The sequence below is a fragment of the Cupriavidus gilardii genome (assembly GCF_013314895.1).
Lineage (GTDB): Bacteria > Pseudomonadota > Gammaproteobacteria > Burkholderiales > Burkholderiaceae > Cupriavidus > Cupriavidus gilardii_C.
In genome coordinates, this window is sequence record NZ_JABTYE010000005.1 from 57,672 (window position 1) to 286,612 (window position 228,941).

The 228,941-nt window shown below is 67.3% G+C and carries 206 protein-coding genes, 6 tRNA genes and 1 pseudogene (2 of these 213 cut by a window edge); 94 read left to right on the forward strand and 119 right to left on the reverse strand.

Annotation, left to right across the window (positions count from 1 at the left end):
- On the forward strand, positions 1-1,134 hold the 3' portion of the coding sequence (locus HTY53_RS06400) for a TonB-dependent siderophore receptor (RefSeq protein ID WP_174105632.1). Its footprint begins 1,080 nt before the window's first position; only the last 1,134 of its 2,214 coding nucleotides appear in the window; its start codon lies off the left edge, out of view; its stop codon occupies positions 1,132-1,134.
- A 98-nt stretch (positions 1,135-1,232) separates the two neighbouring features.
- Here the strand turns inward: HTY53_RS06400 and HTY53_RS06405 are convergent, their stop codons facing one another.
- The 9 genes from HTY53_RS06405 to phaC form a co-directional block, all read right to left on the reverse strand.
- Positions 1,233-2,168: an Rpn family recombination-promoting nuclease/putative transposase gene (locus tag HTY53_RS06405; protein WP_174105633.1), complete on the reverse strand. Its 936-nt coding sequence runs from the start codon at positions 2,166-2,168 to the stop codon at positions 1,233-1,235.
- A 167-nt stretch (positions 2,169-2,335) separates the two neighbouring features.
- Positions 2,336-3,514, reverse strand: a complete 1,179-nt coding sequence (locus tag HTY53_RS06410) for a cystathionine beta-lyase (RefSeq protein ID WP_368040937.1) — start codon at positions 3,512-3,514, stop codon at positions 2,336-2,338.
- A gap of 190 nt (positions 3,515-3,704) precedes the next feature.
- Positions 3,705-4,079: a hypothetical protein gene (locus HTY53_RS06415; RefSeq protein WP_174105634.1), complete on the reverse strand. Its 375-nt coding sequence runs from the start codon at positions 4,077-4,079 to the stop codon at positions 3,705-3,707.
- A gap of 2 nt (positions 4,080-4,081) precedes the next feature.
- Positions 4,082-5,266, reverse strand: coding sequence for a beta-ketothiolase BktB (gene bktB / locus HTY53_RS06420; RefSeq protein ID WP_174105635.1), 1,185 nt, complete (start codon positions 5,264-5,266; stop codon positions 4,082-4,084).
- Positions 5,267-5,400: 134 nt separating this feature from the next.
- On the reverse strand, positions 5,401-6,813 hold the full coding sequence (gene rimO / locus HTY53_RS06425; RefSeq protein ID WP_174105636.1) for a 30S ribosomal protein S12 methylthiotransferase RimO: 1,413 nt from the start codon (positions 6,811-6,813) through the stop codon (positions 5,401-5,403).
- A 178-nt stretch (positions 6,814-6,991) separates the two neighbouring features.
- Positions 6,992-7,561, reverse strand: coding sequence for a polyhydroxyalkanoate synthesis repressor PhaR (phaR, locus tag HTY53_RS06430; protein WP_023264416.1), 570 nt, complete (start codon positions 7,559-7,561; stop codon positions 6,992-6,994).
- A gap of 425 nt (positions 7,562-7,986) precedes the next feature.
- Positions 7,987-8,727, reverse strand: a complete 741-nt coding sequence (locus HTY53_RS06435) for a 3-ketoacyl-ACP reductase (protein ID WP_174105638.1) — start codon at positions 8,725-8,727, stop codon at positions 7,987-7,989.
- Positions 8,728-8,825: 98 nt separating this feature from the next.
- Positions 8,826-10,004: an acetyl-CoA C-acetyltransferase gene (locus tag HTY53_RS06440; protein WP_174105640.1), complete on the reverse strand. Its 1,179-nt coding sequence runs from the start codon at positions 10,002-10,004 to the stop codon at positions 8,826-8,828.
- A gap of 162 nt (positions 10,005-10,166) precedes the next feature.
- The gene (gene phaC, locus HTY53_RS06445) at positions 10,167-11,969 is read right to left on the reverse strand and encodes a class I poly(R)-hydroxyalkanoic acid synthase (protein WP_174105642.1); all 1,803 of its coding nucleotides are present in this window, start codon (positions 11,967-11,969) and stop codon (positions 10,167-10,169) included.
- Between the two features lie 314 nt (positions 11,970-12,283).
- Here phaC and HTY53_RS06450 point away from each other — a divergent pair, with 314 nt between their 5' ends.
- Positions 12,284-12,520, forward strand: a complete 237-nt coding sequence (locus HTY53_RS06450; RefSeq protein WP_174105644.1) for a hypothetical protein — start codon at positions 12,284-12,286, stop codon at positions 12,518-12,520.
- A gap of 73 nt (positions 12,521-12,593) precedes the next feature.
- On the opposite strand, the gene pgeF is transcribed toward HTY53_RS06450, so the two are convergent.
- Both pgeF and HTY53_RS06460 read right to left on the reverse strand, forming a co-directional pair.
- Positions 12,594-13,451 carry a peptidoglycan editing factor PgeF gene (gene pgeF, locus HTY53_RS06455; protein ID WP_174105646.1) on the reverse strand — a complete coding sequence of 286 codons (858 nt, stop codon included), beginning with the start codon at positions 13,449-13,451 and terminating at the stop codon, positions 12,594-12,596.
- Entirely contained in the window at positions 13,448-14,701 is a 1,254-nt protein-coding gene (locus HTY53_RS06460; RefSeq protein ID WP_438820932.1) for an RluA family pseudouridine synthase, read from the reverse strand. Before HTY53_RS06460 ends, pgeF begins: the two co-directional genes overlap by 4 nt.
- On the opposite strand from HTY53_RS06460, the gene HTY53_RS06465 reads away from it, so the two are divergent.
- Positions 14,700-15,533: an outer membrane protein assembly factor BamD gene (locus HTY53_RS06465; protein ID WP_174105648.1), complete on the forward strand. Its 834-nt coding sequence runs from the start codon at positions 14,700-14,702 to the stop codon at positions 15,531-15,533. The two genes, HTY53_RS06460 and HTY53_RS06465, sit on opposite strands and share 2 nt — an antisense overlap.
- A 156-nt stretch (positions 15,534-15,689) precedes the next feature.
- Here the strand turns inward: HTY53_RS06465 and HTY53_RS06470 are convergent, their stop codons facing one another.
- The 3 genes from HTY53_RS06470 to HTY53_RS06480 form a co-directional block, all read right to left on the reverse strand.
- On the reverse strand, positions 15,690-17,870 hold the full coding sequence (locus HTY53_RS06470; RefSeq protein ID WP_254599848.1) for an ATP-dependent DNA helicase: 2,181 nt from the start codon (positions 17,868-17,870) through the stop codon (positions 15,690-15,692).
- 78 nt (positions 17,871-17,948) lie between these two features.
- The gene (locus HTY53_RS06475; RefSeq protein WP_174105875.1) at positions 17,949-18,152 is read right to left on the reverse strand and encodes a DUF465 domain-containing protein; all 204 of its coding nucleotides are present in this window, start codon (positions 18,150-18,152) and stop codon (positions 17,949-17,951) included.
- Between the two features lie 35 nt (positions 18,153-18,187).
- A complete protein-coding gene (locus tag HTY53_RS06480) occupies positions 18,188-18,997 on the reverse strand; it encodes a hypothetical protein (RefSeq protein ID WP_174105649.1) in 810 nt (269 codons plus the stop codon).
- A gap of 163 nt (positions 18,998-19,160) precedes the next feature.
- Between HTY53_RS06480 and HTY53_RS06485 the strand changes: the two genes are divergently transcribed.
- Both HTY53_RS06485 and HTY53_RS06490 read left to right on the forward strand, forming a co-directional pair.
- Entirely contained in the window at positions 19,161-21,515 is a 2,355-nt protein-coding gene (locus HTY53_RS06485; RefSeq protein ID WP_174105651.1) for a Tex family protein, read from the forward strand.
- Between the two features lie 483 nt (positions 21,516-21,998).
- A complete protein-coding gene (locus HTY53_RS06490; protein WP_174105652.1) occupies positions 21,999-23,825 on the forward strand; it encodes a hypothetical protein in 1,827 nt (608 codons plus the stop codon).
- Between the two features lie 114 nt (positions 23,826-23,939).
- On the opposite strand, the gene HTY53_RS06495 is transcribed toward HTY53_RS06490, so the two are convergent.
- From HTY53_RS06495 to HTY53_RS06525, 7 genes are all read right to left on the reverse strand, one after another.
- Positions 23,940-25,838: a potassium transporter Kup gene (locus HTY53_RS06495; RefSeq protein ID WP_174105654.1), complete on the reverse strand. Its 1,899-nt coding sequence runs from the start codon at positions 25,836-25,838 to the stop codon at positions 23,940-23,942.
- Between the two features lie 370 nt (positions 25,839-26,208).
- Positions 26,209-26,910, reverse strand: coding sequence for an ABC transporter ATP-binding protein (locus HTY53_RS06500; RefSeq protein ID WP_174105876.1), 702 nt, complete (start codon positions 26,908-26,910; stop codon positions 26,209-26,211).
- A gap of 5 nt (positions 26,911-26,915) precedes the next feature.
- Positions 26,916-27,773 (reverse strand): ABC transporter ATP-binding protein, encoded by an 858-nt coding sequence (locus HTY53_RS06505; protein WP_174105656.1) that lies wholly within the window; start codon positions 27,771-27,773, stop codon positions 26,916-26,918.
- A complete protein-coding gene (locus HTY53_RS06510) occupies positions 27,770-28,852 on the reverse strand; it encodes a branched-chain amino acid ABC transporter permease (RefSeq protein WP_174105658.1) in 1,083 nt (360 codons plus the stop codon). The genes HTY53_RS06505 and HTY53_RS06510 overlap by 4 nt, the downstream gene beginning before the upstream one ends.
- A gap of 4 nt (positions 28,853-28,856) precedes the next feature.
- Entirely contained in the window at positions 28,857-29,723 is an 867-nt protein-coding gene (locus HTY53_RS06515; RefSeq protein ID WP_149318893.1) for a branched-chain amino acid ABC transporter permease, read from the reverse strand.
- Positions 29,724-29,830: 107 nt separating this feature from the next.
- Positions 29,831-31,024, reverse strand: coding sequence for an ABC transporter substrate-binding protein (locus tag HTY53_RS06520; protein ID WP_174105660.1), 1,194 nt, complete (start codon positions 31,022-31,024; stop codon positions 29,831-29,833).
- Between the two features lie 288 nt (positions 31,025-31,312).
- On the reverse strand, positions 31,313-32,947 hold the full coding sequence (locus HTY53_RS06525; RefSeq protein ID WP_174105661.1) for a benzoate-CoA ligase family protein: 1,635 nt from the start codon (positions 32,945-32,947) through the stop codon (positions 31,313-31,315).
- 254 nt (positions 32,948-33,201) lie between these two features.
- On the opposite strand from HTY53_RS06525, the gene HTY53_RS06530 reads away from it, so the two are divergent.
- The 4 genes from HTY53_RS06530 (at position 33,202) to HTY53_RS06545 (ending at position 35,587) form a co-directional block, all read left to right on the forward strand.
- Positions 33,202-34,131: a helix-turn-helix transcriptional regulator gene (locus tag HTY53_RS06530; protein ID WP_174105877.1), complete on the forward strand. Its 930-nt coding sequence runs from the start codon at positions 33,202-33,204 to the stop codon at positions 34,129-34,131.
- A 186-nt stretch (positions 34,132-34,317) separates the two neighbouring features.
- Positions 34,318-34,713: an MbcA/ParS/Xre antitoxin family protein gene (locus HTY53_RS06535; protein ID WP_438820933.1), complete on the forward strand. Its 396-nt coding sequence runs from the start codon at positions 34,318-34,320 to the stop codon at positions 34,711-34,713.
- Positions 34,673-35,431: an RES family NAD+ phosphorylase gene (locus HTY53_RS06540; protein ID WP_174105664.1), complete on the forward strand. Its 759-nt coding sequence runs from the start codon at positions 34,673-34,675 to the stop codon at positions 35,429-35,431. Before HTY53_RS06535 ends, HTY53_RS06540 begins: the two co-directional genes overlap by 41 nt.
- Positions 35,432-35,510: 79 nt before the next feature.
- Positions 35,511-35,587, forward strand: a tRNA-Met gene (locus HTY53_RS06545).
- 152 nt (positions 35,588-35,739) lie between these two features.
- Here HTY53_RS06545 and HTY53_RS06550 read toward each other — a convergent pair.
- Entirely contained in the window at positions 35,740-36,120 is a 381-nt protein-coding gene (locus HTY53_RS06550; protein ID WP_174105666.1) for a tautomerase family protein, read from the reverse strand.
- Between the two features lie 86 nt (positions 36,121-36,206).
- Between HTY53_RS06550 and HTY53_RS06555 the strand changes: the two genes are divergently transcribed.
- The 9 genes from HTY53_RS06555 to HTY53_RS06595 all read left to right on the forward strand — a co-directional run bounded on the left by HTY53_RS06555 (position 36,207) and on the right by HTY53_RS06595 (position 44,865).
- The gene (locus tag HTY53_RS06555; protein WP_174105667.1) at positions 36,207-37,064 is read left to right on the forward strand and encodes a LysR family transcriptional regulator; all 858 of its coding nucleotides are present in this window, start codon (positions 36,207-36,209) and stop codon (positions 37,062-37,064) included.
- An 88-nt stretch (positions 37,065-37,152) separates the two neighbouring features.
- Positions 37,153-37,737 carry an NUDIX hydrolase gene (locus HTY53_RS06560; RefSeq protein ID WP_174105669.1) on the forward strand — a complete coding sequence of 195 codons (585 nt, stop codon included), beginning with the start codon at positions 37,153-37,155 and terminating at the stop codon, positions 37,735-37,737.
- Positions 37,738-37,861: 124 nt separating this feature from the next.
- Complete coding sequence (aat, locus tag HTY53_RS06565; RefSeq protein ID WP_174105671.1) at positions 37,862-38,611, forward strand: leucyl/phenylalanyl-tRNA--protein transferase; 750 nt, start codon at positions 37,862-37,864, stop codon at positions 38,609-38,611.
- Positions 38,612-38,657: 46 nt separating this feature from the next.
- Positions 38,658-39,410: an arginyltransferase gene (locus HTY53_RS06570; protein WP_174105673.1), complete on the forward strand. Its 753-nt coding sequence runs from the start codon at positions 38,658-38,660 to the stop codon at positions 39,408-39,410.
- A gap of 189 nt (positions 39,411-39,599) precedes the next feature.
- Positions 39,600-40,634, forward strand: coding sequence for a quinone-dependent dihydroorotate dehydrogenase (locus HTY53_RS06575; RefSeq protein WP_174105675.1), 1,035 nt, complete (start codon positions 39,600-39,602; stop codon positions 40,632-40,634).
- Positions 40,635-40,705: 71 nt separating this feature from the next.
- Complete coding sequence (locus tag HTY53_RS06580) at positions 40,706-41,764, forward strand: aldo/keto reductase (RefSeq protein WP_174105677.1); 1,059 nt, start codon at positions 40,706-40,708, stop codon at positions 41,762-41,764.
- Between the two features lie 237 nt (positions 41,765-42,001).
- Positions 42,002-42,976: an ABC transporter substrate-binding protein gene (locus HTY53_RS06585; RefSeq protein WP_174105679.1), complete on the forward strand. Its 975-nt coding sequence runs from the start codon at positions 42,002-42,004 to the stop codon at positions 42,974-42,976.
- A 196-nt stretch (positions 42,977-43,172) separates the two neighbouring features.
- Positions 43,173-44,069, forward strand: a complete 897-nt coding sequence (locus HTY53_RS06590) for an ABC transporter permease (RefSeq protein WP_174105681.1) — start codon at positions 43,173-43,175, stop codon at positions 44,067-44,069.
- A gap of 1 nt (position 44,070) precedes the next feature.
- Positions 44,071-44,865: an ABC transporter ATP-binding protein gene (locus tag HTY53_RS06595; protein ID WP_174105682.1), complete on the forward strand. Its 795-nt coding sequence runs from the start codon at positions 44,071-44,073 to the stop codon at positions 44,863-44,865.
- An 82-nt stretch (positions 44,866-44,947) separates the two neighbouring features.
- Here the strand turns inward: HTY53_RS06595 and HTY53_RS06600 are convergent, their stop codons facing one another.
- From HTY53_RS06600 to HTY53_RS06610, 3 genes are read right to left on the reverse strand one after another with little or no spacing between them, the layout of a single operon-like run.
- Positions 44,948-45,238 carry a hypothetical protein gene (locus HTY53_RS06600; RefSeq protein ID WP_174105684.1) on the reverse strand — a complete coding sequence of 97 codons (291 nt, stop codon included), beginning with the start codon at positions 45,236-45,238 and terminating at the stop codon, positions 44,948-44,950.
- Positions 45,235-46,647: a LutB/LldF family L-lactate oxidation iron-sulfur protein gene (locus tag HTY53_RS06605; RefSeq protein ID WP_174105686.1), complete on the reverse strand. Its 1,413-nt coding sequence runs from the start codon at positions 46,645-46,647 to the stop codon at positions 45,235-45,237. The genes HTY53_RS06600 and HTY53_RS06605 overlap by 4 nt, the downstream gene beginning before the upstream one ends.
- Positions 46,648-46,694: 47 nt before the next feature.
- A complete protein-coding gene (locus tag HTY53_RS06610; RefSeq protein WP_174105688.1) occupies positions 46,695-47,420 on the reverse strand; it encodes a (Fe-S)-binding protein in 726 nt (241 codons plus the stop codon).
- A 237-nt stretch (positions 47,421-47,657) separates the two neighbouring features.
- On the opposite strand from HTY53_RS06610, the gene HTY53_RS06615 reads away from it, so the two are divergent.
- Complete coding sequence (locus HTY53_RS06615) at positions 47,658-48,443, forward strand: IclR family transcriptional regulator (RefSeq protein ID WP_174105690.1); 786 nt, start codon at positions 47,658-47,660, stop codon at positions 48,441-48,443.
- Between the two features lie 158 nt (positions 48,444-48,601).
- On the forward strand, positions 48,602-50,014 hold the full coding sequence (locus tag HTY53_RS06620; RefSeq protein WP_174105692.1) for an FAD-binding oxidoreductase: 1,413 nt from the start codon (positions 48,602-48,604) through the stop codon (positions 50,012-50,014).
- Between the two features lie 111 nt (positions 50,015-50,125).
- Here HTY53_RS06620 and pbpG read toward each other — a convergent pair whose 3' ends face one another.
- From pbpG to HTY53_RS06635, 3 genes are all read right to left on the reverse strand, one after another.
- Positions 50,126-51,358 carry a D-alanyl-D-alanine endopeptidase gene (gene pbpG, locus HTY53_RS06625; protein WP_174105694.1) on the reverse strand — a complete coding sequence of 411 codons (1,233 nt, stop codon included), beginning with the start codon at positions 51,356-51,358 and terminating at the stop codon, positions 50,126-50,128.
- A 403-nt stretch (positions 51,359-51,761) separates the two neighbouring features.
- The gene (locus HTY53_RS06630) at positions 51,762-52,208 is read right to left on the reverse strand and encodes an acyl-CoA thioesterase (RefSeq protein WP_174105696.1); all 447 of its coding nucleotides are present in this window, start codon (positions 52,206-52,208) and stop codon (positions 51,762-51,764) included.
- A gap of 41 nt (positions 52,209-52,249) precedes the next feature.
- Positions 52,250-53,194: a DMT family transporter gene (locus HTY53_RS06635; RefSeq protein ID WP_174105698.1), complete on the reverse strand. Its 945-nt coding sequence runs from the start codon at positions 53,192-53,194 to the stop codon at positions 52,250-52,252.
- Positions 53,195-53,699: 505 nt separating this feature from the next.
- On the opposite strand from HTY53_RS06635, the gene HTY53_RS06640 reads away from it, so the two are divergent.
- From HTY53_RS06640 to HTY53_RS06650, 3 genes are all read left to right on the forward strand, one after another.
- On the forward strand, positions 53,700-54,275 hold the full coding sequence (locus HTY53_RS06640) for a phasin family protein (protein ID WP_149318958.1): 576 nt from the start codon (positions 53,700-53,702) through the stop codon (positions 54,273-54,275).
- A 284-nt stretch (positions 54,276-54,559) separates the two neighbouring features.
- Complete coding sequence (locus HTY53_RS06645) at positions 54,560-54,922, forward strand: type II toxin-antitoxin system RelE/ParE family toxin (RefSeq protein WP_174105700.1); 363 nt, start codon at positions 54,560-54,562, stop codon at positions 54,920-54,922.
- Positions 54,922-55,242, forward strand: coding sequence for a helix-turn-helix domain-containing protein (locus tag HTY53_RS06650; RefSeq protein WP_174105702.1), 321 nt, complete (start codon positions 54,922-54,924; stop codon positions 55,240-55,242). The genes HTY53_RS06645 and HTY53_RS06650 overlap by 1 nt, the downstream gene beginning before the upstream one ends.
- Before the next feature lie 207 nt (positions 55,243-55,449).
- Here HTY53_RS06650 and lpdA read toward each other — a convergent pair whose 3' ends face one another.
- The 3 genes from lpdA to aceE form a co-directional block, all read right to left on the reverse strand.
- On the reverse strand, positions 55,450-57,252 hold the full coding sequence (lpdA, locus tag HTY53_RS06655; protein ID WP_174105704.1) for a dihydrolipoyl dehydrogenase: 1,803 nt from the start codon (positions 57,250-57,252) through the stop codon (positions 55,450-55,452).
- A gap of 24 nt (positions 57,253-57,276) precedes the next feature.
- Positions 57,277-58,956 carry a dihydrolipoyllysine-residue acetyltransferase gene (gene aceF, locus HTY53_RS06660; protein ID WP_174105706.1) on the reverse strand — a complete coding sequence of 560 codons (1,680 nt, stop codon included), beginning with the start codon at positions 58,954-58,956 and terminating at the stop codon, positions 57,277-57,279.
- Between the two features lie 178 nt (positions 58,957-59,134).
- On the reverse strand, positions 59,135-61,822 hold the full coding sequence (aceE, locus tag HTY53_RS06665; protein ID WP_174105708.1) for a pyruvate dehydrogenase (acetyl-transferring), homodimeric type: 2,688 nt from the start codon (positions 61,820-61,822) through the stop codon (positions 59,135-59,137).
- 391 nt (positions 61,823-62,213) lie between these two features.
- Between aceE and HTY53_RS06670 the strand changes: the two genes are divergently transcribed.
- The 7 genes from HTY53_RS06670 (at position 62,214) to HTY53_RS06700 (ending at position 74,676) form a co-directional block, all read left to right on the forward strand.
- Positions 62,214-64,847 carry a PAS domain S-box protein gene (locus HTY53_RS06670; RefSeq protein WP_174105710.1) on the forward strand — a complete coding sequence of 878 codons (2,634 nt, stop codon included), beginning with the start codon at positions 62,214-62,216 and terminating at the stop codon, positions 64,845-64,847.
- A gap of 157 nt (positions 64,848-65,004) precedes the next feature.
- Positions 65,005-65,637 carry a response regulator transcription factor gene (locus HTY53_RS06675; RefSeq protein ID WP_006578226.1) on the forward strand — a complete coding sequence of 211 codons (633 nt, stop codon included), beginning with the start codon at positions 65,005-65,007 and terminating at the stop codon, positions 65,635-65,637.
- Between the two features lie 257 nt (positions 65,638-65,894).
- Complete coding sequence (locus HTY53_RS06680; RefSeq protein ID WP_174105712.1) at positions 65,895-68,225, forward strand: hypothetical protein; 2,331 nt, start codon at positions 65,895-65,897, stop codon at positions 68,223-68,225.
- Between the two features lie 187 nt (positions 68,226-68,412).
- Positions 68,413-69,264, forward strand: a complete 852-nt coding sequence (gene folD, locus HTY53_RS06685; RefSeq protein ID WP_174105714.1) for a bifunctional methylenetetrahydrofolate dehydrogenase/methenyltetrahydrofolate cyclohydrolase FolD — start codon at positions 68,413-68,415, stop codon at positions 69,262-69,264.
- A 214-nt stretch (positions 69,265-69,478) separates the two neighbouring features.
- Positions 69,479-71,566: a M3 family metallopeptidase gene (locus HTY53_RS06690; protein ID WP_174105716.1), complete on the forward strand. Its 2,088-nt coding sequence runs from the start codon at positions 69,479-69,481 to the stop codon at positions 71,564-71,566.
- 116 nt (positions 71,567-71,682) lie between these two features.
- Positions 71,683-72,480, forward strand: coding sequence for an exodeoxyribonuclease III (gene xth, locus HTY53_RS06695; protein ID WP_174105879.1), 798 nt, complete (start codon positions 71,683-71,685; stop codon positions 72,478-72,480).
- A 393-nt stretch (positions 72,481-72,873) separates the two neighbouring features.
- Complete coding sequence (locus HTY53_RS06700; RefSeq protein WP_174105880.1) at positions 72,874-74,676, forward strand: SulP family inorganic anion transporter; 1,803 nt, start codon at positions 72,874-72,876, stop codon at positions 74,674-74,676.
- Positions 74,677-74,777: 101 nt separating this feature from the next.
- On the opposite strand, the gene HTY53_RS06705 is transcribed toward HTY53_RS06700, so the two are convergent.
- Complete coding sequence (locus HTY53_RS06705) at positions 74,778-75,041, reverse strand: DUF1488 domain-containing protein (protein ID WP_006579010.1); 264 nt, start codon at positions 75,039-75,041, stop codon at positions 74,778-74,780.
- Between the two features lie 215 nt (positions 75,042-75,256).
- Here HTY53_RS06705 and HTY53_RS06710 point away from each other — a divergent pair.
- Positions 75,257-75,332 (forward strand) — tRNA-Lys (locus tag HTY53_RS06710).
- Positions 75,333-75,422: 90 nt separating this feature from the next.
- On the opposite strand, the gene HTY53_RS06715 is transcribed toward HTY53_RS06710, so the two are convergent.
- Entirely contained in the window at positions 75,423-76,802 is a 1,380-nt protein-coding gene (locus tag HTY53_RS06715; RefSeq protein ID WP_174105718.1) for an 8-oxoguanine deaminase, read from the reverse strand.
- Between the two features lie 193 nt (positions 76,803-76,995).
- On the reverse strand, positions 76,996-77,907 hold the full coding sequence (locus HTY53_RS06720) for a LysR family transcriptional regulator (RefSeq protein ID WP_174105720.1): 912 nt from the start codon (positions 77,905-77,907) through the stop codon (positions 76,996-76,998).
- Positions 77,908-78,062: 155 nt separating this feature from the next.
- Between HTY53_RS06720 and HTY53_RS06725 the strand changes: the two genes are divergently transcribed.
- The 5 genes from HTY53_RS06725 to HTY53_RS06745 all read left to right on the forward strand — a co-directional run bounded on the left by HTY53_RS06725 (position 78,063) and on the right by HTY53_RS06745 (position 87,647).
- Positions 78,063-78,138 (forward strand) — tRNA-Lys (locus HTY53_RS06725).
- 251 nt (positions 78,139-78,389) lie between these two features.
- Positions 78,390-79,400, forward strand: coding sequence for a Bug family tripartite tricarboxylate transporter substrate binding protein (locus HTY53_RS06730; protein ID WP_371556656.1), 1,011 nt, complete (start codon positions 78,390-78,392; stop codon positions 79,398-79,400).
- Between the two features lie 373 nt (positions 79,401-79,773).
- Positions 79,774-84,645: an NAD-glutamate dehydrogenase gene (locus HTY53_RS06735; protein WP_174105724.1), complete on the forward strand. Its 4,872-nt coding sequence runs from the start codon at positions 79,774-79,776 to the stop codon at positions 84,643-84,645.
- A gap of 183 nt (positions 84,646-84,828) precedes the next feature.
- Positions 84,829-86,661, forward strand: coding sequence for an FAD-dependent oxidoreductase (locus HTY53_RS06740; RefSeq protein WP_174105726.1), 1,833 nt, complete (start codon positions 84,829-84,831; stop codon positions 86,659-86,661).
- A complete protein-coding gene (locus HTY53_RS06745; RefSeq protein ID WP_174105728.1) occupies positions 86,658-87,647 on the forward strand; it encodes an aldo/keto reductase in 990 nt (329 codons plus the stop codon). Before HTY53_RS06740 ends, HTY53_RS06745 begins: the two co-directional genes overlap by 4 nt.
- Positions 87,648-87,770: 123 nt before the next feature.
- Here the strand turns inward: HTY53_RS06745 and HTY53_RS06750 are convergent, their stop codons facing one another.
- Positions 87,771-88,049, reverse strand: a complete 279-nt coding sequence (locus HTY53_RS06750; protein WP_174105881.1) for a hypothetical protein — start codon at positions 88,047-88,049, stop codon at positions 87,771-87,773.
- Between the two features lie 119 nt (positions 88,050-88,168).
- On the opposite strand from HTY53_RS06750, the gene HTY53_RS06755 reads away from it, so the two are divergent.
- The 7 genes from HTY53_RS06755 (at position 88,169) to HTY53_RS06785 (ending at position 91,240) form a co-directional block, all read left to right on the forward strand.
- Entirely contained in the window at positions 88,169-88,549 is a 381-nt protein-coding gene (locus tag HTY53_RS06755) for a YkvA family protein (protein ID WP_174105730.1), read from the forward strand.
- Between the two features lie 120 nt (positions 88,550-88,669).
- The gene (locus HTY53_RS06760; protein WP_174105732.1) at positions 88,670-88,894 is read left to right on the forward strand and encodes a DUF2188 domain-containing protein; all 225 of its coding nucleotides are present in this window, start codon (positions 88,670-88,672) and stop codon (positions 88,892-88,894) included.
- Positions 88,895-88,970: 76 nt separating this feature from the next.
- Positions 88,971-89,180: a DUF2188 domain-containing protein gene (locus HTY53_RS06765; protein ID WP_174105734.1), complete on the forward strand. Its 210-nt coding sequence runs from the start codon at positions 88,971-88,973 to the stop codon at positions 89,178-89,180.
- A 58-nt stretch (positions 89,181-89,238) separates the two neighbouring features.
- The gene (locus tag HTY53_RS06770; protein WP_174105736.1) at positions 89,239-89,496 is read left to right on the forward strand and encodes a DUF2188 domain-containing protein; all 258 of its coding nucleotides are present in this window, start codon (positions 89,239-89,241) and stop codon (positions 89,494-89,496) included.
- 69 nt (positions 89,497-89,565) lie between these two features.
- Complete coding sequence (locus HTY53_RS06775) at positions 89,566-90,180, forward strand: sugar O-acetyltransferase (RefSeq protein WP_174105738.1); 615 nt, start codon at positions 89,566-89,568, stop codon at positions 90,178-90,180.
- 31 nt (positions 90,181-90,211) lie between these two features.
- On the forward strand, positions 90,212-90,772 hold the full coding sequence (locus HTY53_RS06780) for a GNAT family N-acetyltransferase (RefSeq protein ID WP_174105739.1): 561 nt from the start codon (positions 90,212-90,214) through the stop codon (positions 90,770-90,772).
- 33 nt (positions 90,773-90,805) lie between these two features.
- On the forward strand, positions 90,806-91,240 hold the full coding sequence (locus HTY53_RS06785; RefSeq protein WP_174105741.1) for a DUF930 domain-containing protein: 435 nt from the start codon (positions 90,806-90,808) through the stop codon (positions 91,238-91,240).
- A gap of 1,165 nt (positions 91,241-92,405) precedes the next feature.
- On the opposite strand, the gene HTY53_RS06790 is transcribed toward HTY53_RS06785, so the two are convergent.
- Positions 92,406-92,636: a hypothetical protein gene (locus tag HTY53_RS06790; protein WP_174105743.1), complete on the reverse strand. Its 231-nt coding sequence runs from the start codon at positions 92,634-92,636 to the stop codon at positions 92,406-92,408.
- A gap of 334 nt (positions 92,637-92,970) precedes the next feature.
- On the opposite strand from HTY53_RS06790, the gene HTY53_RS06795 reads away from it, so the two are divergent.
- On the forward strand, positions 92,971-93,216 hold the full coding sequence (locus tag HTY53_RS06795) for a hypothetical protein (RefSeq protein WP_174105745.1): 246 nt from the start codon (positions 92,971-92,973) through the stop codon (positions 93,214-93,216).
- Between the two features lie 469 nt (positions 93,217-93,685).
- On the forward strand, positions 93,686-93,991 hold the full coding sequence (locus HTY53_RS24610) for a hypothetical protein (protein WP_217435526.1): 306 nt from the start codon (positions 93,686-93,688) through the stop codon (positions 93,989-93,991).
- 33 nt (positions 93,992-94,024) lie between these two features.
- Here the strand turns inward: HTY53_RS24610 and HTY53_RS06805 are convergent, their stop codons facing one another.
- The gene (locus tag HTY53_RS06805) at positions 94,025-95,080 is read right to left on the reverse strand and encodes a hypothetical protein (RefSeq protein ID WP_174105747.1); all 1,056 of its coding nucleotides are present in this window, start codon (positions 95,078-95,080) and stop codon (positions 94,025-94,027) included.
- A gap of 95 nt (positions 95,081-95,175) precedes the next feature.
- On the opposite strand from HTY53_RS06805, the pseudogene HTY53_RS25020 reads away from it, so the two are divergent.
- Together HTY53_RS25020 and HTY53_RS06810 are read left to right on the forward strand one after the other, a co-directional pair.
- Positions 95,176-95,247: pseudogene (locus HTY53_RS25020) on the forward strand (hypothetical protein); the annotation flags it as partial.
- A 44-nt stretch (positions 95,248-95,291) separates the two neighbouring features.
- Positions 95,292-95,651 (forward strand): DUF6680 family protein, encoded by a 360-nt coding sequence (locus tag HTY53_RS06810; RefSeq protein WP_368040940.1) that lies wholly within the window; start codon positions 95,292-95,294, stop codon positions 95,649-95,651.
- A gap of 222 nt (positions 95,652-95,873) precedes the next feature.
- Here the strand turns inward: HTY53_RS06810 and HTY53_RS06815 are convergent.
- The 13 genes from HTY53_RS06815 to HTY53_RS06875 form a co-directional block, all read right to left on the reverse strand.
- A tRNA-Pro gene (locus HTY53_RS06815) sits at positions 95,874-95,950 on the reverse strand.
- 58 nt (positions 95,951-96,008) lie between these two features.
- Positions 96,009-96,452 (reverse strand): MerR family transcriptional regulator, encoded by a 444-nt coding sequence (locus HTY53_RS06820; protein WP_174105751.1) that lies wholly within the window; start codon positions 96,450-96,452, stop codon positions 96,009-96,011.
- A 137-nt stretch (positions 96,453-96,589) separates the two neighbouring features.
- Positions 96,590-97,006, reverse strand: a complete 417-nt coding sequence (locus HTY53_RS06825; RefSeq protein ID WP_174105753.1) for an integration host factor subunit alpha — start codon at positions 97,004-97,006, stop codon at positions 96,590-96,592.
- Between the two features lie 61 nt (positions 97,007-97,067).
- Positions 97,068-99,515, reverse strand: a complete 2,448-nt coding sequence (pheT, locus tag HTY53_RS06830) for a phenylalanine--tRNA ligase subunit beta (protein ID WP_174105754.1) — start codon at positions 99,513-99,515, stop codon at positions 97,068-97,070.
- A 121-nt stretch (positions 99,516-99,636) separates the two neighbouring features.
- Positions 99,637-100,674, reverse strand: a complete 1,038-nt coding sequence (gene pheS, locus HTY53_RS06835) for a phenylalanine--tRNA ligase subunit alpha (RefSeq protein WP_174105882.1) — start codon at positions 100,672-100,674, stop codon at positions 99,637-99,639.
- Positions 100,675-100,851: 177 nt separating this feature from the next.
- Complete coding sequence (gene rplT / locus HTY53_RS06840) at positions 100,852-101,208, reverse strand: 50S ribosomal protein L20 (RefSeq protein WP_006575465.1); 357 nt, start codon at positions 101,206-101,208, stop codon at positions 100,852-100,854.
- 28 nt (positions 101,209-101,236) lie between these two features.
- Positions 101,237-101,434, reverse strand: coding sequence for a 50S ribosomal protein L35 (rpmI, locus tag HTY53_RS06845; protein ID WP_006575466.1), 198 nt, complete (start codon positions 101,432-101,434; stop codon positions 101,237-101,239).
- 161 nt (positions 101,435-101,595) lie between these two features.
- Positions 101,596-102,117, reverse strand: coding sequence for a translation initiation factor IF-3 (gene infC / locus HTY53_RS06850; protein WP_174105883.1), 522 nt, complete (start codon positions 102,115-102,117; stop codon positions 101,596-101,598).
- A 41-nt stretch (positions 102,118-102,158) separates the two neighbouring features.
- Positions 102,159-104,066: a threonine--tRNA ligase gene (gene thrS, locus HTY53_RS06855; RefSeq protein WP_174105755.1), complete on the reverse strand. Its 1,908-nt coding sequence runs from the start codon at positions 104,064-104,066 to the stop codon at positions 102,159-102,161.
- Between the two features lie 327 nt (positions 104,067-104,393).
- Positions 104,394-104,470: transfer RNA gene (locus HTY53_RS06860), tRNA-Val, on the reverse strand.
- Between the two features lie 21 nt (positions 104,471-104,491).
- Positions 104,492-106,720, reverse strand: a complete 2,229-nt coding sequence (locus tag HTY53_RS06865; protein WP_174105756.1) for a RelA/SpoT family protein — start codon at positions 106,718-106,720, stop codon at positions 104,492-104,494.
- Between the two features lie 71 nt (positions 106,721-106,791).
- On the reverse strand, positions 106,792-107,154 hold the full coding sequence (locus HTY53_RS06870) for a RidA family protein (RefSeq protein WP_174105757.1): 363 nt from the start codon (positions 107,152-107,154) through the stop codon (positions 106,792-106,794).
- Between the two features lie 93 nt (positions 107,155-107,247).
- Positions 107,248-108,138 carry an alpha/beta fold hydrolase gene (locus tag HTY53_RS06875; protein ID WP_174105758.1) on the reverse strand — a complete coding sequence of 297 codons (891 nt, stop codon included), beginning with the start codon at positions 108,136-108,138 and terminating at the stop codon, positions 107,248-107,250.
- A gap of 205 nt (positions 108,139-108,343) precedes the next feature.
- Between HTY53_RS06875 and HTY53_RS06880 the strand changes: the two genes are divergently transcribed.
- Positions 108,344-109,120, forward strand: coding sequence for a 3-hydroxybutyrate dehydrogenase (locus tag HTY53_RS06880; RefSeq protein ID WP_174105759.1), 777 nt, complete (start codon positions 108,344-108,346; stop codon positions 109,118-109,120).
- 20 nt (positions 109,121-109,140) lie between these two features.
- Positions 109,141-109,659, forward strand: coding sequence for a DUF411 domain-containing protein (locus HTY53_RS06885; protein ID WP_174105760.1), 519 nt, complete (start codon positions 109,141-109,143; stop codon positions 109,657-109,659).
- Positions 109,660-109,690: 31 nt separating this feature from the next.
- Here the strand turns inward: HTY53_RS06885 and HTY53_RS06890 are convergent, their stop codons facing one another.
- The 4 genes from HTY53_RS06890 to HTY53_RS06905 all read right to left on the reverse strand — a co-directional run bounded on the left by HTY53_RS06890 (position 109,691) and on the right by HTY53_RS06905 (position 113,501).
- Positions 109,691-110,191 carry a hypothetical protein gene (locus HTY53_RS06890; RefSeq protein ID WP_174105761.1) on the reverse strand — a complete coding sequence of 167 codons (501 nt, stop codon included), beginning with the start codon at positions 110,189-110,191 and terminating at the stop codon, positions 109,691-109,693.
- Positions 110,170-111,867: a hypothetical protein gene (locus HTY53_RS06895; protein WP_174105762.1), complete on the reverse strand. Its 1,698-nt coding sequence runs from the start codon at positions 111,865-111,867 to the stop codon at positions 110,170-110,172. Before HTY53_RS06895 ends, HTY53_RS06890 begins: the two co-directional genes overlap by 22 nt.
- A gap of 275 nt (positions 111,868-112,142) precedes the next feature.
- Entirely contained in the window at positions 112,143-112,781 is a 639-nt protein-coding gene (locus tag HTY53_RS06900; protein ID WP_006575475.1) for a CoA transferase subunit B, read from the reverse strand.
- 18 nt (positions 112,782-112,799) lie between these two features.
- On the reverse strand, positions 112,800-113,501 hold the full coding sequence (locus HTY53_RS06905) for a CoA transferase subunit A (protein ID WP_023265007.1): 702 nt from the start codon (positions 113,499-113,501) through the stop codon (positions 112,800-112,802).
- Between the two features lie 176 nt (positions 113,502-113,677).
- On the opposite strand from HTY53_RS06905, the gene HTY53_RS06910 reads away from it, so the two are divergent.
- A complete protein-coding gene (locus HTY53_RS06910; RefSeq protein WP_006575476.1) occupies positions 113,678-114,223 on the forward strand; it encodes a PAS and helix-turn-helix domain-containing protein in 546 nt (181 codons plus the stop codon).
- A gap of 89 nt (positions 114,224-114,312) precedes the next feature.
- On the opposite strand, the gene HTY53_RS06915 is transcribed toward HTY53_RS06910, so the two are convergent.
- The 5 genes from HTY53_RS06915 to HTY53_RS06935 all read right to left on the reverse strand — a co-directional run bounded on the left by HTY53_RS06915 (position 114,313) and on the right by HTY53_RS06935 (position 119,026).
- Positions 114,313-114,714, reverse strand: a complete 402-nt coding sequence (locus tag HTY53_RS06915) for an acyl-CoA thioesterase (RefSeq protein WP_174105763.1) — start codon at positions 114,712-114,714, stop codon at positions 114,313-114,315.
- A gap of 101 nt (positions 114,715-114,815) precedes the next feature.
- The gene (locus HTY53_RS06920) at positions 114,816-115,844 is read right to left on the reverse strand and encodes a DctP family TRAP transporter solute-binding subunit (protein WP_151023300.1); all 1,029 of its coding nucleotides are present in this window, start codon (positions 115,842-115,844) and stop codon (positions 114,816-114,818) included.
- An 84-nt stretch (positions 115,845-115,928) separates the two neighbouring features.
- Positions 115,929-117,233, reverse strand: coding sequence for a TRAP transporter large permease (locus HTY53_RS06925; protein ID WP_174105764.1), 1,305 nt, complete (start codon positions 117,231-117,233; stop codon positions 115,929-115,931).
- Positions 117,230-117,835: a TRAP transporter small permease gene (locus HTY53_RS06930; RefSeq protein WP_174105765.1), complete on the reverse strand. Its 606-nt coding sequence runs from the start codon at positions 117,833-117,835 to the stop codon at positions 117,230-117,232. Before HTY53_RS06930 ends, HTY53_RS06925 begins: the two co-directional genes overlap by 4 nt.
- Positions 117,836-118,240: 405 nt before the next feature.
- Positions 118,241-119,026 (reverse strand): SDR family oxidoreductase, encoded by a 786-nt coding sequence (locus tag HTY53_RS06935; RefSeq protein WP_174105884.1) that lies wholly within the window; start codon positions 119,024-119,026, stop codon positions 118,241-118,243.
- Between the two features lie 416 nt (positions 119,027-119,442).
- On the opposite strand from HTY53_RS06935, the gene HTY53_RS06940 reads away from it, so the two are divergent.
- Entirely contained in the window at positions 119,443-121,131 is a 1,689-nt protein-coding gene (locus HTY53_RS06940) for an electron transfer flavoprotein-ubiquinone oxidoreductase (protein ID WP_174105766.1), read from the forward strand.
- A gap of 60 nt (positions 121,132-121,191) precedes the next feature.
- On the opposite strand, the gene HTY53_RS06945 is transcribed toward HTY53_RS06940, so the two are convergent.
- Positions 121,192-122,058 (reverse strand): flagellar brake protein, encoded by an 867-nt coding sequence (locus tag HTY53_RS06945; RefSeq protein ID WP_174105767.1) that lies wholly within the window; start codon positions 122,056-122,058, stop codon positions 121,192-121,194.
- A gap of 321 nt (positions 122,059-122,379) precedes the next feature.
- On the opposite strand from HTY53_RS06945, the gene HTY53_RS06950 reads away from it, so the two are divergent.
- A complete protein-coding gene (locus HTY53_RS06950) occupies positions 122,380-123,099 on the forward strand; it encodes a FadR/GntR family transcriptional regulator (protein WP_174105768.1) in 720 nt (239 codons plus the stop codon).
- Positions 123,100-123,216: 117 nt separating this feature from the next.
- The gene (locus HTY53_RS06955; RefSeq protein ID WP_174105769.1) at positions 123,217-124,320 is read left to right on the forward strand and encodes an NAD(P)/FAD-dependent oxidoreductase; all 1,104 of its coding nucleotides are present in this window, start codon (positions 123,217-123,219) and stop codon (positions 124,318-124,320) included.
- Positions 124,321-124,397: 77 nt separating this feature from the next.
- On the opposite strand, the gene aroC is transcribed toward HTY53_RS06955, so the two are convergent.
- From aroC to HTY53_RS06970, 3 genes are all read right to left on the reverse strand, one after another.
- Positions 124,398-125,510 (reverse strand): chorismate synthase, encoded by a 1,113-nt coding sequence (gene aroC / locus HTY53_RS06960; RefSeq protein ID WP_174105770.1) that lies wholly within the window; start codon positions 125,508-125,510, stop codon positions 124,398-124,400.
- Positions 125,511-125,634: 124 nt separating this feature from the next.
- Positions 125,635-127,542, reverse strand: a complete 1,908-nt coding sequence (locus HTY53_RS06965; RefSeq protein WP_174105771.1) for an MFS transporter — start codon at positions 127,540-127,542, stop codon at positions 125,635-125,637.
- A 172-nt stretch (positions 127,543-127,714) separates the two neighbouring features.
- Complete coding sequence (locus HTY53_RS06970) at positions 127,715-128,161, reverse strand: CBS domain-containing protein (RefSeq protein ID WP_174105772.1); 447 nt, start codon at positions 128,159-128,161, stop codon at positions 127,715-127,717.
- A 309-nt stretch (positions 128,162-128,470) separates the two neighbouring features.
- On the opposite strand from HTY53_RS06970, the gene HTY53_RS06975 reads away from it, so the two are divergent.
- Both HTY53_RS06975 and HTY53_RS06980 read left to right on the forward strand, forming a co-directional pair.
- A complete protein-coding gene (locus tag HTY53_RS06975; RefSeq protein ID WP_174105773.1) occupies positions 128,471-129,841 on the forward strand; it encodes an O-acetylhomoserine aminocarboxypropyltransferase in 1,371 nt (456 codons plus the stop codon).
- A complete protein-coding gene (locus tag HTY53_RS06980) occupies positions 129,841-130,668 on the forward strand; it encodes an alpha/beta fold hydrolase (protein WP_174105774.1) in 828 nt (275 codons plus the stop codon). The genes HTY53_RS06975 and HTY53_RS06980 overlap by 1 nt, the downstream gene beginning before the upstream one ends.
- A 120-nt stretch (positions 130,669-130,788) precedes the next feature.
- On the opposite strand, the gene HTY53_RS06985 is transcribed toward HTY53_RS06980, so the two are convergent.
- On the reverse strand, positions 130,789-132,195 hold the full coding sequence (locus tag HTY53_RS06985) for a YihY family inner membrane protein (RefSeq protein WP_174105775.1): 1,407 nt from the start codon (positions 132,193-132,195) through the stop codon (positions 130,789-130,791).
- A 167-nt stretch (positions 132,196-132,362) separates the two neighbouring features.
- Between HTY53_RS06985 and wrbA the strand changes: the two genes are divergently transcribed.
- From wrbA to HTY53_RS07010, 5 genes are all read left to right on the forward strand, one after another.
- Positions 132,363-132,983 (forward strand): NAD(P)H:quinone oxidoreductase, encoded by a 621-nt coding sequence (gene wrbA, locus HTY53_RS06990; RefSeq protein WP_174105776.1) that lies wholly within the window; start codon positions 132,363-132,365, stop codon positions 132,981-132,983.
- Positions 132,980-133,405: a DUF2069 domain-containing protein gene (locus tag HTY53_RS06995; protein WP_174105777.1), complete on the forward strand. Its 426-nt coding sequence runs from the start codon at positions 132,980-132,982 to the stop codon at positions 133,403-133,405. The genes wrbA and HTY53_RS06995 overlap by 4 nt, the downstream gene beginning before the upstream one ends.
- 51 nt (positions 133,406-133,456) lie before the next feature.
- The gene (locus HTY53_RS07000) at positions 133,457-134,890 is read left to right on the forward strand and encodes an FAD-binding oxidoreductase (RefSeq protein WP_174105778.1); all 1,434 of its coding nucleotides are present in this window, start codon (positions 133,457-133,459) and stop codon (positions 134,888-134,890) included.
- A gap of 207 nt (positions 134,891-135,097) precedes the next feature.
- Positions 135,098-136,507 (forward strand): selenium-binding protein SBP56-related protein, encoded by a 1,410-nt coding sequence (locus HTY53_RS07005; protein WP_174105779.1) that lies wholly within the window; start codon positions 135,098-135,100, stop codon positions 136,505-136,507.
- Positions 136,504-137,160: a hypothetical protein gene (locus HTY53_RS07010; RefSeq protein ID WP_174105780.1), complete on the forward strand. Its 657-nt coding sequence runs from the start codon at positions 136,504-136,506 to the stop codon at positions 137,158-137,160. The genes HTY53_RS07005 and HTY53_RS07010 overlap by 4 nt, the downstream gene beginning before the upstream one ends.
- Positions 137,161-137,189: 29 nt before the next feature.
- On the opposite strand, the gene HTY53_RS07015 is transcribed toward HTY53_RS07010, so the two are convergent.
- Positions 137,190-137,582, reverse strand: a complete 393-nt coding sequence (locus HTY53_RS07015) for a hypothetical protein (protein WP_174105781.1) — start codon at positions 137,580-137,582, stop codon at positions 137,190-137,192.
- On the opposite strand from HTY53_RS07015, the gene HTY53_RS07020 reads away from it, so the two are divergent.
- A complete protein-coding gene (locus tag HTY53_RS07020; RefSeq protein WP_174105782.1) occupies positions 137,581-138,744 on the forward strand; it encodes a mechanosensitive ion channel family protein in 1,164 nt (387 codons plus the stop codon). The genes HTY53_RS07015 and HTY53_RS07020 overlap by 2 nt on opposite strands.
- Positions 138,745-138,840: 96 nt before the next feature.
- Here the strand turns inward: HTY53_RS07020 and HTY53_RS07025 are convergent.
- From HTY53_RS07025 to cysS, 6 genes are all read right to left on the reverse strand, one after another.
- A tRNA-Ser gene (locus HTY53_RS07025) sits at positions 138,841-138,934 on the reverse strand.
- Positions 138,935-139,069: 135 nt separating this feature from the next.
- On the reverse strand, positions 139,070-140,320 hold the full coding sequence (locus HTY53_RS07030) for an aspartate kinase (protein ID WP_174105783.1): 1,251 nt from the start codon (positions 140,318-140,320) through the stop codon (positions 139,070-139,072).
- Between the two features lie 168 nt (positions 140,321-140,488).
- Complete coding sequence (gene tilS / locus HTY53_RS07035) at positions 140,489-142,000, reverse strand: tRNA lysidine(34) synthetase TilS (RefSeq protein ID WP_174105784.1); 1,512 nt, start codon at positions 141,998-142,000, stop codon at positions 140,489-140,491.
- On the reverse strand, positions 141,960-142,937 hold the full coding sequence (locus tag HTY53_RS07040) for an acetyl-CoA carboxylase carboxyltransferase subunit alpha (RefSeq protein WP_174105785.1): 978 nt from the start codon (positions 142,935-142,937) through the stop codon (positions 141,960-141,962). The genes tilS and HTY53_RS07040 overlap by 41 nt, the downstream gene beginning before the upstream one ends.
- Positions 142,938-143,083: 146 nt before the next feature.
- Positions 143,084-143,998, reverse strand: a complete 915-nt coding sequence (locus HTY53_RS07045) for a DNA-3-methyladenine glycosylase family protein (RefSeq protein ID WP_174105786.1) — start codon at positions 143,996-143,998, stop codon at positions 143,084-143,086.
- Positions 143,983-145,371, reverse strand: a complete 1,389-nt coding sequence (gene cysS, locus HTY53_RS07050) for a cysteine--tRNA ligase (protein ID WP_174105787.1) — start codon at positions 145,369-145,371, stop codon at positions 143,983-143,985. Before cysS ends, HTY53_RS07045 begins: the two co-directional genes overlap by 16 nt.
- A gap of 219 nt (positions 145,372-145,590) precedes the next feature.
- Here cysS and HTY53_RS07055 point away from each other — a divergent pair, with 219 nt between their 5' ends.
- From HTY53_RS07055 to HTY53_RS07070, 4 genes are all read left to right on the forward strand, one after another.
- The gene (locus HTY53_RS07055; RefSeq protein WP_254599849.1) at positions 145,591-146,403 is read left to right on the forward strand and encodes a tetratricopeptide repeat protein; all 813 of its coding nucleotides are present in this window, start codon (positions 145,591-145,593) and stop codon (positions 146,401-146,403) included.
- Positions 146,404-146,612: 209 nt separating this feature from the next.
- On the forward strand, positions 146,613-147,200 hold the full coding sequence (locus tag HTY53_RS07060; RefSeq protein WP_438820934.1) for a peptidylprolyl isomerase: 588 nt from the start codon (positions 146,613-146,615) through the stop codon (positions 147,198-147,200).
- A 12-nt stretch (positions 147,201-147,212) separates the two neighbouring features.
- Positions 147,213-147,713, forward strand: a complete 501-nt coding sequence (locus tag HTY53_RS07065; protein ID WP_174105789.1) for a peptidylprolyl isomerase — start codon at positions 147,213-147,215, stop codon at positions 147,711-147,713.
- Positions 147,714-147,817: 104 nt separating this feature from the next.
- Positions 147,818-148,600, forward strand: coding sequence for a UDP-2,3-diacylglucosamine diphosphatase (locus HTY53_RS07070; protein ID WP_174105790.1), 783 nt, complete (start codon positions 147,818-147,820; stop codon positions 148,598-148,600).
- Positions 148,601-148,680: 80 nt separating this feature from the next.
- Here the strand turns inward: HTY53_RS07070 and cysE are convergent, their stop codons facing one another.
- The gene (gene cysE / locus HTY53_RS07075) at positions 148,681-149,424 is read right to left on the reverse strand and encodes a serine O-acetyltransferase (protein WP_174105791.1); all 744 of its coding nucleotides are present in this window, start codon (positions 149,422-149,424) and stop codon (positions 148,681-148,683) included.
- A 373-nt stretch (positions 149,425-149,797) separates the two neighbouring features.
- Complete coding sequence (locus HTY53_RS07080) at positions 149,798-150,706, reverse strand: RNA methyltransferase (protein WP_174105792.1); 909 nt, start codon at positions 150,704-150,706, stop codon at positions 149,798-149,800.
- A gap of 193 nt (positions 150,707-150,899) precedes the next feature.
- Between HTY53_RS07080 and HTY53_RS07085 the strand changes: the two genes are divergently transcribed.
- The 5 genes from HTY53_RS07085 (at position 150,900) to HTY53_RS07105 (ending at position 156,491) form a co-directional block, all read left to right on the forward strand.
- The gene (locus tag HTY53_RS07085; RefSeq protein WP_174105793.1) at positions 150,900-151,718 is read left to right on the forward strand and encodes an inositol monophosphatase family protein; all 819 of its coding nucleotides are present in this window, start codon (positions 150,900-150,902) and stop codon (positions 151,716-151,718) included.
- Positions 151,719-151,900: 182 nt separating this feature from the next.
- Positions 151,901-152,077: a type II toxin-antitoxin system HicA family toxin gene (locus HTY53_RS07090; RefSeq protein WP_174105794.1), complete on the forward strand. Its 177-nt coding sequence runs from the start codon at positions 151,901-151,903 to the stop codon at positions 152,075-152,077.
- A 40-nt stretch (positions 152,078-152,117) separates the two neighbouring features.
- Positions 152,118-152,534: a type II toxin-antitoxin system HicB family antitoxin gene (locus tag HTY53_RS07095; RefSeq protein ID WP_174105795.1), complete on the forward strand. Its 417-nt coding sequence runs from the start codon at positions 152,118-152,120 to the stop codon at positions 152,532-152,534.
- Between the two features lie 262 nt (positions 152,535-152,796).
- Positions 152,797-155,415: a DNA mismatch repair protein MutS gene (gene mutS, locus HTY53_RS07100; protein ID WP_174105886.1), complete on the forward strand. Its 2,619-nt coding sequence runs from the start codon at positions 152,797-152,799 to the stop codon at positions 155,413-155,415.
- Positions 155,412-156,491, forward strand: coding sequence for a hypothetical protein (locus HTY53_RS07105; RefSeq protein ID WP_174105796.1), 1,080 nt, complete (start codon positions 155,412-155,414; stop codon positions 156,489-156,491). Before mutS ends, HTY53_RS07105 begins: the two co-directional genes overlap by 4 nt.
- A 75-nt stretch (positions 156,492-156,566) precedes the next feature.
- Here HTY53_RS07105 and HTY53_RS07110 read toward each other — a convergent pair whose 3' ends face one another.
- On the reverse strand, positions 156,567-157,094 hold the full coding sequence (locus tag HTY53_RS07110; RefSeq protein WP_174105797.1) for an FKBP-type peptidyl-prolyl cis-trans isomerase: 528 nt from the start codon (positions 157,092-157,094) through the stop codon (positions 156,567-156,569).
- Between the two features lie 11 nt (positions 157,095-157,105).
- On the opposite strand from HTY53_RS07110, the gene HTY53_RS07115 reads away from it, so the two are divergent.
- The gene (locus tag HTY53_RS07115; protein WP_368040933.1) at positions 157,106-158,314 is read left to right on the forward strand and encodes a JmjC domain-containing protein; all 1,209 of its coding nucleotides are present in this window, start codon (positions 157,106-157,108) and stop codon (positions 158,312-158,314) included.
- 199 nt (positions 158,315-158,513) lie between these two features.
- Positions 158,514-158,750 carry a hypothetical protein gene (locus HTY53_RS24750; RefSeq protein ID WP_043437644.1) on the forward strand — a complete coding sequence of 79 codons (237 nt, stop codon included), beginning with the start codon at positions 158,514-158,516 and terminating at the stop codon, positions 158,748-158,750.
- A gap of 125 nt (positions 158,751-158,875) precedes the next feature.
- Here the strand turns inward: HTY53_RS24750 and HTY53_RS07120 are convergent, their stop codons facing one another.
- The 8 genes from HTY53_RS07120 to HTY53_RS07155 form a co-directional block, all read right to left on the reverse strand.
- The gene (locus HTY53_RS07120; RefSeq protein WP_174105798.1) at positions 158,876-159,664 is read right to left on the reverse strand and encodes an MBL fold metallo-hydrolase; all 789 of its coding nucleotides are present in this window, start codon (positions 159,662-159,664) and stop codon (positions 158,876-158,878) included.
- A 73-nt stretch (positions 159,665-159,737) separates the two neighbouring features.
- Positions 159,738-160,976, reverse strand: coding sequence for an outer membrane protein assembly factor BamC (gene bamC / locus HTY53_RS07125; protein ID WP_174105799.1), 1,239 nt, complete (start codon positions 160,974-160,976; stop codon positions 159,738-159,740).
- Between the two features lie 58 nt (positions 160,977-161,034).
- The gene (gene dapA, locus HTY53_RS07130) at positions 161,035-161,919 is read right to left on the reverse strand and encodes a 4-hydroxy-tetrahydrodipicolinate synthase (RefSeq protein ID WP_174105800.1); all 885 of its coding nucleotides are present in this window, start codon (positions 161,917-161,919) and stop codon (positions 161,035-161,037) included.
- A gap of 160 nt (positions 161,920-162,079) precedes the next feature.
- Complete coding sequence (locus HTY53_RS07135) at positions 162,080-162,673, reverse strand: class I SAM-dependent methyltransferase (RefSeq protein ID WP_174105801.1); 594 nt, start codon at positions 162,671-162,673, stop codon at positions 162,080-162,082.
- Between the two features lie 35 nt (positions 162,674-162,708).
- Positions 162,709-163,911, reverse strand: a complete 1,203-nt coding sequence (locus tag HTY53_RS07140; protein ID WP_064573207.1) for a tryptophan--tRNA ligase — start codon at positions 163,909-163,911, stop codon at positions 162,709-162,711.
- Between the two features lie 82 nt (positions 163,912-163,993).
- Positions 163,994-164,659 (reverse strand): site-2 protease family protein, encoded by a 666-nt coding sequence (locus tag HTY53_RS07145; protein WP_174105802.1) that lies wholly within the window; start codon positions 164,657-164,659, stop codon positions 163,994-163,996.
- A gap of 82 nt (positions 164,660-164,741) precedes the next feature.
- Positions 164,742-165,365: an L-threonylcarbamoyladenylate synthase gene (locus HTY53_RS07150; RefSeq protein WP_174105803.1), complete on the reverse strand. Its 624-nt coding sequence runs from the start codon at positions 165,363-165,365 to the stop codon at positions 164,742-164,744.
- Between the two features lie 16 nt (positions 165,366-165,381).
- Positions 165,382-166,227 carry a 3',5'-nucleoside bisphosphate phosphatase gene (locus HTY53_RS07155; protein WP_174105804.1) on the reverse strand — a complete coding sequence of 282 codons (846 nt, stop codon included), beginning with the start codon at positions 166,225-166,227 and terminating at the stop codon, positions 165,382-165,384.
- Positions 166,228-166,475: 248 nt separating this feature from the next.
- Between HTY53_RS07155 and HTY53_RS07160 the strand changes: the two genes are divergently transcribed.
- Positions 166,476-167,582 carry an NAD(P)/FAD-dependent oxidoreductase gene (locus HTY53_RS07160; protein WP_174105888.1) on the forward strand — a complete coding sequence of 369 codons (1,107 nt, stop codon included), beginning with the start codon at positions 166,476-166,478 and terminating at the stop codon, positions 167,580-167,582.
- Between the two features lie 55 nt (positions 167,583-167,637).
- Here HTY53_RS07160 and HTY53_RS07165 read toward each other — a convergent pair whose 3' ends face one another.
- Positions 167,638-168,531 (reverse strand): alpha/beta fold hydrolase, encoded by an 894-nt coding sequence (locus HTY53_RS07165; protein ID WP_174105805.1) that lies wholly within the window; start codon positions 168,529-168,531, stop codon positions 167,638-167,640.
- Between the two features lie 212 nt (positions 168,532-168,743).
- On the opposite strand from HTY53_RS07165, the gene HTY53_RS07170 reads away from it, so the two are divergent.
- Positions 168,744-170,522: an acyl-CoA synthetase gene (locus HTY53_RS07170; RefSeq protein ID WP_174105806.1), complete on the forward strand. Its 1,779-nt coding sequence runs from the start codon at positions 168,744-168,746 to the stop codon at positions 170,520-170,522.
- Here the strand turns inward: HTY53_RS07170 and HTY53_RS07175 are convergent.
- A complete protein-coding gene (locus HTY53_RS07175) occupies positions 170,519-171,403 on the reverse strand; it encodes a ferritin-like domain-containing protein (RefSeq protein WP_254599851.1) in 885 nt (294 codons plus the stop codon). The genes HTY53_RS07170 and HTY53_RS07175 overlap by 4 nt on opposite strands.
- A gap of 169 nt (positions 171,404-171,572) precedes the next feature.
- On the opposite strand from HTY53_RS07175, the gene HTY53_RS07180 reads away from it, so the two are divergent.
- The 3 genes from HTY53_RS07180 to HTY53_RS07190 all read left to right on the forward strand — a co-directional run bounded on the left by HTY53_RS07180 (position 171,573) and on the right by HTY53_RS07190 (position 173,857).
- The gene (locus tag HTY53_RS07180; RefSeq protein ID WP_174105808.1) at positions 171,573-172,097 is read left to right on the forward strand and encodes a gamma carbonic anhydrase family protein; all 525 of its coding nucleotides are present in this window, start codon (positions 171,573-171,575) and stop codon (positions 172,095-172,097) included.
- Positions 172,098-172,134: 37 nt separating this feature from the next.
- Positions 172,135-173,163: an Hsp33 family molecular chaperone HslO gene (locus HTY53_RS07185; protein ID WP_174105809.1), complete on the forward strand. Its 1,029-nt coding sequence runs from the start codon at positions 172,135-172,137 to the stop codon at positions 173,161-173,163.
- A 277-nt stretch (positions 173,164-173,440) separates the two neighbouring features.
- On the forward strand, positions 173,441-173,857 hold the full coding sequence (locus HTY53_RS07190; protein ID WP_174105810.1) for a hypothetical protein: 417 nt from the start codon (positions 173,441-173,443) through the stop codon (positions 173,855-173,857).
- Between the two features lie 109 nt (positions 173,858-173,966).
- On the opposite strand, the gene ftsB is transcribed toward HTY53_RS07190, so the two are convergent.
- The 11 genes from ftsB to edd all read right to left on the reverse strand — a co-directional run bounded on the left by ftsB (position 173,967) and on the right by edd (position 186,032).
- Positions 173,967-174,308: a cell division protein FtsB gene (ftsB, locus tag HTY53_RS07195; RefSeq protein WP_053821521.1), complete on the reverse strand. Its 342-nt coding sequence runs from the start codon at positions 174,306-174,308 to the stop codon at positions 173,967-173,969.
- Positions 174,309-174,400: 92 nt separating this feature from the next.
- Positions 174,401-175,690 carry a phosphopyruvate hydratase gene (gene eno / locus HTY53_RS07200; RefSeq protein WP_006576077.1) on the reverse strand — a complete coding sequence of 430 codons (1,290 nt, stop codon included), beginning with the start codon at positions 175,688-175,690 and terminating at the stop codon, positions 174,401-174,403.
- A 127-nt stretch (positions 175,691-175,817) separates the two neighbouring features.
- Positions 175,818-176,108 (reverse strand): DUF1330 domain-containing protein, encoded by a 291-nt coding sequence (locus HTY53_RS07205; protein ID WP_174105811.1) that lies wholly within the window; start codon positions 176,106-176,108, stop codon positions 175,818-175,820.
- A 114-nt stretch (positions 176,109-176,222) separates the two neighbouring features.
- Positions 176,223-177,092, reverse strand: a complete 870-nt coding sequence (gene kdsA, locus HTY53_RS07210; protein ID WP_174105812.1) for a 3-deoxy-8-phosphooctulonate synthase — start codon at positions 177,090-177,092, stop codon at positions 176,223-176,225.
- Positions 177,093-177,117: 25 nt separating this feature from the next.
- Positions 177,118-178,773 carry a CTP synthase gene (locus HTY53_RS07215; protein ID WP_174105813.1) on the reverse strand — a complete coding sequence of 552 codons (1,656 nt, stop codon included), beginning with the start codon at positions 178,771-178,773 and terminating at the stop codon, positions 177,118-177,120.
- 136 nt (positions 178,774-178,909) lie between these two features.
- On the reverse strand, positions 178,910-179,731 hold the full coding sequence (locus tag HTY53_RS07220; RefSeq protein WP_174105814.1) for a peptidase: 822 nt from the start codon (positions 179,729-179,731) through the stop codon (positions 178,910-178,912).
- A gap of 142 nt (positions 179,732-179,873) precedes the next feature.
- Complete coding sequence (locus HTY53_RS07225) at positions 179,874-180,692, reverse strand: transglutaminase family protein (RefSeq protein WP_238510506.1); 819 nt, start codon at positions 180,690-180,692, stop codon at positions 179,874-179,876.
- 91 nt (positions 180,693-180,783) lie between these two features.
- Positions 180,784-181,737, reverse strand: coding sequence for an alpha-E domain-containing protein (locus HTY53_RS07230; RefSeq protein ID WP_174105815.1), 954 nt, complete (start codon positions 181,735-181,737; stop codon positions 180,784-180,786).
- A 57-nt stretch (positions 181,738-181,794) separates the two neighbouring features.
- Positions 181,795-183,267, reverse strand: coding sequence for a circularly permuted type 2 ATP-grasp protein (locus HTY53_RS07235; protein WP_174105816.1), 1,473 nt, complete (start codon positions 183,265-183,267; stop codon positions 181,795-181,797).
- A gap of 190 nt (positions 183,268-183,457) precedes the next feature.
- Entirely contained in the window at positions 183,458-183,967 is a 510-nt protein-coding gene (locus HTY53_RS07240) for a gluconokinase (protein WP_174105817.1), read from the reverse strand.
- Between the two features lie 196 nt (positions 183,968-184,163).
- On the reverse strand, positions 184,164-186,032 hold the full coding sequence (gene edd, locus HTY53_RS07245) for a phosphogluconate dehydratase (protein WP_174105818.1): 1,869 nt from the start codon (positions 186,030-186,032) through the stop codon (positions 184,164-184,166).
- A gap of 283 nt (positions 186,033-186,315) precedes the next feature.
- On the opposite strand from edd, the gene HTY53_RS07250 reads away from it, so the two are divergent.
- Positions 186,316-187,308, forward strand: a complete 993-nt coding sequence (locus tag HTY53_RS07250) for a MurR/RpiR family transcriptional regulator (protein ID WP_174105819.1) — start codon at positions 186,316-186,318, stop codon at positions 187,306-187,308.
- 25 nt (positions 187,309-187,333) lie between these two features.
- On the opposite strand, the gene HTY53_RS07255 is transcribed toward HTY53_RS07250, so the two are convergent.
- The 4 genes from HTY53_RS07255 to HTY53_RS07270 all read right to left on the reverse strand — a co-directional run bounded on the left by HTY53_RS07255 (position 187,334) and on the right by HTY53_RS07270 (position 192,881).
- Positions 187,334-189,871: a DNA internalization-related competence protein ComEC/Rec2 gene (locus HTY53_RS07255; protein ID WP_174105820.1), complete on the reverse strand. Its 2,538-nt coding sequence runs from the start codon at positions 189,869-189,871 to the stop codon at positions 187,334-187,336.
- A gap of 142 nt (positions 189,872-190,013) precedes the next feature.
- Complete coding sequence (locus HTY53_RS07260) at positions 190,014-190,856, reverse strand: TatD family hydrolase (protein WP_174105821.1); 843 nt, start codon at positions 190,854-190,856, stop codon at positions 190,014-190,016.
- 23 nt (positions 190,857-190,879) lie between these two features.
- Positions 190,880-191,638, reverse strand: a complete 759-nt coding sequence (gene lolD, locus HTY53_RS07265) for a lipoprotein-releasing ABC transporter ATP-binding protein LolD (RefSeq protein WP_174105822.1) — start codon at positions 191,636-191,638, stop codon at positions 190,880-190,882.
- The gene (locus HTY53_RS07270; protein WP_174105823.1) at positions 191,631-192,881 is read right to left on the reverse strand and encodes a lipoprotein-releasing ABC transporter permease subunit; all 1,251 of its coding nucleotides are present in this window, start codon (positions 192,879-192,881) and stop codon (positions 191,631-191,633) included. Before HTY53_RS07270 ends, lolD begins: the two co-directional genes overlap by 8 nt.
- 172 nt (positions 192,882-193,053) lie before the next feature.
- Here HTY53_RS07270 and HTY53_RS07275 point away from each other — a divergent pair, with 172 nt between their 5' ends.
- Positions 193,054-194,202 carry a hypothetical protein gene (locus tag HTY53_RS07275; protein WP_174105824.1) on the forward strand — a complete coding sequence of 383 codons (1,149 nt, stop codon included), beginning with the start codon at positions 193,054-193,056 and terminating at the stop codon, positions 194,200-194,202.
- 127 nt (positions 194,203-194,329) lie between these two features.
- Positions 194,330-196,027, forward strand: a complete 1,698-nt coding sequence (recJ, locus tag HTY53_RS07280) for a single-stranded-DNA-specific exonuclease RecJ (RefSeq protein ID WP_174105825.1) — start codon at positions 194,330-194,332, stop codon at positions 196,025-196,027.
- 46 nt (positions 196,028-196,073) lie between these two features.
- Here recJ and HTY53_RS07285 read toward each other — a convergent pair whose 3' ends face one another.
- The gene (locus HTY53_RS07285; RefSeq protein ID WP_174105826.1) at positions 196,074-196,817 is read right to left on the reverse strand and encodes a M23 family metallopeptidase; all 744 of its coding nucleotides are present in this window, start codon (positions 196,815-196,817) and stop codon (positions 196,074-196,076) included.
- A gap of 295 nt (positions 196,818-197,112) precedes the next feature.
- On the opposite strand from HTY53_RS07285, the gene prfB reads away from it, so the two are divergent.
- From prfB to lysS, 3 genes are all read left to right on the forward strand, one after another.
- Positions 197,113-198,217 (forward strand): peptide chain release factor 2 gene (gene prfB / locus HTY53_RS07290; RefSeq protein WP_149319307.1). Its coding sequence is split into 2 segments (ribosomal slippage): positions 197,113-197,193 and positions 197,195-198,217, totalling 1,104 coding nucleotides; the frame shifts between segments, so codons are not numbered across the junction.
- A 116-nt stretch (positions 198,218-198,333) separates the two neighbouring features.
- Entirely contained in the window at positions 198,334-199,104 is a 771-nt protein-coding gene (locus HTY53_RS07295) for an SDR family oxidoreductase (protein WP_174105827.1), read from the forward strand.
- Between the two features lie 41 nt (positions 199,105-199,145).
- Positions 199,146-200,678 (forward strand): lysine--tRNA ligase, encoded by a 1,533-nt coding sequence (gene lysS / locus HTY53_RS07300; protein ID WP_174105828.1) that lies wholly within the window; start codon positions 199,146-199,148, stop codon positions 200,676-200,678.
- Positions 200,679-200,772: 94 nt separating this feature from the next.
- On the opposite strand, the gene iscX is transcribed toward lysS, so the two are convergent.
- From iscX to uvrB, 11 genes are all read right to left on the reverse strand, one after another.
- Positions 200,773-200,967 carry a Fe-S cluster assembly protein IscX gene (gene iscX / locus HTY53_RS07305; RefSeq protein WP_174105829.1) on the reverse strand — a complete coding sequence of 65 codons (195 nt, stop codon included), beginning with the start codon at positions 200,965-200,967 and terminating at the stop codon, positions 200,773-200,775.
- A 37-nt stretch (positions 200,968-201,004) separates the two neighbouring features.
- Positions 201,005-201,343, reverse strand: coding sequence for an ISC system 2Fe-2S type ferredoxin (fdx, locus tag HTY53_RS07310; RefSeq protein WP_174105830.1), 339 nt, complete (start codon positions 201,341-201,343; stop codon positions 201,005-201,007).
- 53 nt (positions 201,344-201,396) lie between these two features.
- The gene (gene hscA / locus HTY53_RS07315) at positions 201,397-203,262 is read right to left on the reverse strand and encodes a Fe-S protein assembly chaperone HscA (protein WP_174105831.1); all 1,866 of its coding nucleotides are present in this window, start codon (positions 203,260-203,262) and stop codon (positions 201,397-201,399) included.
- A gap of 135 nt (positions 203,263-203,397) precedes the next feature.
- Complete coding sequence (hscB, locus tag HTY53_RS07320; protein WP_174105832.1) at positions 203,398-203,916, reverse strand: Fe-S protein assembly co-chaperone HscB; 519 nt, start codon at positions 203,914-203,916, stop codon at positions 203,398-203,400.
- Positions 203,917-204,027: 111 nt separating this feature from the next.
- Complete coding sequence (iscA, locus tag HTY53_RS07325; protein WP_174105833.1) at positions 204,028-204,348, reverse strand: iron-sulfur cluster assembly protein IscA; 321 nt, start codon at positions 204,346-204,348, stop codon at positions 204,028-204,030.
- A gap of 23 nt (positions 204,349-204,371) precedes the next feature.
- Positions 204,372-204,776: a Fe-S cluster assembly scaffold IscU gene (gene iscU / locus HTY53_RS07330; RefSeq protein WP_174105834.1), complete on the reverse strand. Its 405-nt coding sequence runs from the start codon at positions 204,774-204,776 to the stop codon at positions 204,372-204,374.
- A 47-nt stretch (positions 204,777-204,823) separates the two neighbouring features.
- Positions 204,824-206,041 (reverse strand): IscS subfamily cysteine desulfurase, encoded by a 1,218-nt coding sequence (locus tag HTY53_RS07335; protein WP_174105835.1) that lies wholly within the window; start codon positions 206,039-206,041, stop codon positions 204,824-204,826.
- Between the two features lie 64 nt (positions 206,042-206,105).
- Positions 206,106-206,672, reverse strand: a complete 567-nt coding sequence (gene iscR / locus HTY53_RS07340) for a Fe-S cluster assembly transcriptional regulator IscR (protein ID WP_174105836.1) — start codon at positions 206,670-206,672, stop codon at positions 206,106-206,108.
- 123 nt (positions 206,673-206,795) lie between these two features.
- Positions 206,796-208,967, reverse strand: a complete 2,172-nt coding sequence (locus HTY53_RS07345; RefSeq protein ID WP_174105837.1) for a site-specific recombinase — start codon at positions 208,965-208,967, stop codon at positions 206,796-206,798.
- Positions 208,968-209,064: 97 nt separating this feature from the next.
- Positions 209,065-209,541 (reverse strand): low molecular weight protein-tyrosine-phosphatase, encoded by a 477-nt coding sequence (locus HTY53_RS07350; RefSeq protein ID WP_174105838.1) that lies wholly within the window; start codon positions 209,539-209,541, stop codon positions 209,065-209,067.
- Positions 209,542-209,685: 144 nt separating this feature from the next.
- Complete coding sequence (gene uvrB / locus HTY53_RS07355; protein ID WP_174105839.1) at positions 209,686-211,782, reverse strand: excinuclease ABC subunit UvrB; 2,097 nt, start codon at positions 211,780-211,782, stop codon at positions 209,686-209,688.
- 153 nt (positions 211,783-211,935) lie between these two features.
- On the opposite strand from uvrB, the gene HTY53_RS07360 reads away from it, so the two are divergent.
- Entirely contained in the window at positions 211,936-213,132 is a 1,197-nt protein-coding gene (locus HTY53_RS07360) for an amino acid aminotransferase (protein WP_174105840.1), read from the forward strand.
- Between the two features lie 353 nt (positions 213,133-213,485).
- The gene (locus tag HTY53_RS07365; protein WP_174105841.1) at positions 213,486-214,727 is read left to right on the forward strand and encodes a polyhydroxyalkanoate depolymerase; all 1,242 of its coding nucleotides are present in this window, start codon (positions 213,486-213,488) and stop codon (positions 214,725-214,727) included.
- Between the two features lie 81 nt (positions 214,728-214,808).
- On the opposite strand, the gene HTY53_RS07370 is transcribed toward HTY53_RS07365, so the two are convergent.
- On the reverse strand, positions 214,809-215,444 hold the full coding sequence (locus tag HTY53_RS07370) for a TetR family transcriptional regulator (protein ID WP_174105842.1): 636 nt from the start codon (positions 215,442-215,444) through the stop codon (positions 214,809-214,811).
- A 255-nt stretch (positions 215,445-215,699) separates the two neighbouring features.
- Between HTY53_RS07370 and rsxB the strand changes: the two genes are divergently transcribed.
- Both rsxB and nth read left to right on the forward strand, forming a co-directional pair.
- A complete protein-coding gene (rsxB, locus tag HTY53_RS07375) occupies positions 215,700-216,479 on the forward strand; it encodes an electron transport complex subunit RsxB (protein ID WP_174105890.1) in 780 nt (259 codons plus the stop codon).
- The gene (nth, locus tag HTY53_RS07380; protein WP_174105843.1) at positions 216,476-217,120 is read left to right on the forward strand and encodes an endonuclease III; all 645 of its coding nucleotides are present in this window, start codon (positions 216,476-216,478) and stop codon (positions 217,118-217,120) included. The genes rsxB and nth overlap by 4 nt, the downstream gene beginning before the upstream one ends.
- Positions 217,121-217,151: 31 nt before the next feature.
- Here nth and HTY53_RS07385 read toward each other — a convergent pair whose 3' ends face one another.
- Together HTY53_RS07385 and HTY53_RS07390 are read right to left on the reverse strand one after the other, a co-directional pair.
- Positions 217,152-217,739, reverse strand: coding sequence for a malonic semialdehyde reductase (locus HTY53_RS07385; protein ID WP_174105844.1), 588 nt, complete (start codon positions 217,737-217,739; stop codon positions 217,152-217,154).
- 84 nt (positions 217,740-217,823) lie between these two features.
- Complete coding sequence (locus HTY53_RS07390) at positions 217,824-218,756, reverse strand: DMT family transporter (protein ID WP_174105845.1); 933 nt, start codon at positions 218,754-218,756, stop codon at positions 217,824-217,826.
- Between the two features lie 137 nt (positions 218,757-218,893).
- Between HTY53_RS07390 and HTY53_RS07395 the strand changes: the two genes are divergently transcribed.
- Together HTY53_RS07395 and HTY53_RS07400 are read left to right on the forward strand one after the other, a co-directional pair.
- Complete coding sequence (locus tag HTY53_RS07395) at positions 218,894-219,325, forward strand: DUF1841 family protein (protein ID WP_174105846.1); 432 nt, start codon at positions 218,894-218,896, stop codon at positions 219,323-219,325.
- 170 nt (positions 219,326-219,495) lie between these two features.
- A complete protein-coding gene (locus HTY53_RS07400) occupies positions 219,496-220,815 on the forward strand; it encodes a phospholipase A (protein WP_174105891.1) in 1,320 nt (439 codons plus the stop codon).
- Between the two features lie 69 nt (positions 220,816-220,884).
- Here HTY53_RS07400 and HTY53_RS07405 read toward each other — a convergent pair whose 3' ends face one another.
- Positions 220,885-221,301 (reverse strand): thioredoxin family protein, encoded by a 417-nt coding sequence (locus HTY53_RS07405; protein WP_174105847.1) that lies wholly within the window; start codon positions 221,299-221,301, stop codon positions 220,885-220,887.
- Between the two features lie 89 nt (positions 221,302-221,390).
- Positions 221,391-221,990 carry a nucleotide exchange factor GrpE gene (gene grpE / locus HTY53_RS07410; protein WP_174105848.1) on the reverse strand — a complete coding sequence of 200 codons (600 nt, stop codon included), beginning with the start codon at positions 221,988-221,990 and terminating at the stop codon, positions 221,391-221,393.
- Between the two features lie 263 nt (positions 221,991-222,253).
- Here grpE and HTY53_RS07415 point away from each other — a divergent pair, with 263 nt between their 5' ends.
- Positions 222,254-222,439 (forward strand): hypothetical protein, encoded by a 186-nt coding sequence (locus HTY53_RS07415; protein WP_174105849.1) that lies wholly within the window; start codon positions 222,254-222,256, stop codon positions 222,437-222,439.
- A 34-nt stretch (positions 222,440-222,473) separates the two neighbouring features.
- On the opposite strand, the gene HTY53_RS07420 is transcribed toward HTY53_RS07415, so the two are convergent.
- From HTY53_RS07420 to hrcA, 3 genes are all read right to left on the reverse strand, one after another.
- Positions 222,474-222,869 carry an RNA-binding S4 domain-containing protein gene (locus HTY53_RS07420; RefSeq protein ID WP_174105850.1) on the reverse strand — a complete coding sequence of 132 codons (396 nt, stop codon included), beginning with the start codon at positions 222,867-222,869 and terminating at the stop codon, positions 222,474-222,476.
- Positions 222,866-223,981, reverse strand: a complete 1,116-nt coding sequence (hemH, locus tag HTY53_RS07425) for a ferrochelatase (protein WP_023263767.1) — start codon at positions 223,979-223,981, stop codon at positions 222,866-222,868. Before hemH ends, HTY53_RS07420 begins: the two co-directional genes overlap by 4 nt.
- Before the next feature lie 115 nt (positions 223,982-224,096).
- Positions 224,097-225,134, reverse strand: a complete 1,038-nt coding sequence (gene hrcA, locus HTY53_RS07430) for a heat-inducible transcriptional repressor HrcA (RefSeq protein WP_174105851.1) — start codon at positions 225,132-225,134, stop codon at positions 224,097-224,099.
- 102 nt (positions 225,135-225,236) lie between these two features.
- On the opposite strand from hrcA, the gene HTY53_RS07435 reads away from it, so the two are divergent.
- From HTY53_RS07435 to HTY53_RS07450, 4 genes are all read left to right on the forward strand, one after another.
- Entirely contained in the window at positions 225,237-226,154 is a 918-nt protein-coding gene (locus HTY53_RS07435) for an NAD kinase (RefSeq protein WP_174105852.1), read from the forward strand.
- An 84-nt stretch (positions 226,155-226,238) separates the two neighbouring features.
- Complete coding sequence (recN, locus tag HTY53_RS07440) at positions 226,239-227,957, forward strand: DNA repair protein RecN (RefSeq protein WP_174105853.1); 1,719 nt, start codon at positions 226,239-226,241, stop codon at positions 227,955-227,957.
- A 133-nt stretch (positions 227,958-228,090) separates the two neighbouring features.
- Complete coding sequence (locus HTY53_RS07445; RefSeq protein ID WP_254599852.1) at positions 228,091-228,570, forward strand: hypothetical protein; 480 nt, start codon at positions 228,091-228,093, stop codon at positions 228,568-228,570.
- Between the two features lie 184 nt (positions 228,571-228,754).
- Positions 228,755-228,941 carry the 5' portion of a S8 family peptidase gene (locus tag HTY53_RS07450; protein ID WP_174105854.1) on the forward strand. 1,493 nt of this gene lie beyond the right edge of the window, so 187 of the gene's 1,680 nt are visible here — the first part of the coding sequence; the start codon lies at positions 228,755-228,757; the stop codon falls past the right edge of the window.

A 228,941-nucleotide genomic window follows, 5' to 3' on the forward strand; every position in this document is an offset into this window, starting at 1 on the left:
CTGGACAACGCGGGCAACTACGCCGAGAACCAGTACAGCTCGTATTCGCGCTACCACTATCAGCATGCGCAAACGATGGCGACCGGCAAGGTCCGCACCGGCAGCCTCGAGCACGACATCGCGGCCGGACTGTCGTGGCAGAGCCTGGTGCAGAACTGGGGCAGCTTCAGCGGCGGCGGCGTCATCGGCTTTGGCAATCTGTACGATCCGGGCCAGTTCGTGCCGACCGGCCTGCCGCTGTCGCGCGTGCCCTCTTCCGACGTGCTGTACCGCGCCTCGAAGATCGAGCAGAAGTCGGTGTTCCTCAGCGACACCATCAAGTTCAACGAGCAATGGTCGGTACTGGCGGGCCTGCGCTATACCCGCTATGAGCAGACCGGCTACACGCCGGAGGGCGCGATCTCGAGCACCTACAAGAAGTCGCCCCTGACGCCGACGGTCGCGCTGATGTACAAGCCGGTGCAGCCGCTGACGCTGTACGGCAGCTATGTCGAATCGCTGGAGGCTGGAGGCTCGGCACCGCTGACGGCGCGCAACGCGGGCGAAGTGTTCGGCCCGCTAAAGAGCCGCCAGTACGAGATCGGCGCCAAGGCGGAACTGGAGGACTGGACGCTGAACGCGGCGCTGTTCCAGATCCAGCGGGGCCTGAATTACCTGCGCAGCGACAACGTCTACACGCAGGACGGCGAGACGCGCTACCGCGGCATCGAACTGTCGGCGCGCGGCAAGCTCGCGCGCGACTGGACGCTGATGGGCGGCGTCACGCTGCTCGATTCGGAGAACGTCGAGGCCTCGCCCGACGTGCTGGGCAAGCGCGCCTACAGCGCGCCGACCTTCAAGGCGACGGCCTACGTCGAGTACGCCGTGCCGCCCGTGCCCGGCCTGGTGCTGACCGCCGGCGGGCAGTACGTGTCCAAGATGGCGCTGGAGGCGAACAACAGCAACTGGGTGCCGGCCTACCACACCTTCGATGCGGGGATCCGTTATTCAACCAAGCTGGGCAAGACGCCCGCGGTGTTCCGGCTGGTGGTCGACAACCTGACCAACGAGAAGTACTGGCTGCCCAGCTATGGCTTCATCCTGACCCAGGGCGCGCCGCGCACGGTGCGGGCCAGCGCGACGTTCAGCTTCTGACGAGGCGCCGTCGCGGCAGCAAGACGCAAGCAGAAGCGAGAAAGGCGGACCGGTGGCTCCGCCTTTTTTGTCGCTCTGGTTCCGGGCCGATGGTCTCGTCAGGCCCGGAAGACATCCTCGATCGCTTCCGCGCGCAGAAGCTGAATGCCCCAGCGTTCGAGCTCCTCAGACGTCGCGATCTCGATCCGCTGCACAACGGATGCATGCAGCGGGCCAAAGCGCTCGGTCAACTGCTTTTGCAGCATGTGGGCCTCCCCTTGCTGCCGGGCCTCCTCGCGGAGCTTGCGGGTGAAACGTTGTAGATTGGCACCTACCACTTGCATGTCGACCTCCATCAATTGAAACACCTGAGCGGGCGTCAGGACGCTGCCCCATTGGCCGCACAGCAGTGCCGCCAGGGTCTTGGCGAACGCCAGCTTGAGCTTGGGCTCATCGCGCAAGCGCGTCTTGCATTCGATCATCAGCGACACGACCGTATCGTAATCTGCTGCCCGCTCGATGCGAAACAGCAGCGCCGCCAGATTGTCCTCGGGCAACTGCGCTTCGCTCAATCGGTTGATGTCGAGCAGCGTATGTTGCTGCTGCAATTGGCACGTTGCCAGGTCGTTCGGCAGCGACACGACGACATCCCGGATGTTCGTACATGCGCTCCATGGTGTTTCGCCGTTATACAGAACGATCGACAGCGCCGCGGGCACCCTGCGATCCGGCAGCACGCGCCCGGCACGAACGAGCTCCTGGTGCAGCAAAGCAGTATAGGTCGCCATGCGCGGCGCCATATAGCGATCGATGGTGCTCTGGAATTCGAGCAGCACGTACAGATGGCCCCATGGATCGCCGGCATCGACTCGCCAAACCATGTCGCTGGCACGCTGCCGCAGGTTGTCGGCGACGTAGTTGCCGGAAACCCGTTCCAGCGTCGAGTAATCGAGCGCGCGAAGCCAGTCGCTGCGAATGAATTCGCGCAAGAGGTCGCGCATCATTTCCGGCATGGAGAACAACAGCTTGTAGCCGGCGTCGTAGTCCCGGGCCATAGCTTCGTTTAGCGTTGTTGAGATGCCGCGAAGAATGCCCTTGCACGGAACCTCGTGCTAACGAAAAGATGTGCCGCACTTTAGGTTGCAGACAGGATGGGTCGAACCAGCATCGCCACCGCGTGATCCGGATCCGGCTTCGGGCCCCGCAATGAGACGAGGCCGGTTCAACCGATCAGCTTCGCCTCCATCGCCGCTTTCAGATCCGCGATCAGATCGCGCGTATCTTCCAGCCCGATATACAGCCGCACCAGCTCGCCGGCGTCCTGCCATTCGGCCGGCGGCCAGCTGCCCGCCGGGCGCATGGTCTGCACGTGGTATGGGACGGCGAGGCTGTGCGCCCCGCCCCACGACCAGCCGATCGCGAACAGCCGCAGCGCTTCGACGAAGGCATCGACCTGGGCGCGCGGATAGCGCGCACGCAGCACCACCGAGAACAGGCCGCTGGCGCCGGAGAAATCGCGGCGCCAGAAGGCGTGGCCGGGACAGTCCGGCAAGGCCGGATGCAGGACCCTGGCGACCTCGGGCCGCTGCGCCAGCCATTCGGCGACTTCGCGCGCGGCGCGGTCGTGCGCGGCGAGCCGCACCGGCATGCTGGGCAGCGAGCGCAGCACCAGATAGCAGTCGTCGGCCGACACGCCCCAGCCCATCAGCATCCTCACGCGCTTGATACGCTGGTAGAGCGTCTCGTCGCTGCACAGTACCGCGCCCATCAGCACGTCGCTGCCGCCGGACTGGTACTTGGTCAGCGCCTGCACGGACAGATCGATGCCCTTGTCGAAGGGCCGGAAATAGATGCCGGCCGACCAGGTGTTGTCGATCGCGGTCAGCACGCCGCGTGCCCTGGCGGCCGCGACGATGGCTTCGCTGTCGGGCACTTCCATCGTCACGGAGCCTGGCGCCTCCATCCAGATCAGCCGCGTATTGGGCTGGATCAGCTCGGCGATGCCGGCGCCGATCATCGGATCGTACGGCCGCACCGTGATGCCGAAATCGCGCGCCAGCCATTCGCCGTGCTCGCGATTGGGACCGTAGACGTTGTAGGGCACCAGCACATCGTCGCCGGCCTTCAGCAGCGCGAAATAGACCAGCGAAATGGCGCCCAGGCCCGAGGGCAGCAGCAAGGCGTGGCTGGCGCCCTCCAGCATCGCCAGATGCTGGCACAGCGCCTCGCTGGTCGGCGTCGCATGGATGCCGTAGCGCCAGTAGGTGGTCGCGCCGTCGCCATGCGCGCGCAGCTCGGCGAGATTGCGGAACACCACGGTGGAGCCGCGCTGGGTCGGCGGAGAGAAGGAGGCGAAACCGGGGGGAACCTGCAGAGGTGGCTGCACCGCCAGCGTCTGCACGTAGCAGTCGGGCGTTGCGCCGGGATCGTAGTCGTTCGTGGACGCGGCGTGCGTATCGGTCAGGGGACGGTCGGACACGGCGGATTCCTTGTCTGGCGAGTGCGGATAGAGTCTCCGAGCTTACCAGCAATGACGGCGCCGCCGCCATGACGACGGTTGCCGCGCCACGGTCTTACGTGGCCATGCCCGCTTAACGCTTGCGGTCTTCGATGATCGACGAGCGCGGCGGCGGCGGCGCGTAGACCACGCCGCTATTGGGGGTCATGTCGATCGACGGCACCGCGACCACGCCGTCGGGGCCGACATAGACAGGCATCTGCGCGCCGGAAGGATAAGGCTGGGGCGGCGGCGTGGCAGGAACCGCGGGCATGCCGCGAACCGCTTCGCGCTGGCGTTGCGCCGGCGCCTTGCCGCCGCCCTTGCCGTTGCTGGCGCTCGGCGGCGAGGCGGTCGACAGTACCGTGTCGCCGGCGGCGCCGGCCGGCGTGGACCACGCCAGCGCGGCAGCGAGGGCCGCCACCGCGCCGATCGCTGAAACGAAGCCTGCCCCCCGCTGCCGCCGCATCGTCAGATCCGCTCGAAAATCGCGGCGATGCCCTGACCGCCGCCGATGCACATCGTCACCAGCGCATAGCGGCCCTGCACCCGCTGCAGCTCGTACAGCGCCTTGACCGTGATCAGCGCGCCGGTGGCACCGATCGGGTGGCCCAGCGAGATGCCGGAGCCGTTCGGATTGACCTTCTGCGGATCCAGCCCCAGCGCCTTGTTGACCGCGCAAGCCTGCGCGGCGAAGGCCTCGTTGGCCTCGATCACGTCGAGATCGGCGACCGACAGGCCGGCGCGCTCCAGCGCCTTGCGCGTGGCCGGCACCGGGCCGATGCCCATCGTCTTCGGGTCGACGCCGGCATGGCCGTACGACACCAGCCGCGCCAGCGGCTTCAGGCCGCGCCGCTCGGCGACGCTGCGCTCCATCAGCACGACCGCGGCCGCGCCGTCGTTCAGGCCCGACGCGTTGCCGGCCGTCACGGTGCCGTTCTCCTTGACGAAGACCGGCTTGAGCTTGGCCATGTCCTCGGCCTTGGCGTCGTGGCGCACATGCTCGTCGGTGTCGAAGACGACGTCGCCCTTGCGCGACTTCAGCGTGACCGGAAGGATCTGCTCCTTGAAGCGCCCTTCGCGGATCGCCACCGAGGCGCGGCGATGCGATTCCAGCGCGGCCTCGTCCTGCTGCGCGCGGCTGATGTCGTACTCGCGCGCGACGTTCTCGGCCGTCACGCCCATATGGATCGAATGGAAGGGGTCGTGCAGCGCGCCCAGCATCATGTCTAGCAGCCTGGCGTCACCCATGCGCGCGCCCCAGCGGGCGGCCGGCGCCAGATACGGTGCGCGGCTCATGCTCTCCGCGCCGCCGCCAATGGCGACATCGGCATCGCCCAGCATCACGGTCTGGGCCGCGCTGACGATGGCCTGCAGGCCGGAACCGCACAGCCGGTTGACCGTCAGGGCCGGCGCGTCGATCGACACGCCGCCGTCCACCGCCGCCACGCGTGCCAGGTACATGTCGCGCGGCTCGGTCTGAATCACGTTGCCGAACACCACGTGGCCGACTTCATCGCCCTGCACGCTGGCGCGGGCCAGGGCCTCGCGCACCACCATCGCGCCGAGCTCGGTCGGCGACAGGTCTTTCAGGCTGCCGCCGAAGGTTCCGATCGGGGTCCGTACGCCGCTGACCACCACCACTTCACGGGTCATGTCTGTCTCCATTGGGTAATGTTGCACCGCAAAGTATAGCCCTGCGGTTCGTTTTCCGAACGATCGTACTTTTACCTAATGTCGGGTCGGGCGATCCCGGCTCGGGCTGGCATGCCTGATGTCCGCGCGATACGTTACACGACCGCCTCGCCCCACAAATCGTGGCCGTCGGCGCCGGTGATCCGCACCGAGACGAATTCGCCAGTCTTGTAGCGCTGGTACGGCTTCGCGGGCGGGTCGATATAGACCAGACCGTCGATCTCGGGCGCATCGGCGGCCGAGCGGCCGATGCCGCCTTCCTGGTTGACCTCGTCGACCAGCACGCGCAGCGTCTGCCCGACCTTGCGCTGCAGGCGTCGGGCCGACACTTCCTCGGCGACTTCCATGAAGCGCGCGCGGCGCTCCTCGCGGACCTCGTCCGGCAGCGCACCGGGCAGATCGTTGGCGGTCGCGCCTTCGACAGGCGAATAGGCGAAGCAACCGACGCGGTCCAGCTCGGCCTCGGCGATAAAGTCGAGCAGCGTCTGGAATTCGGCCTCTGTCTCGCCAGGGAAGCCGGCGATGAAGGTGCTGCGGATGGTCAGATCCGGACAGATCTCGCGCCAGGCGCGGATCCGCTCCATGGTCTTCTCGGCGTTCGCCGGACGCTTCATGCGCTTGAGCACATCCGGATGCGCGTGCTGCAGCGGCACGTCGAGATACGGCAGCACATGGCCGTCGTTCATCAGCGGGATGATCTCGTCGACATGCGGATACGGATAGACGTAGTGCAGACGCACCCAGGCGCCGTACTCGCGGGCCAGCTCGCCCAGCGCGCCGACCAGTTCGGTCATGCGGGTCTTCAGCGGGCGGCCGTTCCAGAAGCCGGTGCGGTACTTGACGTCGACGCCGTAGGCGCTGGTGTCCTGCGAGATCACCAGCAGTTCCTTGACGCCGGACTTGAACAGGTTCTCGGCCTCGAGCATCACCTCGGCAACCGGCCGCGACACCAGATCGCCGCGCATCGACGGAATGATGCAGAACGAGCAGCGGTGATTGCAGCCCTCGGAAATCTTCAGATAGGCGTAGTGCTTGGGCGTCAGCTTGATGCCGGCGGGCGGAACCAGATCGATAAAGGGATCGTGCGGCTTCGGCAGGTGCGTGTGCACGGCCTGCATCACCTCGCCGAGCGCATGCGGACCGGTGACGGCCAGCACCTTCGGATGCACGCTGGTGACGATATCGTTGCCGCCGGCGTCCTTCTTGGCGCCGAGGCAGCCGGTGACGATGACCTTGCCGTTCTCGGTCAGCGCTTCGCCGATCGCATCCAGGCTCTCCTGCACCGCCTCGTCGATAAAGCCGCAGGTATTGACCACCACCAGGTCGGCGCCGTCATAGGTGCCGCTGATGGCATACCCCTCGGCACGCAATTGGGTAATGATCTGTTCGGAATCGACGAGGGCCTTGGGGCAGCCGAGTGATACGAAGCCTACCTTCGGCGTGGCGGCAGCGGCGCCGGTAACGGTGCCGACAGGGGACGAGGATGGAGAGGACGACTGAGACGACATGGATTTCGCGGTGTGGGGCGGCGCCGCCACGCGGCGCGCGCTGTCTGGGGCTGCGACCTGCCATCCCGAAGACGGCCGTGGCGGCGGAACGACCGCGATTCTACCCCGAGACCACCGCGTCGGCAGGCGCGCGCTGCGCACCGCCGCTACCGCTGCCCGCTAACAACCGGCGGCCGCTTCAGCCCTGGCCGGTCTTCTTGTTGTTGTCCGGCTGATTGAACGGGAAGTTGCCGAACATGTTCTTGGCCTGGTTCTGCATCTGCTCCTGCATCTGCACGAACAGGTTCTTGCTCTGCTCGATGTAGTTGCTCATCATGCCCTGCATCATCGGCGCCTGCATGTTCATGAATTGCGACCACATGTCGGGGCTGAAGGCCTCGCCCGAATACAGCCCCTTGGAGTTTTCGGCCAGCTTGTTCTGGATGTCGATGAAGGCCTGGATGTTCTTCTCCAGGTAGGTGCCCATCATGCCCTGCATCGCGTGGCCGTAGAAGCGGATGATCTGCGACAGCATCGCGCTGGAGAACATCGGCACGCCACCGGTCTCTTCCTCGAGGATGATCTGCAGCAGGATGCTGCGCGTCAGTTCGTCACCCGACTTGGCGTCGACGACCTTGAACTCCTCGTTGTCCATTACGAGCTGCTTGACATCGGCCAGGGTGATATAGGTACTGGTCTGCGTGTCGTAGAGCCGGCGATTGGGATATTTCTTGATCAGTCGCTCTGCGCCTTTCTTGGTGGTGGCCATCGGTGCTCTATCCTTTTGTAGTCCGCTGCCGGTGCGCTGACGCCGCAGCCCGTGCTCGTGCGGCACGGTCGATCGTTCGCTGTTGCACCGCATGCCGTGCAGTGCGCAATCCGGCAACGCTTGCGGCGCGGGGCCGATCCGCCGGCGATGGGCGCGATCCGCGTCGTATTTCTGGATGTTCCAAATTGGTGCCGGCGGCGTTAATGCCCTGATTCTATGCTTAACAAGGCACTGTGAAAAGGCGCGGGCGCTAAGGAAAACCCGCAAGCAAACGCGCGAATTCGCCGGATAAAAGAATGCAAAACGATGCGTCGCGATGAGGCGCACACGCAGGCCGGCACGGTGCTGCGGCGCGTCCAACGCAGCGCAGCACCGCCCGGACGCGGCGCACCCGGCGCGGGCCGGACAGAGCCGACCCGGTCCGGTCAGCCCATGTGCAGGCCGCCGTTCAGCGAGAAGTCGGCACCGGTCGCGAAGCCCGATTCGTCCGACGCCAGCCAGGCGCAGATCGACGCGATCTCCTCCGGTTGGCCCAGGCGCTTGACCGGGATCGTGCCGACGATCTTGTCGAGCACGTCCTGGCGGATCGCCTTGACCATATCGGTGGCGATATAGCCCGGGGAGACCGTGTTGACCGTCACGCCCTTGGTCGCGACTTCCTGCGCCAGCGCCATCGTGAAGCCATGCAGGCCGGCCTTCGCGGTCGAGTAGTTGGTCTGGCCGAACTGGCCCTTCTGACCGTTGACCGACGAGATATTGACGATCCGGCCCCAGCCGCGATCCGCCATGCCGTCGATCACCTGCTTGGTCACGTTGAACAACGAGGTCAGGTTGGTATCGATCACCGCGTCCCAGTCGGCGCGCGTCATCTTGCGGAACACCACGTCGCGCGTGATGCCCGCATTGTTGATCAGCACATCGACCTCGCCGACCTCGGCCTTGACCTTGTCGAACGCCGCCTTGGTGGAATCCCAGTCGGCCACATTGCCCTCGGAGGCAATGAAGTCGAAGCCGAGGGCCTTCTGCTGTTCCAGCCAGCGTTCACGGCGCGGCGAATTCGGGCCGCAGCCCGCGACCACGCGGAAGCCATCCTTGGCCAGCCGCTGGCAGATCGCGGTACCGATACCGCCCATGCCGCCCGTTACGTATGCAATGCGCTGAGTCATATCCACTCCTGATCAGATTCTTGTTATCGACGCCGGCGCGCCGGACGGACGGCGCCATGCCGCCCGCATTTACACCCTGCCCGCCGGCCCACCCCTCCTCACCGTTCGACGGCGAGCGCCACCCCCATGCCGCCGCCGATGCACAGCGACGCCAGGCCCTTCTTCGCATCGCGGCGCTTCATCTCGTGCAGCAGCGTCACCAGAATGCGGCAGCCGGAAGCGCCGATCGGATGGCCGATCGCGATCGCACCGCCATTGACGTTGACCTTGTCGGTGTCCCAGCCCATCTGCTTGTGCACCGCCAGTGCCTGCGCGGCGAAGGCCTCGTTGATTTCCATCAGGTCCAGATCCTGCACGCTCCAGCCGGCGCGCGACAGGCAGCGCTGCGAGGCCGGCACCGGGCCCATGCCCATCACCTTGGGATCGACGCCGGCATTGGCAAACGCGCGGATCGTGGCGAGCGGCGTCAGCCCGAGCTCGCGTGCCTTGGCGGCCGACATCACCACCACCGCCGCCGCGCCGTCGTTGATGCCCGACGCGTTGGCCGCGGTCACGGTGCCGGCCTTGTCGAAGGCCGGCTTCAGGCTGGCGATGCTCTCCAGCGTGGCGCCGTGGCGCACGAACTCGTCGGTGGCAAACGCCAGCGGCTCGCCCTTGCGCTGCGGAATCATCACGGGAACGATTTCCTCATCGAAGCGGCCGGCCTTCTGCGCGGCCTCGGCCTTGTTCTGCGAACTGACCGCGAACTCGTCCTGCGCCTCGCGCGAGATGCCATATTCCTTGGCGACGTTCTCGGCGGTGATGCCCATGTGGTACTGGTTGTAGACGTCCCACAGGCCGTCGACGATCATCGTGTCGATCAGCCTGGCGTCGCCCATACGGAAGCCATCGCGCGAGCCCGGCAGCACGTGCGGCGCCGCGCTCATGTTCTCCTGGCCACCGGCCACGACGATCTCGGCATCGCCGGAGGCGATCGCGTTGGCGGCAAGCATCACGGCCTTCAGGCCCGAACCGCAAACCTTGTTGATCGTCATCGCGGGAACCATATGCGGCAGCCCTGCCTTGATCGCCGCCTGGCGCGCCGGGTTCTGTCCCGAGCCGGCGGTCAGCACCTGGCCCATGATCACTTCGCTGACCTGCTCCGGCTTGACGCCGGCGCGCTCGAGCGCGGCCTTGATGACGATCGCGCCCAATTCGGGTGCCGGCACCTTGGCCAGCGACCCGCCGAATTTGCCTACCGCGGTACGGGCGGCCGATACGATCACAACGTCAGTCATGTTCTGTCCTCTCAATGGAATACGGATACTGCGAATTCAGGATGGTTTCGATGTCGATGTCGATGTCGATGCGAAGCGCAGACGGGAAGCAGTCGATCAGCGCGATCGCCCTGAGCGGTTGCCGGTCCGACGTTGCCTCCGGTGTCGCGTTGCCCCGGTTCTCTAAGCCTTTGCCTTGACGTAGCGGCCCGGCGCCGGCTCGATGACCGGATAGTCGCGGCTGCCGTACTGCGTCGGCGCCGCCTTTTTCGCGCCGGCGTGCTTGCCCAGCCAGGCGAACCAGTCCGGCCACCAGCTTCCCGGCACCTCGGTGGCGCCGGCAAACCAGTCGTTTGGACTGTCGGGCAATTCGTCGTTCAGCCAGTGGCTGCGCTTCTTCTTCGCCGGCGGGTTGATCACGCCAGCGATATGGCCGGAGGCGCCCAGCACGAAGCGCAGGTCGTTGGACAACAGTCGCGTCGACGCATACGCCGCGGTCCACGGCACGATATGGTCCTCGCGCGAACCGTACACATAGGTCGGCACGTCGATCTTGCCCAGGTCGACCGGCACGCCGCAGACGGTCAGCTTGCCCGGCACCTTCAGCTCGTCCTGCAGATAGGTATGGCGCAGATACCAGCAATACCAGGGGCCCGGCAGATTGGTCGCGTCGCCGTTCCAGAACAGCAGGTCGAACGGCACCGGCGTGTTGCCCTTCAGGTAGTTGTCGACCACATAGTTCCAGACCAGATCGTTCGGCCGCAGGAACGAGAACGTGTTGGCCAGCTCGACGCCGCGCAGCAAGGCGCACGGCGCGCCGGCAGCGCCGCCCAGCGTCGCTTCGCGCAACTGCACGTGGGCTTCGTCGACGAAGACGTCCAGCACGCCGGTATTGGAGAAGTCCAGCAGCGTGGTCAGCAGCGTCAGGCTCTGCGCGGGGCGTTCGCCGCGTCCCGCCAGCACCGCCAGCGCAGTCGACACGATCGTGCCGCCGACGCAGAAGCCCAGCACGTTGATGCGCTCCTGCCCGCTGATCTCGCGCGCCACCTCGATCGCGCGGATCGCGCCGTGTTCGATGTAGTCGTCCCAGGTACGCGCCGCCATGCTGGCATCGGGATTGCGCCATGACACCAGGAACACCGTGTGCCCCTGCTCGACGATATGGCGCACCAGCGAGCTTTCCGGCTGCAGGTCGAGGATGTAGTACTTGTTGATGCAGGGCGGCACCATCAGCAGCGGACGCGCATGCACCTTGGCGGTCAGCGGCTTGTACTGCAGCAGCTGGAAGTATTCGTTCTCGTAGACCACCGCGCCCTCGGTGATCGCGACATTGCGGCCGACCTCGAAGGCGGACTCGTCGGTCTGCGAGATCTTGCCGCGGGTCAGATCCTCGAGCATGTTGCGCAGGCCCGCGCGCAGCGATTCGCCATTCGACTCGATCAGGCGCCGCTGCGCCTCGGGATTGGTGGCGAGGAAATTGGCCGGCGACATCGCGTCGACCCATTGCGCCACGGCAAAGCGGATGCGCTGCCGCGTCTTGGCATCGGCCTCGACCGCATCGGCCATCTCGCTCATCGCACGCGCGGTCAGCAGGTAGAAGGCCGCGGCATAGCGATACGGCGCGTTGCTGCGCCAGGCATCGCCGGCAAAGCGGCGGTCGGTCAGTTGCACCTGCTGTTGGTCGCCGGCGGCCATCGCGCGCCACAGGTCGGTGAAACCCTGCATGAAGCGCTGCTGGATGTCGGCCAATTGCGCGGGAGCGATCTTGATTCCCGGAAAGGCACCGCCGGGGAATGCACCGCCAGGCAAAGTGCCCAGCGCCGCGAAGGCATCCGCGCCCGGCATGCCGAACGGCATGCCGCCATTGGCCTGGGCCTGCCTGGACCACTCCAGCCATGTTGCTGGATCGAATGGCCCCGGCGTCGATGAAAACGGTGTGGTCTTTTCTTCCTGTGCGGAAGCTGCCGCGCCTTTGCCGGTCGCCATGATGTCGTGTCTCTCTGCCGTCTGATGGGTGAGCCGGCCCGGAACGCCGCTCGGCGATTCGCTCCGGGAGAACCGGCATGCGTCGCGCTCCTCCGGCCACGGTGCGCGTGCGGTATGCTTGCCGAATGACGGCCAGCGCGCTTTCCACGACACGCCGTGGTGCGGGGCGCTGCGGCCGCGCAGTTACTCGCCGTCCGGGGCATTGTTGCCTTGCAACGACGACGCTGTCAATGCGGGAAACGTCTTGACTCAAAGGCGCTTTGCGCGCGGCGATCGGGGGCCCGGACAGTGTCCACCAGGAGGATGAAATTCCGATGTATATCGTCGCGATCGGCTGGCTCTACGTCGCGCTGATGATGGCCATTACCGAACATACGGTGGTGGCCGCCGTCGCCACCTTCCTGCTGTATGGCGTCGGGCCGGTCGCGCTGCTGCTCTATATTCTCGGCACGCCGGGACGCCGCAAGCGGCGGCGCGCAGCGGAACAGGCCGCCGTTGCCGCGGCCAAGGCCGCGGCGGCGACACCGCCGGAGGGCGGCGGCAATCCGTGAGGCAAATGTCCGGTCGTTCGGACAATAGGGCAGCGGAGCTTGCGTCGGGCTGCCCTTCCCTGCGTTCGGCGGCTTATCTTGTCGCCGTCGTCTCCAGCCACACCAGACTCGCCATCCGCCCGGTCACGCCATCGCGCCGATACGAATAGAAGCGCTGCGGATCGCTGACCGTGCAGGCATCGCCCCCGTAGACCTCGACACAACCGGCACGTGCCAGCCGGATGCGGGCGAGCGCGTACAGGTCCGCGAGGTATTTGCCGGCCGCGGCGGGCCGGAATGCCTGCTCCACCGCATCGCGCTCGCGCGGCAACGCCCGCTCGAGAAACGCGGAACGGACTTCGGCACCGACTTCGAATGCATCGGGCCCGATCGCCGGGCCGAGCCACGCGAGCCACTGCGGTGAAGATCCGGCGTCCGTGCGTTGTTTGGCCATGCGGTCCAACGTGGCCTCGATCACGCCCTCGCACAGGCCACGCCAACCCGCATGCGCGGCACCGACCACCGTGCCGGCACGGTCGCACAGCAGGACCGGCAGGCAGTCGGCCGTCATTACCGCGCAGACCTGTCCCGGCGTTGTGCTGGTGCTGGCATCGGCGCGCGGCGGCGCGTCGTTCGCCGAGCCGTCGACATCATCACCACCATCGACAACTTCGCCACCATCGACTGTCACCACCGCACAGCCATGCACCTGTTCCAGCCATCTGGGCGCCGAGGGCAGCCAGGCCTGCAGGCGCCGCCGGTTCTCCGCAACCGCATCGGCATCGTCGCCGACATGGGTGCCGAGATTGAGCCCGCCCGCGCTGCCGTCTGCCAGACCGTACGTGCCGCGGCTGACGCCGCCGATGCGCGTCGTGGACAGCGCGCGGACCTGCGCCGGCGCCGGCCAATCGGGAATCCATTGCGAGAGCCGGCCGGCATCATCGTTGGTCATCGGCGCCCCGCATCGTCGCGATCGTCATCGTCATCATCGTCGTCGCCTTCATAGAGGATGGCGCCGTCCCACGCCTGGCCGTCCTCGTCGTCCGCGCCGTAGTCGCGCTCCTCCAGCGTGGTGAAGTCGAGCGCGTCGATCAGCGCCTGCAGATCGTCCGGCGCGGGCGCACGCCACGACATCGCCTTGCCGCTGACCGGATGCACCAGCCCGAGCCGATAGGCATGCAGCGCCTGGCGTTCGAACGGCACCGGCAGCGGTGCCTTGATGGCAGGGCGCTGGCCGCGCTGGGTGGCGCGGTGATAGACCGGATCGCCCAGCAGCGGATGGCCGATCGATTCGAAATGCACGCGGATCTGATGCGTGCGCCCGGTTTCGAGCTGGCACATCACCATCGACACGCAGCCGCGTCCGAGCGGGGCCACGCCGAGCGTGCGGAAATGCGTGCGCGAGGGCTTGCCGCTGGAGGTATGCACGATCGCCATGCGGGTGCGCTCGCGTGGATCGCGGCCGATCGGCGCATCGATGGTGCCTTCGTCGGGCGCCTCGCCCCACACCAGCGCCAGATAGGTCCGCTTGACCGTGCGGGCCTGCAGCTGCCGCACCAGATCGGTCTGCGCGGTCAGCGAGCGCGCCACCACCATCAGGCCCGAGGTCTCCTTGTCGAGCCGGTGGACGATGCCCGCGCGCGGCAGCGCGGCCGCCGCCGGATCGCGATGCAGCAGCCCGTTGAGCACGGTGCCGCTCCAGTTGCCGGCGGCGGGATGCACCACCAGGCCGGCCGGTTTGTCGATCACCAGCAGCGCTGCGTCTTCGTAGACGACCTCAAGCGGTACCGGCTCTGCCGTGAAGGCCAGCGTCTCGGGCGCGGCTTGCGGCCTGACCTCGATGCGCTGCCCCATCTGCACGCTGTCGCGCGGCCGGCGCACGGCGCCATCGACCGTCACGGCGCCGCTGTCGATCCACTGCTGGATGCGGCTGCGCGAGAATTCGCTGAGTTGGCGGGCCAATAATTTATCGAGCCGTTCTCCGTGTGCGGCGCTGTCGACTTCCAGCACCACCGGCACCATGTCGGCGCCGCTTTCTGCCTCGACAAGTGCGGCTGCGGGCAGCTCGTCGAAATCCTCCAGGTCGGTTTCGACCACCGTATTGCGGTCGGCCTCGCTGTCGAGGGCCGCTTGCGGGCTGGCGACCGAGGGGCTTGGGCTATAATGCTTGACGCTTTTTTTCATCCGGAATAGGTTGCCCATGCAATCGATGAGCACGAGACGCGCCAGTTGGCGCGCAAGAGTTGGAGCGATGTTGCTCGCGGGCGGCTGCGTCATGCTGTCGGCATGCGGCCTGCTCTCGGAACAACCCGACGAAACCTCGGGTTGGTCAGCCAACAAATTATATTCGGAAGCCAAGGACGCCCTCGACAGCGGCGACTATCCGCGCGCGGTCAAGCTGTACGAGAAGCTCGAGGGCCGCTATCCGTTCGGCCGGTTCGCGCAGCAGGCGCAGATCGATACGGCCTACGCCAACTACAAGGACGGCGAGACGGCAGCCGCGCTGGCGTCGGTCGACCGCTTCATCCAGCTGCACCCGAACCACCCCAGCGTCGATTACGCCTACTACCTGAAGGGGCTGATCAACTTCAACGACAACCTCGGCTGGCTCGGCCGCTTCTCGGGCCAGGACCTGAGCGAGCGCGATCCGAAGGCGGCACGGGCGGCGTACGACGCGTTCCATACGCTGGTCACGCGCTTCCCCGAAAGCAAGTACACGCCGGATGCCGCCGCGCGGATGCAGTACATCGTCAATTCGCTGGCCCAGCACGAAGTCCACGCGGCGCGCTACTACTATCGCCGCGGCGCCTACCTGGCGGCGGTCAATCGCGCGCAGCAGGCACTGAAGGACTACGATGGCGCGCCGGCCAACGAAGAGGCGCTGTACATCATGATCCGTTCGTACGAGGCGCTGGGCATGAAGGACCTGCGCGACGATACGATGCGCGTGATGCAGACCAACTTCCCCGACAGCGACTTCATCAAGTACGGCGAGCGCCGCGACAAGGACAAGCCGTGGTGGAAGCTGTTCTGATCGGTCAGCGACTCGCATGAGCGACCGGCATAAGCGACCGACATAAGCGACCGACATAAGCGACCGACATAAGCGACTGCCCCAAAAAAGCCCGGTTCGGCAAATCCGAACCGGGCTTTTTCATTGGCGCCGCCATACCGCAGCGGTCCGCACGCCCTATTCCTTCTTCAGTCCCTGCAGGAACGCAATCACCGTATCGCGCTCGCGCGTGCGCTTGAACGGCGGCAGGCTCTGCCAGATTTGCCGCCCATAGGGCTTCTCGACCAGCCGCGTGTCGCAGATCACCAGTACGCCACGGTCGCTCTCCGAGCGAATCAGCCGGCCGGCGCCCTGCTTCAGCGTGATCACCGCGTGCGGCAACTGGTGCACGGCGAACGGGCTCAGGCCCTTCTTCTGCAGCGCCTCCATGCGCGCGGCCAGCACCGGGTCGTCGGGCGGCGCGAACGGCAGCTTGTCGATCACCACCAGCGACAACGCTTCGCCGCGCACATCGACGCCCTCCCAGAAGCTCTGACTGCCGACCAGCACCGCATTGCCCAGCTCGCGGAAGCGGTCGAGCAGCTCGGTGCGACTGGCCTGCCCCTGCACCAGGATCGGCAGCTGCAGTCCGCGCTCGGCGAACGCTTCGTACAGCAGGTCGGAGGCGCGCTGCACCGCGCGCAGCGTGGTGCAAAGCAGGAAGGTGCGCCCGCCGGCCGCTTCGATCAGCGGCAAGGCGGCCGCCACCACGGCATCGGTGAACTGCGGCGACTGCGGCGCCGGCAGCTCGCGCGGCACGTATAGCAGGCCCTGCTCGCCGTAATCGAATGGACTTGGCAGGGACAGCGAGCGGTCCTTGTCGAGCCCCAGCTGCGCGGCATAGTGGGCGAAATTGCCTTTGACCGACAGCGTCGCCGACGTGAAGATCCACGCGCGCGGATGGCCGGCCCGCTGGCGCGAGAAGATCGGTGCGATCGACAGCGGCGTGCGATGCAGCTGTACGGTGTGCGAGAACACCTCGACCCAGCGCACCGTTTCGGGCGGCCTGACGTTCGGCGCCATCTGGTCGGAAGTCGGCGCATCGCCGGTGGGCTCCTCCGAGGCAACGCCAGACTCCGGCAGCGTTGTCGTTCCCGTCAATGCCGGCTGCTCGGTCGCGCCACCGGACTCGCCCGCATCGGCCACAGGCTGCGGCGCCGGACTGTCGTCGCGCCAGGCGGCCAGCCGCTGCGCCAGTTCCAGCGCGCGCCGATGGCACTGCTCCAGCGATTCGGCGCGCTCCGCCTGGCCCTGCAGCAGGGCCACCACATCGTCCAACGCCTTCTCCAGCGCGTCGAGCGTCTCGAAGAACGGCTCGCCGATGCGAGCGTCGGCCTCGATCTGCCCCAGCGCCAGCCGCACATTGTCCTTGCCGAAGGCCAGCCGCAGATCGCGCGTGGCGCGTTCGAACGGCGCCACGATGCCGACCCAGTCGGCGGCATCCCGCGCATGCGACAGGCCCTCCGCCACCGTATCGCGCGCCAGCTCCAGCAGCTGGCTGGTCGACAGGCTGTCGCCGAAGAACAGTGTCGCGGTCTCCGGCAGCTGGTGCGCCTCGTCGAAGATCACGGTATTCGCGGCCGGCAGCAGCTCGGCCATGCCGGTATCGCGCAGCACCACGTCGGCGAAGAACAGGTGATGGTTGACGACCACCAGGTCGGCCTGCTGCGCTTCCTTGCGCGCCCGCATCACGAAGCATTCCTTGTGGTGCGGGCATTCGGTGCCGAGACAGTTGTCGCGGGTCGAGGTCACCAGTTGCCATACCGGCGCGTTCTCCGGCACGCTGGCGAGTTCGGCCTTGTCGCCGGACGACGTGGTCTTGGCGAAGTTCGCGATCTCGCGCAGCCACGCCGCGTCCTGCTTGGACGCCAGCCGCCCGTTCATCTGCGCGCGCTCCATGTGGTAATGGCAGACGTAGTTGGCGCGGCCCTTGAGCAGCGCAACCGAGACCGGCACATTGAGCGCGCGGCGCACGGTCGGGATGTCGCGCAGGAACAGCTGGTCCTGCAGGTTCTTGGTCCCGGTCGACAGGATCACCTTGCCGCCCCACAGCATCGCCGGGACCAGATACGCAAAGGTCTTGCCCGTGCCCGTGCCGGCCTCGACGATCACCGTATCGTGCGCCTCGATCGCATCGGCCACCGCGGCTGCCATCTTCGCCTGCGCATCGCGCGGCCGGTAGCCGTCGATGGCCTGCGCCAGCGTGCCGGTCGGCGCGAAGATGCGCGCCAGCGCCGCGGCGCGCGCGTCGGCCGCGTCCGGCTGGATGGCGGGGCCGGCGGCATCGTCGCCGGGATGGGAAAGATCGGAATCGGACAAGGCTGGCAGGAATTCGTGCGTCGCCGGCGATGGCTGGCGACGCGGGCATGGCGGGCCGCGGGATCGCGGACCGGGAGATCAGGCGGGTACGTCGGGTTCGAGCTGCAGCTGCAGCAGTGTGATGGCGTCCTTCAGCTTTAGCCGGCGCTTCTTCAGCCGGCGCAAATGCAGTTCATCGTGGCCGGCCTCGCCGGACAGCCGGTCGATCAGATAGTCCAGATCGCGGTGTTCGATCTGCAACTCGATGATCTGGCGTGCCAGGGTGTTCAGATCGCGGTCCATCGTCCATTGGCCTCCCCCACCGGCGACGTCCATCATCAGAAGCCGAACGGCCGCGGCGATTCGCCGCTGCTCTGCTTTTCCTTGGCCTTGGCGCGGCGCTCCTCGACCTCGCGCTGCCGCTGGATCGCCTGCTGCTGCTTCGCTTCGTACGCCTTGGCGTTCTCCGCACGCTGGCGGGCCTGTTCCGCACCGCGCTCGCGCGCCTCGCGCATCCGCGCGTCGTAGTCGGCCTGCTTCTGCTGGTAGGCCGCGGCGTTGGCGGCGCGCTCCGGCGCCTCGGCCTGCCGCTGCGCATCGCGCAGCTTCTGCTCCTGCTGCTTGCGCTCGAAATCGGCGCGATTGGCCTGCTCCTCGGCGGCGCGCTGCGGCTGGCTGGCCTCGTACTCGGCCTGGCGCAGCGCCTGCTCGCGGTCGCGCCTGGCGGCCTTGAACGCGCGCTCGGCCTCGCCGATTTCGAGCTCCCGCTCGCGCAGCACCGCCAGCTCGGCGCGCTGGGTTTCCTTGGCGCGCTCGATGCAGTTGGTGACGAAGAACTTGTCGTAGCAGGCGCGCTCGGCCGTGGCGAAGCGGTAGTTCGTCCAGGCGCGCGAGTCGGACACCGCCTTGCGCTCGGCGTCGAAGTCGCGCGGCGGCGCCAGATCCGCGGAGCCAGCGGCCGGTGCAGACGTCGGCGCAGCGGTCGGCGCAGCGGCCGGGCCCTGCGCCAGCGCCGCCGGCAGCGGCACGGCCAGGCACGCCAGTGCCAGCATCAGGCCCTTGGCCAGCCCGGTGGCAGCCGTCGTTGCCGCGCGCTCGGCGGCCGGAAAACATGCCGGCAATGCGGCCCGTTGTGGCTTGAGGTTCATGGGGCGGATTCTACCATCGGGGCATGCCGCCGCGCCCACGGACGCCCGCCTGCCGACCCGGTTCGGGGCGCGATTCAGAATCGATCCCTGTGCTGTCTGCATGCCGGATGAAGCGCCCTTCGCTTGTGGCAAAATGCCCCGCTTTCGACTGAGTGTTTTTCCGATGTCCAACCTGCCAGCTTCCGTCACGCAAAAGATCGTGTCGCTCATCGCGGCCGAGCTGTCCGTCCAACCCCGCCAGGTGGCGGCGGCCGTCGAACTGCTCGACGAAGGCGCCACCGTGCCGTTCATCGCGCGCTACCGCAAGGAGGTCACCGGCAACCTCGACGACACGCAACTGCGCGCGCTCGAGGAACGGCTGCTGTACCTGCGCGACATGGAGGAACGCCGTGCCGCGATCCTGGCGTCGATTGAGGAACAGGGCAAGCTGACCCCCGAGCTGCGCACGGCGATCGAGGCGGCCGTCACCAAACAGGCGCTGGAAGATCTGTACCTGCCCTACAAGCCCAAGCGCCGCACCCGCGCCCAGATCGCGCGCGAATGCGGCCTGGAGCCGCTGGCGCAGGCGCTGCTGGCCGACCCGACGCTGGAGCCGCAGACGGAGGCGGCCAAATACGTCAACGGCAAGCCCACGGCCGACGGCGGCGTGCCCGACGTCAAGGCCGCGCTGGACGGCGCGCGCGACATCCTGTCGGAGCAGTTCGGCGAGACCGCGGAGCTGCTGGGCAAGCTGCGCGAACATCTGTGGGCCAACGGCGTGGTCACCTCGTCGGTGGTCGAAGGCAAGGAAACCGCAGAGGAAGAGAAGTTCCGCGATTACTACAACTACAGCGAGACCATCCGCACGATCCCGTCGCACCGGGCGCTGGCGCTGTTCCGCGGCCGCAATGCCGGCGTGCTGATGATCAAGCTCGGGCTGGGCGAGGAACAGGACGCGCTGGTGCCCCATCCCTGCGAGGCGATGATCGCGCGCCATGTCGGCATCCAGAACCTGAGCCGCCCCGCCGACAAATGGCTGGGCGATGTCTGCCGCTGGTGCTGGCGCGTCAAGGTGCAGCCGCATCTGGAAACCGAACTGCTGACCCAGCTGCGCGAAAGCGCGGAAGGCGAGGCGATCAAGATCTTCGGCCGCAATCTGCATGAGCTGCTGCTGGCCGCCCCGGCCGGACCGAAGGCGGTGATGGGCATCGACCCGGGCATCCGCACGGGCTGCAAGATCGCGGTGGTCGACGCCACCGGCAAGCTGCTGGAGACCGCGACGATCTACCCGCACGAGCCGCGCCGCGACTGGAACGGTTCGCTGGCCACGCTGGCGCGCCTGGCCAAGCAGCACGGCGTCTCGCTGGTATCGATCGGCAACGGCACCGCGAGCCGCGAGACCGACAAGCTGGTGCAGGACCTGATGCGTCAGGCGCCCGAGCTGAAGCTGACCAAGATCGTCGTCAGCGAGGCCGGTGCCTCGGTCTATTCGGCCTCGGAACTGGCGGCGAAGGAATTTCCCGATCTGGACGTGTCGCTGCGCGGCGCCGTGTCGATCGCGCGACGGCTGCAGGACCCGCTGGCCGAACTGGTCAAGATCGATCCGAAATCGATCGGCGTCGGCCAGTACCAGCACGACGTCAACCAGCGCGAACTGGCGCGCACGCTCGACGCGGTGGTCGAGGACTGCGTGAATGCCGTGGGCGTCGACGTCAACACCGCGTCGGTGCCGCTGCTGGCGCGCGTGTCGGGCCTGAACAGCGTGCTGGCGCGCAATATCGTCGAGTTCCGCGACGCCAACGGCGCCTTCCCCAATCGCGATGCGCTGAAGAAGGTGCCGCGGCTGGGCGACAAGACCTTCGAGCAGGCGGCGGGCTTCCTGCGCATCAACGACGGCGACAATCCGCTGGACCGCTCGTCGGTCCACCCGGAGGCCTACCCGGTGGTCAAGCGCATCCTCGACCATATCAAGAAGGATCTGCGCGAGGTCATGGGCAATCGCGACGCGCTGCGCGGGCTGTCGCCGACGCAGTTCACCGACGATACCTTCGGCCTGCCGACCGTGCGCGACATCCTCAGCGAACTGGAGAAACCCGGCCGCGACCCGCGTCCGGAGTTCAAGACCGCCACCTTCCAGGACGGCGTCGAGGACATCAAGGACCTGCAGCCCGGCATGGTGCTCGAGGGCGTGGTGACCAACGTCGCCGCCTTCGGCGCCTTCGTCGATATCGGCGTGCACCAGGACGGGCTGGTCCATATCTCGGCGCTGTCGAACAAGTTCGTCAAGGACGCGCACGAGGTCGTCAAGGCCGGCCAGATCGTCAAGGTCAAGGTGATGGAAGTCGACGTCAAGCGCAACCGGATCGGCTTGTCGATGCGCCTCGACGACGAGCCCGGCCAGAGCGGCAATCGCGCCGCCGGCGGCGAGCGCCCCGACCGCGGCGGCAACCGCCCGGCCCGCGGCTTTCAGAACGGCGGCCGGCGCGAAGCCGAACCCGCCGGCGCGATGGCGGCGGCGTTTGCCAAGCTGAAGCGGTAAGCAGATACGGGCGGCCGTCGTGCCGCCCGTCACGGAACGGGATCTCAAAGCCCGCGTTCGTTTTTCGATATCCCCCTGGCTTGCACCGTCGAGACTGCCGTCACGCGTTACGCCGGCAAACCGTCCGGCGTCGCGCACCATCGCCAGGAGGAATCGACTATGCAGGCAGCAGGCAGTCCTATCTCGTCCTCGCCCCAGCGGCCCACTTTCAAACACCCCGAACCGGCCTGCTCCAGCGGCATGCGGGCCTCGCCCTCCTTCCCTGCTGGGGGCGACAGGATGCCCTCCATCTCGCCCTTGCGCCCAGAAGCCAATGCACAGCCGGGACAGCCCGGCCAGACACTGCTGGATCGATGGTTGTCATGGGGCCGTCGGCACCTTGGTCAAGCGGCAACGACGCAGACCAAAGGCGGCGCGGGCCGTCCGGCTCGCGGCCCGAGCCCTGCGGCGCGCGCCTGGCCTCGGGGGCTCGGATTCGCGGCATTGCCCGACCCCATCTTGTTGCAGTTGGCCGAATATCTCGGCCCGCGCGACCTCAGCGCGCTGTCCCGTGTGGAGCCGCATTGCCTTCGCCTGCTGGGACCGATGGCCTTCCGGCACGGTATCGACGTGCGCAGCGATCGCGCGGTGACACCATCGAACCTCGATGCGGTATTGCGCGACAGCCTTCGCCTGCAGCCGGGGCCCCGCTCGGAGGTCCTGGCCCGGCTGGGCCGATCGATTTGCCGGATGCCGCCCGCGCTCTCGCTGTCCGCCGCCGGTTCGCTGCTCGGCGCGGTGGAGCGCCTGCCGGAGGCCGTGCGTCCCGCACCGCTCGGCACGGTGGTGCTCGCGATGCTGGCGTGCGACGACCTGCTCCCGTCAGGCGCCATGCAATCGCGCAGACAGCTGTATCGACGTGTGCAGGACGCACTGATGGACTTGCCCGCGTCATTACGGGTCGATGCCCTGTCAGTCGTGCTGCGGGATATCTCTTCGCAGCGACTGGCCGAGCCACCGGTCAACAACTGGTTGGCGGCGATGGTGGCGTCGACTTTGGAGGGTGAACATATCTGGACGCTGCGCGGTGCGGCACGGCCGGCATTCGAAGCGCCGCCGGCCTTTCGGGACGCCGAGAATGCCTTGCGGCGCGCCATCGCGGAATTGCCGGCCGATACGCCCGAGGCATTGCTGATCGCGTTCGCCATGCCGACGCGAGCGATCCACAGGCAGACGGTCACGCAGCACTACGATCGCTTGATCGAATTCGCCGCCTCCCACCAGGGATCGTCAGCCGCGCTCGGCCATATCGCCGCTGCACAGCTGCTGCCGTTGCTACCGCCCGAGGACTGCCTGGGGGGCTGGCATGGCGCGATCAACAAGCTCGGCGAACTGCCGCCCGATTTGCGTTGCTGGCTGCTGGAGGCGCTGGCTGACGCACTTCCCGGACTCCCACCGCAACTGCAGGCGGATTACTGGCTGGCCCTGTATACCCTGGCCATGGTCCATCTGCGGTCATCCGGCGAGCGCTACATCGTCCTGCGGCAGCTTTGTCGGGTCCAGAACGGGATCGTCGGCGAGCACAACATCGATCTCGTGACCACGCTGATCGACGCCTGCGCCGTGCAAGCGCTGCCGTTCCGTCCCGTTCTGCTGGCCCTGGCACTGGTGTCCGGCGAGCGGATGGTGCAGGCGTGGAATACGGCCCTGGGCCATGCCGAGGCGCTCGAACCTGAACACCGCAATCTGATGCTGCCGGCACTGGCGTCGACACTGGACGTGGCGCCGGACAGCGGCGCCGCATGGGACGCGATCCTTGCCATGACGCTCGAACTGCCTGTCCACGAACAGGGCGCGGCCCTGTCGGCCCTGGCGAATGCCATGGCCCACCTTCCGCGTGACCTGGTGGATCCAGCGCTGCTTCGCCTGCTGCAAGCCGCCAGGCAGTTGCCGCGCCAGGACCGCATCGGCCTGCTGGCGCTCTTGTCGCGGCTGGTTCTCGACAGCGGGCTGTCGCAGCAGGTATTCCACGCGATCCAGGGGCTGCCGCGCCTCGACCGGCCGGTGCCGCTGGCCGGCCTGGCCGGCAATATCGAACGGCTGCACCCGGCAACGGAACGGCCGGCGGCCTGGCAACGGATATGGGAGGCAACGCTAAGCCTGCATCCAAACGACCGGCTGCTGCCGTTGATGGCGCTCGATTCGACCCGCAACCGACTACCGACGCGGGCCGGCTGGCTCGCGGATTGGCAATGGAAGCGCCAATCGTCGGCGTTGCCGCGGGCGGACGCCATCTGGCTGGGCGGGTCCGGTCGTCTCGCACACCAATAGAAATCGACATCCATCCCGCGTCGAAACCGAAGGAAAAAAGCCTGCAAACGGCAGCGCCGCACGCAGGCTTTTCGGCGATTCGATCGGCGGCGCCTGTCGGCCCCGCCGCCGCGTTCAGATCTCGACCTTGGTCCCCAGCTCCACCACCCGGTTGGCCGGAATGCGGAAGAAGTCGGACGGCTTGGCGCCGTTCTGATGCATCCACGCGAACAGCGTCTCGCGCCACATTGGCATGCCGGGCAGACGCGACGGGATCACCGACTCGCGCGCGATGAAGAACGAGGTCTCCATCAGCTCGAATTCCATGTCAAGCTTGCGCTTGGACAGATCGAGCACCTTGTGCACGTCCGGGGTCTCCTTGAAGCCGTATTCCGACTTCAGTATGAAGACGCCGCCGCCGAGATTCTTGCAGCTGAGCCGGTGGTCGTCGTCGACATAGGGAATGTCGCGCGTGACGAAGCTCAGGAACACCACGCGCTCATGCAGCACGCGGTTGTGCTTCAGGTTGTGCAGCAGCGAAACCGGCACGAACTCCGTGTTGCCGGTCAGGAAGACCGCAGTGCCCTCGACGCGGTGCGGCGGATGGGCCAGCAGACCGGCCATGAAGGGCTCCAGCGGAATGCCCTCCTCCAGGCTGCGCGCGCGCAGCAGCTTGCGGCCGCCGTACCAGGTCATCAGCAGGAAGAAGGCCGCGCTGCCCAGCAGCAGCGGGAACCAGCCGCCCTCGGCGACCTTCAGCAGATTGGCCGAGAAGAACGACAGGTCGATCACCAGGAAGGCCGCCCCCGCAGCCCCCACGACCGCCGGCGGCCACTTCCACACGTGGCGCATCACGACGATCGCCAGCAGCGTGGTGATCACCATCGTGGTGGTCACCGCAATGCCGTAGGCCGCCGCCAGGTTCTCCGACTTCTTGAAGGCCAGCACCACCAGCACGACGGCCACCAGCAAGACCCAGTTGATCACCGGCAGATAGATCTGCCCGATCTCGGCTTCGGAGGTGTAGCGGATGCGCATGCGCGGGATGAAGCCGAGCTGGATCGCCTGGCTGGTCAACGAGAACGCGCCGGAAATCACCGCCTGCGAGGCGATCACGGCTGCGCAGGTGGCCAGCAGCACCATCGGGATCAGCAGCAGCTCGGGCACCATCAGGTAGAACGGGTTGCGCACCGCGCTGGGGTTGCCCAGCAGCATCGCGCCCTGGCCGAAGTAGTTCAGCATCAGGCATGGCATCACGATGGCGAACCAGGACACGCGGATCGGCGTGGGGCCGAAATGGCCCATGTCGATATAGAGCGCCTCGGCACCGGTCAGCACCAGGAATACCGCGCCGAGCACGATGAAGGCCTGCAGCGTGTGCTCGAGCAGGAAGCGCACGCCGTACAGCGGATTGATCGCGGCAAGAATGGCGGGCGCCTCGATCAGGTGATAGATGCCCAGCCCGCCAAGCGACAGGAACCACACCATCATGATGGGTCCGAACAGCTTGCCCACCGACGAGGTGCCGCGCCGCTGCAGCAGGAACAGCACCAGCAGGATCGCCAGGCTGATCGGGATGACATAGTGCGACAGCGCCGGCGTCGCGATCTCGATGCCCTCGACCGCCGACAGCACCGAGATGGCCGGCGTGATCACCGCATCGCCGTAGAACATGCAGGCGCCGAAGATGCCCAGCATCATCAGCACCTTGGCGCGCCGCGAGCGTGGTGCGGCGCTGCGCAACGCCAGCGCCATCAGCGCCAGCACCCCGCCCTCGCCGTCGTTGTCCGCGCGCATCACGAACACCACGTACTTGATCGATACCACCAGGATCATCGCCCAGAACAGCAGCGAGATCACGCCCATCACGGCTTCGGGACTGAACGGAATGCCGTGCTCGGCGCTGAAGCACTCCTTCAATGCATAGAGAGGACTGGTGCCGATGTCGCCGAAGACGACACCGATCGCCGCGAGTACCAGCATGCGCATGCTGGGGGTCTCGACGAAATAATGGCTCGTGGTGGGTTGTGTCATGGATTCGGAGCGGGAGGCCCGTTATGCCGCGGCCGACCGCATCGTTCGAGGAATTTTTTTGCAATGCACAATCGGGCGCCATTCTAGTGGAAGTGGGCCGGCAGCGTCATCAGGAATCTTTTTTGAGACCGTGTCGAGCGCGCTGCCGATGGAGCGCGAAGACGGGGATGGCCGGCGATCGCCCTACCCAGGAACGCAAGGATGCGAGCGAAGCGCCGCTCGGTCAAGCCCCGCGGTGTGGCGCGACAGCCATAGAAAAACGGCGCGACAAGGGGTATTCGCGCCGTTTCCTGTCTGCGAAGACTTCCATGTCTTCTATGTCTATGTCTTCTATGTCTGCTATGTCTTCTATGTCGTCCACGTTCGGAGATCAGACGCCGAGATACCGCTCGAGCAAGGCCGGCGTGGCCGCCAGTTCCGCCGCAGCACCGCTGGCCGCGACCAGTCCCTTCTCCAGCACCACCACGCGGTCGGCCTGCGCCAGCACCGCGCGATAGTTGCGGTCGACCACCACGGTGGCGATGCCGGTGCCTCGCACGGCCGCGATCACTTCCCAGATCTCGCGCACGATCTTGGGGGCCAGCCCCTCGGTGGCCTCGTCCAGAATCAGGCAGTCGGGGTTGGTCATCAGCGCGCGGCCGATCGACAGCATCTGCTGCTCGCCGCCGGACAGTTGCTGGCCGCCGTGGTCCAGCCGCTCCTTGAGCCGCGGGAACAGGTCGAGCACCCTCGCCTCGTCCCAGTCATGACGGCCGTTGCAGCCCTTGCGTGCGGCCATCAGCAGATTCTCGCGCACCGACAGGTTTGGGAAGATGCCGCGGCCTTCCGGCACATAGGCCACACCGAGCCGCGCGACATCGTACGGCCGCGCGCGCGACACGTCGCGGCCGGCGACGACGATCGTGCCGGCGCGCTGCGTGACATGACCAAGCAAGGTCCGCAGCAGCGTGCTCTTGCCCATGCCGTTGCGCCCGAGCAGGCCGACGGTTTCGCCGGGGTCGACACGAAAGTCGACGCCGCGCAGCACATGGCTGGTGCCATACCAGGCTTGCACGCCGGTGGCTTCGATCATCGGCTTCACGCTGCGCACTCCTTGCGCGTGCCGGCGGCCGCGCCGGCGCCTGCGCCATGAGCCACCGTGTCGTCGGCGACATCGGCCAGTTCGCCCGCACCTTCGTCCTCGCCGAGGTAGGCCTGCTGCACCTCGCGGTTGGCGCGAATCGCGGCCGGCTCGCCGGTAGCGATCACCACGCCGTTGACCATCACGGTGATGCGGTCGGCCACCGCGAACACCGCGTCCATGTCGTGTTCGACCAGCAGGATCGCGTGGCCCTCGCGCAGGTCGCGCAGCAGCGCCAGCATGCGTGCCGATTCTTCGGCGCCCATGCCGGCCAGCGGCTCGTCCAGCAGCAGCGCCACCGGCTGCGTGGCCAGGCACATCGCGACCTCGAGCTGGCGCTTCTGTCCATGCGACAGCGCCATTGCGGGCAGCGCCGCACAGTCCGCGAGACCGGCGCGCTCCATCGCTTCGTCGCCAAGCGCGCGCGCGGTGCGGCAAGACTGCGCGCTCTCCCACAGGCGCCAGGCACGCTGCGCGCGCGATTGCGCCGCGAGCCGGCAGTTCTCGCGCACGCTCAGCGGCGCAAACACGTTGTTGCGCTGATAGCTGCGCCCCACCCCGGCGCAGGCAAGCCGCGGCTGCGGCCAGCCGGTGACATCGCGGCCGTGCAGGAACAGCTGGCCGGCGGTCGGTGCGAGTTCGCCCGACAGCAGATTGATCAGCGTCGACTTGCCGGCGCCATTGGTGCCGATCACGGCGTGGATCTGATGCAGGTCCAGCGCCAGATCGACGCCCGACACCGCGGTCAGGCCGCCGAAGCGGCGCGTCAGTCCGGCTGCGCGCAGCACCGGCTCGTTGTTCTGGCGCGCGTTCATCGCCGTTCTCCCTTGATGCCCCGCCCTGCGCCGCGGACTCCGCCAGCTCCGCCGCTCAGGCGTCGCCGCGCCACCGCGGCCAGTCCGACCAGCCCGCCCGGCAGCAGCGCCACCGCGGCGATGATGAAGCCGCCCATCAGCAGTTGCCAGTGCTTGGTCAGCGTGCTGAACCACTCGGCCAGCAGCACGAAGGAAAACGCGCCGATCACCGCGCCGGCGAGGCTGCCGACGCCGCCCAGAATCACCATCAGCATCGCGTTGCCCGACTGGTGCCACGATGCGATCTCCGGATTGACGAAGCCGAACTGGATCGCATACAAATAGCCCGCCAGCCCGGCGAACGCCCCGCCGGCGACGAAGGCGCCAAGCTGGTAACGGTAGGTCGCAAAGCCCGCGGCCCGCATGCGCTGCTCGTTGTGGCGGATGCCGATCAGCGCGTGGCCGAAGCGCGAGCGCAGCACCATCGCCAGCGCCGCCACGGTGAAGATCAGCGCGCCCAGCACCAGCCAGTAGAAATGCAGGGGATCGTCGATGCCCAGCGGCCGCGCGCCGAACACGCCGAACTCCGGCCGGAAATAGATGTAGGTGCCATCGCTGCCGCCGGCGATCTTGGTGTCGTGGAAGACGAAGTACACCATCTGCGCGAAGGCCAGCGTCACCATGATGAAATAGATGCCGCGCGTGCGCAGCACCAGCATGCCGACCAGCAGCGCGAGCAGCGCCGCGGCCGCGACCGCGGCCACCAGCAGCCACCAGCCGTTGCCCGGCTCGGACTGCGGCGCCAGCAGCGCGGTCGTATAGGCCGCAGTGGCGAAGTACGCGGCGTGACCCAGGCTGACCAGCCCCGTATAGCCGATCAGCAGCTGCAGCGACAGCGCGAAGATCGCCATGATCATGACCTTGCTGAGCAGGTCGATGTAGAACTTGTTGCCCTCGCCGCCGAGTGCGAGCGGCAGCGCCGCCAGCACCGCGAAGGCGATCATCCACGCCAGCGTGGTCCAGCGCAGGCTGGCGCGCCGCTGCAGGTCGAACGCCGTGCCGATGTCGGCGCCGAGGTTGGTCGGAGGTGTCGATGCCATCGCGCTAGCCCGCCTTGAACAGACCCTGGGGTTTCCAGAGCAGAATGATCGCCATCAGCAGATAGACCAGCACGCCCGCCGCCTCCTGCCAGAACACCTTGCCGAAGGTATCGACGAAGCCGAGCAGCAGCGCGGCCACCATCGCGCCCTTGACCGAGCCGATGCCGCCGATCACCACCACCACGAAACAGACGATCAGCACCTGGCTGCCCATGCCGGGATAGACCGACGACACCGGCGCGGCGATCATGCCGGCCAGCACCGCGAGCGCGACGCCCAGCGCGAACACCAGCCGGTACAGCCGGCCGATATTGACGCCGAGCGACTGCACCATCTCGCGATTGCTGGCCCCGGCCCGAATCGTCATGCCGAGCCGCGTGCGGCGGATCACGTAGTACATCGCCGCGGCCACCAGCAGGCACACCGCCGAGATGAACAGCCGGTAGACCGGATAGGTCATCTCGTTGCCGATCGGCAGCGCGCCGTCGAGCAGCGGCGGCACCGGCACGCCGTGCACGTCGTCGCCGACCAGGATGCTGCGCATCTCCTCGAACACCAGGATCAGGCCATAGGTCATCAGCACCTGCTGCAGGTGGTCGCGCTCGTACAGATAGCTGAAGAACACCCACTCGAGCAGATAGCCGAACGCCACCGCCAGCACGATGCCCAGCGGCAGCGCGATGAACAGGCTGCCGGTCATGCTCGCCAGCGTGAAGGCCAGATAGGCGCCCAGCATGTAGAAGCTGCCGTGGGCGAGATTGATCACGCCCATGATGCCGAAGATCAGCGTCAGGCCGCTGGCGACCAGAAACAGCAGCAGGCCGTACTGCACGCTGTTCAGGCACTGGATCAGGAAGGAGACGAGGTCCATGCGAGGCGATCGGTCGTTGGCGAGGCCGCGGCCGGCGGGAGCCGGTGTGCCGCGGCCGGTGATGCGCGCGAGGCGCAGGCGATTGACGTGGGCAACCCGGCCTTGCGTTACAGGCGGCAGCCGCGCGCGGGATCGGCCAGCGCCTTCACCGCGATGCCGGCGACCTTGTTCTCGCGGCCCTCGACCTTGCGCAGATAGAAGTCCTGCACCGGGTTGTGCGCGCGCGACAGCGTGAAGACCCCGCGCGGGCTGTCGATGCGCGCCGCCGCGATGGCCTTGTAGACGTCCGCCTTGCGGCTCATGTCGCCCTTGACCGCTGCTGCGCCGGCGGCCAGCATCTGCGCCGCGTCGTACCCCTGTACCGCGTAGACATCGGGTTGCAGCCGGTAAGCCTTCGCATAATTGAGGCGGAACTGCTTGTCGCGCGGATTCTGCAGGCCGTCGGCATAGTGCAGCGTGGTTTCCAGACCTTGCGCCGCGGCGCCCTGCGCCTCCAGCGTGCCGTCCGTCAGGAAGCCCGATGCATACAGCGGGATCTTGTCCTTCAGCCCCGCCGCGGCCCAGTCCTTGACGAACTTGACCGCGCCGCCGCCGGCGAAAAAGACGAACACGGCGTCGGGCTTGAGCGAGGCGATCTCGGTGATCTGCGCCTGGAATTCGACGTTCGGGAACGGCAGGCTCAGTTCCTTGACGATCTTGCCCCCCTTGGCCTCGAAGGCCTCCTTGAAGCCGCGCACCGACTGCTCGCCGGCCGCGTATTTCCACGTCAGCGTGACGACGCGCTTCATGCCGCGATCGGCCACCACCTGACCCATCGCATAGCCCGGCTGCCAGTTCGAGAACGACGAGCGGAAGATGTTGGGCCCGCACAGCGGACCGGTGGCCTCGTCGGCGCCAGCGTTCGGGATGATCAGCAGCGTGTTGTTTTCCTTGGCGACCTTGACGATGCCCATCTGCACGCCCGAGTGCACGGTGCCGACCACCACGTCGACCTGGTCGCGCTTGACCAGCTTGGTCGCGTTCTCAGGAGCCTTGGCCGGATCCGATTCGTCGTCGACCTTGAAATACTCGACCTCGCGCCCGCCCAGCCGGCCGCCCTGCTCCTGCACATACATGCGGAAGCCGTTCTCGATCGCCGTGCCGAGCGCCGCGTAGGTGCCGGTGTAAGGCAGCATGAAGCCGACCTTGATCTTGCCGGCTGCGGCCGATGGCGCGGGCTGCCCCGCGGCGGCGCCCGCCAGCGTCAGCGCGGCGACGGCAAGACAGGTCGGCGCCAGGCGGCGCGAGATGAAGCGATGCATGGATGTCTCCTCCTGGTGGTTCAGCGGGTCGCTCGCGCGACGGTGCGGCGGCGTCCGTTCCCTTGCTGTCATGCCTGGCCGAGCCCGCGGTGGTGCGTGCATGCGGGGCCATCGAAGGGTCCGGCGCCAATTATTTTAGGTTTGAAGTTTTCGCCGTTATAAACCCCGCCATGGACGGCGTCAATGCAGTGGAACCCGGCGCCGGGGCGAGCCCGGGTGCCGCGGCCATCGGCTCGCGCCCGAGTGTAATGACGCGCGGGGCTCGGGGATATCGCGGCTTACCCTGTCTCATGGCGCGGCGACGGTAGCGGCTGCATCGGGCGTCGCCTCGCGCGCCTGCTGCTCGCGCTGCCGCAGCCGGAAGCGCTGGATCTTGCCGGTCGCGGTCTTGGGCAGCTCGGCCACGCATTCGATCCGGCGCGGATACTTGTACGGCGCCAGGCAGCTCTTGACGAAGGCCTGCAACTCGGCCTCCATGCCCTCGTGCCACTGGTGGCCGGGGCGCAGCACCACATAGGCCTTGGGCTTGACCAGACGGTCGCCGTCCTCGACGCCGATCACCGCGGCCTCCAGCACCGCGGGATGGCGCGCGAGCGCCGCCTCCACCTCGAACGGCGACACATAGACGCCGCCGACCTTCAGCATGTCGTCGCTGCGCCCGGCATAGACGTAGTAGCCGTCGGCATCGCACAGATACTTGTCGCCGCTGCGCGTCCATTCGCCGACGAAGGTATCGCGGGTCTTGTCGCGATTGCCCCAGTACATCAGCGCCGCCGACGGTCCCTTGATGTACAGGTCGCCGATCTCGCCGGGCGCGCAGGGCTGGCCGGCGTCATCGAGCAGCTTGAGCTCGTAGCCCGGCACCGGCTTGCCAGTGGTGCCGTAGCGGACGTCGCCGGGGCGATTCGACAGGAAGATATGCAGCATCTCGGTCGAGCCGATGCCGTCGAGGATGTCGCAGCCGAAATGGGCGCGGAAACGCTCGCCGATATCGCGCGGCAGCGCCTCGCCGGCCGAGGTGCAGACGCGCAGCGCCACCGCCTCGCGTGCCGGCAGGTCGGGCGCGGCAAGCATGCCGGCAAACAGCGTCGGCACGCCGCAGAACACCGTGGGCCGCTGCTCGGCCAGGCGGCGGAACACCGCCTGCGGCGTCGGCCGCTCGGCCATCAGCACCGTGGTGGCGCCAACCGACAGCGGGAATGTCAACGCGTTGCCGAGTCCATAGGCGAAGAACAGCTTGGCGGCGGAGAAGACCACGTCGTCCTCGCGCAGGCCCAGCACCTGGCGGGCGTACAGGTCGGCGGTGTGGAACAGGTTGCCGTGGGTATGGACGGTGCCCTTCGGACGGCCGGTCGAGCCCGACGAATAGAGCCAGAACGCCATATGGTCGGGACCCGTCGCGGCATGGTGCGCCAGCGGCGTGCCGCTGCCGGCCAGGCCCGCCACGGTCGCGGCCGCGGGCGCTTCGCCTTGCGGCAAGTGGCCATCGGCCGGCAGCGGCGCCGCGACGATCCACAGCGGGTCGACCCCGGCGCGCTGCGCCGCCTCGCGCACGGCGGGCAGCAGCGGCGCCGATACCACGGCGGCCCGCGCGCCGCTGTGCTCCAGCATGTAGGCGTAATCGTCCACCGTCAGCAGCGTATTGACCGCGACCGGCACCACGCCGGCCAGCAGCGAGCCCAGAAACGCCACCGGAAAGTCGATGGTATCGAGCGCGCACAGCAGCAGCCGCTCCTCGGGCCGCAGCCCCGCCGCGAGCAACGCGCCGGCGAAGCCGCGGCTGCGCGCATCGAGCTCTGTGTAGGTCAGCGTGGCGGTGTCGTCGCGATAGGCCAGCTTGTCGCCCCGGCCGGCATCCAGATTGCGCGACAGCAGATCGGCGGCGGCGTTGTAACGCGCCGGCAAAGCGGTCGGGGACGTCATGTCTCACTCCTTGGGCGGCCCGAAGGCGGCATCTTGTAGGCCGTCGGTGCGCACCCTGGCGGCGGCACCTTATCGTTGTTGATGCATTTTATTGCACATCGACTAAGATGCAAGCTCAGGAATGCACTATATGGCAGCAAAAAAGGGCTGGGGTGGCCCCGAGGTGTGGCCCGGGTGTGCTCCGGGTGGGCCTATAATGCCGCACCCTGCGCTTTTCGCTGCTTCCTCCATTCAGGATCCAACCCTTGTCCGTGATGCGCCGCGCCACTGAAGCCACTGCGCCCTTGTCCGACACCGAGCCCCGCCAGCCCGGCGAGCGCGATCCGTATCTGACCCAGCTGGGCGACCGTATCCGTTCGCTGCGCGCCGCCCGCGGCATGTCGCGCAAGGATCTGGCGCGCGGCGCCGGCGTCTCGGAGCGCTATCTCGCCAATCTGGAAACCGGAACGGGCAACGCCTCCGTGCTGCTACTGCGTCAGGTCGCCGCGGCCCTGAACGTGCCGCTGCCGGTGGTGCTGGCCGAGGCCGACGGCGGCAACGGCGCGCGCGCCGCCGAATTCGGCCAGCTGCTGCAGTGGCTGGCGCAACTGCCGCCGGCCGATCTGGCCCGCGTGCGCGAGGCCTGCCGCAATGCGCTGGCCCCTTCCGCGCCGTTCGATGCCCGCCATCAGCGGATCGCGCTGATCGGGCTGCGCGGCGCGGGCAAATCCACGCTGGGACGGGCGCTGGCCGAGGCGCGCGAGCTGCCGTTCGTCGAACTGAACGGCGCGATCGAACAGGAGGCCGGCGCCACGCTGTCGGAAATCCATTCGCTGTACGGCCAGGCCGCCTATCGCCGCTACGAATTGCGTGCGCTGGAACGCGTGCTGCGCGAGCACGACCGGCTGGTGCTGGCAACGCCCGGAAGCCTGGTGTCCGAGCCGGCCACCTTCAACCTGTTGCTGGCCAACTGCTACACGGTCTGGGTCAAGACCTCGCCCGAGGAACACATGGCGCGCGTGGTCGCCCAGGGCGATATGCGGCCGATGCAGGGCAATAGCGAGGCGATGGCCGATCTGCGCCGCATCCTGCAGGCACGCACCCCCCTCTACGCGCGCGCCGACGCCGTGATCGATACCAGCGGGCAAAGCCTGGACGCGTCGCTGCAAGCGCTGCAGACGGTGCTGCAGGACGCCGGCGCCTGAGGCCACGCGGCCCGCGTCACCGGCCCGCACTATATTTCATCGCCCCTGCGGCCCGCATCGAAGCCTTGGGAACGGCCGCGAAAAACCGGCGGTCGAATGGGCGTGCGCAAGGAATCCTCGCAAAAGTGGTTTTCCTGCTTCCCTTGCGAAACAAGTGGCCTATAATGTTTCCAAGGAAACAGGAGCATGGCGATGCAGACCAAGCAACTTCGGCAACAGCTTCCCGCCGGCGCCCCGGATGCCGGGACGACCCTGACCAAGGCCGTGATGCGCGCGGCCAGCTTCCTCGGCATCAGCCAGGCCGTGGTCGCCAGCGTGCTGGGCATCAGCACGGCCTCCGTCTCGCGGATGGCTTCGGGCCACTACGTACTGGACAACCATCGCAAGGAATGGGATTTCGGTGTGCTGTTCGTACGCCTGTTCCGCTCCCTCGATGCCATCCTCGGGCATGGCGACCAGGCCCGGTTGTGGCTGGCCAATGACAATCTCGCGCTGGGCGGCAAGCCGCTCGAACTGATCCGTACTACCGAAGGCCTGGTTCGTGTCGTTCACTACCTGGACGCCACCCGCGGTCGCATCTGAGCGCAAGCCGTTTGCGCTCACGTTGTGGCGGGCGGTGGAAGCCCAGCATGTGGTTTCCACGATGCCGCTGGTCGACAGCCTCGAAGAGCAGGCTGTGCTCGAGGCCGTGCTCGACGCCGGCAAACCGGCGGTCCCCTCCTACGCCCGCCATCTGCACTATCTGCTGTTCACGCCGTTTCGCTATCCGCCCTCGCCGTGGGGGTCGCGCTTTCGCGCGGCGCACGATCCGGGCGTGTTCTATGGCGCCGACGAAATCCGCACGGCCTGCGCGGAGCTGGGTTACTGGCGCTGGCGCTTCCTGCGCGACAGCCCCGCGCTGCCGCGCATCGATGCGCGCGCGCAGACGCTGTTCCAGGTCGGCGTGCGCACCGACGGTGTGGCGCTGGACGAAGCGCCGTTCGCGCGCGACGCCGCACAATGGCAGGACCCGGTGCACTACGAGGGCTGCCAGGCCTTCGCCCGTGTCGCCCGCGAGGCCGGTCTGGGGCTGATCCGCTACCGCTCGGTACGCGATCCCGGCCAGGGGCACTGCGCCGCCGTGCTGACGCCGCTGGCCTTCTCCGCGCCCGCGCCGCTGGTCACCACGACATGGATGCTGACGGTGCGGCCCGACCGTGTGATCTGGCAACGCGACGATCTGCTGCAACGCGAGAATTTCGAGTTCGAGGCGGTAACCTGGGAACGCCCGAACGGCAATGCGGCGCCCGCGACGGCTTGAAATGCGGGCTCGAATACCTTGGCCTACATCTACTGTTGCATTGCGAAAGCGATTGCCCTATAATCACTTCTTCGACGGACGCGGGGTGGAGCAGTCTGGCAGCTCGTCGGGCTCATAACCCGAAGGTCGCAGGTTCAAATCCTGCCCCCGCAACCAACCGATCGAAGCAAGCGACAGCGTCGCAAGAAACAACCGCCTCATCCTGATATCGGACCGGGCGGTTTTTTTTCGCCGGTGCGCCTGCCTTCCACCCCTTCCCCCCTTGCCTCTTCGGCACGTTCCCAGGACGTTCTGCTCTGCCGGCCCGCTCAGGCGTATTGCGCGAGCCCGTGGCCCAGGGACCAGTTCTCCTTGGCCACTTCGACGAGGCTGACAAACACATCCTCCGGCCGAATGCCCGGACGATCGCCAAGCAACTCCGCCGTGCGCCGGAACAGCGCCTTCTTCTGCTCCAGCGTGCGCGTGTCGTTGGCGGTGATCTGGATGAACACCAGGTCGTCGCTGCGGGCGACGCCCAGATACGACGCGCCATAGCGGAAGTTCGCCGCTTCATGTTCGGTGATGGTCATGAACTGGTCGTCTTCCGGCACATTGAACGTTTCCCGCAGCGCGCGATAGACGCTGTCGAAGATGGCCTGACGATACGCTGCCGGCTTTCCGGCACGCATGGCGATATGAACGAGCGGCATGGCACGGCTCCCTGGGCTGTTGTCGTGTTTCCATGCTATTTATTTCGCTATGCTATGGACAGTTAATTCATCGATAAGAGATCGAAATGATTGACCGACCGCTGGACCTCGATGCCGTCCAGGCCTTCGTCCGTATCGCCGAGTTGGGCAGCTTCACGCTGGCGGCCGACGCCATGCGCACTACGCAGGCCGCGGTCAGCCTGAAACTCAAACGGCTGGAGGACAGGCTCGGCTTTCGCCTGATCGAGCGCACGCCCCGCTACGTCGAGCTTTCGGCGTGCGGAGCGGCCTTTCTCCAACACGCCCGCGAGCTGCTGGAGGCCCACGATCGTGCGCTGTCGGTGTTCGCCGGGGGGCGCCAGCGCCTGACCATCGGCATCAGCGACCATGTCGCCGGCCCCGAGCTACCCACGCTTATCGCGCGCATGAACGCCCAGGATCCCGAGCTGCTGATCGAAATCCGGATCGGTTCATCGGGCGAACTGCTCCAGAGCTTTGACCGCCGCGAACTCGATACGGTGATCGTCCGGCTGCATGCCGGGCGCAGCGACGGGCAAGTGCTGGCCGAGGAAAAATTCGGCTGGTTCGCCGCACCGGGATGGCAGCATCGCGCGGACGAGCCGCTGCCGCTTGCCACGCTGGCCGAACCATGCGGCGTGCGGGCGATGGCCGCGCAGTGCCTGGATGCGGCAGCGGTGCCGTGGAAGGAGATCTTTGTCGGCGGAGGCGTGGCGGCCGTGGCGGCCGCGGTCATGGCGGGGTTGGGCGTGGCCGCCCTGGCGCCGCGCATGCTTCCATTTGGCGCGGTCGAGGTTGGCACCCGCCTGGGTTTGCCCGACTTGCCGCGCTTGCCGATCGTGCTCCATTCGAGGGTCAGGGACGGGCGACCGCAAGATGCGCTGGCCGCGCTGTGCGCCGCATTGCGCAGCGCGGTGCGCGGCTAGCCTGCCCTGGCGGCACCGCCGTTCCGCTATCGCCCTGCTGCCCCCGGGCCCGGTGATAAACTGCGGCCATTCCTCCCGGACCGAATCCATGAAATTCTGCTCGAACTGCGGCCATGCGGTCGTGCTGCGCATCCCCGATGGCGACAACCGGCCGCGCCATCTCTGCGATCAATGCGGCACCATCCATTACGTCAATCCGCGCAATGTGGTCGGCACCGTTCCGGTCTGGGAAGAGAAGATCCTGCTGTGCAAGCGCGCGATCGAGCCGCGCTACGGCTTCTGGACGCTGCCGGCGGGGTTCATGGAGATCGGCGAGACCACCGCGCAGGCCGCCGCGCGCGAGACGCTCGAGGAAGCCGGCGCCCGCGTGCAGATCGGCGAACTGTTCTCGATGCTGAACGTGCCGCACGTGCACCAGGTCCATCTGTTCTATCTGGCCAGGCTCGAAGACCTCGATATCGCACCGGGCGAGGAAAGCCTCGAGGTCAAGCTGGTCGACGAGGCCGACGTGCCCTGGGACGAGCTGGCCTTCCCCACCGTGATCCACACGCTGCGCTGTTTCTTCGCCGACCGCGCCGCGGGCCGCATTGCCGACGGCAGCTTCCGGCTGCATACGCTCGACATCGACAAGCCGATGCGCCCGCTGACGGCGCGTGCGACGGTCGAGCCCTGAACGGGCGGCCCGCCATCGAGGCCGCCTCCGTGCCCGCCGCAAGCCGCGCCCTGTTCCCCCGCTCCTTCGTCCCACCCTTGGTTCGTCCCTTGGCCCGTCCCCTGGCCCATCCCGTCTCCCGCGCATGATCGCCTGGCTCGACCCGCACGATCCGTTTCCCCCGGTCGATGCCGCGCTGGGCCCCGACTCCGAAGCGCCGGGCCTGCTCGCCGCCAGCCGCGACCTGACCCCGCAGCGCCTGCTGCTGGCCTACCGCCACGGCATCTTTCCCTGGTATGCGCAGGGCCAGCCGGTGCTGTGGTGGAGCACCGATCCGCGCATGGTCCTCGCTCCGGCCGCGCTGCGCGTCTCGCTGAGTCTGCGCAAGACGCTCAAGCGCGTGCTGCGCGAGGACGACTGGCAGATCCGCGTGGACGACGATTTCGAATCGGTGATGCGCGCCTGCGCCGAGACGCCGCGCGCCGGTCAGCACGGCACCTGGATCACGCCGGAGATCGTCGAGGCCTACGGCGCGCTGCATGCGCGCGGCATGGCGCATTCGGTCGAGACCTGGTATCGCGGCGAGCGCGTCGGCGGGCTGTACGGCGTGGCGCTCGGCCGCATGTTCTACGGCGAGTCCATGTTCGCGCGCCGCACCGACGCCTCCAAGATCGCGCTGGCGGGGCTGTGCGCCTTCCTCGCCGGCCACGGGGTGACGATGATAGACTGCCAGCAGGAAACCGAGCACCTCGCCTCGCTGGGCGCGCGGCCGATTCCGCGCAGCGAATTCGTCGCGCATCTGCGCACGGCGACCGCGCAGCCGCAGATCGTGCCGTGGCGGTTCGACAAGTCGGTGCTCGAATGGTGGACCCGGGCGCGCCACGCCGAGCGCTAGCGCCCCGCACTCCGACCGCGGCAGCACCCGACGGCAGCATCCGATCATGAGCAAGCTCAAGGAATTGCCCCTTTCCGCGCTGCAGTTCTATGCAACGGCGCCCTACGCTTGCAGCTATCTCGAAGGCCGCATGGCCCGCTCGCAGGTGGCCACCCCCGCGCACCTGATCAATGCCGACGTCTATTCCCGCCTGGTGCGCGCCGGCTTCCGGCGCAGCGGCGTCTTCACCTACCGCCCCTATTGCGACGATTGCCACGCCTGCACGCCCTGCCGGCTGGCGGTCGACCAGTTCGAGCCAGACCGCAGCCAGCGCCGCGCCTGGCAGCGCCACCGCCATCTGCAGGCGCTGGTCGCGCCGCTGACCTACGTCGAAGAACACTACGCGCTGTATCTGCGCTACCAGTCGATGCGCCATGCCGGCGGCGGCATGGACCAGGACAGCCGCGATCAATACGAGCAGTTCCTGCTGCAGAGCCGCGTCAATTCGCGGCTGGTCGAATTTCGCGATCCGCCCGACGCCGCCGAACCGGGCAAGCTGCGCATGGTCAGCATGATCGACGTGCTCGACGACGGCCTGTCGTCGGTCTACACCTTCTACGATCCGCTGCAGCCCAAGACCAGCTACGGCACCTACAACATCCTGTGGCAGATCGAGCAGACCCGCGAACTGGGCCTGCCTCACCTCTACCTTGGCTACTGGATCGCCAACAGCCGCAAGATGGCCTACAAGGCGCGCTTTCAGCCGCTGCAGGTGCTGGTCGGCAACCAGTGGCGGCCGTTCGAGCCCGGCGTCGCCTGACCCTGCAATAGCCGCGCGGCCGGCGCCCCAAGCGCCGCTGCCGTTACAATATCGCCTTGGCCGCGCGCCGAGGGGCCGCGGCCACCTTCCGGTACCGCCCCGCCGCATTCGACTGGCCGCCCGGTCTCCGATTCGCTGCCCCGGTTGACTACCCCGATTCCTGCCCCGACTCCCTGCCCGATTTCCGCCGTGCTCAACGCGCTCTATCCCCTGTTTCGTCCCGCCCTGTTCTCGATGGACGCCGAGGACGCTCACCATCTGACCCTCGACAATCTGCGCCGCGCGCAGCGCCTCGGACTGGCCGGCTGCCTCGGCAACCGCATCGACGACGATCCGCGCACCGTGATGGGGGTGCGCTTTCCGAATCCGGTCGGACTCGCGGCCGGCCTCGACAAGGACGGCGCCTATATCGACGGCCTGGCCGCGTTCGGCTTCGGCTTTATCGAGGTCGGCACGGTGACGCCGCGCCCGCAGCCCGGCAATCCGCGCCCGCGCATGTTCCGGCTGCCGAAGGCCGAGGCGCTGATCAACCGGATGGGCTTCAACAACGGCGGGGTCGACGCCTTCGTCGCGAACGTCAATGCGTCGCGCTGGAAGGCCGAAGGCGGCGTGCTGGGGCTGAACATCGGCAAGAACGCCGACACGCCGATCGAGCGCGCGGTCGATGACTATCTGTATTGCCTGGAACGCGTCTATCCGCACGCGAGCTACGTCACCGTCAACATCTCGTCGCCGAACACCAGGAACCTGCGCCAGCTGCAGGGCGCCAGCGAGCTCGACGGCCTGCTGTCGGCGCTGAAGACCGCGCAGCAGCGGCTGGCCGATCAGCATCGGCGCTACGTGCCGCTGGCGCTGAAGATCGCGCCGGACCTCGACGCCGACCAGATCGGCAATATCGGCGACGCGCTGGTGCGGCACCGCATCGACGGCGTGATCGCCACCAACACGACGATCTCGCGCGAGGCGGTCAAGGGCCTGCCGCATGCCGAGGAAGCCGGTGGCCTGTCGGGCCGGCCGGTGTTCGACGCGTCGACTTCGGTGGTGCGCGCGCTGCGCGCGGTGGTCGGCGACGCGCTGCCGATCATCGGCGTCGGCGGCATCTTCGACGGCGCGCAGGCACGCGCCAAGATCGACGCGGGCGCGCAGCTGGTGCAGCTCTACACCGGGCTGATCTACCGCGGTCCGGCGCTGGTCAAGGAATGCGCAGCCGCGCTGCGCCGCTGAGCCGCGGATAGCGCCCGTTAGCGCCCCCGCTCCGTTCCTTTTTCGTCCCGCCCCATTCAGAGGAAAACCGCATGGAAACGATCCGACTCGGCCAGAGCGATTTGCAGGTCTCGCGCATCTGCCTCGGCACGATGACCTTCGGCGAACAGAACACCGAGGCCGAAGGCCACCAGCAGCTGGACTATGCGCTGTCGCGCGGCATCAACTTCATTGACACGGCGGAGATGTACCCGGTCAAGCCGCGCGCCGAGACCTACGGCCGCACCGAGCAGATCGTCGGCAGCTGGCTCAGGCGCCAGCCGCGCGAGCGCATCGTGCTCGCTACCAAGGTCGCCGGCCCGGCGCGCATGCCGTGGATCCGCGACGGCGGCGATCTGACGCCGCAAAGCATCCGCGCCGCGGTCGACGCGTCGCTCCAGCGCCTGCAGACCGACTACATCGACCTGTACCAGATCCACTGGCCGGCCCGCAACGCGCCGATCTTTGGCCAGAAGCAGTTCGACCCGTCGCGCGAGCGCGCCTGCACCAGCATCGCCGCACAGCTCGATGCGATGGCGCAACTGGTGCGCGCCGGCAAGATCCGCTACGTCGGCGTGTCGAACGAAACGCCGTGGGGCATCGCCGAGTTCGTCAAGCAGGCCGAGCTGCACGGGCTGCCGCGCATCGCCACCGTGCAGAACCCCTACAACCTGGTCAATCGCAGCTTCGAACAAGGGCTGGACGAGGCCTGCTATCGCACCGGCGTCAGCCTGCTGGTCTACAGCCCGCTCGCCTTCGGCCAGCTGACCGGCAAATACCTGAAGGCGGACGCCGCGCAGCCGACCTTCGATCCGTCCGCACAGGGTCGGCTGACGCGCTTCCCGGCCGACTGGAGCCCGCGCTATCTGCGCCCGGAAACGCTGGCGGCCAGCGCCCGCTACGTCGAGCTGGCACGCGCGCATGGCCTGTCGCCCGCCACGCTGGCGCTGGCCTGGTGCTACTCGCGCTGGTTCGCGCACAGCACCATCATCGGCGCGACCACGCTGGCGCAGCTGCAGGAGAACATCGATGCCTGGGGCGTGCAGCTGTCAGAAGACGTGCTCGCCGGCATCGAACGGATCCACGCCGAGATCCACAATCCGGCGCAATAAGGGGTTCTGTCGGGAACCCGGTCACGCAGCCGGAAACCCGACCTTGGTGGGGTCTCCCACCGCACCGCAACAGGGCACCACGGGCCGTGGAAATGGTATCCTCGCGGGCTTGACGCCGCCCCCGCTGGCGGTGCGCGTACCACGCGTACCTGCCGGCGATCCACTGGAACCACCGAGGCAGAGGGGCGGCCGACCCGAACGAAACCCACAACCAAATATTCGAGGGGAGATTCGATCATGACCATGCTGAAAACTTCGACCAAGACCTTGCTCGCCGGCGCCGTCGCGCTGGCCCTGCTGCACGGCGGCGCGGTGAACGCGCAGACCGTCAAGGTGCTCTCGATCGTCGATCACCCCGCGCTGGATGCGATCCGCGACGGCGTGCGCGCCGAACTGAAGTCGGCCGGCTACGACGCCGACAAGAACCTGAAGTGGGAATACCAGAGCGCGCAGGGCAATACCGGCACCGCCGCGCAGATCGCGCGCAAGTTCGTCGGCGACCAGCCCAGCGCGATCGTCGCCATCGCGACGCCGGCCGCGCAGGCCGTGGTGGCCTCGACCAAGACCGTGCCGGTGGTCTACTCCGGCGTCACCGACCCGGTCGCGGCGCAGCTCGTCAAGGGCTGGCAGGCCAGCGGCACCAACGTGACCGGCGTGTCGGACAAGCTGCCGCTGGACAAGCAGGTCGCGCTGATCAAGCGCGTGGTGCCCAAGGCCAAGACCGTCGGCATGGTCTACAACCCGGGCGAGGCCAACTCGGTCGTTGTCGTCAAGGAACTGAAGACGCTGCTGGCCAAGGAAGGCATGACGCTGCGGGAAGCCGCCGCGCCGCGCACCGTCGATATCGGCTCGGCCGCCAAGAGCCTGGTCGGCAAGGTCGACGTGATCTACACGAATACCGACAACAACGTGGTGTCGGCCTACGAGGCGCTGGTCAAGGTGGCCAACGAATCGAAGGTGCCGCTGGTGGCCGCCGATACCGACAGCGTCAAGCGCGGCGCGATCGCGGCGCTGGGCATCAACTACGGCGACCTGGGTGTGCAGACCGGCAAGATCGTCGTGCGCATCCTGAAGGGCGAAAAGCCGGGCGCGATTCCGTCCGAGACCAGCGACAAGCTGGAGCTGTTCGTCAACACGAGCGCCGCCGAGAAGCAAGGCGTGACGCTGTCGCAGGACCTGATCAAGGAAGCCAAGCAGGTCATCAAGCAATGACGCCATGACGACCCGCCGCCCCGCTGCCGGCATGCCGCGCAGCGGGCGGCTGGCCGGCGCCACGCCCTACCGGGCCGCGCGCCGACGCCGCTGGTTGCAGCCTGCGGCCCGCCCAGGCGCATGATCCGCCGGCGGCTGCCGCGCCAGTCAGCACGCCCGGCCACCGGCGGGCGCGCATACCGCAACAGGATTCACCATGTCTCTCTTCTCCCTTCTGGGCGCGCTCGAGATCGGCCTGATCTTCAGCCTCGTCGCCCTCGGGGTGCTGATCTCCTTCCGCATCCTCAATTTCCCCGATCTGACCGTCGATGGCAGCTTTCCGCTGGGCGGCGCCGTTGCCGCCACGCTGATCGCGATGGGCCACGATCCGTTCCTGGCCACGGCGCTCGCCATCGTCGCCGGCGCGGTCGCCGGCCTGATCACCGGCTGGCTCAATGTCCGGCTCAAGATCATGGATCTGCTGGCGTCGATCCTGATGATGATCGCGCTGTACTCGATCAATCTGCGCATCATGGGCCGGCCCAATGTGCCCTTGATCACCGAGCCGACGATGTTCACGGTGCTGCAGCCGGAATGGCTGCCCGACTTCATGCTGCGCCCGCTGGTGCTGGTGGCGATCGTGATCGTCGCCAAGCTCGGGCTGGACTGGTTCTTCTCGTCGCAGCTCGGGCTGGCGATGCGGGCGACCGGCGCCAATCCGCGCATGGCGCGCGCGCAGGGCATCGCCACCGGCCGCGCCACGCTGGCCGGCATGGCGCTGTCGAACGCACTGGTCGCGCTGGCCGGCGCGCTGTTCGCGCAGACCCAGGGCGGCTCCGACATCTCGATGGGCATCGGCACCATCGTGATCGGCCTGGCCGCGGTGATCATCGGCGAGACCATCCTGCCGGCACGCCGGCTGATCCTGACGACGCTGGCCGTGGTGCTCGGCGCGATCCTCTACCGCTTCTTCATCGCACTGGCGCTGAACAGCGACTTCATCGGCCTGAAGGCACAGGATCTGAATCTGGTCACCGCGCTGCTGGTGACGGTCGCGCTGGTGCTGCCGGCCACGCGCAAGAAGCTGTTCGGCCGCAAGGCGAATGGAGGCTGACATGCTGCGCGCACAAGACCTGAAGCTGACCTTCAACCCCGGCACGCCGATCGAGACCCGCGCGCTGCGCGGCCTGAGCCTGGAGATTCCGGCGGGCCAGTTCGTCGCCGTGATCGGCTCGAACGGCGCCGGCAAATCGACCTTCCTGAACGCCGTCAGCGGCGACCAGATGGTCGATTCCGGCACCATCACCATCGACGGCAACGATGTCACGCGCAAGCCCGCCTGGGACCGCGCGCCGCTGGTCGCGCGCGTGTTCCAGGACCCGATGGCGGGCACCTGCGAAGCGCTGACGATCGAGGAAAACATGGCGCTGGCGATGGCGCGCGGTTCGCGCCGCGGCTTCCGCCCGGCGCTGAATCGCGCCTCGCGCGAACTGTTCCGCGACAAGCTGCGGCTGCTGAACCTCGGGCTGGAAAACCGGCTGACCGACCGCATCGGCCTGCTGTCCGGCGGCCAGCGCCAGGCGGTCAGCCTGCTGATGGCGTCGCTGCAGCCCTCGCGGATCCTGCTGCTGGACGAGCATACCGCCGCGCTGGACCCGAAGACCGCCGCCTTCGTGCTCGAGCTGACGGCCCGCATCGTCGAGGAAAACAAGCTGACCACGATGATGGTGACCCACAGCATGCGGCAGGCGCTGGACTACGGCCAGCGCACCGTGATGCTGCACCAGGGCCAGGTGGTGCTCGACGTGTCGGGCGAGGAACGCAAGGGCCTCGACGTGCCCGACCTGCTGCGCATGTTCGAGCGCAGCCGGCACGAGCAGCTGGACGACGACGCCCTGCTGCTCGGCTGATTTCGCGCCCTGCTTCGCCATGCAAAACCCCGGCCTCGGCCGGGGTTTTGTCTTGCTGCCGATGCGGGACGGGGCGGCGGCCTCAGACCGAAGCCGCCTTCGCCAGCCAGCGTTCCAGCTGGTCCGTCACCGCGGTGCTGGAGAACGAGCAGCTGTCCTGTGCGAACACCGAGGACATCTCCAACCGCCGCAGCAGTTCCTCCATCGCCTGGCCGAACACCGGCGGCAGCGTCAATGCCGCGCCCTGCTCGCGCCAGGTGCGCACCAGCCCGTCGGCGGGCAGCACGCCGGCACGATGGCCGTCCAGCGCGTTGCGCATGGCGCGCAAGGGCGCCTGATTGGATGGATTGCCCTGATTCGCCGGATCGCTCATGCCTTTGCCCTTCTTTCCTTGTAGAGGTCGCGGAAGGTGCGCCCGCTCGGCGCCGGCATGTCGCGGGTGTCGGTCCAGCCGCGGCCGCCCAGCGGCAGCTTGCCGATGCGTCCGTCGTTGCGGCCCATGCGCGAGAGCACACTGGCACCCAGCCGCGTGGCCAGCGCGTACAGGCCTGGCCGCCTGGCCACGTAGCCCCAGATGCGCAGTCCCCAACGCTCCTGCCAGGGCCGCATGCCGCGCTCCATCTGTTTCTCGCGCAGCTTGCGCAGCAGGTCCGACAGCGGAATCGAGGCCGGGCAGACGCGGTTGCACTCGCCGCACAGCGTGGCCGCCTGCGGCAGGTCGATGGCATTGCCCAGGCCGACATAGCTGGGCGTCAGCACGCTGCCCATCGGCCCCGGATAGACCCAGCCATAGGCATGGCCGCCAATCTTCTGATAGACCGGGCAGTGGTTCATGCAGGCGCCGCAGCGGATGCAGCGCAGCATCTCCTGGAAGTCGCCGCCGATCAGGCCGGTGCGTCCGCCATCGACCAGCACGAAGTACATATGCTCCGGACCGTCCTGCTCGCCCGGCGCGCGCGGGCCGGTCAGCAGCGAGAAATAGTTCGAGATCGCCTGGCCGGTGGCCGAACGCGGCAGCAGCCGCATCACGGTGGCCAGGTCCTCCAGCGTCGGCAAGACCTTCTCGATGCCGGTGACGGCGACATGCACGCGCGGCATCACGGTACACATGCCCTCGTTACCCTCGTTGGTCACCACCGCGACCGAGCCGGTTTCGGCGATCAGGAAGTTGCCGCCCGTCACGCCCATATCGGCCGACAGGAACTCGGGACGCAGCACCTCGCGGGCTTCGCGCGTCATGTCGGGGATCTCGGTCAGGCGCGGCTTCTGGTGGACCTTGGCGAACAGATCGGCGATCTCGTCCTTGTCCTTGTGCACCACCGGCGCAATGATGTGCGACGGCGGCTCGGCGTCGTTGATCTGCAGGATGTATTCGCCCAGATCGGTCTCGATGCTTTGCACGCCCAGCTCGCCGAGCACCTCGTTGAGCCGCATCTCCTCGGTCACCATCGACTTGCTCTTGATGACCTTGCGCACGCCGTGCTTTTGCGCGATCTCGCCGACCAGCCGCGCCGCGTCGGCGGTCGTCTCGGCGAACAGCACGGTGGCGCCGCGCCGCGTCGCGTTCTCCTCGAAGGTCGCCAGCCACACGTCCAGATTGGCCAGCGCGCGGTCGCGGCGCTCCTTCAGCGCCTCGCGCGTGGCGGGGAAATCGATGTCCTCGATCGCCGCCGCGCGCGCGGTGACGAACTTGGTCGACAGCTTCTTCAGATTCTGCTGCAGGCGCTGGTCGGCCAGCTTCTGGCCGGCGCGCGCCTTGAATTCCATGCTGTGCACTTGCATGCGTTTAGCCTCTTGCGCGGTGGGCGATCGATGCGGGGATGCGGGGATCAGGCGTCGCCGGCCAGGACCTGGGCGATATGCAGCACGCGGGTGCGCGTATCGCCGGTCCGGCGCAGGCGGCCTTCGATATTGAGGATGCAGCCCAGATCGCCGAGCACCACCGCCTCGGCGCCGCTGGCGGCGATATTGGCGCACTTCTCGTCGACGATCGCGGTCGAGATATTGCCGTACTTGACCGAGAACGTCCCGCCGAAACCGCAGCAGGCCTCGCAGTCCTTCATCTCGGTGAGCTGCACCCCTGGCAGCTTGCCCAGCAGCGCACGCGGCTGCTGCTTGATGCCAAGCTCGCGCAGGCCGGAACAGGAGTCGTGATAGGTCACGTGGCCGGAAAAGCTGCTGTCCAGCGTGTCGATGCGCGCGACGTTGACCAGGAAATCGGTCAGTTCGTAGACGCGGGGACGCAGGCGCTCGTAGCGGCCGTTCAGTTCGGGATCGTTGCGCAGCAGGTCGCCGTAGTGGTGCAGGATCATGCCGCCGCAGGAGCCCGACGGCACCACCACGTAATCGAACATTTCGAACTCGCGCAGGAATTTCTCCGCCAGGTCGCGCGACGCGGTGCGCTCGCCGGAGTTGTAGGCCGGCTGGCCGCAGCAGGTCTGGGCCTCGGGGACCATCACCTCGTAGCCGGCTTTCTCCAGCAGCTTGAGCACCGAAAAGCCGATTTCAGGCCGCATCAGGTCCACCAGACAGGTGACGAACAGACCGACTCGCATGGATTCTTACCTTTTTCCAGACCCAAAACCTCGCAATTATGCGCTTTTGCGCCGCGGTTCCGCCACTGCGCCGATGCGAAGCGGACGCTTTTGTTTGCCGCCACAGGCGTGCGGCGCCCCAATTTGGGGCGGTTTATGTGCGGATTGCCCCACTATGACATTTCACGTATTGAAATTTTCACGATGCGAGATAGAATCAGGCAGTCGCTTAATATGCCGCATGGCAACAATTTCCCCATGGCTGAAGCAGAGAAGGAACCCGGCAAGACGTCGATCCAGGTGATCGAACGCATGATGACGCTGCTCGATGCGCTCGCGCGGCATGCCGATCCGGTCAGTCTGAAGGAACTCTCCCAGGCTACCGGGCTGCATCCCTCGACGGCGCACCGCATTCTCAACGACATGGTCGCGTGCCGCTTCGTCGACCGCTCCGATCCGGGCAGCTACCGGCTCGGCATGCGCCTGCTGGAACTGGGCAATCTGGTCAAGGCCCGGCTCTCGGTCCGCGAGGCGGCGCTGGCGCCGATGCGCGCGCTGCACCGCGTCACCGGCCAGACCGTCAACCTGTCGGTGCGCCAGGGCGACGAGATCGTCTATATCGAACGCGCCTACAGCGAGCGCTCCGGCATGCAGGTGGTGCGCGCCATCGGCGGGCGCGCGCCGCTTCATCTGACCTCGGTCGGGAAGCTGTTCCTCGCCGCGGACGAGGTCGCGCGGGTGCGCAACTACGCGACCCGCACCGGGCTCGCCGGCCATACCCGCACGTCGATCACCGATCTCGCCAAGCTGGAGCGCGAGCTGAACTGGGTGCGCACCAACGGCTATGCGCGCGACAACGAAGAACTCGAGCTCGGCGTGCGCTGCATTGCCGCGGGTATCTACGACGACTCCCGCCGGCTGGTCGCCGGCCTGTCGCTGTCGGCGCCGGCAGACCGGCTGCAGGACAGCTGGCTGCAGAATCTGAAGGAAACGGCGTTGCAGATTTCGCGCGGCATGGGCTATACCGCCGATAGCGACGTGTAGCAGCGTGTAGCCGCTTGTAGCGACGTGCAGCGGCGCGCAGCCTGGCGCCGCCGCTTCGGCCCGCTTGCCGCGGCCTTGCCGCCGCCCCTCACGTCACGCCAGGAACGCGATTTCGCGCGTTCCGCCCTCCCCGATATCGACAGACAGCACACGACGAGATGCAAGACTCCGGTTTTCTGCCGCGCCTGCTCGAGGCGCTGGGACCCGATGTGGTGACCACCGATGCGCCGTCGATCGCTCCCTGGCTCAGCGACTGGCGCGGAATCTACCGCGGCGATGCCCAGGCCGTGGTGCGGCCCCGCGATACCGACGAAGTCGCGCGCTGCCTGGCGCTGTGCCAGCAGTGGCGCGTGCCGGTGGTGCCGCGCGGCGGCAATACGGGCCTGTGCGGCGGCGCCACGCCCGACGATCGTCCCGCCAACGTGGTGCTGAGCCTGGACCGGATGAACGCGATCCGCTCGGTCGACACCATCGCCAATACGATGGTGGCCGAGGCCGGCTGCATCCTCGGCAATCTGCGCCGCGCGGCCCATGACGCGGACCGCCAGCTGCCGCTGTCACTGGCCGCGGAGGACTCGTGCCAGATCGGCGGCAACCTGGCGACCAATGCAGGCGGCGTCAACGTGGTGCGCTACGGCATGGCGCGCGAGCTGGTGCTGGGGCTGGAAGCGGTGCTGCCCGACGGCGAGGTCTTCCATGGACTGCGCACACTGCGCAAGGACAACACCGGCTACGACCTGAAGCAGTTGCTGATCGGCTCCGAAGGCACGCTGGGGGTGATCACCGCCGTGGCGCTGCGGCTGCTGCCGCGCACCGATCAGCGCGCCGTGGTGCTGGCCGCGGTGGAGTCGCCGCAGCAGGCGCTGCAACTGTTTTCGCTGCTGTATTCGCGTTGCGGGGCACGGCTGCAAGCCTTCGAGTTCTTCACCGGCCCGTGCCTGGATCTGGTGCTGACCCATGCCGAAGGCGTGCAGGCGCCGTTCGCCGGCCGGCATCCGGCCTATGTACTGGTGGAGCTGGCCGACACCACGGACGAGGCCGGGCTGAACTCCCTGCTGGAAGCGACTATCGGCGACGCACTCGAACAAGGACTGTGCGTCGACGCGGCGGTGTCGGCATCGCTGAGCCAGGTCGAGGCGATGTGGAAACTGCGCGAGGAAATCTCCGAAGCGCAGCGCGCAGACGGCCCGCATCTGAAGCACGACATCTCGTTGCCGATCGAATCGATCCCCACCTTCATGGAAAGGATGGACGCGCGGCTGCAACGGCTCGACCGCGCGATCCGCCCCTTCGTCTTCGGCCACTTCGGCGATGGCAACCTGCATTACAACCTGTCGCGTCCGGCCGGCGCGCCCAGCGACTGGGCGACAACCCATGGCGAGGCGGTCACCGCCGAGGTGCTCGACGAGGTCATGCGCCACGGCGGCAGCATCAGCGCGGAGCACGGCATTGGCCAGCTCAAGCGCGAGTACTTTCACCGCTACAAGGATCCGCTCGAACTGCGGCTGATGGTCGGGATCAAGCGGCTGCTCGATCCGGCGGGGATCATGAATCCGGGCAAGCTGCTGTGAGGCGCTGACGGCTGTCGTTCGGCGAACCAAGCCCCAAGCATCGCGCCGGAAACGACGACGCGCCCACGAGGGGCGCGTCTTTCGTCGTGGGACGGGTTGCCCGCCCTGCCGTCAGATTCCGCGAGCCTGCTGCGACGTCAGCACATAGTGCGGCGAGTTGGCCGGCCCCTGGGTGAGGTTCGGCGTGCTGGGGAAGCGGTTCGGCGCCGAGGGCGGCGAATGCTCCAGCCAGTCGCGCACGCGATTGGCGTCGGCAAAGCGGGTCAGGTTGCCGGACGAGTCCAGGAACACCATCACCACATCGCGGCCGCCGATGCGTGCCTGCATCACCAGGCAACGCCCGGCCTCGGAGATGAAGCCGGTCTTCTGCAGCCCGATCTCCCAGTTGCCGCCACGCACCAGGCGGTTGGTGCTGACGTAGTGCTGGGTGCGGCCCAGCACGTTGACTTCATGCTCGGTCTGCGTGGAGAACGCGCGGATGGTCGGATTGCGGTAGGCCGCCTTGACCAGCCGGGCCAGATCGACCGCCGACGAGACATTGCTGCTCGACAGGCCGCTCGAATCGACGAAGTGGGTGTCGTTCATGCCGAGCTCGCGCGCCTTGCGGTTCATCGCCTGCACGAAGGCCGGCAGGCCGCCCGGATAGTGTCGGCCCAGCGCCGAGGCGGCACGGTTCTCCGACGACATCAGCGCCAACAGCAGCAGTTCCTGGCGGGTCAGCTGCGTACCGAAGCGCAGACGCGAGCTGCTGTGCTTCTCGGTGTCGCGATCTTCTTCGGTGATGGTCAACACCTCGTCCATCGGCAGGCGCGCGTCCATCACCACCAGCGCGGTCATCAGCTTGGTGATCGAGGCGATCGGCAGCACCGCGGCCGCATTCTTCTGAAACAGGACTTCGTTGGTGTTCTGGTCCATCACCAGCGCGACGCTGGAGCGCAGCGACAGCGCATCGTCGGTATCGCGCAGCCCGAGTGCCTCGCCCAGCGACGGACGCGACGGCGGGGTGAAGGCGGCGCGCACGGGCGCGGCCTGACGCTGGACCAGAATGACCTTGCGCTTGCCGTTCTTGGAAACGATGACCTTGCGGCTGCCGGTCTTGGCGACCGTCGCGCGCTTCGAGTCGTTGCCGGCCTTGGCCGACTTGCTCGACGCCTTTGACGATTTAGCGGAAGATTTTTGGACTTTGACGACCTTTTCGGTCTTTTTGGCGGGTTTTGACGATTTACTCGCCGCCTCCGCCATGGGCGCGGCAATCAGCGCCGCCGACACCAGCATGGACGCTGCCACGGTCGGCAGAGGCAGGGTGCCGAGAAATCTCAGAAATGGGAGGTCGAACCGGGACATGATTCTCGGGCGCGCATCGGGAATGGCGCCAGTGTAGAAAAAAAAGAATTTGTTAGCAAGATTAATGACTTACACAGCGGACTTAAAGCTTCGATTACAGACATTTCCGTAATACGAAAAATAAGACGCTTGCAGCACATGGAAATCTGCATGACGCGGCTTCCCGGCCCGGCACTCTTCCGCCCTGCGAACGCGCACGTCTTGCTAACGTCAGATCTGGCGAGAAATTGAGGGGGCAGGCGAACGGCGGTCGCGCCAACACGATCAGCAACGCGCGAAACCCGGTTGCGGTTCACATCTGCACCGCAACATCCGGCGCGCGGCGCGCCCACTGCCCCGCACCCGATGCCGGGCGCGAGAGTCAGGCCGGTACGGCCCCTGTGCGCGTTCACGTTCACGCTCCCTACCGATCCGCAGCCGCCACCAGCAGCGGCTGCAGGGCCTCGCGCAGCGGCGCGGGCAAGGCCACCGGGCGGCGCGTCTGACGATCGACATAGACATGCACGAAGTGCCCCTGCGCGGCGGCGCTGTTCTCGCCCTCGCGAAACAGCCCCACCTCGTAGCGCACACTGCTGTTGCCGAGCCGCGCGACGCGCAGACCCGCGACTACCGTCTCGGGAAAGCTCAGCGAGGCAAAGTAATTGCACTGCGTCTCGATCACCAGCCCGATGGTGTCGCCTGCTTCGATATCAAGCACGCCGCGCTCGATCAGGTAGCGATTCACCACGGTATCGAAATAACTGTAGTAGACAACGTTGTTGACGTGGCCATAAACATCGTTGTCCATCCAACGCGTCGTGATCGGCAGGAAGTGGCGATAGCAGTCGCGGGTCTGGGCTTGCGGCTTCATGGCGTGCGGAACGGACTCAGGAAAGTTGGCGGACGGAACGATCAATCGCGGCGCGGCGAGGAGGCGCCGCCGCGCATCACCAGCGCGACGCCGGCCGCGGCGAGCGCCATGCCGGCGGCGGCCATCGGCGGAAAGCGTTCGTCGAACAGCAACCAGGCCATCACGGCAGTGGTCGGCGGCGTCAGGTACATCAGGCTGGATACGCTGGTGGCGGCACCGCGGCGGATCAGCACGAACAGCAGCGAGATCGCGCCGATCGACAGGGCCACGATCGACCATGCCAGCGCACCGATCATCTCGGCGTTCCAGTCGACCTCGCGCGTTTCGAACGCGAACATGAACGGCAAACAGGCCAGCGCCGCTGCAGTGAACTGGATCAGCGACCCCATGCGCAGGTCGAACACCGGGCAGCGATGCTTCTGATACAGCGTGCCGACAGTGATCGACAGCAAGGCGCCGACGGCGAGCAGCACGCTGAACGGCGTCGCCGCGCCGACCGACAGCTTGCCGGCCACCACCAGGCCGACGCCGACGATGCCGAGCAGCAGGCCGATCCACTGCCATCCGCGCAAACGCTCGCCCAGGCGCAGCGAGATCAGCGCCGTCAGCAGCGGCTGCATGCCGACGATCAACGCGGCCATGCCGGCCGGCATGCCGAGCTTGACCGCCGCCCAGACGCCGCCCAGATAGCCGGTCTGCAGCAGCAGCCCCGCCAGCGCAATGCGGCCGATCATGGCCCAGTCGACGCGGCCGTCGCGCCGCGGCAGGGGCACGCGCGCCAGCGCGACGAACGGCACCATCAACACCACTACGCCGGCAAAGCGCAGGAAGAGGAAGGTCATCGGCTCGGCATGGGGCATGCCGTACTTGGCGACGATAAAGCCGGTGCTCCAGATCAGCACGAACAGCCAGGGCATCGACACCAGCCAGACATTGGCGCCGGCGGATGCGGTCCGGCCCGCGGTGGTTTCGGCCGCCGGCCTCATGCGCGCCCCTGCATGCGCGAGGCAACCGGGAAGCCGGTGGCTGGAGAGGGAATCGCGATGCCGGGAAGGCGGCAAGGGGCGGCTTGGCGGGACATCGGCTAGATTGCGGAACGGGCGGGCCGCGCGGCGGCTGGGCTCGCGCCCCTGCCCCGCCCTGCATTGAACGGAATGCGCGATGGTAGCACCGCCCTGTTCGTCACGTGCCCGTGGCGAGCGAAGTGATCGAAACGTGGCAATGTGCCGGACCCGCCAGGGGGTTTACCCGAGTCTGGTTGTGCGATGCACAAAAACCGCTTGACACACCAAACATGGTCCATACAATACGGAATTGTTGCGACGCACCATTACCCGAAAGACGGTTTCCGGACCGGCCGATCGGCCCCTGGAGCGAACGCACAAAACCATTCACGCGCCTGGGCTGGCCACCGCAACTTCACGGCCTTGACATCTAGGCGACCTATTTTTGAGTTCGCTTGAACTCGACTTCATTCTGATGGAGACCAGCATGTCCTTTACCCCCGAACAAGTTGCCGCTGCCCACAAAGCCAATCTGGAAACCCTGTTCGGTTTGACCACCAAGGCCTTCGAAGGCATGGAAAAGCTGGTCGAGCTGAACATGCAAGTCGTCAAGACCACCCTGGCCGAAAACGTCGAGCACGCCAAGCGCACGCTGACCGCCCGCGATGCCCAGGAACTGGTCGCGCTGCAGGTTTCGCTGATCCAGCCGGTCGCCGAAAAGGCCGTGGCCTACAGCCGCCACGTCTACGAGATCGCGGCCGACACGCAGTCGGAATTCACCCGCGTCGCCGAGGCCCAGCTGGCCGAAAGCTCGCGCAACGTGCAGAGCCTGGTCGACAACTTCGCCAAGAACGCACCCGCCGGTTCGGAATCGACCGTGGCGATCGTAAAGTCGGCCATCTCGGCCGCCAACAACGCCTACGAGTCGGTCCAGAAGGCCACCAAGCAAGCCGTGGAAATCGCCGAAAGCAATTTCCAGGCGGCCGCCACCGCCGCCACCAAGGCCGCCCAGCAAGCGAGCGCCACCGCCCGTACCGCTGGCAAGAAGACCACCGCAGCCTGATCGCGCTGGCTGGTGTCCCCTCGTGGGGCACCAAGCGTCTACGCTGACCTCCGAAGCCCGGCATTCGTGCCGGGCTTTTTTATTGCCGCTGGCACCGCAGTTGGCGCATTCGCACCGCGGACCGCGGTCGTCACGGTCGTACACCTTTTTGCCGCCCGATCGCCGCTATCATCGCCGCCTTTCGCAAGGCGATTCGGTTGCGCTTCGCAGTCGGTTTGTCATGGTGGGGCCAGTGCCGCTGGGGCATCTGTCGCTTGCGACTTATATCCGAACAGGTATAATTCGTGCTCGACGAACGCAAGCTGCTGTATTGGGAAGGCTCTTCGAAGAAGGACTTCAAGGCATTCCCCATTCCGGTTCAAAAGGACATGGGGGTCGCCTTGTTCGTCGTCCAGTTGGGACGCACGCCTCCTTCGGCGAAGCCGTGGAAGGGCCTCGGTTCGGGCGTGTACGAACTGGTCGAGGATCACTGCGGCGATACCTTTCGGGCCGTCTACACGGTCTGCGTGGGCGGCGCAGTGCACGTGCTGCACGCGTTTCAGAAAAAGTCCAAGTCGGGCATCGCCACACCGCAACCGGATGTCGCGCTGATCGAGAAGCGGCTAAAGGCGGTGCTCGCCAGATACGGAAAAAGCGGGAGGTCGTGATGCCGCGCAATCGCATTCGAACAGGCACGGACAATGTATTGGTCGACCTTGGATTTGCCGATGCCGAGGAACTGTCGGCAAAAGTACTGCTGGCGGTCAAGGTCAACGACGTGATCGACCAGCGGCGGCTCAGTCAGGTCGAAGCAGCCCATATCATGGGCATGACGCAGCCAAAGGTGTCGCAGATTCGACGCTACAGGTTGCAGAACATCTCGCTGGAGCGCCTGATGCAGGCCCTCGTTGCGCTCGACCAGCATGTCGAGATCGTTGTGCGGCCGGCGCGCCGGTCCGACGCGGCGGGGATCTTCGTCGCGGCCTAGCGGCCTAGCGGCCTAGCGGCCTAGCGGCCTAGCGGCCTAGCGGCCTAGCGGCCTGGTGGCCTGGTGGCCTGGTGGCCTGGTGGCCCTGCCGGCTCTGGGCGCAGCCATAGCCAGAGCGGCCCCGACGTCGGCGGTTAATTGCGTTATCAAACAAAACAAGGCCCGCCATCCCGGCGGGCCCTGTTCTGTGCCGCTACAACCAGCCGCTCAACGCTTGCGCGGCGGCGGGACGTCCGTGCAGACGCCCTCGTAGATCTCGGCGGCCATGCCGATCGACTCGCCGAGCGTCGGGTGCGGATGGATAGTCTTGCCGATGTCCACCGCGTCCGCGCCCATCTCGATCGCCAGGCACACTTCGCCGATCAGGTCGCCCGCATGCGTGCCGACGATGCCGCCGCCGATGATGCGGTGGGTTTCCTCGTCGAACAGCAGCTTGGTGAAGCCCTCGTCGCGGCCATTGGCGATCGCGCGGCCCGAAGCGGCCCACGGGAATACGCCCTTGCCGTACTTGATGCCCTGCGCCTTGCACTGTTCCTCGGTCAGGCCGGCCCAGGCCACTTCCGGATCGGTATAGGCCACCGACGGAATCTGTTTGGCGTCGAAGTAAGCCTTCTCGCCGTGCGCGGCTTCCGCGGCCACGTGCGCTTCGTGCACGGCCTTGTGCGCCAGCATCGGCTGGCCGACGATGTCGCCGATCGCGAAGATGTGCGGCACGTTGGTGCGCATCTGGCTGTCGACCTCGATGAAACCGCGATCGGTCACCGCGACGCCGGCCTTCTCCGCGCCGATCCGCTTGCCGTTGGGCGCGCGGCCCACCGACACCAGCACCAGGTCGTAGCGCTGCGGTTCTGCCGGCGCCTGCTCGCCTTCGAACCTGACGTAGATGCCGTCGTCCTTGGCTTCGACCCCGACGGTCCTGGTCTTGAGCATCACCTTGTCGAAGCGATCCTTGTTCATCTTCTCCCAGACCTTGACCAGATCGCGGTCGGCGCCCTGCATCAGGCCATCGAGCATCTCGACGACATCGATGCTGGCGCCCAGCGTGCTGTAGACCGTGGCCATTTCCAGGCCGATGATGCCGCCGCCGATCACCAGCATGCGCTTCGGGATTTCGCGCAGTTCCAGCGCGCCGGTCGAGTCGACGATGCGCGGATCTTCCGGGATGAACGGCAGTTTCACCGCCTGGCTGCCGGCGGCGATGATGGCCTTGTCGAAGCGGATCACCGTCTTCTTGCCGGTGGTGTCCTTGCCGTCGCCGCCAGTCTCCTGCACTTCGAGATGATGCGGGTCGAGGAAAGTGCCGATGCCGCGCACGACCTGCACCTTGCGCGCCTTGGCCATGCCGGCCAGGCCCCCGGTCAGCTTGCCGACCACCGAATCCTTGTACTTCCGCAGGCCGTCCAGATCGACCTTGGCCTCGCCGAACACGATGCCGTGCGCGGCCAGCGCCTTGGCCTCGTCGATGATCGCGGCGTTATGCAGCAGCGCCTTCGACGGGATGCAGCCGACATTGAGGCAAACCCCGCCCAGGCTCGCATAGCGCTCGACCAGCACGGTATTCATGCCGAGGTCGGCACTGCGGAACGCCGCCGAATAGCCGCCGGGGCCGGCGCCCAGCACCAGCATCTCGCACTGGATATCGGCGCCGCCGGCATGCGTTGCCGCAACGGGTGCCGCCGCCGGTGCCGATGCCGATGCCGATGCGGGAGCCGGCGCTGCGGCCGGAGCCGGCGCGGGAGCCGGGCCAGCGGCAGGCGCCGCTGCGGCCGCGGCCTGAGCCTCGACCGTGCAGATCACCGTGTCCTTGGCCACCTTGTCGCCGACCTTGACCTTGACCTCGACCACCTTGCCGGCCGCAGACGACGGCACGTCCATGCTGGCCTTGTCCGACTCCAGCACGATCAGCGACTGTTCCTGCTCGATCGTGTCGCCCGGCTTGACCAGAACCTCGATCACTTCTACCGCGTCGAAATCGCCGATATCCGGCACCTTGACTTCGATCACACTCATGCTTTGCTCCTGTGGCCGGGCCGCTTACAGCAGAATGCGGCGGAAATCGGCCAGCAGCTGACCGAAGTAGGTATTGAAGCGGGCGGCTTCGGCGCCGTCGATCACGCGGTGATCCCACGACAGCGACAGCGGCAGCGTCAGGCGCGGCACGAACTGCTTGCCGTCCCAGACCGGCTTCTGATACGACTTGCAGACGCCCATGATGGCCACTTCCGGCGCATTGATGATCGGCGTGAAATAGGTACCGCCCAGGCCGCCGAGCGACGAGATCGAGAAGCAGCCGCCCTGCATCTGGTCGGGCTTGAGCTTGCCGTCGCGCGCGAGCTTGGCCAGTTCCGCCATCTCCTGCGCGATCTCGATCACGCCCTTCTTGTCGGCGTCCTTGATCACCGGCACGACCAGGCCGTTGGGCGTATCGGCGGCGAAGCCGATGTTGAAGTACTTCTTCAGGACCAGGTTGTCGCCGTCGAGCGAGGCGTTGAAGTTCGGGAACTTCTTCAGCGCGGCGACCGTGGCCTTGATCATGAAGGCCAGCATCGTGACCTTGACGCCCTGCTTCTCGTATTCCTTGTTCAGCTGCACGCGGAAGGCTTCGAGCTCGGTGATGTCGGCCTCGTCGTGATTGGTCACGTGGGGGATCATCACCCAGTTCCGATGCAGGTTCGCGCCGGAAATCTTCTTGATGCGCGACAGCGGCTTGCTTTCGATCTCGCCGTAGCGGGTGAAATCGACCTTCGGCCACGGCAGCAGACCGAGTTCGCCGCCCCCGGCGCCACCGGCAGCCGCCTGCGCGGGCGCCGCGGCCTGGCCGGTCATCACGCCCTTGACGTAGCGCTGCACGTCTTCATGGGTGATGCGGCCCTTGGGGCCGGAGCCCGGCACGCGCGACACGTCGACGCCGAGTTCGCGCGCGTACTTGCGCACCGACGGGCTGGCATGCGCGGCCTTGCCGCTGACGCCAGCCGGCGCGGCCTGCGCTGCAGCGGCCGGTGCCGGTGCGGCAGCCGGAGCCGGCGCTGCGGCCGCCGGGGCGGGAGCCGGTGCGGCGGCAGGTGCCGGCGCAGCAGCGCCTGCGGCGCCCGCGGCCGCGCCGGAACCAGCGCCTTCCAGAATCACGATCAACGTACCTTCGGACACGTTGTCGCCGACCTTGACCTTGACTTCCTTGACCACGCCCGCCGAAGGCGACGGCACGTCCATGGTGGCCTTGTCCGATTCGAGCGTGATCAGCGAGTCCTCGGCATTGACGCTGTCGCCGGGCTTGACGTGGACCTCGATGACCGGCACGCCTTCGTAGTCGCCGATGTCGGGCACCTTGACCTCGACGGTACCGCCGCCGGCAGCAGCCGGAGCAGGTGCCGGAGCCGGTGCCTGCGCAGCGGCGGGCGCCGGGGCCGATGCAGCCGTGGCAGCAGGCGCCGGTGCCGGTGCGGCAGCGGGAGCCGGTGCAGGGGCCGCGGCGCCCGCCGGTTCCAGCATCACCAGCACCGAGCCTTCCGCCACGTTGTCGCCGACGTTGACCTTGACTTCCTTGACCGTGCCGCCCTGCGGCGAGGGCACGTCCATCGTCGCCTTGTCCGATTCCAGCGTGACCAGCGCATCCTCGGCGTTGATCGTGTCGCCCGGCTTCACGTGGACTTCGATGACGGGAACGGCGTCGTAGTCGCCGATATCCGGCACCTTGATTTCAATCGCTTGACTCATTCAGTGTCTCCTGGACAGGACGGCGCGCGTGACAACGAAAGCGTCGAGATTACTTTGACGCACGTGCCTTGTCACGCCGCGGCGCCCGGACCATTTACTGGACAACGCCCAGGCAAGGCCCGGGCGACCCGGGCGCGGCGTTGCCGTGCCCGGGGGGTTCGCGGGAGTGACAGCCGGATCAGACCGTCATCGGGTTCGGCTTGTTCGGGTCGAGGTTGTATTTCTTGATGGCCTCGGCAACCTTGTCGCGCGCGATGGCGCCCTCGTCGGCGAGCGCCTTCAGCGCAGCCAGCGTGACCCAGTGGCGGTCCACTTCGAAGAAGTGGCGCAGCTTCTCGCGGGTATCCGAGCGGCCGAAGCCGTCGGTGCCCAGCACCACGTAGCGGCGCGGTACGAACGGACGGATCTGCTCGGCGAACGCGCGCACGTAGTCGGTGGAGGCGATCACCGGACCGCGCACCGACTTCAGGCACTTGGTCACGTGCGATTCGCGCGGCGTTTCGGTCGGATGCAGCAGGTTCCAGCGCTCGGCGGCCTGGCCTTCGCGGGCCAGTTCGGTGAAGCTCGGGCAGCTCCACAGATCCGATTCGACGCCCCAGTCCTTCTTCAGCAGTTCGGCAGCGGCGATCACCTCGCGGAAGATCGTGCCCGAGCCGAGCAGCTGCACGCGCGGCGCGTTGCTGTTTTCGGCGCCCTTGCGGAAGGCGTACATGCCCTTGACGATGTCCTTCTCCACGCCAGCCGGCATTTCCGGATGCTCGTAGTTCTCGTTCATCACCGTCAGGTAGTAGTACACGTCCTCCTGCTCGGCGTACATGCGGCGCAGGCCGTCCTGCATGATCACGGCCAGCTCGTACTGGAAGGTCGGATCGTACGAGATGCAGTTCGGGATCACCGCGTGGAACACGTGCGAGTGGCCATCCTCGTGCTGCAGACCTTCGCCGTTCAGCGTGGTGCGGCCCGAGGTGCCGCCCAGCAGGAAGCCGCGCGAACGCATGTCGGCGGCGGCCCAGCACAGATCGCCGATCCGCTGGATGCCGAACATCGAGTAGTAGATGTAGAACGGGATCATCTGCACGCCGTGCGTCGAGTACGACGTGGCGGCCGCGATCCAGTCGCACATCGCGCCGGCTTCGTTGATGCCTTCCTGCAGCACCTGGCCAGTCTGCGATTCCTTGTAGAACATCAGCTGGTCATGGTCTTCCGGCACGTATTTCTGGCCCTCCTGGTTCCAGATGCCGATCTGGCGGAACAGGCCTTCCATGCCGAAGGTGCGCGACTCGTCCGGGACGATGGGCACCACATGCTTGCCGAGCTGCTTGTCCTTGAGCAGCGTGTTCAGGATCCGCACGAAGGCCATCGTGGTCGAGACCTCGCGTCCCTCGCCCGTCGCCTTGAGCAGCGCGGAGAATGCCGACAGCTCCGGCACCGGCAGCGGGTCGGCCTTCTGGCGGCGCGTCGGCAGATAGCCGCCGAGCTCCATGCGGCGGGCGCGCATGTATTCCAGTTCCTTCGAGCCTTCCTCGAAGGTCAGGTACGGGACTTCTTCCAGCTTGTCGTCCGGCACCGGCAGATTGAACTGGTCGCGGAAGCGGCGGATCGCCTCCACCGGCATCTTCTTCTGCTGGTGGGTGATGTTCATCGCCTGGCCGGCATCGCCCATGCCGTAGCCCTTGATGGTCTTGGCCAGGATCAGCGTCGGCTGGCCCTTGTGCTCGGTGGCGGCCTTGTAGGCGGCGTAGATCTTGTGCGGATCGTGGCCGCCGCGGTTCAGGCGCCAGATGTCGTCATCGGACCAGTCCGCCACCATCGCCTTGAGCTCGGGCGTATTGAAGAAGTGCTCGCGCACGTAAGCGCCGTCCTTGGCCTTGAAGGTCTGGTACTCGCCGTCGACGCATTCCATCATCCGCTTCATCAGCAGGCCCTTGGTGTCGCGCGCCAGCAGCGAATCCCAGCGGCTGCCCCAGACCACCTTGATCACGTTCCAGCCGGCGCCGCGGAATTCCGACTCCAGTTCCTGGATGATCTTGCCGTTGCCGCGCACCGGACCGTCCAGGCGCTGCAGGTTGCAGTTGATGACGAAGACCAGGTTGTCCAGCTTCTCGCGGCCGGCCATGCCGATCGCGCCCAGCGATTCGGGCTCGTCGGTCTCGCCGTCGCCGAGGAAGGCCCAGACCTTGCGGCCTTCGGTATTGACCAGGCCCCGGCTCTGCAGGTACTTCATGAAGCGCGCCTGGTAGATCGCCATGATCGGGCCCAAGCCCATCGACACGGTCGGGAACTGCCAGAAGTCCGGCATCAGCCACGGGTGCGGATACGACGAGATGCCCTTGCCGTCGACTTCCTGGCGGAAGTTGTCGAGCTGCTCGGCGGTCAGGCGGCCCAGCAGGAAGGCGCGCGAATAGACGCCCGGCGCCGAGTGGCCCTGCACGAAGACCAGATCGCCGCCATGCTTGTCCGACGGCGCGTGCCAGAAGTGGTTGTAGCCGACGTCGTACAGCGTGGCCGCCGACGCGTAGGACGAGATGTGGCCGCCGACGTTGGTGTGCTTGTTGGCCCGCAGCACCATCGCCATCGCGTTCCAGCGCGAGTACGAACGGATGCGGTGCTCGATGTCCTGGTCGCCAGGGATGCGCGCCTGCTGCTCGACCGGGATGGTATTGATATACGGGGTTTCGGCGTGGAACGGCTGCGTGACGCCGTTCACGCGCGCATATTCGATCTGCTTGTCGATCAGGAAGGCCGCGCGCTCGCTACCTTCCGCGCCAATCACGCCCTGCAGGGCCTCGAGCCATTCTTGGGTTTCCTGCGGGTCGGCGTCATTGGCGCCGGCTGCGCCGAGGATCTGCTCTGGTACGGCTGACATGGATCGTCTCCTGTGGAATGCGTGCGCCAGCAACGGCCGCTTTCGTGGGTGGCTGGCCTGGCGCTGTCTGACGGGGGTGCGGAGCGAGGCTGGATGGGCGGATGGGCTGGCCTGTCGCTGGTACCCGGACAAGGTCCGACCGCCTTCCTCCCGCATCGTTCGGTCGGCACCGATTCTATGGAAGGCGATTTCGCAGCACAAGCGAAATTTTCAAATTACGGTATCGTTTCTCATGATGCGAAATATTGCGGCGACGCACCACGACCCCGCCAGCCGCGCCGCCGTGCGGCCTGCAGGCTGACGGCCCGACGCGCGTGCCGCATAGGCGCTTTCCCCAAGCGACGCACTGCAGCAATCGAGCTACACTGCTCGGTCAGTCGTCAATCCCATCATGCTGTCCATCCACCGCCTCGTCCTTCGGCTGCTGTCGCCCTTCCGCCTGCCCATGATTCCCCCTGCCGCCGATGCCTCCCGCGATGCCGGCGGCGCCGGAATGCCGGCCGGCGGTCCTGGCGCCATCGACCAGTTGAGCGCGCTGACGCCGCTGGACGCGCTCGAAGGGCTCGGCCCCGCCGACGAGGCCGCCGACGGCCGCCCCTTCACGGGCCCGCCGCGCGGGCTGTGGTGGCTGCGCTGGCGCAATCTGGTCGCGACCAGCTGGTTCATGTTCATCCCGCTGGTGGCGATCGTGCTGTTCTCCGGTGCGATGGGCGTGATCCTGTGGTCCCTGCACGAGACCGAGCGCCAGCAGCAGCGCGACGCGCTGTACCGCGACGCCGCCTGGGCGCAGCAGCGCGTGCGGCTGTCGCTGCTGAGCAATCAGGATCAGCTCGCCTCGCTGGCGCGCGACATCGCCGCCGCGCAGCTTGACCAGCGCGCCTACCGCACGGCCGCGCAGGAGGTGCTGCGCGAGAACCCGGAAATCGTCTTCATCAACTGGCTTGATGCCACGCGGCGCGCGCGCTGGTCGCTGCCGTCGACGTCGGAATTCGCCGCGCGGCTGCGCGAGACGCCGGAGCAGCCGCTCGAACCCGAGGTGCTCGACACCTTCGACACCGCGCGCGAGACGCAGCGGGTCGTCTATTCGCGCCCGCTCGTCAATGAACGCGGCGACAGCTTCATGCTGATGCAGGTGCCGATCGTGCGCGACAACGAGTTCCTCGGCACGCTCGGCGCGCTCTATTCGATCAACGGCATCCTGACCCATCTGCTGCCGCCCGAGCTGACCGAGCGCTACCGCTTCTCGCTGATCGACAAGAACAACCAGCTGCGCGCCAGCACTTCGCTGCGGCCGGTGCCGGCCACCGCGCTGTCCTACGAGGTGCTGCTCGACCCGCCGGGCCATTCGCTGTCGCTGCGCGCCGACGCCTATCCGCCCGCGTCGAACCTGCCCAACAACATGCTGCTGTGGCTGGTGGTGGGGCTGTCGTGCTTCCTGCTGTGGAGCCTGTGGAGCATGTGGCGGCATACCAGCCGCCGCTCCGAGGCGCAGCGCGCGCTGCTGGCCGAGACCTCGTTCCGCCGCGCGATGGAAAACTCGATGCTGATCGGGCTGCGCGCGCTCGATCTGAACGGGCGCATCACCTATGTCAATCCGGCGTTCTGCCGCATGACGGGCTGGCAGGAGCACGAGCTGGTCGGCCGCGTGCCGCCCTTCCCCTACTGGCCGCCCAACGACCAGCAGGAGATGCAGCGCCAGATCGACCTGACGCTGCAGGGCAAGTCGCCCACCGGCGGCTACGAGATGCGCGTGATGCGCCGCGACGGCACCAGCTTCTTCGCCCGCATGTACGTGTCGCCGCTGATCGACAGCCGCGGCCGCCATACCGGCTGGATGAGCTCGATGACGGATATCACCGAGCCCAAGCGCGCGCGCGAGGAACTGGCTGCCGCGCACGATCGCTTCACCACGGTGCTGGAAAGTCTTGACGCGGCCGTGTCGGTGCTGGCCACCGACAAACCCGAGCTGCTGTTCGCCAACCGCTACTACCGCCAGCTGTTCGGCTGGGAGCCCGAGGGTCATCTGAAGCTGGCCGGCGGCGAGGTCGAGCAGGAACAGGTCACCAGCGACCACACCGACTTCGTCGACGCCTATGCCGGCCTGCCCGCCTCCGAGCTGATGCCCTATGCGTCGGACGCGCGCGAGATCTTCGTGCCCGACATGCAGAAGTGGTTCGAGGTGCGGCGCCGCTATATCCAGTGGGTCGACGGCCATCTGGCGCAGATGCAGATCGCCACCGACATCACCGTGCGCAAGGCGGCCGAGGAAATGGCGCGCCAGCACGAGGAGCGCCTGCAGTTCACCAGCCGCCTGACCACCATGGGCGAGATGGCCTCGTCGCTGGCGCACGAACTGAACCAGCCGCTGGCGGCCATCAACAACTACTGCATGGGCGCGGTGGCGCGGCTGCGCTCGGGCCGCAGCACGCCCGAGGACCTGATGCCGATCCTCGAGAAGACTTCGGCGCAGGCGGTGCGGGCGGGCACGATCATCAGCCGCATCCGCGGCTTCGTCAAACGCAGCCAGCCGCAGCGGCGCGAGACCGCACTGCACGACATCGTCGCCGACGCGGTGGGCCTGGCCGATATCGAGGCAACGCGCCGCCGCGTGACGATCCTGACCCGGCTGCCGCCTCCGCCGGTCACGCTCTATGTCGACCCGGTGCTGATCGAGCAGGTGCTGGTCAATCTGCTGAAGAACGCGGTCGAGGCGATGTCGGGCCTGCCGGCAATGCGGGCCGCGGGCGTGGTGCGGCTGCACGCGCGCATCGACCAGGGCGAGCTCGGCCAGACGGTCTGCATCGACGTGATCGACCAGGGGCCGGGCGTGGACGAGGCCACCAAGGAGCGCTTGTTCGAGCCGTTCTTCAGCACCAAGTCCGACGGCATGGGCATGGGCCTGAATATCTGCCGCTCGATCATCGAGTCGCACCAGGGCCGGCTGTGGGTCGAAAACAATGCGGACGGCATCGGCTGTACGTTTAAAATCATGCTGCCGCTGGAGCCGGATACCGCCGATCAGTAGGGGCGGCCGGCCAGATCGTCGGACGCTCACCCGACGATCGTCCGGCGATCGTCCGACGATCGCCCCGCCCACACTTGCCCCCGCCGCGACGGGTGTGCGGCGCGCGCGGCCGGAGTTACACTAGCCGAATCGCACAGACGCAGCATCAGGAGACTTCATGACCGTAGCGCCAAACCCCACTCCCCACCGCGGCGAGACCGTCTTCATCGTCGACGACGATGAAGCGATGCGCGACTCGCTGACCTGGCTGCTGGAGGGCAATGGCTACCAGGTTCGCAGTTTCGCCAGTGCCGAGCAGTTCCTGGCCGCCTACGATGCCAACCAGGTCTCCTGCCTGATCCTGGACGTGCGCATGCCGGGCATGAGCGGCCCCGAACTGCAGGAGCGCATGATCGCGGAGAACATCCATCTGCCGATCGTCTTCATCACCGGCCATGGCGACGTGCCGATGGCAGTGTCGACGATGAAGAAAGGCGCCATCGACTTCATCGAGAAGCCGTTCGACGAATCCGAGCTGCGCGCGCTGGTCGAGCGCATGCTGCAAAAGGCCAGAGCCGACCATTCGGCCGCGCGCGAGCAGCGCGCCGCGCAGGACCTACTGGGCAAGCTGACCACCCGCGAACAGCAGGTGCTCGAGCGCATCGTCGCCGGGCGCCTGAACAAGCAGATCGCCGACGATCTGGGCATCTCGATCAAGACGGTGGAGGCGCATCGCGCCAACATCATGGAAAAGCTCAACGTCAACACCGTAGCGGACCTGCTGCGGCTCGCCCTGTCGCGCAACAGCTGATCGGGTTTCCCGATCCGGTTTCCCGGTCCCGGCTTCCCCTCCTCTTTCCCCGCACCCCCTCTGGCCCGTGGCCGGCATCGCGCCGGACACGGGCCAGTTCACGAGAAAGCTAGCGTTCCGGCGCTTCCGCAACAGCGTGCGGAAGCGCCGCCGCGCATCGTTCGGTTCGCCGGGCGCGGTCCGCCATCTTCGTTCTGGTTCTCTCGACTCATGCTGGCCCTGGCCGCTCCCGCTCTTCCCACTGCCGGAGCCGACCGATGCTTGAACCCACCTGCCCCACGCCCCCTGCGCTCTCCACGCTATCCACGTTCCCCACGCCTTCGGGGCGTGACCACACCGCCGACGTGGCGAACGAAACGGCGCCATCCCGCTTCACGCTGCTACCTCAATCGATCCTCGACCATGTGCTCGAGTTTCTGTCGCTGCATGACCGGGTCGTGCTGGAACGCAAGATCTGCCACCCGCTGAGCCAGCGCCTGCAGGCGTGCGCGGCCGCCGATGCCGCGGTGATGCTGACCACGAATATCTGGACCGCGGCCTCGCTGCGGGCCCAGCTTGACGGCCTGCCACAGTCGGACTTGCCGGCGTTCGGGCGCGCCCGCGTGATGGCCGGCATGCTGGCGCGCGTGCCCGAATTGCCGACCGACGAACGCTGGAGCGCGATCGAAGCGGTGCTCGAGCGGCTCGACACGGTGTCCGGCGCATTGGCGCCCGTGATGGATGCCTTGGCGGCGGTGCTTGCCGACCTGGCGGCCGGCCTGAATCCCGGCCCGACGCAATGGGCAAGACTGGCGCAAGCCGTCGCCTCGCTGCCGATCGCGGCCAGCGCACGTGCCATCGTCGCCGTCCTGGGCCGGACGGCCGGGCCGCGGTCCTCGCCGTCCTCGCGCCAGCTTGCCGCGACGCTGCTGCCCGAGACATTGAGCCCGCTCTCCATTGCACGCGCCCTGCCCGCCGCCGAGCAGCGCAAGGGGACAGGCCAGTTGCTGTGCGGCGTCATGGCACGCGCGGACGATGAGGCCACCTTCGCCGCGCACTGGTCCGCACTGCTGGCGGCAGCCGCCGGCCAGATCGAGCGCGACGCTGCCTTTGCTGCCCGCGTGTTCTGCGCCTTGCTGACGCTGCTGCCGGGCGGCCGCACCGCGAGCGCCTACTACCGCAGCCCTCCCTCGGCACCGACGTCGCTGCAGCATTGGCGCACGGTTCTCGGGGCGGCGGCGGCGCTGCCGGGCGATGCCGCCTTCGAGGTAGCGCGGTCGGCGGTCCACACCATGCAGTCCGCGGCGCTGGACGATCCCGATTGCGCTGCAGCGGCGACCGCGGCCGTGCTGGCGCATCTGCAGGGCTCGCCCATGCAGATCGCGCGACAGCTGCAAATACGCGCCGAGCTGCTGCCCTGTCTGCCGCCCCGGCAGCAAGCGCAAGCATGGCGCGCCCTGTGGGATCAGGCCGAGCAGCACTCGCTGCCATCCGTCGCCATCGCGCTGGCCAATATTCTGCGGTTGAATCCTTGCGACCCGGTCGAGGGATGGCGCCGCGTGCAGAACTATTGTCTGAACGCCACCGCGCCAACGCCCGCGCAACGCGCCGCGCTGCTGTGGCAGGCGAGCAGCCAATGCGCGCCCGGCACCGCCCACGCAGAGGCGCTGTTCGATGTGGCGAGCGACCTGGCGCTGCGCCATCATCAATTCCTGCCCCTGGTGCGATGGATCTATACCGATGACGACGAGCCCGCCGACCGGATCCTGTCCGTGATCGGGAAATTGCCCCTGGTGCCGCAGGCCCGCGCCTTCGCGGAATGGCTGCCGCAGCGCGGATGGCCCGACGAGCTGCTGCCCAGGCTGTTGCCGCTCGCGCAACAGCTGCAATCCGCGGGATGCTGGGCGGAACTGAGCGAGTTGGCCGCCGCCTGGGTGGTGCGCTGCAACGACATGGTGGAGAACGGCCCGAAACTGTTGCCGTCGATCCCGCACGCTGTCTTGCCACAAATGGCCGGCGACATGCTGGGCGTGCTGGAAACCGGCGTCTGCGCCAGTCACACGCCGAAATTGCTGGCCGGCATGGCGCAGCTGACTTGCGGCCTGTGGCTGCAATCGCGCGCCCCGGAACTGGTCGATCGCGCCTGGGACCTGATCGACCGGCTCGACGCACAGACCGTCCGCAGCGCGATGGAGATGTTGTATCGCCTCAAGCAGCGTCCTCGCGGATGGCCGGGCGACGACACGTTGCTGCCGAGCGAATGCTGGGCGCGGCCGACCTTGCTGCGCGCCGCCGCGCTGGTGCAGGCCCGCTTCACCGCGGCCGAACGCCGGCGCTGGCTGCCGCGGCTGGTCGAGGCCGAAGGCCGGATGGGAGATTTCCGGCCGGACGTCGAGCGCGGCCGCTTCGATGCGGTCCGGCAGGCGATCTGGCAAATCGCTGCCACGCTGCCGCGCGATGCCATCGACTCGGTCTACAGCCGGTTCGCCCACTGGTTCAAGCCGGCCGCGCGCGATCCCCAGCACCTGGAAGCCTGGCTGCAGGCGTCCGCCAAATTTGCCGCCGGCGGACCGCCACGGCCGGACGGCAGTTCTTTCGGCCCCGGCTGAGCGCCCAAGCGACGCCGTCCGCGCGCCGCGGTGCGGCGGCGCCCGCGCCGCCCGCCACGGCGCGACACCTTATAATGTCCCCCTTTGCGACGGCAGACCTTGGCCATCGGCGCGCATGCCGGCCGGCTCGTCCCGTCGCTCCCCGATTTTCATCTCCCATCTCCCAGCCGCTTCTGCGTCCCCGCCCATGCCTGCCCAATTGATCGACGGCAACGCCCTTGCCAAGCAAATCCGTTCCGAAGCCGCCCAGCGCGCCGCCCGCCTGACCGAACGCGGTCACCAGCCGGGGCTGGCCGTGGTCCTGGTCGGCGAGGACCCGGCCAGCCAGGTCTATGTCCGCAACAAGGTCAAGGCATGCGAGGACAATGGTTTCTTCTCGTCGCTGGACCGCTATCCGGCCGATCTGTCCGAGGCCGATCTGCTGGCCCGCATCGACGAACTGAATCGCGACCCAAAAATCCACGGCATCCTCGTGCAGCTGCCGCTGCCCAGGCACATCGACAGCCACAAGGTACTGGAGGCGATCGCCCCGGAGAAGGACGTCGACGGCTTCCATGTCGCCAACGCCGGCGCGCTGATGACTGGCGCACCGCTGTTCCGTCCCTGCACGCCCTACGGCTGCATGAAGATGCTCGAGTCGATCCAGTACCCGCTGCGCGGCGCGCACGCGGTGGTGGTCGGCGCCTCGAACATCGTCGGCAAGCCGATGGCGATGCTGCTGCTGCAGGCCGGCGCCACCGTGACGATCTGCAATAGCAAGACGCGCGACCTCGGCGCCCATACCCGCCAGGCCGACGTGATCGTCGCGGCGGTCGGCCGCCGCAACCTGATCACGGCCGACATGGTCAAGCCCGGCGCGGTGGTGATCGATGTCGGCATGAACCGCGACGACGCCGGCAAGCTGTGCGGCGACGTGGACTTCGCCGGCGTGCGCGAAGTCGCCGGCCATATCACGCCGGTGCCCGGCGGCGTCGGCCCGATGACGATCACCATGCTGCTGATCAATACGCTGGAGGCGGCCGAGCGCGCGGCGGGCTGAGGCGAGCGCCGGTACACTCGAAAACTCGCTCGAAAACTCGCTCGAAAACTCGCTCGAAAACTCGCTCGAAAACTCGCTCGAAAACTCGCTCGAAAACTCGCTCAAGAACTCGATCGATAGCTCGCTCGGGGAAGCCGCCCGAAACCCACGCTGGAAAACCGCGGATCCGCCCCAAGCTGCGGAATATCCGAACGTCACCGCCAACGAGAAAGCCATGGACCAAGCCGACAAGAACGCCGCCAACCCGCTGCTCGATTTCAGCGACCTGCCCCGCTTCGCCGAGATCCGCCCCGAGCATATCGGCCCGGCGCTGGACGTGCTGCTCGAAGCGGCCCAACGTGCCGTCGCGCTGGTCGAAGATCCGGCCCGGCCGGCGACCTGGGCCGATACCGTCGACACGCTGGAGCAGGCCACCGAGCCGCTGGGCCGCGCCTGGGGCGTGGTGGGCCATCTGAGCTCGGTCGCCGATACGCCCGCGCTGCGCCAGGCCCATGCCGAAAACCTGCCCCGCATGACCGAGTTCTGGTCCTCGCTGGGCCAGAATCTGGCGCTCTACGAAAAGTACAAGGCGCTGGCCGCCAGCCCCGAGTACGCGACGCTGAGCCCGGCCCGCAAGCAGTTGCTCGATAACGAACTGCGCGGCTTCCGCCTCGGCGGCGCCGAGCTGCCCGAAGACCAGAAGCCGCGTTTCGCCGAAATCCAGGAAAAGCAGGCGCAACTGGGCAAGGCCTTTTCCGACCACGTGCTAGACGCGACCAACGCCTATTCGCTGGTGATCGAAGACCCGGCCCGCCTGGCCGGCCTGCCGCCCGACACGCTCGAAGCGGCGCGCGAGGCCGCAGCCAAGGACGGCAAGGAAGGCTGGAAGTTCACGCTGCATTTCCCCTCGTATTTCCCGGTGCTGCAGTACGCCGACGACCGCGCGCTGCGCCAGACGCTGTACGAGGCCAACGTTACGCGCGCCTCCGAGCTGAGTCCGCAATACGGCACCGGCCAGGCCGATTGGGACAACACGGCCAATATGCGCGAGCAACTGGCGCTGCGTCGCGAAGAAGCGCGGATGCTGGGCTATGGCTCGTACGGCGAGGTGTCGCTGGTGCCCAAGATGGCCGATTCGCCGTCCGAGGTGCTGCGCTTCCTTGACGAGCTGGCCGCCAAGGCCCGCCCCTATGCCGAGCGCGACTGGGCCGAGCTGCGCGAATTCGCCGCGAAGGAATTGGGCCTGGCCGAACTCGCGCCGTGGGACGTCGCCTATGCGTCCGAGAAGCTGCGCCAGCAGCGCTATGCCTTCTCCGAGCACGAGGTCAAGCAATACTTCCCGGAGCCCAAGGTGCTCGAAGGCCTGTTCGGCGTCGTGCAGAAGCTGTTCTCGGTGCGCATTGCACCGGACGAGGCGCAGACCTGGCACAAGGACGTGCGCTTCTATCGCGTCACCACGCCGGACGGCGCGCTCCTCGCGCAGTTCTACCTGGACCTGTACGCGCGCGAAGGCAAGCGCGGCGGCGCCTGGATGGACGACGCGCGCGGCCGCCGCGAGCGCAGCGACGGCACCGTGCAGACGCCGGTCGCCTACCTGACCTGCAATTTCTCGCCGCCGGTCGGCGACAAGCCGGCGCTGTTCACGCACGACGAAGTCATCACGCTATTCCATGAGTTCGGCCACGGCCTGCACCACATGCTGACCCAGGTCGGCGAGCTGGGCGTGTCCGGCATCAACGGCGTCGAATGGGATGCGGTCGAGCTGCCCTCGCAGTTCATGGAGAACTTCTGCTGGGAATACGAGGTGCTGGCCGATATGACGCGCCATGTCGACACCGGCGAGCCGCTGCCGCGGGCGCTGTTCGAGCGCATGCTGGCGGCCAGGAATTTCCAGAACGGCATGATGACGCTGCGCCAGATCGTGTTCTCGGCCTTCGACATGCATCTGCACACGGACTTCGATCCGGATGGCGACAAGTCGGTGCTGGAACTGTCGCGCGAGATCAACGACCGCATTCACGTGGTGCCGCAGTACCCGCTGTCGCGCTGGCCGAACACCTTCAGCCATATCTTCGCCGGCGGCTATGCGGCGGGCTACTACAGCTACAAGTGGGCCGAGGTGCTGTCGGCCGATGTCTACGCCGCCTTCGAGGAAGCCGCGCAGCTGACCGGCAGCGTGCTCGACAGCGAGACCGGCGCGCGCTATCACCGCGAGATCCTGTCGGTAGGCGGCAGCCGCCCGGCGATGGAATCGTTCACCGCGTTCCGCGGCCGGCCGCCGCAGATCGACGCGCTGCTGCGCCACGGCGGGATGGCGGCATGAGCGGCGCGCCGCACGACCTGCCGGGCGGCCTCGATGGGGCCGCTCCGGCCGCTCCAGCCGTTCCCGCGCCGGGCAGCACGCTGCCGCCACCCGTGCCCGCCACCGCGCCGGCCACGCTGCGGATCGCCTCGTGGAACGTCAACTCGCTGAAGATCCGGCTGCCGCAGGTGCTGGACTGGCTGATCGCGCAGGAGAACGCCGATACGCCGATCGACGCGCTGTGCCTGCAGGAACTGAAGCTGCCCGAGGACAAGTACCCGCTGGCGGAACTGGAGAGTGCCGGATTCCACAGCATCTTCGTCGGCCAGAAGACCTATAACGGCGTGGCGATCCTGGCGCGCAACACCACCATGCCGCCCGCCACCGACGTGGTGCGCAATATCCCCGGCTTCGAAGACGAACAGCAGCGCGTGGTCGCCGGCACCTATGGCGACGTGCGCCTGATCTGCGCGTACTTTCCCAATGGCCAGGCACCGGAGAGCGACAAGTTCGCCTACAAGCTGCGCTGGCTCGAGGCGCTGACCGCGTGGCTGCGCGAGGAGCTGCAGCGCTATCCGAAGCTGGCGCTGCTGGGCGACTTCAATATCGCGCCCGAAGACCGGGACGTGCACGACCCGGCGAAGTGGGAAGGCCAGAACCTGGTCTCGCCGCCCGAGCGCGCCGCCTTCCAGCGGCTGCTCGAACTGGGCTTCGCCGACGCCTTCCGGCTGTTCGAGCAGCCGGAGAAGAGCTTCTCGTGGTGGGACTACCGGATGCTGGCGTTCCGCCGCAATGCCGGCCTGCGGATCGACCATATCCTGCTGTCGCCGGCGCTGCGCGAGCGCTGCACGGACTGCACGATCGACCGCACGCCGCGCAAATGGGAACAGCCGTCGGACCATACGCCGGTGGTTGCCACGATGCGGCTGGGGTGAACATCGGGGCCGTTGCGGCGATCGCTGCAGCGGCCGCTTGATCCTCCCCGAGCGGCCGACTCATCGGTCCCAACACATCGCCCGCCCGGGGCGATGTTTTTCGAATGGCGGTGGCATCGCTTATCATGCGGGGCAGAGACTCTACCGACGCGCCGGCCCACGAGCCGTCGCGCAGCCCCTCGGGCCCGCCATGCAAGCCTTGCAACCGCTTCCTTCCTTCGCCTTTCTTCCCGCCCGCCTGACGAACGTCGCCGGCGCCACTGACCTGCCGCGGGACGCCGTTCCCGCGACCCCGCGGTGACGGCCCCGGCGGTGAGCTGCCCCGCCCGCGGCTGGCAACGGCTGCTGCCGGCCTGGCGCCATCGCGTCACCACGGCGACGCTGCGCGCCGACATGCTGGCCGGCCTGCTCGGCGCGGTGCTGGTGCTGCCGCAGGGCGTGGCGTTCGCCACGTTGGCCGGGCTGCCGCCGCAATACGGCATCTACGCCGCGGTGGTGCCCTGCATCGTTGCCGCGCTGTTCGGCTCGAGCTGGCACGTGATGTCCGGCCCGACCAATGCGAATTCGCTGGCGCTGTTCGCGATGCTCAGCCCGATCGCCTTCGCCGGCAGTCCCGAATACATCAATCTGGCGCTGGTCGTCACGATCCTGGTCGGCGTGCTGCAACTGGCGGTCGGCACGCTGCGGCTCGGTTCGCTGGCCAATTTCATCTCGCCGTCGGTGCTGCTCGGCTTTACCTGCGGCGCGGCGTCGCTGATCGCGTTGTATGCGCTCAAGGATCTGTTCGGGCTGCAGGTGCCAACCGGCACCAGCGCCTTCGGGGTGGTGCGCCACCTGTTCGAACAGGCCGCCACCATCAACTGGAGCGCGGCGGCGGTAGGCGCCATGACGCTGGCCGTCACGCTGGCAGTCAAGCGCGTCTCGCGCCGGCTGCCGTTCATGCTGCTCGGGCTGCTGGCTGGCTTCGTCTGCGCCTGGCTGCTGAACCGCAGCGGCTGGGGCGGCGCGCATCATGTCGACGTGGTCGGTCCGATTCCGGCGGCCATTCCCCCTTTTCGCATTCCCGACATCCCCTGGGACCGCCTGTCCGACCTGCTCGGCATCGCCTCGGCGTTGACCATCGTCGCGCTCGGCCAGTCGATCTCGATCGCCAAGGCCGTCGCGCTGCGGTCGGGCCAGCACATCGACGCCAATCGGGAATTCATCGGCCAGGGGCTGTCGAATGTCGCCGGCGGCTTCTTCTCGGCCTATATCTCCTGCGGCTCGCTCAATCGCTCGATGCCGAATTTCGAGGCCGGCGCGCAGACGCCGCTGGCCAGCGTGTTCTCCGCGCTGCTGCTGGTCGCGCTGGTCGCGGTCAGCGCGCCGCTGCTGGCGCAGATTCCGCTGGCGGCGATCGCGGCGATGCTGCTGCTGGTGGCGTGGGGGCTGTTCGATTTCGCGCGGCTGCGACGCATTGCGCGGCTCTCGCGCACGGAGTTCGCGATCGCGCTCGGCACCTTCGGCGCCACGCTGATGATCCGGCTGGAAATGGCCGTGCTGCTCGGTACCGTGCTGTCGCTGGTGGCCTATCTATATCGGACGTCGCGGCCGGCGGTGCGTACGCTGGTGCCGGACGCCGACGATCCCGACCGGCGCTTCACGCCGCTGGACGAACTGCGCCGCCCGCAGCCGGAATGCCCGCAGTTGAAACTGATCCGGATGGAAGGCGCGATCTTCTTCGGCGCGGTTCAGTACGTCACCGACCGGCTGCACGAGGCGCGCGCGCAGATTCCCACGCAGACGCGCCTGCTGGCGATGACCAAGAGCATGAATTTCATCGACCTGGCCGGCGCGGAAATGTGGGAGGCAGAACTGGCCGAGCGCCGCGCGCTGGGCGGCGATCTCTATTTCCATCGTCCGCGCACGCAGGTGCTGCAGACCTGGGCGCAGACGGGGTTTATCGCCAAGCTCGGCGAGGACCATATCTTCGCCACGAAGCGGCACGCGCTGCACAGCATCGTGCCGACGCTGGATCCGCAGATCTGCGCGACATGTACGGTGCGGGTGTTCGAGGAGTGCCCGCACGAGGCCGCAAAACCGGCAGGATCAGGCGAGTTGGGCGAGTTGGGCGAGTCAGGCGAATCGGGCGAATCGGTTCAAGCCACCCGGCCGGAAGTCACAGCGGGCGCGATCGAAAAGACAAAGCGGGGATAAGCGGAAATGAAAAACGCCGGTATGAAACCGGCGCCAGACTGGGTCCAGACGCAGCGCGCCCTGTTGCCCGGACCGTAGCGGTCCGATGCTGGCGCCCCTGCTCAGACGGGCGCCACGTGCGCGCGCTTGACCACGATGGGCTGCGGCACGCCCTGTTCGATCAACACGACTGCGGCGCGTTCGATGGTATCGCGGCCGGCGCGGAATGCTTCTTCGAGCGACAGCACCTGATCGGCGCTGAATCCTTCCCACAATGCCTCGCGCGTGACCACGCAGGTCACCTTCTGGCCGTCGACAATGGCGTGAAACAGCAAGCCTTCGTTATTGATGTCATAACGATCTTGCTCCTGGAATTTGATCTCCATCGGTACAGCCCTCCATTGCAAGTGAGTGGGCATCCTAACATGGGTCCCGCCGGCCTCGCAGAAAAGTCCTTTGCGAAGATCGGTCATCTGCCGAGACTGCCGCCGCCATCCCGAGTTCCCATTCGCACCCGCAAATTTTGTCACGCGAGCTGAAGCGGCAAGCCGCGCCGGGATTTGACAACTTTACAAATAATGCTAGAATCTCGGACTTCGTTGGGGCGTTAGCTCAGTTGGTAGAGCAGCGGACTCTTAATCCGTAGGTCGAGTGTTCGAGTCACTCACGCCCCACCAGCGAATATTGTAGAAAAGGCCGGGCTGCTTCGCAGCGCCGGCCTTTTTGTTTGGCATTTTGTCTGGCTGTAACCAGCGCACGCCGGACGTTCAGCGCCGGGCCTGCACCAGCTCCCGCGCCATGCGCCGATGCTCTGCCAGCACCGTCGGCAGATCGGCGCTCTGCAGCACGCCGTCGCGCACCACCACCCTGCCGTTGATCACGCTGGTCGACACCGTGCCCGGCGTGCAGAACACCAGCGCGGCGACCGGGTCGTGTCCAGCGCCCGCATAGCCGACCGCGGACATGTCGAAGGCGACGAAGTCGGCCGACATGCCGGGCGCGAGCGCGCCGATATCGTCGCGGTTCAGTACCTTCGCGCCGCCCAGCGTGGCGATCTCCAGCGCCTCGCGCGCGCCCATCGCCGCCGGCCCATAACCCACACGTTGCAGCAGCATCGCCTGGCGCGCCTCGCCCAGCATGTGCGCGCCGTCGTTGGACGCGCTGCCGTCGACACCGAGCCCGACCGGCACCCCGGCGTCGCGCATCGCGCGCACCGGCGCAATGCCCGAAGCGAGCCGCATGTTCGAGCAGGGACAGTGCGCGACGCCGGTGCCGGTGCGCGCGAACAGCGCGATGCCGTCGGCATCGAGCTTGACGCAGTGCGCGTGCCAGACATCGTGGCCCACCCAGCCCAGGTCCTCGGCATACTGCGCCGGCGTCATGCCGAAGCGCTCCAGCGAATAGGCGACGTCGTTGTCGTTCTCTGCCAGATGGGTATGCAACGAGACGCCATAGTGGCGCGCCATCGTGGCCGACTCGCGCATCAGCTCGCGCGACACCGAAAACGGCGAGCACGGCGCCAGCACCACGCGCAGCATCGCGTGGCGCGAGGCATCGTGGTACTGCTCGATCAGCCGCTGGCTGTCGCGCAGGATCGCCTCCTCCTGCTCCACCACCGCATCGGGCGGCAGCCCGCCCTTGCTGCGCCCGACGCTCATCGAGCCACGCGCCGCATGAAAGCGCATGCCCATCTGCGCGGCGGCCTCGATCGCATCGTCCAGCCGCGAACCGTTCGGATACAGATAGAGGTGGTCGCTGGTGGTGGTGCAGCCCGACAGCATCAGTTCGGCCATCGCGGTGCGGGTCGACGCAGCGATCATGCGCGGCGTCAGATTGGCCCACAGCATGTACAGCTCGCCGAGCCAGCCGAACAGTTCGGCATCCTGCGCGGCCGGCACCGCGCGCGTCAGGCTCTGGTACATGTGGTGATGCGTGTTGATCAGGCCGGGCAGCACGACATGGCCGCGCATGTCGAGCACCTGTGCGCTGCCATCGTCGATGCGCGCGCGCCAGTCGGCCGGCAGATCGGCGGTTGCGCCGACCCACCGGATCGCCGGCCCCTCAGCCACCAGCGCACCGTCGGCAATCTCGCGGCGGTTCGCGTCCATGGTCACCAGGACGTCGGCGTGGGTCAGGATCAGCGTCATATCGTTGTCTCCCTGATGGCGGATAGTCGGATAGTCGGATAGCCGGATGGTCGGCGCTGGGATAGCGGGCGCCAGTCTACGGCGAGCGGCCGGCCGCGCGATAGCGCCGATTTGCGCCCACGGTGTGCACATTGCGCGCACACCGGCAGGGACGCCGCTCTGCCGCCGGATGCCTTTGCCGACAGGGCGCGCGCTAACGCCCGGTCCCGCCGGACAGCGCCTTCAACGCTGCGCCGATCCGTTCGGCCATCAGGGAGGCCGCCGAATCGAGCGGACTGCGTGCCCGGGCGAACAGCGTGAGCCGCTGCAGCGGCAAGCCAGGATCGCGCAACGGCACGAACGCCAGCGTGCCGGCCTCCAGTTCCTCGATGGCGTCGAGCGGGTTGAGCAGCGCGATGCCGGCGCCGAGCATCACGAGCCGCCGCATCAGCACGGTCGACCCGGCCTCGACCGCCGCGGGCACCGGAATCGCGGCCCGAACGAACGCATCATCGAGCAGACCGCGAAGCGACATCGTGGCCACCGGCAGGATCAGCGGATAGCCGACGCATTCGGCCAGCAGGGCCGACGACTGCTCGGCGAGCGGATGACCGGGTGCGACCACCGCGCCGATCGGCCATTCGCCGCCGGCCAGCGTTGCGAAGGCCGGCGCCGGTGACACGTCGTAGCCCAGCCCGAGCTCGGCGTCACCGTCGGCCAGCGCGGCGACGATCTCGGCCACCGGCAGGTCCAGCACGCGCACCACGATGCCGGGATGGCGTCGACGGAAATCGTGAACAAGCGGGGGCAACAGCGAACCCGCCAGGCCGGCGGTAGTAGCGATCGTGACGATGCCCCGCTGTCCCGCGTGGTAGGCCGCGATCCGCTCGCGCAGCGCGTCGTGCTCGCGCAGGGTCTGCCGCACGTGGGCCAGCACCATCTCCCCGAGCGGCGTCAGCCGCAGCCGGCGCTGGATGCGCTCGAACAGCGGCGCCCCGAGCTCGGCCTCCAGATCCAGAATCTGCCGGTTGATGGCGGTCGGCGCGACGTGCAGCACCGCGGCCGCCTTGCGGATCGACCCGCAGCGGACCACTTCATCCAGATAGCGCAACACGCGGGCATGCATCGATCCAGGTCTCCGGGGAATGTCGCCGCGGCAGCAGCCCGCGCGCGACAGCCGGGCATTGTAGCCGCGCAGGGGTTGCTCGCTGTCAGGCGTCTCCGGCATCGCTTCAGTGCTTGCAAACCCCGGAAGTCCGCGCTAGAATAGCGGACTTCGTTGGGGCGTTAGCTCAGTTGGTAGAGCAGCGGACTCTTAATCCGTAGGTCGAGTGTTCGAGTCACTCACGCCCCACCAGCGAATTCTCGAAAGGCCGGACTGCATCGCAGCCCGGCCTTTTTGTTTGCCGCCTCCTTCACGCTTCCCTTACCTCGCGTGCCTGCGGCTCGTTCAGCGCACCTCGTTGTTACGGGTTCCCTGTTACGGGTTGTTACTGATATCCCCGCCGCGCCATTCCGGGTTGAATGCCGGTCCGGGCATATTACGAAACCAAGTTCCGCTATACGGAACCCTTGCCCGACCCCGACCGGTGCCCCGCCCCTCTCGCGATGCGCCGGCCAACGCAACAGATGGAGGCATTCTTGAAATCCGCATTGACCGCCAGCGTGGCAGCCTGCGTGGCCGCACTCGGCCTGACCCACGGCGTCGCGCACGCCCAGGCCTATCCCAACAAGCCGGTGCGGCTGATCGTCCCGTTCGCCGCCGGCGGCACCACCGATATCGTCGCCCGCGCGGTGTCCGACGCGCTTGGCCGCCAGTTGGGCCAGCCCGTGGTGGTGGAGAACCGTGGCGGCGGCGGTGGCGCGATCGGCGCCGATGCGCTCGCCAAGTCCGCGCCCGACGGCTACACCATCGGCATCGCCACGGTCAGCACCATGGCGACCAACCCGGCCACCAATCCGAAGAATCCGTACGACCCGCTGAAGGACTTCGCGCCGATCACCAATCTGGTCAACGTGCCGAACGTGCTGACGGTCAATCCGAAGGTCCCGGCCAGGAACCTGAAGGAGTTCATCGCGCTGCTGCGCGCCGAGCCCGGCAAGTACAGCTATGCGTCGGCCGGCAAGGGCAGCATCTCGCATCTGGACGGCGAGCTGTTCAAGCTGACCACGAAGACCGACATGGTCCACGTGCCGTATCGCGGCTCCGGTCCGGCGCTGAACGACACGCTGGCCGGCCAGGTCAGCGGCCAGTTCGACAACCTGCCGTCGTCGATGCCGCATATCCAGGCCGGCAAGCTGCGCGCGCTGGCGGTGGCCGCACCCAAGCGCGTCGAAGGGCTGCCCGATGTGCCGACCTTTGCCGAGGAAGGCATGAAGGACAACAACAATATGGCCTGGTATGGCCTGGTCGCGCCGGCCGGCACGCCGCCCGCGATCGTGGCACGCCTGCACGATGCCGCCGTCAAGGCGCTGCAGGATCCGGCCGCCAAGCGCCGGCTGACCGAAAGCGGCGCCTATCCGGATGGCAACACGCCGCAGCAGTTCGCCGCGCAGATCAAGCGCGAACTGGAACTGCGCAAGAAGATCGCGCAGGAGCAGAAGATCACGCTCGAGTAATCGGGCGCCGCGCGCGGACCGCCCCAGCCGGCGGCGGTCCGCCTCTTCCCTGGCTGCCGCCACGCTCCTCCCTCGCTGCTCTCGCTGCTCTCGCTGCTCTCGCTGCTCTCGCTGCTCTCGCTGCTCTCGCTGCCCTCGCTGCCCTCGCTGCTCCTTCGCAGCACCGGCCCACGCCGGCCCTCCCCGCCCCGCTTTCCCCTTGTCCCGCCAACGCCGTGTTTATGCTCTACATTAAGAGCAGGCACCGGCACTCGCCTCGCCCTCCGACGGACTGCCGCGCATCGCACCGATATGACGCGATAGTCGCCATACCGCGCGATCGCATGCGATGCGACCCGATACGACGGCCGGCGGCCTCCCCCAAGGAGACATCATGCAAGCGGACAGCGAAGAACGCGTCGAACAACAACTGGCCGATCTGGTGGAGTTTGCGCGAGCCCGCCTGCCGGACGCCGTCTTCGCCATCGCGGAACCGCTGCTGCGGCACTACTACGACGTGTCCGACGCCGAGGATCTGGCCGAGCGCGATATCGCCGACCTCTACGGCGCCGCGATGGCCCACTGGCAGACCGCGCAACGCTTCGTGCCAGGCCGCGCGCAAGTACGCGTCTACAACCCCAACCTCGAACAGCACGGCTGGCATTCCGACCACACCGTGATCGAGATGGTCAACGACGACATGCCGTTCCTGGTCGACTCGGTGACGATGGAGATCAACCGGCATGGCCTGACGCTGCATTCGGCCTTCCATCCTGTATTCCGCGTCTGGCGCGGGCAGGACGGCGGCATCGCGCGCATCGCGCTGGGAGGCGACAAGGCGCCCGACCCCGAATCGCGGCTCGAATCGTTCATCCACTTCGAGGTCGACCGCTGCAGCGAGCCGGCACAGCTGGAGGCGCTGCGGGCCGGCATCACACGCATCCTCGGCGATGTGCGGGCCGCGGTCGAAGACTGGCCGAAGATGCTGGACATCGCACGCGCCAGCATCGCCGATCTGCAGCGCCTGCCCGGCGGCAATGAAGGCGATACGGCCGAAGCCTGCGCGCTGCTGCAGTGGATGGTCGACGACCACTTCTGCTTCCTCGGCCATCGCGACTACCAGCTGGTCGAGCAGGACGGCCGCTTCTTTCTGCGCGGCGTGGCGGGCTCCGGCGCGGGCCTTCTGCGCGAAAGCCGGCGCGCGCCCACCGCGGAGGACCTGACGCCGCTGCCGCCTGCGGCGACCGCCATCATCCAGGGCGAATCGCCGATCTTCCTGACCAAGGCCAACTCGCGCTCGACGGTGCACCGGCCCGGCTATCTCGACTACATCGGCATCAAGCTGCTCGATGCCAACGGCAAGCTGTTCGGCGAGCGGCGCTTTCTCGGGCTGTACACGTCGACGACCTATATGGTGTCGACCAGCGAGATACCGCTGGTGCGCCGCAAGTGCGCCCATATCCTGGCGCGAGCGGGCTTTCTGCAGCGCGGCCATCTGTACAAGTCGCTGGTCACGATCCTCGAGCAATATCCGCGCGACGAACTGTTCCAGGCCAGCGAGGACGAACTGTTCGACATCGCGCTGGGCATCCTGCGGCTGCAGGAACATCAGCGCATCCGGCTGTTCGTGCGGCGCGACCGCTTCGACCGCTTCGTCTCCTGCCTGGTGTTCGTGCCGCGCGACAAGTACAACACCGATTTGCGCCAGCGCATCCAGAAGCTGCTGATGCAGGCGTTCGGCGGCACGAGCTGCGAGTTCACGCCGCAGCTGTCCGAGTCCCCGCTGGCGCGCATCCATCTGACCGTGCGCGGCGAGCCCGGCACCATGCCCGAGGTCGATACGCGCGCGCTGGAGGAACGCATCGTTGCCGCGACACGCCGCTGGCAGGACGATCTCGCGGCGGCGCTGCTCGACAAGGCCGGCGAGGAACAGGGCAACCGGCTGCTGCGCCGCTACGGCGACTCGTTTCCCGCCGGCTATCGCGAGGACTACCCCGCGCGCACCGCGGTGCGCGATATCGAGCTGATGGAGCTGGCACGGCGGCGCAACGGCCTGTCGATGAATCTGTATCGGCCGATCGAGGCCCCGCCTGGCGCATTCCGCTTCAAGGTCTATCGCGCCGGCGAGCCGATCGCGCTGTCGCACAGCCTGCCGATGCTCGAGCATCTCGGCGTGCGCGTGCACGAGGAACGGCCCTACCGGATCGAGCCCGACGAGGGCGCGCCGCTGTGGATCCATGACTTCGGCCTCGAACTGATCGGCGGCGCCGAGCTCGACATGGCCCGCGCCAAGGACCTGTTCGAAGACGCCTTCGCCCGGGCCTGGGATGGCGCGATCGAGAACGACGACCTGAACCGGCTGGTGCTGCTGGCCGAGATGCCGGCACGCGACGTGACGATCCTGCGCGCCTACGCGAAGTATCTGCGGCAGGTCGGCTCGACCTTCAGCGACGCCTATATCGAGCGCGCGCTGACCGGCAATCCGCGCATTGCTGCGCTGCTGGTGGCGCTGTTCGCCGCGCGTTTCGATCCCGCCATCGATCCTGCCAACGATGCCGGCTCGGCCCCGGCGCGCGAGACCCGCTGCGCGCAGTTGCTCGAGGCGATCGGTGCCGCGCTCGACGAGGTGCCCAATCTCGATGAGGACCGCATTCTGCGCCAGTTCCTCGGCGTGATTCAGGCCACCACGCGCACCAACTGTTTCCGCCTGAGTGCCGACGGCACGCCGCGCCCGTGCCTGTCGTTCAAGCTCGATCCGGCGCGCGTGGCCGGATTGCCCGAACCGCGGCCGATGTTCGAGATCTGGGTCTACTCGCCGCGCGTCGAAGGCGTGCATCTGCGCGGCGGCCGTGTTGCGCGCGGCGGACTGCGCTGGTCCGATCGCCGTGAAGACTTCCGCACCGAGGTGCTCGGGCTGATGAAGGCGCAGATGGTCAAGAATACGGTGATCGTGCCGGTCGGTTCCAAGGGCGGCTTCGTCGTCAAGCGGCCGCCCTCGCCCACCGATCGCGATGCCTGGATGGCAGAAGGGGTCGCCTGCTATCAGACCTTCCTGCGCGGCCTGCTCGATGTCACCGACAACCTGGCCGGCGGCGCGGTGGTGCCGCCGCCCCAGGTCGTGCGGCACGATGACGACGACCCCTATCTGGTGGTCGCCGCCGACAAGGGCACCGCCAGCTTTTCGGACTATGCCAACGCGATCTCGGCCGAATACGGCTTTTGGCTCGCCGATGCCTTCGCCTCCGGCGGCTCGGTCGGCTATGACCACAAGAAGATGGCGATCACCGCGCGCGGCGCCTGGGAATCGGTCAAGCGGCATTTCCGCGAGCTCGGCATCGATATCCAGTCGACCGACTTCACCGTCGTCGGCATCGGCGACATGTCCGGCGACGTGTTCGGCAACGGCATGCTGCTGTCTCCCCATATCCGGCTGCTGGCCGCATTCGACCACCGCCATATCTTCCTGGACCCCGATCCGGATACCGCCGTCAGCCTGGAAGAGCGGCGCCGGCTGTTCGCGTTGCCGCGTTCGAGCTGGGCCGACTACGATGCGAGCAAGATCTCGGCCGGCGGCGGCGTGCACCCGCGCAGCGCCAAGACCATCGCGCTGACGCCGCAGGTGCGCGCCGCGCTCGGCATCGAGGCGGCGGCCCTGACCCCGGCCGAGCTGATCCAGGCGATTCTGACGGCGCCGGTCGACCTGCTGTACAACGGCGGCATCGGCACCTACGTCAAGGCCACCGACGAGACCCACCAGCAGGTGGGCGACCGCGCCAACGACGCGGTGCGCGTCAACGGCGCGTCGCTGCGCTGCAAGGTGGTCGGCGAAGGCGGCAACCTCGGTTTCACGCAGCGCGGCCGCATCGAATTCGCGCTCGCGGGCGGCCGCATCCATACCGATGCGATCGACAATTCGGCCGGCGTCGACTGCTCCGATCACGAGGTCAATATCAAGATTCTGCTCGGGCTGGTGGTCGCCGATGGCGAGATGACCGACAAGCAGCGCAACAAGCTGCTGGCCGAGATGACCGACGAAGTGGCGGCGCTGGTGCTGCAGGACAACTACTACCAGACCCAGGCGCTGTCGATCGCCAACCGGCGTGCCGCGGACGTGCTCGATATCGAGGCCCGGCTGATGCGCGCGCTCGAACGCGCGGGCCGGCTCAATCGCGCGATCGAATTCCTGCCGCCCGACGAGGAGATCGTCGAGCGCAAGGCCGCAGGGCTCGGCCTGACCTCGCCCGAGCGCGCGGTGCTGCTCGCGTACAGCAAGATGTGGCTGTACGACGCGCTGCTTGCCTCCGACGTGCCGGAGGACCCGACCGTGGCCGGCCTGCTGGCAGACTATTTCCCGCAACCGCTGCGTGCGCGCTACGCCGACGCGATGCAGCGGCACCCGCTGCGTCGCGAGATCCTCGCCACCTATCTGACCAACACGCTGGTCAACCGCGTCGGCCCGACCTTCGTGCACCGGATGATGGAGGAGACCGACGCGCGCCCGGCCGATATCGTGCGCGCCTGCCTGACCGCGCGCGATGTGTTCGGACTGACCGGGTTGTGGCAGGCCATCGACGCGCTGGACAACCGCGTCGCCGACGAGGTGCAGGCCGGCATGTTCGCCGGCCTGGCCCGGCTGCTCGAAGGCGCGACGCTATGGCTGCTGCGGCGGCGCCCGACCAACGGTGCGCCGGCGGGCGCGCGGCCGGACTACGCCGCCGCGGCGGTCTGGCTGACGCCGCGGCTGCCGACGCTGCTGGCCGAGCACGAGGCCGCCGCGCTGACCCAGCGGCGCGAGTCGCTGACCGCGCTCGGCATCGACGACGCGCTGGCCCTGCAGGTGGCGGCCGGCGATATCGCCGTCGCCGCCCTGGATATCGCCGAGGTTGCCTCGGGCTGCGAGCGCAGCCTGGCGCAGGTGGCGGATGTCTATTTCGCGCTGGACCGGCATCTGAGCTTCGGTTGGCTGCGCGAACGCGCGCAGGCGCTGCCGGCGGACACGCACTGGGATCTGCTCGCGCGCACCACCACGCTGGACGATCTGGACCGGCTCAAGCGCGCGCTGACCGTCAGCGTGCTGCAGCAGGCCGGCGGCGGCACGCGCGAAGAAGGCGCCGATGGACTGATCGAGCGCTGGCGCCAGGCCCGGCACGCGCCGCTCGAACGCTTCGGCCGCATGCTGGCCGACCAGCGCGCGGCCGGCGCCACCGGGCTGTCGATGCTGTCGGTGGCCACGCGCGAGATCGGCATGCTGGAGCACGCCGCCTGATTGGCCGCGACGCTGGCACGCGCTCTTGCGCAGCGCAGCACTGCGTGTGGCAACGCACGGACGCTGGTCAACCCGACCCATAGATTGAGCGTGTCGAACCGGCCCATGCCTCTCGCGCCCCACCGGGCGTGCGGCAGGCCGTCCCGCGTCATCCCGCGATCGCCAGGCTGCCGGAGAACCCCCATGGTACTGCGTCCCCCCTCGCACCAAGCGAGCTTGCGTACGACCGTCTGCGTGGTCGGCTCAGGGCCGGCCGGCATCACCTGCGCAAGGGAACTCGCCCGGCGCGGCATCGCCGTGATTCTCGTCGAAAGCGGCGGCGAGACCTTCCAGAACGACGCGCAGGCAATGTGCGATGCCGAGATCGCCGATGCGCGCCGCCATGCCACGATGCAGGACGCCGTGCGACGCGCATTCGGCGGTACGTCCTGGCTCTGGGGCGGGCGCTGCATCCCGTTCGATCCGATCGATTTCGAGGCGCGCGACTACGCGCCCGACACTGCCTGGCCGATCCGCTATGACGAGCTGCTGCCCTATTACGCCCGCGCCTGCGAATACACCAACTGCGGCCAACCCACCTTCACGCTCGATCGCCTCGCCGCGGAATCGGCGAGCCGCCCCATCACCGCGCGCTTCCAGCCGGGCGACGTGATCGCCTCCGATCTGGAGCGCTGGAGCGGCGAACCGAATTTTGCGCGCCGCTATCGCGACTGGTTCGAGCGCGATCCCACCGTGCAGCTGCTGCTCGGCGCCACCTGCGTCGATATCGAACCGAGCGCCGATCATGAGCATGTCGCCAGCATCGTGGTGGCCCGCGGCACCGCGCGCACGCGCATCGTCGCCGACCACTTCGTGCTGGCCTGCGGCGGGCTCGAGGTGACGCGGCTGCTGCTGAACGTCAATGCGCGGCACGGCGACCGACTCGGCAATCGCAGCGGTCTGCTGGGACGGCATTACATGGGTCACATCTCCGGCAAGATTGCCAGCGTACGTTTCGACTCGGATGCGTCGCGCACCGTCTACCATTTCGAGCGCGACGCGCAGGGGTTTTATGCGCGCCGCCGCTTTACCGTGCCGGCCCGCGTGCAACGCGAACAGCGGCTGCTCAACACCGCGATGTGGCTCGACAACCATCCGCCCGCCGATCCCGCGCACGGCAACGGCATCCTGTCGTTCGCTTACCTCGCGCTGTGCACGCCGGTGATCAGCCGCTATCTGGCGCCGCCCGCGATCGCCAAGCTGGTGGCCAACGCCAGCGCGCGCAAGGACCGCGGCGCCCATGTCCGCAATGTCTGCAAGGACCTGGCCAAGATCGCGACCTTCGTGCCGCCCTTCGTCTATCGGCGCTATTTCGCACGGCCGCGGCTGCCCGGCTTCTTTCTGCCAAGCCCGAACAATGTCTATGCGCTGCACTATCATGCGGAGCAGTTGCCCTCGCGGGAAAGCCGCGTGACGCTGGCCGACAGCACCGACTGCCACGGCATGCGCCGGCTGCGGATCGATCTGCGCTATCAGCAGGCCGATGCCGATTCGGTGGTCCGCTGCCACGCGTTGCTCGACCGGCATCTGCGCAAGACCGGTGCCGGCCGGCTGGACTACTGGATGCCGGAAGCCGAGCGCATCGACGCGGTGCTGGCCCAGGCGGCGGACGGCTTTCACCAGATCGGCACCGCGCGCATGGCGGCGCACTGGCGCGACGGCGTGGTGGACCCACGCTGCCGCGTGTTCGGCACCGACAATCTGTACGTGGCCAGCAGCGCAGTATTCCCGTCGTCGGGACAGGCCAACCCGACCCTGACCATCGTCGCGCTGTCGGCGCGCATTGCCGACGACATTGCGGCACAACTGGCGAACGAAGCGGCCAACGATGCGGTAAGCGATGCCGCGAACCGAAACGACGCTCGCATGACTAACGACATGGCGACCGACGTCACGCCCGTGGCGGCCCGGATCCCCTCTTCCGTCGAACCGCTCGACGAGCCCGTTGCCGTAGCGACCGCAGGAGCGCCAAGGTGAGTGAGCATTCCAAGGAACTGTCTGGACGATTGGGCTTCGGTTGTGCTCCCATGCTGGGCCGGGTGGGCAGGAAGGAATCGCTGCGGGCGTTGGCGATCGCATACGATAACGGCATCCGCCACTTCGACGTCGCCCGTTCCTATGGCTTCGGCGAGGCGGAGGCGCTGCTCGGCGAATTCCTGGCCGGCAAGCGCCAGCACGTGACGATCACCAGCAAGTTCGGCGTGGTGCCGCCGCGCAATACCCGCGCGCTCAGCCTGGCCAAGAGCCTCGCCCGCGGCTGGCTCAAGCGCATGCCCGGCGGCCGCCGCATGGTTCATGCCGCCTCGCGCGTTGCGCTGTCGCAGCGCAACTACGAGGTCGGCTATGCGCGCAGCTGCCTGGAGCAATCGCTGCGCCAATTGCGCAGCGAGCGCATCGACTACTACCTGATCCACGAGCCGCATTCGCCCGAGGTGCTGACCGACGAACTGCAGCGCTTCCTGGACGACGCGCAGCGCGACGGCAAGATCGGCCAGTGGGGCGTGACGATCGATTCGCCGCAGATCATGGCAACCCCGCTTGCGCAGCAGGCGCCGGCATGGCTGTTCGAGGCCAACCTGAACGTGCTCGACCGCCTGCATGCCGGCATGGGCGCCGGGCGGCAGCGCTTTCTGTCGCGGCCCTATGGCGGCGGGCCCGACAGCCTGGCAGGCAGCGCGGCCAGCCGGCCGGTGCGCGAGGCCGTCAGCAAGCTCGGACTGGACGATCTGACCGAGCAGGAACTGGCGATGCATTTCGCGCTAAGCCTTGCCGGCGAGCACGGCATCGTCATCACCTCGATGTTTTCCGAGCAGCATATCCGCCAGAACCTGGAACTGCTGGAGCGGTATCGCGCGCTCGGCGAGCGCGGGCGCGCGCTGGCGTCCGCCATTCTCGGCGGCGATTCGCCGCGGCCTTGCCGGAACGGGCCCTGCACCGGCATGCCCGAACGCGAGCCGGCATGAAGCCGTGATGGGCCGCTGATCGGGCGCCGATATTGCGCTGAACGTGCGCCGATGGTGATTTTTCGGTGGGCCGATCGACGCGCCGATCGACCCGCCGATCGACCCGCCGATCCGCCCGCCGAATCAGGACGCCGGGGTGAACGGGTCCGTTGGCGTGGCGGGATTGTCGGACAGATCGAATTCGTCGCGCACCTTGTCGACCACGGCCCGGATCGCGCGCTCATGGCCGCGGACATGGCCGAAGCCCTGCATATCCCAGTTGCGCCCGCGCGCGTCGCGCGGATGCGGCTGCGGCACGGGCACCCGCACCTTCAGACCTTCGTCGACGATTTCATCGAGCCGCTGGATACGGCGGCTCACTTCATCCTGCAGCGCACGTGCGGGCCGTTCGCGCTTGGCCATGATGTTCTCTCCCGTGACCTCGATGCGAGGCATGCTAGCATGCGCGCTGCCGCGCCAACGTGCGGTATCCGCTCCAGCGCCACGGCTTCCCCGGCATCCCGCCATCCCGACATCCCGCCATGTTCCAGACCTTGCGTGCGTGGGCCGCACGACTGCGACGCGACGTGCTGACGCTCTGGTTCGCTTGCCGCCACCCTGCAACGCCGTGGCTGACCCGCGGACTGTGCGCGCTGATCGTCGCCTATGCGTTCAGTCCCATCGACCTGATTCCGGACTTCGTGCCGGTGCTCGGCTACCTCGACGAGATCGTCCTGCTGCCTGCGCTGATCTGGTGCGCGCTGCGCACCCTGCCTGCTCCCCTTGCCCACTCCTGCCGCGCCCAGGCGCAGCGCTGGCTCGACGAACGGCGCGGCAAGCCACGAAACTATTGGGGCGCGGCCATCGTGGTGGCGCTGTGGCTGGCGGCGGCACTGCTCGCATGGCGGTGGTGGCGCGGCTGACGCGACCGGTCCCGCTTCGCGCCAGTCCCCCTGTCGGACAGCCACCGATACCACACGCCTCGCCCCCGCTCTAGAAAGGAAGAAAGTCTCCAACCAGGTTACCAACCACGAGGTGCCACCATGGCAGGACGCAATATCCATGTGACGCCGCATGGCAGCGGCTGGAACGTCAGCCGCGAAGGCGAACCGCAAGCCAGTTCGCATCACGACACGCAGGAAGAAGCGATCGAAGTCGCCACCGATGCGGCGCGGCGCGACCGCGTCGAATTGCTGGTACACGGCCGCGATGGGCAGATCCGCATGCGCAACAGCTTCGGCCACGATCCGGCGGCGTCCAAAGGATGACGTAGGACGAACTCGCATACTGGCTGCCATCGCGATGCACTACGATGCAGATTCCCTCCGCTCTCGACCGAAGACCATGCCACGCAACTTCGTATTGAAAGCCACCCATACCGGATGGGAATTGTCCGTCGAAGGCCAGGCGCAATCGATCCTGCGCTACGACGGACGCGATGACGCGCTGCAGCTCGCCATGGCCGCCGCCCGGCGGCGCGGCGTAGGCCTGCTGGTCCAGGAAGCCGACGGCGAGATCCGCCGCCTCACCGAACAGGAAAGCCTTGCGGCTTGATCCCCGGCAGGCAGCGGAGGCACCGCCAACGCCGCCTGCCGGGGAATGGAAAACAGCCATGAATCGTACCGTCCACGTCTTGCCTGCCGACCACGGATGGGCGGTGACCGTCGAAGATACCGACGGCGCCACCTCGCACTATCCATCGCAGGAAGAGGCCATCGCGGCCGGACGCGAAAAAGCGAGCAAGGACAAGGTCGAACTGGTGATTCACGGGCCCGATGGGCAGATCCAGCAGCGCACGCGCTATGACCGCGGCGATGGCCACGGCCATGAAGGGGATGCGGGCGACGGTGGTGGCGACGGCGGCGATTGACTCGCCGCGAGGAAGATTGCGTCGCCCCTGCTATGATCGGCCGCGCGACAACAAGCCATCCGAATACCCATGTCGAGCACCGACACCGAGAAGATCGACCATCGCAGTCAAAAGGAAAGAATGCTTGCCGGCGATCTCTATATCGCCGAAGACCCTGAACTACAGGCCGCATCGCGCCGCGCCTATCGCCTGTCGCGCGAATACGAGACGCGCTATGCCGTCGATCTCGACAGCGCACAGCAGGTCCTGCACGAAATGCTTGGCGCCGTCGGACCGGACGTCAATATCAAGCCGCCGCTTTACGTCGACTACGGCAAACACATCACCGTCGGCGCACGTACCTTCGTCAATTACGGACTGATGGCACTGGACGTCGCGCCGATCACGATCGGCGAAGACGTACAGATCGGGCCCAATGTGCAATTGCTGACGCCGACACACCCGGTCGATCCGGAACTACGGCGGCAGAAGTACGAAGCGGCCAAACCTATCGTGATCGGCAACAACGTCTGGCTCGGCGGCGGCGCCATCGTGCTCGCGGGCGTGACGATCGGCGAGAACAGCGTCATCGGCGCAGGCGCGGTGGTCACACGCGATGTTCCGCCGAATGTGGTCGCGGTCGGCAACCCGGCGCGCGTGATCCGCGAGATCAAGCAGCCAGCGAACGACGACACCGAGGCATGATGACTTCGCGCGCTTGCAGCATGCGTCGACCATGGCGCCGCTGATCCGTCCCGCGCTAACCAGCGACGCGGCATCGCTGCCGGACATCGAACGCTCCGCCGCAGCGCTGTTCAGAACCGTGCCGGCATTGGCATGGATTGCCGACGACGACGTCCTCTCGACGGACGTCCACCTTCGCTTCATTGCCGCGGGCACCGCGTGGGTTGCGGTGGATGACACCGGCAAGGTGCGGGGCTTCGTCAGCGCCGAGCGGTTCGGGCAAGCACTGCATATCTGGGAACTTGCCGTCCATCGCGATTGCCAGGGCCAGGGCTGGGGCCGCGCCCTGGTCTCAGAGGCCATTGCGCATGCGCGTCGGCAACAGTTGTCGGCGGTCACGCTGACCACATTCCGCGATCTCCCTTGGAACGGGCCCTTCTACCGACAGCTGGGATTCGACGCGATCGAAGGCGACACACTGGACGAACGGCTCACCGCCGTGCTCGAGCACGAACGCGAACTCGGCTTGCCGGTGCACCTGCGCTGCGCAATGCGCCTCGCGCTGGACGTGTGCCGCCCGGGCAATGATGCCGCCCCGCCGGCATCGCCGTAGAATCGCCGATATTCCAACTCGATGAGACTTCGTATGGCACGACCGAACCGACTGCATCGCGCCCTGCTGGCCACCCTCTTCGCGATGGCCGCTTGTCCTGCCGTCGCCCAGGACAACAGTCCGTTGAACGACTCGCAACGGCAGGCGCTCGATCGTGCCATCGACACCCTGCGCACGCCCGCGGACCGCAATGTCGCCAGCCAATGGAGCGACGCCAAGAAAGTCGCCGAAGTCATGTGCCGCCCGTTGGCCCTGCAGGAACTGAAGCGCACCGACGCCAAGGTCGATCGCGTATTCCTTGGCGACGACACGCCGCAAAGCCTGACCTTGAAGGGCAATACCGTCCTCGAAGGAAGCGGCCAGGCCCGCAGCCGCGGGGGATGGCGAAATTTCACCTTCACCTGTGCACTCGACCCGGAAACGGCACGAGCCAGATCCTTCGAGGCGAAGTTCCATGTCGGCAAGTAGAGCGGCGGTAGCGGAACGAGATAGCGCCTCGAACAACGAAAAAAGCCCGATGCCAACGAAGGCATCGGGCAAATGCAACCGACTAGGAAATAGGCTCAGACGAGGCACGGTGACCGGTGCAACGCCGCTGATGGGGGCACCGACGTGTTACCGGCCTAGGCACCTCGTCCTCGCCTGGCAATACCTTAGTTCCAGCGCGCCCCGCGTCATACTGAAAACGGGCTCGGTTCTGTAGACAACCGACGGCGTCGATGGACGCGCCCGACCATGACCGTCCAATCGTCGCGAAAAGGACGTGCCGAGCTCCAACGGCACGGGCCCTCTGACGAAGGCTCCTCTAGTGGAGGTCGGAGGGCTCAGCATCGGATCCGAAAGAAGGTAACTCGATTACGACAGAAGCGGCGCTGACTGATGGCGTAATGGCTCCCCGGCCTTTTTTCCAAGGAGGAGATATGCCATTCTGCAACGACACGCGCTATTTCACGCAAGAGGAAGACCCCGCCTACGAGCTCGTGCTCGCTCCGGGCGCCCAGGCCCCGTACTCAGGCATCTACCGGTGCGAGGGCTGCGGTTCGAGCGCCGTCTCGGCTCGTGAACATCCCTTGCCACCGCCGAACCACCATGTTCATGGGGTGCTGCAGGGACACATTCGCTGGCGGCTGATCGCGCGAACGACTCACCCGTAATTTCCGATGCCCGCTTTTGATTGATTTATCCGGCCGGTACGAAAACGCCCGATGACCCTCATCGGGCGTTTTGCATTCGAGCCTCAGGAGTACGCTCGCCATCGGCGGTACCAACGACAACCTTGCTCGGGACGGCTTGCGCGCAATGAAAAAAGCCCGATACCAATGAAGGTATCGGGCAAATGCAACCGACTAGGAAATAGGCTCGGACGAGACGCGGTGACCGGCGCGTTGCCGCTGATGGGGGCAGCGGCATTGTTGCCGTCCAACGCATCCCGCCCTTGCCTGCCGATACATTAGTAGCAGCCTGCTGCCGCTCATACTGAAAACGGGCTGGCTTCTGTAGATTACCGACGGCCTGGGCGGGAGCGCGCGGCCACGACGGGCACATCATCGCGAAGAGGACATACCAGTCCACAACAAAAAGCCCGCGTGGCTGTGACCACGCGGGCTTTTCATCTCGCTTCCCTACTGCGGTGCTACTCGTCTTCCAACGCTGAAATCAAGGCGTCCGCGTACTGAACGGCTCGCTTGGCGGCAGCCGCGACTTCCATTTCTCCCGACATGCTCGTGACCAATCCCTGCATCGCCAAAGCGGCCAAATGCACTCGCTGGCTTGTCGACGAAGCGCCGTAGTACGACATGTCGTCGAGACGCTCGACGACCTCTCTCAGATGCTTGACCAGCTCTTGCGAATGGCTTGCGTCCATACGTCCTCCAAGTGGGTTGGGGAGCTGTCATGGTGCCAAGACGCGCGGGAACAAAGAAGCGGGCGGTGACGAGAACCTTGGATACCGGGTCGGAAATCGAAGGTTTGCGCTGCACGTCTTCGGGCTTCCTGCCTCGATGAGGCGCGGCAGTGACATGGCGCGGGCCGGACCACCGTTGCAGACGCAGTCGCATCGACAAGGCTTCTCGGCAATCGCTTCTAACTACATGCCCAAACTTTGGGCACGGCTGCATGCGGGTTTCCGGGCGGGCTAGCGGTCTTAGTTAGAAGGCCGCCAATACCTGTACATTCATGCAGTAGTCGGCCAGCCAACAATGCCAGCCACCTATTCCGCCAAGTCGATCTTCCTCGAGGTTGAGTTCTTCGGTGACGACCGTGACGAGATCCTGCTGCAGTGCCAAGCCGTGACCGTCGAGCGCGGCGCCATCCTCGTGCGCGGCGCCGAGACGCACCACCTAAACGCCATCTTATGGATCCCAGACGCGCTGTACTTCCAGGCCTACAACCACCACCGCTTTCCGGTTGGCCGGCCGATCGTGCTGGATCGGGATGTTGCCTAGCGGACGATATTGATCCTCACGAACAACGCCCCGATCACCGCGATGCAGCCACCATGGTGGCTCTTCGTCGCACTGGGAGCCACGTGGTTAATCGGGATCGGATCAGTTGTCAGCTTCGTGATCGGCCTGCGGGGAATCGTTTAAACCTCCAACGTTCTTGAGCCGTCATAGGTCTGTTCGCACTCTTGCCCTGCGATTCGGAGGCGTCAAGCACGTCGGCAAGCGTTCCGATGGAATTGCCGGTTGCCGGGCTTGCGCCGGTATCAGAAGAAACGCTTACCAACATTCAGAGAGCTGCGCGGTTCTTCTACCTACATCACCATGCCTTCGGCGGCAAAGTTGACCGCCAAACGTATGGCACGGCCACGACCGCGCTGATGATCAACCTCTGCCGGATTGAGGAGAACTTCTTCGCTGCGCATCTACGCCTCGCTGGCACCAACGTCGAAAACCTCCGTGGCGGGAATGCATGCGACGTTACGATCGGTCACACACGCTCTTCTATCTCGAGCCAGCATACTGGCGGACCGACGAGCATGGTGTGCCGTTCGCCTTCGACAACCACGTTGAAATGACCGAGATGATGCGGGCGGCTCAAGGGAAAGTCATGGTGCCCATCAACGACCATCCCGTCATTCGCGCAGCCTTCGCCGGCCACCATATGATGGGTCTCGACACCAAGTACAGCATGGCAAACGCCCAGGGACGTCCTCAGACGAGGCGTGAGCTGGTGATCATGAATTGGAAACAGGAAGACTCGGGACAGCTCTTTTGAGCGGTGCCCGCGGGCACACGCGGCATAGCTCAGTCAGCCGGCTACGACCGTGCCTAGCCACCAGCGAAGCTTGGCTCGTCGTTGTAGCTTCGAGAGCGAGTCGAGGCGTGTCGCGGAGCCAGGCTGTGTGCGAGCAACGGTCGCGCCAATAGTCGAAACGAAGCGGCGGAGCGCCGCCTGTTCGTTGTGTGGTGAGTAACGTGCCCGTAGGGCTTCAATACCAGGGAGCAACTCGCCGATGGCATCGGCGGGTGTTTCTCCCAGTTGATGCACTCTGGCGAGGACCCGACGCACGAAGGCTCCGATGTCCCCCGTGTCGACCGACTCGAAATTAGGAGCGCCCCAATACTCGCGCCCACCTCCGCCGTGATAGCCAATCACGTAGTTGCCACAGAGCGCCGCCTCGATCGGAGGCAAGCCAAGGCCCTCCAAGTCGGAGAAAGACATGAAGATGCGGGACGTCCGCAGCGTTTCCGCGACTTGCGTTTCGCTCATGCCATCGATCGCAACCGTGTCCCAGCCTGAGGGTAGGCGTTGCTTCAGGGCGAACAGAACCGCAGCGGCATGCCGACCGTTCTTGCGAGGCATATATGTGAGGACATTGCGCTTGCCATGACCGATTGAAAAGGTGTCCGCGTCGATCGAGCATTGCACGTTCACGATGCGATCAGCAAGCGTTGGGTAATGCAAGGCAAGGAGATCCGACGTGTCGGTCGAGATCGAGAGAATTGCTGCCGCGTTCTGGTATGCGAAACAGACGTCGGCGTCCGACGTGTGCCGACAACGCTCGTTCAAGTAGTACCCGTTCTGCACGAAGATCGAGTACGGCATACCGGCCTTAACTAGCATCCGGGCGAGCGAGGCCGCCTTGATTTCCGGCAGGACCAAGTGGTCTGTCGGACCGAGATCCGTCGCTGCGATGGTGGGTGCGGGCCGCCGCGCCCAACGATAAAGATAGCCCCGCCGCTCGTGAAGGATGGCAGCGGGAATTCCCATATCGTTAAGCGCGTTGCAATGGTCATAGATGACCTTTACACCGCCGGCGTGTGACCCTGGTTTAGGCGCCGTGGAGTAATAAACGACCCGCATTCTGTACCCGTGACGCAGTTATTGGTGACTTTCTTGGCGCATTATACGGGGTGCACGGTGGGCCAAGCGGTTGATTAAGCGCCCAGGGGAAATTGATGGTGCCCCGCGCTATGTCCATGGCCTCCGCACATGTCGAGGCGTTGAATGCGATCCCTATCGTCTTCTATGAGGGCAAGACTCAAAATCGGTCTCGGCCTCCGCCTTTAATCTCATCAACGACGAGTGGCGCAAGCTGTTGCACGACTTCAACGTCGACGCCAGCAACTACACCGATGCCGAACACAGGGCATGGAAAAAGGAGCGTCGAAAGTTGGCGCCTGCGCTGCTAAAGCGCATGGGCGACTACTTGGGATACAGCTTCCCAGACCTGGATATTGAAACGCAGGTCTACTTTCCGGTCGCGCATGGCGATCTGCTGACCGAGCAGGCCATGATCCGGAAGGGCGTCGCCAGTGTGCTAGGCAGAGCGGGACTCCCAATTCAGGCGGTTGGCCTAGGTACCCCCCAACCGCAGGTGCCACAGCCCACACAACCGCAGGCGCAACACTCGCCCTCAAGCGACCAACCGTAGGTCTGGTTGGCGCGCCGGAGAGTGTTAAGCAGGCCGGCGTCGGCGTACCAGTGGAATGCCATTCGTCGTGCAAAAGCGCGCCAATGGGCGCGCAACGTTACAACTGTCCGACTGCAGTGGCCGGCCGCTTGATATCGGATGCCATACAAGAAACTGCCTTTAGCGCCCCACTGTAGATAAAGCAAAAGCCCGCGTAATCTTCCGATTACGCGGGCTTCAATTTGGTCGGGGCGAGAGGATTTGAACCTCCGACCACCTGCACCCCATGCAGGTACGCTACCAGGCTGCGCTACGCCCCGAAAGCACAAGAGTATATCAGAAGCCCCACCGAAATGAATAGGCGGTGGAGCGCATTTTTTAGTCCTTGGCGGCGATCTGCTTGAGTTGCGCGAGCACGTGCTGTACCTGGATCAGTTCCGCGCGCAAGGCCCGAACGTCGACGGTCAGCACGGATGCGGAAGGCGATGTGCCGGCGCTCACAGCCGGCACCGGTGCGGCTTCTTCGGGCATGGGCGGTTCGGCGTGATGCCGCCCTTCGTCGAGCCGGTTGCGTGCGCCGTTGATGGTGAAGCCCTGCTCGTACAGCAGTTCGCGGATGCGGCGGATCAGCAGCACTTCGTGGTGCTGGTAGTAGCGCCGGTTGCCGCGCCGCTTGACGGGCTTGAGTTGCGTGAACTCCTGCTCCCAATAGCGCAGCACGTGCGGCTTGACGGCGCACAGTTCGCTCACTTCACCGATGGTGAAATAGCGCTTGGCGGGAATGGGCGGCAACGTGATGCGCTCGCTCGATTTATCCGACATGCAATGGACGGACGGGTTTCAGGCCGCGCCGGCGGTGGTTGGAATGGGATGGCGCGCCGACCTGGCGCGCAGCAGCAGCATACAGATTGACCGCGGGAGCGGCAATGGACCGTGCGGCTGTGGGCTGTCAGTGAGAGTCAGTCGCTGGACGCCAGTCCGGCGCGTTCCTCCACCAGGCTCTTGAGCTTCTGGCTGGCGTGGAAGGTCACCACGCGGCGGGCGGTGATCGGAATGATTTCGCCGGTCTTGGGATTGCGGCCCGGGCGTTGCGGCTTGTCGCGCAACTGGAAGTTGCCGAAGCCGGACAGCTTGACGCTGTCGCCCTGCTCCAACGCTTCGCGGATCACGTCGAAGAAGGCTTCGACCATGTCCTTCGATTCACGCTTGTTGAGACCGACCTGGTCGAACAGCATCTCGGCAAGTTCGGCCTTGGTCAGGGTGGGCACCTCGGCGACGCGCGGTTCGGGCGTTTCGTCCGCCTGCGTAGCCGCGTGCCGGTCGTCAGCTTCGCCCAATGCTGCTGCGGTCATCAGAGTCGCGTGTTGGTCGTTCATCTCGTCAGTCTGCCGCCCGGATGCGGGTGCCCGGGCGGCCCATTCAGGGTTCGGGCTGTGGCTAGCCGCGCAGCCGGGCGCCGAAGGCGGCGGTGGCGGCTTCGACCATGCAGCGCACGGCGCTGTCGACGGTCTCGTCCTGGAGGGTCGCCCCAGTATCTTGCAAGGTCAAGCGGAAGGCAAGGCTTTTCTCGTCCGCGCCGATGGCCGCCGAAGCGGCTTTCGGGCGGAATTCGTCGAACAGCACCAGGCTCTGCAAATAGCGGCCGAAGCCCTGCTTGTCGAGCGCCGCGCGCATGGCGTCGATCATGTCCTGCACGCGCACGGTCTGCTTGACCACCAGCGCGAGGTCGCGCATCGCTGCCGGGAATTTCGAAATCTCCGCATAGCTCGGCAGACCGATATCGCGCACGGCGTCCAGGTCCAGTTCGAACAGCACCGGCGCATGGCTCAGCTCATACGCCTGCAGCCACTGCGGATGCAATTCGCCGATGACGCCGATCGGCTTGCCTTCCAGCAGCACAGTGGCGGCACGGCCCGGATGCAGCGCGGGATGCGAGACCGGTTCGAAGCGCGCCTGACGCGGCTGCAGCAGTGCCTCGACATCGCCCTTGATGTCGAAGAAGTCGACCGGCCGCGTCGGCACGCCCCATTGCTCTTCGAAGGCCGGGCCGTAGGCGATGCCGGCCACGCGCATCGGCTGATCGTAACCTGCCACCGTCAGGCCGCCGTCGGCGGTCTCGGCATTGCGCAGGAACACGCGGCCGACCTCGAACAGGCGCACGCGCGCGGCCTTGCGGTTCAGGTTGTAGCGCACCTTGTCGAGCAGCCCGCCAATCAGCGTCGAGCGCATCACGGCCAGCTGGCTGGCGATCGGGTTCAGCAGGCGGATCGGGTTGTCGTTGGCGGCGAAATCGCGCTCCCACTTCTCCTCGACGAAGGCGAAGTTGATCACCTCCTGATAGTCGCGGGCGGCGACGGCGTGACGCACCGCATGCGTGGAACGACGTGCCTCGCCGGTCGGGCGCATCTCGCTCTCGGCGACCGGCGGCCGGGCCGGAATACGCTCGAAGCCGTAGATACGCGCGACTTCCTCGATCAGGTCTTCTTCGATTTCCAGGTCGAAGCGATAGCTCGGCGGCGTGACCTCGAACACCGTGCCATCGGCGCCCTCGCTCTGCGAGAACGGCAGGCCCAGCCGCCGGAACACATCGGCGATCTCGGCCGTGTTCAGCGCGATGCCCAGCACACGCTCCGCGCGTGCGACGCGCAGCCGCACGGGCGGCCGCTGCGGCAGGTTGACGATCTGGTCGTCGACCGGACCGGCCTGGCCGCCGCAGATCTGCAGGATCAGCGCGGTGATGCGCTCGATATGCTCGACGGTCGTCGCATAGTCGACGCCGCGCTCGAAGCGATGCGCGGCATCGGTCGAGAAGTTGTAGCGGCGCGCGCGGCCCTGGATCGCCTGCGGCCACCAGAACGCGGCCTCCAGGTAGATATTGGTCGTGTCCAGCGTCACGGCGGTGCTGTCGCCGCCCATGATGCCGGCCAGGCTCTCGATTTCCTTGTCGTCTGCGATCACGCCGACGGTCTCGTCGACCTCGACGGTATTGCCGTTCAGCAGCTTGATCTGTTCGCCCTTGCGGCCCCAACGCACATCGAGCCCGCCGTGGATCTTGTCGAGATCGAACACATGCGAAGGACGGCCCAGTTCGAGCATCACGTAGTTGGAGATGTCGACCAGCGCCGAGATGCTGCGCTGGCCGGCGCGCTCGAGCCGCTGCACCATCCACGCCGGCGTCGCGGCGCGGGCATTGACACCGCGGATCACGCGGCCGCTGAAGCGGCCGCACAGATCGGGCGCGGAAATCTTCACCGGCAGGCGGTCGTCGATCGTGACCGCCACGGGCTCCATCGCGGGCAGCGTCAGCGGAGCCCCGGTCAGCGCGGCGACTTCGCGCGCGACACCGTGGATCGACAGGCAATCGGCCTTGTTCGGCGTGAGCTTGATGACGAAGACCTGATCGTCCAGGTCCAGGTAGCGGCGGATGTTCTCGCCGACCGGCGCATCGTCGGGCAGGATCATCAGCCCTTCATGGTCTTCGGACAGCTTCAGTTCGCGCGCCGAGCACAGCATGCCGTAGCTGTCGACGCCGCGCAGCTTGCCGACCTTGATCTCGAACGGCTTGCCGCCGGCTTCGGTCGGCGGCAGCACCGCACCCACCAGCGCGCACGGCACCAGGATGCCGGGCTTGACGTTGGGCGCGCCGCAGACGATCTGCAGCGTCTCGCCGGTGCCGGCATCGACCTGGCAGACGTTGAGGCGATCGGCGTTCGGATGGCGCTCGGTGGCCAGCACGCGCGCGACCACGATCTTGTCGAACGGCGGCGCGACCGGCCCGACCTCCTCGACTTCCAGCCCGGCCATGGTCAGGCGGTGCGAAAGCGCATCGGTGGTCAGATTGTCGGGATTGACGAAGGTACGAAGCCAGGATTCCGAGAATTGCATGGCGCTACTGATCCGGTGGGTATGCTGTGGGCGGCGGCATGGCGCCGCCAGGGTTCGACGATGACGCTACGGCCGTTCGGGGATGCGGGCAAGGCGCGGCAAACACACGCGCCTGCCGTCCTCACGCAAACTGGCGCAGGAAACGCACGTCGCCTTCGAAGAACAGGCGCAGGTCATTGATGCCATAGCGCAGCATCGTCAGCCGTTCCAGCCCGGAGCCGAACGCGAAGCCGATATAGCGCTCGGGGTCCAGCCCCATGTTGCGCAGCACGTTCGGGTGCACCTGGCCCGAACCGGAGATTTCCAGCCAGCGGCCCGCATTCTTGCCTTCCTCGAAAGCCATGTCGATCTCGGCCGACGGCTCGGTGAAGGGGAAGTACGACGGACGGAAGCGCACCTGGATATCGTCGCGCTCGAAGAACTTGCGCAGGAAATCGGTATAGACGCCCTTCAGGTCAGCAAAGCTGACGTTCTCGCCGATCCACAGGCCCTCGACCTGGTTGAACATCGGCGAATGGGTCGCGTCGCTGTCGACGCGATAGGTACGGCCGGGGCAGATCACCTTGATCGGCGGCATCGCCTTGCCGCGGTACTTCTCGACGTGCATGCGCGCATAGCGGACCTGCATCGGGCTGGTATGCGTGCGCAACAGCAGCAGCTTGCCGTCGCTGTCGCGGCCGTCGACGTAGAACGTGTCCTGCATCGAACGCGCCGGGTGGTTGTCCGGGTTGTTCAACGCGGTGAAATTCATCCAGTCGGTCTCGATCTCGGGACCGTCGGCGACATCGAAGCCGATCGAGCCGAAGATCTGCTCGACGCGCTCCCAGGTGCGCATCACCGGATGCAGGCTGCCGCGCGCGACCGCGCGTCCGGGCAGCGTGACATCGATCGCCTCGGCCGCCAGCCGGGCGTTCATCAGCGCGTCGGCCAGCGCCTGGCGGCGCGCCTGCAGCGCGGCCTCGACCTGCTGCTTGGCCTGGTTGATGCGGGCGCCCTGCTCCTTGCGGGCTTCCGGGTCCAGTTTGCCGAGGCCCTTGAGCAGCTCGGTCAGCGCGCCGGTCTTGCCGAGAAAGCGTGCTTTCTCGTTTTCCAGCGTGGCGTTGTCGTTGGCGGCGGCGAAGGCGGCCTGCGCGTCGGCGACGATTTGGTCCGGATCCAGTGACATGGCGGTGGTCGGCGATGAGTGGTGTATGGCTCCCGGCCCTGCACGCGGCAGGACCGGCAAAAAAAAACGGGACTCGATTCGGAGCCCCGTTTCGGCGGCCCCTTGGCGGAGGCCGCTTTCGACCTTGCGGTCGGTGCATGCGCCCGGTCGCTTGCGCGACCGGAACCGGCATCAGGCAACGGCGGCTTTCACCTGGTTGACGATGGCGGCAAAGGCAGGCTTGTCGTGAATCGCCATGTCCGACAGCACCTTGCGGTCCAGCTCAATCGAGGCCTTCTTCAGACCGTTCATGAACACGCTGTAGGTCATGCCATGCTCACGCGTCGCCGCGTTGATACGTGCAATCCAGAGGGCGCGGAACACGCGCTTCTTGTTGCGACGATCGCGGTATGCGTACTGGCCAGCACGCATGACCGCCTGCTTGGCGATGCGATAGACATTATTGCGACGGCCGCGGTAACCCTTGGCAGCGTCGATGACTTTCTTGTGGCGGGCCCGTGCGGTGACCCCACGTTTGACTCGAGGCATGAAACTCTCCTTTCGTTTTCGTCAGGGGTTAGGCGTAGGGCATCATCGCGCGAACGGACTTCAGGTTCGTCTCATGGACGTCCTGAGTGCCACGCAGTTGACGCTTGTTCTTGGTGGTCTTCTTCGTCAGGATGTGACGCTTGAAGGCCTGGCCACGCTTGAACGAACCGTTCGGACGCGCAGTAAAGCGCTTGGAGGCGCTTTTCTTGGTCTTCATCTTCGGCATGAAAAACTCCAGCTCTATGACATGCATGCAGGTGGACGGCTGACGCCGACGCTTGCAAGACCCGCATCCACTTGTTTTGCACGGCGCCGCGAGCGGCCCGCGCTGTGTTCGCGCGTCGTCCGGGCACCCATCGGGGCCCCGCACGCCACGCAAAACCAGGCTTACTTTTTCTTCTTGGGCGCCAGCACCATGACCATCTGGCGGCCCTCCATCTTCGGCATCTGCTCGACCTGGCCGAACTCCTCCAGATCGCTCTTGAGCCGCTCGAGCATGCGCGCGCCGATCTCCTGGTGGGCCATCTCGCGACCACGGAAACGCAGCGTGATCTTGGTCTTGTCGCCCTCTTCCAGGAATCGCTTCAGATTGCGCAGCTTGACGTTGTAGTCGCCATCATCCGTGCCAGGGCGGAATTTGACTTCCTTGACCTGGATGATCTTCTGCTTCAGCTTGGCCTCGTGGGCGCGCTTGGCTTCCTCGTACTTGAACTTGCCGTAGTCCATGATGCGAACCACGGGAGGAACCGCGTTGGGCGCGATTTCCACCAGATCCAAGTCCTTCTCTTCGGCCAGGCGCAATGCGTCCATGAATTTGACGATGCCCAGCTGCTCGTTATCAACCCCTACCAGCCGCACTTCAGATGCGCTGATCTCGCGGTTGATGCGATGACCTTTGTCCGTAGCGATGTTCCGTTACCTCAAGAAGAAAAAAACAAGCCGTGCTCCCATCAGGCTTTGGTGGCGACGTCGTTGTTCAGACGCTCCACGAACGCGGAGACAGGCATCACACCCAGATCCACGTTGCCACGGGCACGCACGGCCACTTGATTGGCATCCCGCTCCTTGTCGCCGACCACGATCAGGTACGGCACCTTCTGCAGCGAGTGCTCGCGGATTTTATACGTAATTTTCTCGTTACGCAAATCCGCCTTGGCCCTAAACCCTTGTTTTTGCAGCAATTGCACGACGTTTTCCGCATATTCCGCCTGGGAATCTGCAATATTCATCACGACGACCTGCTCCGGAGCCAGCCAGGCGGGCAGCGCGCCGGCGTGGTTTTCCAGCAGGATGCCGAGGAAGCGCTCGAAAGAGCCGAGAATCGCCCGATGCAGCATCACCGGCCGCTTGCGGGAGTTGTCCTCGGAAACGAATTCGGCACCCAGGCGCTCCGGCAGCACCAGATCGAGCTGCAGCGTGCCGCACTGCCAGGAACGGCCGATCGCGTCCTTGATGTGGTATTCGACCTTCGGACCGTAGAAGGCGCCCTCGCCAGGCAGTTCCTCCCACTGCACACCGCAGGCGCGCAACGCCATCCGCAGCCCTTCCTCGGCGTGATCCCAGACCGCATCGGAACCGGCGCGCTGCTCCGGGCGCAGCGACAGCTTGACCGCCACGTCCTTGAAGCCGAAGTCGTCGTAGACCGAGAACGCCAGATCGTTGAAGGCCTTGGCCTCGGCCACGATCTGCTCTTCCGTGCAGAAAATATGGGCATCGTCCTGCACGAAGCCGCGCACACGCATCAGGCCGTGCAGCGCGCCAGAGGGCTCGTTGCGGTGGCAGGAGCCGAACTCCGCCAGCCGCAGCGGCAGGTCGCGGTACGAGCGCAGGCCGTGGTTGAAGATCTGGACATGGCCCGGGCAGTTCATCGGCTTGATCGCGTAGTCGCGCTTTTCCGACTCCGTGACGAACATGTTTTCCTTGTAGTTCTGCCAGTGGCCGGACTTCTCCCACAGCGAACGGTCCATCACCTGCGGCGTGCGCACCTCGCTGTAGCCGGCCTCCGTCAACCGGCCGCGCATGTATTGCTCGACCGCCTGCCAGATCTGCCAGCCCTTCGGGTGCCAGAACACCATGCCCGGCGCCTCTTCCTGCAGATGGAACAGATCCAGCAGCTTGCCGAGCTTGCGGTGGTCGCGCTTCTCGGCCTCTTCCAGCATGTGCAGGTAGGCGTCTTGGTCTTCCTTGCGGGCCCAGGCCGTGCCGTAGATCCGCTGCAGCATCTCGTTGTTGGCATCGCCGCGCCAGTAGGCGCCGGCCACCTTCATCAGCTTGAAGACCTTCAGCTTGCCCGTCGACGGCACGTGCGGGCCGCGGCACAGGTCGACGAAGTCGCCTTCGCGATACAGGCCGATTTCCTCGCCGGCGGGAATCGACGCGATGATCTCGGCCTTGTACTTTTCGCCCATCGACTCGAACAGCTTGACCGCCTCGTCGCGATTCCAGACCTCGCGCGTCACCTTCTCGTCCTTCTTCGCCAGCTCGGCCATCTTCTTCTCGATGGCGGCCAGGTCTTCCGGCGTGAAGGGGCGCTTGTAGGCGAAGTCGTAGTAGAAGCCGTTCTCGATCACCGGACCGATCGTGACCTGCGCGTCCGGATAGAGCGACTTGACCGCGTAGGCCAGCAGGTGGGCCGTGGAGTGGCGGATGACTTCGACGCCTTCCGGATCCTTGTCCGTGACGATGGCCAGCGAGGCGTCGCGATCGATCAGATAGCTGGTGTCGACCAGATTGCCGTCGACCTTGCCAGCCAGCGCGGCCTTGGCCAGACCGGCGCCGATGCTCTGCGCGACCTGGGCAACCGTGACGGGTTCGGGGAACTCGCGGCGGGAGCCATCCGGCAGCGTGATTGCGATCATCTTGGGACCTCTTACAGGGAATCCGCCGGCAAGGTCGTTGCCCCGGGCGGATGAATGTTCTCGACTGGCCGCCCCGCACGGGACAGGGCGACCGGCAGCTTATCAGGGTGCTGGCAGGCGACAGGCGAAAAAAAACGCGGCCAAGGCCGCGTTTTTCATAATTTCACCCAATCGATCGACCCGATGTTCCGGGCAACCTGGGACGAAGACGCACCTCGACCTACTGTCGCTTGTCAGCGGTAGTAGTTCGCGGTGTCATAACCATGGCGTCTGGATGTCCTTCGGTGAAATGTCTTTGATACTGCTGTCTTCGGTACTGCAATTCGTTGGTAGGCTCGATTGGACTCGAACCAACGACCCCCACCATGTCAAGGTGGTGCTCTAACCAGCTGAGCTACGAGCCTAGCGAAGCCGCAAGTATAGCATCACTTTCTTTGAGCCTGCAACACCCCGGACACCTCCTCGATCAAGCCCAGCGCGCGCTGCAGCTGGGTAGCCTCCGCCACCTCGGCGGTGAACTGCATCCGCGCGACGCCCTTGCTGCTCAGCGTCTTGACCCCGGTGACGTTGATCTTCTCGCGCGAGAGCACTTCGGAGATATCCCGCAGCAGCCCCTGGCGGTCGATCGCCTCGACGTGGATCGCGACGGGATAAACCGCGTCGCTCTTCTTGCCCCATTCGGTCTGAATGATGCGTTCAGGCGCGCGCGCCGCCAGTTGCTGGAAGGTATGGCACTGGCGCCGGTGGATCGACACGCCGCGTCCGCGCGTGACGAAGCCGACGATGTCATCGGGTGGCGCCGGTTTGCAGCAGCGCGACATCTGCGTCATCAGCGAATCGACGCCGACCACCAGCACGCCACTCTTGGCGCCGCGCGCGACGCTGGTGGCGCGGCTCTTCTTCGTGACCGCCTCTTCCTCGCTGACCTGCGGCGCGGCCTCACCCTCCGGATGGCGCAGCGCCTGCTCGACATGGCGCAGGCTGAATTCTTCCTTGGCCACCGCCGCGTACAGCTCGTCCGGCGTCTTGAAGCCCAGCCGCGTCGCCAGCACGTCCAGATTGACGGCGGTCTTGCCCTCGCGCTGCAGCGTCTTGTCGATCAGCACGCGGCCCTGCGCGATGGTCTCCTGCGAATCGAGCGCGTTGAACCAGGCGCGCACCTTGGCGCGCGCCCGCGAGCTGGCCAGATAGCCGAGGTCCGCGTTCAGCCAGTCGCGCGACGGCCCGCCCTGCTTGACCGCGACGATCTCGACGGTCTGGCCGTTCTTCAGCGGCGTGTTCAGCGGCACCATCGCGCCGTCGACGCGCGCGCCGCGGCAGCGATGGCCGAGGTCGGTATGCAGGTAGTAGGCGAAGTCGACCGGCGTCGCGCCCTGCGGCAGCGCCACCACGCGCGCCTGCGGCGTCAGCACGTAGATATGGTCGTCGATCGCCGCATGCTTGAGCTGCTCCCACGGCGATTCGTCGTGCGCCACGGTGTGGTCGGCATCGTCCTTCCACGCCAGCAGCTGCCGCAGCCAGGCGATCTTCTCGTCGTAGCTCTCGTTGGCGGCGAACTGCCCGCTGTAGCCCTTGCCGCCGGCCTCCTTGTAGCGCCAGTGCGCCGCCACGCCGTACTCGGCAAAGTGGTGCATCTCGTGGGTGCGGATCTGCACCTCGAAGGCGCGCCCGTCGTCGCCGATCACCACCGTGTGCAGCGACTTGTAGCCGTTGGCCTTGGGACGCGAGATGTAGTCGTCGAACTCGCGCGGAATCGGCTGCCAGACGTGGTGCACGATGCCGAGCACCGCATAGCAGTCCTTGATGTCGTCGACGATCACGCGGAAGGCGCGTACGTCGTACAGATCGGCAAAGTCCAGGTCCTTGCCGCGCATCTTCTTCCAGATGCTGTAGATGTGCTTGGGCCGGCCGCTGACCTCGGCGCGGATGCCGGCGGCCGCCAGCTCGCGCTGCAGCCGTTCGATGGCCTGCGAAATATAGCCCTCGCGCTCGATGCGTTTTTCGTCGAGCAGGCGGGCGATGCGCTTGTAGGTGTCGGGCTGCTCGAAGCGGAAGGCCAGGTCCTCCAGCTCCCACTTCATCTGCCAGATGCCGAGCCGGTTGGCCAGCGGTGCATAGATGTCGAGCGTTTCGCGCGCCACGCCGGGCAGCGGCGCGTTCTTGGTCTGCGCCAGCCAGCGCAGCGTCTGCAGCCGCGAAGCGAGGCGCACCAGCACCACGCGGATGTCCTGCGCGAAGGCGAGCAGCATCTTGCGCAGCGCTTCGACCTGTTCGTGGCGCGCCTGCGCCTCGTTGCGCGACTGCGGCACTTCGCCGCTGTCGCCGCGATTGACGGCAATGGCGCCGATGCGCAGCAGCTGGCGCACGTCCTTGACCAGACGCGCGACCTCGTCGCCGAAACGCTCGGCGATCTCGGCCTCGGTCTCCGGCACGAAGGCCGCCACCGGGAACAGGCAGGCCGCGGCGCGGGCGGCGTCGTCGATGCGCAGGCCGTCGAGGATGCGCAGCATCCCTTCGGCATGCGACAGCACGGTTTCGCCGGTGGGCAGCGCCACCGCTTCGCCATGCTCGCGCGCATACGCCAGTGCCTGCTCGACCAGGCCCGCGTCCGGCGTGCCGGCGATCTGTCCGGTCGCGTCGGTGGACGTCACCATGTCACCACTTCCCCTGCTGCACCTGCCACGCCAATTCAAATCAATACACGTTGCCGCTCAACGCTCAACGCTCAACGCAGCGCCGCGGTGACCACCACTTCGATCCGATACTTCGGATTGGCCAGCTTCGCTTCAACGGTCGCGCGCGGCGGCGTATTGCCCTGCGGCACCCATTCGTCCCACACCTCGTTCATCGCGCCGATGTCGGCGATATCGGTCAGGAAAATCTGGCACGACAGGATGCGGGTCTTGTCGCTGCCGGCCTCGGCCAGCAGCCGGTCGATATGGCCGAGCACCTCGCGGGTCTGCCCGCGGATATCGGCGTCCGGATCGACCTCGGGCACCTGGCCCGCCAGATAGACCACGCCGTTGTAGACGGCATATTCGGAAAGACGTTTGCCCACATGGGCGCGTTTCAATTCGGTCGTGCTCATCGTGATATGACATGCAGCCTGCGCTGCGGTTGGTTGTTGGACGTGACCGGCAAGGTTGCCGGCCCTGCCACGACATCGGAGCGCGGGCCGGACTCAGGCTCCGGCCGCGCCGACAAAAAATTCGCGTGCGATGGCGATCTGGTCCGGATCGACAAAGGTCGGCGCATGGCCCACGTCCGGCACCTCGACCGAGCGCACCTGCTTGCCGCGCGCGACCATCTCGGCGACGGTCTCGCGCGTCAGCAGGTCGGACTGCGCGCCGCGCACCACCAGCACCGGCACCGGAATCGCTTCGAACATGCGCCACATCGTGGCCTCGCCGGCCGCGGCCATTTCCGGCGTGGTCTCGCGGAACGGCACCGCCATCGCCGGATCGTAATGCAGGCCCCATTCGAGCCCTTCCGCGCCCTGGACGGGCTTCAGGATCGCGCCATTCAATTCGCGCCACTGCTCCGGCGTATGGCGGCCAAACGAAGCGCTGATGGTCTGCAGATACGCCAGGCCCTCCTCGAAGGTCTTGAAGCGGACCGGCAGTCCCAGATAGGAGCCGATCCGCTCGAGCGCCGAGGCGGCGATGCGCGGGCCGACATCGTTGAGCAGCAGCTTGCGCACCGGGCTCTTCGGCAATGCGGCCAGCCCCATGCCGATCAGCCCGCCCATCGACGTGCCGAACCAGTCCACCTGCTCGACGTTCAGGCGCGCGATCAGCGTCACCATGTCGGAGACGTACTGCGGCACGATGTAGCGGCGCGGATCGGCAAGCCAGTCGGAACGTCCCCGGCCAACCACATCGGGGCAGACCACGCGGTATTCGCCGCTGAACGCGCGCGCGATCTCGTCGAAATCGCGGCCGGTGCGGGTCAGGCCGTGCACGCAGATCAACACGCGCGGATTGGAAGGGTCGCCCCACTCGTGGTACGCCATGCGGTGCAGGCCAGCGGGGCTGATGCACTGCACGAAGCCGAGGCGCGGACTGGCTGACATCTTGACTCCCTGCGCGAGAAACGCGAAAAGGCGCGCCAATGGCGCACAACGAAAACAGCGACACCGGGGCGTCGCGCATTGCGCCACGGGTGCGGCGCCGGCTGGGCAAAGCCCGATTGTACGCCAGCGCTACAATGCGACAGCAACGAGGACCGTGCCGCCGCGGCATGGCCCGTTGCCACCCCATTTCCCCACGGAGGCTCATATGCTGAAGGGCAAGACGGCGCTGGTGACCGGTTCGACCAGCGGAATCGGTCTGGGCATCGCCCAGGCGCTGGCCGCGCAAGGCGCGCATCTGATCGTCAACGGATTCGGCGATGCGGACGGCGCCAAGCGCCAGATCGAGCAGGCCGGCAGCGGCATCCGCGTCGGCTACCACGGTGCCGACATGAGCAAGGCGGCCGACATCGAGGACATGATGCGCTACGCGGACAGCGAGTTCGGCGGCGTCGACATTCTCGTCAACAACGCGGGCATCCAGCATGTGGCCAATATCGAGGACTTCCCGGTCGAGCGCTGGGACGCGATCATCGCCATCAACCTGACCTCGGCCTTCCACACCACGCGGCTGGCGCTGCCCGGCATGAAGCAGAAAAACTGGGGCCGCATCATCAATATCGCCTCGGCACACGGCCTGGTCGCGTCGGCGCAAAAGTCGGCCTACGTCGCCGCCAAGCACGGCATCGTTGGCCTGACCAAGGTCACCGCGCTGGAAACCGCGCAGACCGGCGTCACGGCCAATGCGATCTGCCCGGGCTGGGTGCTGACGCCGCTGGTGCAGAAGCAGGTCGAAGCGCGGGCCGAGCGCGAGGGCATTCCGGTCGAGCAGGCCAAGCGCGAGCTGGTGATGGAAAAGCAGCCCTCGGGACAATTTGTCACGCCCGAGGAACTGGGTGCGCTCGCGGTGTTTCTCGCCAGCGATGCGGCGCGCCAGGTTCGTGGCGTGGCCTGGAACATGGATGGAGGCTGGGTCGCGCAGTGATGGCGCGCTCCACGGACACGATGAAGCGAAGAGACGTTCTGAAAGGCCTGCTCGCCGGCGCCGCGCTGTCGGCCGGCCTGACGCCGCTGGCCCGGGCCGCCGCACCCGCGGCGAAAGCGGCCACGACGAAGGCGGCCGCAGACAAGACCCCGATCGAGGTCTACAAGAGCCCGCTGTGCGGTTGCTGCGACGGCTGGGTCGCGCACCTGCGCGAGCACGGCTTCGAAGTCAAGGTGCACGACGTCGAGGACACGGCGGTGCACCGCGCCCGCCTTGGCATGCCGGAGCGTTTCGGCTCGTGCCACACCGGCGTGGTCGCGGGCTATGCGATCGAGGGCCATGTGCCCGCCGCGGAGATCCGCAAGCTGCTGGCGGGCAGACCCAAGGCCGTCGGGCTTGCGGTGCCGGGCATGCCGATCGGCTCCCCCGGCATGGAGCAGGGACCGCGGGTCGACCCCTACTCGGTATTGCTGGTGCGCGCCGACGGCGGCGCGTCGGTGTTCGCGCGCTACCCGACGCGCCCGGCGGCGCCGCACTAGCCGGCGCGGATGGTCAGCGGCCGGGCCTGGCTCAGCTGCCTGGCGCGCCAGGGGGCAACGGCGGCCGGGCCGGCCGGTCCACGCTCGAGCGCGTCGCCAACGCTTGCTCGACGTCCTCGCGCAGCGCTGGCGGCAGCCGTGTCAGGATCCCGCGCAATGCGGCAACGGCGGACCCGCGCGCCTCGCCATCCGGTCCATCCAACCCATCCAATGCCGCCCGCAATGCGGGCCACAGCATGCCGAACTGGATTGCCGTCGGTACATCCCTGGCGCCCAGCGCTACCATCAACCTGCGCACGATCTCGGCGCGATAGGGCAACATCGGCTCGCCCGCCACCGCAAGCCGGCGCTGCGCATCGGCCAGCGCGGACAACTGATCGAGGACCCAGCCCTTCGCCACGGGATCGCGGTGCCCGGCGATCTCCACCAGCACCCCGGCGCGCCGGGCCAGCGGAAGACGTCCCACGATGTCCGTCGCGAACCGCTGCAACGGAAGACTGGCGTCCTCTTTCAACAACCCGATGGTGGCCATCCCACGAAGTCCGTGCACGCGAGGGGCGGCCATGTCGAGGCGAGCGAGAGCAGCGCTTGCACATGCCCGCCCTGCTGATCGGCGGGTTGGCCCATCACTTGAAAGGCAAGCGCGCCCAGCAGCGGCCCCCCGAGCGCGGCCGGCAGCTCCCCGGTTTGCTTCAGCAGCACCCAAAATCCGGATCGCGAGTGCGATGACGAGATCGTTCGCATCAGAACGGACGCGCGGTGCTCGACGGGCAGCGCGTTGACCGCATTCGCGAATGCCCTCCATAGCGCGGCGCTCTCCGAAACCTGCAGCGCCTCCCCCCATTTGATCAGCGGCTCGACGCGCAAGGGCGCGGGATTCAACGTATCGATCCGCTGCAGTCCCATGCGGAATAGCTCTTGCTCGAGGTAATCATCGCGCTCGACGCCAGGCATCGCGACGAACAGATGGGAGTACTCGGCATATAGGGTCGCCTGGGTGGGGGCGTCCAGTTCGGCGGCCTGGTCGAAGCGACGGCGGATTGCCATCAATTGCACGTCCGACCACATCACTCGCATGATGGTCCTGGTCTCGCCACCGGCCGCTTCCAGCAGCTCGTCCGCCCTGGAGCCCGCATACAGCTGGGTCAACTGGCCGGTGCGCAGCGACCGATCGTTCGACGGCACGTTCCACCCAGCCAGCCAGCGGTGCAGCGCAAGGGCCACGAGCAGCGGCCAATGGCCCGATCGAAGCGCGTCCCGAGCGGTGTCGAAGATCGCATCCCAAGCCGCCAGGCGTGACTCCACCCCGCCCTTCGCCTCCACCACCGAATCCAGTTCATCGACCAGTTTTTTCAGTACCGATGCCTGGCAAGGTGCCGGCATTCCGTCGCTCGTGCGCAGCCCGCGGACCCGCTCGAGCACCGACGCCACCAGCGCCTCGCTCAGCTGCTCGCGCCGCGCGGCAACATGGACGATCGCCGTCAACAGGCGACTCGCCCCTTCGGGCGGCAAGCCATCGGCCATCGCCAACCAATGCTGCAGCCCTGCCTGCGTCGTTGCCGGGCAGAACGACATCAGACACTGCCCCATGATCTGGCCGCGCGTGCCGGGCGGCAATGGCTCGGCAAGCACCAGCATGCGTCGCTCCAGCTCATGATCGCGGGGGTGTTGCCGACCGAGTACCGCGGCCAGCGCGGCCAGCGGCCTGGCCTTCTCGGCGGCCGGCAAGCGCTCGATCTCTTCGATCAGTCGGACCGACAGCGACTGCGACACGCTGCCCAGGCGCACAATCCGTTCGACGACGCTGCACAGCAGCGTGCCGCGTTGCGGCGCCGGTTCGCCGGGCACGCTGCCAAGCAGCTCGGCGAGCCGCGCAATCGAATCGGACCAGCGGATTTGTGCATGCAGCCGGTCGAACCGGCGCAGCGGCGTCAGCAAGCTGCGCGCGTGCCGGTCCGCGCCGCCAAGCGCCCGGCGCGATGGCGCATCGAGCAGGGCCACGACCTGCGCCAGCACATCGCCAGGCAACAGTCGGATGGATGCCGTTCGATCGGGCGCGGCGTCGGAGAGCGGATGGGACGCGGGCGCGGCCGGGATCGGCAGCGTTCCCGATACGGAGGGATCGGCATGCGGAACAGCAGGTGGAGTATCGGCGCCGGGCAATCCCGACGCGGTCGGAGGGATAGCGGAGGAACGGTGCAAGGGCATGATCGCGGTCAGTGGAGAGTCATGGGAAGTGCCGGCATGCGGCACGGCCGCAATGTGGCCGAGATCCCGTCCCCACGCTTTTGCTGCCGATCGATCCTTGCGCTTTCGACGGCAGCGCGATCGCGTCTGCGACTCTGTACCGCTCGTCCCCCAGCTCGCCCCCCGCTCTCCCCAGCGCTCGCACGCGCTTACCCGCAGCCCAGATGCAAAAAGCCCCGCCTCGATACGAGGCGGGGCTTGCGGCCCGGCTGACGCCGGTCGCGTCGACCGAACCCTTACAGCAGCGGCACGCCGGTCTTGCTCTGGATTTCCTCGCGGCTGACGCCCGGTGCGGTCTCGACCAGCTTCAGCCCTTGCGGCGTGACATCCATCACGCCCAGGTCGGTGATGATCTGGTCGACCACGCCGACGCCGGTCAGCGGCAGCGTGCAGGCCTCCAGGATCTTCAGGTCCTCGCTGCCGTCCTTCTTCTTGGCGGTATGTTCCATCAGCACCACCACGCGGCCGACGCCGGCCACCAGGTCCATCGCGCCGCCCATGCCCTTGACCATCTTGCCCGGGATCATCCAGTTGGCCAGGTCGCCCTTCTGGCTGACCTGCATCGCGCCGAGGATGGCCAGGTTGATATGGCCGCCGCGGATCATCGCGAACGAGTCCGCCGACGAGAAGATCGACGAGCCCGGCAGCGTGGTCACGGTCTGCTTGCCGGCATTGATCATGTCGGCGTCGACCTCTTCCTCGGTCGGGAACGGGCCGATGCCCAGCAGTCCGTTCTCGGACTGCAGCCAGACTTCGACGCCCGGCGGCACATGATTGGCCACCAGCGTCGGCAGGCCGATGCCGAGGTTCACATAGAAGCCGTCCTGCAGCTCGCGCGCGGCGCGCGCCGCCATTTCATCACGTGTCCATGCCATGATCTGTCTCCTTGATCGTCAGGCCGCGGCACGCACGGTGCGCTGCTCGATGCGTTTCTCGGGATGGGCGTTCAGCACGATGCGCTGCACGAAAATGCCCGGCGTGTGGACTTCATCCGGATCGAGCTCGCCGATCTCGACGATCTGCTCGACCTCGGCGACGGTGACCTTGCCCGCCATCGCGCACATCGGGTTGAAGTTGCGCGCGGTGCGGCGATAGATCAGGTTGCCGGCCTTGTCGGCCTTGTATGCCTTGACCAGCGCGACATCGGCGGTCAGGGAGCGCTCCATCACGTATTGCTCGCCGTCGAATTCGCGGATTTCCTTGCCTTCGGCCACGATGGTGCCGACGCCGGTCTTGGTGAAGAAGGCCGGGATGCCGGCGCCGCCGGCGCGCAGCTTTTCGGCCAGCGTGCCCTGCGGCGTGAATTCGAGCTCGAGTTCGCCGGCCAGGTACTGGCGTTCGAACTCCTTGTTCTCGCCGACATAGGACGAGATCATCTTGCGGATCTGCCGCGTGGCCAGCAGCAGGCCCAGGCCGAAGCCGTCGACGCCGGCATTGTTCGAGATGCAGGTCAGCCCTTTGGCGCCGCTGTCGCGCAACGCCGCGATCAGGGCTTCCGGGATGCCGCACAGGCCGAAGCCGCCGACCGCGATGGTCTGTCCATCGCGGACCACGCCGGCAAGCGCCTCGGCGGCGCTGGCGTAGACCTTGTTCATATCGTCTCTCCTTCCTCGATGATGTTCCCGGACGAGGCGGCGACGCCGCTCGCGGGTAACGTTACAATCGCTACGGCCCGCGCCGGGCGCGGGACCCGCGCGCCGGCCGTCGACAGCGCTCCAAAGGATACGCAAGGCCCGCAGCGGACGCCAGTACGTAGAAATACATAAGGACAATGCCTGCCATCGACTACCAGACCGCCTTCCAGCTGGCGCCGGTCGGCCTCGTGCTCTCGCGCGAACGCAGGATCGAGGACTGCAACGACGAGGTCTGCCGCATCTTCGGCACGACGCGGGAGGCGCTGATCGGCCAGTCGTTCCAGGTACTGTATCCGACCGCCGACGAGTTCGAGCGTACCGGGGCGCGCATCGTGCCGATCATGAACGCGCGCGGGCTCTATTCCGACGAACGGATCATGAAGCGGGCCAACGGGGAATTGTTCTGGTGCCACGTCACCGGCCGCGCGCTGGACCGGCAGCAGCCGCTGGGGGCCGGCATCTGGAGCTTCGAGGACCTGTCGCAGAAGCGCCCGGTGACCGCGCAGCTGACCGCGCGCGAGCGCGATATCGCGGCCCAGCTGGTCGAGGGCAAGACCAGCAAGCAGATCGGCAAGTCGCTATCGATCAGCCCGCGCACCGTCGATATCTACCGGGCGCGGCTGATGAAGAAATACGGGGCACATACCGCGGTGGACCTGGTGCAGCGGCTGGTCAATCATTGACCGGACGAGGCGTTTCGTACCGCTTGTTTGCTCCCCTCTCCCGCCTGTGGGAGAGGGGAGAAAACCCTCAGCCTCAGTCAGCCCCAGCCTCAGCCTTCCAGCAATTCCCGGATCGCCGCCGGCAGCGGCACCGATTTCTCCGCCTCGTAGTCGCACCAGACCACCTTGGCGCCGCCATCGGCGAACACGGTCTCCGCGTCGTCGCAGCGGCGGATTTCCGCCCGCGTTTCGAAGCTGCTGCGGCCCAGTTCGCCGGCGTAGAGGCGGCATTCGATGTCGCCCGGATAGCGCAGCTGGCGCCGGAAATTCATATGGGCGTTGACGATCACCGGGCCCTGGCCGTTCTCGTCGCGGCCGTTGCAGCCCAGCGATTCGAACCACGAGATGCGCGCCTGCTCCAGGTAGCGGAAATAGACGGTGTTATTGACGTGGCCCATCGCGTCCATGTCGCCCCAGCGGATCGGCATGCGCAGCGTGAAGACGTGTTTCATCGCGTGTGGTTCTGGGTTGTCGTGTGGTTCGGGACCCGGCCGGACGGACGTTCCCGCGCCGGCAGGCGCGGGAACGGTTCACGCCCGGTTCTCGCACAAAATCAGCGCTTGGCGATGGCCGCCTCGGCCTTGCCCACCAGGTCCGCGCCGATCTGCTTCTTCCACTTGTCGTAGACCTTGGCGGTCGCCTTGCGGAAGGCGTCATGCTCGGCCGGGCTCAGGTGCGTGACCTTGACGCCGTGTGCCTCCATTTCCTTCCAGGCCGGCGCGCCGGGCTCGGCCAGGCCCTTGCGGGCCAGCGCGACTTCCTGCTTGCCGGCATCGATCGCGGCCTGCCGCACGATCTCGCGGTCGGCCGGCGTCCAGCTTTCCCAGATCTGCTTGTTGACCACGAAGATCAGCGGATCGGCAACATAGCCCCAGGTGGTCACGAACTTCTGGCCGACCGTGTACAGCTTGGCGGCGGCGAACACCGATTGCGGGTTCTCCTGGCCGTCGACCGCGCCCGAGGCCATCGCCGGCTGCGCATCGGCCCAGCTCATCTGCGTCGGGTTGGCGCCCAGCGCGTTGAACGTGTCGATATACAGCGGCGAGCCGACCACCCGCAGCTTCAGCCCCTTCAGGTCCTCGGGCTTGCGGATCTCGCGCTTGGAGTTCGACACCTCGCGGAAGCCGTTCTCGCCCCAGGCCAGCGGCACCACGCCGGCCTTCTCCAGCGTGGCGAACAGATGCTTGCCCACCTCGCCCTGCGTCAGCGCGTCGAGCGCCTTGTAGTCGGGCATCAGGAACGGCAGCGAGAACAGGTTCAGTTCGCGCACCTGCGGCGACCAGTTGATGGTCGAGCCGATCGCCATGTCGATCACGCCCTGGCGGATCGCCGAGAATTCGCGGGTCTGATCGCCGGCCACCAGCGAGGTGCCCGGATAGAGCTTGATATTGATGCGGCCGTTGGTGCGCTGGCGGACCAGGTCGGCCCAGATCTCGCCGCCCTTGCCCCACGGGAAAGCGGGGCCGAGCACCAGCGACATCTTGTATTCGGACTTGTAGGTCTGCGCCATCGCACCGGCAGGGGCAAGGGCGGCGGCAGCGATGGTGGCGGCCATCGACAGCATCAGGACACGGCGTTTCATGAGTCAGTTCTCCTCTCGGGAATCGTTATTTGGACTGAATGACAAGCGGAAAGGGCAAGCGTGAATCCAGGCCGGCACAGCGTCTCAATAGCCGAGCCGCGTCGGCAGCCACGTGGCCAGAGGCGGAAACGCCAGCACCAGCAGTATCGCGACGAACATCGCCAGCAGCATCCACATCACCCAGGGCACGGTCTGCTCCATCCGTACGCGGGCGATCCGGCACGATACCATCAGGTTCACCGCGAGCGGCGGGGTGAACTGGCCCAGCGCGACCATCAGCGTCAGCACCACGCCGAACCACACCGGGTCCCATTGGAATGCATTGGCAATCGGCAACAGCAGCGGCACGAAAATCAGGAAGATCGAGATGCCGTCGAGGAACATGCCGACAGTGACCAGCAGCAGCACGATCAGCGCCAGTACGCCGTATTCGCCGAGCCCCGAATTGGCGATGGCGTTGGCGACGGGATCGGTCACGCCGAGCGTCGACAGCGCATAGGCGAAGATGCCGGCCAACGCCACCACCAGCAGGATCACCGACGAGGTCTCGGCTGCCTCGCGGAAGATCAGGTACAGGTCGCGCACGCCGATGGTCCGATAGACGACCATGCCGACGAAGAGACCGTAGACCACCGCCACCACCGCGGCCTCGGTGGGGGTGAACCAGCCCGCCCGCATGCCGCCCAGGATCAGCACCGGCGCGAACAGGCCCCAGGCAGCCTCGCGCAGGCTGCGCCAGAACGGCGGCCGCGGCACCGCGGCCTCGGCCGCACCCATGCGATGCCGGCGCGCCAGCCACACCGCCGGCACGATCAGCGCGAGGCCCGCCAGCACGCCGGGAACCATGCCGGCCGCAAACAGCGCGGGCACGGACGCACCGGGAACCAGCACGCTGTAGACGATGAAGGCGATCGAAGGCGGGATCAGGATGTCGGTCGCAGCCGCGGCGCCGACCACGGCCGCGCTGAACGAACCCGGATAGCCCGCACGGGTCATCGCGGCGATCATCACGCCGCCGACGGCGGCCGCGGTGGCGGGCCCCGAGCCGGAAATCCCGCCCAGGAACATCGCCACCAGGATCGCCACCAGCGGCAGCATGCCCGGGCCGCGCCCGACCACTGCGATCGCCAGCGTGACCAGCCGCTGCGCGACGCCGGAGCGGTCGAAGATCGAGCCGACCAGCACGAACATCGGAATCGCCAACAGCGGGTACTTGGCCAGCCCCGCGTAGAAGTTCTGCGGCACGGCCAGCAGGCCGAACATCTGTGTATCGAGATTGGACAGCCCGATCGCCACCAGGCCGCCCAGGCCCAGCGCGACGCCGATCGGCACGCCGAGCAGCATCAGCACGATGAAGACGGCAAACAGCACGATGGCGATCAGCGTCATGGCCGGCGCTCCTCGCCGTCCGGCACGCGGTGCGCGTGCAGCGCCTTCAGCGCGCGCAGATTGCGGCCGGCCAGTGCCAGCGCACGCAGCGCGATGCAGGCCGACAGCAGCGGCAGCCAGACCGAGTACCACCAGCTGGGCACGCCGATGCCCGGCGAGGTCTCGCCGTAGGTGTATTCGTCCCAGGTGATACGCGCGCCGAGCACCGCCAGCGCGATAAACATGATTGCCACCGCCAGCGCCGACACCACCGCCAGCCGACGCTGGCGTGCCGCGCTGCCGCGCTCGAAAAAGAATTCGATGCGGATATGCCGGTCCCGCGCGACCGCCGCGCTGCCGCCGACCAGCGCCAGCACGATCATCAGAAAGACCGAGAACTCCTCCGTCCAGGCGAACGATTCGTCGGTCAGATAGCGCACCACGACATTGGCAAAGGTGATGACCACCAGCAGCATCATCACGACGATGCCGATCCAGTCTTCGATGCGGGGGCTGATGCGGAATTCGGCATCCGCTGCCTGGTCCACGGGTTCGGTGATCAGGGCCGAATCGACCGCGTGCTGTGGCGCGGCCTCGCGCCGCGCCTCCTGTTGCTGCTCCATCTCCCCGGCCTCCGGTCCGGTCTGCCGTGGCCTGCAGGTCCGCGGCAGTTGCTGCATGACGCCTTGGCGGCGTGCTTCTGTGAATGCCCTTGTTGTTGCCGCTGTCGACGAGGCACGCCTGAAGGCGCACCGTCCCGCCGAGCCGGCGCGGCTATTTAAGGGCTTATGGAATTTTGCACCAGCGAATTATGCCCACACTGGCGATGGGCGGACACCTCCAATACCCTAGGGGATGGCATCGGCATGCAGGTGGCCTGGCGTTGGCCATGGCGCCCGAGGGGACCGGATAAGCCCCGGGCTGGACAGGTCCGCCCCGCTTCTGGCGGGCGGCGGACACAGGCGAACGCCGTCGGGCGCGCCGGCCCATCCGCTGAGCAGCGAGATCGGCGGCGCGCGCGGCTGGCTTTATACCATACCGTCGTCGGCGGTGATCACGGCGCCATTGATGAACTGCGACTGGTCCGACGCCAGCAGCAGCAACAGGCCGTCGAGGTCCTCGGGCTTGCCGAGCCGCTTGCGCGGCAGCATCTGGATCAGTTTCTGGCCGGCGTCGGTATCCCAATGGTGGTGATTGATATCGGTGTCGATATAGCCGGGGCAGATCGCATTGACATTGATGCCGTAGCGGGCCCACTCGAGCGCCATCGCCTTGGTCATGTGGACCACCGCGGCCTTGCTCATGCAGTAGACGCCGATCTGCGACAGCACCTTCAGCCCCGCCACCGACGCGATATTGATGATGCGCGACTGCGGCAGCGGCGTGCCGTTGCGCTCCGCGCCCTTGGACCGCGCGATCATCCGCTTGGCCACTTCCTGCGCCACGAAAAAGGCGCCGCGGGTATTGGTGTCGAAAACGAAGTCGAAATCCTCGGCGGTGACATCGGTCAGCCGCTGCGTGGTCGACACGCCGGAGTTGTTGACGACGATATCGATGGCCCCCGCCTCGGTCTCGGCATGCGCCACGGCGGCGCGAATGCTGTCCGGGTCGGTCACGTCGAGCCGCACCACATGCGCGCTGCCGCCATCGGCTTCGATCGCCGCGCGCAGTTCCTTGAGCCGTTCGGCGCGGCGCGAGGCCAGCACCACCTTGGCACCGGCGGCCGACAGCACTTGCGCGAAGCGCATGCCCAGTCCGCTCGACGCACCGGTCACCATCGCGACCTTCCCTTCCAGATTGATCGACAAACCCATATGGACCTCTGCAGTGGAACGCGTCGCGGCGTGTGCCGGCATGCGCGTTCGATGGCTGCCCTCGTTGCGTGGGATCGAAGGCAGGATATCAAAAAAAAGAACGATCGTTCAAAAAAATATCTTGCCTGTGGGTGTCGAGTCCCGGACAATGCCGGAGATTCTAAGAACTCGGGCACAAAAAGGAAACAGCGAGGCGAAACTGTGCAAGCGGCAAACCGCGCGCCGATCCATCGCCGTCTAGCAGAAAGCCGACCACAAGCAGCCGGACCGCGCGTCAACCTGCAGCATCCGTCCCCGCCTGCCGGCCCACTGCCATCCCTGCCGTCCTTGCCGCCGCCCGGTTCCGGCGACACAGGCCACCCCGGATCACCGCTTCCCCATACACAAGTACGCAGCAATAAAGAGGGTTAGAGACAATGGACCAGCAGCAGCTCGTGGAGCAGTTCGGCCCCCGCGAATCCATGGAATACGACGTCGTCATCGTCGGCGGCGGTCCCGCCGGCCTGGCGACGGCAATCCGCCTGAAACAGCTCGCGCAGGACAAAGGCAGCGAAGTCAATGTCTGCGTGCTGGAAAAGGGCTCGGAGCCAGGCGCCCACATCCTGTCGGGCGCGATCATGGACCCGCGCGCGCTGAACGAACTGCTGCCGAACTGGAAGGAGCTGGGCGCGCCGCTGAACCAGCCGGTCACCGAGGACCAGTTCCTGTTCCTGAACGAGACCGGCTCGCGCGGCACGCCGCCGGCGCTGCTGCCCGAGTGCTTCCATAACGAAGGCAACTACATCGTCAGCCTGTCGAACTTCGTGCGCTGGCTCGGCCAGCAGGCCGAGGCGCTGGGCGTGGAGATCTTCCCGGGCTTTCCCGCCGCCGAGGTGCTGTACAACGAGGACGGCTCGGTCAAGGGCGTGGCCACCGGCAACCTGGGCGTCGGCAAGGACGGCGAGCCGACCGACAACTTCCAGCTCGGCATGGAGCTGCACGCGAAGTACACGATCTTCGCGGAAGGCTCGCGCGGCCATCTGGGCAAGCAGCTGATCGAACGGTTCCGTCTGGACGCCGGCAAGGACCCGCAGAGCTACGGCATCGGCCTGAAGGAGCTGTGGGAGATCGATCCGGGCAAGCACAAGCCCGGCCTGGTCGTGCATACGGCCGGCTGGCCGCTGGACCCGGCCACCTACGGCGGCTCCTTCCTCTATCACATGGAGGACAACAAGGTCGCGGTCGGTTTTGTCGTCGGGCTCGACTACACCAACCCCTGGCTGTCGCCGTTCGAGGAATTCCAGCGATTCAAGACCCATCCGGAGATCCGCCAGTACTTCGAGGGCGGCAAGCGCATCGGCTACGGGGCGCGCGCGATCACCGCGGGCGGCCTGCTGTCGCTGCCCAAGACGATCTTCCCGGGCGGCGCGCTGGTCGGTTGCGACGCCGGCTATCTGAACGCCTCGCGCATCAAGGGCAGCCACGCCGCGATCAAGACCGGCATGCTGGCCGCCGAGGCCGCCTTCGAAGCGCTGCAGGCCGGCCGCCAGCACGACGAGCTGACCGCCTACCCCGCCGCGTTCGAGAGCAGCTGGCTGTACAAGGAACTGCTGCAGGCGAAGAACTTCAAGCAGTGGTTCAAGAAGGGCCGCACCACCGCCACGCTGATGACCGGCATCGAGCAATGGCTGCTGCCCAAGCTTGGCATCCGCAATCCGCCGTGGACGCTGCACCGCGAGAAGCCGGACCACGTCTACCTGAAGCCGGCCGCCGAATGCCAGCAGATCGTCTATCCGAAGCCGGACGGCAAGCTGACCTTCGATCGCCTCAGCTCGGTGTTCATCAGCAACACCAACCATGAGGAAAACCAGCCCGCTCACCTGACGCTGAAGGACGCGAGCGTGCCGGTGCAGGTGAACCTGGACAAGTATGCGGGCCCGGAGAGCCGCTATTGCCCGGCGGGCGTGTACGAGTTCGTCGCCGACGAGGAGCGCGGCGGCCAGCGGCTGCAGATCAACGCGCAGAACTGCGTCCACTGCAAGACCTGCGATATCAAGGACCCGACCCAGAACATCGTCTGGGTGACGCCGGAAGGCGGCGGCGGTCCGAATTACGTGGGGATGTAAGGCAGCGCTTCTTCAGGGCTGTTCTCCCCTCTCCCGCCTGCGGGAGAGGGGAGTGACTTGCTACACCGTCATGCTTGCCGCGGCCAGCAACTGCTCGTAGATGTAGCAGTGCAATAGCGCCGCCTCCCTTTCCCCCAGCAGATCGAACGCCACGCCGAACGCCGGAAACTCGGTGTCGTCGTCGTCGCGCGCCGGATTGCGGGCCCAGGCGTCCACGGTGATCTCGCTGTCGGTGCCCACGGTCCGCAGCACGAAGCGCAACTGCAGCCGCGTGCCCGGTGCCGGCAACGGCGCGGCGGTCTGCACCAGCGCGCCACCGGCGCTGAGGTCCGACAGCACCGCCAGACGCGGGACGCCGGTCGTGTCGCCGTTCGAATGCAGCAACTGCGCCGCCAGCCGCGTCTGCACGCGCGGGCTGCTGCGCACCGGCACCTGTTGCACCTCGGTGGGGACGGAAAGCACCAGATAGCGGAACGGGCTGCGGCACACCGCGGTCACGGTGCAGCGGAAGCTGTAGATCGATTGGCCGGTGAAACCGCGCAGCAACACGTCTTCCCCCGCCTGAAAAGTGGCATCGTTGCCGCCGAATTGCGGCCAGCTGACAAACAGGCCCTGTTCGATAAAACCGATCAGCCGGCTCGCCGCGGCCCTGCCGCCATCGTCGGGGGACCGGATCTGCAGCAGCGTGCCGACCTGCAGCCCGAGCGGACCCGATGCCTGCTGCGCGGGCGCGACGTCCGATGGGGCGGCATCGTCCGCCGGCGCAGGATCCGGCCGGCATACCGAACCGTGACGAAAGACCAGCGCGACGTCGCGGCCGTCGGCGAGCACCTTGCCGCTGCCGAGCAGCAGATTGCCCGCCCCGTCGAGCAGCGACCAGGGCAAAGGCTGGCCGACCGGCAGGTCGTTCGGTGTCAAAGGAATCATGGGCATCCCAATTCAATGCCCACCGGCGTGGGCGACAGTACGGAGCGGACCGCCGGACCGCGGGACCGCGGTCGCGCTTCCTGATGCACAGCTATCGGCGTCACGCCGCAAAGGTTTAGCGCCCCCCCTACCTAAGGGGGATAGCGCAGCGCATGGCGCCGCGGTTATCCGACGGCCAGCGAAAGCGCGGCGGATCGTCCCCTTGACGCAAGCACCGAGCCAGGCCAGAATCCCGCCCAAGCTGTCTGACAGCCTTACAGATTACCGGCAACGAAAGGCTGCTCCATGCTGCCCGTCTCGCGCCCAACCTGCCAAATCCGCTTGGAACCCCTGAGCCGCCCTTCCTCCCTCGCCTCCCGCATCGCCGATGCGATCCGTGCCGACATCGGCGCGGGCCGCTTTGTTGCCGGCGCGCGCCTGCCGGCCGAATCCGCCCTGGCCGCAGCCTTCGGCGTCAGCCGGCCGATCGTGCGCGAGGCCATCGCGCAACTGAAGGCGGACGGCGTGCTGGTCACGCGCAAAGGTTCGGGGGCCTACGTCTCCGACACGCCCGGCGGACAGGTCTGGCGGCTGCGCGGCGATGCCGCCGGTGCGGACGGCGGCCCCGGCGACGGGCCGACGCTGGCACAGCTGTTCGAACTGCGCGTGATGGTCGAGACCGCCTGCGCCGAGCTGGCCGCGCGCCGCCGCACCGACGCGGACCTGGAGGCGATCGCCGCCGCGCTGGCCGCGATGCGCGTACAGCGTGACGATCCGGTGAGCGCCGCGGCAGCCGACGTGGCGTTCCATCAGGCCATCGCGCAGGCAGCGCACAACCCGTGCATCGCGGGGCTCACGGATTTCGTCGGCCAGCAGCTGCTGGTCGCCCGCCGGCTCGCCTGGGAGAACGCCGCCCGCTATCGCGGCGGACCGGGCGCGGCCGAAGCGGAGCACGCCGCGCTGGCCGATGCGATCGCCGCCGGCGATGCGAGCGCGGCCCGGCAGGCGGCGCGCCGCCATCTGGAAGCCGCCGCGGCGCGGATGGGGCTCGAACTGGATTGATCGACGACACAAGGGGACCGGCGCGATGGCAGGTCACTGCCTGCATGCGCTCCCTCGTGCAAACAGGCAGCAATTGGAAAGGCAGCAAGCCAACAAGCAAAGCAAGGGAAGCACGGCATGGAATCAGTGGATTGCGTGGTGATCGGCGCCGGCGTGGTCGGCCTGGCAGTGGCGCGGGCGCTCGCGCAGCAAGGGCGGGAGGTGGTGATCCTGGAGGCGGAGAACACCTTCGGCACGATCACCAGCGCGCGCAACAGCGAGGTGATACACGCGGGCATCTACTACCCGGCCGGCTCGCTGAAGGCGCGGCTGTGCGTGCGCGGCAAGGCGATGCTGTACGACTATTGCGCGAGCCACCAGATCGCCCATCAGCGTTGCGGCAAGCTGATCGTCGCCACCAGCGCCGCCCAGATCGCCACGCTGGAAGGCATTCGCGCAAAGGCTGCGGTCAACGGTGTGGACGATCTGCGTCTGCTCTCGCGCGAGGAAGCGCTGGCGCTCGAACCGAATCTGCAATGCGAGGCGGCGCTGCTGTCGCCATCGACAGGCATCGTCGACAGCCATGGCCTGATGCTGGCGCTGCTGGGCGATGCGGAACAGGCCGGCGCGATGCTGGCGGTGTGTTCGCCGGTGCTGAGCGGCGCCGTGACCCCCGACGGCATCGTGCTGCAGGTTGGCGGCGACACCGCGACCACGCTGCTGGCCCGCACCGTCGTCAACGCCGCCGGGCTGACCGCCCCCGAACTGGCGCGCCGGATCGAAGGCATGCCGGCGGCGCATATCCCGCCGCAGTTTTATGCCAAAGGGTGTTATTTCACGCTGACTGGCCGCGCGCCCTTCTCGCGGCTGATCTATCCGGTGCCGGAGGCGGCCGGCCTGGGCGTGCATCTGACGCTGGATCTGGGCGGCCAGGCACGCTTCGGCCCGAATGTGCGATGGATCGACGAGATCGAATACGGCGTGGATCCGCACGATGCCGACAGCTTCTATGACGAGGTGCGGCGCTACTGGCCCGCGCTGGCGGAGGGTGCATTGCAGCCGGGCTATGCCGGCATCCGTCCGAAGATCAGCGGACCGGGCGAGGCTGCCGCGGACTTCCGCATCGACGGCCCGGCCGTGCATGGCGTGCCCGGGCTGGTGCATCTGTTCGGGATCGAATCGCCAGGGCTGACGGCATCGCTGGCGATCGGGGAGAAGGTGGCGGGGATGGCCGCGCAGTAACGACGGGTTCCAATTGTCGCTGGCCTGGCTCCCCCTCTCCCGCCATGCGGGAGAGCGGAGAACCCCTACAGCTCGGTTTAGCCCGTCACGCCCGGCGCCTGCGCCGGAATCCGCGGCGTCTCCACCCGCACGTCGCCGCATTGCGCGCGATGGCGCAGCGCGTGGTCCATCAGCACCAGGGCCAGCATCGCCTCGGCGATCGGCGTGGCGCGGATGCCCACGCAGGGGTCGTGGCGGCCGAAGGTCTCGACCGTGGCGGCCTGCCCGGCCTTGTCGATCGATTCGCGCGGCGTGCGGATGCTCGAGGTCGGCTTGATCGCCAGCGACACCGTGATGTCCTGTCCGGTCGAGATGCCGCCCAGCACGCCGCCGGCATTGTTGGTGCGAAAACCTGCCGCGGTCAGCTCGTCGCCATGGACGCTGCCACGCTGCGCCACGCTGGCGAAGCCCGCGCCAATCTCGACGCCCTTGACCGCATTGATGCCCATCATCGCGTGCGCGATATCGGCGTCGAGCTTGTCGAACAGCGGCTCGCCCAGGCCCACCGGCACGCCGCTGGCTACCACCTCGATGCGCGCGCCGACCGAATCGCCGTCGCGGCGCAGCGCGTCCATATAGGTTTCCAGCTCGGGAACGATATTGGCGTCGGCGGCGAAGAACGGATTGCGCGGCACCTCGGCCCAGTCGGTGAACGGCACCTGGATCTCGCCCAGCTGGGACATATAGCCCCGGATCTCGGTGCCGTACTGCTCGCGCAGCCATTTGCGCGCGACCGCTGCGGCCGCCACCACCGGCGCGGTCAGTCGGGCCGACGAACGGCCGCCGCCGCGATGGTCACGGATACCGTATTTCTGCCAGTAGGTGTAATCGGCGTGGCCCGGGCGGAAGGTCTCGACGATATTGCCGTAGTCCTTGCTGCGCTGGTCGGTATTGCGGATCAGCAGGCAGATCGGCGTGCCGGTGGTCTTGCCCTCGAACACGCCCGACAGGATCTCGACCTGGTCCGGCTCCTTGCGCTGCGTCACGTGGCGCGACGTGCCCGGCTTGCGGCGGTCCAGATCGCCCTGGATATCGGCCTCGCACAGGCTCATGCCCGGCGGGCAGCCATCGACCACCGCGCCGATGGCGGGTCCGTGCGACTCGCCGAAGGTGGTGACTGTGAAAAGCAGGCCGAGAGTATTGCCGGACATGATGAAAACCACGCAGGAATTGGGAAAGGCCTACATTGTACGGCCTGATGTGGCACTGCACGGCACTGCACGGCGCTGCACGGCACCGCACTGCGGCGCCGGCTCCGACGCTGGTGGCCCTGGCCTACCGCCACTCGCCGCGCAAGCCCTGCACCACCTGCTGCAGGCCTTCCGGCGTGGCCTGCTCCGGCGCGATCGGCTCGCCCACCACCAGTTCGAGGCGGCTCAGGATGCCGCGCCGGAACGGCCGCGTCATCGCCGCGCCGCCCTTGCGCGAGAAAAAGCTGCCCCACAGGCCGCGCAGCGCCATCGGCACCACTGGCACCGGCGTGCGCCGCACGATCTGCTGCACGCCCTGCTTGAACGGATTGATGTCGCCACTGGCGGTGATCTTGCCTTCCGGGAAGATGCAGACCAGTTCGCCGGCCGCCAACGCACGCGCGACCTCGTCGTAGGCGTGCTTCAGCGTCTGCGGGTCTTCATGCGCGGGCGCGATCGGAATCGCGCGCGCCTGCCGGAAGAACCACGACAGCAGCGGTACTCCGAAGATCCGGTGGTCCATCACGAAGCGCACCGGGCGCGGGCTGGCCGCCATCAGCACCACCGCGTCGGCAAAGCTGACGTGATTGCAGACCAGCACCGCCGGCCCCTCGGCGGGAATGCGGTCGGCATTGACCCGCTTGAGCCGGTACACCGTATGCACCAGGATCCAGGCGACGAAGCGCAGCAGGAACTCCGGCACCACCGAATAGATGTAGATCGCCACCACCGCATTGAGCAGGCCCACGGCCAGGAACAGTTCGGGGATGCTGTAGCCGGCGCCGGTCATCGCCATCGCCAGCAGCGCCGAGGCGATCATGAACAGGCTGTTCAGGATGTTGTTGGCGGCGATGATCCGCGCGCGATGGGTGGGCGCGCTGCGGCTCTGGATCAGCGCGTAGAGCGGCACGCTGTAGAAGCCGCCGAACATCGCCAGCAGGAACAGGTCGGCCAGCACGCGCCAGTGCGCGGGCTCTGCGATGAAGGCCGCGACGCCGCTCAGCGCGGCCGGCGCCTGGCCGCGGCTGGCGAAGTACAGGTCGATCGCGAACACCGTCATGCCGATCGAGCCGAACGGCACCAACCCCACCTCGACATGCCGGCCCGATAGCCGCTCGCACAGCAGCGAGCCAACGCCGATGCCGACTGAGAACACCGCCAGCAGCAGCGTCACCACGCTCTGGTCGCCGCCGAGCACGGTCTTGGCGAAGGCGAAGAACGAGGTCAGGAAGGTCGCGCCGAGAAACCACAGCCACGAGATGCCGAGCAGGCTCAGGAACACGGTGCGGCTCTTGCGCGCCAGCATCAGGTTGCGCCAGGTTTCGGTGACCGGATTCCAGTTCAGCCGCAGATCCGGCTGCGGTGCCGGAGACAGCGGCACGCGCGAGGCCGCCACGCGGCCGGTGATCGCCAGCGCCACGCAGGCGCCGCCGATATAGAGCGTCGCGGAGATGCCGTCCTGGGATGCCGCTCCACCCACTGCCGCCAGCTCGCCGCCCAGCACGGTCCCCAGCAGGATCGCGACGAAGGTGCCCATCTCGACCAGCCCGTTGCCGCCGACCAGCTCGCTCTCGTCCAGATGCTGCGGCAGGTAGGCGTATTTGACCGGGCCGAACAGCGTCGAATGCAGGCCCATCAGGAAGGTCGTCAGGTACAGCAGCGGCGCGTTATACCAGGCAAAGCCCGCCAGCCCGACCACCATGATGGCGATCTCCAGCGTCTTGACCAGCCGGATCAGCCGCGACTTCTCGATCTTGTCGGCGATCTGCCCGCTGGTCGCCGAGAACAGCACGAACGGCGCGATAAAGATCGCCGAGATCAGGAACGCCGCGCTGGCGCCGTCCACGCCCTCGAAGCGCGCGGTCTGGTAGGTCACCAGCGAGGTGAACGCGACCTTGAACACGTTGTCGTTCATCGCGCCCAGGAACTGGGTCCAGAAGAACGGCGCAAAGCGGCGCTCGCGCAGCAGGCGGGACTGGCTCGATTGGCTCATGGGAGGGCGATTGGCGAAAGGGACGGCGCGAGGGACGGCGCGCGGGATGTTGCGGGCAACGATGCGGCGCGATCGGGCCGCGGTGATGCGGGACGGGTGGATCAGCCGAGAGAGTCGCGGGCGGTACCGTCACGGTCCGCCCGCCGGGCGCGGGGCGGCCTCGGCCGCCCCTTCAGTTGGCCTTCTCTTCCGGCCAGTCGCGGATATAGGCCTTCAGCATGCGGTTCTCGAAGCTCTGCTCCTCGACCACCGCCTTGGCCACGTCGTAGAACGAAATCACGCCCATCAGCGTGCGGCTGTCGAGCACCGGCATATAGCGGGCATGGCGCTCGAGCATCATGCGGCGGACCTCGTTGACATCGGTCTCCGGCGTGCAGGTCAGCGGCGCGTCGTCCATCACGCGGCGGATCGTCGCGTTGCCGACATTGCCGTTGTTCGAGGCCAGCGTCTGGATGATCTCGCGGAAGGTCAGCATGCCGACCAGTTCGCCGTACTCCATCACGACCAGCGAGCCGATGTCGTGCTCGGCCATCGTGGTGACCGCCTCCAGCAGTGACGTATCCGGCTTGACGGTATAGAGCGTATTGCCCTTGATCTGCAGGATGTCGCTGACTTTCATAATGGTCTCCCCTCGATGATGCCGGTGCGGCGGGCGGCGGGCGTCGCCCCGCCCGCCCTGCCTGATCCGCCCGAACCGCGTGGCCGCGCAGGCGTTGCGCGCCATCCGCCATAGATGGGCCGATGCTAGCCGAAAGCGGGCGCCCAAGTAAAGCCGGGGCCCTTCGGCCATGCGGTCCGCCGCCGGCGGGCCAATGCTACGATGCAGGCCGGCACATCCGCATGCCGCCGCACGCCTGCTCCCCGCGGGACCGTGCCGATGCCGGCCGCCGTCAGACCGCTTCGCTGGAACCACGATTCGATAGAGACCATGTCCGATACCCGTTTCGATACCCTCGCGCTGCACGCCGGCGCCGCGCCCGACCCCGCCACGGGGGCGCGTGCCACGCCGATCCACCTGACCACGTCGTTCGTGTTCCGCGACAGCGAGCACGCGGCCTCGCTGTTCAATATGGAACGCGCCGGCCACGTGTACTCGCGGATCTCCAATCCGACCGTGGCCGTGTTCGAGGAACGCGTCGCCGCGCTGGAGAACGGCGTCGGCGCGATCGCCACGGCCTCGGGCCAGGCTGCGCTGCATCTGGCGATCGCCACGCTGATGGGCAGCGGCTCGCATATCGTCGCCTCGTCCGCGCTGTACGGCGGCTCGCACAACCTGCTGCACTACACGCTGCGCCGTTTCGGCATCGAAACCACCTTCGTGCAGGCGCGCGATATCGACGCCTGGCGCGCCGCGATCCGCCCCGAGACCCGGCTGCTGTTCGGCGAGACGCTGGGCAATCCTGGGCTGGACGTGCTCGACATCCCGACGCTCGCTCAGCTTGGCGACGAGCATGGCATTCCGCTGCTGGTGGACTCGACCTTCACCACGCCCTATCTGATCCAGCCGTTCGCGCACGGCGCCGCGCTGCTCTACCACTCGGCGACCAAGTTCCTGGGCGGCCATGGCACCACCATCGGCGGCGTGCTGGCCGAGGGCGGCAACTTCGACTTCGAGGCTTCGGGACGCTTTCCCGAGCTGTCGGAGCCGTACGCGGGCTTTCACAACATGGTCTTCACCGAGGAGAGCACCGTCGCACCGTTCCTGCTGCGCGCGCGTCGCGAGGGCCTGCGCGACTTCGGCGCCTGCATGAACCCGATGGCGGCGTGGCAGCTGCTGCAGGGCATCGAGACGCTGCCGCTGCGGATGGCCCGCCATGTCGACAATGCGCGCCGCGTGGTGCAGTTCCTCGTCTCGCATCCGATGGTCGAGTCGGTGGCCTACCCCGAGCTCGAATCGCACCCCGACCATGCGCTCGCGAAGCGGCTGCTGCCGCGCGGCTGCGGCGCGGTGTTCAGCTTCAATCTGAAGGGCGATCGCGCCGCCGGCCAGCGCTTCATCGAGAGCCTGACGCTGTTCTCGCATCTGGCCAATGTCGGCGACGCCCGCTCGCTGGTGATCCATCCCGCCTCGACCACGCACTTCCGCATGGATGCGTCGGCGCTGCGCTCGGCCGGCATCGCCGAGGGCACGATCCGCTTGTCGATCGGCCTGGAAGATCCGGACGATCTGATCGACGATCTGAAGCGCGGGCTGAAGGCGGCGCAGAAGTCGATGGAGAAAGGCGGCGGAAGCAGCGGTCGCAGCGCTGCCAGCGGTACCGGCGCCGCCGGCAACAAGAGCAACGGAGGGCAAGCCTGATGTATCTGAACGTCAATGGCCAGCGGGCCTACGCCTATACCGGCGGCAAACCCTTCGATCCCGCCCTGCCCTGTGCCGTGTTCGTGCACGGCGCGCAGAACGACCACAGCGTCTGGGGCCTGCAGACGCGCTGGTTCGCGCATCATGGATTTTCGGTGCTGGCGGTGGACCTGCCCGGACACAACCGCAGCGAGGGGCCGCCGCTGGCCACCGTCGAGCAGATGGCCGACTGGGTCGTCGCGCTGTTGCGCGCGGCGGGCGTCAAGGCGCCCGCGCTGATCTTCGGCCACAGCATGGGCTCGCTGATCGCGCTGGAATGCGCCGCGCGCCATGCCGGCGCGGTGCGCGCGATCGGCATGCTGGCGACCGCCTATCCGATGAAGGTCTCCGACGCGCTGCTCGATGCCGCGCAGAACCGCGAGCACGAGGCCATCGCGATGGTCAATGCGTGGTCGCATTCGAGCCTGGCCAACAAGCCGTCGTCGCCGGGGCCGGGCTTCTGGATGCATGGCGTCAGCCAGCGGCTGATGGAACGGGTCGGCCGGCGCAATCCGCAGGCCCAGGTCTTCCATACCGACTTCGCCGCCTGCAACGCCTACGCCAACGGCGAGCGCGCCGCGGCTGGCCTGCAGTGCCCGGCGCTGGTGGTGGTGGGAGGCAAGGACATGATGACGCCCGCCCGCTCGGCCCGCGCACTGGCGGCGACGATGCCGCGCGCCAGCGTGGTCGAGCTGCCCTGCGGCCACAACATCATGGGCGAGAAGCCCGACGAGGTGCTGGACGCGCTGGCCGGCTTTGCGCGGCGCGTGATCGCGAACGGTGGTTGATCGCCGATACCGTCATGGCCGCGAAAGCGGGGACTCAGTGGCTCAGGAAGACGCTGGGTTCCCGCGTTCGCGGAAACGACGCGATGGTTGGCGTCCGTTTCGCGGCGCGCTGCGGCCCGCTCAGACCTGTCCGTGCCAGCCGGGCGGCACCACCTCGAGCGTGCGCCGCTGCCCCTCGCCGATCGGTGTGTCGGGCGTCTGGGGCGTCTGGGGCGTCTTGGGTGTCTCCGGCGTCTGCAGTGGCGACATCGCGCCCGTGTCGAAGATCTCCTGCAGCGTCTTGTCCAGCATCGGATTCTCCAGCACCCCGCGCAGCACGTCGGCGCCATTGAGCAGCTGTGCCACCGCGGTGCGCGGCAGCCGCGGCAGATTCAGCACCAGCCGGTCGTGCAGCAGGCGCAGCGGTACGCGCGCCGGGTCGCACAGCAGCGCCCAGTGCGCCTGGCCGCGATGGTGCTGCAGCTTGCCGACCAGATGCATCGCGTCGAGCTTGCCGAGCAGCACGGCCAGGTAATCGGCCTCGACCCGCAGCTTGCGTCCCAGGTCCAGCTCGCCGACGCTGCGCGGCGCCTGTTCGCGCGCGCGGTACAGCACGTAGAGCACGCCCAGCGCATCGTAGAAGTCGCTGCCCGCAAAGGTCCGCCGGCGCCAGTAGCCCTGGCGGACCACCGGCAGGTTGGCGGCGATGGTGGCGCCCAGCAGCGTCACCAGCCAGCTCAGATAGATCCACAGCAGGAAGATCGGCAGCGCGGCAAAGGCGCCGTAGACCGCGGTATAGGTCGGGAAGCGCGTGACGAAATAACCGAAGCCCCGCTTCGAAAGTTCGAAGGCCAGCGCCGCCACCATGCCGGCGAGGATGGCATCGCGCCATTCGACATAGGCGTTGGGCACTGCCGTATAGAGCAAAGCGAAGGCGATCGCCGACAGCAGCACCGGCGCCAGGCTCACCGCGAAGCCGACGCCGAACGGCATCGTGCCGACATAGCCGGCGGAGATCGAGATCAGATACGAGCTGATCGACAGGCTGCCGCCGATCAACACCGGGCCGCAGGTCAGTACCGCCCAGAACACCAGCACGCGCTGCGCGAAGCGGCGTTTCTGCTTGACGCGCCAGATCGCATTGAGCGCGTCCTCGACCGTCAGCATAGTCAGCACCGCGGTGACCATCAGGCCGACCAGGCCGACCGCGGTCAGGCCCTTGGCATTGCGCGCAAACTGACCCAGATAGCCGGTGATCGAATCGGTCAGATTGCCGGGAATCAGGTTCTGGAACAGAAAGCCTTCGATCGCGTTGCGGAAGTTCGCGAACATCGGAAACGCGGCGAGCAGCGCGAACGCGACCGTCAGCACCGGCACCACCGACAGCACGGTGGTAAAGGTCAGGCTGGCCGCGACCTGCGGCAGACGGTCCTCGCCGGCGCGCCGCGCGGCATAGCGCAGCAGTGCACGCAGCTTCTGCCAGTTCCATTCGCGCCGCAGGCGCGCGATACGGTTGGTGCAGCGGGACACAAGACTGGGATGGGACATGCGGGGCAAACTCCATGGCGGCGGGCGCCGAGCCCGCCACTATAATACGCCGGTTGCATCGCACGCGATGCTTGTGCCGCCCGGCCGAAGTCGCGGCGCAAGCCGATGTCCTTCCCGCTACCTTCTTGCACACTGCGCGCCCGCCGCGCGCCACCTGCCCCGCCCCTATGTCCGACATCCTGGTCCTCTACTACAGCCGCCACGGCAGCACCCGCAAGCTCGCGGAGCTGATCGCGACCGGCATCGACAGCGTGCCCGGGGCCCACGCGCGGCTGCGCACGGTGCCGCCGGTCTCGACGGTATGCGAGGCGACCGCGCCGGACATTCCGGCCGACGGCCCGCCCTACGTCGAACTGCGCGATCTGCACGAATGCATCGGCCTGGCGCTCGGCAGCCCGACCCGCTTCGGCAACATGGCCGCGCCGATGAAGTATTTCCTCGACGGCACCATCGCCGAATGGCTGTCGGGCACGCTGACGGGCAAGCCGGCCTGCGTGTTCACGTCGACCGGCAGCCTGCATGGCGGCCAGGAAACCACGCTGGTGTCGATGATGCTGCCGCTGCTGCATCACGGCATGCTGCTGATGGGGCTGCCCTACAGCGAGCGCGGATTGATGACCACGGTCGGCGGCGGCACGCCCTATGGACCGAGCCATCACGCGCTCGGCGACAACAGCCGGCCGGTCAGCGAAGACGAATCGGCGCTGGCGATCGCGATGGGCAAGCGGCTGGCGCAGACCGCGCTGCGGCTGGCGGCCAACGCTCCCGCCAACGGAGGCGCGCGATGACCGCAGTCGACACGCGCGACGACGCCGCGCTGCATAGCCCGCTGCTGTACCGCCTCAGCATCGCCAGCCTGCTCGCGCTGATCGTGCTGTCGATCGCCTGGGAATGGTTTCTGGCGCCGCTGCGGCCGGGCGGCTCGTGGCTGATCATCAAGTTCCTGCCGCTGCTGCTGCCGCTGCGGGGCATGCTGACGCGCAACCGCTACACGATGCAGTGGTCGTCGATGCTGATCCTGCTGTATTTCACCGAAGGCATCGTGCGCGCCACCAGCGACCGCGCGCCGTCGTCGTGGCTCGCATGGTGCGAGGTCGCGCTGACGCTGCTGTTCTTCTTCGCGACCATCTTCTATCTGCGGCCGTACAAGCGCCGTGCGCGGGCGAAAGCCAGCGCCGACGCGCCGGCTTCTCCGCAGGCGCGGCGCTGACCGCCCCGCACGATCCGATCCACCCGCCGCTTCCATCGACAGCCCATCGCCATGACGCAAGCCCCGACCGACGCCCGCCTCCACTCCTTCCTGTCGCTGTGCCGCGCTGCGCTGGGACCGACCCACGTGCTGACCGAGGCCGAGGACAAGGCAGCCTATCTGACCGACTGGCGCCGGCGCTATGCCGGCGATGCGCTGGCCGTGCTGCTGCCCGGCACCACCGAGGAAGTGGCCGCAGCGGTGCGCGCATGCCATGCGCACCAGATCGCGATCGTGCCGCAAGGCGGCAACACCGGCCTGTGCGGCGGTGCTACGCCGGATGCGTCGCAGCCCTCGGTGGTGCTGTCGCTCAAGCGCCTGAACCGCATCCGCCAGGTCGATCCGCTGAACAACACGATCACCGTCGAGGCTGGCGTCATCCTGCAACAGGTCCAGCAGGCCGCCAGCGAGCATGACCGCCTGTTCCCGCTGAGCCTGGCCGCGGAAGGCAGCTGCACCATCGGCGGCAATCTGGCCACCAATGCCGGCGGCACCGGCGTGCTGCGCTATGGCAACACGCGCGAGCTGTGCCTGGGTCTGGAAGTGGTGACTGCCAGCGGCGAGGTCTGGAACGGGCTGCGCGGCCTGCGCAAGGACAACACGGGCTACGATCTGCGCGACCTGTTCATCGGCGCCGAAGGCACGCTGGGCGTGATCACCGCCGCGGTGATGAAGCTGTACCCGGCGCCGCGCGCCCGCGTGACGGCGCTGGCCGCGGTCGCCGATCCGCGCGCCGCACTGGCGCTGCTGGCGCTCGCCCAGCGCCATGCCGGCGCGATGCTGACCGGCTTCGAGCTGATGTCGGCGATGTGCCTGGAGCTGGTGACTCGCCATTATCCGCAGCTGCGCTATCCGTTCGACCGCCCGCATCCGCAGGTGGTACTGCTCGAGCTGTCCGACAGCGAAAGCGCCGAGCATGCGCGCGCCACCTTCGAGACGCTAATGGAAGCGGCCTTTGACGCCGGTATCGTCGCCGATGCCGTGGTGGCCGAATCTGTACAGCAATCGCGCGACTTCTGGAATCTGCGCGAGCACATTCCTCTGGCGCAGGTCGAGGAAGGCAAGAACATCAAGCACGACATCGCGGTGCCGATCTCGCGCATTGGCGACTTCATCGCCGGCACCGACGCTCAGCTGCAGGCCGCATTCCCCGGCGTGCGCATGGTGACCTTCGGCCATCTCGGCGATGGCAATCTGCACTACAACGTGTCGCCGCCGGCGGGACAGGACCACGACGCCTTCCTCGCCCACCAGGACGCGATCAACCGCATCGTGCACGACAGCGTGCATGCGCACGGCGGCTCGATTTCCGCCGAGCACGGCCTCGGCCAGCTCAAGCGCGACGAGAATCGGCGCTACAAGAGCGAGATCGAACTGGCGATGATGCGGGCGATCAAGCAGGCGCTGGATCCGCTGGGGCTGATGAATCCGGGCAAGGTGGTGTAAGGCCCCGGGCCAATGTGCGTGCCCGCGCGGCAGCTTGGCGGGCCGCCATCGTCGCAGACGCCGCGGAGGCCGCAGAGGCCGCAGAGGCCGCATAAGCTCATTCGGAATCCGTCGTAAGACAAGGCCCCGGTTCCGTTGACGCCCCTTCCGTCGCGACCTAGTGTAGATAGGTTCGCTCGACATATCCGCTGCAAGGAGGGGCCTCCCATGAGCCTGCGGCCTGATCCCACATTCCACGCATCGCCCGCACTGGCGATGCAGGCGCCGGCGGAAGAGTACGCCTACACGGTGATGCTCAGCCCCGATGCCTCGCAGCCGGATGCGCTCGCCGTCATCGACGTCAAGCCCGGCTCGCCGACCTACAGCAAGGTCGTGCATACGGTGCCGATGACCCAGCGCGGCGACGAACTGCACCACTTCGGCTGGAACGCCTGCTCGTCGGCGCTATCGCCGCTGACGGGGCACGCGTTTCTGGAACGGCGCTTCCTGATCATCCCCGGCATGCGCTCGTCGCGCATCTACATCGTCGATACCAGACCCCATCCGACCCAGGCGGCGATCCACCGCGTCATCGAGCCCGACGAGATCTTCCGCAAGACCGGGTATTCGCGGCCGCACACCGTGCACTGCGGTCCCGAAGGCATCTACGTCAGCACGCTCGGCGGCGGGGGCAAGGATGGAACCGACGGCGCGCCCGGCATCTTCATCATGGACTGCGAAACCTTCGACGTGCTCGGACGCTGGGAGATCGATCGCGGTCCGCAGGACAAGCACTACGACTTCTGGTGGAACCTGCCGCGCGACTACATGGTGTCGAGCGAATGGGCGCTGCCGCCGCAGTTCGAGAACGGCCTGGTGCCCGAGGATCTGCTGTCCAATCGCTATGGGCACCGCTTGCACTTCTGGGACCTGCGCGCGCGGCGCAACGTGCAGACCATCGACCTGGGCGCGCAGCATCAGATGGCGCTGGAAGTACGCCCTGCCCACGACCCGGTGCGCGAGTACGGCTTCGTCGGCGTGGTGGTCGACACCACCAACCTGGAAGGATCGATCTGGACGTGGTGGCGCGAGGACGGGCAATTCCACGTCGAGAAGACTGCGACGATTCCGGCGGAACCGGCCTCGGCCGACGTGCTGCCGCCGCTGCTGCAGGGCTTCGGCGCCGTGCCGCCGCTCGTCACCGACATCGACCTGTCGCTCGACGACCGCTTTCTCTACGTCTCCTGCTGGGGCACCGGCGAGATGCGTCAGTACGACGTCACCGATCCGCGCAAGCCGAAGCTGACCGGCTCCGTGCATCTCGGCGGCATCGCCCGCCGCACGCCGCACCCGAACGGCAAGTTGTTCGCCGCAGGTCCGCAGATGGTCGAGATCAGCCGCGACGGCCGTCGCGTCTACTGGTCCAATTCGCTCTATTCCAGCTGGGACAACCAGTTTTATCCCGACGGCGTGCCCGCTGCGCAGGTCATGGCGCATGCCGACCCGGACGGCGGCCTGACGCTGGCCGACGACTTCTGGGTCGACTTTCCCGCGGGCTACCGCGCCCATCAGATCCGCCTCGAAGGCGGCGACTGCTCGACCGACTCGTTCTGCTATCCCTCCGTCGGACCGCGATGACGTGGGAACAGACCGGTCTCTGGACCGGTGTGATCGTCAGCGGGCTGTACCACGGCCTGAGTCCCGCGATGGGCTGGCCGCTGGCGGTGTCGAACGGGCTGATGGCCCGGCGCGACGACGCCGTGTTCGCCGCGCTCGGCTATCTCGGCCTCGGTCATGCCGCCGCGGTGATGACGCTGACGCTGCCATTCGGCCTGCTCGCGTCGCTGGCCGGCTGGCAGCGCGAGATCCGCTTCGTTGCCGCCGCCCTCGTGATCGGCTACGGCATCGCGCTGCTGGCGCGACGGCGCCATGCACGCGCGCTCGCCCGCATCCCGCCGTCGCGGCTGACGCTGTGGTCCTTTGCCATTGCGCTCGCCCATGGCGCGGGACTCATGCTGGTACCGATCTATCTCGGCCTTTGCAGCACGGCTACCCACCCCGGGCATCAAGCCGCCACGGCGCTCGCCTTCGGCAACGCCGGCATGGCCGTGCTGGTCTCGATCGTTCATGCCGCGGCGATGATGACGGGCGGCGGCGCGATGGCGTGGGTCACCTATCGCCACGTCGGCCTCGCGCTGGTATCGCGCAGCTGGCTCAATACGGACGCCGCATGGGCGTTAAGCCTGGTACTGGTCGGAGGGATGTCGCTGATGGCAGCGACGGCGCGCTGAAAGCGCCGGCGTGTCGATGCTCGCGCGATCTACGGCGCCGCCGAGCGAAAGACCGTCGGAATGGCAAAAAGCCCCGGAGTATTCCGGGGCTTTTCGTTTTCTACCTGCTGCTGCATGCGCGGTGCGTCGGTCCGATTGATCCGCTCGGTGCGGATCGCCGGATGCGGCAGGTCCACCAGAAACACCATCTCTGGCCGGGGACACCATGTCAGCGTTGCGCGCGTTTGAAGTTTGGAAGATGCGGCATCCGTTGCCATCGCCATGCCGAGCAATGGCAGTGGCCGCGGTCGACCGCCCGATCGCTTGAAATGGCCCGATTTCCCGCCGCGTGCGGACGGCGCGCCGATCTCCGTTCGTGCAGTGGCATCAATCCTGCAAGCCCCTACCCCCATGCGTCCGTCTCGGCACAGGAGGTAAGGCATGAAGGAATGGCTCGATCTGAACGTCTTTCTGGGGATTTCGGCGCTCGACTGGCTGCATGCCGGCATCGCCGCCGTGGTCAGCTATCTGGTGTTGATCACGCTGCTGCGCTTCGCCTGCGCACGGCTGGACCGGCTCGCGGCCCGGACACGGCCCGTGATCATCGACCGCATGGCGGACATGCTGCGGCATACGTCGCGCTTCGTGCTGCTGCTGGCCGCGCTGCTGATCGCCGTCGACTTCCTGGACCTGCCGCCGAAATGGGCCAGCCGTATCGGCCATCTGTGGTTTCTGCTGATCGGCTTCCAGATCGCGATCTGGATCAATCACGCCGTCACGCTATGGACCCACGACCGACTGACCGGCACCGGTCCGACCGCCCATAATCCCGTGTTCACCACGGTGATGGCGTGGGGCATGCGCGTGATGCTGTGGTCGGTGCTGCTGCTCGCCATGCTGGCCAATGTGGGCGTCAATATCACGGCCTTTGTGGCGAGCCTCGGCGTCGGCGGCGTGGCGGTGGCGCTGGCCGTGCAGAACATCCTCAGCGACCTGTTCGCGTCGCTGGCCATTGGCCTGGACAAACCCTTCGAGAACGGCGATTTCATCGTGTTCGGCGACATCGCCGGCAGCGTCGAACGCATCGGCCTGAAGACCACGCGGCTGCGCGCATTGAGCGGCGAGCAGATCGTCTGCAGCAATACTGAACTGTTGAAGACGACGATCCACAACTACAAGCGCATGGCGGAACGCCGCATCCAGTTCAATTTCCGCGTGACATACCAGACGCCGCCGGACACGCTGCGGCGCATCCCCGAGATCGTCAAGTCCGCCGTCGTCGCCGCAGGGCGAACGCGCTTCGACCGCGCGCATTTCAAGGGCTTCGGCGAAAGCGCGCTTGAGTTCGAGGTGGTCTACTTCGTCACCGATCCGGACTACAACCTGTACATGGATATCCAGCAGTCGATCAATCTGGCGATGGTCACCGAGCTGAGCAAGCTCGATGTCGAGTTTGGTGTGCCGGTGCGGACGGTGCGGTTGGTGGGGATGGATGACGCCGAGGACGATGCGCGGACCGATCCGCGCGGTGTCGGCGAGCCCCAGCGTGCGTGGCCGCCACAGAACCGTGATCGACGCAACGCGGCGCTGTCGCAGGCGAGATAGGCCTTTGCAGGCAAGGGTATGACTGCTGCATGCCCCAAAAACAAAACCCCGGAAGACCGCGATCTTCCGGGGTTCCGCCGCCATGTACCGATGTACTGGCGGAGACGGAGGGATTCGAACCCTCGATCCAGGTTTTGGCCCGGATGCTCCCTTAGCAGGGGAGTGCCTTCGACCTCTCGGCCACGTCTCCCAAACTTGCGTTGTGCGAGGGAGGCCGCACAACGAAGCGCGTATTCTAGCGAGGGTGTGGCAATTGGTCAACGACGAATCGATGACACCGCACTTGCCTGCCCTCGCCAGCGCCGGCGCGCGAACGCGCCGGAAATCAGGCCTGTTCCAGCTCGAACGCCTTGTGCAGCGCGCGCACGGCCAGCTCCATGTACTTCTCGTCGATCAGCACCGAGATCTTGATTTCCGAGGTCGAGATCATCTGGATATTGATGCCCTCTTCCGACAGCGTGCGGAACATCTTGCTCGCGATGCCGACATGCGAGCGCATGCCCACGCCGACCACCGACACCTTCGACACCTTCGGATCGCCGGAGATGCTGCCCGCGCCGATATGCGCCTTGACGCCGTCGTTCAGGATGCCGAGTGCGCGCTGATAGTCGCCGCGCGGCACGGTGAAGGTGAAGTCGGTCTTGCCGTCGACGGACTGGTTCTGGATGATCATGTCGACGTCGATATTGGCGTCGGCGATCGGGCCCAGGATCTGGTAGGCGATGCCGGGCTTGTCGGGCACGCCGAGAACGGTGATCTTGGCTTCGTCACGGGCAAAGGCGATGCCGGAGATGACGGCTGCTTCCATGTCAGGGTCTTCCTCAAAAGTAATCAGCGTGCCCGAATGCATTTCCTGCTCGAGCGGCATCAGGGGGTCGGTCAGCGACGACAGCACGCGCGTCTTGACGCGGTATTTGCCGGCAAACTCCACCGAGCGGATCTGCAGCACCTTGGAACCGAGGCTGGCCATTTCCAGCATTTCCTCGAAGGTGATACGGTCCAGCCGGCGCGCGTCTTCGACCACGCGCGGGTCGGTGGTGTAGACCCCGTCCACGTCCGTATAGATCAGGCATTCGTCGGCCTCGATCGCGGCCGCGATGGCGACGGCCGAGGTATCGGAGCCGCCGCGGCCCAGCGTGGTGATGTTGCCCAGCGCGTCGATGCCCTGGAAGCCGGTGACGATGACCACGCGGCCGGCGTCGAGATCGCCCAGGATGCGCTCATCGTCGATCGATTCGATGCGTGCCTTGGTGTACGACGAATCGGTCTTCACCGGGACCTGCCAGCCGGTATAGCTGATGGCGTCGATGCCCTCGCCGTGCAGCGCGATGGCGAGCAGCGCGACGCTGGCCTGTTCGCCGGTCGAGGCCAGCATGTCGAGCTCGCGCGGATCCGGCTGCGGCGAAATCTCCTTGGCGAGTCCCAGCAGGCGATTGGTCTCGCCCGACATGGCCGAAGGCACCACGACTACGCGGTGACCGGCGCGGTGCCACTTGGCCACGCGCTTGGCGACATTCTTGATGCGTTCCGTGGAACCCATCGAAGTGCCGCCGTATTTGTGAACGATGAGAGCCATCTTCTTGTCGACGCCAGCGATTGTGCAAAACCACTGAAAATACACCAAGCACCGGCGCCCGGCAAGGCGGAATAGCGGTTGTTTCGCCTTGTCAAGCCTTGCGGGAACGATGTCCCGTGCGGTAGGCGGCATGGCGAGCGGGAGCGAAAGACTCCCTCGACGTGCCGGTCACTGCGCCGGTTCGATCTCCGGACGCCGGGCGTGCCATTCGACCCGCCAGCGCGGCGCCGGCGCCGCGTCCGGCCAGCGGCGATGCATGCCGAGACCGGCGGCCAGCACGATTTGCTCCCCCGTTTCCCCCGCGCGCAGCAGCGGCAGATAGGGACGGCGCCAGGCCGGCACGGCAGCCTCCTGATAGGCCTGCTTCAGCGCCCGGGCGGGGCCGCCCGGCCGCAACACGATGCGCTCGCCGCCAGTGCGCGGCCCCAGCGTCAGCGGCTGTCGCAGCACCGCCTCCGGCACGCCGAAGGTATCGTCACGCGTGAAGCGCAGTTCGCCGTCCCAGGCCGGAACCGGCAGGCTGCCCTCTCCTTGCCACTGCAGCGCGACGGTCTGGACCGGCGGCGCGCCGGGCGGCACGCAGGCCAGTGCCCGCGAACGGAAGCGGCGCAGCACCAGGCCATCGTGCGGCAGCGCCGGTTCGCCGCCATGGTGGTCGATCAACTGCTCGCGCATCGCCGCCAGCCGGGCCACCGACGGCGCCCGCGCGCCAAGGTCGCGCAGCCACAGCCGCAGCACGGCATCGCCCTGCGCCGTCGGCAACGCGCGCAGCCCGTCGAGGTCGAGTTCGGCCAGCGTCGACGCATCGCGCCCCGGATGCGCCAGGTTCGCCAACTGGCGAGCCGCCAGGGCATCGAGCGCCTGCGCGGCTTCGGCCAGGTGCGCAGCGGCCTGCGCAACATTGGCGCGCAACGCCGGGAAGGCGGCGAGCAGGCCCGGCAGCTGCTGGCGCAGCGCATTGCGGGCGAAGCGAGTGTCGTCGTTGGAGGGATCGTCGATCCAGCGCAGGCCGTGCGCGCGGCAATAGGCCTCGATGTCGCGCCGCTCGATCTCGAGCCAGGGGCGCAGCAGCGCGATGTCTCTGCGCTCGGCCAGGCGGCGCAGCGCGGGCATGCCGGCCAGGCCGTGCACGCCGCTGCCGCGGAACAGCCGCATCAGCACGGTCTCGACCTGGTCGTCCAGATGATGGCCGAACAGCAGCCAGCCGACGTTGTGCTGCTCGCACAGATCCGTCAGTGCCTGGTAGCGGGCACGCCGGGCAGCGGCTTCCAGCCCTTCCCCCTGCGCGGGCACGACCGTCACGCGCGCGGCACGGTATTCGATGCCCCAGTCGCGGCACAGCTCGGCGCAGAAGCGGTCCCATTCGTCAGCCTGGGCCTGCAGGCCGTGATGGACATGCAACGCCAGCAAGGGCGCGGGCTCTGCATCGTCGACGCGCGTCGCGGCGAGCGCGGCGCGGGCCGCATGCAGCAGCGCGACCGAATCGCGGCCGCCCGACAGGGCCACCGCCACCGCTCTCCCACCATGCGCGCCATATTGGCCGGCCCCGGAAACGACAAAGGCCGCACCGGCCTGCAGGGCCTGTGCGACCTTGTCGGTCAGCGTGGCGGTCGGGTCGCGCAAATCGGGCGCGACGGGATCAGCCTTGGCCCTGGGCGCCGGTTTCCTTGAACTTGCCATAGGCCATCAGCCGCTCGTGGCGGCGTGCCTGCAGTTCCTTGACGCTCATGCCCTGGAACTGGCGCAGCGACTCGGCCAGCGAACGCTTGAGCATCGCGGCCATGGCCTTCGGATCGCGGTGCGCGCCGCCGAGCGGTTCGTTGACGATCTTGTCGATCAGCCCCAGCGCCTTCAGGCGATGCGCGGTCAGGCCCAACGCCTCGGCGGCTTCGGGCGCCTTCTCGGCGGTCTTCCACAGGATCGACGCGCAGCCTTCCGGCGAAATGACCGCGTAGGTGGCGAATTGCAGCATCTGCACCACGTCGCCCACGGCAATCGCCAGCGCGCCGCCCGAACCGCCTTCACCGATGATGGTGGCGATCAGCGGCACCTTCAGGCCGGCCATCACGTACAGGTTGTGGCCGATCGCCTCCGACTGGCCGCGCTCTTCCGCATCGATGCCCGGGAACGCGCCTGGCGTATCGACAAAGGTGAAGATCGGCAGGCCGAACTTGTCGGCCAGTTCCATCAGCCGCTTGGCCTTGCGATAGCCCTCGGGCTTGGACATGCCGAAGTTGCGCAGCGCGCGCTCCTTGGTGTCCCGGCCCTTCTGGTGGCCGATCACCATGCAGGCCTGGCCGTTGAAGCGGGCCAGCCCGCCCACGATCGACAGGTCGTCGGCGAAGGCGCGGTCGCCGTGCAGTTCGTGGAAGTCGGTGAAGATTTCCCGCACATAGTCCAGCGTGTAGGGACGCTGGGGATGGCGAGCGATCTGGGCCACCTGCCACGGGGTCAGGTTGGCGTAAATATCCTTGGTCAGCTGCTGGCTCTTGCCGGCCAGCCGCGAAATCTCTTCGGAAATGTCGACCGCCGAGTCGTCCTGCACGAAGCGCAGTTCTTCGATTTTTGCCTCGAGTTCGGCGATCGGCTGCTCGAAATCCAGAAAGGTGGTTTTCATTGAATCACGCGTACCTGTCTGTGAAGGGGCGCATTCTACCGGAATTTCCTTGCGCTCCGGGGGCCGAAATCGCCCCGAATGCGCCGAATTCGCCGCCTGAAGATGGTGAAAGGAGCACTTTCGTGCTCCGGCTATCGAATGCCAGACTAGTAAGTGACAGGCAGCGGATCAAGGCTGCGCCACATGTACCAGGTCGCCACGGTGCGCCACGGCTCCCAGTTGGCAGCGACTTCGCGCGCCTCGCTGCGCGTGACCGGCTCGCCGCTGAAATAGTTGGCCGAAATCGCGTTGATCAGGCCGATGTCGTCCAACGGCAGCACGTTCGGCCGCATCAGGTTGAACATCAGGAACATCTCCGCGGTCCAGCGGCCGATGCCGCGGATCTGCGTCAGCTCGGCGATCACCGCCTCGTCGTCCATCTCGGCCCATTTGTCGACATGGACGCGCCCCGCCTTGAAGTGCTCGGCCAGGTCGACGATGTACTCGGCCTTGCGGCGCGACAGCCCGCAGGCGGCCAGCTTGTCGACGCCGGCGCGCAGCAGTTGCGCGGGGGTCAGCTTCGGACAGGCCGCGGCCAGCCGCTCCCAGACCGATTGCGCGGCCTTGACCGAGATCTGCTGCCCGACGATCGAACGCGCCAGCGTGACGAAGGGATCGCCGCGCGAGACCAGATGGGCCGGCCCGTAGGTCGGAATCATCTTGCGCAGGATGCGGTCGCGCTTCATCAGGTCGGCGCAGGCCTCGTCCCAATAGGCGGGACGCACGGCGCCTTCGACCGTCTCGACCGGCAGCGGAATCGCCGCGGCCTCGGGCAGGGTCTTGCCGGCGCGCGCCGTCTTCAAGGTCGGCTTGCCGTCGGCCTTGGCGACCGTGCGGCTCCTGGGCGCGGGCGGCGCGCTGGACGCGGCCGTGCCGCCGGCGGCCGGCGCCTTGGCGACCTTCGCTGCCTTGGTCGCCTTGGCGGCCTTGATGGCCGGCTCTCCGGTGGCCCGCGCCGGCTTGGCGGTCCTGGCCGCCGTGCCGGGCGTCTTGCGCACGGCAGCGTTCAAGCACGCCTCCATTCGGTCACGCCGCCCGGCTTGTCCTCGAGCACGATGCCCGCCTCGAGCAGCTCCGCGCGAATGCGGTCGGCCTCGGTGAAATTGCGTTCGGCCTTGGCCTGCTTGCGCGCGGCGATGCGCGCCTCGATCTGCTCCGGCGCGATGCCGCCCGCATCGGCGCCGCCCTGCAGGAAAGCGTGCGCATCGCGTCCGAGCAGGCCTAGCGTGGCGGCCAGACCTTTCAGTTGCCGCGCCGCCGCGGGCGAGCCGCTGCGGTTGACTTCGCCGGCCAGGTCGAACAGCACCGAGACGGCGATCGGCGTATTGAAGTCGTCGCCCATCGCCTCGGCGAAGCGGCGCGCGTGCGGTTCGTCCCAGTCGAGCGGCGCGTTGTCGGGCTGCACGTCCTTGAGCGCGGTATAGAGACGGGTCAGGCCGTGGCGCGCGTCGTCCAGATGCGCGTCGCTGTAGTTCAGCGGGCTGCGATAGTGCGCGCGCAGGATGAAGAAGCGCACCACCTCGGCGTCGTACTGCTTGAGCACCTCGCGGATCGTGAAGAAGTTGCCGAGCGACTTCGACATCTTCTCGTCGTTGATGCGCACGAAGCCGTTGTGCATCCACACGTTGACGAAGGGCTTGCCGCTGGCCCCTTCGGACTGCGCAATCTCGTTCTCGTGATGCGGGAACTGCAGGTCGGCACCGCCGCCATGGATGTCGAAATGCTCGCCGAGCAGCGCGCAGCTCATCGCCGAGCATTCGATATGCCAGCCCGGACGGCCGACGCCCCACTTCGACGGCCACTTGCTTTCGGCCGGTTCGCTGTCCTTGGCGGACTTCCACAACACGAAGTCGAGCGGGTCGTGCTTGGCATCGTTGGCCGCCACACGCTCGCCGGCGCGCAGGTCTTCCAGCGACTTGCCGGACAGCTTGCCGTAGCCGTTGAACTTGCGCACCGCGTAATTGACGTCGCCGTCGCTGGCCTGATAGGCCAGGCCCCTGGCCTCGAGCTTGCCGATAATGTCGAGCATCTGCGGCACGAACTGCGTCGCGCGCGGCTCGTGGTCCGGGCGCTGGATGCCCAGCGCGTCGGCGTCCTCGTGCATATAGCCGATGAAGCGCTCGGTCAGCTCGCCGATGGTCTCGCCATTTTCGGCGGCGCGGCGGATGATCTTGTCGTCGATGTCGGTGATGTTCTGCACATAGGTCACCTCGTAGCCGGCGGCGCGCAGCCAGCGCTGCACCATGTCGAACACCACCATCACGCGCGCATGCCCGACGTGGCAGTAGTCGTACACCGTCATGCCGCAGACATACATGCGGACCTTGCCGGGTTCGATGGGCACGAAGGGCTGTTTCTCGCGCGCGAGCGTGTTGTAGATGTTCAGTGGATGCATGAAACGAGGTGTTCGAAGAGAATGCGTGGCGCCCGCCGCGCGGCAGCCGGAGCCGACTTGCCGGTTGCCCGCCGGTCGATCAGCCGGGCCGGTGCGTCGTGGCCGCCGGCGTCGAAATCGGTTCGCCGAGCGAGGCCATATCTTACCGGAAGCCTTCGCGCGTCGGCGTCGATGCCGCGCTTTGCTAGAATGCCGCGAAGTATAAAGGACCGCACCTACATGAGCTTGCCATCGCCCAACGTCGCGACCGACGCCACGCCCAACGTCACGCCCAACGTCACGCCCGGCATCATGACCGTGTGCCGGCGCGCCGCCGCAGCCACCGCGCGCACCGTGCGCGCGAATGCCGTCACGGTGGCGAGCGCCGCGCTGCTGTGCGCGCTGCCCGCCGCCCCCGCGCTGGCGCAGTCGCTCGGCTTCCCCGGCAGCGGCGCGGCCGGCGCGACGGGCTTCCAGCCCTCGGCCGACCCCGGCATGGCCGAAGCCGAGAAGGCAGCGCAGCAGCGCCGCTATGCCGAGGCGGTCGAGCGCTTCGACAAGGTGATCGCCGCCAACCCGCGCAATGTGCAGGCCCGCTTCGAACGCGCCTGGGCGCTGTCGCAGGCCGGTCGCGAGGATGAAGCGGTGCAGGCCTTCCACGAGATCGCACAGGAATATCCCGAGCTGCCCGAGCCGCACAACAATCTGGCGCTGATCTATGCGCGCCGCGGCGATCTGAAGCGCGCCGAGGCCGAGTTGCTGGCGGCGCTCGAAGCCAGGCCCGGTTTCGCGATCGGCTATACCAATCTGGGCGACGTCTACCGCAAGCTCGCCGAGCGCTCCTACGCCGAAGCGCTCAAGCGCAATCCCGGCGATGCGCGCGCCCGCAGCGGGCTGGCCGCGGTCGGCACCAAGGCTGCCGCCAATGCGTCCGCCAACGCGCCCGCCGCAACCCCGCCGCGCACACGGGAGCCGGCCGCCGCGCCGCAGGCACCGGTCGCACCGCCGCCGCTGCCCAGGCCGCCCGGTCCCGATCGCGACGACCTGGACTGACCCGTCGGCAGCGCAGTCCCGCTGGCGCCGCTGCTCGATACGAGGCTGGAGGCGAGGCCCCGGCAATGCGTAGCGAGCGCGCGTAATCGATATCCATGCGAGGCGACCGTCGAGGCGGCCGATCCACCAAGCGCCGGCATCCGCCGATCGCCCTCGCCCTATCCCTGGAGAACCCCATGTCCCTCAACCGACGCGGCGCCCTTGGCGCCATGCTGGCCGCACTGATGGCCGGCACCCTGAGCTTCGGTGCCGCACAGGCACAGGCGCCGAGTTCGGCTTCCGCTTCGGCGCCCGCTCAGGCAGCGGAGCGCGTGCGCTTCACCACCAACGCCGGCAACTTCACCATCGAGGTCTATCCCGAGGCCGCGCCGAAGACCGTCGCCAACTTTCTCGAGTACGTGAATAGCGGCTTCTACAGCGGCACGATCTTTCACCGCGTGATCAACGGCTTCATGGTGCAGGGCGGCGGCTTCGACCGCGACATGAAGCAGAAGCCGACGCGCGCGCCGATTCCGCTGGAGTCGCAGAACGGCCTGAAGAACAAGGCCGGCACCGTGGCCATGGCCCGCACCGGCGACCCGAACTCGGCCACGGCGCAGTTCTTCATCAATGTGGTAGATAATCCGAATCTCGACTATCCGCAGCCGGACGGCAACGGCTATGCCGTGTTCGGCAAGGTGGTCGAAGGCATGGACACCGTCGATCGCATCAAGAAGACGCCGACCACCGCCTACGGCCCCATGCGTAATGTGCCAGCCACGCCGATCGTCATCGAGTCGGCCACCATCGTCAAGTAACAGAGGAAAGCCATGTCCAAGGTCCAGCTCCAAACCAATCACGGCGCCATCGTCATCGAACTCGACGCCGACAAGGCGCCCAAGACGGTGGAGAACTTCCTGTCCTATGTCCGCAAGGGCCACTACGACAACACGATCTTCCACCGCGTCATCAAGAACTTCATGATCCAGGGCGGCGGCTTCGAGCCCGGCATGAAGCAGAAGCCCACCGACGACCCGATCGACAACGAGGCCGGCAACGGCCTGAAGAACGATCGCTACACCGTGGCGATGGCGCGCACCAACGCGCCGCACTCGGCCACCGCGCAGTTCTTCATCAACGTGGTCGACAACGACTTCCTGAACTTCACCTCGCCCACGCCGCAGGGCTTCGGCTACGCGGTGTTCGGCAAGGTCGTCGAAGGCACCGACGTGGTCGACAAGATCAAGGCCGTACGCACCGGCAGCGCCGGCTTCCATCAGGACGTGCCGCTCGAGGACGTCGTGATCGAGAAGGCGGTGGTGCTCGAATAAGTCGTGCGCTGCTTCTTCGCAGCACGGCGCGTGCTGCGTCTTTGCGGCACAGCGCGCGCCCTTCACGGCGGCATCCCCTCGCCCATGGACATCTTCCCGAATCGATGAGCTCTGCCGCCAGCACGCCGGCTGCCTCCGCCCTGGCGGTGGAGGCGCCGGCGTGGTTCATTTCCGACCTGCATCTGACGCCCGGGATGCCGCGCACGCTGGCCGCATTCGAACGTGTGCTCGAACGCGCGGCCGCACAGGCCCGCACCCTCTTCATCCTCGGCGACTTCTTCGAATTCTGGATCGGCGACGAGGAAAGCGAGGCGCCGTTTCCGCGCGCCGTTGCCGCGGCGCTCGCCCGTCTGGTCGCGCGCGGCGTGCCGGTCTATCTGATGCACGGCAATCGCGACTTCCTGCTCGGCCCGCGCTTTGCCCGCGAGGCCGGCGTCACGCTGCTGCCCGATCCGACCGTGATCGATTGCGCCGGCCATCGCGTGGTGCTGACCCACGGCGACATGCTGTGCACCGACGACACGCGCTACATGCGGTTCCGGCACTGGACGCGCAAACCCTGGATCCAGCGGCTGTTTCTGGCGCTGCCGCTGTCATGGCGGCTCGGCATCGCGCAGAAGCTGCGCAGCGACAGCGAGGCGGGCCGCCAGCGGCCCGGACCGCCGCGCGACTATGGCGATGTCGCCCCGGCCGCGGTGGCCGCGCTGCTGCGCGACAGCGGCACCGCGGCGATGGTGCATGGCCATACGCACCGGCCGGCCCGGCATGACGAGCCGCACGGCCTGCGCTGGGTACTGACCGATTGGGATCTCGATGGCACGCATCCGCGCGCGGCGGCGTTGCAGCTCGACGCCGAGGGCTTTCGCGAGCTGCCGCAACTCGACTGAGCAGTTCGGCTGATCAGCTCGGCTGAGCAACATGGGGCAAAGGCCGATGCGCCCTGCCCCATGTCGTTCATGGCATCGCGCTACTTCATCAGCTTGCGCAGCTCGCTGGCATCGAAGCGATCGTTCGGCGTGTTCTCCAGATGCTCGCCGAGCCGGTCCAATGCGGCCTGCACGGCCTCGAGCTTTTCCTGCTGGCTGGCGGCATGGTCGATCAGACTTTTCAGCGCCAGCGACACCGGATCGTCGGCATTCGGCGTGATGCCGTAAGCCGAGAACTCCTGCCGCGCGCCCTGCTGCGACGGGGGCGCATCGGGCAGGATGATGCGGGCCGGTACGCCGACCGCGGTGGCGCCCGGCGGCACCGGCTTGAGCACCACGGCATTGGAGCCGACCCGGGCGCCATCGCCGATGGTGAAGCCGCCCAGCACCTTGGCGCCGGCGCTGACCACCACGCCGGTGCCCAGCGTCGGATGGCGCTTCTGGCCCTTGTACAGCGAGGTGCCCCCCAGCGTCACGCCCTGATAGATGGTGCAGTCATCGCCGATCTCGGCGGTCTCGCCGATCACCACGCCCATGCCGTGATCGATGAACACGCGCCGGCCCATCTTCACGGCGGGGTGGATTTCGATGCCGGTCAGGAAACGCGACCAGTGCGAAATCCAGCGGCCCAGCCAATGCAGCCCCGCGTTCCAGCAGGCGTGCGCGAAGCGGTGAAACACCACCGCATGCAGGCCCGGGTAACACGTCAGCACCTCCAGCCGGCTGCGCGCGGCGGGGTCGCGCTGCATGATGGTGTCGATATCTTCCTTGAGGCGAGAGAACATCTTGGTCGTGTGCGATTGCCCCGCCGTACCGCGCGCGCATATGGATTGTCCGCATCGGGGCCATATGGGCGCGCATGCCGTCAGGGTCGTGTCCGGGCAATGCCCTGGGGAAACGGAAGCAGGGAGTGTAAGAGATTTGGCACCCTGATGCCGTCATGGGCATCGGGCGCCGCACCTGCCCCGCCGCTACGTCGACACGCGCGGGAAAAGCCCGGGCGTGCGCGGCGCTGGCGTCAACATCGCTCGCGATGGAAAGCGGGGGCGGCAGTGCTTGCGGTCAGCTCGCGTCGATCGAGCGACAGACGGCCCGCTCGGTCACGTCGTGCGTGACGGGCTGGATGCCATCGAGAGGAGGCGACGATTCGCGCCAATGTCATGTCTCCGTGGTGTCGCAACGGGGGTCGCCACTGCAGTCGCCACTGCGGTCGCCGCCGCGCGATCCGCGCCCGGCGAGCGTCATCTGCTTGGCGATGCCACGCAGCAGATTGACCTCCTCCTGCTCCAGCCCACTGCGCGCGAACAGCCGGCGCAGCCGAGGCATCAGCTTCTTCGGATGGGCCGGATCCAGAAAGCCGATCGCCTCCAGGCCCTGCTGCAGATGCGCGAACATCGCCTCGATCTGCTCGGCCGTGGCGACCTGGCCAGCATAGCCGATATCGCTCGGCGGCGCCGCGCGGTCCTGCAGCAGCGCCAGCCGCATCTCGTAGGCGATCAGCTGCACCGCCTGCGCCAGGTTCAGCGAAGCGTACGCGGGGTTGGCGGGGATATGGGTCACCACCGAGCAGCGGTCTACCGCCTCGTTGGGCAGACCATAGCGCTCGTTGCCGAACACGAAGGCGATGTCGGTCGCTGCGGCGGGAGCCTCGGCCGCTGGAGCCGCGGCCGTCAGCAGGTGCTGGCTGGCCCGCGCCGTCGCGTCGCGCGGCAACAGCCGCGGCGGCCCGAACTCGCGCTGGCGCGCGGTCATCGCGACGGTATAGGACGCGCCCGCCAGTGCCGTCTCCAGATCGTCGACCACGCGCGCGGCCCGCAGCACGTCGTCGGCGCCGCTGGCCAGCGCGACCGCTTCCGGATGCTCGCGCACCGCGGACTCTCGCGGCGACACCAGCACCAGCGCCCCGGGCTGCGCGCCGAACCCCATGGTCTTGATGGCGCGGGCGACCGAGCCGACGTTGCCGGGATGGCTGGTTTCGACCAGCACGAAGCGCACGCGCGCGAATGCCGCCTCCACGGCCGCCTGCTGCGCGGCCGGTGCCTCGTTGGCGTGCTCGCTCGTGTCCATTGACGAGTTCCTATACAATGCAGGGTTCCATTTTTGGCGCGCCACTCCGCCACCCTGGCCAAGGCTTCGATGCCGGCCACCGGAGATCCGGTCAGCGCGCCCGTTCTTCTACAATCCGTTGTGTTGTCCGCCGGGAGCCGCGCGCGCCATGCCGTCCGCAGCGCTGCCCGCTTTTCGGCGGCTGGAGAGATTCATGCACCCGATGCTCAATATCGCCATCAAGGCCGCTCGCAAGGCGGGTTCCATCATCAACCGCGCGTCGATGGACGTGGATCTCCTGCGGGTTTCGCGCAAGCAACACAACGATTTCGTCACCGAGGTCGACCGTGCCGCCGAGGCCGCGATCATCGAGATCATCCGTACCGCCTACCCGGAACACGGCATTCTAGCGGAAGAGTCGGGCCAGTCCTGGCGCGAGGGCGAGGAAGGGCACGAGTACACCTGGGTCATCGACCCGCTCGACGGCACCACCAACTTCATCCACGGATTCCCGCAGTACTGCGTGTCGATCGCCCAGATGCACAAGGGCTCGCCGGTGCAGGCGGTGGTCTACGATCCGACCCGCGATGAACTGTTCACCGCGACCAAGGGCGCCGGCGCCTTCCTGAACAACCGCCGCATCCGCGTCAGCCGCCGCGACAAGCTGGCCGACTGCCTGATCGGCACCGGCTTCCCCTTCCGCGATCTGGACGGCCTCGAGGCCTATGTCGAAGTGTTCGCGCTGATGACGCAGAACTGCGCCGGCCTGCGCCGCCCCGGGGCTGCCGCGCTGGACCTGGCCTATGTCGCCTGCGGCCGCCTGGACGGCTTCTTCGAGACGGGCCTGAAGCCCTGGGACATGGCGGCTGGCATGCTGTTGATCACCGAAGCCGGCGGCCTGGTCGGCAACTACGCCGGCGAAGCCCGCCAGCTCGAGCAGGGCGAGGTGCTGGCAGGCAACCCGAAGGCATTCGCGCAGATGGTGCGCCTGCTGGCGCCGTATTCGCTGGATAACGGCGGACCGGCGGCCTGAGGGCGGGAAAGCGGCTGATGATGTTCGACGGTGTCCGCTGGTATCCCGCTGGTGTCCCGCTGGTTTCCAATACGCCGTCGCACTGAAGTCGGTGGGCAATATACGCAAAATTGTTTATATTCGCCAAAGGCGTATGAGCGAATCTAGCTGACACTTCGCTTCCGTTCGAGGACGGAGGCGAAGTGAAGCAGAGCCAGTTCAGACGCTGGCTAAGCCGGCAAGGCGCGACCTTCGTCGACGGCGGCAAGCACCTGAAGGTCTATCTCAATGGCCGACAGAGCACGATGCCGCGACATCCCGGCAAGGACATCGCCGAACCGACGCGCAAGGCCATCCTGAAGCAACTTGGATTGGCGTGAAGCCGGGGCCGAATCGGTCCACCGCACAGGAGTACTCGACATGCTGCGCTACCCCGTCATCCTCACCGCCGACGACGATGGTGTGGCGGTCTCCTTCCCGGACATCCCCGAGGCGCTGACCTGTGGCGACTCGCGCGAGGACGCCCTTGAGATGGCCGCCGACGCCCTTGTCACGGCGATGGAGTTCTACTTCGAAGATCGGCGACCTGTGCCGATGCCCTCGGCCCCCAAAGCAGGGCAGGAACTGGTCGACTTGCCAGCGAGCCTGTCTGCGAAAGTCCTGCTGCTGAACGAGATGCTTGCGCAGAAGGTCAGTCAGTCAGAACTGGCACGGCGCCTGGATACCCGCCCGCAGGACGTTCAGCGCATTGTCAATCTCGATCACGCCACCAAGATCGACACGATCGAGGCCGCCTTCCGCGCCCTCGGCAGGCGGATGGAGCTGCGTATCGCCTGAGGACTCGGTCCCCGTGGCCCACCGTCGCCCGTCCGCCGACCCATTCGCGGCGCCTCCCCTCCTTTCCATCCAATTCCTCTCCGTTCCCAGCCGCAACGCGCAGTAAAATGCGCGTTTGCGTCCGAGCCCACGGCCTCGCGCACGCGCCGAACCCGGCCGCTGCCCATTCGCAGCGGCCCGCCGAGAGGATTGCATGTCCGAAGACCTGCCAACTACCGCAGTCGCCAGCGCATCGGCTGGTGCCACGGAAAAACATACGCCGATGATGCAGCAGTACCTGCGCATCAAGGCCGACCATCCGGACACCCTGCTCTTCTACCGGATGGGCGATTTCTACGAGTTGTTCCACGACGACGCCGAAAAGGCCGCGCGGCTGCTCGATATCACGCTGACCTCGCGCGGCAGCTCCAACGGCGTGCCGATCCGCATGGCCGGCATTCCCTTTCATTCGGTCGACCAGTATCTGGCCCGGCTGGTCAAGCTTGGCGAATCGGTCGCGATCTGCGAGCAGATCGGCGATCCGGCCGCGAGCAAAGGCCCGGTCGAGCGCAAGGTGGTGCGCATCGTCACGCCGGGCACGCTGACCGACGCGGCGCTGCTGCCGGACAAGGCCGATACCTTCCTGATGGCGGTCCACCAGCAGACTACGCGTCGCGGCGTCAGCAAGACCGGCCTGGCATGGCTGAACCTCGCCAGCGGCGAGCTGCGGCTGATGGAGTGCGAAGCGGCGCAACTGGCGCGCGAACTCGAACGCATCCGCCCCGCCGAGCTGCTGCACACCGATGGCATCGAACTGCCAGGGCATCCGTGCGCGCGTACCCGGCTGCCCGAATGGCATTTCGACCAGGACGCCGGCGCCCGCCGCCTGCGCGAGCAACTGGGCGTCGCCAGCCTCGATCCGTTCGGCTGCCGCACCCTCGGGGCGGCCCTCGGGGCGGCCGGCGCGCTGCTGAACTACGCGGCCAGCACGCAGGGCCAATCGCTGCGCCATGTGCAGGGCGTCACCGTCGAGCACGAAACCGAGTTCGTCGGGCTGGACACCGCCACGCGCCGCAATCTCGAACTGACCGAGACGCTGCGCGGCGGCGAGGCGCCCACGCTGTTCTCGCTGCTCGATACCTGCGCGACCGCGATGGGCAGTCGTCTGCTGCGTCATTGGCTGCACCACCCCTTGCGCGAGCGCGCGGTACCGCAGGCGCGTCAGCAGGCCATCGGCGCGCTGCTGGCGCAGGATCTCGATACGCTGCGCGCACGCCTGCGCCGGCTCGCCGATGTCGAGCGCATCACCGCGCGGCTGGCGCTGTTGAGCGCGCGTCCGCGCGATCTGTCGTCCCTGCGGGATACGCTGGCCGCCCTGCCCGAGGTGCAGGCTTGCGTGGCGCCCGACGACACCGCCCCGCTGCTGGCGCAGACGCTGTCCGAGCTGGCAGTGCCGCAGGCCTGCCTGGACCTGTTGTCGCGCGCGATCGCCCCTGAGCCGTCGACGGCGGTGCGCGATGGCGGTGTGATCGCACGCGGCTACGACGCCGCGCTCGACGAACTGCGCGACATCTCGGAGAACTGCGGGCAGTTCCTGATCGACCTGGAAGCGCGCGAGCGCGCGCGCACCGGCATCGCCAATCTGCGCGTCGAATACAACCGCGTGCATGGCTTTTATATCGAGGTCACCAACGGCCAGGCCGACAAGGTGCCCGACGACTATCGCCGTCGCCAGACGCTGAAGAACGCCGAGCGCTATATCACGCCGGAACTGAAGGCTTTCGAGGACAAGGCGCTGTCCGCGCAGGACCGCGCGCTGGCACGGGAGAAGCAACTCTACGAGGCGCTGCTGCAACTGCTGCTGCCGCATATCGGCGAGTTGCGCCGCGTCGCCGCGGCGCTGTCGCGCCTGGACGTGCTGGCGGCACTGGCCGAGCGCGCCCGCACGCTGGACTGGTCGTGCCCGGAACGCGTCGACGAGAACGTGATCGACATCGTGCAGGGCCGCCATCCGGTGGTGGAAGGCCAGCTGGCCGCCGAATCGACGCCCTTCATCGCCAACGACTGTCAGCTGACCGAGGCGCGCAAGCTGCTGCTGATCACCGGCCCGAACATGGGCGGCAAGTCGACCTTCATGCGGCAGACCGCGTTGATCGTGCTGCTGGCCTGCGTCGGCGCCTATGTGCCGGCGCGGCGCGCGACGGTCGGGCCGATCGACCGCATCTTCACGCGCATCGGCGCCGCCGACGACCTGGCCGGCGGCCGCTCGACCTTCATGGTGGAGATGACCGAAGCGGCCGCCATCCTGCACAACGCGACGCCGCACAGCCTGGTGCTGATGGACGAGATCGGCCGCGGCACGTCGACCTTCGACGGACTGGCGCTGGCCTGGGCGATCGCCCGCCATCTGCTGGCGCACAATCGCAGCCACACGCTGTTCGCCACGCACTATTTCGAGCTGACGCAGTTGCCGCAGGAGTTTCCGCAGGCGGCCAATGTGCATCTGTCCGCGGTCGAGCACGGCGACGGCATCGTCTTTCTGCATGCCGTGCAGGACGGCCCAGCCAGTCAGAGCTACGGCCTGCAGGTCGCGCAACTGGCGGGCGTGCCGCAGCCGGTCATCCGCGCCGCGCGCAAGCACCTGGCCTGGCTCGAGCAGCAATCGACCGACGCCACGCCGACGCCGCAGCTGGATCTGTTTGCCGCGCCGACGGTGCCCGACGCCGACGACGACAGCGACGACGACAGCGGCGGCGGCGGTTCGGCATCGGCCGCCCCCGCCAACGATGCGCTGGGCGAGGCGATGCGCGACCTCGATCCCGACAGCATGACGCCGCGACAGGCGCTCGATGCGCTGTACCGCCTGAAGGCTCTCGCCGAGGAATCCGGCCAGCCGGCATGACGATGCGAAGCGCGCGCCGCCGGGCACTGAGGTGCCGACCGCTGCTGGCCATCGCGATGGCCGCGACGCTGCTGGGCACCTGGTCCTCGCACGGCGCCGCCACCGTGCAGCCGGCGGCGGCCAAGGCACAGGCACCAAGCGGCAAGACCGCCGACTCGCGGCTGGTCCGCGTCGCGCTGATTGCCGACCTGCCGCAGTGGCCCGAGGCCGAGGGGCCGACGCGGCAACTGCTGGAAACGCTCGCGCAGCGCAAGCTCGCCTTCGTCATCCATGCCGGCGGCATCAAGGGCGACACCGAATCGTGCGCCGATGCGATGCTGGCCGGGCGGCTGCGGCTGCTCGACGAGTCCCCGTTGCCGCTGATCTATATCCCGGGCGAGACCGACTGGGCCGAATGCGAGCAAGCGATCAATGGCAGCTTCGATCCCGACGAACGGCTGGCGCGGCTGCGCGAGCTGGCCTTTCCGGACGACGATTCGCTGGGCCACCGCAAGCTTGGGCTGATCCGGCAATCGGACCAGGCCAAGTTCCGCAGCTATCGCGAGAACGTGCGCTGGACCGCGGGCAAGGTGTTGATGGTCGGCATGAACGTGCCCGACGACAACAACCACTATCGCACCGAGGCCGGCCGCAACGGCGAATTCGAGGATCGCCGCGAAGCGAACCGGCAATGGCTGGCGCGCGCATTCTCGGTCGCCGAGCAGGAATCGCTCGATGGCATCGTGCTGGTGATCCACGGCGACCCGCAGTTCGCCAACGGCTGGGAGAAGCGCGGCAAGCCGACACTGCTCGATGGCTTTTTGCGCCATCGCCAGCGCGACGGCTATCTCGAATTCAAACGGCAACTGCGCGAGCTGGTCAGCGGCTATCGCGGCCAGGTGCTGCTGATCCACAGCAGCATTGGCGGCTTCGGCATCGATACGCCGCTGCGCGACGCCAAGGGCAAGACGATCCGCAACTTCACGCGTGTCGCGCTGCCGGTCGGCTCGCCGAAGCAGTGGACCGAACTGACGATCTCGCCCGATTCGCGCGCGCTGTTCTCGGTCGCGCTGCAGGACGGCGCCGGCAAGAACTAGCCTGCCGCATCGGCTCCCCAGAAAGCGAAAAAGCCGGCATTGCCGGCTTTTTCGTTCGATGGATCCATACGTCGATCAGTGCAGCGTGCGCGGGCTGTCGTCGTCCTCGTCCTCGTCGACCACTTCGATGCCCGACGCGCCATGCGCATGGCCATGTTCGACTTCCTCGGCGGTCGCTTCGCGGACTTCGGAGACTTTGAGCCAGAAACGCAGCGCCATGCCGGCCAGCGGATGGTTGCCGTCGAGCACCACCTTGTCTTCGGCGACATCGGTCACGGTGTAGATCACCGAATCCTCTTCGTCGCCGTCCTCGGGCACGCCTTCGAACTGCATGCCGACTTCGAGCGGCTCCGGAAAACGATCGCGGGGCTCCACCTTGACGAGTTCGGCGTCGTAGTCGCCGAAGGCGTCCTCGGGTTCGAGCTGCAACTGCGTCTCGAAGCCTGCGGCATGACCGTCGAGTGCTTCCTCGATCTTGGGGAACGTGCCATCATAGCCGCCGTGCAAGTAGACCATCGGCTCATCCGATTCTTCGATCAGATTGCCCTGCGTATCCGACAGCTTGTACACCACGGACACAACCGTGTTCTTCGCGATTTTCAATTCTTCACTCCATGAACGATTCCGCATTATACGCGCAGGCCCTGCCCCGCGGCCCGGTGGATCCGGATGCGCCACTTCAGCTGCTCGGGGGCATGACGCCCGCCGCATTCATGCGTGATATCTGGCACCGCAAACCCCTGCTGGTTCGACAAGCCATCCCTGATATCGTGCCGCCAGTCTCCCGGGAAGCGCTTTTCGAGCTGGCCGACCGCGACGATGTCGAATCGCGGCTGGTCACCCACTTCCGCAACCGCTGGAAACTGGCGCACGGCCCTTTTGCTGCCGACAATCTGCCGTCGACCAAGGCGCGCCAATGGACCCTGCTCGTCCAGGGCGTGAACCTCCACAATAGCGCGGCGGCCGCGCTGATGGGGCAATTCCGCTTCATCCCCGATGCGCGCCTGGACGACGTGATGGTCAGCTATGCCACCGATGGCGGCGGGGTCGGCCCGCATTTCGACTCCTATGATGTGTTCCTGTTGCAAGTTTCGGGCCGGCGCCGCTGGCGCATCTCGTCGCAAGACCGGCTCGACCTGGTGCCGGATCTCCCTTTAAAGATACTGGCCGAATTCGAAGCGGAACAGGAGTTCGTGCTGGAGCCCGGCGACATGCTCTACCTGCCGCCGCAATACGCCCACGACGGCATCGCCGAGGGCGAGTGCATGACCTGCTCGATCGGTTTCCGCGCGCCGGCGTACCGCGAGTTGGCGGGGCATTTTCTGGCATGGCTGTCGGAAACCGTCGAGGACAACGAGGCGCTGTCCGGCCGTTATGCCGATGCCGGCCAGCCTGCCACTTCCCGGCCCGCACAACTGCCCGCGGACCTGTCGCGAGCGGTTGCGCAAAGGCTGCAGGCGTTGCGCTGGTCCAATGACATGGTGTCCGAGTTTATCGGCACCCATCTGTCCGAACCGAAGCCCGGCGTGGAGTTCGCCGAGGTTCCGCAAATCGCGCCGGGAAAATACGCGAAGCTGGCAACAACCCACGGCATTGTGCTGGCGCCCGCTTCGATCGCGCTATACGACCGCAGCCATTTCTTCCTCAACGGCGAAGCGTACGAGGTCCCCGGCGAGCTGGCCGGCTGGCTGCGGCGCCTGGCCGACCGCCGCCATTTGACAGCCGCCGAGGTCGGCCAATGCGCCGATCTGCCGGAGTTGATGGAGACATTTCACCATTGGACGCTGGAGGGCTGGCTGCAGCTGGCACCGGCGGCGGTGTAATAATGCGTAACAGTGTGGTCAGCAAATGACGCCGCTACACAAGCCGGGAAAACGTGGATATAATCGCCAGCTGGCTCGTACTGTGGACCAATGCATTTACGGCACCGGGGAGAGCCATTAAATTGAAGTTCACGAGCGATAATTACCGGTAATTATTCATCGCCTGTTTTTCTTTCTATTACAAGTTAAAGGACGAACAATGAAGAAGTCTCTCCTGATCGCTTCCCTGCTGGCTGCTGTTGCCGTGGCCGCTTGCGGCAAGAAGGAAGAAGCCGCTCCCGCAGCTGACACCGCTGCTCCGGCTGCTACCGCTCCGGCTACCGAAGCTTCGGCTCCGGCTGCTGACACCGCTGCTGCTCCGGCTGCTGACGCTTCGGCCCCGGCTGCTGACGCTTCGGCTCCGGCCGCTGACGCTTCGGCTGCGGAAGCCAAGTAAGCGTTCGCCCGAACGAAAAAACCGGCCTTCGGGCCGGTTTTTTTATGGGCGCTCGCCGGATTGCCATTCCCATCCGGCGCGGTGCCTGCTTCTCGATTGCTTTATCGCTTTATCGCTTTATTGCTTCATCCCTTCACCGTCTGCCAGCCCAGCCCTTCGTGCTGGTCCGCCACCAGGATGTCGTCCGGTCCCGCGCCCAATACCGCGGCCAGCGCCCCGGTGGCCAATGCCGGCGTATTGTTCTGCTGGCTCAGATGGGCTGCCACCACGCGGCACAGACCGCCGTGCGCGACGCGCGCCAGAATGGCCGCCGCGACCTCGTTGGCCAGATGGCCGAAATCGCCGCCGATGCGTCGCTTCAGCGAAGGCGGATAGACCGAGTTGCGCAGCATCTCGCGGTCATGATTGCACTCGAGCACCAGCGCATCGACACCAGCGAGACGGGCCACCAGATAAGGCGTTTCCATTCCGGCGTCGGTCAGCACGCCGAGACGCGCATCGCCATCGGACAGCACGAACTGCACCGGCTCGCGCGCATCGTGCGGCACCGTGTAAGGCAGCACCTGGAGATTGCCGATCTCGAACGCATAGTCGGCGCCGATCACGCGCACATCGGCCTTGTCGGCGCCGCGCAGATGCGAGGTCGCCAGCCAGGTGCCATGCGTGGTGAAAACCGGCAGACCGTGCCGGGCGGCAAAGGCGTACGCCGAGCCGATATGGTCGCCGTGCTCGTGCGTGACCAGCACCGCATCGAGACCGTCGGGCGTCACACCGAGCCGTTCGAGCCGTCGCGCCGTTTCGCGCAGACCGAAGCCGCAGTCGAGCAGCACACGAGTCACGCTGACGCCGTCGCGCGATTCGATCAGCAGCGAATTGCCCTCGCTGCCGCTGCCGAGAAAGCCGAACCGCATCATCGCCGCGCCCACCCCATGGGGCGGACCGCGGCGGCGCAACGGTTCGGCATGACCGGCCGATTCAACGCAGCGCTCAATGCAGCTGCTCGTCGAGCAGCGTCAGGATGCGCTTGGCGATCTCGGTCGACTCCGGCTGGCCCGCGTCGTTCAGCACGGTCACCGTGGTGCCCGTGCCGCTGCCCTTCAGCGCCACGCGATACTTCTTCGCCTGACGCGCGGCATCCCCGCCGCTGCGCGTGAACAGCTTGGAGAAGAAGCCGCGGTTGTCGTCCACCGTGTCACGCGTGTCGACATAGCGCACGTAGTACAGGCCCTGCCCGCGGTCACGGTCTTCCACCGTGAAGTTGACGCGGTCCAGCGCCAGGCCGACCGAGCGCCAGGCGCGGTCGAATGGCTCGGGCAGCTGCAGCGCCTGCGCACCGTTGACCTGCGTCAGATAGCTCGCCGAACCGGCAGCGGCGGCCGCCGTCTTGCCGGCGCCGGCGTCGGCCGGTGCGGCCGGCTTGGCGGCGCCCGCCGGTGCGGGCAGCGTGCCGTTCTTCGCCATGCGGTCGGCCTGTTCCTTCTGCACGCCCAGGCGTTGCGCCAGGCGCGACAGGAATTCGGCTTCCAGTTCGGGATCGGCTGCGCGCGGCGTCCACACGGTCTGCGACTTGTCCAGGCCGGTCAGCTCTTCCTTGGCGCCGCGATGGCTGATGAAGACTTCCAGGTTGCCGTTCTGGCCCTTCTCAACCCGCGTGCGGAACTTGTCGCGCTCCGAGGTCGAATACAGGCTGTCGAACACCTTGCCGATGGTGTTGCGGATGAAGTCCTGCGGAATCTTGGCCCGGTTCTCGGCCCAGTCGGTTTCCATGATGCCGGTCTCGGGCGAGTCCTGTACCAGCAGGAAGCCGTTCTCCTGCCAGAACTCGCGCATGGTCTGCCACAACTGGTCGGGCGCCATGCCGTTGCTGATGACGAGCCAGCGCTGGTTGCCGTCGCGTTCGACGCGGATGCCTTCGGCCGACGGCAGCACGTTGGTGCCGGCAACCTTCGGCTGGGTGCTGGTGGCCTGCTGGTAGCCCGACAACGTTGCGCTCGCCTGCTCGGGGACCGAATAGCGACGATCGCCGTCGAGCTTGGTCAGGTCCGGCGGCACCTCGAGCGTCGAGGTGCGCTTGGCCGCGGCGGCCGACTTGTAGTCGATCTTGTCGGCCTGCATCATGTCGTTGACGGTGCTGCAGCCAGCGATCATGCCGACCGCGAGCAGCGGCAAGACCAGGGCGGCACGGCGGCCTTGCGGCACGCCATGGCGGTTAAGCTTGAGTTTCATTGACACGCAATCCTAGTGAAGGGAATGACCGCTTGGCGCGAAAGAAAAATGGGGTCGATCAGGCGAGCAGCCCGGCGCCGGCCAGCGCGCGGCGCACGGTCTCGTGGTGGTCCGGCGACAGCGGCGTCAGCGGCAGGCGGATGCCGGCGCCCATCTTGCCCATCTGTTGCAGCGCCCACTTGACGGGGATCGGGTTGGCCTCGATGAACAGCGCCTTGTTCAGGTCGATCAGTTCCATATGGAGGCGGCGGGCCGTGATGGCGTCGCCCTTTAGCGCGGCGACGCACAACTCGTGCATCTTGCGCGGTGCCACGTTGGCGGTCACCGAGATATTGCCGTGGCCGCCCAGCAGCATCAGCGCCACCGCGGTGGGATCGTCGCCGCTGTAGATCGCGAAGCCTTCCGGCGCGTCCTTGATCAGCTGGGCCGCGCGGTCGATATTGCCGGTGGCCTCCTTGACGCCGACGATGCCGGGCACCTGCGCCAGGCGCAGGATGGTGTCGTTGCTCATGTCGGCGACGGTGCGTCCCGGCACGTTGTACAGCAGCACCGGCAGATCGACCGCTTCCGCGATCGTGCGGAAATGCCGATACATGCCTTCCTGCGTCGGCTTGTTGTAGTACGGCACCACCTGCAGCGATGCATCGGCACCGACCTGCCTGGCGAAAGCGGTCAGCTCGATCGCTTCGCGCGTCGAGTTGCCGCCGGTCCCGGCAATGATGGGGATGCGCCCGGCAGACTGCTCGACCGCGACCCGGATCAGCTCGCAATGCTCCTCGACCGACACGGTGGGCGATTCGCCCGTGGTACCGACGATCACGATGCCATCGGTGCCTTCGGCCACGTGCCAGTCGATCAGGCTGCGCAGCGCGGGGTAATCCAGGCTGCCATCCTCCTGCATCGGCGTCACGATCGCGACGATGCTGCCGGTAATCTGTGTCATAGCTTGTATGGTTTTCGAGATTTCGAATAGCGGGATTGTACCGGATACGAATTGGCCGCCGAAGCACACCGGCACCCCCTGCCTACCCGGGCAAACACTAAGTGGATCAACGCATCGGCCCGCTTGTGCGCCGACATCGCGCCGACATCACCCCGCGCGGTCAGCCGTCCAGCCGGTAGCGTGGCGGGGCCGCCCCTTCGGCACGGTCCAGTGCCTCGCGCACGGCGCACACGCGCTGGACGAACGCCGTCCTGGGCACTTCGATGACCCCGTCCTCGTAGGCAATGACCCGCAGGCTCCCGCGCACCGCATCGAGCAGTTCGCCCGGCCGCAGCAGGAAATCGGGGTTGGACGGCTTGCCGACCGTCTCGTTCCCCACCGCGAACGTCTCGTAGATCAGTACGCCGCCGGGTGCCAGCGCATCGAGCAGATGCGGCCACAAGGGGCGATGCAGATAGTTGGTGACGATCACCGCGTCGAACGGTGCCTCGTCGCCCAGCGGCCAGACGCCCTGCTCCAGGTCGGCCTGGCGGGTCCGCACGGCACCCGGCAGCCCTGACAGCGCGACCGCATCACGGTCGACGCCCAGCACGTCGAAGCCGCGCCCGGCCAGCCAGCGCGCATGGCGCCCGCTGCCGCAGGCCAGGTCGAGCACGCGGCCGCCGGCACGCAGCAACGGCGCCCAGCGCACGACCCATGGTGACGGCTCGCCGATCGCGGCATGCGGGGCGGCGACGCGCGTGAATGACGACATGGCGGACGACACGGTCGACGACGGCAGCGACCCCATCAGCGGTATCCCAGCCCCATGGCCTCGCGCACTTCACGCATGGTTTCCTGCGCGACCGCGCTGGCCTTGGCGCAGCCGTGGTCGACGATGTCGCGCAGCAGGGCCGGATTGTCCATGTACGGCTGCGCGCGCTCGAGCATCGGCTGCTGCTCGCGCAGGATGCCTTCGATCACCGGCTGCTTGCATTCGATGCAGCCGATGCCCGCGCTGCGGCAGCCCTTGAGCACCCACTCCTTGGTCGGCTCGTCGGAATACACCTGGTGCAGCTGCCACACCGGGCAGCGGGCCGGCTCGCCCGGATCGGTGCGGCGCACGCGCGCCGGGTCGGTCGGCATGGTGCGGACCTTCTTTTCGACCGAGTCCTTGTCCTCGCGCATGCGGATCGTGTTGCCGTAGGACTTCGACATCTTCTGGCCATCGAGCCCGGGCATGCGCGACGCCGCCGTCAGCAGCGCCTGCGGCTCGACCAGGATGGTCTTGCGCGAGCCGGCCAGATAGCCCAGCAGCAGTTCGCGGTCGTCATTGGACAGGCTCTGCGACTGCGCGACCAGCGCGCGGCCCTCTTCCAGCGCGCTGTCGGTGCCCTGCTCCTGGAAGGTCTTGCGCAGGTCGAGAAACACGCGGGTGCGCTTGCCGCCGAGCTTCTTCGCGGCCTCCTGCGCCTTCTCCTCGAAGCCGGGCTGGCGGCCGTACAGGAAGTTGAAGCGGCGCGCGATCTCGCGCGTGATTTCGACGTGCGGCACCTGGTCCTCGCCCACCGGCACCTTGTCGGCGCGATAGATCAGGATGTCGGCCGCCTGCAGCAGCGGATAGCCGAGGAAGCCGTAGGTCGCCAGGTCCTTGTCCTTGAGCTTCTCGATCTGGTCCTTGTAGGTCGGCACGCGTTCGAGCCAGCCCAGCGGCGTGCCCATCGACAGCAGCGTGAACAGCTCGGCGTGCTCCGGCACGCGGCTCTGGATGAACAGCGTCGCCTGCTCCGGATCGACGCCGGCGGCCAGCCAGTCGGTCAGCATTTCCCAGACCGATTGCCCGATCACCTCGGGCGACTCGTAGTGCGTCGTCAGCGCGTGCCAGTCGGCGACGAAGAAGAAGCACGGGTGCTCCGACTGCAGCTTGACCCAGTTTTTCAGCACGCCATGGTAGTGGCCAAGATGCAGCGCGCCGGTAGGCCGCATGCCGGAGAGAACGCGATCGGGGAACATGTCGTTGTAATCAGTCTTTCAGGAAATCATTGCACCAGCGTCATTGCACCAACGTCATTGCACCAGCGTCATTGCACCAACGTCATTGCACCAGTGCCAGGATCGGCGCCAGCAGCAGCTGGACCAGCGAGCCCAGCAGGCTCATCACCGGCTGCATCCAGACCCGGGTGATGACGCCGGCGGCGACCAGCGCCAGCACGACGAAGATGCCGTACGGCTCGATCTTCGACAGCGCATACGCCATGCGCTGCGGCAGCAAGGCGCTGAGCACGCGCCCGCCGTCGAGCGGCGGAATCGGAAACAGGTTGAAGGCCGCCACCACCAGGTTGACCAGCACGCCGGCGCGCGCCATCTGCGCGAAGAACGGTTCTTCGACCTGCGCGAGCACCAGTCCCAGCGCGATCAGCGCCCAGGCGAAGGCCTGCACGAGGTTCGCGCCCGGCCCGGCCAGCGCCACCCACATGCTGTGCCAGCGCGGATTGCGCAGGCGGCCGAAGGCGACCGGCACCGGCTTGGCATAGCCGAACACGAACTGGCCGCTGGTGACCAGATACAGCAGCAGCGGCACGGCGATGGTCCCGATCGGATCGATATGGCGGACCGGATTGAGGCTGACCCGGCCGAGGATATAGGCGGTGTTGTCGCCGAAATGCTTGGCCACATAGCCGTGCGCGGCCTCGTGCAGCGTGATGGCGAACAGCACGGGCAGCGCGTAGACCGCGAAGGTCTGAATCAGAGAGGCGTCCATGGGGCGCTATTGTAACGGCGGGCACCGGTCGCCACGCCGTTTCATCGGGCGGTGCCGGCTCGGCAGCAGCATCCTGCCGCGCTCAGAGACCGAAACGGGCGACATCGCCGCGTCCGGCGCGCACCAGCACCGGCTCGCCGCTGGTCAGGTCGATCACCGTACAGGCATGGGCGGGCGCAATGCCGCCGCAGATGACCAGATCGAGCTGCTTCTGCAGGCGTTCGCGGATGTCCAGCGGGTCGTCCAGCGGCGCGACGTCGCCCGGCAACTGCAGCGTCGCGCTGATGATCGGCTGGCCCAGCTCGTTGAGCAGCGCCTGCGGGATGGCATGGTCGGGCACGCGCACGCCGATGGTCTTGCGCGCCGGGTGGGACAGCCGCCGCGGCACCTCTTTGGTGGCCTCGAGAATGAACACATACGGCCCTGGCGTGGCGCCCTTGATCCAGCGGTACTGGCGATTGTCGACCCGCGCGAAATTGCCGAGCTCGGACAGGTCGCGGCACATCAGCGTCAGGTGATGCTTGTCGTCGATGCCGCGCAGCCGGCGCAGCCGCTCGACCGCGGCCTTGTCGTCGAGGCGGCAGGCCAGCGCATAGCTCGAATCGGTGGGCAAGGCGATCAGCCCACCCTTGCCGACGATCTGGGCGGCCTGCTTGATCAGCCGCGATTGCGGATCGAGCGGATGGATATCGAAGAACTGCGACATGGCGCGGTCCGGCGGCTTACCAGTCGTGCCAGACCGGCGTCAGCGACGACGGCAGCGGCGGCAGCGTGCCGATCTCGACCCGCCCCTCGCCCGGCCCGTGAAAGTCCGAGCCGCGCGAGGCCAGCAGTCCGTAGCGCCGCGCGACCTCGGCATAGCGCCGGTACTGGTCCGGCGTATGGCTGCCGGTCACCACCTCGACCGCGCCGCCGCCGAGCGCGGTGAATTCGTCGAACAGCGCGTCGTGCTGGGTGTCGGTGTAATCGTAGCGGCCGGGATGCGCCATCACGGCGATGCCGCCGGCGGCGCGGATCCATTGGACCGCCTCGCCAAGCGTGGCCCAGCGATGGCCGACGTAGCCCGGCCGGCCTTCGGTCAAATAGCGGTCGAACACCTCGGAGATGTTGCTGCAAATGCCCTCGTCGACCATCCAGCGGGCGAAGTGCGTGCGCGAGATCAGGTCGGGGTTGCCGACGTAGCGCAGCGCGCCTTCGTAGGCGCCTTCGATGCCGACCGCCTGCAGCGCGTCGCCGATGTCCTGCGCGCGGCGCGCACGGCCGGAGCGGGTCGCGGTCAGGCCGTCGATCAGTTCGGGGCACAGCGGATCGATCTGCAGGCCGACGATATGGACGGTCTGGCCGGCCCAGGTCACCGAGATCTCGACGCCCGGCACATAGCGCATGCCCAGCGCCTCGGCGGTCTCGCGCGCGATCAGCTGGCCGCCCAGTTCGTCATGGTCGGTCAGCGACCAGATCTCGACGCCGTTGGCGTGTGCCCGCTCGGCCACGACCGCGGGTGGCAGCGTGCCGTCCGAGATGGTCGAGTGGCAATGCAGGTCGGCGTTGATGGCGTGGGAAGCGTGCATTCCGCCATTCTACTCCCGGGCCTGCGCTGCCCGCAGGGTCCGGGCGCAGGGGCCCGCCCACGGCGGCGCATGGCGAGGCGCCACACGCGGCGGCATGCAGCGGCATGCAGCGGCACGCAGCGGTCCATAGCCATGCCGCCAACGGTGGCGTAGCCGGAAGCACCGCGGGGCCGGGGTATAGTTGACGCCTCCCCAGTCTCTCCGCGCGGCGCGCCGCCATGGCGCACGCCGACCGCAACGATCCGATCATGCAGAACTTCCATCCGGCCTCCCGCTCTGACGACGCTTCCTCCCTGCCCGCCGCGGCGACTGCCCGGAACGCCGAACCGGTCCGCACCGACGTGCTGATCGTCGGCGCCGGTCCGGTCGGCCTGTTCGCCGCCTTCCAGGCCAGGGTGCTGGGGCTGCAATGCGAGATCGTCGATGTGCTCGATCGCGCCGGCGGGCAGTGCACCGAGCTCTATCCCGAGAAGCCGATCTATGACATCCCCGCCGTACCCGGCTGCCTGGCCCAGGAACTGGTCGACCGGCTGCTGGAGCAATGCGCGCCGTTCGCCGTGCCGATGCATTTCGGCCAGCGCGCCGAGGGCGTGCAGGAACTGCCCGGCGAGCCGCAGCGGCTGCTGGTTGCCACCGATGCCGGCAAGCGTTTCGACGTGGCGGCCGTGCTGATCTGCGCCGGCGCCGGCGCCTTCGCGCCGCAGCGCGTGTCGCTGCCGGAGGCGGCGGCGCTGGAGGGCCGGCATTTGCACTATGCGGTGCGCGATGTGTCGCGCTTTGCCGGCAAGCGCGTGATCGTCGCCGGCGGCGGCGACTCGGCGCTGGACTGGGCGCTGGCGCTGCGCAAGGTGGCCGCGCGCGTCACGCTGCTGCATCGGCGCGAGGGCTTCCGTGCGGCCGACCATACCGTCGCCGAGATGCGCGCCGCGGTCGCGGCGGGCGAGATGGACTTCGTCGTCGGCATGCTCGGCGCGTTGCAGACCGAGGGCGAGACGCTGGTGGCGGCGCAGGTGCGCACCCGCGAGGACACGCTGACGTTGCCGGCCGACGAACTGGTCGCGCTGTACGGGCTGGTGTCCGAGCCTGGCCCGATCGCCCATTGGGACCTGGATATGCGCGCCGGCCGCATCCTGGTCGATACCACCACCTACGAGAGCTCGCGTCGCGGCATCTTCGCCGCCGGCGACATCGCCTTCTATCCGAACAAGCAGAAGCTGATCCTGTCGGGCTTTCACGAGGCCGCGCTGGCGCTGCGCCGTGCCTATCACTACGCCTTCCCCGACAAGGCCCTGGTCCACGTGCACACCAGCAACAACGCCGCGCTGAAGGAGGCGCTGACGCACGGGACGGATTGAGGTAATGAGGCCCCGAGGCCCCAGGCCCTGCGGCCCTGAAGTGTGCCGCGCGGGTTCAGCCGCAGAACGATTCGATCAGCGCGGCCACCGCCTCGGGCTGATCGTGATGCAGCATGTGGCCCGCGTCGTCGACGATCACCTCGCGGAAATCGCGGAATGCGGTGAAGCGCTGCTTGAATTCCGCGATGCTCTGCTTGTGGGCGATATGGCGCAGCGTCTCCGAATCGCGCGCCTCGACGTGCAGCACCGGCGCGGTCGCCGCGGCCCAGATCGCCATCGCCTCGTCGACGCGGTACAGCACCGGATTGATCATCTTGTGCGCCGGGTCGCCCAGGATTTCCCAGCGGCCCTGTTCATTGCGCCGCGACCAGTGTTCGGCGAGAAACGCCGCCCGATCGTCGCGCAGCCGCGGATTGGTCTTTTTCAGCCGCGCCGCCACCGCTTCGACGCTGTCGTAGGTCTTCAGCGTCGGCGGCTCGCGCAACTCGTCGAGCCAGCGGGCAAAGCGCCGCGGCGCCTGATCCGGCCGCGTGGCGGTCATGCCGAAGCCTTCCAGATCGACCACGCGGCGCACCCGCTCGGGACGCACGCCCGCATAGAAGCACGCGATATTGGCGCCCATGCTGTGGCCGACCAGATCGACCGCACCGTCGGGCTGATAGTAGTCGAGCAGGACTTCGAGATCGGCCAGGTAGTCGGGAAACCAGTACGAGGCCGTGCCCGGATGGCGGGTGGGCCAGCCGCTCATGCCGAAGCCGCGCCAGTCCGGCGCGATCGCATGCCAGCGTCCCCGCAGCGCGTCGACCAGGAACTGGAACGAGGCCGCCACGTCCATCCAGCCATGCAGCAGAAACAGCTTTGGCGCGCCGGGTTCTCCCCAGTGGCGCACGTGGTAATCGAGGCCACGCACCGTGATACATTCGGAGCGCGATGTGTCGCGGATCGTCATGGTCTGCCCTGTCCCGCCTGTCGGCTGTGTGTTGCGGCGATTGTCCTTGCCTGTCGCGATGGCCGTCGCCAGCATGGCTGAGCCGGCCGCGACAAAATCGAACGCTCGTTCGATTTACCGCGATTGTAGCCACAAGCGAGTCCGCGACGCCAGCCAGCATGCGAACAACATCCCGGGCGCGCCACGCCCCGGACACAAGAACGGAGACCATCATGGCCGCATCCTCGCTACCGGACAGCCGGCGCGACGACTATCACGCGCTCTACCGCGACTTCCACTGGCACGTTCCCGAATACTTCAATCTCGCTGACGCCTGTTGCGGCCGCTGGGCGCGCGACCCTGCCACGCGAGACAACATCGCCGTCCATACCGAGCATGAGGACGGCCGGCGCGCCGCCCATCGCTACGGCGAGATCCAGCGCGACGCCGACCGCCTGTCGCACGCGCTGCGCGCGCTGGGCGTTCGCCGCGGCGACCGCGTGGCGATCGTGCTGCCGCAGCGGATCGAGACCGTGGTCGCGCATATGGCGGTCTACCAGCTCGGCGCGATCGCGATGCCGCTCTCGATGCTGTTCGGCCCCGAGGCGCTGGGCTATCGCCTGCAGCACAGCGAGGCCTGTGTGGCGATCGCCGACGAGACCTCGATCGACAATCTGCTCGCCGCGCGCGGCGATTGCCCGGCGCTGCAGGCCGTGATCGCCGTAGGCGACGCCGCGGGTCGCGGCGACCGCGACTGGGACGCGGCGCTGGCGGACCAGTCCGACGCATTCACCGCCGAGCAAACCAAGGCGGACGAGGCCGCCGTGCTGATCTACACCAGCGGCACCACCGGCCCGCCCAAGGGCGCGCTGCTGCCGCACCGCGCGCTGATCGGCAATCTGACCGGCTTCGTCTGCTCGCAGAACTGGTATCCGCACGACGACGATGTGTTCTGGAGCCCGGCGGACTGGGCCTGGACCGGCGGACTGTGGGACGCGCTGATGCCGGCGCTGTATTTCGGCAAGCCGATCGTCGGCTACCAGGGCCGCTTCTCGCCCGAGGTGGCCTTCGGCCTGATGGAGCGCTACCGCGTCACCAACACCTTTCTGTTTCCGACCGCGCTCAAGCAGATGATGAAGGCCTGCCCGGCGCCGCGCGAGCGCTACGACTTGCGGCTGCGCGCGCTGATGAGCGCCGGCGAGGCGGTCGGCCAGACCGTGTTCGACTGGTGCCGCGAAGCCTTCGGCGTGATCGTCAACGAGATGTTCGGCCAGACCGAGATCAACTACATCGTCGGCAATTGCACCGCGCAATACGACGACGATCGGCTGGGCTGGCCGGCGCGGCCCGGCTCGATGGGCCGGCCTTACCCCGGCCACCGTGTCGCCGTGGTCGACGACGAAGGCCGCCCCTGCCCGCCCGGCGAGGATGGCGAGGTCGCGGTCTGCACCACCGATATTCACGGCCATCCGGATCCGGTGTTCTTCCTCGGCTACTGGAAGAACGAGGCGGCGACCGAGGGCAAGTTCCTCGAGCACGACGGCCTGCGCTGGTGCCGCACCGGCGACCTCGCGCGCGTCGATGAAGACGGTTACCTGTGGTACCAGGGCCGCGCCGACGATGTCTTCAAGTCTTCGGGCTACCGGATCGGCCCGAGCGAAATCGAGAACTGCCTGCTCAAGCATCCGGCGGTGTCGAACTGCGCGGTGGTGCCGTCGCCGGACTTCGAGCGCGGCGCCATCGTCAAGGCCTTCATCGTGCTGACGCCGGGCGTGCAACGCTCGCCCGAGGCGGAAGCCGCGCTGGTCGCCGAGCTGCAGCAGCATGTGCGCGGGCAGCTGGCGCCGTACGAATACCCGAAGGCCATCGCCTTCATCGATCAGCTGCCGATGACCACCACCGGCAAGATCCAGCGCCGCGTGCTGCGGCTGCAGGAGGAAGAAGCGGCGCGCCAGCGTGCCCAGGCCCCGCGCGTCGGCAACGGCCAGGCGCTCGGCAGCGTCAGCGGCTAGCCAGCGCTGCCTGTCAGCCAGGCCAGCTCGTCCTCGTCGAAACCGGCCGCACGGCGCGCCGCCAGATTGAACGGCGGCCGCAGCCGCGGCGCCTGATGGCGCTCGGCCAGTTCGGCGTAGGTCGTCACCGGGTCGAGGCCCCGCTGCTCGCACAGCCAGCGATACCAGCGGTTGCCGATCGCGACGTGCCCGACCTCGTCCCGCAGGATGATGTCGATGATGGCCGCCGCCTCGGCGTCGCCCGCGTCGGCCAGCCGCGTGCGGACCACCGGCGAGGCATCCAGCCCGCGCGCCTCCAGCGTGCGCGGCACCAGCGCCATGCGCGCCAGCACATCGTCGGCGGTACGGTCCGCCATCTCCCACAGGCTGTTGTGCGCCGGGAAATCGCCGTAGGCGTAGCCCAGCGTGCGCAGATGCGCGGCCAGCAGAGTGAAATGCAGCGCCTCCTCGTCGGCGACCTGCAGCCAGTCGCGGTAATAGGCCGCCGGCATGCCGGCAAAGCGCCAGACCGCATCGAGCGCCAGATTGATCGCGTTGAATTCGATATGCGCGAGCGCGTGGATCAGCACCGCCCGTCCCGCCGGATCCTGCAGCGAGCGGCGCCGCTCGACCTTCTGCGGCGGCACCAGCTCGGGCCGCGCCGGGCGGCCGGGCACGCGGCCAACCGCCTCGACGGTCAGGCCGGCGCCGATGGCGTCGTCGCCGGCCGCCAGAGCGGCGGCGCGCAATGCGCGGGCGGCGGCCGCCTTGGCGGCGGGATCGGGCTCCGTCAGCACGGCGAGCGCGCGGTGGCGAAGGGAAAGCGGCGAAGAGTTCGCACCTGAATCGGGCGGCCCCTCGGGATTGCGGTCGGGGGCGGGTTCGGCAGCGTAGGCAGGCATGGGCGTAAAATCCGGTCTGCCGCCATTGTAGAGCCCTGCCGGCACGGTCCGGTCGGACGGCTGACCCGCCATTCGCGGCGTCGGCGTGGCGCTTGAGCCCTACGCTTCCCCGCTCTTTAAGGCCCGGCGGCCATCCCCATCTAGAAACGAACCCTGTACAGGAGACCCCATGTCGCTTTACCAGCTCGGCGAGACCGCGCCTTCCATCGATGCCGACGCCTACGTGGCCGCGGAAGCCACCGTGATCGGCAACGTGACGCTCAAGGCGCGAGCCAGCGTCTGGCCGGGCGCGGTGATCCGAGGCGACAACGAGCCCATCGTCGTCGGCGAAGCGACCAACGTACAGGAAGGCGCCGTGCTGCATACCGATCCGGGCTGCCCGCTGACGATCGGCGACCGCGTCACCATCGGCCACCAGGCCATGCTGCACGGCTGCACGATCGGCGAAGGCGCGCTGATCGGCATTCAGGCGGTGGTGCTGAACCGCGCGGTGATCGGCAAGGAATGCCTGGTCGGCGCCGGCGCCATCGTCACCGAAGGCAAGGTATTCCCCGATCGCACGCTGATTCTGGGCGCCCCCGCCAAGGCGGTACGGCAGCTGAGCGACGAGGAAGTGGCCGGCCTGTACCGCAACACCGACACGTATGCGGCACGCCAGGCCGTCTACAAGACAGAATTGAAACGCATCGACTGAGCGCCCGCGCGCCGGCCGATCCCACCGATGGATGATCGTGACTGAAACCCAAACCCCGGACACCCTGCAAAAATTCCTGTTCGACGCCGCCCCGGTGCGCGGCGAGCTGGTGCGGCTGCAATCGACCTGGCAGGAAGCGCTGGAGCGCCACCATTACCCCGAACCGGTGCGCCGGCTGCTGGGCGAGATGATGGCCGCGGCGGCGCTGCTGTCGGCCAATCTGAAGTTCAATGGCGCGCTGGTGATGCAGCTGCATGGCGACGGGCCGGTGCGGATGCTGGTGGTCGAATGCCTGTCCGACCTGTCGCTGCGCGGCACTGCGAAGCTGGCGGAAGGCGTCGAGATCGCCGACGATGCCACGCTGGCCGAGCTGGTCAACCAGCACGGCCAAGGGCGCTTTGCCATCACGCTGGACCCGCACGACAAGCTGCCGGGCCAGCAGCCCTACCAGGGCATCGTGCCGCTGGCCGACGCCCATGGGCCGTTGGGATCGATCAGCGCCGTGCTCGAGCACTATATGCAGGCGTCTGAGCAGCTCGACACACGGCTGTGGCTGGCCGCCGACGACCGCGTCGCGGCGGGCATGCTGCTGCAGAAGCTCCCTTCATACGGCGGCACGATGGAAGGCAAGCCGGGCCGCCCGCCGGCGCAGGTCGGCGAGACCGGCGCCCCGCTGTCGGCCCATGGCCGCGCGCAGGATCTCGATACCTGGGACCGCGCGTGCCAACTGGGCGCGACGCTCAAGACCGAGGAATTGCTGGCGGAGACGCCGGATACGCTGTTGCGGCGGCTGTTCTGGGAGGACCTGCAGGACGCCGGGCTGCGCGTGTTCGAACCGGGCACGCCGCGCTTCCAGTGCTCGTGCTCGCGCACCAAGGTGGCGAACATGCTGCAGTCGCTGGGCCAGGCCGAGGTCGACGACATCGTCGCCGAGCGCGGCTCGGTCGAGATCCACTGTGACTTCTGCGGCCAGGAGTACCGCTTCGACCCCGTCGATTGCGCGCAGCTGTTCAGCGGCGCGCCGATGCCGACCGGTGTCGGCGAGGGCGCGGGGCATCGGCATTGAGTGGCAGCAACAAGCGACCGATCGCCCCGGTTGTAGTTGATGCCTGAGGTGTTCTCCCTCTCCCCCTCAGGGGGAGAGGGTTGGGGAGAGGGGGTGGTTTCGAGCCACACCGCCATATCCACCGCTGCTGCCCTCTCCCCTACCCCTCTCCCGCGCGCGGGAGAGGGGAGAAACCACGAGATCACGGAAAGGCAGCAAACTTTGCCCGCTCACTAAAATCAAAGCGAACAGAGTCAACAAAGTCCTGCCGCTCTCCCCGCACCGCCTGGAGGTCATCATGCCGGCCATCCCTTCGTCGATCCGTGTTGCACTGCTGGCCGCGCCGCTGCTGGCCGCGGGGTGCGCCGCCAATCTGCCGCGCGATATCAACGGTTCGCCGCCGACCGCCCGGCTGGCGCCGGATGCCGCCTCGCGCGGGCCCGCGGCGCCGCTCAGTGCCGAGGAGCGCAAACGGCTCGACGCGCTGAACAAGCAGGTGCTGCGCGACCAGGAAGCCGCGATCGCGCGCGACCAGCAGGCGCAGGCCTGGGCGCGTGCGTCGACCTACGGTTATCCCTACGCCTATCCGGCGTATCCGCTGTCGAGCTGGAGTCTCTACTACGGGGGATGGGGCCGCGGCCGCTGGGGCGGTGGCGTCAGCATCGGATCGCCCGGCTATTGGGGCTGGGGCGGCTATCCGTACTGGTGGTGGTGAAACGGGGGTGGTGAAGTCTTGAGGCGGAAGTCTTGAGGCGGGAGTCTTGAGGCTGGGGTCTTGAGGCTGGAGCCTCGAGGCAGGAGTCCTCGGACTCGAGCCGTGACGCTCAGTGCCCGCCGGAGCCCGGCTTCGTGGCCGGAGGCGGCGGCAACGGCGGCGTGGCGCTGACCTTCGGGGCCGGCGCGACGAACTGGATGAACACCTCGCCGTCCTTGACCATGCCTAGCTCGTAGCGCGCCCGCTCCTCGACCGCGCCGGTGCCGTCCTGCAGGTCCAGCACCTCGCCTTCGAGCTTGGCGTTGCGGCGCTTCAACTGCTCGTTGCGCGCGGTCTGCTCGCCGACCTGCTTGTTCAATTCCCAGACGCGAAGCCAGCCGCCCTTGCCCAGCCACAGGGGGTACTGGATCGCGAGCAGCACCACGAACAACAGCAGCGTAATCAGGCGCATGGGCAATAAGGAAACGGACGACCGGGCGGTTGCGTCGCGGGTGTGGCGGGTATGCCGCGGCCGAAGCCCGGCACACCCGCCGACTCCCGAGCTTAGCGCAGATTGTAGAACGCGCTCTTGCCGGGGTAGCTGGCGATATCGCCCAGATCTTCCTCGATGCGCAGCAGCTGGTTGTACTTGGCGATGCGGTCCGAGCGCGACAGCGAGCCGGTCTTGATCTGGCCGGCGTTGGTGCCGACCGCGATATCGGCGATGGTGCTGTCCTCGGTCTCGCCCGAACGGTGCGAGATCACGGCCGTGTAACCGGCGCGCTTGGCCATCTCGATCGCCGCGAAGGTCTCGGTCAGCGTGCCGATCTGGTTGATCTTGATCAGGATCGAGTTGCCGATGCCCTTCTCGATGCCTTCCTTCAGGATCTTGGTGTTGGTGACGAACAGATCGTCGCCGACCAGCTGCACGCGCTTGCCGAGCTTGTCGGTCAGCACCTTCCAGCCGTCCCAGTCGCCTTCGGCCATGCCGTCCTCGATCGACACGATCGGGAACTTGTCGCATAGATTGGCCAGATAGTCGGCCCACTGGGTCGAATTGAGCGTCAGGCCTTCGCCTTCCAGGTGGTACAGGTCCTCGCCTTCGCGGAAGAACTCGCTCGAGGCGCAGTCCAGCGCCAGCAGCACGTCCTCGCCGGCGCGGTAGCCGGCCTTCTCGATCGCCTGCAGGATCGTGTTCAGGCATTCCTCGTTCGAGGCGAAGTTCGGTGCGAAGCCGCCTTCGTCGCCGACCGCGGTCGACATGCCCTTGTCGGCCAGGATCTTCTTGAGCGCGTGGAACACCTCGGCACCGCAGCGCAGCGCTTCACGGAAGCTCTTCTGCGACACCGGCATGATCATGAATTCCTGGATGTCCAGGCTGTTGTTCGCGTGCGCGCCGCCGTTGACGATGTTCATCATCGGCACCGGCATCTGCATCGCGCCCGAACCGCCGAAGTAGCGGTACAGCGGCAGGCCGGCTTCCTCGGCGGCGGCCTTGGCCACCGCCATCGACACGGCCAGCATCGCGTTGGCGCCCAGTCGGCTCTTGTTCTCGGTGCCGTCCAGATCGATCAGCGTGCGGTCCAGGAAGGCCTGTTCGGAGGCGTCCAGGCCCATGATGGCTTCGGAGATCTCGGTGTTGATATGCTCGACCGCCTTCAGCACGCCCTTGCCCAGATAGCGCGACTTGTCGCCATCGCGCAGTTCGATCGCCTCACGCGAGCCGGTCGACGCGCCCGACGGCACCGCGGCGCGGCCCATCACGCCCGATTCGAGCAGAACGTCGCATTCGACGGTCGGGTTGCCGCGCGAGTCGAGAACCTCGCGACCGATGATATCTACGATTGCACTCATGGATTCCTCTTGATCTAGATCGGATGAAGCTGGGTATGTGTGAGCACTGCGTCTGGTACTGCGCTGCCGGTTCGGCGGGCAAACCCGCGTCGGGCAGACCCGCGTCAGACAGCGCTGCGATCGAAGCTCAAACGCCTTCGACCACGATCATGTTCATCCTGGCGGCATGCTCGCGTGCCTTGCGGGCAGCGCGATAGGTCTCGCCGTCGTAGAACGCCTGCGCCGCCTCGACGCTGGGGAACTTCAGCAGCACCACGCGGGTGGGCGCCCATTCGCCTTCGAGCGGGACCGTGCGGCCGCCGCGTACCAGCACCTCGGCGCCATGCTCCTGCATCGCCTTGCTGGACAGGACCTTGTACTGCTCGTACTGCTGCGGATCGGTGACGTCGACGTAGGCGATGATGTAGCCGGCGGCCATGCGTATCTCCAGGACGAATCTTATGCTTGTCATCGTTGCCGCCGGATGACGGCGGCAACGTGCGGGGATCGGTGATCGGCGAGAAAGCCGTTGCAGTTGACGTTGGCGGTGCGCTCAGGCGCAGGCCGGCCAGCCGAAATTGTCTTCGAGGAAGCCGGCCCGCTTGGTCAGCGTGTCCAGCTCCTTCAGCACGGCCAGCAGTTCGCGCATGCGCGACAGCGGCACGGCGTTGGGGCCGTCCGACATCGCCTTGCTCGGGTCCGGATGGGTCTCCATGAACAGGCCGGCAATGCCGACCGCCACCGCGGCGCGCGCCAGCACGGGCACGAACTCGCGCTGGCCGCCCGAGCTGGTGCCCTGCCCGCCGGGCAGCTGCACCGAGTGGGTCGCGTCGAACACCACCGGGGCCCCGGTCTCGCGCATGATCGCCAGCGAGCGCATGTCGGAAACCAGGTTGTTATAGCCGAACGACACGCCGCGCTCGCACGCCATGAAGCTGTCCTCGGGCAGGCCGGCTTCGCGCGCGGCGTCGCGGGCCTTGTCGATGACGTTCTTCATGTCGCCCGGGGCCAGGAACTGGCCCTTCTTGATATTGACCGGCTTGCCGCTCTGCGCGCAGGCGCGGATGAAATCGGTCTGCCGGCACAGGAAGGCCGGCGTCTGCAGCACGTCGACCACCGCCGCCACCGGCGCGATCTCGTCGATCTCGTGGATGTCGGTCAGCACGGGCACGCCGATCTCGCGTTTGACCGTGGCCAGGATCTCCAGCCCCTTCTCCATGCCCAGTCCGCGGAAGGACTTGCCCGACGAGCGGTTCGCCTTGTCGAACGAGGACTTGTAGATGAAGGGGATGCCGAGTTCGCCGGTGATCGCCTTCAGCTGGCCCGCCGTATCGAGGGCCATCTGCTCCGACTCGATCACGCAGGGACCGGCGATCAGGAAGAACGGCTGGTCCAGGCCGACGTCGAATCCACACAATTTCATCTTGCTCTCCTGCTGGGCGCCCGCTTCAGGCGCCCTTGCGCTTCTGTTGCCCGGCCAGCGCGGCTTCCACGTAGGCCTTGAACAGCGGGTGGCCCGCGCGCGGCGTCGAGGTGAATTCCGGGTGGAACTGCACGCCGACGAACCACGGGTGCATCTGCGCCGGCAGCTCCATCATCTCGGGCAGGTTTTCGGTCGGGGTGCGGGCGGAAATCACCATGCCGGCCTGCTCGAGCTGCGGCACGTAGTGATTGTTGACCTCATAGCGATGGCGATGCCGCTCGTTGACCTCGGCGCCGTAGATCTGCGCGGCCTTGGTGTCCGGCTTGACCGGCACGCGCTGCGCGCCCAGCCGCATGGTGCCGCCGAGATCGGAATCGGCCGAGCGCTGTTCGACCTTGCCGTCGCGGTCGACCCATTCGGTGATCAGCGCCACCACCGGGTGTTCGGTTTCCAGGCTGAATTCGGTCGAGTTGGCGTCGCGCATGCCGGCCACATGGCGGGCAAACTCGATCACCGCCAGCTGCATGCCCAGGCAGATGCCCAGGTACGGCACCTTGTTCTCGCGCGCATACTGGATCGCGCGGATCTTGCCTTCGGTGCCACGCTTGCCGAAGCCGCCCGGCACCAGGATCGCGTCCAGGGGCTTGAGCACTTCGAGGTGGCCCGATTCCAGTTCCTCGGAATCGATGTATTCGATATTGACGCGGGTCGCGGTATGCATGCCCGCGTGGCGCAGCGCCTCGATCAGCGACTTGTACGACTCGGTCAGGTCGACGTACTTGCCGACCATGCCGATCGTCACTTCGTGCTCGGGGTTTTCCTGCGCGTTGACCAGCTTCTGCCACATCGACAGATCGGCCGGCTTCGGGTCCAGGCGCAGTTCCTCGCAGATCAGCCGGTCCAGGCCCTGCTCGTTGAGCATCTGCGGGATCTTGTAGATGCTGTCGACGTCCCACACCGAGATCACCGCTTCCTGCGGGATATTGGCGAACAGCGAAATCTTGGCGCGCTCGTCGTCCGGAATCGGCCGGTCGGCGCGGCACAGCAGCGCGGTCGGCGAGATGCCGATCTCGCGCAGCTTCTGCACCGAGTGCTGGGTGGGCTTGGTCTTGAGCTCGCCGGCGCTGGCAATGAACGGCACCAGCGTCAGATGGACGAAGGCCGCGTGGTTGCGGCCCATGCGCAGGCTCATCTGGCGGGCGGCTTCGAGGAACGGCAGCGATTCGATATCGCCGACGGTTCCGCCGATCTCGACCAGCGCCACGTCGGCCTTGCCTTCGTGCGAAGCGGCCGCGCCCTTCTCGATGAACGCCTGGATCTCGTTGGTGATATGCGGAATCACCTGCACGGTCTTGCCCAGGTATTCGCCGCGCCGCTCCTTGCGGATCACCGATTCGTAGATCTGGCCGGTGGTGAAGTTGTTCGACTTGCGCATCTTGGCCGAGACGAAGCGCTCGTAGTGGCCAAGATCGAGGTCGGTCTCCGCGCCGTCTTCCGTGACGAATACTTCGCCATGCTGGAAGGGGCTCATCGTGCCGGGATCGACGTTGATGTAGGGATCGAGCTTGAGGAGGGTGACTTTGAGGCCGCGCGACTCGAGAATAGCCGCGAGCGAGGCGGCAGCGATGCCCTTGCCGAGGGAAGAGACGACGCCACCGGTGACGAAGACGAATTTGGTCATAAACCGAGCTTGCCGGGGAAATCGGGATTATACATGAGCGAGGCGGGATCGACGCCCCGAATCGGCGTGCTGGACTGTGCGCTCGCGCGTCGTTTTCCCGCGGGACCCGGCACCGCGCAGGCCGTTGCCGGGCCGCTCACTGCGGTTCGCGCGGACGCTCGCGCCGCGCCCGCACCGGCTGCCCCCAGCGGTCGCCCTCTCCCTGCCGCGCCAGCGGATGCTCGGCCTTCGCGGCGGCATCCCATTCGGGGTTGTCGATCTCGCCGAACACCTGGCGCAGGCGCTGCCCCCAGGTCTCGCGGATCATGCAGAAATACGGGTTGCGCTCGTCGATGGTGGCAAAGCGCGTGACTTGCAGCGAATCGGCCTCGTAGACCAGCAGATCGAGCGGCAGGCCCACCGAGATATTGGACTTGAGCGTCGAGTCCATCGAGATCAGCGCGCACTTGGCGCCTTCGGCCAGCGGCAACGACGGATGGACCACGCGGTCGATGATCGGCTTGCCGTATTTGGCCTCGCCGATCTGGAAGTAGCAGTTCTCCGGCGTCGCCTCGACGAAATTGCCGGCCGCATAGACATTGAACAGGCGCACCCGCTCGCGGCCGATCTGGCCGCCGAAGATCAGGCTGACATTGAACTCGATGCCGGCATCGCGCAGCGCATCGGCGTCGCGCCGATGCACCTGGCGCACCGCGTCGCCGACGATCGAGGCGGCCTCGAACATGTCGCGGGCGGTCCACAGCGAACGCTTGCTGTCGCGGCTCTCCATCAGGATCTGCCGGATCGACTGGCTGATCGCCAGATTGCCGGCGGTCATCAACACCATGACGCGGTCGCCGGGTTCCTCGAACACCGTCATCTTGCGGGCGGTCGAGATCGCGTCGACGCCCGCATTGGTGCGCGAGTCGGACAGGAATACCAGGCCGGCATCGAGCCGCATGGCTACACAGTACGTCATGACTTTGTCTTGTTCTGGTGACATGGCGCGCGGCGGAACGCGCGGGGAGCATCCCGGCATTCTAGCGCCCTCCTCGTGGGCGCCCTTCGCACATCCCATGTCACGGCCCGCAACGGCCACCCGTCCGGGGCGGCGTGCGGAATCAGGCCGGCTCGATGACGATCTGCACCGACAGCGATTCGGTGCCGCCGCCCTCGCGCACGCCGCGGATCGGCGCGGCGGAGCGGTAGTCGCGCCCGACCGCCAGACGGATATGGCGGGTATCGGTGAAGCACCCGTGGGTCACGTCGATGCTGCACCAGCGCTCGCGCTCGGTGTCGACGCACAGATCGGCCCAGGCATGGCTGGCCAGTTCGGTCGCGGCCGGGTCGTAGAAATAGCCGCTGACGTAGCGTGCCGGAATGCCGAAGGCGCGGCAGGCGGCCACCATCACCTGGGCCTGGTCCTGGCAGACCCCGGCGCCGAGCGCGAAGGCCTCGGCGGCGCTGGTGCCGACATCGGTGGCATTGGGCTGATAGCGCACGCGTTCGCCGATACCCTGCGCCAGCGCCAGCAGCGCCGCGGGCTCATGGCCGGCGGCCAGATACGGCGCGGCGAACGCATTGAGTTCGGGCGGCGCGCTGGTCAGCGGCGTGCCGCTGCGGAAGTACAGCGGCGACACGCGCGCCTCGCCCGGCGGCGGCGCGTCGCTGAAGCAGCCGTCGGCATCCGAGGCGGGTGTGATCTCGACCTCGCCGCTGGCGGCAATGGTGATGGTGTCGGCCGGCCGCGCCAGCGTGAACTGATGGACGATATTGCCGAAGCCGTCGAGCGCCTCGGACAGGTTGCCGGGCACCGACAGCTGCCATTGGTGCACGCGCTGCAGCGGGCCGGTGCGCGGCTCCAGCCGCAGTTCGTGCACGCTGCGGATCACCGGCTCGGCATAGCGGTAAACGGTGCGATGGTGGATCTGGTATTTCACGGTCATGTTGCGCTGCGCCGCCAGATCCGCCGAGGCCCGTGCGCCTGGCGCGTCCGTGGGCGAATCCATGGACAAATCCGGCGACGCCGGTTCAGGCTGCCAGCGGCGGCACCAGGAAATCCCGGCTGATGCCGCTGCCCAGATCGCCAATGCGTTCCAGGAAGCTGGTCAGGAAAGCGTGCAGCCCGACCGCGTAGATGTCGTCGATGCGCGCGTATTTGAGGTCGGCATGCAGTTTACCAGCCTGCCGCTCGGTCTCGGCCGATTGCTGGTTGCGCACCAGCGCCAGGATCGCCACCACCTCGTCCATGCTGGACACCAGCGACCGCGGCATGTCGGGGCGCAGGATCAGCAGTTCGGCGACGCGCACCGGCGTGATCACGGTCCGGTAGATCTTGCGGTAGACCTCGAAGCCCGATACCGAACGCAGCACCGCGGCCCAGTGATAGAAGTCCTGCTCGGTCCGCTCGCTGCCGCCGTTCTCGCTGCCGGTGGCCTGGAACTTGACGTCGAGAATCCGCGCGGTGTTGTCGGCGCGCTCGAGAAACGTGCCCAGCCGCATGAAGTGGAAGGCGTCGTCCTTCAGCATGGTGCCGAACTGCACGCCGCGCGCCAGATGCGAGCGGAACTTGACCCATTCGAAGAACTGCGACGGATCGTCGCGCAGCATGCCGTCGGCGATCATCCGCTGCACGTCGAGCCAGGTGGTGTTCAGCGTCTCCCACACCTCGGTGGTCAGCGAGCCGCGCACCGCCCGCGCGTTTTCCCGCGCCGCACGCAGGCAGCTCATGATCGACGACGCGTTGGTCATGTCGCGCACCATGAAGTCGATCACGTCCTCGCGCGACAGCAACCCGTACTTGCGATCGAAGGCGTGCGTCAGCTCGGAGATATCGAGCATCGCCCACCAGCCCTGCTCGGCCACCTCGAGCGACTGCGGCAGCAGCGAGGTCTGGTAGTTGACGTCCAGCATGCGCGCGGTATTTTCGGCGCGCTCGGTGTAGCGCGCCATCCAGAACAGGTGGTCGGCGGTGCGGCTCAGCATGATGGCTCTCCGGGGTCCGGTCGGAAGGTCGCGAGGTCAAGGAAGCGGTGCGGGGGCTCAGCGTTCCAGCACCCAGGTGTCCTTGGTGCCGCCGCCCTGCGAGGAGTTGACCACCAGCGACCCCTCGCGCAGCGCGACGCGCGTCAGCCCGCCCGGCACCATGCGCACCTCCTTGCCCGACAGCACGAACGGCCGCAGATCGATATGGCGCGGCGCGATGCCGGCCTCGACATAGGTCGGACAGGTCGACAGCGCCAGCGTCGGCTGCGCGATGTACTGATGCGGCCGCGCCTTGACCACCTCGCGGAACGCGTCGATCTCCGCGCGCGTCGCCGCCGGCCCGACCAGCATGCCGTAGCCGCCGGCGCCGTGCGTTTCCTTGACCACCAGCTCGTCCATATGGTCCAGCACGTACTGCAGATCATCCGGACGCCGGCACATATGGGTCGGCACGTTCGCCAGCAGCGGTTCCTCGCCCAGATAGAAGCGGATCATCTCGGGCACATAGGGATAGATCGACTTGTCGTCGGCGACGCCGGTGCCGATCGCATTGCAGATCGTGACGTTGCCGGCGCGATAGACGGCCAGCAGCCCGGCCGCGCCCAGCGTCGAATCGGGCCGGAACACCAGCGGATCGAGAAAGTCGTCGTCGACGCGGCGGTAGATCACGTCGACGCGCTGGGGCCCCTGCGTGGTGCGCATGTACAGATGGTCGTCCTGCACGAACAGGTCGCTGCCCTCGACCAGTTCGATGCCCATCTGCTGCGCCAGGAAGGCATGTTCGAAATAGGCCGCGTTATACATGCCCGGCGTCAGCACTACCACGGTGGGGTCGGCCATGCCCTGCGGCGACACGCTGCGCAGCATGTCGAGCAACAGGTCGGGATAGTGGGCCACCGGCGCGACGCGGTTGCGCGCGAACAGCTCCGGGAACAACCGCATCATCATCTTGCGGTTCTCGAGCATGTACGAGACGCCGGACGGCACCCGCAGATTGTCCTCGAGCACATAGAACTGGCCCTCGCCAGCGCGCACCACATCGATGCCGGCGACATGCGCATAGATGTCGCGCGGCACGTCGATGCCCAGCATCTCGGGCCGGTACTGCGCGTTGTCGTAGACCTGCTCGGGCGGGATCACGCCGGCGCGGATGATGTCCTGGCCGTGATAGATGTCGTGGATGAAGCGGTTCAGCGCGGCCACGCGCTGGCGCAGGCCCTTCTCCAGCAGCGCCCAGTCGGCTGCCGGAAAAATCCGTGGAATCACGTCGAACGGAATGGTGCGCTCGGTGCCGCTGTTGGCTTCGTCCTTGTCGCCATAGACGGCGAAGGTGATGCCCACGCGCCGGAACACCAGATCGGCCTCGGCGCGCTTGTTGGCCATGGTGGCATCGGACTGGCGCGCCAGCCAGTCGCAGAACTGCCGGTAGTGCGGCCGGACCGCCTCGGGCGACAAGGCCTGTCCGGCGGCGATGATCGGGGGCGCATCGCCGCGCCAGTCCAGCATTTCATCGAAAAACGGCGCCGCCATGATGCCCCTCCCCCCAGTGCCGGGCGCCCCACTGGCCGCCGCGGATGTTGACTCCTACAGCATACGTCCGGCCGCTGCCCCCGAGAAGGAGGCCAGGTGCCTTGGCAGACATTCAAGCAAGATGTCTGCCAGTGGTTGAGCGGGGGAAAGCACCGTGAAGCGGCGCGGCGACACCGCCCCGGACACCAATTCAGTGCACCGGCTTGCCGCCACAGACCGGCGGGCGCTCGGCGAGGATCTGGCGCACCAGTTCCTCTGGCGGCTTGCGGATATCGAGCACCAGCGCGTCGCGCGGCTCCTCGAGGGTATCGAGCTGGCTCTGCAGCAGCTTGGGGTCGAAGAAGTGCCCGCTGCGGCCCGACAGCCGCGAGCGCAGCACGTCCGCATCGCCTTTCAGATAGATGAAGCTGACCCCGCCGTCGGGCGGCGTCAGCCGGTCCCGGTAGACCTGCCGCAGCGCCGAGCAGGTGAACACGTGCGGACGCCCTTCGGCGCGGGCCTGGTCGATGGCGGCGCGCATCGCATCGAGCCAGGGCCAGCGGTCCTCGTCGGTCAGCGGAATGCCGGCGGCCATCTTGGCCTTGTTGGCGGCGCTGTGGAACTCGTCGGCGTCATGGAAGCCGCAATCGAGCGCCTGCGCCAGCAGCGAGCCGATCGTGGTCTTGCCGCTGCCGGAGACGCCCATCAGGATATAGATCATGTCTGCTCCATCGATCAGGATCGGACGGTCGGGCCGTCCTTGTTGGTCTGACCGCGCGCCGGCGGGTTCGCGCGTGCGGTCGATGCCGGACGCAGAGGTCCGGCTGGCTTCGGAATTGATTCGGTATGAACCGGTATGGTTCGGTACGGTCTTTATGGTTCGGCAGCCGCTGCCGAAAGTAGGCCCTACAGCACGACTATAGTGCGCGCGGCGCCTGCGCCGCCATCGCATCGACCTCGCTGAGGTCCAGCGCGCTGCCGCCCTGCTCGGCGCTGCGCGCGTGGCGACGGAACAATCCGAACAGGCCGCGGCCCAGGCTGAAGTCGGCGAACGCATCTTGCGGCGGTGCAGCGGGAGCGCGGGCCGCGAACTCGGCCGGATCGCCCAGCCACTGCAGCGTGCCGGCGATCGCATCGACGCGCAGCAGGTCACCGTCGCGCACGCGCGCGAGCGGACCGCCTGCCGTCGCCTCGGGACCCACGTGGATCACTGCGGGCACCTTGCCGGAGGCGCCCGACATGCGGCCGTCGGTCACCAGCGCGACGCGATGGCCGGCGTCCTGCAGCGCGCCCAGCGGCGGCGTCAGCCGGTGCAGCTCGGGCATGCCGTTGGCATTCGGCCCCTGGAAGCGCACCACGACGATGACGTCGCGGTCGAGTTCCCCGCGCGTGAACGCATCCTGCAGCGCCTGCTGCGAGTCGAACACGCGCGCCGGCGCCTCGACGATCCGGTGCTCGGGCGCGACGGCCGATACCTTGATCACGCCGCGCCCCAGATTGCCGGACATCAGCCGCAGGCCGCCTTCGGGTGCAAAGGGCCGCTCGATCGGCGCCAGCACCTGCGCATCGCCGCTTTGCGCCGGGCCGTCGCGCCAGCGCAGCGCACCGTCTTCCAGCACCGGCTCCTGCGCATAACGCGCCAGACCCGGCCCGGCCACGGTCTCGACATTCTCGTGCAGCAGCCCGGCGCCCAGTAGTTCGCGGATCACGAAGGCGACGCCGCCCGCGGCGTGGAAATGATTGACGTCGGCCGCGCCGTTCGGATAGACCCGCGCCAGCAGCGGCGTCACGCGCGACAGGCGATCGAAGTCGTCCCAGTCGATCACGATGCCGGCCGCGCGCGCCATCGCCACCAGGTGGATCGTGTGATTGGTCGAGCCGCCGGTCGCCAGCAGGCCGACGATGCCGTTGACGACCGCCCGTTCGTCGACGATGCGGCAGATCGGCAGATAACAGTCGCCGCGCGCCGACAGCGCCAGCGCGCGCTGCGCCGCGGCCGCGGTCAATGCATCGCGCAGGCCGCCCTCTGGCGGCACGAAGGCCGCGCCCGGCAGATGCAGGCCCATGATCTCCATCAGCAGCTGGTTGCTGTTGGCCGTGCCGTAGAAGGTGCAGGTGCCCGCGCCGTGATAGGCCTGGCATTCGGCTTCGAGCAGCGCGTCGCGGCCGACCTTGCCGGTCGCATAGAGCTGGCGCACGCGCGCCTTCTCCTTGTTGGGCAGGCCGCTGGCCATCGGTCCGGCCGGCACCATCACCACCGGCAGATGGCCGAACTGCAGCGCACCCATCACCAGTCCCGGCACGATCTTGTCGCAGACGCCGAGCATCACCACCGCATCGAAGGTGTTGTGCGACAGCGCGATCGCGGCACCCATCGCGATCGCATCGCGCGAAAACAGCGACAGCTCCATGCCGGGATTGCCCTGCGTGATGCCGTCGCACATCGCCGGCACGCCGCCGGCCACCTGGGCCACCGCTCCCGCTTCGCGCGCGGCCGCACGAATCAGCGCGGGATAGCGTTCATAGGGCTGGTGCGCCGACAGCATGTCGTTGTACGCGGTGACGATGCCAAGATTCAACGCGTGTTCGACGCGCAGCTTCAGCTTGTCGGCGGCCGGCAGCGCGGCGTAGCCGTGGGCCAGATTGGCGCACGACAGCCCCTGCGCCGGCCCCTGTTCGCGCTGCGCGCGGGCGCAACGTTCCAGGTAGGCGGCGCGGCTGGCGCGGCTGCGTTGGACGATGCGCTCGGTGACTTCGCGCACGATGGGATCGAGAGTCTGGGGCATGCGGCAGGGGCGGCGTGCCGAGGCGGCGCGCCGAGGAGATCGGCGGCTCCGCGGCCGGCCTGTTTGTGTAGAATTTCTACATTCTACCGAAGACAGCGCCGCTCCAGAAGCCCTGATTCGCAGCAATAAACCGGTGACTCCGCAAATCCTCCGAAAAAACCGCGGCTTTCATCGCATGACATCAGGGTTATTCCCGACTGTGGCGCGGTGCGATCGGCCCGATCATTCGGCCCGACCCAGTAGAATCTCTACATATCCCGACTCCAATCCGACCTCCGCCCTCATGCGCGACCGCATCCTCGCCGTCTACGACTCCCTTCGTCCTTCCGAACGCCGCCTGGCCGACTACGTGGCGCGCCACGGCGCCAGCGTGATCCGGCTGTCGATGCCAGAACTGGCGCGCCGCGCCGGCGTGTCGCAGCCGACCATCGCGCGCTTCTGCGCGGCGCTGGGCTATGACGGCTTTCGCGAGTTCAAGCTGCAGTTCGCGCAGACCGTCGGCGCCGGCACGCCGTTCGTGCATCAGGACGTCAATCCGCAGGACCGGCCGGCCGACATCGCCGGCAAGGTGTTCGATCGCACCATCGCGACGTTGATGTCGGTACGCAATGCGCTGTCGGCCGATCAGATCGAGCACGGCATTGCGCTGCTGGCCGGCGCGCGCCGCATCGAGTTCTACGGCTGCGGCAATTCCGGCATCGTGGCGCTCGATATCCAGCACAAGTTCTTCCGCCTCGGCATGCCAACCGTCGCCTATTCCGATCCCCATGTGTTCAGCATGTCCGCGGCGCTGCTGGCACCGGGCGACGTCGCGGTGCTGGTATCGAACAGCGGCCGCACCTGGGACATGCTGACCGCCGCCACGCTGGCGCGCAGCGCGGGCGCCAGCGTGCTGGCGCTGACGCACAGCGGCTCGCCGCTGGCCGCGCTGGCCGACGTGTGCGTGTTCTCCGATGTCGAGGAGGACAGCGAGGTCTACACGCCGATGACCTCGCGCATCAGCCATCTGGTGCTCGGCGATGTGCTGGCCGCCGGCGTCGCGCTGGCGCGGGCCGATACGATGGCGGGCCGGCTGCAACGCGCGAAGGCGCATCTGCGCGAGCGGCGCATCGCCAGCGCCGAACCCGGTCATGCGCTCGAACCGGTGCCGCGGGAAAGGACGCGGCGCAATGCACGTCCGGCGGGAAAGCCCGCGGCAAAGCCGGCATCGAAAGCAGAAGCAAAGGCGGCAGCAAAGCCCGTTGCACGTCGCGCGGCCAGGCGTCAGCAGGCATAAGCAGGGCTCGGCCAGCGCCAAACCCTCACTCCGGCGCATCGGGCGCCGGCCGCCAGTAGCGCCGCGCCTGCTGCCGGAACGGCGCGATCGCGATGCCGTTCCGATCGGCGAGCAGTTCGACCGCGCCAGTGCGATCGCTGCGGTAACGCGCAATGCCGCGGCGCCCATAGCGCGCCCACACCTGCGCATGCGGATGCCGGTAGCGGTTGCGATAGCCGAGCTGGAACACCGCCGCCGCGGGGCCGACCGCTTCGAGCAACTCGTCGCTGGACGAAGTGCGGCTGCCATGGTGCGGCACCAGCAGCAGGTCCGCACGCAGCGCATCGGGCGGCAGGCGCCCGACCATCGCCAGTTCGGCGGCGCGATCGATATCGCCGGTCAGCAGCATCGCCGCATCGGGGCTCGAGATCCGCAGCACGCAACTGCGCGCATTGCTGCCGATCGTCGCGTCGTCGCCCTGCCCCGGCAACGGATGCAGCAATTCGAAGCGCACGCCGTCCCATTGCCACGCGATGCCCGCCGCGCAGACCTCGCCGACATCCGGCGCGACACCGGGCGGCAATTGCCACAGCGGATGGCCGCGCGGCAACGACGCCCACATGCGGCGCACGGGCAGCGCTGCCATGACATCGCGCGCGCCGCCGGCGTGGTCGGCATCCTCGTGGCTGATCACGAGCGCATCGAGCGCATGCACGCCGATCGCGCGCAGGAACGGCACCACCACGCGCTCGCCGGCGCTCGGCCGCGGTGAGTCTGCCGGGCCATAGGCCGGCCCCGTGTCGTACAGCAGCCGGTGGCGGCGGGTTTCGATCAGCACCGCGGCGCCCTGCCCCACGTCGAGCGCGGTAGCGCGGAAGGCGGCGGCCGGCAACGGTGCGCGACCGCTCGACAGCATCGGGATCAGCAGCACCAGTCCATGCACGCGCCACGCCCAGCCGAAGGCGCGCGGCGCCAGCAGCACCGCCGTGCCGAGCATCGCCAGGGCGAGTTCGACGGTGTCGGGCCGCGCCGCCTGCCAGACCGCCCAATTCGGCGCCGCCAGCCGGACCAGCACCGCGGCGAGCCACACCATCGCCTGATGCGCGAGCGTCAGCAGCAGCGCGGCCAACATGGCGACGGCAGCGCCGATCGGCCAGTCCGCCGGCCACAGGGTCAGCAACGCCGCGCCTAATGCCAGCGGCGTCACCGCCAGGCTGACCAGCGGAATCGCCAGCGCATTGGCCAGCGGCGACACCACCGACACCTGCTGGAACAACAGCAGCGTCGGCGGCAGCAGCCCGACGGTCACGGCCCATTGCGTGCGCACCGCCTCCGCCAGATGCCGACGCAGGCGATGCCAGCGCAATTGCCAGGCCGCCCGCTGCGACGGGTCGGCGCCGGGTGCCGCCACGGTCCGCTGCGATGCCGCCAGAAAGATCGCCGCGACCGCGCCGAACGACAGCCAGAATCCCGCCGCCCGCACCGCCCAGGGATCCAGCGCGATTGCCGCCGCCGCGGCCCACGCCAGCACCAGCGAAGCCGGCGGCCGGCGCTGCCACCACAGCGCCAGCGCGGCCACGGCAACCATCGCGACCGTGCGTTGCGCCGGCACCTCCATGCCGGACAGCAGGCCATAGGCCAACGCGGCGGCCACCGCGACCAGCGCCGCCGCGCGCTGGGCGGGACATCGCAATGGCAACGGCCGCCGCAGCCATCTGCCCAGGCCGAACGAGCGCCGCCACAGCGCCCGCGCCAGCACGCCGGCCAAGCCGGAAATCATCGTGATATGCAGCCCCGAAATGCTGACCAGATGGCCGATTCCGGTGCGGGTGAACCAGCGCCACTGTTCGGCGGCGATGCCGCTTTGGTCGCCGATCGCCAGCGCCACCAGCACGCCGGCGAACGGCGCATCGGCCGGCATCACCGCCAGCATGCGCGCGCGCATCCGGGCGCGCCAGCGCGCGATGCGCCAGGCAGGCCGCAGCGGCACCTGCGCTGCGGGGCGGCTCGCCAGCACGTAGCCGGTCGCACCGATGCCTCGCTGCAGCAGCCAGTACTCGTAGTCGAAGCCATGCGGATTGGCGAGGCCATGCGGCCGCTTCAGCCGCACGGTCAGCGCCAGCCGCGTACCGGGCAGCAGATCGGGCGGCGCCTGTTGCCAGCCGAGCGACAGCAACGCGGGCAAACCGGCCGGGTGCTTGCCGTCGACGGTGAGGTTGAAGCGCACGCCCTGACTACTGCCGGTCGGCAGGCTGGACACCACGCCGGTCAGCGACAGCGCCACGCCCTCCAGTTCGGGAACGAGCCGCTCCGCCAGCCGACGCTCGGCGCGCCATGCCGCCCAGGCCGCGCCAAGCATCGCCGCGGCGAGCACGGTCGCCAGCAAGCGGGCACCAATGACCAGCGAGGAAGACGGCAAGGGCCCGGCTGCGGACGGCGCGCGTCGTTCGGCCAACGGCGACAGCGCGAGCAGCACGCCAAGCGCCGCCAGCGCGGCGATCATGCTGATCGAAGCAGCCGGCAGCGCGGGCAGCTGCTGCACCAGCCAGCAACCCGCCACGAACGCGCACAAGGTCAGGCGCATCGCCGCGCCGGCAACGCCGCGTCGGAAAAGACTGCAAGGACTGGAAGGACCGGAAGGACTGGAAGGACCGCAGACATGCTCGCCCTCGTTCGGAGGATGACAATGCCTGCGTTTATACCGCCGGGCGGCAGCCCGAAACTTGTCAGTCCGTCACGGCGGAGGCTGGGGCCATGGTGGCCGCAAAGGCCGCCAGGCGAGGCAGCGCGTCGACCGCGTTGCGCCAGGTCGCCCGGGCCAACGCTTCGGCATCGATGCGGCGCAATTCGCCCAGCACGCGCGCGACGCCCGCCACCTCGGCCGGCGTGTTGCGCACCTTGCGCTGTTCGCCGAACTGGTCGTCGGTCAGCCAGGATGGGGCGATGTCAGGCGCATCGGTCTCGAGCACCAGCGCCTCGAGCGGCAGCTCCACCGCCAGCCGCCGGATCTGCCGCGCCCGGCTGAAGGTCAGATTGCCGCCGAAGCCGAGCTTGAACCCCTGTTCGACGAAGCGCTCGGCCTGCTGCGTGCTGCCGTTGAAGGCATGCGCGATGCCGCGCCGCACGCCGACGCGCCGCAACTGCGCGGCGACCTGGTCCTGCGACTTGCGGACATGCAGCAGCACCGGCAGATCGAAGTCGCGCGCGATCTTCAGCTGCTCGATGTAGAGCCAGGTCTGGCGTTCCGCATCGAGGCCCGGCACGAAAAAATCGAGCCCGATCTCGCCGATGCCGACGAAGCGAGGATCGGGCAGCGCGGCCACGACCTCGTGCCGCAGGACGTCGATGTCGGACTGCCCCGCCCCGGGCGTGCACAGCGGATGGATGCCGAGCGCGTAGACGCATGCCGGATGGCGATGCGCCAGAGCGCGCACCGCGGCGAAGTTCGACACCGCCACCGCCGGCAGCACGATGCCGCTGACACCGGCCGCGGCCGCGCCTGCGATCACCGCGTCGCGGTCCTCATCGAACTCGGCCGCGTCGAGATGGCAATGGGTGTCAATCCACATCGGCGATGCGCTCCGGCGCGGCTTCAGCGTTCGCGATGCAGATGGCCGTCGCGCAGCCGCAGCACGCGGTCGCAACGATTGGCCAGATCGAGATCGTGCGTGACGATCACGAAGCTGGTGCCCAGTGTGCGCGACAGCTCCAGCATCAGGTCGTAGACGCCGCCGGCAGTGTGGTCGTCGAGGTTGCCGGTGGGCTCGTCGGCCAGCACGCAGGCCGGCTGCCCCACCAGCGCCCGCGCGATCGCCACGCGCTGCCGCTCGCCGCCCGACAGTTCGCCCGGCCGATGCTTCGCGCGCTCGCCCAGGCCCACGCGGGCCAGCATCGCCTGCGCGGCCTGGCGCGCTTCGGCCTGGCGCAGGCCGCGGATGCGCATCGGCATCGCGACGTTGTCCAGCGCGGTGAACTCGGGCAGCAGATGGTGGAACTGGTAGACGAAGCCCAGGGAGCGGTTGCGCACCAGATTGCGCTCGGTCTCGCGCAGATCGGTGAAGGGCTTGCCGAGCAACGCGACGCTGCCCGAATCGGGATTGTCGAGCCCGCCCAGCACATGCAGCAGCGTGCTTTTGCCCGAGCCGGAGGCGCCGACGATGGCGACCTTTTCGCCGGCATCGATGCGCAGATCGACGCCGCGCAACACCTCGACATCGAGCCCGCCCTGGCGGAAACGCTTGCACAGCCCCTGCGCGGTGAGGATCGGCTGCGCGGCTGCGGCAGTGCCCGCCGGCGTGGCCGCGGGCGTGGCATCGGGGGAAGCGGTGCGGTTCAGGATGGCCTCACTCATAGCGCAGCGCCTCCGCGGGATTCACGCGGGCGGCGCGCCAGCTGGGATAGAGCGTGGCCAGGATGGCCAGCACGAAGGAAATGGTGCCGATGGTGGCGATGTCGTTCACGCGCGGGTCCGAGGGCAATTCGCTGATGAAATAGATGTCGCGGGGCAGGAACTGGACCTGCAGGATCCGCTCGATGAAGGGCACGATCACGTCGATGTTGGTCGCGATCAGCGTACCGCCGAGCACGCCGAGCACGGTGCCGATGAAGCCGATCGCCACGCCCTGCACGATGAAGATGCGCATGATCGAGCCGGGCTGCGCGCCCATGGTGCGCAGGATCGCGATATCGGCCTGCTTGTCGGTGACCGTCATCACCAGCGTCGACACCAGATTGAAGGCCGCCACCGCAATGATCAGCGTCAGGATGATGAACATCATCCGTTTCTCGGTCTGCACCGCAGCGAACCAGTTGCGGTTCTGCTTGGACCAGTCGCGCAGATAGAGCTCGCCCGACAGCGTGCCGGCCAGCGCGTCGGCGACCTGCGGGGCGCGCTGCATGTCGGACAGCTTCAGTCGCAGCCCGTTGGGACCGTCGAGCCGGAACAGCGTCTGCGCGTCCTGGATGTCGATCAACGCCAGCGCGCTGTCGAACTCGTAATGGCCCGACGAAAACACGCCGACCACGGTGAACTGCTTGAGCCGCGGCAGCACGCCGGCGGGCGTGATGGTGCCCTGCGGGGCCACCAGCGCGACCTTGTCGCCCACGCTCACGCCCATCGCCGCGGCCAGCTCGCCGCCGAGCACGATGCCGAAGCCGCCGGGCTGCAGCTCGGTCAGGCTGCCGCCCTTGAATTGCTTGCCGATGTCCGAGACCTTCGGCTCCTCGGCCGGATCGACGCCGCGCAGCAGCACGCCGCGCACCACGTCGCCACGGGTCAGCATCGCCTGCGCGGCGACATAAGGCGCGGCGCCGATCACCTCCTTGTTGCGCATCGCCTCGGCGGCGGTGCGGCGCCAGTCCGGCAGCGTGGACGGGCCGATGACCTCGATATGCGCCAGCACCGACAGCATGCGGTCACGCACCTCCTTCTGGAAGCCGTTCATTACCGACAGCACGACGATCAGCGCGGCCACGCCGAGCGCGATGCCGAGCATCGAAATCATCGAGATGAACGAGATGAAGGTATTGCGGCTGGCGCGTTTGCTGGCGCGGGTATAGCGCCAGCCGATCTGCCACTCGTAGGGAAAGTTCAAGACGGTTCCTGTGTTTCGTTGCCAACGCGCGCTGGGCGCCTGTCAGGCCGGATCGATGGGGCCGGCCGAGCCGCCATCGCGCCCCCGGCGCGTGCGCATTCCGCGCAAATCCGGCGCGAATTCGGTGAATCGGGACGCGCCGGCCAGCCGCGAGTTTACAATCTCGCCAACCATGACGACGCACCTGACCCTGATTGTGCCCTTTTCGGTCCCGCCCGGCGCGGATACCGAGGGCCTGGACGAGCCGAACGGCGCCGGTGGCGGCATTGCCGGCGCCCTGCTGCGGCAGTTGGAGTTGCCCGCGCTAGGAAAGTTGCTGACGCGCGCCGGCGCCAGTGCGCGCGAGCGCCACGGCGCCGGCTACGACCCGACCGGGCTGCGCTCCCTGCCGCATGAGCGCTGGCTGGCGGCGCGCGCGGGGCTCGACACCGCGCGCGTGCCCACCGCGCCCTACATGCGGCTGGCCGACCATCAACATGCCGGCGCCGCCCCCGGCCGCGACGATCGGCGCTGGGTCTGCCTGCAGCCGGTCCATATCCATGCCGCGCGCGATCATCTGGTGCTGATGGACCCCGCGCTGCTGACGCTGGAGCCGGCGGAGTCGGCCGCGCTGCGCGAGGCGATCGCGCCGCTGCTGAACGATTCCGGCATCGCGCTCGACGCGCCGCACCCCGGACGCTGGTATCTGCCCGAAGCCGTGTTCGGCCCGCTTGACGCCACGCCGCCGCTGCGCGCCGCCGGCCGCAATATCGATGTCTGGATGCAGTCCGGCCCGCGCGAGCGCGACTGGCGGCGGCTGCAGAACGAGATCCAGATGACCTGGTTCGACCATCCGGTCAACCAGGCGCGCGAGGCCCGCGGCGCGCTGCCCGTCAACTCGGTCTGGCTGCACGGCGGCGGCGCGCTGCAGGCGGTGCCGCGGCTCGCCGATACGGTGCTCGGCGACGATCCGCTGCTGCGCGGGCTGGCGCTGGCGGGCGGCGCCGCATGCCTGCCCTTGCCGCCCTCGCTGGCATCGCTGGCATCGCTGCAGGCGGACGGCACCGCGATGGCGCTGCTCGATGCCTGCGCCTCGCCCTATATCGCCGAGGACTGGGGCAGCTGGATCGAGCGGCTGCATGCGCTCGAGGCCGACTGGTTTGCGCCCGCGCTGGCCGCGCTCGAAGCGGGCCGACTGCAGGCCTTGACGCTGGTGCTCGGCGGCGACGACCATCACGCCGAATTCACCGTGCGCCGCGGCGACCTGCGCAAGTTCTGGCGCGGCATGGGCATGCGCGGCGACTGGCGCGCGCTGCTGTCCGATCTGGCCCTTGCCGCATGAGCGCGACCATGCCGATTCCGCTTCGTCCATCCTGCCGGCTTCGTCCGGTCGGCCGCCGCCCCGGCCCCTGCTTCGCTTTCGACGCTATCGTCGCTATCGTGGCTATCGTCGCTATCGTTCCGATCCCATGACCCGCATCGCGATCCGCCCCCACCAGCCCGACCACGCCAGCGCGCTCGCCGCGCTGGGCCTGCATCCGACGCTGGCGCGCATCCTGTCGGCGCGCGGCGTCTCCCATGCGCGCGAGCTCGCCACCGACCTGCCCGAGCTGGTGGCGCCGCAGGCGATGAAGGGCATTGACCGCGCCGCGGTCTATCTGGCCGATGCGATCGCGGCGCGCCGCCGGCTGCTGATCGTCGCCGACTACGACTGCGACGGCGCCACCGCCTGCGCGGTCGGCGTGCGCGGTTTGCGCATGCTCGGCGCCCAGGTCGACTACATCGTGCCGAACCGCTTCGAATACGGCTACGGCCTGACGCCGGAGATCGTCGCGCTGGCGGCGCAGCGCAATCCGGACGTGATCGTCACCGTCGACAACGGCATCGCGAGCGTCGATGGCGTGGCCGCGGCCAATGCGCGCGGCATCGACGTGGTGGTGACCGACCACCATCTGCCCGGCGACCAGCTGCCCGACGCCGCGGTCATCGTCAATCCGAACCAGCCGGGCTGCGGCTTTCCCAGCAAGAATCTGGCGGGCGTCGGCGTGATGTTCTACGTGCTGCTGGCGCTGCGCGCGGAACTGCGCCAGCGCGGCGTCTTCACGCCGGCCAGTCAGCCGCGGCTGGACACGCTGCTCGATCTGGTCGCGCTCGGCACCGTGGCGGACGTGGTCAAGCTCGACACCAACAACCGCATCCTGGTCGCGCAGGGGCTCAAGCGCATGCGCGCGGGCCGGATGCACGCGGGCGTCGCCGCCCTGTTCCGCGCCGCCGGGCGCGAGGCCAGCCGCGCCACCACCTTCGATCTCGGCTTTGGGCTGGGACCGCGGCTGAACGCTGCCGGACGGCTCGCCGACATGTCGCTCGGCATCGAATGCCTGCTCAGCGACGACGCCGAGCGCGCCTGGGAGATTGCCCAGCAGCTCGATGCGATGAACCGCGAGCGGCGCGATATCGAGGCCGGCATGCAGCAGGAAGCGCTGCAGATCCTGGAACGTCCGCTCGACGGGCTCGACCCGTCGTCTCGCTTTACCGTCAGCGTGTTCAACGACACCTGGCATCAGGGCGTGATCGGCATCGTGGCGTCGCGGCTCAAGGAGAAATTCCATCGCCCGACCATCACCTTCGCGCCGGGCGACGAGGCCACCATCAAGGGCTCGGGCCGCTCGATTCCGGGCTTTCATCTGCGCGATGCGCTCGATCTCGTGTCCAAACGCCATCCCGGTCTGCTGGTCAAGTTCGGCGGCCATGCGATGGCGGCCGGCCTGACGCTGCGCGCGGGCGATTTCGAGCGCTTCATGGACGCGTTCGAAGGCATCGGCCGCGAATGGCTGACCGACGATCACCTCGCCCGCGTGATCGAGACCGACGGCGAGATCGAGGACCACTGCTTCGATCCGGCATTCGTCTCGCTGCTCGAGCAGCAGGTATGGGGTCAGGGCTTTCCGCCGCCGACCTTCTGCGGGGAATTCGACGTGCTGCGCCAGACCGTGCTCAAGGGCAAGCATCTGAAGCTGCAGCTGGGCCGCGGCAAGCGCCAGTTCGACGCGATCTGGTTCAACCACGCCGACACGCTGGGCGCCAGCGCGATGGTGGCCTACCGGCTGGACAACAACACCTTCAACGGCGTCACGCGCGTGCAGATGGTGATCGAGCACGCGCAGTAAGCGGAAATTCGCCGGCGCCTTCGGCGAACCGGCGATGACGTCGCGCTTACCCCCGCGCCGGCAGCATCGTGGCCGGATCGACCGGCTTGCCGTTGCCGCGCACCTCGAAATGCAGCTCGCTGGCCGCGGCGCCCATACGGCCGACCGCCTGCCCTGCCTGCACCTGCGCGCCTTCCTTGACCATCGGCTGATCGAGATTGCCGTAGACCGTCAGCCAGTCGTCGTTGTGCTTGACGATCACCAGCGTGCCATAGCCGCGCAGCGCGCCGACATGGATCGCCCAGCCCGACGCGGCCGCCCGCACCGTGCCGTTGGCCGGCACCGCGATGCGCAGGCCCTTGCTGGCCGGCGGCGCATAGCCCTGTGTGACGGTGCCATCGGCCGGCCATTGCAGCGCGATGCGGCTGGCGGGCGGTCGGCTCGACTGCGCCGCGGCGCGCGGGGTGTCCTCGACCGAGGTGGGACCGCTGGACGAAGAGGACGCGGCCGCGGCACCGGCGGGCGGGCGCACGCGAATCAGCTGGCCGACCTCGATGCGGTCGCCGCTTGGCAGGCCGTTCCAGCGCACCAGGTCGCGCACCGAGCGGCGATGGCGGCGCGCGATCGAATACAGCGTGTCGCCCGAGCGCACCCGGTAGTAGCCGTCCGGCGCGGGGCCGCCCTCGCCCACCGTGCCACAGCCTGCCAGCGTCGCCAGCATCGTGGCGGCCAGCGCGGCGATGGCGCGCCGGCGGCCGATGGCGGGGACGGTCGGTGCGATCGCGGTCGGGAGGGTCGAAGTGGCTGGCATCGTCATGGCTGCATCGGAATCGGGGCGCCCTGCCGCGACATGGCCCTGGCGGACCGCGGCGGACGGGAACGGCGGGTGGAAACGAAAGCGCGCCAGCGATGTAACGGTTGGCGCACCCGCAACTGTAGACCATCGGTCGCGGCCACAGTTCGGCGCCACCTCGGACATGCGCCGCGGCGCCGCGCCGGCAACGGTCGCGAAAGCCGCGCCGGCCGCGCGGCGCATTATCGGCCATCGCGCGGGGAATGCCGCCCCGTTCCGCTATAATTCACGGTTTTCAAAGCGCAAGAACACCATGGAAGCAGAACGCCTCAACGCCATCTCCGGCGCCATCTCCGATCTCCGTTCCCGGACGGAAGATCTACGGGGGTATCTTTGACTACGACGTCAAGGTAGGACGTCTGGCCGAAGTCAACGGCGAACTGGAAGACCCCGAGGTCTGGAACAACCCGAAGCGGGCCCAGGATCTCGGCAAGGAAAAGAAGATGCTCGAAGGCGTGGTCCAGGTACTGGGCAAGCTGACCGAGGATCTGGAAAGCGCGCAGGAGCTCTTCGAGCTGGCGCGTGAAGAAGGCGACGACGACACGCTGGTGTCGATCGAAGAGGACGTCAAGGGCTTCGAGGCGGCCGTCGCCGACATGGAGTTCCGCCGCATGTTCTCCGGCCAGCTCGATCAGGCCAATGCCTTCATCGATATCCAGGCCGGCGCGGGCGGTACCGAAGCGTGCGACTGGGCCTCGATGCTGCTGCGACAGTACCTGAAGTACTGCGAGCGCAAGGGCTTCAAGGCCGAGGTGCTGGAAGAGTCCGAGGGCGACGTCGCCGGCATCAAGAGCGCCACGATCAAGGTCGAAGGCGAATACGCGTTCGGCTACCTGCGCACCGAGACCGGTGTGCACCGGCTGGTGCGCAAGTCGCCGTTCGATTCGTCGGGCGGCCGGCATACCTCGTTCTCGTCGGTGTTCGTCTATCCGGAGGTCGACGACTCGTTCGAGGTCGAGATCAATCCGGCGGACCTGCGCGTCGATACCTATCGCGCCTCGGGCGCGGGCGGCCAGCACATCAACAAGACCGATTCGGCCGTGCGGATCACGCATATCCCGACCGGCATCGTCGTGCAGTGCCAGAACGACCGCTCGCAGCACCGCAACCGCGCCGAGGCGATGTCGATGCTGAAGTCGCGCCTGTACGAGCACGAGATGCGCAAGCGCCAGGCCGAGGCCGACAAGCTCGAATCGACCAAGACCGATGTGGGCTGGGGCCACCAGATCCGCTCGTACGTGCTGGACCAGAGCCGCATCAAGGATCTGCGTACCAACGTCGAAATGTCCAACACGCAGAAGGTGCTGGACGGCGACCTGGACACCTTTATCGAAGCGAGCCTGAAACAGGGCCTGTAAGCGCAGGACCGAGCGTTGCAGCATCAGGAACCAGCAGGACCGGCGCGCACCGCGCCACCGATCCCGCGGCGCGGCCGTGCCGCGGGAACCGACCTCTCTCCGCCAGGGCGACATCCATGACCACAGCCGCATCGACTGACGCATCCCATCTGATCATCGTCACCGGCGCCTCGCGCGGCCTGGGCGCGGCCCTGGTGCGCGCGCTGATGGTGCCGGGCAACCGGCTGGTGTGCGTGGCGCGCAGCCGCAATGCGGAACTGGAGCAGGCGGCGCAGGCCAGCGGCGTGCCGATCGCCTGGCACCTGCAGGACCTGTCGAAACCGGCGCAGGCGGCAAGCTGGCTGGCGAGCGTACTCGACTCCGTCGATGCCCCGACCAGCGCCACGCTGGTGCTGAACGCCGGCGTGATCGAACCGATCGCGCCGATCGCCGAGCTGCAGGAGGCCACGCTGGTGCCGCACCTGATGACCAATCTGGTGTCGCCGATGACGCTGACCGCGGCCTTCCTGGCGCGCACCGAGCGCTTCGGCTGCCCGCGCAAGGTGCTGGCGATTTCGTCCGGCGCCGCACGCCGGCCGATCGAAGGCTGGAGCGCCTACTGCGCCGGCAAGGCGGGGCTCGACATGTTCGTGCGCTCGGTCAATGCCGAGTACGCGTCGGTACCGGCCGAACGCGGCGTGCGCGCCGTGGCGCTGGCGCCGGGCGTGGTCGACACCGGCATGCAGGCCGCCATCCGCGAGGCCGACTTCGCCCAGGTCGAGCGGTTCCGCTCGCTGAAGGCCAACGCGCAGCTGACCAGCCCCGAGGAGGCCGCCGCCCGCATCGCCGCCTACCTGCAGCGCCCGGACTTCGGCAGCACCGAACTCGACGATATCCGCAATACCTGACTTTCCCGCGCGGCCCCCGTGCCCCGCCCTTTGACGACATCATGACCGAACCCACCCGCGCGCCTGCCGAGCAGGCCCCCGCCGTCGACGAAAACAAGATCATTGCCGAACGGCGCGAGAAGCTGCAGGCGCTGCGTCAGCAAGGCGTCGCCTTCCCCAACGACTTCCGCCCGACCCACCAGGCCGCCAGCCTGCACGAGCAGTACGGCGAAGCCGACCAGGCGACGCTCGAAGCCAATCCCGTCGAGGTCGCCGTAGCCGGCCGCATGATGCTCAAGCGCGTGATGGGCAAGGCCAGCTTCGCCACGGTGCAGGACGGCAGTGGCCAGATCCAGTTCTACATCACGCGCGACAAGGTCGGCGAAGAGGTCTACGCCAACTTCAAGCACTGGGACCTGGGCGACATCATCAGCGCCCGCGGCCTGCTGTTCCGCACCAACAAAGGGGAACTGTCGGTGCAGGTGCAGGAGCTGCGCCTGCTGTCGAAGTCGCTGCGGCCGCTGCCGGACAAGTTCCACGGCCTGTCGGACCAGGAGATGAAATACCGCCAGCGCTATGTCGACCTGATCGTGTCACCGGAAACGCGCGCAACCTTCCGTGCGCGCACCGAAGCGATCTCGTCGCTGCGCCGCCATATGGCCGAGGCCGGCTTCATGGAAGTGGAAACGCCGATGCTGCATGCGATTCCCGGCGGCGCCGCGGCCAAGCCCTTCATCACGCACCACAACGCGCTGGACATGCAGATGTTCCTGCGCATCGCGCCCGAGCTCTATCTGAAGCGGCTGATCGTCGGCGGCTTCGAGCGCGTGTTCGAGATCAACCGCAATTTCCGCAACGAAGGGGTCAGCCCGCGCCATAACCCCGAGTTCACGATGATGGAGTTCTACGCGGCCTATACCGATTACCGGTGGCTGATGGACTTCACCGAAGACCTGATCCGCAAGGCGGCGATCGACGCGCGCGGCAGCGCGACGCTGACCTATCAGGGACGCGAGCTCGATCTGGGCAAGCCCTTCCACCGGCTGACGATCACGCAGGCGATCCAGAAGTACGCGCCGCAATACACCGACGCGCAGCTGGCCGATGCCGACTTCCTGCGCACCGAGCTGAAGAAGTTCGGCGTCAACACCAGCGCGCCGCAGTTCCTCAATGCGGGACTTGGCACGCTGCAGCTGGTGTTGTTCGAGGAAACCGCCGAGAGCCAGCTGTGGGAGCCGACCTTCATCGTCGACTATCCGGTCGAGGTCTCGCCGCTGGCGCGGGCCTCCGATACGGTGCCCGGCATCACCGAGCGCTTCGAGCTGTTCATCACCGGCCGCGAGATCGCCAACGGCTTCTCGGAACTGAACGACGCCGAAGATCAGGCCGACAGGTTCCGCAAGCAGGTCGAGCAGAAGGATGCCGGCGACGAGGAGGCGATGTATTTCGACGCCGACTACATCCGCGCGCTGGAATACGGCATGCCCCCGACCGGCGGCTGCGGCATCGGCATCGACCGCCTGGTGATGCTGCTGACCGATAGCCCCAACATCCGCGACGTGATTCTGTTCCCGCACCTGCGGCGGGAAGACTGACGCCACGGCGAGCGATCAAACGAAAAGCGCGCTTCGATGAAGCGCGCTTTTTTTTGTGGCCGCGAGGTCGGCACGGCCGGGCCAGCCATGAGCTTTACTTGGCTTCCTCGATCCACGCGGCCTGGATCGCCTCGAGAATCTTCTCGCCCGAACGCTCGGGCAGGTCATCGAAACCATCGAGCTCCATCACCCAGCGGCGCAGGTCGGTGAAGCGCACGCCCAGCGGATCGACATCGGGGTACTTGTCGTACAGCGCTGCCGCGATGTCGTAGGTGTCGGTCCATTTCATCAGGGTTCTCCAGCTTCTTCTTCGTTCGCGGGCAGCCTCAGTGGCCTTCCTTGGCGTGATTGATCGTGTATTTGGGAATCTCGATGGTCAGGTCTTCGTCGGCGACGATGGCCTGGCAGGACAGCCGGGAATTGGGCTCGAGGCCCCAGGCCTTGTCGAGCAGGTCTTCCTCTTTCTCTTCGGCTTCGTTCAGCGAATTGAAGCCCTCGCGCACCACCACATGGCAGGTGGTGCAGGCGCACGACTTCTCGCAGGCGTGCTCGATCTCGATGTCATGTTCGAGCAGCACGTCGCAGATGCTGGTGCCCTTCTTCGCTTCGATGACGGCGCCTTCGGGGCAGTATTCGGCGTGGGGCAATACGACAATCTGTGGCATAGGGGGTCCTGAATGGGGGTGGCGGGCTTGCGGGTTCCTGCAGCGGGATGCCTTCAGCCGAGTTCCTGCACCTTGCGGCCGGCCAGCGCTTGCTTGATCGAACGGTCCATGCGCCGGGCGGCGAACTCGTCGGTGCCGCGCGACAGCGTTTCGATCGCCGCCTTGATGGCCAGATGGTCGTCGGCGGCGGCGGTGTCGCGCACGCGGGTCATCAATGCCTCGATCTCGGCGCGCTCGTCGTCCGACAGCAGATCGCCGTCGACCTGCAGCGCGCTGCGGGTGGCTTCGAGCAGCCGCTCCGCCTCGACACGCTCCTCGGCCAGCGCGCGGCTCTTCATGTCGTGCTCGGCCTCGCGGAAGCTGTCCTGCAGCATCCGTGCGATATCGTCGTCGGCCAGCCCGTACGACGGCTTGACCGTGATGGCCGCTTCGACGCCGGAATGCAGTTCGCGCGCGGAGACCGACAGCAGGCCGTCCGCGTCGACCTGATAGGTCACGCGGATGCGCGCGGCCCCGGCCACCATCGGCGGAATGCCGCGCAGCTCGAAACGCGCCAGCGAGCGGCAGTCGCTGGCCAACTCGCGTTCGCCCTGCAGCACGTGGATCGCCATCGCGGTCTGGCCATCCTTGAAGGTGGTGAACTCCTGCGCGCGCGCGACCGGAATCGTGCTGTTGCGGGGGATGATCTTCTCGACCAGGCCGCCCATCGTTTCGACGCCCAGCGACAGCGGAATCACGTCGAGCAGCAGCCAGTCGTCGCCGGGGGCATGGTTGCCGGCCAGCAGATTGGCCTGCATTGCCGCGCCCAGCGCGACCACCTTGTCCGGATCGAGATTGGTCAGCGGCGGCTGGCCGAAGAATTCCGCGACCGCCTTGCGGATCGACGGCATGCGCGTGGCGCCGCCGACGAGCACCACGCCTTTGACCTCGTCGGCCGCCACGCCGGCATCGCGCAGGGCCTTGCGCACCGGCGCCAGGGTCTTCTGCACCAGATGCGCGGTCATCTCGCGGAACTGCTCGGCGCTCAGCGGCAGGTGGACGATCTCGCCGGTAGTCAGCACTGCGTCGATCACCGTGCTCTCGGCTTCCGACAGCGCTTCCTTGGCGGCGCGCGCACGCACCATCAGCAGGCGGGTGTCCTCGGCGGACAGCGGCTGCAGCCCGGCCTGCTCGACGATCCAGCAGACCAGGCGCTGGTCGAAGTCGTCGCCGCCCAGCGCGGAATCGCCGCCGGTCGCCATCACCTCGAAGACACCCTTGGTCAGCTTCAGCACCGAGATATCGAAGGTGCCGCCGCCCAGGTCGTAGACCGCGTAGATGCCTTCCGAGGCGTTGTCGAGTCCGTAAGCGATCGCCGCCGCGGTCGGCTCGTTCAACAGGCGCAGCACTTCGAGGCCGGCCAGACGCGCCGCGTCCTTGGTCGCCTGACGCTGCGCGTCGTCGAAATAGGCCGGCACCGTGATCACCGCGCCCACCAGATCGTCGCCCAGCGCATCCTCGGCGCGCTGGCGCAGCGTGGCGAGAATCTCCGCGGACACCTCGACCGGGCTCTTGATGCCGGCCACGGTCTTGATCTGCAGCATGCCCGGCGCGTCGACGAAGTCGTAGGGGCTGTGTTCGATATGGGCGACGTCATGCAAGCCGCGGCCCATGAAGCGCTTGACCGAAACGATGGTGTTCTTGGGGTCGCGCACCGCCTCTTCCTGGGCGCGATAGCCGATCTGCGCGGTCTTGTTCGGCAGATAGCGCACCACCGACGGCAGCAGCGTGCGGCCGCTCTCGTCGGCCAGCACCTCGGGAATGCTGTTGCGAACGGCCGCCACCAGCGAATTGGTGGTGCCGAGGTCGATACCGACCGCAAGCCGTCGCTGGTGGGGCGCCGGCGACATGCCGGGTTCGGAAATCTGAAGCAGTGCCATGGTCAATGTTCTGTTGTCGGGTGGGCCGGAGCGCTCGTCGCGCGATGGTTGCGCATGGTCGCAAAATGCGCCGCTGGAACACCCGCTTTGCCGGGGCGCCATTGTGTCATGGCCCCCGCGATGGTGCCCGCCGCGCTAGCTTTCGAGGCGGTCGATCGCCTCGCTGGCGTCGTGCTCGATCTTCTCCACGAACATCAGCTGGCGCGCCGCGGCCGCCGCGGCCTCGTCGTCGCCGGCATCGAGCAGGTCGCCGAGCGCGGCCTGGCGTTCGCGCTTTTCCTGCCGCAGCGATTGCAGCAGCGCGTCGAGCGCCGCGGCGTCGCGCTGCTGTGCCGCCTCCTGCAGCGCCTCGCGCCATTCCATCTGCTGCATCAGGAAAGCCGGCGCCATCGCCGTATTGTTCTCGGCCTGGATATCGATGCCGCGCAGCGACAGCAGATAGATCGCCCGCTTGAGCGGCTGGCGCAAGGTCCGATACGCCTCGTTGGCATGCGCGGCCCATTGCATCGCGACGCGGCGCTCGGCGTCGCCGGCATGGGCGAAGCGATCGGGATGCGCCTGCGATTGCACCGTGCGGTAGGCGGCGTCGAGCGCGGCCTCGTCGACGGTGAAGCGGGCCGGCAGCCCGAACAGCGCGAAGTAATCGTCTTTCAAGGTAGTCCTGCTGGAAGGCTATGGCGAAGAAGGCGGCGGCGCTGCGATGCGTCGCCGCCCTGCCCGGCTCTCTCCCGTCGTCGGGAGAGGAAAACGCTCAGGCCGCCGGCCTTACACGCGGAACGATTCGCCGCACCCGCACTCGTCCTTGACGTTCGGGTTGTTGAAGCGGAAGCCTTCGTTCAACCCCTCGCGAGCGAAGTCGAGCTCGGTGCCGTCGATATAGGGCAGGCTCTTGGGATCGACCACCACCTTGACGCCGTGCGACTCGAACACCTGGTCTTCCGGATGCAGCTCGTCGACATACTCGAGCTTGTACGCCAGGCCGGAACAGCCGGTCGTCTTGACGCCGAGCCGCAGGCCGATGCCCTTGCCCCGGCGGTCCAGATAGCGCGAAACGTGCTTCGCGGCTTTTTCGGTCAATGTGATCATCGCTACCACTTCCCTTCGATCGCTCAGGCGGCCTGTTGCGTCTGGGCGCCCGCGTGCTTCTTCTTGTAGTCCTCGACTGCGGCCTTGATCGCGTCTTCGGCCAGGATCGAGCAGTGAATCTTCACCGGCGGCAGCGCCAGTTCCTCGGCGATCTGGGTGTTCTTGATCTCCAGCGCCTGGTCGACGGTCTTGCCCTTGACCCACTCGGTCACCAGCGACGACGAGGCGATCGCCGAGCCGCAACCGTAGGTCTTGAACTTGGCGTCCTCGATCACGCCTTGCTCGTTGACCTTGATCTGCAGCTTCATCACGTCGCCGCAGGCGGGCGCACCGACCATGCCGGTACCGACGGCCTCGTCGTTCTTGTCGAACGAGCCGACATTGCGGGGGTTTTCGTAGTGGTCGAGTACCTTGTTGCTGTAGGACATTTGGCTACCTCTGTGACGTAACTTTTATGGGGTCGGAAGGCCAGCGTTCAATGCGCCGCCCATTGAATCGAATTCAGGTCCACGCCGTCCTTGTACATCTCCCACAGCGGGGACAGGTCGCGCAGCTTGCCGATCTTGCTCTTCAACAGTTCGACCGTGTAATCGATCTCCTGTTCGGTGGTGAAGCGACCGACGGTGAAGCGGATCGAGCTGTGGGCCAGCTCGTCGTTGCGGCCCAGCGCGCGCAGCACGTAGGACGGCTCCAGCGAGGCCGAGGTGCAGGCCGAGCCCGACGACACCGCGACATCCTTGATCGCCATGATCAGCGACTCGCCTTCGACGAAGTTGAAGCTGACGTTCAGGTTGTGCGGCACGCGGCGCTCGAAATCGCCGTTCAGATAGACCTCTTCCATGCCCGACAGGCCGTTCCACAGGCGGTCGCGCAGCATGCGGATGCGCTCGTTCTCGGTCGCCATTTCCTCGCGGGCGATGCGGAAGGCTTCACCCATGCCGACGATCTGGTGCGTGGCCAGCGTGCCCGAACGCATGCCGCGCTCGTGGCCGCCGCCGTGCATCTGCGCTTCGATGCGCACGCGCGGCTTGCGGCGGACGTACAGCGCGCCGATGCCCTTCGGGCCATAGGTCTTGTGGGCGGAGAACGACATCAGGTCGACCTTCAGCTTCGACAGATCGATCTCGACCTTGCCGGTGGCCTGGGCGGCGTCGCAGTGGAAGATGATGCCCTTCTCGCGGCAGATCTCGCCGATCTGCTCGATGTCCTGGATCACGCCGATCTCGTTGTTGACCAGCATCACCGAAACCAGGATGGTGTCCGGGCGCAGCGCCTGCTTGAACACCTCGATGTCGATCAGGCCGTTTTCCTGCACGTCCAGATAGGTCACCTCGAAACCCTGGCGTTCCAGCTCGCGCGTGGTGTCGAGTACCGCCTTGTGCTCGGTCTTGACCGTGATGATGTGCTTGCCCTTGCCCGAATAGAAATTGGCCGCGCCCTTGATCGCGAGGTTGTCGGACTCGGTTGCGCCCGAGGTCCAGACGATCTCGCGCGGATCGGCGCCGACCAGCGCGGCGACCTGTTCGCGCGCTTCCTCGACGGCCTTCTCGGCTTGCCAGCCATACGCGTGGCTGCGCGACGCGGGATTGCCGAACTGCTCGCGCAGATACGGAATCATCTTGTCCGCCACGCGCGGGTCCACCGGCGTGGTGGCCGAATAATCCATGTAGATCGGGAAATGTGGGGTGCTCATCGTTGTCACTGCCTTGTTTTGACTGCCGGGTGGGACACTGTACGTCGCCTGGCTGCTGTCCCGATCAGGACTGCGCCAGGCTGAAAACCGAATTCACCATCTTGGGCCGGGCGGGCTTGTCCGCCTTTTCCGCCGCGCCGGCTTGCGGCCGGGCCGCCGGTGCCGGCTGGCGGGCGCTGCCGTCCTCGCGCATGTCGCGCAGCACGCCGGGCTGGCGGGCGCGCTGCTGGTCGACCAGATCCTTCAGCGAGACCGAGTCCAGATACTCGACCATCTTCTGGTTCAGGGTCGCCCACAGTTCGTGGGTCATGCAGCGGCCGGTATTCTCGTCGCCATTGCAATTGCCCTTGCCGCCGCACTGGGTGGCATCGAGCGGTTCATCCACCGCGATGATGATGTCGGCCACCGTCACGTCCTCGGACTTGCGCGCCAGGCTGTAGCCGCCGCCCGGGCCGCGCACGCTCTCGACGATCTGATGCCGGCGCAGCTTGGCGAACAACTGTTCCAGGTAGGACAGCGAGATCTTCTGGCGCTGGCTGATGCCGGCCAGCGTCACCGGACCCTGGTCCTGGCGCATGGCCAGGTCGATCATGGCGGTCACCGCGAAGCGGCCTTTGGTCGTCAATCTCATGATTGCGGGGGTAATACCTGATGAATTTCGTCAAGTATAAATTTCCCGACTAAATCAGTCAACTACCCCATGTCACTTTGACGCCAGATGATGCAGTGACGGCGACGTCATCCAGCCGCCCGCCTAAGCCTGGCGGGGCCCAGCAGCCCCCGGCGCCTGGCGCGGCGGCACAATCAGCGAGAGCGGATCACGCAGGATGCGCGCCCGCACCGCGGCGCTCAGCGCCCGGCGGTCGACGCGGCGCAGATTGCGCGAGCGCAGCGCCATATGGAAGGCCAGCGCGAAGCTGACCGCCACGTTCAGCAGCCCCATCAGCGCGATGCCCGCCACCGCGAGCCACAACGCCGGCATCCGCAGCGCATCGACGCCCAGCACGCCGATCGCGGTGCCGACCGACCCCGTCGACAGCGTCACGTGGCGCACCTCCATATGCGGGCCGAAGAAGCTCAGGATCTCGGGCCCCAGGCCGAGCAGGAAGCCGAGCGAGACATTGCCCGCGATGCCGGACAGATTCCGCTTCCAGAAATCGGCGACGCGCATCGCCCCGCGCTCTCCCAACACGTAGCGCAGCCGGCGGTGGTAGGCCAGCACGTCGTGCATCCGGTGCAGCGCGAACCAGTTGTCCGCCCAGCCGGCGATCAGGCTCGACACCCACAGCAGCACGCCGGTGAAGATCGCGTACAGCGGCGTCGGCCCGAGGATCGAGAACGACTCGATGGTGGCGATCGCCTTGTCCGGCGTGATCAGGTTGACCGACAGCAGCTTGCCGGCCAGCCACTGGATTGCCAGCGCCACCGGAAAGACCACCGCCAGATTGCCGACGATGGCCGCCGCGTTCGAGCGGATCATCGCGATGGTGTCCTCGACGAAGGCCTCCCTGCCTTCCGGCCGCCCCACCGCGTCGAGCCGGTGCGCCAGCGCCGGGCCCGTCATCGCCGGCTGCTTGGTCGCCAACGTGAAATGAGCGAAGTGGATCGCGAGAAAGCTCCCGGCATAGTTCAGCGAGGCCAGCAGCCCTTCGATGAACTTGTCCAGATGCAGGCCGTAGATCAGGAATTTCAGGTAGACGGTGCCCACGGTGATCAGGCCCCCACCGGCGGCCGCGCGCACCAGCTCCCCGTATTCCTTGCGATCGCGCGTGATGTAGTGCTCGCCGGTCTCGGCGGAACGCTCGACCACCTTGCGCGCCAGCTGCGAGAAGGACTCGGCCGCCAGATGCTTGACGCTGCGGCGCGCCTGTGTCGTGCGGATCAGCTCGCCGGCCAGCTGCGCCACCTTGCCGCGGCGGGCAGGATCGACCCAGGCGGCCAGCAGCAAGTCGATGCGGGCGAGCCGCACCTTCATTCGCTCGATCTGGAACACGACTTCGACCGAGACGCCGTTCTGCTCCAGATCCGCGTAGACATGGCGGGCGGCGTCGTGACAGCCGTCGAGCAGCGCGCGGCAGTAGTTCAGCCGGTGCAGGAAGACTTCGCTGTCGTGCGCCAGCCCCTCCTCGCACAGCGCGGCGACGGCCGGGCCGAGGCGGAAGAACGGCGTATCGTCGACCCGTCCCGGCAGGCGCGCGCGGATCGACTGACTCAGGCCGGTGGCACGCACCTGGCTGGCCAGCACCTGGATGCTGCTCGCCAGCGTACGCGCGAAATCGTCCCGGTAGCGCGCGTGCAGCGCCTGGCCCGCCGCCGACGCGGCGTGGGCGGCTAGCTCGTTGTCGACGGAGCGGCCGCCATCGTCGCCGCCGCCTTCGCGTGCCGGTTCGCCGCCCTCCTCCGGCGCGAACATCAGCAGCGCACCAAGGCGATCGAGCAGTTCGCCATCGAGCGCGGCGACCCAGTCGGCATCGTGCTCGCCGACGAACAGCAGCGCGAACAGATCGGCCATATCGCCGCGATTCGGCGGCGGCGACAGAAAGCGCGCCTGCAGCCGGTCCATCATCTCGCCCCAGAAGCCCGGATGCGAAGCGACGCCGGTGTCGCAGAACAGGCCGGTCGGGTCGTTGTCGCGCACGATCGACCGGACCGTGCGGGCAAAGCGCGCGGCCAGTTCCGGATTGCGTTCGAGCACCTGCAGCAGATAGCGCAGCCGGACATGCTCGCGCCAGGTGGTGTCCTGACCGGCCAGTTCGGCCGCATCCGTGGCCGGCAGGCCGTCACGGCGCAGCCAGTAGCCCAGCTCGATCAGCCAGCCGTTGCGCTCGGCCAGCGTGCCGTCCGGATTGGCGGCGGACAGGATGGCGTCCAGTTGCAGGCTGGCATTGCGCGACTCGCGCCATTTGCGAAGCAGGGATCGAAACATCGGGAAAGAGAGAAAGGCTGGCGCGAATCAGGCGCGAATCAGGCAGGACGCAGGCGGGTGGGCAAGCAGGCGGAGGGGCCGCGGCGCGGCCCGGCAGTCATTGCCGCTGGCGCAGCATCGTGACGATGCCGTCGCAGGCGTCCTCGACGTAATCGAGCACGCGCTCGAAGCCATCGCCTTCGCCGTAGTAGGGATCGGGCACCTCGTCGGCGTCGTGCCGGGTGGCGAAGTGCATCAGCAGCTTCACCTTGTGGCGATGCTCGGGCGGGCACAGCGCCTGCAGGCGCGCGAGGTTGTCGCGGTCCATCGCCAGCACCAGGTCGAAGCGGGCGAAGTCCTCGACCGCCGCCAGCCGCGCCCGTTGCCCGGCCAGATCGTAGCCGCGGGCCAGCGCATGCTGCTGGGCCCGGCGGTCCGGCGCATGGCCGAGATGGTAGCTGTGGGTACCGGCCGAATCGACCTCGACCGCATCGGCCAGCCCGGCCTGCGCGAGCTTGGCGCGCAGCACGCCTTCCGCGGTCGGCGAGCGGCAGATATTTCCCATGCAGCACATCAAAATGGCAAAGCGTTTCATCGTTCGGATCGTACGGGTCGATGTGTGGCCCCGGTCTGCTGGGCCGAGGTCGACATCCGTTTCGGCATCAAAAAGGAGCCCAAAGGGGGCGAAAAGGGAGCCGATTTTAACTCTGTGCGGGCCGCCGACACCGCCGCTCCCGGCTCAGGCCGGCAGCGCCCCGCCCTCGCCCGCCGCGCCGAACACCTGCTGCTTGAGCTTGCTGAGCTGGTCCCGGACCTGCGCGGCCTGCTCGAACTCCAGGTTCTTCGCATGGTCGAGCATCTTCTTCTCGAGCCGCTTGATCTCCTTGGCGACCTGCTTCTCGCTCATGTCCTCGTAGCGGGCACGCTCCTCGGCGGCCATCAGCTCGGCCTTGACCTCGTTCGGATCGTAGACGCCGTCGATGATGTCCTTGATCCGCTTGACCACGCCGCGCGGCGTGATGCCGTTGGCGGTATTGAAGGCGATCTGCTTGTTGCGGCGGCGCTCGGTTTCGTCGATCGCCTTGCGCATCGAATCGGTGATGCGGTCGGCGTACAGGATCGCGGTGCCGTTGACGTTGCGCGCGGCGCGGCCGATGGTCTGGATCAGCGAGCGCTCGGCGCGCAGGAAGCCTTCCTTGTCCGCATCGAGGATCGCCACCAGCGACACCTCGGGAATATCGAGGCCCTCGCGCAGCAGATTGATGCCGACCAGCACGTCGAAGGCGCCCAGGCGCAGGTCGCGGATGATCTCGACCCGTTCGACGGTATCGATGTCCGAATGCAGGTAGCGCACCTTGATGCCGTTCTCGGACAGGAATTCGGTCAGCTGCTCGGCCATCCGCTTGGTCAGCGTGGTGACCAGCACCCGCTCGCCCGCCTGGATCCGCAGATGGATCTCGGACAGCAGATCGTCGACCTGGGTCGCCGCCGGCCGCACGGTAATGATCGGATCGACCAGGCCGGTGGGCCGCACCACCTGCTCGACCACCTGACCGGCATGGTTGCGCTCGTAGTCGGCGGGCGTGGCGGTGACGAACACCGCCTGGCGCATCTTGCGCTCGAACTCCTCGAACTTCAGGGGACGGTTGTCCATCGCGGACGGCAGTCGGAAGCCGTATTCGACCAGCGTGGTCTTGCGCGAGCGGTCGCCGTTGTACATCGCGTTGAGCTGGCCGATCAGCACGTGCGATTCGTCCAGGAACATCAGCGCGTCGGGCGGCAGATAGTCGACCAGCGTCGGCGGCGGGTCGCCGGGGCGCGCGCCCGACAGATGGCGCGAATAGTTCTCGATGCCCTTGCAGAAGCCCAGCTCGGCCAGCATTTCGAGATCGAAGCGCGTGCGCTGCTCCAGCCGCTGCGCCTCGACCAGCTTGTTTTCCTTGTAGAAGAAATCGAGCCGCTCGCGCAGCTCCGCCTTGATCGCCTCGATCGCGCGCAGCACGGTCTCGCGCGGCGTCACGTAATGGCTCGACGGATAGACCGTGAAGCGCGGGATCTTCTGCCGCACCTTGCCGGTCAGCGGATCGAAATACTGCAGCGACTCGATCTCGTCGTCGAACAATTCGACGCGCACGGCCACCTCGGCGTGTTCCGCCGGGAAGATGTCGACGGTGTCGCCGCGCACGCGGAAGGTGCCGCGCTGGAAGTCCGTGTCGTTGCGGGTGTACTGCATCGCGATCAGCCGCCCGATCACGTCGCGCTGGCTGATGCGGTCGCCGGCCCGCAGAGTCAGAATCATCTGATGGTATTCATTCGGGTTGCCAATACCATAGATCGCTGACACCGTGGCCACGATGATCGTGTCGCGGCGCTCCAGCAGGCTCTTGGTCGCCGACAGCCGCATCTGCTCGATATGCTCGTTGATCGACGAGTCCTTCTCGATGAACAGATCGCGCTGCGGAACGTAGGCCTCCGGCTGGTAGTAGTCGTAGTAGCTGACGAAGTACTCGACCGCATTGCGCGGAAAGAACTCGCGGAATTCGGAGTACAGCTGGGCGGCCAGCGTCTTGTTCGGGGCAAACACGATGGCCGGCCGGCCCATCCTGGCGATCACATTGGCCATCGTGAAGGTCTTGCCGGAGCCGGTCACGCCGAGCAGGGTCTGGAAGGACAGGCCGTCCTCGATGCCTTCCACCAGCTGGCGGATCGCCTCGGGCTGGTCGCCGGCCGGCGGATAGGGCTGATACAGCTGAAATGGCGAGCCGGGGAAAGTGACGAACTTGTCCTCGTCCAGGGTATGCGCGGCATCCGCGAGAGGCACGGCGAGATTCGACATAGACAGGCAGAAAACCTTTGGAATACGGGCGGATACGCTAGAATCTCGGGGTTGCGCGGTCCGTTTCAAGGCGGACCCGCCGCACGCCCCCAGCGCAGTCCGAGCATTCTACGCCTTCCCGTTTTGTTACATAGCTGACCACGAGAATCCCAAATGAGTTTGTTTTCTGCCGTCGAGATGGCCCCGCGCGACCCCATCCTGGGCCTGAATGAAGCGTTCAACGCCGACACCCGTGCCAACAAGGTCAATCTGGGCGTGGGCGTGTACTTCACCGACGAAGGGAAGATTCCGCTGCTGCGCGCGGTGCAGGAAGCCGAGAAGGCGCGCCTGACGACGGCCACGCCGCGCGGCTACCTGCCGATCGAGGGCATCGCGGCCTACGACCAGGCGGTACAGACGCTGCTGTTCGGCAAGAACTCGCCGCTGATCACCGAAGGCCGTGTCGTGACGGCTCAAGCACTCGGCGGCACTGGCGCGCTGAAGATCGGCGCAGACTTCCTGAAGCGCCTGTATCCGGACGCCAAGGTCGCGATCAGCGATCCGAGCTGGGAGAACCACCGCGCGCTGTTCGAAGCCGCCGGTTTCCCCGTGGTCAACTATGCCTATTACGACGCCCCGAGCCACGGCCTGAATTTCGCCGGCATGGTGGAGTCGCTGAAGTCGTATCCCGCCAACACCATCGTGGTGCTGCACGCCTGCTGCCACAATCCGACCGGCGTCGATCTGTCGCCCGAGCAATGGCAGCAGGTGGTCGGCCTGATCAAGGAACGGAACCTGATCCCCTTCCTGGACATGGCCTACCAGGGCTTCGCCGACGGCATCGACCAGGACGGCGCCGCCGTGCGTCTGTTCGCCGAGTCGGGCCTGCCCTTCTTCGTCTCGAGCTCGTTCTCGAAGAGCTTCTCGCTGTATGGGGAACGCGTCGGCGCGCTGTCGATCGTCACCACCAGCAAGGACGAGGCCCAGCGCGTGATGTCGCAGGTCAAGCGCGTGATCCGCACGAACTACTCGAACCCGCCGACGCACGGCGGCACCGTGGTCGCCACCGTGCTGAACAGCCCGGAACTGCGTGCCATGTGGGAAGACGAGTTGGCCGAAATGCGCGACCGCATCAAGCAGATGCGCCACGCGCTGGTCGACAAGCTGGCCGCCAAGGGCGTGTCGCGCGACTTCTCGTTCGTCAAGGCACAGCGCGGCATGTTCTCGTACTCGGGCCTGACCACCGAACAGGTCGAGCGCCTGAAGTCGGAGCACGGCATCTACGCGGTCGGCACCGGCCGCATCTGCGTGGCGGCGCTCAATAGCCGCAACATCGACGCCGTGGTCGACGCCATCGCGGCCGTGCTGTAAGCGCAAGCGTCCGGACGCATCCCGACGCCAGCGGGCCCGTCGACGATGGGCCCGCGTCGTTTCCGGCGGCCGTTCCCGCCGCTTGACCCGCCGGTCGCCCCTCCCCGCTGATGCGCGAACTGCGACACGCGCCTTTGTGCGGTGCACTGCACCCCTACCGCTCAGTCTGTCGGTGTAGTCCAACACCGCGCCAGAATTACAGCCATTGTCCTATTGAGTTCCACTCACGCCGGCATACCTTTAGGTATATGCTGCGTTGCAAGATTGTGCGTACGGTCGTTCGCAAAACGAGCGGGTTGAGCGCATAATCCGCCACAGCAGAAAACCCGATATCGAAAGGCAGGTGTTCGGCAATGCTTTACCAACTGCATGAATTTCAGCGCTCGATCCTGAACCCGCTGACCGCGTGGGCCCAGGCGACGGCCAAGACGTTTACCAACCCCTTGAGCCCGCTGTCGCTGGTGCCAGGGGCCACCCGGCTGGCCGCGGGCTATGAGCTGCTGTATCGGCTCGGCAAGGAGTACGAGAAGCCCGCCTTCGACATCAAGTCCGTGCGCTCCAACGGCCGCGACATTCCGATCGTCGAACAGACGATCATGGAAAAGCCGTTCTGCAAGCTGATCCGCTTCAAGCGCTATGCCGACGATCCCGAGACCATCAAGTTGCTGAAGGACGAACCGTCGGTGCTGGTCTGCGCGCCGCTGTCCGGCCACCACGCGACGCTGCTGCGCGACACGGTGCGCACACTGTTGCAGGACCACAAGGTCTATGTGACCGACTGGGTCGACGCACGCATGGTGCCGGTCGAGGACGGTCCCTTCCATCTGGCCGACTACATCCGCTACATCCAGGAATTCATCCGTCATCTCGGCGCGGAGAATCTGCACGTCGTTTCGGTCTGCCAGCCCACGGTGCCCGTGCTGGCCGCGATCTCGCTGATGGCCTCGGCCGGCGAGAAGACGCCCCGGACCATGACGATGATGGGCGGTCCGATCGACGCGCGCAAAAGCCCGACCGCGGTCAACTCGCTGGCGACCAACAAGTCGTACGAGTGGTTCGAGAACAACGTCATCTACACGGTGCCGGCCAACTATCCCGGCCACGGCCGTCGCGTCTACCCGGGCTTCCTGCAGCATGCCGGCTTTGTCGCGATGAATCCGGATCGCCATCTGTCCTCGCATTACGACTACTACCTGAGCCTGATCGAGGGCGATGCCGACGACGCCGAGGCGCATGTGCGCTTCTACGACGAGTACAACGCCGTGCTGGACATGGCCGCCGAGTACTACCTGGACACCATCCGCGAAGTCTTCCAGGAATTCCGGCTGGCCAATGGCACCTGGGAGATCCAGGGCGAGCCGGTACGGCCGCAGGACATCAAGCACACCGCGCTGATGACGATCGAGGGCGAGCTCGACGACATCTCGGGCGCCGGCCAGACCGCCGCCGCGCACGATCTGTGCGCGGGCATTCCGAAGACCCGCAAGCAGCATCTGACCGCGCCCCGGTGCGGGCACTACGGTATCTTCTCCGGCCGCCGCTGGCGCGAAACGATCTATCCGGAACTGCGCGACTTCATCCGCAAATATCGCTGAGCCGCTGCCCGCCCACGGCGAAGCGCCAATGACAAACGGGACCGCGATGCGGTCCCGTCTTGTTTTCCGGTCGGATCTGCTCTAGCGACGCGCCAGATACGCCAGCAGCATGTCCGTGTGCAGCTGCGCGAAACGCTCGTGCTCGTCCTGCGAGGCCACGTCGCGGCCGATCACTGCGCTGATCGTGTAACGGTTCGACAGCACGTAGTAGCCCAGCGCCGAGATCGTCAGATAGAGCTGCGGCACATCGACGCCTTCGCGAAACACGCCCTGCCGCTGACCGCGACGCACGATCTCGGCGAGCACGTCGACCACCGGGTTGACCAGATCGTGCAGCTGCGTGGATTTCTTCAGGTGCCGCGCCTCGTGCAGGTTCTCGCTGTTGACCAGGCGGATGAATTCGGGATGCTGGTAGTACCAGTCCCAGACGAAACGGGCCAGCTTGCGGACCGCGGCGACCGGGTCCTCGTCGCCGATCTGCAGGCGCTCCTCGGCCGCGCGAAACTGCGCATACTGCCGTTCGAGCACTGCGAGAAACAGCCCTTCCTTGCTCCCGTAGTAGTAGTACAGCATGCGCTCGTTGGTCTCGGCGCGGCGGGCGATCTGGTCGACGCGCGCGCCGGCCAGGCCGCCCTTGGCGAACTCCTCGGTGGCCGCATCCATGATGCGACGACGGGTTCCTTCGGGGTCGCGTTTCGTCTTGGTGGCGTTCGACATGCGTGGTCGGGATCGATTTTGTGGGTTATGGCATGGCGCAAGTGCGCCACTGGCGCCTGCCAGCCGGGTTCATCAACGCTGCGCCCTGGCAAAGCGCGCATCTTCGTGGTTTCTGCGGCGCGGCGAAATCGGGGATAATCCTTGCCGCGTCAGCCGCACCGTACGGCTGCACCTTGTGTTACCCCGCATCGTTTTCCTGTTTTCGTGACCGCTTCCGCCGCCGATACCGCTTCCGCTTCCCCCGCCGATGTCCGCCTGGACGCCGCTTTGGACGCCCGTGCCGACCGCCTCGAAGCCCTGCTGCCTCAGACGCAATGCACCAAGTGCGGCTTTCAGGGATGCCGACCTTATGCCGAAGCCATGGCGCGTGGTGAAGCGGATTGCAACCGCTGTCCGCCTGGCGGGGCCGAAGGCATCCGGCGTCTGGCGGCCGAACTCGGGGTCGCGCCGTTGCCGCTCGATCCGACGCACGGCACCGAACAGCCGCGCGCGGTGGCGCGCATCGACGAAACGCTGTGCATCGGCTGCACGCTGTGCATTCAGGCTTGCCCGGTCGACGCGATCGTCGGCGCCGCCAAGCAGATGCACACCGTGCTGCCGGACTGGTGCACCGGCTGCGACCTGTGCGTGGCGCCCTGCCCGGTCGACTGCATCGCGATGATTCCGGTCACCGGCGAGCGCACCGGCTGGGACGCCTGGTCGCAGCCGCAGGCCGATCAGGCCCGGTCCCGCTATCTGTCGCGCAAGCAGCGGCTGGTGCGCGAGCGCGAGGAAAACGAAGCGCGTCTTGCGGCCAAGGCCGCCGCGAAGCTGGAAGCGCTGCGCCAGGAAGCCGCCTCGTCCGAGGCCGAACGCCAGGCGCAGGAACGCAAGAAGGCCATCATCCAGGCGGCCATCGAACGCGCACGCCTGAAGCGGCAGGCTGCCCAGCCGCTCAACGCCGCAGCGGCCGATCCGGTTGACCGTCCCGACGCCGCGCCGGCTGCCGCCGCGCCCGATCACCCTGCTCCCTCCGACACCAAGCGACCACAATGAACGCCGCCAAGTGCCGCGCGCTGTTTGAAACGCTCAGAGAAACCAACCCGTCGCCCACCACCGAACTCGAGTACAGCTCGCCGTTCGAACTGCTGATCGCCGTGCTGCTGTCGGCGCAGGCCACCGATGTCGGCGTCAACAAGGCCACCCGCAAGCTGTTCGCGGTCGCCAACACGCCGCAGAAGATCCTGGCGCTGGGCGAGTCCGGCCTGATCGAATACATCAAGACCATCGGCCTGTACAAGACCAAGGCCAAGCATGTGATCGAGACCTGCCGCATCCTGGCCGAGCGTTACAACGGCAAGGTGCCGGCCGATCGCGAGGCGCTGGAAGGGCTGCCGGGGGTCGGCCGCAAGACCGCCAACGTGGTGCTCAACACCGCCTTCGGCCATCCGACCGTCGCGGTCGACACGCATATCTTCCGCGTCAGCAACCGCACCGGACTCGCGCCCGGCAAGACCGTGCAGGCCGTCGAGATGAAGCTGCTGGAAGTCGTGCCCGACGAATTCCTGCACGACGCGCACCACTGGCTGATCCTGCACGGCCGCTATGTCTGCAAGGCGCGCAAGCCCGAATGCTGGCATTGCGCGATCGAGACGTTGTGCGAATACCCGGACAAGACGCTGCCGCCGCGCCTGTAAGCGCGCGCCGGCATCGAGTCCGATCGCACCGTCAGACGATGCGGCAGGCCTCGTCGAAGCTCAGGCGCGGATTGCGCGGGAACAGCTTGTCAGCGTCGCCGTAGCCCAGATTGATCAGGAAGTTGACCGACCACTTGCCGTCCGGGAAGAAGGCGGCATTGACCTTGTCCGCATCGAAGCCGCCCATCGGGCCGCAATCGAGGCCGAGCGCGCGCGCCGCCAGAATCAGATAGGCGCCCTGCAGCGAGCTGTTGACCAACGCGTCGCGAGCGATCTTCTGCGGCTGGCCGGCATACCAGGAACGGGCATCCGCATGCGGAAACAGCTTGGGCAGTTGCTCGTGGAATTCGGTATCGAAGGCGACGATCGCGGTCACCGGGGCCGAGCGGGTCTTGTCGACATTGCCCGGGGACACGCATGCCACCAGCTTCTCCTTCTGCGCCGCGGTCTTGACGAAGACGATGCGGGCCGGCGTGCTGTTGGCGGCGGTAGGACCGAACTTCATCGTCTCGTACAGCTGGTGCAGCACGGCGTCATCGATCTGCCGGTCCTGCCAGACGTTATGCGTGCGGGCTTCGGTGAACAGCTGGGCGATGGCGGCCTGGTCGAGCGGTTGCATGCGGATTCCTCGGGGAAGTATGGGAAAGGGCGCATTCTACCGACGCGCCCTGCCCGCGCCACGCCACGGATTTCAGCAAGCCGTTCAATTTTGTTGTACAGGCTCCCGCGCCGTACCCTTGCGCGTCAACCACAGCACGCCGGCCAGGATCAGCCCGCCGCCGATGGCCTGGGCCATGCCGATCTGCTCGCCCAGCAACAGCGCCGCCAGCAGCACCGTGACCACCGGCTCGAGCGTGGACAGCATCGAGGCCTGCGCCGCCCCGAGCCGCTGCAGGCCGGCGAAGAAGGTCAGGATGGCCAGTACCGTCGACAGCAGCGCGATCGCCGCCAGCGCCAGCCAGCCGCCGGCATCGGCCGGAAATTGCGGCGGCATGCCTGCGGTGGCACGGGCCAGCGCGGCGCCGACATAGACTACGGCGGCGGCCGTGCAGACGATGGTGGTCGTTGCCACCGGATGCACCCCGGGCGTCAGTCGCGCGCCGACGATGATGTAGACCGAATAGATCAGCGCCGACGCCAGCCCGAGGCCGATGCCCAGCGCGCTGCCTTCGCCTCCGCCGACCGTCAGGCCGGCACCGACCGAGCACAGCACCAGCGCGGTGACCGCCGCGCCGGTCAGTTTCTCCTTCAGGAACAGCGCCGCCATCACGGTGACGAAAACCGGATACAAGTACAGCAGCAAGGCCACCAGGCTGGCCTGAGCATGGTTCAGCGCGCTGAAGAAGCAGAAGGACTGGCCGACATAGCCGATGCCGCCCATCGCCGCCAGCGCCAGCACACGCCGCCACGGCGGCAACGCGATCCGTTGCCAGCGCATCACCGCCGCCAGCGCGATCGCAGCCAGCACGAACCGCACCGACAGCAGGCCATAGACGTCCGCGCCGGCGTCATAGGCAAAGCGGGCGAAGATCGCCATCGCGCCGAAGGCGCTGGCCGAGATGGCGATCAGCAGCACGCCGGCGAGCTTGTCGCCGGCGTGCCGCAGCGGGGTCGATGAGCGTGGGGATGCGGTCATGGAGCAGGCCGGCCCTCAGGAGGTCGAACGATCCCGCATTCTAGTCGGCATGCGGCCCCTGCGGCACAGTACCACCCCCCTCCATCGTGCCGGGCCGTCGGCAGGGGCGCGGGCCCTCGTTTACAATCGCCCCCATCATGTTCAATCCCTCCCGTGAAGAAGTCCGCCGGTTCTTTTGCGAAGCCTGGCGCAAGCAAGGCGCCAACGAAGTGCTGACGCCCCTCGAGGCCATTGCCGTCGACTGGATGCGCGCCCACCCCGAATATCACGACCAGTTGGCCGATGCCGAGGCGGCGATCGTCGAGGAATTCACGCCCGAGCGCGGGCAGACCAATCCCTTCCTGCATCTGGCCATGCATCTGTCGATCGCCGAGCAGGTGTCGGTCGACCAGCCCCGCGGCATCCGGCAGGCATTCGAACAGCTGGCGCGCCGGCTCGATTCGCCGCATGAGGCACACCATCAGATGATGGAATGCCTTGGCGAAATGCTGTGGCAATCGCAACGCAGCGGGTTGCCGCCCGACGGCGAGCAATATATCGCCTGCGTGCAACGCCGCGCGCGCGGCTGATTTGCGCGGCCCTTGCGGTTGAATCCCGGGGCGCAGTCCGCCGCGGTCGGCCCGGCGGCCGTACAAATCGTCACAGCCAGCCCTCCCCCGGGCGTGCTAGGCTTTGGCGCGTTGCCATTCCGGGGCGGTGCCATGCGTCATATCCGGCACGCCCGCCAAAATTTCCGATGATGTCGTTGCTCCGAACCCCGTCCGCGGGCCGTCGGCCGCGCCTGCGCGCGCCCGCGGCAGCCGTCTCCTTCGCCCTCGCCGCGTTGTGCGCGCCCTCCGCTCACGCCGCGATCGCGCTGCTGCAGCCGCCGCGCGTGCTGGACGGCGCGCAGCCGCTGCGGCTGACACTGCTGGTGACCGCCGACACGGCCAACCGCAGCTATCTGGTCCCGGATACGCTGGAAGTGGTGGCCTCCCCGGAAATGCTCGCGCCGGTGCGCATCACGATGCGCCGGATCACGCCGGGGCCCGCCACGGTGCGCCTGCGCCGGGGCGAGAATCGCACCATCCAGTATCAGGGCGAGATTCCGCCGAGCCTGCGCGGCCAGATCCGGCTCGATCCGGTCGGCATCGATGCCGCGCCGGTGCTGGTGACGCTGAACCAGTCGGGGGTCACGCCGCCGGCCACCGCGGCGACGCCGTCCACCTCCGCAGCGCCGGCCGCCGCGTCTGCCGCGCCGGCAGACGAGGCCGATCAGCAGGCGGATGTCGCGGCGACGCCGGTCGAGTCCGTGATCCAGCCGAAGGGAACGGGCCAGCCCCTCTACGATCAGCCGATCCTGACCGGGGGCAGCCGGCTGACCTTCAACGATCCGATGTACTACGCCGTCGGTGCACACGGCGGCGCCAACGCCAAGTTCCAGTTCAGCTTCAAGTACCGGATCTTCGAGGGCCGCGACCCGAACTCGCGCTACTGGCTGGACAACCTGTATCTGGGCTACACGCAGTTCTCGCTGTGGGATCTGTCGGAGGAATCGAAGCCCTTCCACGACACCAACTACCGGCCCAGCATCTTCTATTACCTGTCCGATACCGGCGTGCGCAATCGCTGGATCAGCCGGCTGTCGGTGGCCACCGGCCTCGAGCACGAGTCGAACGGCCGCGACGGCGATCAGTCGCGCAGCATCAATACGCTGTTCCTGAAGCCGACCTTCCACTTCGGCGAAACCAACGACTGGCACTGGACCGTGACGCCCAAGCTCTACTACTACCTGGAGAAGAGCGACAACAGCGATATCGCACGTTACCGCGGCTATATGGATCTGCGGGTCGCCTACGGCAAACCCGACTCGTGGGAGCTGGCGGCGACGGTGCGCAAGGGTACCCGCCAGTGGTACGGGAGCGTCGATGCGCAGTTCACCTACCCGATGGGCCGGCTGATACCGGGCACCGCCGGCTATCTGATGGCGGGCTATTTCGTCGGCTATGGCGAGAGCCTGCTCGACTACAACCGCAAGACGCCCTGGCAGTTCCGCATCGGCTATTCGCTGAACCGCTGAACCGCTGAACCGCTGAGCCTCTGTGCCGCCGGGCTGCTGAGCCGGGGACCCGCTCCCGCTACCGGAGCGTCATCCGCCGAGCGGCTTGCCGCTCGCCTTCAGCCGCGCGTTGGCAACGGCGGCGGAGAACTGTCCGATGCCATGCCAACCGGTGGCGCGGCCCAGCTTCTTGCCGCGGTGGAAGAACATGAACACCGGGATACCGTACAGCCCGAAGCGCCGTCCCAGCGCCGGATAGGTGTAGACGTCGGCATGCAGCCAGTGCAGCTTCATCTCGCGCAGCGGCTCCGGATTCGCGAGCATGGCCTTCTTCGCCATCTCGCAGTTGTAGCAGTCCGCGCCCCAGAAGAACACGCAGACCAGCTCGTCGCCCGCCGCGGCAAGCGCGTCGTCGATGCTGTCATGATCGACCTCGCGCATGCCGAAGGTGTCGAACGCGCGGTGATCGGTGTGGGGCGCCGGCGCTGAGCCGAACGGATAAGGCATCGCATTCCTCCACAAAAGAGAACGCCCGGAGCCGAAGCGGCGCCGGGCGTGGCTGCGCATCGGTGGCGGGCCGGTCTGCCCGCCGACGCTTACTTCGGCGCAGCCACCGTCACCAGGGCCGGCCGCAGGACCCGGTCCGCGATCAGATAGCCGCGCTGCAGCACGGCCACCACGGTGTTCGGTTCCTGCTCCGACGGCACCATCGAAATCGCCTGGTGCCGATGCGGGTCGAACTTCTCGCCGACCGGATTCAGTTCGACCATGCGGCCCTTCTCGAACGCGCTGGCCAGCTGCTTGGCGGTCAGCTCCACCCCCTCGCGCAGCTTGGCGATATCGCCCGAGCCATCGGCCAGCGCAGCCTGCAGGCTGTCCATCACCGGCAGCAGATGCTCGGCAAAGCTTTCGATGGCGAACTTGTGGGCCTTGGCCACGTCTTCCTGCGCGCGGCGCCGGATGTTTTCGGCCTCGGCCACCGCCCGCAGGTACATGTCGTAATGCTCGCGTGCCTTGGCTTCCTGTTCCGCCAATTGGGCGGCCAGCTGTGCCGCCGGCTGGCTCGCCACGTCATCCGCGGCGGCGGGCTCGGCCGTCTGAGGGGGCGTGGCCGATTGCGCGGCTTGCGCTTCGGCGGCCTGGTCTGCGGGCGAGGTCGGCGGCGTGTTGGATGGCGTTTGCTTCTGGTCTTCCATGTCGATCCGTTTCAGAACAAGTTGCGGCCGCACGTGGCGGTCCGCCTGGGGTCAATCGGAATTCAGCTGGCAACTGGTGGCGCCAAGCCGATATTTCAAGAGCGGATGGACATCTGCAGGAAACATCAGCTTACAAACTTAAACCAGTGCTGCGGGAAGTGAAATTGCTTTGCTGCAGTGCAACTTCTAAGATAAATCGAAAAAAGCGACAAAACTGCCGGGGTGTCGTCCCATATTGAAGTTTTTCCAGCCGGGGTAAGGCCATGCGCAAGCTGCCGAAGCCGTCCAACAAAACGCCGAAGTTCTCGCTGTTCACGCTGCTGGTTCTTCTTTCGCTTGCGGCCCTGACCGTCTTCATCTGGCTCTCCGACGGCCTGACCCCACACGACAGCGTGGCCGGGGGCGCCGATCCTGCGCTGAGCCAATACATCATCCAGTACTCCCGCTGAAAGCCGAGCAGGCCACGCCGGCCCTGGCAGCGCCTCACCGTTTCAGATGCTCGATGCGGCGGCGGTCCCGCTTGGTCGGACGCCCCTGCAATTGCGACGCGGGCTCGACATGGAGCCGCCGCCGCTCGGCCTCCGCAGCACGCCCCTTGCGGCTTTCCTCGGTTTCCTCATAGAGCGTCTGGGCCACCGAAGCGGGTCCGCGGGCCGGCGCGACGCCTTTGACCACCAGCTCCCAGCGCTGCTGGTGCGCCTCGATGCGGATGGTGTCGCCCGGCTTGACCTCGCGCGAATTCTTGCATGGCTGGCCATTGACCTCCACCCGCCCGCGCTCGACGGCTTCGGCCGCCAGCGAGCGCGTCTTGAAGAAGCGCGCGCACCACAGCCATTTGTCGATCCGCTGGCGCGCATCGGCTTCGTACGACGGATTCATGCCGCGGCCCCCCTTGCCTGCGCCAGCGAGCGCCTGGCCTCCAGTTCGTGCGCATGCGGCAGCCGCAACGGCCAGCCCTGCATATGCTGCAGCGCGATCTCCGACAGCGCGGTAATCCAGAACGGCGCGTCGTTCAGGCAGGGAATGAAGTGAAACTCCTTGCCGCCGGCCACCTTGAACTCGGACTGCCCTTCCATCGCGATCTCTTCCAGCGTCTCGATGCAGTCGGCCGGAAAGCCCGGGCAGAATACGTCCACCCGCGCGGTGCCGACCTTGCCCAGCTCGGTCAGCGTCGGCGCGGTATAGGGCTGCAACCACTCCGCCTTGCCGAAGCGCGACTGGAAGGTGACCTGGTACTGGCCTGGCTGCAGCCCGAGCGCCTCGCCGAGCATGCGGCCGGTCTTCAGGCATTCGCAGTGATACGGATCGCCCAGTTCCAGCGTGCGCCGCGGCACGCCGTGAAAGGACAGGATCAACCGGTCGCCGCGCGCGAAATCCGGCGCGCCGTGCTGGGCCCAGTAGGCGCCGACCTGCTGATGCAGCGCCCCCAGATAGGCCGGATGATCGTGGAAATGTTTGACCAGCCGCAGTTCAGGCTGATTGCGCCATTCGCCCAGCACGCGAAACAGTTCGTCGAAGGCGGTCGCGGTGGTGGTGCCGGAATATTGCGGGTACATCGGCAGCGCCAGGATGCGCTCGCAGCCCTGGCGCCGCAGCGCCTCCATCACCGAGGGGATCGACGGGTTGCCGTAGCGCATCGCGCAGGCCACCGTCACGTCATGTCCCTGCTGGGCCAGCAGCTGCTGCAGCGCATGCGCCTGGCGTTCGGTATGGACCAGCAGCGGCGAGCCGGTGCGGTGCGCCTCGCGCAGCCAGATCGATTCGTACTTCAGCGCCGACGCGCGCGAGCGCAGCGGCAGGATCAGACCGTACAGCACCGGCAGCCAGGCCGCGCGCGGAATCTCGACCACGCGCGGATCGGACAGGAACTGCTTCAGGTAGCGGCCGACCGCCTTCGGGGTCGGCTCGTCGGGCGTGCCAAGGTTGATCAGCAGGATCGCCGTGCGCGGCGCCTGCCCATGCCGATAGGCCGGTTCTGCGGTAAAGGTCATAAGGATTCCGGTATCGCCGGGGCGCCGCCGCCGAGCGCATGGCACCGGCGAGGCCGCCCGGCCGCGCCGCGAAGGCCGCCATCTGGCTGGGGGCGGGGTCCGGCCCTCGCCGCCATCAGTTCTGGCTGCTCAGCGCGCTCGACAGCAGCCGCGCAGTGATATCGACGATCGGGATCACCCGGTCATAGGCCATCCGCGTGGGGCCGATCACGCCGAGCGTGCCGACGATCTGGCCGTCGACCTCGTACGGGGCGGTGATCACCGCCATGTCCTCGAGCGGCACCAGCCGGCTCTCGCCGCCGATGAAGATCTGCACGCCCTCGGCATGGCTAGACACGTCCAGCAGCTGCAGCAGGCTGGTCTTGTGCTCGAACACGTCGAACAGCCGGCGCAGCTTGTCCATGCTCGAGGCCAGGTCCTCGACTTCGAGCAGCTTGCGTTCGCCGGAGATATAGACCTGCTCGTCCTCGTCCGCCATCGCGCTGCTGCCGGCCTCGACCGCGGCCTGCATCAGCTCGGACATGTCGATGCGCAGAGCCTTCAGCTCGTCGCGCAGCCGCTCGCGCACCGTGTCGAAGCGCATGCCCGCGTAATGCGTGTTGATGAAATTGGCCGCCTCCACCAGCTGCGACGCGCTGTAGGGCAGTTCGGTCTGAATGATGCGATTCTGCACGTCGCCTTCGGGCGTCACGATGATCAGCAGGATGCGCTTGTCGGACAGGCGCATGAATTCGATCTGCCGGAAGGCCTGTGCGCGGCGCGGGGTCATCACCACGCCGGCAAACTGCGACAGGTTCGACAGCGTGCGCGCGGCCGTGGTGATCATCCGCTGCGGGCTTTGCTCCTGCGCGCCCAGTTCGCCCTGGATCAGCCCGGCCAGCTTGGTGCGGTCGAACTGGTTGTCGAGCGGCTGGGCCGTCAGCATGGTATCGACGAACAACCGGTAGCCGCGCGGGGTCGGGATGCGTCCGGCCGACGTGTGCGGGCTGGCGATGAAGCCCATCTCCTCCAGGTCCGACATCACGTTGCGGATGGTCGCCGGCGACAGGTCCAGACCGGAGTATTTCGACAGCGTACGCGAGCCGACCGGCTGCCCTTCGGCGATGTAGCGCTCGATCAGGGTCTTGAGAAGGGTTTTCGCTCGTTCGTCCATGGTGTCCCGATTTTACGCAAGTTTTGCGCGCTGGGGCTCGCGCTGGCACTCGCCCCCGGGCCCGTGCTGACAATGGTCATGGCGGTATGGTCTAATCCGGGCATGTCTGCACACCCCAAGTCCGGCGCCGCGCACGCGCCCTTCCGCACGGTTGCCCTGGTCGGCAGGTATTCGACCGCCGGCATCGAAGGCCCGCTCGAGGAACTGGCGGCCTGCATCCTGCGCAACGGCCAGGACGTGGTGTTCGAACGCGAGACCGCGCTGGCCACCGGCCTGACAGACTACCCCGCCCTGTCGGCCGACGAGATCGGACGGCAGGCCGACGTCGCCGTGGTGCTCGGCGGCGACGGCACGCTGCTCGGACTCGCCCGCCAGCTGGCCGGCTTTTCGGTGCCGCTGATCGGCGTCAACCACGGCCGCCTCGGTTTCATGACGGACATCCCGCTGGAGGATGTGCAATCGGTGCTGCCGGCCATGCTCAGCGGCAACTACGAGCCCGAGAACCGCATGCTGCTCGAATCGCGCGTGATCCGCGACGACGGCGTGATCTTCTCCGCCCTGGCCTTGAACGACGTGGTGGTCAATCGTTCGGGCATCTCCGGCATGGTCGAACTGGCGGTCTCGGTGGACGGCTACTTCATGTACAACCAGCGTTCCGACGGCCTGATCGTGTCGACCCCGACCGGCTCGACCGCCTATGCGCTGTCGGCCGGCGGACCGATCCTGCATCCGACGCTGTCGGGGCTGGTGCTGGTGCCGATCGCCCCGCATGCGCTGTCGAACCGGCCGATCGTGCTGCCGCACGACGCCGAGGTGTCGATCGAGGTCGCCACCGCGCGCGATGCCAGCGTCAACTTCGACATGCAGTCGCTGACCTCGCTGCTGCCGGGCGATCGCATCGTGGTGCGCCGCTCCGCCAGGACCATCAATCTGCTTCACCCGGTCGGCTACAACTACTACGCCACGCTGCGCAAGAAGCTGCACTGGCACGAGTATCCGACCGAAGACAACCGGCTTTGAGCGCGAACGCCGCACGACGTCCGCTTCGCCCGCACAGCCGATCCCGTTCCCTCTCCAAGTCATCGCCGCCTCCCGTCGCCAAAGATGCTGCGCAGCCTGTCCATCCGCGATTTCGTCATCGTCGATACGCTCGACCTCGACTTTTCCGCCGGCTTCACCGTGTTCACCGGCGAGACCGGCGCCGGCAAGTCGATCCTGATCGATGCGCTCGCGCTGGTGCTCGGCGAGCGCGCCGATGCCGGCGTGGTGCGCGAGGGCGCGGCGCGCGCCAGCGTCAGCGCCACCTTCTCCACGCACCCCGCGCTGGACGCCTGGCTCAACGAGCAGGCGCTGGCCGAGGATGACGGCAACGTGCTGCTGCGCCGGGTCGTCGATGCCAACGGCCGCAGCAAGGCCTTCATCAATGGCAACGCCGCCACGCTGGCGCAGCTGCGCGAAGTCGGCGACCAGCTGGTCGACATCCACGGCCAGCACGCCCACCAGCTGCTGCTGCGGCCGGACGCGCAGCGTCTGCTGCTCGACGCGCATGCCGGCCTGACCGCGCAGGCGGCCGCGGTGGCCGAGGCCTGGCGCACCTGGCGCGCCTGCGTGCGTCAGCGCGAGGCGGTCGAACAGCAATCGCGCGAGATGCAGCTCGAACGCGAGCGGCTCGAATGGCAGGTGGGCGAGCTCGACAAGCTGGCGCCGCAGCCGGGCGAATGGGAAGCGATCCAGGCCGAGCACACGCGCCTGTCGCACGCGGCCAGCCTGCTCGAGGGCGGCCGGGCTGCGCTCGATGCCCTGTCCGAAGCCGACGGCGCGGTGCTGTCCGCGCTCGGCGCGATCGTGCACCGGCTGCGCCAGCTGGCCGAGGTCGACCCCGCGCTGGCCGATGTGGTGACGGCGCTGGAAGCGGCCGAGGTGCAGGCCGAGGAAGCGGCCCACTCGCTGACCCGCTACGTCGACCGGCTCGAACTCGATCCCGAACGGCTGCAGGTCGTCGAGGAACGGATGCAGGCGCTGCACACCGCCGCGCGCAAGTTCCGCGTGCCGCCCGAACAGTTGCCCGAGGAACTGCTGGCGCGCCGCCGGCAGCTCGACGACCTGCAGGCCGCGCAGGACCTGAACAAGATCACCGCGCGCGAGGCCGCGGCCCGCGCCGCCTATCTGACGATCGCGCGCCATCTGAGCGACAGCCGTCGCGAGGCCGCCGAGCGGCTGTCGGCAGCCGTGACCGAGGCGATGCAGGGCCTGTCGATGGCCGGCGGCAGCTTCACCGTGGCGCTGCACCCGATCGAGGAAGGCGCCAGCCACGGGCTCGAACAGGTCGAGTTCCTGGTGGCGGGCCACGCCGGGGTCAGCGCGCGGCCGCTGGCCAAGGTGGCCTCTGGCGGCGAACTGGCGCGCATCAGCCTGGCGATCTCGGTGATCACCAGCGAGGCCGCGCCGACGCCGACGCTGATCTTCGACGAAGTCGATACCGGCATCGGCGGCGCAGTCGCGGAGGTGGTCGGCCGCCGGCTGCAGGAGCTCGGCCGCGCCCGCCAGGTACTGTGCGTGACCCACCTGCCCCAGGTCGCGGCGCAAGCCGGCACGCATCTGCTGGTCAGCAAGGAGACCGTCGGCGACGGCGGCGAGGCCGTGACGCGCTCGCAGATCCGCGTGCTCGACGCCGCCGGCCGCGTGGTCGAGACCGCGCGCATGCTGGGCGGTGCCACGGTCACCGCCACCACGCTGCAACACGCCGAGGAGATGCTGGCGCAGGGCGCGCGCGGCGCCCCGGCCGCGAAGGAAGGCCGGCGGGCACGCCGAACCGCGAGCTGAACGTGCCGACGTATCCGACGTATCCGACGTATCCGACGTATCCGACGTATCCGACGCCTGCGGCGCCTCCGACGTCCCGTCGCCCCCGAAACGCATCGAACCGCACCGAACCGCACCGATCACAGGAAATTCCATGTTCTTCGCCAAGCCGCCCTCGACTCCCGATGACCCATCCAGTACGCGCTGTGAGGCCATCCAGGCCCGCCGCACAGTCAGCCGCACCACGCGCCGGCTGACGCTCGCGGTGGCGCTGTGCGGCCTGGCGCTGGCGGCCGCGTGCAGTTCGAAGCCGGCCATGCCGCCGCCGGGCAGCATCACCGACGATCGCGCGGTCGGCGACATCCTGGTCCGCTTCACGCCGCCGGCCGTCGATACCTCGCTGCAGGCCGGCGAACTGCTGGCCCAGGCCAAGGGGCCGATCCGCTTCGTGGTCAAGCGCCCGATGTCCGGCGGCACCTGGCTGGTCACCGCGATCTCGCCGTCGCCGGACGCCACCATCGAGCAGGCGGTCTCCACGCTGCGGGGCCTGCCGCGCATCGAGGCGGCCGAGGCGGACCGCCGCCTGACGCCGAGCCGCCCGAAGCCGACCGGGCGCGACATGCCGGCCGACTGAAGACCACGCGACGGCGGCCGTTAACCGATCGAGGACGGGAAACGGCCGCCGACGTCACCCCGATAGCGTGCGCTGTCGGACGACGGCTGATTGCCTGTCCGCCTTACCCTGACTATCGTCGTTGAGTCACATGCCTGCGAGCGCCGGCCACCGCATACCGGCTTCGCCCCTCCCGGAGGTGTTCATGCCGCGTTCGATTCCGCCCGTCGCCCTGCGTCTGGTCCTGGCCGCCGCCGTGTCGGCGGGCGCCATCCTGCCCCCCTCGGTCGCGCTGGCCGCGCCGGACACCAATGCCGGCGCCCGCGCGGCGCCGGTCTACAGCGGCAACATCATCGTGCGCTGGAAGGACGCCCCTGCCGGTACCGCGCTGA

Coding starts and splice junctions, on each gene's coding strand:
- HTY53_RS24610 (WP_217435526.1), top strand. CDS start 93,686: ATGCGACGTTACGATCGGTCACACACGCTCTTCTATCTCGAGCCAGCA.
- HTY53_RS07155 (WP_174105804.1), bottom strand. CDS start 166,227: ATGCACGCTTCCCACGCCATCAACGCCGACCTGCATTGCCACTCGACC.
- HTY53_RS07395 (WP_174105846.1), top strand. CDS start 218,894: ATGTTCAATCCCTCCCGTGAAGAAGTCCGCCGGTTCTTTTGCGAAGCC.
- HTY53_RS06635 (WP_174105698.1), bottom strand. CDS start 53,194: ATGAGGCCGGCGGCCGAAACCACCGCGGGCCGGACCGCATCCGCCGGC.
- ftsB (WP_053821521.1), bottom strand. CDS start 174,308: ATGCGCCTGATTACGCTGCTGTTGTTCGTGGTGCTGCTCGCGATCCAG.
- HTY53_RS07095 (WP_174105795.1), top strand. CDS start 152,118: ATGCTGCGCTACCCCGTCATCCTCACCGCCGACGACGATGGTGTGGCG.
- HTY53_RS07180 (WP_174105808.1), top strand. CDS start 171,573: ATGTCGCTTTACCAGCTCGGCGAGACCGCGCCTTCCATCGATGCCGAC.
- HTY53_RS07150 (WP_174105803.1), bottom strand. CDS start 165,365: ATGTCGCAGTTCTTCGATATCCATCCGCTCGATCCGCAATCGCGGCTG.
- HTY53_RS06975 (WP_174105773.1), top strand. CDS start 128,471: ATGTCCGATACCCGTTTCGATACCCTCGCGCTGCACGCCGGCGCCGCG.
- HTY53_RS06460 (WP_438820932.1), bottom strand. CDS start 14,701: ATGGGCAACCTATTCCGGATGAAAAAAAGCGTCAAGCATTATAGCCCA.
- HTY53_RS06720 (WP_174105720.1), bottom strand. CDS start 77,907: ATGCATGCCCGCGTGTTGCGCTATCTGGATGAAGTGGTCCGCTGCGGG.
- HTY53_RS06955 (WP_174105769.1), top strand. CDS start 123,217: ATGGAATCAGTGGATTGCGTGGTGATCGGCGCCGGCGTGGTCGGCCTG.
- hemH (WP_023263767.1), bottom strand. CDS start 223,981: ATGACCTTTACCGCAGAACCGGCCTATCGGCATGGGCAGGCGCCGCGC.
- HTY53_RS06820 (WP_174105751.1), bottom strand. CDS start 96,452: ATGTCGGATAAATCGAGCGAGCGCATCACGTTGCCGCCCATTCCCGCC.
- mutS (WP_174105886.1), top strand. CDS start 152,797: ATGATGCAGCAGTACCTGCGCATCAAGGCCGACCATCCGGACACCCTG.
- thrS (WP_174105755.1), bottom strand. CDS start 104,066: ATGATCGCAATCACGCTGCCGGATGGCTCCCGCCGCGAGTTCCCCGAA.
- lolD (WP_174105822.1), bottom strand. CDS start 191,638: ATGAGTGAGGCCATCCTGAACCGCACCGCTTCCCCCGATGCCACGCCC.
- HTY53_RS06915 (WP_174105763.1), bottom strand. CDS start 114,714: ATGAAACACGTCTTCACGCTGCGCATGCCGATCCGCTGGGGCGACATG.
- phaR (WP_023264416.1), bottom strand. CDS start 7,561: ATGGCCACCACCAAGAAAGGCGCAGAGCGACTGATCAAGAAATATCCC.
- iscA (WP_174105833.1), bottom strand. CDS start 204,348: ATGATCACATTGACCGAAAAAGCCGCGAAGCACGTTTCGCGCTATCTG.
- folD (WP_174105714.1), top strand. CDS start 68,413: ATGCCTGCCCAATTGATCGACGGCAACGCCCTTGCCAAGCAAATCCGT.
- HTY53_RS06650 (WP_174105702.1), top strand. CDS start 54,922: ATGCCGCGCAATCGCATTCGAACAGGCACGGACAATGTATTGGTCGAC.
- HTY53_RS06910 (WP_006575476.1), top strand. CDS start 113,678: ATGCCTGCCATCGACTACCAGACCGCCTTCCAGCTGGCGCCGGTCGGC.
- HTY53_RS07135 (WP_174105801.1), bottom strand. CDS start 162,673: ATGTCGTCATTCACGCGCGTCGCCGCCCCGCATGCCGCGATCGGCGAG.
- pheT (WP_174105754.1), bottom strand. CDS start 99,515: ATGCAATTCTCGGAATCCTGGCTTCGTACCTTCGTCAATCCCGACAAT.
- pbpG (WP_174105694.1), bottom strand. CDS start 51,358: ATGTCCCGGTTCGACCTCCCATTTCTGAGATTTCTCGGCACCCTGCCT.
- HTY53_RS07005 (WP_174105779.1), top strand. CDS start 135,098: ATGAGCCTGCGGCCTGATCCCACATTCCACGCATCGCCCGCACTGGCG.
- HTY53_RS07255 (WP_174105820.1), bottom strand. CDS start 189,871: ATGCGCCTGACCTTGTGCGCGTTCGTGGCGGGTTGCTGGCTGGTGCAG.
- HTY53_RS07435 (WP_174105852.1), top strand. CDS start 225,237: ATGTCTGCACACCCCAAGTCCGGCGCCGCGCACGCGCCCTTCCGCACG.
- HTY53_RS07065 (WP_174105789.1), top strand. CDS start 147,213: ATGTCCAAGGTCCAGCTCCAAACCAATCACGGCGCCATCGTCATCGAA.
- hrcA (WP_174105851.1), bottom strand. CDS start 225,134: ATGGACGAACGAGCGAAAACCCTTCTCAAGACCCTGATCGAGCGCTAC.
- HTY53_RS07020 (WP_174105782.1), top strand. CDS start 137,581: ATGAAGGAATGGCTCGATCTGAACGTCTTTCTGGGGATTTCGGCGCTC.
- HTY53_RS06930 (WP_174105765.1), bottom strand. CDS start 117,835: ATGGAGCAGCAACAGGAGGCGCGGCGCGAGGCCGCGCCACAGCACGCG.
- HTY53_RS07140 (WP_064573207.1), bottom strand. CDS start 163,911: ATGTTCCCCGATCGCGTTCTCTCCGGCATGCGGCCTACCGGCGCGCTG.
- iscX (WP_174105829.1), bottom strand. CDS start 200,967: ATGAAATGGACCGACACCTACGACATCGCGGCAGCGCTGTACGACAAG.
- nth (WP_174105843.1), top strand. CDS start 216,476: ATGAACGCCGCCAAGTGCCGCGCGCTGTTTGAAACGCTCAGAGAAACC.
- HTY53_RS07260 (WP_174105821.1), bottom strand. CDS start 190,856: ATGTGGATTGACACCCATTGCCATCTCGACGCGGCCGAGTTCGATGAG.
- HTY53_RS06825 (WP_174105753.1), bottom strand. CDS start 97,006: ATGAACGACCAACACGCGACTCTGATGACCGCAGCAGCATTGGGCGAA.
- HTY53_RS06510 (WP_174105658.1), bottom strand. CDS start 28,852: ATGGCATCGACACCTCCGACCAACCTCGGCGCCGACATCGGCACGGCG.
- HTY53_RS06515 (WP_149318893.1), bottom strand. CDS start 29,723: ATGGACCTCGTCTCCTTCCTGATCCAGTGCCTGAACAGCGTGCAGTAC.
- HTY53_RS06680 (WP_174105712.1), top strand. CDS start 65,895: ATGCTTGAACCCACCTGCCCCACGCCCCCTGCGCTCTCCACGCTATCC.
- HTY53_RS06580 (WP_174105677.1), top strand. CDS start 40,706: ATGGAAACGATCCGACTCGGCCAGAGCGATTTGCAGGTCTCGCGCATC.
- tilS (WP_174105784.1), bottom strand. CDS start 142,000: ATGGCAAGTTCAAGGAAACCGGCGCCCAGGGCCAAGGCTGATCCCGTC.
- HTY53_RS06740 (WP_174105726.1), top strand. CDS start 84,829: ATGGTACTGCGTCCCCCCTCGCACCAAGCGAGCTTGCGTACGACCGTC.
- HTY53_RS06480 (WP_174105649.1), bottom strand. CDS start 18,997: ATGAACCTCAAGCCACAACGGGCCGCATTGCCGGCATGTTTTCCGGCC.
- HTY53_RS06675 (WP_006578226.1), top strand. CDS start 65,005: ATGACCGTAGCGCCAAACCCCACTCCCCACCGCGGCGAGACCGTCTTC.
- HTY53_RS07105 (WP_174105796.1), top strand. CDS start 155,412: ATGACGATGCGAAGCGCGCGCCGCCGGGCACTGAGGTGCCGACCGCTG.
- HTY53_RS06615 (WP_174105690.1), top strand. CDS start 47,658: ATGGCTGAAGCAGAGAAGGAACCCGGCAAGACGTCGATCCAGGTGATC.
- HTY53_RS06865 (WP_174105756.1), bottom strand. CDS start 106,720: ATGGTGACGTCCACCGACGCGACCGGACAGATCGCCGGCACGCCGGAC.
- HTY53_RS06885 (WP_174105760.1), top strand. CDS start 109,141: ATGAAGCGAAGAGACGTTCTGAAAGGCCTGCTCGCCGGCGCCGCGCTG.
- iscU (WP_174105834.1), bottom strand. CDS start 204,776: ATGTCCTACAGCAACAAGGTACTCGACCACTACGAAAACCCCCGCAAT.
- recJ (WP_174105825.1), top strand. CDS start 194,330: ATGACCCGCATCGCGATCCGCCCCCACCAGCCCGACCACGCCAGCGCG.
- HTY53_RS06875 (WP_174105758.1), bottom strand. CDS start 108,138: ATGTCAGCCAGTCCGCGCCTCGGCTTCGTGCAGTGCATCAGCCCCGCT.
- HTY53_RS07165 (WP_174105805.1), bottom strand. CDS start 168,531: ATGACGATCCGCGACACATCGCGCTCCGAATGTATCACGGTGCGTGGC.
- HTY53_RS07420 (WP_174105850.1), bottom strand. CDS start 222,869: ATGAATCCGTCGTACGAAGCCGATGCGCGCCAGCGGATCGACAAATGG.
- HTY53_RS06610 (WP_174105688.1), bottom strand. CDS start 47,420: ATGCGAGTCGGTCTGTTCGTCACCTGTCTGGTGGACCTGATGCGGCCT.
- hscA (WP_174105831.1), bottom strand. CDS start 203,262: ATGGCACTGCTTCAGATTTCCGAACCCGGCATGTCGCCGGCGCCCCAC.
- HTY53_RS07015 (WP_174105781.1), bottom strand. CDS start 137,582: ATGCCTTACCTCCTGTGCCGAGACGGACGCATGGGGGTAGGGGCTTGC.
- grpE (WP_174105848.1), bottom strand. CDS start 221,990: ATGGAAGACCAGAAGCAAACGCCATCCAACACGCCGCCGACCTCGCCC.
- HTY53_RS06760 (WP_174105732.1), top strand. CDS start 88,670: ATGGCAGGACGCAATATCCATGTGACGCCGCATGGCAGCGGCTGGAAC.
- HTY53_RS07405 (WP_174105847.1), bottom strand. CDS start 221,301: ATGCCTTATCCGTTCGGCTCAGCGCCGGCGCCCCACACCGATCACCGC.
- HTY53_RS07175 (WP_254599851.1), bottom strand. CDS start 171,403: ATGCCTGCCTACGCTGCCGAACCCGCCCCCGACCGCAATCCCGAGGGG.
- HTY53_RS06520 (WP_174105660.1), bottom strand. CDS start 31,024: ATGCATCGCTTCATCTCGCGCCGCCTGGCGCCGACCTGTCTTGCCGTC.
- HTY53_RS06900 (WP_006575475.1), bottom strand. CDS start 112,781: ATGGCATGGACACGTGATGAAATGGCGGCGCGCGCCGCGCGCGAGCTG.
- HTY53_RS06475 (WP_174105875.1), bottom strand. CDS start 18,152: ATGGACCGCGATCTGAACACCCTGGCACGCCAGATCATCGAGTTGCAG.
- HTY53_RS07085 (WP_174105793.1), top strand. CDS start 150,900: ATGCACCCGATGCTCAATATCGCCATCAAGGCCGCTCGCAAGGCGGGT.
- HTY53_RS07370 (WP_174105842.1), bottom strand. CDS start 215,444: ATGTCGAACGCCACCAAGACGAAACGCGACCCCGAAGGAACCCGTCGT.
- HTY53_RS06715 (WP_174105718.1), bottom strand. CDS start 76,802: ATGACGCTGATCCTGACCCACGCCGACGTCCTGGTGACCATGGACGCG.
- lysS (WP_174105828.1), top strand. CDS start 199,146: ATGACCGAACCCACCCGCGCGCCTGCCGAGCAGGCCCCCGCCGTCGAC.
- HTY53_RS06605 (WP_174105686.1), bottom strand. CDS start 46,647: ATGCAAGTGCACAGCATGGAATTCAAGGCGCGCGCCGGCCAGAAGCTG.
- HTY53_RS06590 (WP_174105681.1), top strand. CDS start 43,173: ATGTCTCTCTTCTCCCTTCTGGGCGCGCTCGAGATCGGCCTGATCTTC.
- HTY53_RS07055 (WP_254599849.1), top strand. CDS start 145,591: ATGAGCTTGCCATCGCCCAACGTCGCGACCGACGCCACGCCCAACGTC.
- HTY53_RS06925 (WP_174105764.1), bottom strand. CDS start 117,233: ATGACGCTGATCGCCATCGTGCTGTTTGCCGTCTTCATCGTGCTGATG.
- HTY53_RS07235 (WP_174105816.1), bottom strand. CDS start 183,267: ATGGCGGCGCCGTTTTTCGATGAAATGCTGGACTGGCGCGGCGATGCG.
- HTY53_RS06465 (WP_174105648.1), top strand. CDS start 14,700: ATGCAATCGATGAGCACGAGACGCGCCAGTTGGCGCGCAAGAGTTGGA.
- HTY53_RS07445 (WP_254599852.1), top strand. CDS start 228,091: ATGTTCTTCGCCAAGCCGCCCTCGACTCCCGATGACCCATCCAGTACG.
- HTY53_RS06485 (WP_174105651.1), top strand. CDS start 19,161: ATGTCCAACCTGCCAGCTTCCGTCACGCAAAAGATCGTGTCGCTCATC.
- aceF (WP_174105706.1), bottom strand. CDS start 58,956: ATGAGTCAAGCGATTGAAATCAAGGTGCCGGATATCGGCGACTACGAC.
- HTY53_RS07365 (WP_174105841.1), top strand. CDS start 213,486: ATGCTTTACCAACTGCATGAATTTCAGCGCTCGATCCTGAACCCGCTG.
- HTY53_RS06535 (WP_438820933.1), top strand. CDS start 34,318: ATGGCGATGCAGACCAAGCAACTTCGGCAACAGCTTCCCGCCGGCGCC.
- HTY53_RS07360 (WP_174105840.1), top strand. CDS start 211,936: ATGAGTTTGTTTTCTGCCGTCGAGATGGCCCCGCGCGACCCCATCCTG.
- HTY53_RS06785 (WP_174105741.1), top strand. CDS start 90,806: ATGGCACGACCGAACCGACTGCATCGCGCCCTGCTGGCCACCCTCTTC.
- HTY53_RS06920 (WP_151023300.1), bottom strand. CDS start 115,844: ATGAAACGCCGTGTCCTGATGCTGTCGATGGCCGCCACCATCGCTGCC.
- HTY53_RS06620 (WP_174105692.1), top strand. CDS start 48,602: ATGCAAGACTCCGGTTTTCTGCCGCGCCTGCTCGAGGCGCTGGGACCC.
- HTY53_RS06755 (WP_174105730.1), top strand. CDS start 88,169: ATGTTCCAGACCTTGCGTGCGTGGGCCGCACGACTGCGACGCGACGTG.
- rplT (WP_006575465.1), bottom strand. CDS start 101,208: ATGCCTCGAGTCAAACGTGGGGTCACCGCACGGGCCCGCCACAAGAAA.
- lpdA (WP_174105704.1), bottom strand. CDS start 57,252: ATGAGTGTGATCGAAGTCAAGGTGCCGGATATCGGCGATTTCGACGCG.
- HTY53_RS06415 (WP_174105634.1), bottom strand. CDS start 4,079: ATGCGGCGGCAGCGGGGGGCAGGCTTCGTTTCAGCGATCGGCGCGGTG.
- aat (WP_174105671.1), top strand. CDS start 37,862: ATGATCGCCTGGCTCGACCCGCACGATCCGTTTCCCCCGGTCGATGCC.
- HTY53_RS06585 (WP_174105679.1), top strand. CDS start 42,002: ATGACCATGCTGAAAACTTCGACCAAGACCTTGCTCGCCGGCGCCGTC.
- HTY53_RS07215 (WP_174105813.1), bottom strand. CDS start 178,773: ATGACCAAATTCGTCTTCGTCACCGGTGGCGTCGTCTCTTCCCTCGGC.
- fdx (WP_174105830.1), bottom strand. CDS start 201,343: ATGCCACAGATTGTCGTATTGCCCCACGCCGAATACTGCCCCGAAGGC.
- HTY53_RS06765 (WP_174105734.1), top strand. CDS start 88,971: ATGCCACGCAACTTCGTATTGAAAGCCACCCATACCGGATGGGAATTG.
- HTY53_RS06600 (WP_174105684.1), bottom strand. CDS start 45,238: ATGAGCGATCCGGCGAATCAGGGCAATCCATCCAATCAGGCGCCCTTG.
- HTY53_RS06895 (WP_174105762.1), bottom strand. CDS start 111,867: ATGCCCTTGCACCGTTCCTCCGCTATCCCTCCGACCGCGTCGGGATTG.
- HTY53_RS07070 (WP_174105790.1), top strand. CDS start 147,818: ATGAGCTCTGCCGCCAGCACGCCGGCTGCCTCCGCCCTGGCGGTGGAG.
- HTY53_RS07080 (WP_174105792.1), bottom strand. CDS start 150,706: ATGGACACGAGCGAGCACGCCAACGAGGCACCGGCCGCGCAGCAGGCG.
- HTY53_RS06440 (WP_174105640.1), bottom strand. CDS start 10,004: ATGACTGACGTTGTGATCGTATCGGCCGCCCGTACCGCGGTAGGCAAA.
- phaC (WP_174105642.1), bottom strand. CDS start 11,969: ATGGCGACCGGCAAAGGCGCGGCAGCTTCCGCACAGGAAGAAAAGACC.
- HTY53_RS06795 (WP_174105745.1), top strand. CDS start 92,971: ATGCCAGCCACCTATTCCGCCAAGTCGATCTTCCTCGAGGTTGAGTTC.
- HTY53_RS06870 (WP_174105757.1), bottom strand. CDS start 107,154: ATGAGCACGACCGAATTGAAACGCGCCCATGTGGGCAAACGTCTTTCC.
- HTY53_RS07030 (WP_174105783.1), bottom strand. CDS start 140,320: ATGGCTCTCATCGTTCACAAATACGGCGGCACTTCGATGGGTTCCACG.
- HTY53_RS07115 (WP_368040933.1), top strand. CDS start 157,106: ATGAACGATTCCGCATTATACGCGCAGGCCCTGCCCCGCGGCCCGGTG.
- HTY53_RS06705 (WP_006579010.1), bottom strand. CDS start 75,041: ATGGAGATCAAATTCCAGGAGCAAGATCGTTATGACATCAATAACGAA.
- HTY53_RS07190 (WP_174105810.1), top strand. CDS start 173,441: ATGCCGGCCATCCCTTCGTCGATCCGTGTTGCACTGCTGGCCGCGCCG.
- cysS (WP_174105787.1), bottom strand. CDS start 145,371: ATGCATCCACTGAACATCTACAACACGCTCGCGCGCGAGAAACAGCCC.
- HTY53_RS06970 (WP_174105772.1), bottom strand. CDS start 128,161: ATGAAAGTCAGCGACATCCTGCAGATCAAGGGCAATACGCTCTATACC.
- HTY53_RS07240 (WP_174105817.1), bottom strand. CDS start 183,967: ATGATCTATATCCTGATGGGCGTCTCCGGCAGCGGCAAGACCACGATC.
- HTY53_RS06965 (WP_174105771.1), bottom strand. CDS start 127,542: ATGAGCCAATCGAGCCAGTCCCGCCTGCTGCGCGAGCGCCGCTTTGCG.
- kdsA (WP_174105812.1), bottom strand. CDS start 177,092: ATGAAATTGTGTGGATTCGACGTCGGCCTGGACCAGCCGTTCTTCCTG.
- HTY53_RS06640 (WP_149318958.1), top strand. CDS start 53,700: ATGTCCTTTACCCCCGAACAAGTTGCCGCTGCCCACAAAGCCAATCTG.
- HTY53_RS06980 (WP_174105774.1), top strand. CDS start 129,841: ATGTATCTGAACGTCAATGGCCAGCGGGCCTACGCCTATACCGGCGGC.
- uvrB (WP_174105839.1), bottom strand. CDS start 211,782: ATGTCGAATCTCGCCGTGCCTCTCGCGGATGCCGCGCATACCCTGGAC.
- HTY53_RS06450 (WP_174105644.1), top strand. CDS start 12,284: ATGTATATCGTCGCGATCGGCTGGCTCTACGTCGCGCTGATGATGGCC.
- HTY53_RS06780 (WP_174105739.1), top strand. CDS start 90,212: ATGGCGCCGCTGATCCGTCCCGCGCTAACCAGCGACGCGGCATCGCTG.
- HTY53_RS07390 (WP_174105845.1), bottom strand. CDS start 218,756: ATGACCGCATCCCCACGCTCATCGACCCCGCTGCGGCACGCCGGCGAC.
- HTY53_RS06500 (WP_174105876.1), bottom strand. CDS start 26,910: ATGATCGAAGCCACCGGCGTGCAAGCCTGGTATGGCACCAGCCATGTG.
- HTY53_RS07145 (WP_174105802.1), bottom strand. CDS start 164,659: ATGGACGCCTCTCTGATTCAGACCTTCGCGGTCTACGCGCTGCCCGTG.
- HTY53_RS06995 (WP_174105777.1), top strand. CDS start 132,980: ATGACCGCAGTCGACACGCGCGACGACGCCGCGCTGCATAGCCCGCTG.
- HTY53_RS06890 (WP_174105761.1), bottom strand. CDS start 110,191: ATGGCCACCATCGGGTTGTTGAAAGAGGACGCCAGTCTTCCGTTGCAG.
- HTY53_RS06880 (WP_174105759.1), top strand. CDS start 108,344: ATGCTGAAGGGCAAGACGGCGCTGGTGACCGGTTCGACCAGCGGAATC.
- HTY53_RS06495 (WP_174105654.1), bottom strand. CDS start 25,838: ATGACACAACCCACCACGAGCCATTATTTCGTCGAGACCCCCAGCATG.
- HTY53_RS06530 (WP_174105877.1), top strand. CDS start 33,202: ATGCGCCGCGCCACTGAAGCCACTGCGCCCTTGTCCGACACCGAGCCC.
- HTY53_RS06670 (WP_174105710.1), top strand. CDS start 62,214: ATGCTGTCCATCCACCGCCTCGTCCTTCGGCTGCTGTCGCCCTTCCGC.
- HTY53_RS07205 (WP_174105811.1), bottom strand. CDS start 176,108: ATGGCCGCCGGCTACATCATCGCCTACGTCGACGTCACCGATCCGCAG.
- HTY53_RS06690 (WP_174105716.1), top strand. CDS start 69,479: ATGGACCAAGCCGACAAGAACGCCGCCAACCCGCTGCTCGATTTCAGC.
- HTY53_RS07010 (WP_174105780.1), top strand. CDS start 136,504: ATGACGTGGGAACAGACCGGTCTCTGGACCGGTGTGATCGTCAGCGGG.
- rpmI (WP_006575466.1), bottom strand. CDS start 101,434: ATGCCGAAGATGAAGACCAAGAAAAGCGCCTCCAAGCGCTTTACTGCG.
- HTY53_RS06940 (WP_174105766.1), top strand. CDS start 119,443: ATGGACCAGCAGCAGCTCGTGGAGCAGTTCGGCCCCCGCGAATCCATG.
- bamC (WP_174105799.1), bottom strand. CDS start 160,976: ATGAAACTCAAGCTTAACCGCCATGGCGTGCCGCAAGGCCGCCGTGCC.
- HTY53_RS07120 (WP_174105798.1), bottom strand. CDS start 159,664: ATGATGCGGTTCGGCTTTCTCGGCAGCGGCAGCGAGGGCAATTCGCTG.
- HTY53_RS07160 (WP_174105888.1), top strand. CDS start 166,476: ATGCAGAACTTCCATCCGGCCTCCCGCTCTGACGACGCTTCCTCCCTG.
- HTY53_RS06805 (WP_174105747.1), bottom strand. CDS start 95,080: ATGCGGGTCGTTTATTACTCCACGGCGCCTAAACCAGGGTCACACGCC.
- rimO (WP_174105636.1), bottom strand. CDS start 6,813: ATGTCGTCTCAGTCGTCCTCTCCATCCTCGTCCCCTGTCGGCACCGTT.
- HTY53_RS06505 (WP_174105656.1), bottom strand. CDS start 27,773: ATGAACGCGCGCCAGAACAACGAGCCGGTGCTGCGCGCAGCCGGACTG.
- HTY53_RS06550 (WP_174105666.1), bottom strand. CDS start 36,120: ATGCCGCTCGTTCATATCGCCATGCGTGCCGGAAAGCCGGCAGCGTAT.
- HTY53_RS06790 (WP_174105743.1), bottom strand. CDS start 92,636: ATGGACGCAAGCCATTCGCAAGAGCTGGTCAAGCATCTGAGAGAGGTC.
- HTY53_RS07220 (WP_174105814.1), bottom strand. CDS start 179,731: ATGACGTACTGTGTAGCCATGCGGCTCGATGCCGGCCTGGTATTCCTG.
- HTY53_RS07250 (WP_174105819.1), top strand. CDS start 186,316: ATGCGCGACCGCATCCTCGCCGTCTACGACTCCCTTCGTCCTTCCGAA.
- HTY53_RS06750 (WP_174105881.1), bottom strand. CDS start 88,049: ATGGCCAAGCGCGAACGGCCCGCACGTGCGCTGCAGGATGAAGTGAGC.
- HTY53_RS07415 (WP_174105849.1), top strand. CDS start 222,254: ATGCGCAAGCTGCCGAAGCCGTCCAACAAAACGCCGAAGTTCTCGCTG.
- HTY53_RS07385 (WP_174105844.1), bottom strand. CDS start 217,739: ATGCAACCGCTCGACCAGGCCGCCATCGCCCAGCTGTTCACCGAAGCC.
- HTY53_RS06985 (WP_174105775.1), bottom strand. CDS start 132,195: ATGTCCCATCCCAGTCTTGTGTCCCGCTGCACCAACCGTATCGCGCGC.
- HTY53_RS06905 (WP_023265007.1), bottom strand. CDS start 113,501: ATGAACAAGGTCTACGCCAGCGCCGCCGAGGCGCTTGCCGGCGTGGTC.
- HTY53_RS06560 (WP_174105669.1), top strand. CDS start 37,153: ATGAAATTCTGCTCGAACTGCGGCCATGCGGTCGTGCTGCGCATCCCC.
- HTY53_RS24750 (WP_043437644.1), top strand. CDS start 158,514: ATGAAGAAGTCTCTCCTGATCGCTTCCCTGCTGGCTGCTGTTGCCGTG.
- HTY53_RS07400 (WP_174105891.1), top strand. CDS start 219,496: ATGTCGTTGCTCCGAACCCCGTCCGCGGGCCGTCGGCCGCGCCTGCGC.
- bktB (WP_174105635.1), bottom strand. CDS start 5,266: ATGACCCGTGAAGTGGTGGTGGTCAGCGGCGTACGGACCCCGATCGGA.
- cysE (WP_174105791.1), bottom strand. CDS start 149,424: ATGTTCTCTCGCCTCAAGGAAGATATCGACACCATCATGCAGCGCGAC.
- HTY53_RS06555 (WP_174105667.1), top strand. CDS start 36,207: ATGATTGACCGACCGCTGGACCTCGATGCCGTCCAGGCCTTCGTCCGT.
- HTY53_RS06570 (WP_174105673.1), top strand. CDS start 38,658: ATGAGCAAGCTCAAGGAATTGCCCCTTTCCGCGCTGCAGTTCTATGCA.
- wrbA (WP_174105776.1), top strand. CDS start 132,363: ATGTCCGACATCCTGGTCCTCTACTACAGCCGCCACGGCAGCACCCGC.
- HTY53_RS06405 (WP_174105633.1), bottom strand. CDS start 2,168: ATGGCCCGGGACTACGACGCCGGCTACAAGCTGTTGTTCTCCATGCCG.
- HTY53_RS07350 (WP_174105838.1), bottom strand. CDS start 209,541: ATGAAACGCTTTGCCATTTTGATGTGCTGCATGGGAAATATCTGCCGC.
- HTY53_RS06730 (WP_371556656.1), top strand. CDS start 78,390: ATGCGCCGGCCAACGCAACAGATGGAGGCATTCTTGAAATCCGCATTG.
- edd (WP_174105818.1), bottom strand. CDS start 186,032: ATGCCCCAGACTCTCGATCCCATCGTGCGCGAAGTCACCGAGCGCATC.
- eno (WP_006576077.1), bottom strand. CDS start 175,690: ATGAGTGCAATCGTAGATATCATCGGTCGCGAGGTTCTCGACTCGCGC.
- HTY53_RS07000 (WP_174105778.1), top strand. CDS start 133,457: ATGACGCAAGCCCCGACCGACGCCCGCCTCCACTCCTTCCTGTCGCTG.
- dapA (WP_174105800.1), bottom strand. CDS start 161,919: ATGACACAGATTACCGGCAGCATCGTCGCGATCGTGACGCCGATGCAG.
- HTY53_RS07170 (WP_174105806.1), top strand. CDS start 168,744: ATGGCCGCATCCTCGCTACCGGACAGCCGGCGCGACGACTATCACGCG.
- iscR (WP_174105836.1), bottom strand. CDS start 206,672: ATGAGATTGACGACCAAAGGCCGCTTCGCGGTGACCGCCATGATCGAC.
- HTY53_RS06525 (WP_174105661.1), bottom strand. CDS start 32,947: ATGACGTCCCCGACCGCTTTGCCGGCGCGTTACAACGCCGCCGCCGAT.
- HTY53_RS07045 (WP_174105786.1), bottom strand. CDS start 143,998: ATGGAGGCGTGCTTGAACGCTGCCGTGCGCAAGACGCCCGGCACGGCG.
- HTY53_RS06630 (WP_174105696.1), bottom strand. CDS start 52,208: ATGAAGCCGCAAGCCCAGACCCGCGACTGCTATCGCCACTTCCTGCCG.
- aceE (WP_174105708.1), bottom strand. CDS start 61,822: ATGTCAGCCGTACCAGAGCAGATCCTCGGCGCAGCCGGCGCCAATGAC.
- HTY53_RS06945 (WP_174105767.1), bottom strand. CDS start 122,058: ATGATTCCTTTGACACCGAACGACCTGCCGGTCGGCCAGCCTTTGCCC.
- HTY53_RS06935 (WP_174105884.1), bottom strand. CDS start 119,026: ATGGGTTTGTCGATCAATCTGGAAGGGAAGGTCGCGATGGTGACCGGT.
- HTY53_RS07285 (WP_174105826.1), bottom strand. CDS start 196,817: ATGCCAGCCACTTCGACCCTCCCGACCGCGATCGCACCGACCGTCCCC.
- HTY53_RS07295 (WP_174105827.1), top strand. CDS start 198,334: ATGACCACAGCCGCATCGACTGACGCATCCCATCTGATCATCGTCACC.
- HTY53_RS06435 (WP_174105638.1), bottom strand. CDS start 8,727: ATGACTCAGCGCATTGCATACGTAACGGGCGGCATGGGCGGTATCGGT.
- pgeF (WP_174105646.1), bottom strand. CDS start 13,451: ATGACCAACGATGATGCCGGCCGGCTCTCGCAATGGATTCCCGATTGG.
- HTY53_RS07345 (WP_174105837.1), bottom strand. CDS start 208,967: ATGTTTCGATCCCTGCTTCGCAAATGGCGCGAGTCGCGCAATGCCAGC.
- aroC (WP_174105770.1), bottom strand. CDS start 125,510: ATGTCCGGCAATACTCTCGGCCTGCTTTTCACAGTCACCACCTTCGGC.
- HTY53_RS06735 (WP_174105724.1), top strand. CDS start 79,774: ATGCAAGCGGACAGCGAAGAACGCGTCGAACAACAACTGGCCGATCTG.
- HTY53_RS06775 (WP_174105738.1), top strand. CDS start 89,566: ATGTCGAGCACCGACACCGAGAAGATCGACCATCGCAGTCAAAAGGAA.
- HTY53_RS07275 (WP_174105824.1), top strand. CDS start 193,054: ATGACGACGCACCTGACCCTGATTGTGCCCTTTTCGGTCCCGCCCGGC.
- HTY53_RS07335 (WP_174105835.1), bottom strand. CDS start 206,041: ATGAGCACCCCACATTTCCCGATCTACATGGATTATTCGGCCACCACG.
- HTY53_RS06700 (WP_174105880.1), top strand. CDS start 72,874: ATGCTGGCCGGCCTGCTCGGCGCGGTGCTGGTGCTGCCGCAGGGCGTG.
- HTY53_RS07230 (WP_174105815.1), bottom strand. CDS start 181,737: ATGCTGAGCCGCACCGCCGACCACCTGTTCTGGATGGCGCGCTACACC.
- recN (WP_174105853.1), top strand. CDS start 226,239: ATGCTGCGCAGCCTGTCCATCCGCGATTTCGTCATCGTCGATACGCTC.
- HTY53_RS07040 (WP_174105785.1), bottom strand. CDS start 142,937: ATGAAAACCACCTTTCTGGATTTCGAGCAGCCGATCGCCGAACTCGAG.
- HTY53_RS06595 (WP_174105682.1), top strand. CDS start 44,071: ATGCTGCGCGCACAAGACCTGAAGCTGACCTTCAACCCCGGCACGCCG.
- HTY53_RS06770 (WP_174105736.1), top strand. CDS start 89,239: ATGAATCGTACCGTCCACGTCTTGCCTGCCGACCACGGATGGGCGGTG.
- HTY53_RS07060 (WP_438820934.1), top strand. CDS start 146,613: ATGCTGGCCGCACTGATGGCCGGCACCCTGAGCTTCGGTGCCGCACAG.